Consider the following 230,686-nt stretch of genomic DNA (forward strand, 5'->3'; position numbering starts at 1 on the left):
AGCCGGCTTTTCCGCTTCGTCAACACCTCATTTCGAGGCGGTTGACGCTGCTGCTTCTGCGGCAAACCCGAAGGTCTTTCGTCGAAGCGAGCCGCCTATTATGTCAGGCTTTTCGTTTCCGTCAACAACTTTTTGAGAGGCTGTTGACGTCGCTTTGGGGCGGTGGTCACCGAAGTGGCCGGCGCCGTGCAGCGAGGAAGCGAATTCTAGACATCTTTGTGAAATGTGCAATCACTTTGTGTGCTTCTGCAGCAAAGCGCTTGCTGACGCCAGACTCGGCAAGGTTTGGTGGTGCTTGTGGGTGGATTGAGGCTTGGGTTGGGGGTTGCTGGGCGCTTGCTTGAGGTTTTAGCTGGTTGGGTGTGTGCTGCGGGTGGGCTTCTTCTCTATATAGATAGAAGCGATGGGCTGGTGCGTTGGCGGCATCGCGTAGATGCCTGCCCTCATCCGCCCCTGCGGGGCACCGTCTCCCGCAAGCGGGAGACGGAATGGAGTTACGCCGTGCACGCTTGGGTTCCTGCTGCCACTTCACGACCTTCATCTTCCTGGGACTGCCGAAAGCCACACGCCGCTGCCGTCGGCCACAATGCGGGTTGATCCGACATTGCCTGCACGATGACCGACTCCTCTGCACGTTCCTTCTTCAAAGACCTTTCGCTGCCGGCGGTGATTGCCGGCTTCATCACGGTATTGGTGGGGTTTGCCAGTTCGGCGGTGATCGTTTTCCAGGCGGCGCAGGCCGTGGGTGCCGACCAGGCCGAAATCGCGTCGTGGATGTGGGCGCTGGGCATCGGCATGGGCGTGACCTGCATTGCGTTGTCGCTGCGCTACCGGATGCCCGTGGTAACGGCGTGGTCCACGCCGGGCGCAGCGATGTTGGTAGTCGGCGTGGGCACGTTGCCGTTGTCCGATGCGATCGGCGCATTTGTGCTGGCTGCAGTGTTGGCGGCAGTGGCTGGGTTCTCGGGGATATTCGAGAAGGCGATGCGGCGGATTCCGGTGTCGCTGGCCTCGGGCATGTTGGCCGGAGTGTTGCTGCGCTTTGGTCTGGATGTCTTTGTGTCGGTGGGCACGCAGCCGGTGTTGGTGCTGGCGATGTTCTTCACCTATCTGGCCGGTCGTCGCCTGTTCCCGCGTTATGCGGTGATCGCGACCCTGCTGGTCGGCGTGGCGATTGCTGGCAGCAAGGGGCTGATGCACATGGACCAAGTGCAACTGCAGTTGGCGCGGCCGGTATTTACGCTGCCGACACTATCGTGGGCGGCGCTATTCGGCATCGCCCTACCCTTGTTCATCGTGACCATGGCCTCGCAGAACGTGCCGGGCGTGGCGGTGTTGAAGGCGTCCGGCTACGACGCGCCGGTGTCGCCGGTGGTGGGCTGGATTGGCACGGTCAATGCCGTGCTGGCGCCGTTCGGTGGTTATGCATTGAACCTGGCGGCGATCACTGCGGCGATCTGCATGGGTCGCGATGTGCATGAGGATCCAGCCCGGCGTTACACGGCCGCGGTGAGCGCCGGTGCGTTCTATATCGTGGTTGGGCTGTTCGGGGCGACGGTGGCGGCGGTGTTTGCCGCGTTCCCCAAGGAACTGGTGGCGGCATTGGCCGGCATCGCGCTGTTGGGCACGATTGGCAACAGTCTGGCGGTGGCGGTGCGTGAGGAAGCCGAACGCGAGCCGGCGTTGGTGACGTTCCTGGTAACCGCTTCTGGCTTGTCGATGGCCGGGATTGGGTCGGCGTTCTGGGGGTTGGTGGCCGGGGTGGTGACGTTGGTGGTGTTGCGGCGGTGATACGCCGAAAGCGCCTGGCTTCGACTATGGCCTGCGTGTTGGTGCTGTTTTGATTTCAATCTGCCCTCACCCCAACCCCTCTCCCGCTAGCGGGAGAGGGGCTTTGAGCCAGCGCAAGAAAAAGGGCTTCGAGCGGGGCGTTAGAGCGGTTTGACCTCGAAGACCTGCTTGAGGGTGTGGCGGCCGCCGGGGGCCAGTTCGATCACGTCCGGGCCGACGTTGCCAGCTTCCACGCAAACGTAGTTACGCCACCCGGCGCCGATGTCGTCCATCTTCGCGGCGGCCACTTCACCTGCGTTCCAGACCACGGCGGTGCGGCTGCCGGAGGTGGTGATATCGATGGAGCGCTTGAAGCCTGGGTCTCGCAGAACGTAATGACCGGCAGCCTGGGTATAGATGCGATCACTGCGGCCCGGATCACGGGGATCGCGCAGGTTCCAGTCACCCTGCTGGATGTGGGCATTGCCACCGTCGAGCTTGTCCAGGTAGGTGAGGCCGTCCAGGCCGGTGACGTCGACCTTCAAGGCATCGCTGACATTGAAGTAGTTGTGCAGCGCCTGGGTGATGCTGACCGGCTGGCTGCCTGTGTTTTCGGTGATCAGCTCCTGCTCCAGTGTGCGGCCGATGCGCAGCACCATCTGCAGGCGCAGGGTGAGGTTGTCCAGCGGCGGCGGTGCGAGGGTCAGCACCAGCGTGCCGTCTGCTTCCCTGCGCGCGTCGCGCAGCTCCCACGAGACGGTGCGGACGAAACCGTGCGAGGGCACGTCGTTGCTCTGCCCCTGGCGCGAAAAATAGGGCCAGCACACCGGGCTGCCGCCACGGATCGGCGTGGGCGGTTGCTTGGCGCTGGGCGAGAGCCACATCACGTCCTGCCCGCCCTTGGGCACGAAGGACAGCAGCTGACCACCGAACACGCTGATGGCGGCAGTGGAAAACGGGGTTTCCACCTTCCAAGCGGGGAAGCCGTTGAAATCGCCTGTGCTCAGGCCCTGCACATCCTTCATTGAAACGTTGCTCCGTACGATCGGTGATTGGACGAGTTGCGTGTAATTGGTGGGCAGGCGAAAAGCCGTGGGTAGCGCCGGTTTGGCATCGCGCAGTGCCTGCAAAATGCGGGTGCCGGCGCGGCCGTCGGCGTTCTTCCAGCCCAGCCGCTGTTGTTCGACCTGGAGGGCGCGGCGGGTGGCGTTGCCGACCATGCCGTCTGCATTGCCGATGGCGTGGCCACGCGCGAGCAGCAGTGTCTGCAGCTGGCGACGTTCGTCGCGACCGAGGCCGGGGTCGTCCGTTGGCCAGGTTGCGGTGAGGCCGGCGCTACCGCGCAGGCGATCTGCCAGGGTGGCGATCGCCAGGGCGTAACTTTCGGCGGCGTTGTACGAATAAATGGCGTCGTAGTTGCGGAACACGAGCAACGCCGGCCCTTTGGCGCCGGCCGGCAGCAACAGCGCGGCATTGGCATCGTCGGCGATGGCCGGCAGCAACAGCGCGGCATTGGCATCGTCGGCGATGGCCGGCACCTGTAGCGACGTGCCGTCGGCCAGGGTAATGCCGAGCGTGCGCCAGCCGGCCAGTGGCTTGCGCTTGGTACGGCCGGCCAGCCCAGCGTCGAAGCCTGCCGGGAGGCGGACTTCAACGCCCCACGGCTGCCCTGTGCGCCAGCCGGACTGCTTGAGGTAATTGGCAGTGGAGGCCAATGCATCGGGAATACTGGCGACCAGATCACGGCGACCATCGCCATCGCCATCCACCGCAATGCGGGCGTAAGTGGATGGCATGAACTGGGTGTGGCCGAAGGCGCCGGCCCAGGAGCCAGTGAGGCCGGCGGGGTTGAGGTCACCCTTGTCGATCAATTTGAGCAGGGCCAGCAACTCACCCTTGAAGAAGGGTTGGCGGCGGCCATTGCAAGACAGCGTCGCCAGTGACTGCAATAACGGACGTTTGCCGAACACGCGGCCGTAGTCGCTCTCCACACCCCATACCGCCACGATGGTGGCCGGGTCGACGCCGTACTGGGCCGACACCTGATCGAGCAGGGCACGGTGCTGGGTGAGGCGGCTGCGGCCGTCATTGATGCGCTGGCTGTCGACCAACGCCGCGAGGTAATCCCAGATGGGCGTGGTGAACTCCGGCTGCGCATCGAGTAGCGGCAGCACGCTGAGGTCGGGGGTGATGTCGGTGAAAAGCTGGTCGAAGCGCTCGGCGCTGATGCCCTGGGAGACCGCTGCGCTTTTCAGCGTGGCGCCGCAATTACCAAAATCCGTGGTGGCGGCGAAGCTGGGTGCGGCCAGTGTGACGGCCGCCCATGCGGTGGCGATAGGCATCAGGTGGTTTGCTTTCATCCGCCGAGCTCCTTGCTGTGAGGGTTGATGATAAGCGGAGTGCGCCGATGGATTTGTTGCCTGCCTGCGGCGCTGGAAGCGTAAAGCAGTGATCAAGCGCTGCCCTCGCCGCTCTCGCAGGCAGCAGGAAAGAGACTCACCGGCTTTGCCCGTCGTCCCGTGCTCAGCCCGTCGCGTCGAGGTAGTACCAACGGCCGTCGATGCGTTGGAAGCGGCTGTGTTCGGTCATCTTTACCGCGCTGCCGCCGCCGATACGGTAACGGGCGACGAATTCGACCTCGGCGGTGTCTTCGCCGGTCACAACATGCCGCTTCACGCTCAGGCCCAGCCAATGCGTGCGCTGGCCTGGAGCCTCTTCCAGTGAAAGAGAGTCCGGGCGGGTGTCCGGATGCCAACTGCTGCGCAGGTAGTCGGCGTCCTTGAGCACATAGGCGCTATAGCGCGAACGCATCAGGGCTTCGGCATCCGGGGCGGCAGTGCCGGCGTGATAGCGGCCACAGCATGCGCTGTAGCTGAGGTCGCGGCCGCAGGGACACAGGGAAGTGGGAGATATTTGCATGCGCGCATTCTCCACCGATCCCGGCACCGGCTCCACCGGCGCTGCTGATGCCGGGCAAGGCGCGTATTCTGTCGCGCCCCGCGCTGGAATCGCCATGCTGGAACTGCTGCCGCCCGAACTGCCCTGGTTGTTGGTGATCGCCTTCATCGCCGGGCTGGTGGATGCAGCCGTTGGCGGCGGTGGGTTGATCCAGCTGCCCGGCCTGTTCACCACGCTGCCGCAACACACGCCGGCAGCATTACTGGGCACCAACAAATTCAGTTCGGTATTCGGCACCGGTGCTTCGGCCTGGCGCTATGCCCGCTCGGTACGGTTCCCGTGGCGGCCGGTGCTGCTGGCATCGGCGGCGGCGTTTGCGTGTTCGTTCCTCGGTGCGACAGCGGTGACGCTGTTGTCCAAGGATGCGGTGCGGCCGCTGGTGTTGACGCTGTTGATCGTGATGCTGGGTTACACGCTGGCCAAGAAGGACTTTGGCGCGCTGCATCGTCCGCGTGAGATTGGTCGCAAGGAGTTGACCATCGCGCTGATCATGGGCGGTGTGATCGGCTTCTACGATGGCTTCTTTGGCCCGGGCACCGGCAGCTTCCTGATTTTTCTTTTCGTGCGTTTCTTCGGCCTGGATTTCCTGCGTGCCTCGGCCGCGTCCAAAGTGGTGAACGTGGCGACCAACGTTGCTGCGTTGTCGTTCTTCGTGCCCAGCGGCAATGTGTTGATGGCCATTGCTGTACCCATGGCGATAGCCAACATCAGTGGCGCGGTGGTTGGCACGCGCATGGCACTGCGTGGCGGAACACCCTTGATCCGAAAGCTTTTCCTGGCGCTGGTGGTAGTGCTGATCGCGCGCATGGCATGGGACACCCTGAGCGGGCAGTAACCGCTCAGCTCATGGAAAGTGGATCGCGTATCGTTTTTGTGCCGATCGGACAACGTATCGGCACCACTTTCCTGCCAGTGCCCGGATGGCACATCCATGAAACATCGCCACGGAATCGCCGCAACCTTCCTGCTCGCCGGCGTGCTGCTTGCCTGCCTGCCGGTGATCTATGCGCTGCATCAAGCGCGCATGCAGGCCATCAGCGAGAAGTACCAGGCCCTGGATGAAGTGGGCCTGGGATTGGATCGCCGGGTGCGCAATGCGTTGGCGATGCTGACAACCATGCAGAACGACATGTCGACCAACGGTGAGGCACCCTGCAGCCCCGCCGATATCGTTCAACTGCAGCAGGTTGCCGCGCAGACGCAGATATCCATTGCCGCGTTGTATCTGGAAGACCATCGCGTGATCTGTTCCTCAAGTGATCCGCTGATGCTGCATTTGATGCTCGGACCTCCATCGGTGAAGCGCGCCGATGGCATCCGCATCTACGCCGATGTGCGATTGCCCGGCGTGCATGACCGCAGCTACGCGGTGATGGAAAAAGACGGGTATGCGCTGCTGGTATACCCGGATGGAATGCTTGCGCCATTCGTCCGTTCCGACCTTTCACTGGGCTTGTTTTCACCGGGCAGCGGCCAGTACGGCGCACGCAGCGGCGTTCTGCTGGACCACTGGATATCACCGGGCGCCGAGGCGGCGGAGTCAACCCATTTCGTGGACGAGGATGCCGGCTTTCTGGTGGTGCGGCACATCATGCAGACCAGCAACACCGGGGTGGTCGTCGCCACGCCGATCGCCAACATCGACCAGCGCATGGCGCATTTCGGCAAGTGGTTCATTCCTGCCGGGATCGTGATCGGCCTGAGCGTGTTGGCCACCGCATTGCTGCTGACCCGGTACCAGTTCTCTCCCCACAGCCAGTTGTTGTACGCGCTCAAAAAAGGCCATGTCTTTCTGCTGTACCAGCCCATCATCGACCTGCGCGACAACACCTGCATCGGTGCTGAGGCATTGCTGCGTTGGCAGTATGAAGACGGCACGATACTGCTGCCCGACAGCTTCATTCCCATCGCCGAAGACAGCGGGATCATCCAGCAGGTCACCGCGCAGGTACTGAAGTTGGTGGAGCGGGACATGAGCAGCTTCCTTCAGGGCATGCCCGGCTTCCGGCTTGCGGTGAACCTTGCCGCCAGCGATCTGCAGTCGGAGCGGACGCCGGAACTATTGGCCGCGATGCTGCGCGGGATCGGGCCGGGTTGTGGACAGTTTGTAGTGGAAGCCACTGAGCGAGGGCTGCTGGAAGAGGCGAGTGCATTGAGCGTGGTCAACGCGATCCGCGAGCTGGGCATCGAAATCGCCATTGATGATTTCGGCACCGGCTATTCCAGCCTGGCTTATCTGGCCACATATCCTTTCGACATTCTCAAGGTGGACAAGAGCTTCACCTCCACCGCCTGCACCGAGGCCGTCACCAGCCAGGTGGCCGTGCACATCCTCGACCTTGCCCGCACCTTGGGCATGCAGACATTGGCCGAAGGCATCGAAACAACCGCGCAGGCGGACTTCTTCCGCAGCCGGGGCGTGGTGTACGGGCAGGGCTATCTGTTTGGCCGGCCAATGACGGCTGCGGAGTTGTTCGAGTTTGTGGCCGCCAATACCCGGCCAGGCCAACTTGCAATTCCTTGCAAGCTGGCGGCACAGAAGTCCGGCGACACATCGGTCCACTGATGTTGACGCGCCGCTGAAGAAAATAACCGGTTCATCTTGCTGTCTATTGCGGTGTCCGCTTTTCAGGACTTCTCTGCTTGCCGGCTTCTAACGAATTGTTTACAACCGCGAGGCACCCGTCGTTTCGACGGACAAGTAGTCCGGCATTCATAGGAGCTTCCCGATGACGTCGTTACCGCTACGCACGCACCGCCTCACGCTCGCCGTACAGATTTCCCTGTTATGCCTGTTGCCCACCGTCGCTGCCGCACAAGACGCACCCGGCAACAGTGCAAGAACCCTGGACACCGTCCAGGTCACCGGCAGCCGCATCAAGAAGGCGGAACTGGAAACCCAGGTACCGGTGCAGGTACTCACCCGTGAAGCCATCGACCGCACCGGCTACACGTCGGTCGCCGACGTGGTGCAGCACCTCACTGCCAGCGGTGCCTCGCTGAGCACCAAGCTCAACTCCAGCGGCAATTTCGGCTTCCCACCCGATGGCGGCGGCGTGGGCGCGGGTGCGGCAACGGTGGATCTGCGGCATCTCGGGCCCAAACGCGTACTGGTGCTGGTGGATGGCATCCGCTGGGTCAATGAATCATCCGGTTCGGGCGTCGGCTCGTCCGTGGACTTGAACACCATTCCGTTGGCGCTGGTGGAGCGCATCGAAGTACTGGAAGACGGTGCATCGTCGATCTACGGTTCCGATGCGATCGCCGGCGTGGTCAACATCATCACCAAGAAGAATGCCGACGGCGGCCACATCGAGGTGCAGTACGGCGATTACAACCTCAAGGGCGGCGACACCAGTAGCGTGGACATGAGTTTCGGCAAGAGCGGGGAGCGCGCGCAGTGGATTGTCGGCGCGTCGTGGTTCAAGCAGAAGGAAGTTGCCTCGACCGAGTACGAGTGGGCCACCGTGCCGGTACCGGGCACCGGGCTGGCCAACGGCAGTTCGGCAACGCCGCAGGGCCGGTTGGTGTTTGCTGACCCCAGCGGCAAGACCTACAACATCACCTCCAACACCGGCATCACCAATCCGGTATTCGACCCCAGCCAAGCCAACTGCGCCGATGGCGTCACCGGCCCCCGCACCGATGACTACCACTGCTTCGGTACGCCCGACCGCTACAACTTTGCGCCGAACAACCTGCTGCTGACGCCCAACGAACGCAAGTCGGTATTCGGCCAGGTGCGTTTTGAATTCACCCCGAACCTGAGCGGTTGGTTCCGCGGCATGTACAGCGAACGCGAATCGGCCAACCAGGCCGCGCCAGAGCCGTTCTTCCTCGGCACCGATGCCGGTGTGTACAACGACTGGGCCGAAAAGAATCTGGTGATCTCGGCCAACAATCCGTACAACCCGTTCGGCTTCGACCTGACCACCATGGGCAGCGACCCGAACCTGTTCCTGATTGGCCGCCGGCCTGTAGAAGGCGGCCCACGCCGTTACGAGCAGGAGGTGAAAACCTGGTACGCGGCAGCAGGCCTGGATGGCACGTTCGAGGTCAACCAGCGCACCTGGAACTGGGACATCAATGCGATGACCAGCGAAAGCAAGGCCACCCAGACCAACACTGGCAGCTACAACATCAAGCACATCAACCAGGCACTGGGCGACCCGACCGCGTGTGCGGCCATCGCCGGCTGCGTGCCGCTGAACATCTTCGGCGGGCCCGGCACCATCACCCCGGACATGCTGGCGTGGATTTCGCCAGTCGTGCGTGACCGCAGCAAGAACACGCTGAGCCAGGCGTCGGCCAACATCACCGGTGAGTTGTTCGATATGTGGGCCGGGCCGCTGTCCTTTGCCGCTGGTGCCGAGTGGCGTCGCTACAAAGGCGAGTACCACCCCGATCCGATCACCATCGCCGGCGAGTACAACGGCGTGCCCTCGGGCGTGACCATCGGCAGCTACTCGGTGAAGGAAGCCTATGCCGAGTTCGACATCCCGCTGGCGCGCGGGGGGTTCTGGGGCAAGAGCCTGGACATGAGCATCGCCGGGCGTTACTCGGACTACTCCACCTTCGGCGGCACCGGCACCGGCAAAATCGGCCTGCGTTGGCAACCGGCCGACGAACTGCTGCTGCGCATGTCGTTTGCACAGGGTTTCCGCGCCCCGTCCATTGGTGAGTTGTACGGCACGCTGAGCCGCTTCGATGCAACGCTGGTGGACCCATGCAACAACGCCGCATCCACCACCCCCAAGTGCGTTGCCGATGGCGTGCCGCCCGGTTACGAGCAGGCCAATCCGCAGATTTCCGTGGTGACTGCCGGCAACCGCGAACTGGATCCGGAAGAAAGCCGCTCGTTCATGGCCGGCTTCGTATGGAGCCCAGGCTGGGCGGCGGACAGCAGTTGGGCCAGCAAGCTGGACCTGGGCGTGACCTTTTACCGCCACACCATCGACGGTGCGATCCAGGCACCGGATGCGCAGCTGATCCTGGACCGCTGCATCGATACCCGTGACGCGGCGGCCTGCGCCAGCTACACGCGCAATGACCGTGGCCAGATCGTCCGCTTCGAGGACATCCTCGCCAACCTGGGCACCATCAACACCAGCGGCTGGGACTTCACCGCACATTGGCTGTTGCCGGAAACCGGCTGGGGCCAGCTCGGCTTTGACTGGAAGTCCACCTGGGTGACGCGCTATGAGCTGATCAACGAATCCGGCCAGCCCGAACCCAAAGGCCCGGGCGTGGAAGTCAACGACAGTGCCATTCCGGAGTGGACCTCGACGCTGACCACCAATTGGGATTTCCGCAATTGGAATGCGAGCTGGACGATGCGTTACATCGACCGCCTGCGCGAACGCTGCGCCGGCGCAAATGGCTTCCCGATCTGCACCGACAGCGTTGCGGATCAACATTGGCTGGGTGCGACCACGTACCACGACGCACAGGTGAGCTGGCGTACCGATGCATGGATGAAAGGGGTGAAGGTCAGTCTCGGCGTGAACAACGTGTTCGACAAGAATCCGCCGATCTGCCTGAGCTGCACGCTCAATGGTTACGATCCGGGCACGTATGACCTGCCGGGGCGTTACAGCTACGCAAAACTGAGCCTGGATTTCTAAAGGCGGCGGTTGTTGGAAACAATGAAGGGAGCCGCGAGGCTCCCTTCGTTTGTGTGCTGTTTGCAGGTGCGTAGTCAGACCATCGGGGCCACATGCAAACCACTGCCCTCATTCCCGGCTCCCTGCTCCGGCCCCTGCGCCGGGGCGGTCGATGAGCAGCGAACCGGTGGGCCGCATTAGGCCATCAACGCAGGACGGCACCGGCCAACGCCATCGTCAGCAATGCCATGACCGGCAGCATCGACAGGCCGAAACCCAGGCCGCGACGGGACGGTGCGCTGATGTAGGCACGCCAGTAAATGAAGCGGCCAATCAGGTAGACCACGCCAATGCCGGCTACCCAGGTTGCCGGCCAGAAGCGGGCAGCAACAAACAGCGCAGGCAGCAGTGCCACCATCAACTCCAGGGAATTCATCTGCACGCGATAGGCACGCTCGAACCCCTCGTGACCGGCAACTGCCGGTGCCTTCACGCCGTAGCGCCCGCGTGCGCGGCCAACCTCGTAGATGAAGAACAGGTACTGCACCACGACCAGCATGGCGACGATTTCTACGTAGTGCATGAAGAGCTCCGGTTGAGAGGCGGGATCGTAGCCCGGGCACGCACGGTGTGCGCGAGGAACAGAAACATTGCGCGGGGTTTGCGGCCTGCGCGGGCCCACGCAGAATCCACCGCGCCCCTCACGCCCTAAGGGCACCCTCCCCCGCAAACGAGGGAGAGGTTTGGAGAGTACGACGCTTTCAGTTACTGCTCGGTAGCAGCACGCTTCTTCGCGGCCGCTTTCTTGGGCGCCTTCTTTACCGGTGCTGCGATCACTTCCGCTTCAACCACAACGGCCTCAGCTGCCGCGATGATGTCCTCCGCTTCCGGTGCGATCGCTTCCACCTGTGGTGCTTGCTTCGCCGCAAGTTCGGCATCATCCTGCGCGCGCGCCGCTGCACCGCGGGCACGGGCTGGAAGTTTCAAGCGGTTGGCTTCGTCGTCGTACTCGATCAACAGCACGCCCGAATCGTGGCGGCCGCTGATTTCAACGAAACACGCGCCGCCAATGAACGGCTCCAGCGTCATCACCGACTTCAACGGTGTGGCTACCACCATCTGGAAACCGAAGTTCTCGAAGATATTCATCGCCAACGCGGTGAATTCGTTGTCGGCCTTATCGAAGGCTTCGTCCAGCACCACGGCGGCGTAGCGCGGCAACTCGCCGTCTTCGCCACCCAGCTGGTAACGCAGTGCGGCGGCAAGGCACGTCGTCGCCAGCTTCTGGCGCTGACCACCGGATTTACCGGCACCGCTGCGATAGATCTCGACCTGCTCGCGGGTTTCGCCATCCAGCTCGACGCCGATGAACTCCACGTGCAAACGCACATCCAGTACCTGCTCGCGCCAGCGGCGCAGCTCCGGTTCCTGCGCACCCAGACGGCGCACCAGATCACGCAGCACGTTGAACTGGGTTTCGGCCAGCGAACGGTCTTCGGTCTGCTGATGGGTCAGCACCGCGCGCAACTGCAGCTGGAAATCCTGCACTTCCGGCAGACGACGATCCGTCACGTCGATGGCCAGCACGGTACCGCGGTTGAACGCCACCTGCTCCAGCGAGGCGTTGACCTCGTCCATGCGCTGCTTGATCGCCTTGTGCGCCTCGGCAGTGTGACGCTGCAGGGCCAGCAGGTTGTTCTTGCTCTGCGTCTGCAGCAACTCGAAGAAGCGGCCTTCGTGACGCGGCAGGCCATCGCTTTCCAGGCGCTGCAAACGCGCCAGGAAATCATCGGCACTGCTCAGTGACACGGTGAAATCGCCCGAGTCCTCCGGCCACTGCTGGCAGTATTTGCGGAAGCAATCAAGCAGGTGCTGGGTGAGCTTGGCATCGCGACTTTGGCTTTGCCCCAGCTCTTCGCCCAAGCCACGTTCGATCACACGGAAGTGGCTTTCCAGCGTGTCCAGGTTGAAGCCCGGCAGCACCTGCAGGCGCTCGCCAAGACCTTCACGCTGCGCTTGCGTCAGCGGCGTGCTGGCGACCCGGGCGGCACCGTTGTCTCGCTGCTGCTCCAGCCGCACGCGTTCGCGCGACAGCTGCGCGCGTTCCAGACGCACGTCTTCGTAGGTGCGCTTGGCCTGGTCGCGCAGGCCGCGTGTCAATTCGATCTGCTGTCCGACACGCGCCAGCGCGTTGTCACCTTCGCGCAGGTCGGTGAGCTGCTCGTCGATATCGGTCAGGCGCTGCAGACGCGGGCCGAGATCGATTTCGTCCCAGTCGCGCTCCACCAGCACGCGCGCGGCCAGCTGTTTTTCCTGGCCACTTTCACGCTGCTTGCGCAGCATGGCGACATCGGCCTCGCTGCGCGCGATGCGCTGCGCCAACTCCTGCCCTTCGCGTTCAAACACGCGACGCTTGTCGCGGTTGTCGTGGCCCAGCATCCAACGCTTGCGGTCGTTGACGGCGTGGCGGTCATCCTTTTCGTAACGATCGCCGGGGTGCTTGATCTGGCCTTCGCGGGTCAATGCGCGGTCTTCGCTGCGCAGCTGGCCGGCGTTCTCCACGCAGGTGTAATCGAAGCGACGCAGCAGTTCGTTGTAGACCCAATCGCCGAACGCGTGGTCACGCAGCTGCAGTTTGTGGATCAACGACCGCTTTTCCGGCTCGCGTGCGTGCAGCAGTTCGTTGTCACGCACGCGGAAGTACACCAGCTTGGTGCCCAGATGCGTGCGGTTGGCCCATTCGGCAACCTGGCTGTGGTGCTTTTCATCCACCAACAGCGACTGCGCGAAACCATGCAGCACGCGTTCGATGGCGCCGCGCCAACCGATTTGATCCTCGCGCACCTGGACCAGCTCGCCGACGAACGGCAGCACCGATTCGGGCAGGCCGGTGTCGTCGCACAGCCGTGCGCGCATCTGCTGCAGCGGCGCCGGAATGGAGCTGGGCGTGGACTTCAGCGATTCCAGTTCCACACGCAATGCAGCGAAACGCTTTTCATCGTCGCGACGCTCGGCCATGCGCTCGGCGATGGCGTCGTCCACGGTGCCGGCGCCATCGCGGCTGCCGTCAATCAACGTGCGTGCCTGTTCCACCTGCTCGGAGAACGCAGCGGCGGTATCGGCCAATGCCATGCCCAACTGGCGGCAGGCGCTTTCCAGCTGCTTGCGGCGACGTGCGCGCTCTTCGACTTCGCGCTCCACGCGAATGCGCTCGCGCTCCAGCTCCTCGATGCGCTCGCCGCCTTGTTCGCGCTGCAGGCGTTCCAGCTCAACCAGCTTCTGTTCGTGGTTATCCAGGGCCTGACGGCGCTGGCCTTCCTCGCCCATCAGGCCACGGTCGATGACTTCCACTTCGCGCATGCGCTCGTTGACCAGCTCCAGGCGCGTTTCTTCGCGGTAGCCGTCAATACCGATCTGCAGGTCGCGCAGATTGGCCACGCCTTTGCGCAGCTCGGTCAGGTCGTGATGGAACTCGCGGGCCGGGGTCAGCGTTTCCACCTGCCGGCGTGCGGTGACCACGGCGTGGTGAGCACCATCGAGTTCGGAGAAATCTTCAACCAGACGATCGGCCGCTTCAAAGGTGCGCGGCTCTTCCAGCATGAAACCGCGCAGGAAGGCGTTGAGGTCACCCAGGTTCTTGGCCGACTGCGTTTTGTGCAGCAGGCGCAGCGCCATGTCGTTGCCGATGCCGAGCAGGTGACGGAAGCGCTCGGCATACCCGGCGAAGCTGTCGAAGTGGGCAACATCCTCGCTCAGACGCAGACGCAGCTTGCGCAGGTCCAGGTCAAAGCCTTCCAGCTCGGTCAGGTCGAAACGACGCGGCACCACCATGTAGTGCTTGCGCACATCATTGGCCGAGGTGCCGGCACCGTTGACCCAGAACATGCGCACGATGGACACCGCTTCGCCGCGGGCGTTGTGGTATTCCAGCGCCAACGCGGTCCAGGTGGCACCCTTGCGCAGGTACTGGGTGGCGATTTCGCCGGACTCACTGTCCTGCTGGTCGGCCCAGGCACCGCGCACGTAGGACACGAGCGAACGGTCGCGGCCGGAACGTTCGGCTTCGCGCGCGGCAGCGTTGAAGTCAACGATGCTCGGCGGCGTCAGCAGCGCACTCATGCCATCGAGCAGGGTGGATTTGCCCGAGCCGGACCGGCCCACGAACAAGAAGCCACGCGCGGCGATCGGCACTTCGGTCAGGCCGGAGAACGTCCCCCAGTTGAGCACCTGCAGGCGGCGCATGCGGAACTGGTTTGCGCGGGCGTCGCTGGCCGGGTCGTTGAACAACGCGGCAGCGGGGAGCAGGGTTTGGGTGGTCGTTTCCATGCGGCTTATCCTTCAACCGCCGCGCAGGGCGCGACGGTGGCAAACACAGTTGGGGCGACGCGCGTGCGCGTCATTCGTCGGCGTCGTCGCTAACGGTTTCAAGGGTTTCAACCGCGCCGCCGTCTCGCAGCTGGCGGTACGCATCGGCCAGCACCTGCACATCCTCGGCCGAGAACAGCAGCTTCAATGCGGGCGAAATTTCGTAGCGGTCTTCGCTGCCACGCAGCTTGGACAGCAGTTGGTTCTCGCGCATCTTGGCGATGGCCGCGCTCACACGCTTGCCGTAACCGGCCTGATCGGTGGAGACATTCTTCTGGTAGATGCTCAACGCTTCGACCAGCTGCAGTTCTTCCACCACCGCGCGCTCACCGCGCGTGTCGGCTTCGGCCAGCTGCTGCCGCAGGAACAGCAACAACACCGATTCGATGAAGGTCAGCGGCGCGCTGCGCAGCAAGGTCGGCGAATCCACTTCGGCGGTGTCGGCCTGGCGGGTGAAGGCGATGCCGCCGTCGCGGTCCAGCACCAGCTCCAGGAACAGCTCGCTGAGCAGGCTGCGCACGGCCTCTTCATGCCGCAGCAAAGCCGCCCACTGTGTGGGCTGCCGCTGTGCATCAACGCTGGGCCCGGCCAGCAGCTGGCACAGCGCGCGACGTGCTTCGGCCGGCAGGTTGCCGGTGTCGCCCAGGAACAAGGCACCGTTGGCCTTGGCGGCCGGCGGCGTTGCAACCGGCGCGGCGGCGGCGTCAGCTTCGGTTTCCAGTTCGGTCTCAGACCAGTTCATCGCGTCTTTCCTTGAGGAACCACACCAGCGGCACGCGTGCACGACGCACGTTGCCGTCACCGCCGGTCCATTCCACGGTTTCCAGTTGATCGCGCACCACCATGCCGTGGCGGGTGCCGATGGAGAGATAGCCGATCACGCTGCCCAGGCCCTGCCGCGCTGGCCGCTCGCGCAGCACCTGCGCGATGGACAGCTGCGGGCGCGTGCCGAGCAGCATGAACAGGTTGTCCTTGAGGGTGCGCACATCGATTTCCGACTGCGCGACCAGGTCGCCGACGCTGTCGAGCGAAATTTCCGCCGCCTCGGCCATGAAGATGGAGGTTTCCACCTGATGGCTGCGCGGGTCGTGCAGGCGCCATTGGCCAATGGAGCGCACCCGCGCCGACGACAGCGGCAGCACAAAGCCGGTGGCTGCGGTGGGCCGCACCTCATCGCGCAACAACAGCGCCTGGCCCTGCGCCTGCTTGAGCAGTTGGTTGAGGCGGCGCTGCTCCAGGTAGCCACGGCTCTGCACGAAGCCACGCAGGCTGCGCGCGAAATGCTGCATCACCTCATGCACCTGGCCGCCGCGTTCCAGCAGCGTGCTGGTGAAGTTGCGCAGGAAGTTGCGCTCGTTGCGGTCCAGCTTGCGGGTGAAGCCGCGGTTGAGCACGGTGTCCAGCGCCGCATCGAGTTCGGCGCTGCGCTGCATATCGTTGAGCAGGTCCCAGAACGCCTGGAAGCTGCGGCCAGCATCGGATTCACCAATCACATCGACGCCGTTGAACAGGCGGTCGAGCACGTCACCGCGCGCGCCTTCGTCGTCGATGATGCGTTCGCGGAAACGGCGGTTGAGTTGCTCGAAGTCATCCCGCACGCGGCGGAAGTCTTCGGCCAGATCATCGGCCAGGCGGATCACGTCGCGGGTGCGTTCCAGCGCGCGCTTGCCGTCGAGCGTGGATACCTTGCCGCTGGCGGCCTGGGCGATCTCGGCGTCGATGCGCTCACGCTCGGCGCGCAATGCCACCAGACGCGCTTCGGGATCGGCTTCGGTCTGCTGGGCCAGCTGCGAGATCTGCTGCATGACCATGGCCAGGCGGCTTTCCGTGGCCAGGCTGGCGTTGTGCTCGACACCAGCAATGAAGCGGATGGCCTGCACAGCCTGGCGCGAGAGCTCGTATTCCTCTTCGCTGGCGCCTTCCGGCAGGCGACGCTCCAGCCAACCCTGGGCCAGCCAGTAGGCGATGTAAGCCTGCGCCGTGCGCGGCAGCTCCACCTCCAACTCTTCGGCATTGAGCGCGTCCAGCTGCTGCTGCAGGCGCTCGGCCAGGATCGAACCCGGCACGCGCCGGTCTGCCTCCAGCAACAGGCCCTGCAACAGTCCGATCAGGACAGGCGCGCGGTCGGAGGCCAGCAGCTTCCACAGCGGCTGCTCGCGCAGGCGCTGATAGCCGGCAATGCGTTGGGGGTACTTCATCGAGCGCGCGCAGATCCTTGGATTAACGGCGGGCTTGGCCGACTTCGATGAAACGCAGGAACTCAGCGCGAGTGCGTGCGTCGTCATGGAAGGTGCCGCGCATGCGCGAAGTGACCATGCTCACGCCACGCTTGTGGATGCCACGGGTGGTCATGCACTCGTGTGAGCCTTCCACCACCACGCCCACGCCCAGCGGCTGCAGCACGTCCTGGATGCAGTCGGCGATCTGTGCGGTCATCTTTTCCTGCACCTGGAAGCGGCGGGCATAGGCCTCGACCACACGCGCCAGCTTGGAGATGCCCACCACGCGGCCGTTGGGCACGTAGCCGATATGGACGCGGCCGAGAATCGGCGCCATGTGGTGTTCGCAGTGGCTTTCGTACTCGATGTCGCGCAGCACGATCATTTCGTCGTAGCCGGCCACTTCCTCGAAGGTACGCTCCATGTATTCACGCGGATCGTCCTGGTAGCCCTTGAACCAGTCGCCATAGGCTTCGGCCACCCGGCGCGGGGTATCCAGCAGACCTTCACGGGCGGGATCTTCGCCAGCCCAGCGCAGCAGGGTGCGTACGGCCTCTTCGGCCTGTGTCTGGGTGACGGTGGGGTTCTTGGAGTCGGTCATTACAGACAGCGCTTGGATTACGGGGTGGACATGCTACCAGCCGGGTGCGTAGAGGGGCATGGAGGGCGATGAAGCAGCCCCGCTCAATTCGAGAGAATGAACCTTAGTTCATTGTTTTTATTTGGTTTATAGAAGATTTGAAGAGGGTTGCGCGCTTAGTTCGACGCCACTACCAATGCAAGTGCATCGGGGATGGGGCCGTGCACAATCTGACGCAGCAAACGCGCCTCTCCCGGGTCCACCGCGTGGGTCTGGCCCGCTTCGTAAGCCAGATACAACGCCAGCGACTCCCTCCGCACGGCAGCAGCGATCTGGTCCAGTTCGGCCAGCGCCAAACGCTCGGGTATCCCGATGGCCTGCCCGAAAGCGGCTACTTCGGCGCGATTCACGTCGCCAAAGCGGGTTGCCGCCCCCATTGGAAACACCAGTGTTTCCCCGGCCCAGTCCGGCGCCTTGTAAACGGCCGTGCTGAGCAGGTCGTAGTGCGGCGACAACTCCCACCCCTTGTTTCCCCAAAGGAAACTCAGATTCTTGAGGTGTGCATCGGCATTGCCAATGAAAAAATTGAACAACTGCCAGCGCAGCAGGGCCAAACGGGTCACTGCAGGGGTTCGGCTGATCTGCAGGAGCTTCTGCAAGGCCGTGCCGTTGGCCTGCTGGTACTTGAAGACACTGTCCAGGGACAGCAGCTGGCAACCGTCCAAAGCATAGCGACGGCGGACCTGCAGCCCCTCTCCTTCCCGGTCAAAGCGGCGTACCAGATAGACCGGCTCCGGTACCCGCCGCACGTCCACCTCGGGTACCGGCAGTCCACAGGCGCCAGCCAGGCGCATGCAGAACCATTCGTTGATCACGCTGTGCGGATAGTCATCCACCTGTTCGTGATCGGGTTTGAGGATGTGGGTGGAGGCGGCTTTGCCGATGGGTTCCCACAACTGGCCCTGGTCGAGCACGACTGCCAGTTTGTGCTGGGCGCCAGCCAGCGACATGCGCTTGGGCGCCCCATGCGACAGCGGCTGCCTCGGCAGCGCCTTGATACGGGCCGAGAGCTCGGCATCCGGCAGGGGTTGCAGTTCCGCGGGCGGTAACTGCTGACTTGGCGGCAGCAAGGTCAGCGCACCTGCCGATTCCGGACCAAAGCGCTGCAGCAGCCCAAACGCGTCGGCGGCATTGATGCCCGCATCGGCAGCGACCAACAGGCGTCCCGCTTCCTCGGGCAGCAGGTTGTCAAAGAACCACTGCACCGGGCGCTGACTGCCACCGTCCTGGATTTGCCCGGCGCTGCGTGGCAATGCCGGGGACAAGTCGAAACCCTGCTCACGCCAGACCGGGTCATAGCCCAATGCCCACACGTTTCCCTGCTCATGCAGTTCGCCGACGCGCTGCTGCTCCAGCCAGACGTCGAGCTGACGGGGTTCGGGGCTTGCGGCCATCACGGCTGCTTCCGTGTGGTGGCGGGCAAGTCCATCGGCAGATCCAGCTGCACCCGGATACCCAGCTGCCGCAGCAGCTCGAACACGCGGCCGATCTGCACGGTGTCCTTGCCACGCTCAATATTGCCCAGGACCACATGACTGGTGCCGGCCATTGCAGCCAGATCATCCTGCCGCAGTCCCTGTGCCTTACGCACCGCACGCACGTATTGGCCGATATCGGATGCTTGGTCGATCTGTACCTGCATGGCTCACGCCTTGAATATAAAGCCCACGTTAGATTATCTGCCAAAAGGGCCAGATACAACACGAATCTAAAGCTGACTTTATATTTCTATAAGAAAAGCCGCGTAGTTCCGGAAAACTAACGCACACATTAGAAAATTCTCATCTTTACAGGGAACGGCACAAAAACTAACGCAGTCGTTATTTTCACGCCGGGGCGCCTCAGGTATCCCGTTCCAATGACTGCAGCAGGCTCGGATCGGTGGCGTTGCAGGGTCAGGGTCAGCGGATGCTGCGGATCTTCCAGCGGGGGCGGGAGAAACTACCGCCTACGGCGCAAGGAAGGCGGCTGGAAGCGGCATTGCTGCGAGCGGACAGGTTGCATGAACTGCCCCCTCCCTTGCGCCGAAGGCGGAGGGGACGGGGTTGGGGAGGAGTGCCCTTCAGCCCTCAACCGCCAACCGCTGCGCCAAGCCCGACCAGCGGCTGGCATGCCGTGCCAGCGCCGCTTCGATGACCTCGGCACTGCCGGCGATGTGCAGCCCATGCCGGGCGCGGGTGATGCCGGTGTACAGCAACTCGCGGCTGAGCACGCGGTTGTCGCGGCGCGGCAGCTGCAACCAGATCTGGTCGAACTCCGAGCCCTGGGCCTTGTGCACGGTCATGGCAAACGCGCTTTCGTGGGCGGGCAACGCCGCCGGATGGAAGGCGCGCGGGGTGGTCGGTTCGTCGCCGGGGAACCACGCGGTGACCGTGCGGCCATCACGCTGGCAGATGCCGATGTCGCCATTGAACAGGCGGTGGCGATAGCTGTTCTCGGTGATGATCAACAGCCGCCCGTGGAAGTAACCCGGGCCAGCGCCACGCCGTGTGGTGCCACCCAGCAGTTCTTCGATGCGGGCGTTGAGCCCGCGCGCGCCCTGCGGGCCTTCGCGCACGGCCGTGAGCAGCCGCGTGCGACTCGTCAGGGCCAGCGCCTCTGCCGGGCTGGCCGCATTGGCCAATGCTTCCCAATACTGCTGCAGCGGCTCGCGCCAGGCCTGTAGCGGGTCGGCTTCGTCTTCGTGGAAATGCACGCCGGCCAGGTTGCCTTCGCGTAGTAGTGCCAGCGCTTCGGTGGCATCGCCCTGGCGCATCGCGGTGGCCAGCGGCGTCAGTTGCAGGGCGTCGCTCTGGCGATAGCCGCGCTGCAGCTGCACGCGGGCGCCGGTGAAGGGGTTTGGCTGCGTCTCGATAGTGTCGGCAGGCTGGTCGCCCAGCAGGGGCTGCAGCGCGCGTGCATCGTCGGCCGCAATGCGTTGGCCGTCACCGGCGGCACGCAGGATGGCGCTGAGCACGTCACCAGCTTCCACCGACGGCAGCTGGTCGGGGTCGCCCAGCAGCACCAGGCGGGTGCCGTCGGCGACGGCTTCGACCAGCTTGGTCATCAATGGCAGATCGATCATCGAGGCTTCGTCCACCACCACCACGTCGTAGGGCAGTGGATTGTCGGCGTGGTGGCGGAAGCGTGGTGAATCGGGAATCACGCCGAGCAGGCGATGCAGGGTGGTGCCGGTACTCGGCAACTGTTCGCACAGTGCGGCGTCGATGCCGGTGGCGGGCAGTTGTTGCACGGCGTTGCGCAGGCTCTCGGCCATGCGCTCGGCGGCGCGGCCAGTGGGCGCGGCCAAGGCAATGCGTGGTGCGGGTTTGCCTTCGGCCAAAGCCTGGGCAGCAAGCAGTACCAACAGGCGGGTGATGGTGGTGGTCTTGCCGGTGCCGGGGCCACCAGTGACCAGCAGCAGGTTGTGGCGCAGGGCGACTGCCGCTGCGCGGGCTTGGAGATTGCTTGTTGGAAGCTTCCCCTCATCCGCCCTTCGGGCACCCTCTCCCGCAAGCGGGAGAAGGGATAGCTGAAGCTCCACTTGCACCTGAGGCTCCGCGCGTGACCTGCCCCCTCTCTCGCCTGCGGGAGAGGGCTGGGGTGAGGGTGCTTCATCCCCAAACAACACCCCGAACACCGGCGCCAACGCACTCACCTCCCGCGCCTCGGGCTTCACGCGCCCAATCCGCTGCAAGCCCAACGCTAGGCGACGTTCGTACTCCCGGTAGCGGCGCAGATACAGCAGCCCGTTTTCCCAAACCAGTGGCGACTGCTCCGATTCCACAGTGTTATCCACAACCGTGGATATCCATCGCGACGCCACCAGCTGTGCGCTCCATTGCTCCGGCGTCGGCCACGGCAACGGGGCGTCCACCAGCCGCTGCGGCTGCGCCGGGTCGAAACCCGCATGACCCTGCGATACCGCCAGCGACGCCAATGCGGCTGCCGCCAGCACCTCATCCGGTGTGTCCGCATCCAGCCGGCGCAGGCTCTGCGCCAAGGCGTGATCCAACGGGCGCAGCGCACCGGCCTTGTTCAATGCAGCCAACAGGCTCATGCCCGGCTCTCCAGTCGTGCCAACAGTGCCGCATGGCCTGCCTGGCCGCCGGCAAACAATTCATCCACCGCGTGCACCAGCTCCGGCGCGAAGCAATGCGCGTACAGGCCAGGCGACAGCGGCCGGCCGGCATCCAGGCCTCGGCAGAACAGATAACGGATGCCGCCGAAATCACGCGCGTAGTCGTAACCGGCGCCGATACGGAAGCGCAGCCAGCGGTGCAGCGCCACGGTGTAGATCAGCGCCTGCAGGTCGTATTCGCTATGGCGCATGGCCGCTTCCAGCTGCGCGGGCGCGTAATCCGGCAGCCGGTTGGATTTGTAATCGAGCACGTACCAACGCCCGTCGCGGACGTAGGTAAGGTCGATCTTGCCGGTCATCAGCCCTTCCAGCTGTCGACGCAGGCCAAAACCGTGACGGCCGCGCACCACGCCATGTGCGTGCAGCACCCGCAGCAAGGCTGGGACGGTGGTCGGCTGCATGGCGAAGTGGAATTCGATTTCAGCGCGGCGCTCGCCGTCGTCCAGCGAATGCAGCGCGCCGCCTTCCGGCAGGGTGACGGTGAGGGTCTGGCCGATCAGGCCGGTCAACAGCGCCACGCCGTCGTCGATGTCTTCTTCCGCATAGCCATCGCTGCGCAATGTCCGGGCGATGATCTCCGCCTGCCCATCGGGTGCCACATCGCCGGCGCGCCAATCGCGCCACATGCCGAAGTCGACGTTCTCCAATGCCGCGTGCAGCACATTGCCGAAGCGACTGCCGGCAAAGCGTGGATCAAACACCTCCGGCTGCACGTCCGCCGCCGGTTCGGCCTCCACATCCATCTGCACCGGCTCATCGGCCGCACCGCCGCTGTCTTCGGTGGCAGCCGCCGAGGTGTCATGGCCGCCTTCGGCATGTGCCAGCTGGGTGAAGCTGTACACCCACCAGTCGTGCGGCACCACGCGGTGCACCTCGCGCACGGGCGGCAACACCTGTTCGCGGTCGGCGGGCAGGCGCGGCGGCAGCGTTTCCGGGCCGCCGTCGACGATATGAACATCCGCATGGGCGACCAGCGCCTCCAGGTCACGCAGCATTGGCCCAAGCCGCGATGACGCCAGCCCGGTCAGTGCGCCGCCACTTATCCACAGCGCATGCTCGGCGCGGGTCAGGCCGACGTATAGCAGACGCGCGGTTTCGGCTTCTTCCTCGGCGTTGACCTGCTGGCCGATGGCCTTCCAGTCCGCGTCGTCCTTGTCGATCTTCCAATGCAGCACACGCTGCTCGCCGTCGTGCACGGTGCGGTGGTTGGAGGCATCCGGCGCGTTGGTGGCGATGCCGACGAACGGCAGGTACACCAGTGGATACTCCAGACCCTTGCTCTTGTGCAGGGTGATGATCTGCACGCGGCGCGCATCCGATTCCAGACGCAGCAACTGCGCTTCGTCACCTTCATCGGCGTGGGCAATCTGGGTCTGCAGCCAGTCCAACAGGCCATGCAGGCCGATGCTTCGGTTGCTGGCTTCCTGCAGTTGTTCGGCCAGCTGCAGGTAGTTGGTCAGGCGGCGCTCGCCATCGACCAGCGCCAGCAGGCGTTCTGCCTGCTCGGCGCACAGGTCCGATAGCAGTGCGAACACGCCGCCGCGCTGCCAGCGTTCGCGCCATTGCAACAGGCGTTCCTGATGCGCCCGCTGGCGATCGCCTTCGTGTTCCATCGCGGCGATGGCCGCCGCGCTCTCGCCCAGCAGCACGGTGGACAGGGCCGCCCGTAGCCGGCCTTCATCGGCCGGTTGCAGCAATGCCAGCAACAGCAGCCGCACGTCATGCGCCTCACTGCTGGCGAACAAGCTCTGCTTGCCCGCCGCCACCGCGGGAATGCCCACCGCCGCCAAGGTCTGCTGGATGCGCGCGGCTTCCTTGTGCGAGCGCACCAGCACGGCGATGTCACCGGGTTGCACCGGCTTGCCGTCCACCAGCGCACGGCCTTCGCGCGATGCCAGCAACACCCGGTGGATATCCGTAACACAGGCCAGCGTGGCCGCATCGCGTGATGCGTCGGCCTTCAATGGTTTGCCGTCGGCGTCACCCTCGATCAGACACACGGTCAACGCCGGCGCGACAGCGCCATCAAGCAGGTAGTCGTCATCGGCACGCTTGCTGCCCGGCAGCACGGGCTCGAATTGAATGCGTTCGTCAAGAAAGGCGCTGCTGCCGGCGTTGTCGTACAGCGCCTGGATAGCGCGCAGCACGCCCGGGCGTGAGCGGAAGTTGCGGTCCAGCGCTGGCGCCGCCTCGGCCAATGCCTTGGCCTGCAGATAGGTGTGCACGTCGCCGCCACGGAAGCCGTAGATGGCCTGCTTGGGATCGCCGATCAGGAACAACGCGGCATCGTCGCCGGCATCCGCTGCGAACACGCGGCGGAAGATGTCCCACTGGCGCGGGTCGGTGTCCTGGAACTCGTCCACCAGCGCAAAGCGGTATTGCGCACGCAGGCGCTCGGCCAGCAGGCCGCCGTGTTCGCCCTGCAGGGCATTGGCGACGTTGTCGATCAGGTCGTCGTAGGTCTGTACGCGGCGTAGCTGTTTGAGCTTGGTCAGCCGCTGGCGTACCTCGGTCCGCAGCTGGTGCAGCAGCACGATGGATTGCTGCCGCTGCCACTGCGTCACCTGGGCGCTGGCCTGCATGAAATCGGCGATCAGCGGCTGCAGCGGCGATACCGGCGTACTGCCGGCCTTGGCCTTGTTGGTCTTGGCAGTCAGCGCATCGAGCGTGAGCCGCTCCAGCTTTTCGTCCTGCTCTGCGTGCGGATCCGGGTGCCGGCTCCATTGCTGCAGTTGCCGGAACAGCGTTTCGATCCACTCGATTTTGTAGCTGGACTTGTTGAGCACGCCCGCGTCCAGCGCACCCCGCAGTTGCTGCAGGTAGCTTTCGCCATGCGCGGCAATGCCGGCAGCAAGGCGCTGCGCAGCGGCATCGCGGAAGGGGCGGGCGTCTTCGATCTCGGTGACCGACGGTTGCGGCAGCAGCGGCAACTCGGCGACCAGGGCGGGCAGATCCTTGGCCAGCGCGTCAGGACTTTTCCACAGGCCCAGCAGTGCTTCGAGGTTGCCGCCCTGCCCGGCATGCAGCCGCCACAGGTCAGCGGCCAGCTCGGCGTGCAGCTCACGGGTGTTGGCCAACAGCTCGGGCGCAGCGAAGGTGTGCCCACTTTCCAGCGCGTATTCGCCCAGCACGCGGGTACAAAAGCCGTGGATGGTAAAGATCGCCGCCAGATCGGTTTCCTCGGCCGCCACGCGCAGCCGTCGGCCCAGCTGTACCTCTGTTTCGCCGCCTTGCTGCAGATGGCGCTGCAGGATGCTGTGGGTAAGTGCGGTTTCCGGGCTGTCGCCGGCGGCCGGCTCGCTGCCCACCAACCGCGCGGCCAGATCCAACCGCTCACGGATGCGCTTGCGCAGCTCTTGGGTCGCTGCGTCGGTGAACGTCACCGCCAGGATCTGGCCCATACGCAGGCCTTGTTCCACCACCAAGCGGGTGAACAACGTCGCCAGGGTGAAGGTTTTGCCGGTACCTGCGCTGGCTTCGATAAGGCGCAGGCCGTCCAGAGGCAGGCCCAGATACGGATCGTGCAGTGCGTGGTTCATGCCGCGCCCTCGCCGTCAGCACCTTCGGAATCAACCCAAATTTTGCCCTCGCGCAACGCTGAAAATATCAACAGGCTGTTGTGGATAAACCTGTGCGCAGTATTTTCGCGGGCGAACGGATCGTGCCCGCGCAGCGCCAATTGCAGCGCTTCGCCATTGCGTTCGCCCCAGCTGTAATCGCCGCCGTACCAGCGCGCGTGCGCGGCCTTTTCGCGGCCATCGGCGTCGCTGTTGTAGATGTCCCAGCCCGTGTAGGGGGCAAATAGCAGTGGCGTTTGAAATCCTTCAGAACGCAGCTGTAGCAATGCTTTCAAGGCTATCTCCGCCTGTTCCTGCGGCAATGCCGGCAGCAGGTGCGGACCGTGTCCGGCCTGCCCGCCGTCATGGAATTGCAACAGCGGCAATGCGGCACCAGCAGCGTTGGCCAACAGCCAATCCAAGCCGCCGCGCACCACATAAGCCACCCCTGCGGGACCGGCGTGCAAACGCACCAGCCCCTGTGGATGAATTTGATCGACACGTCCGTGCAGGCGGATTCCGTCGAGCTGAACTTCGTACCGTTCTGATCGCAGGGACTGGCCGTCATGCCATTGCGCAAACGCTTCGGCGCAGGGCCGGACGCGCTCCAGCAGCCGCGCGAATTGCTGCCGTCCCAACGCACCGGAAGGCAGCAGTGCACGCGCACGCAGACGTTCGTAAAGGCCCTGCTCGCGGCCTTCCAGCAGTGCGCTCAGCACTTGCTGTTGCAGGGCTGAGTGTTCGCGGCCCCCTCCGGGCACCACCAACGGTTCGATGTCGTCGCTGCCGTCGATATCGCCGGCCAGCCGCAGGCCCAGGCGTTGGCCGAGGAATTGACCGGCCGGGTCGGACAGGAAGCGGCGCAGTGCATCCAGCGACAGGTGCTCTTCGTTGAGCGCTTCCGGCAGCGGCGCCTGCAAGGGGCCGCCAAACCACGGTGCCAGCGACCGGCGATCACCGCCCACCGCACCCGCCGCCGGGTACCACTGTCGGCGATAACTGAAACGACGCGGCTCGGAGGCATCGCCAAACGCCGCCGGCGCGAACGGCTGCAGCGGGTGACGCACCACCAGCTGTTTGCGTACGGCGGCAGCGTCGTCGTGATACGTCGATGCTGCATCCACCAGCTCGCTGACCAGCACCGAGGGCTCACGCACACTGCCATCGCGCGCGTCGGCGCCGAGGTAGCTCAGGTAGAACACGTCCTGCGCCGAGGCAAACAGCTGCAGGAACAGGAAACGGTCGTCCTCACGCAGTGAGCGGTCGCCATGGCGACGGTGTTGCGTGCCCAGTTCGGCAGTGAGGCGGCTCAACCCGGCAGCCGGGTCACGACGCGGGAAGTCACCGTCGTTCAAGCCCAGTACGCAGATCACCCGGAACGGCAACAACCGCATCGGCACCATGCGGCCAAAGCTGATGCCGCCGGTGAGCAGGGGCGCGCGGGTATCGGCCTCGGACAACACCGAGGCGAAATGCGCACGCACCACCTCGGCTGGTACCGGGGCATCAAAACCGGCCTTGCCGGCTTCGTCAGCGAATTCATTGATGAGCTTGCGCAGGCGGTCCAGCGCGCGCTGTGCCGAGGGTTCGGCGGGCGTTTCCGGCAGTAGCGCCAGCAGCAGGCCGAGCAACCGCTCGCGCCATTGCGCGGGCGTGAGTGCATCGGCCAGCGTTCGCTGATGGCGCGCCAGCACGCGCAACAGGCGGATCAGGGCATCCAGCGCGACCAGCGCGCCGCCCTCCAGTTCCGGCCAGGGCGCCACGCCACCGATGTCCTCGTCGCTGCCACTGGCATGGCCGAGCAGCAGGCGGTCCAACGCGAACTGCCAGGTGTAGGCATCGTCCTGCGGCGCTTGATGCTGCTTCCGGTGCACTGCATCCAAGCCCCAGCGCACGCCAGCGGCCTGCAACCAGCCATGCAGTCGCTCGAACGCGGCCGCATCCAACCCGGCTGCATCGGCCAATGGCGCGCTGGCGAGCAGGTCGAGAATTTCATTGAGGCCAAACCGCGACACCGGCAGGCCCAGCAGCTGCACGAACACTTCGGCCAGCGGCTCGCCCTGCAATGGGCTGGCGTCGGCCAGTGCCCACTGGATGTGCTCGTCACTGCCGCCACGGCCACCAAATACCGACTCCAGATACGGCACGTACGGATCAATGTCCGGTGCGAGCACGGCGATTTCGCGCGGCTGCAGCGGCGGATCGAAGCGCGGATCTTCCAGCAGCGCGCGCAGTTGGTCGTGCAGTACCTGCATTTCGCGCAGGCGGGTGTGGCAGGCGTGGATCTGGATGCTGGGGTCGTCCATTCGCATCGCTGGCCGCAGCGGCGTCGGCAGCGCGCGACGGTGGAACAGGTCGGCCTGCAAGCGATGCAACAGGCTGTCGCCCAGGCCGTTCTGGTCCAGACCGGGGCCAGCGTGCTCCTCCGGGTCCACATAGGCGGCGATTTCACCGGTCGGGTGCACGACTTCGTAGCTGCCCAGCACCGCCATGAAATCGCGACCGGCCGCGCCCCAGGCCTGCAGCAACGGGTTTTCCCCTGCTTCCACGCCGAACGGGTCGTCAACGCCGCTGCGCAGCTTCTCGCTCAGCGTCTGCAGGTCGCCCCAATACGAGCGGGTAGGCGTGGGCATATAGAAGTGCAGCGTGCCGACCCGCGCCTGGGTGGCGATCACCCGCAGCACGTCGGGCGAGACATTGAGCGTGGCGAAGGCAAACAGCCGGCCCGGCAGGCCTTGCGGCAGCGGCTGGTGCTCGCCTTCAAAGCGCGCCAGGTATTCGTTGATGCGACGGGCGCGGTATTGCTGACCGCCAGCGATATGCCGCCACAGGATGGCCTGCGGATCGTCCGGCTCAGCGCCCCCCTCCCAGCGCAGCAGCCAATCACGACGCCACGCCTGGTATTTCTCGAACACCCCGCCCAACTCGGCCGCCAAGGCCCACGGGCGTAGTGGATCGCTCCGGTCCAGGTAAGCCTTCAATCCCGCCATCGCGGGACGGCGCATCAGTTGCGCGTCGGTCAACGCGGCATACAGGCGCCAGTGCAGACCGATGGCCCCCAGGTCATCCTTCTCGCCGCTGACATTGGCCTTGAGCGCCCGTGCCACGAACTCACCCGGGGTGAGGAACTCCAGGTTGGCGGCGATGCCGTACTCGGCCGCCAGCGTGGACTGCAGCCAACGCCGCATGGCCACCTGCGGGATCAGTACCGTATCGGCGGCCAGCAGCGGCTGACCGGGCGCAGGTTCGCGCAGTGCGTGGGCCAGCAGCGAGGCCAGCACATCGAGCGAATTAGAGTGGTAGAGGCGGAAGTCGGGCACGGCTGTCATCGCGCCATCTTGCCGTAGCCGCATCGCATACGACGAGAAATGAATGCGTCTGCCCCGGTGCGCACACCGGACCCATGCACCGGCCAGACACTGTGTTTCGGCCGCCGTGTACCACGACCACATACCCTTACCGTGACAGAGTGCGACAATACTGCACGGTCCAGTACGCTTATGTTCAGGCGCCGCTGCCAATCCTACAACGTTGGTTTTCCGTTAAAGGCCACCATGACCTCACCCCGGCCACCGCTGGTGCAGTTGTCCAACGTGCGCATTGATCGCGGCGGACGCACCATCCTGCGCGACGTTTCCCTGCAGGTACCACGCGGCAGCATCACCGCCGTGCTCGGCCCTTCCGGCAGCGGCAAGTCGACGCTGCTGGCTGCGCTGACCGGCGAATTGCGCGCGATGAGCGGCAATGTGCAGCTGTTTGGCCAGGACATTCCGCACGGCAACCGCGCGCTGCTGGACATGCGCAAGAACGTCGGCGTGCTGCTGCAGGGCAATGGCCTGCTGACCGACTTGAGTGTGGCCGACAACGTGGCACTGCCGCTTCGCGCCCACACGCGCCTGCCCGAGGCGGTGCTGCACCGCCTGGTGCAGATGAAGCTGCATGCGGTGGGCCTGTTGGCTGCTGCAGATGCCTGGCCGCGTGAGTTGTCCGGCGGCATGGCGCGCCGCGTCGCACTGGCACGTGCGCTGGCACTGGACCCGCCGCTGATGATCTACGACGAGCCGCTGACCGGGCTGGACCCGATCGCCTCGGGCGTGATCATGAGCCTGATCCAACGCCTCAACGACAGCCTTGGCCTGACCAGCATCATCGTCAGCCACCATGTGCATGAAACGTTGCCCATCTGCGACCAGGCGGTAGTGATCGCCAATGGCGGCATCGTCTTCTCCGGCACGCCAGATGCGCTGCAGGCCAGCCAGGATCCACTGGTGCGCCAGTTCCTGCACGGTGAGCCCGACGGCCCGATTCCCTTCGACGCGCCGACGCGCAACTACGGGCTGGAGAGCGCGTGATGGTGACGATGCACGAAATGCGTGATTCCTGCCCCCTCTCCCGCATAGCGGGCGCGGGTTGGGGTGAAGGTGCTCTTGAAGCACGTAGCGCTGAAGGTGCCCTCATCCGCCCTTCGGGCACCTTCTCCCGCAAGCGAGAGAAGGGTGTGTCATCCAGCGTTTCAGGAGTCGCTCTCTAATGCCTTTCGCCTCCTCGATCCGCTCGCTGGGACGTGCCGGCCTGTTTTCGCTGACCGTGCTGCGTGGTTCGGTACCGACCCGCGATTTCCTGGCCGAATTGACCCGCGAAATCTACAAGATCGGCGCGCGTTCATTGCCCATCATCGCCGTCGGCGGTGCCTTCGTCGGCCTGGTGCTGACCCTGCAGGGCTACCGCACGCTGACGACATTCGGCGCCTCTGATGCGCTGTCCACGCTGTTGGGCCTGTCGCTGTACCGCGAGCTGGCGCCGGTGCTCACCGCGCTGCTGTTCATTGGCCGCGCCGGCAGCTCGATTGCCGCCGAACTCGGCCTGATGCGCGCCACCGACCAGATCAAGGCGCTTGAGCTGATGGCCATCGACCCGATCGCCAAGGCCGTGGCACCGCGCTTCTGGGCCGCAGTGCTCACCGTGCCACTGCTGACCGGCATCTTCTGCTCGCTGGCCATCGCCGGCGGCTACTTTGAAGCGGTACACGTGCTGGGCCAGGACAACGGTACGTTCTGGTCGGGCCTGCGCGGCAGCGTCGATTTCTGGGACGACTTCGCCGTGGCCTTGCTCAAGTCGGCGATCTTCGGCGGCACCGCTGCATTGGTGGCCGCATACGTCGGCTTCCACGCCGAGCCGACCATCGAAGGCACCTCCGTGGCGACCACCCGCGCGGTGGTGAACGCCTCGCTGCTGGTGCTGATGTTCAACTTCGTGCTTTCCGCACTGCTGTTCAAGTAAGGGATCAACATGGCCATCCGTGGACCACGACTCGAATTCTCCGTAGGCGCCTTCCTGCTGCTGGCCCTGGCCTCGCTGCTGGTGTTGGCCGTTGCATCCACCAACCAGCGTTTTGGTACCGGCGGTGGTGACTATGTGCTTACGGCACGCTTCTCCCAGATCGGCCAGCTGCGCAAGCAGGCGCCAGTGAAAATCGGCGGGGTGACCATCGGCCAAGTGGCTGATATTCAGCTGGACCCGATTAAATACGATTCCATCGTCACCCTGTCGCTGGACAGCAAGTTCAAGGACATGCCTGGCGATACCTCGGCCGGCATCTTCACCAGCGGCCTGTTGGGCGAGAGCTACATCGGACTGCAGCCGGGCGGCGACCCGGAGCCACTCAAGTCCGGTGACGAGATCGCCTTCACCCAGCCTGCGGTGGATCTGCTGCAGCTGGTTGGCAAGTACATGTTCAGCGGTGGTGGCAGCAATGCTTCCGGCGCCAATGGCAACGAAACCCCCGGCGCAGACGCGCCCGCAACGGAACCGCAACCATGAAAGTGAAACTGCTCACCGCCGTGCTCGCTGCAACCCTGCTGGCCACCACGCCATCGCTGGTCATGGCACAGGCACGCCCGGCCGCCTCCGCCGCACAGCCCTCGGCTGCCGGCCGCACCGTGCTTGATGCCAGCAGCCGCATCCTCACCACGCTGGAAAGCCGCCGCGCCGAGTTCCGCACCAATCCGGCCGCGCTGCGCACCTTCATCGACAGCGAACTGAGCCGCACCTTCGACCGTGATTACGCCGCACGCCTGGTGCTGGGCGTGCACGGCCGTGGCGCCGCCGATGCGGACGTAAAACTGTTTGCCGACGCCATGGCCGACAACCTGATGTCGCGTTACGGCTCCACCCTGCTCGATATCCAGGGCAAGCCCAGCTTCCGCTACAAGGCGGAAGCCGCGCTGCCGGGCAACCGTGGCGTCAAGGTGTCCACCGAGCTGGTACGCGCCGGCAGCGAACCGACGCCGGTGGAGTACCTGATGCGCAACGTCGACGGCCAGTGGAAAATCTTCGACGTGATGATCGAAGGCATCTCCTACGTGCAGACCTTCAAGAACCAGTTCGACGCACCGCTGCGACAGAAGTCGATCAAACAGGTAGCCACCGAACTGCGTAGCGGCAGCATGCAGGCCGCTGCAGGCCCGGCTCCCCGTGGCAAGTGACGCGACTTTCCGCATCGAGGGCGACACGCTGCATTTGGCCGGCGTGCTCGACCGCGACGCGGTGACTGAACTGTGGCCGCAGCTGGCGCACGGGTTGGGCCCGCTGCGTCAGCTGGATCTGCAGACGGTCGAACGCATCGACAGCGCCGGTCTGGCGTTGGTAGGTGAACTTGCTGCACGCCTGCGCACGCAGGGCGGCGGCAGCGTCACCGGTACGCCTGCGGGCCTGCAAGAACTGTGTGCTGCTTACCGGCTGTCACCGTCCCTCGATTTCAACGCACCCTCAGCAGGAAGCTGACATGAGCCTTCTTCGCACCCTCCCCCTCCTGATCCTCGTGGCCTTGTTGGCCGCCTGTGCCGGCAAGCCGGCACGGGATACCGCACCGCCGGTAGCCACTGTTGTGACGCCTGCTGACGCGACCGCCACGGCCGACGCTCCGCCGGCCGCTGCCGATGTGCAGGCCGTTGCAACAGATGCCGGCAGCGATGCCGTTGCGCAGGCCGGCAATGCCGACGCCTCCAACACTGAAGTCACGCCCACCGCTGCTGAAGACGACTTCGCCGCGCTGTATGGCGGCCCGGTGGCGGGCGCGAACGGCGACGCCGGCAGTGGCGCACCGCCGGGCTATGACCCGTGGGAGAAGTACAACCGCGGCGTGCACCGTTTCAACAACGCGGTGGATCGCGCTGTCGCTCGCCCGTTGGCGACGGCATACACGCACGCAGTGCCGCAGTTCGCCCGTACCGGTGTGACCAACTTCTTCAGCAACCTGCGCTCGCCGCTGACCATGGTCAACCAGCTGCTGCAGGGTCATGCCGATGATGCGTGGGACACGTTGGGCCGCTTTCTGATGAACTCCACCTTCGGTATCGGTGGCCTGTTCGACCCGGCCAGCAAAGCGATGGTGCCCAAGCGCAGTGAAGACTTCGGGCAGACGCTGGGCACCTGGGGCTGGCGTCAGTCACGTTACGTCGAGCTGCCGTTCTTTGGCCCGCGTACCGTGCGCGACGTGCTCGGCCTAGCCGGCGACATGCCGCTCTCACCTGTACGCACGATCGAGATGGACAAAGTCCGCATCGGCCTGCAGGGCCTGCAACTGGTAGACGTGCGCGCGCAGCTGCTGTCGATTGATTCACTGCGCGACAGCGCGGTGGATGAGTACTCACTGACCCGCGATGCATGGCTGCAACGCCGCAGCTACCAGATCGAAAAAGATCTGCGCCGCGACGGCAAGCACGGTGATGACGACCCATCGACCATTCCGGTCGATGCAATGCCGATGCCCGACTGGGGCAATTGATCGCCATTGCCGCATCAAACAAAAAGCCCGGGGAAACCCGGGCTTTTTTGTACCGCAATCATGCGCAGTGATTGGCTTGTGTTCCAACACTCGCAGGGTCACTGCGCACGATTCATTGCTGGCCACATTCAACGCTGGGCGATGCGTACCTGCCGAAAATGCAGAAGCGGCGTGTGCCGCTTCTGCACATGACTTACGCAGCCAGTGCCTTGTCGATCGCAGCGCGCAGGCCTGCGTCATCCGCCGCGGTGTCCGGCGAGAAACGGGCGATGACTGCGCCGTCCTTGCCGACCAGGAACTTCTCGAAGTTCCACAGCACGCCCGGCGCCGGGTTCGGCTCGATATTGAAGCCGACCAGCTTCTCGCGCATCGGGCCTTCGCCAGTGGCCACCGGCTGAGCCGCGGTCAGCTGCTGGTACAGCGGATGCACATCGGCGCCAGCAACGCTGATCTTGGAGAACAGCGGGAAGCTGACATCGAAGTTGAGCGAGCAGAACTGCTTGATTTCTTCTTCGCTGCCCGGCTCCTGGCCGTTGAAGTTGTTGGCCGGGAAACCCAGCACTTCGAGGCCGGCGTCCTTCTTTTCGCGGTACAGCTTTTCCAGACCTTCGTACTGCGGGGTCAAGCCGCACTTGGATGCCACGTTGACCACCAGCAGCACCTTGCCGCGATAGTCGGCCAGCGAAGTCGGTGCGCCGTCGATAGTGGTCAGCGCGGTGTCATACACGGAAGCAGTCATGGCGTGTTCCTGGTGGGGTAATGGAGCGCAAGCATAAACCGACGACGGCCGACTCAGGCGTCGCTGGTATCAACCGATTCTTCCTCGCCTTCATCGTCGCTGCCCATGTCGCCCAGCAGTGCCTGCGAGGCGTCGGCGGTCAGCGATTCCACGCCGCGCAGCTTGCGCTCGATGGTGCGGGTCTTGCGGCTCGCATCCCCCAGGCTCTTGCCGACGGTGTTGATCTGCTTTTCGGCTTTTTCGAGGATGCCGGCGAACTTGCCGAACTCGCCCTTCACCGCGCCCAGCAAACTCCATACCTCGGACGAACGCTGCTCGATGGCCAGCGTGCGGAAGCCCATCTGCAGGCTGTTGAGCAGAGCGGTGAACGTGGTTGGGCCGGCGATGACTACGCGGTGCTCGCGCTGCAGTGCATCCACCAGCCCGGGACGGCGGATGGTTTCGGCGTAGAGGCCTTCGGTGGGCAGAAACATCACCGCAAAGTCGGTGGTGTGCGGCGGCACGATGTATTTTTCGCTGATCGACTTGGCCTGCACGCGGATGGCCCGCTCAAGCTGGTTGCCGGTGACACGTACGCCGTCCTGATCGCCGGCCTCCTGCGCGTCAAGCAAGCGCTCGTAGTCCTCGCGCGGGAATTTGGAATCGATGGGCAACCACACGGGTGTTTCATCGTTGCCACGCCCCGGCAGGCGCACGGCGAAATCGACCATTTCACCGCTGTCCGGGCGCACCTTCACGCCCCGTGCGTACTGCTCGGCAGTAAGGGTCTGCTCGAGGATGTTGTCCAGCTGCACTTCGCCCCAGCCGCCACGGTTCTTGACGTTGCTCAGCACACGCTTGAGGTCGCCCACACCAGTGGCCAGCTGCTGCATTTCACCCAGGCCGCGCTGCACTTGTTCCAGCCGCTCGGAGACCAGCTTGAACGAGGAATCCAGGCGCGTGTTGAGCGTGCTCTGCAGTTTTTCGTCGACGGTCTGCCGCATCAGTTCGAGCTTGGCAGCGTTGTCACCCTGGAGGTCCTTCAGGCGCGCTTCCAGCGTCTGCCGCATTTCGGTGATGCCCGTTTCGTTGCGCTGGGTGAGTTCGAGCAGACGCTGGCCGAGCATGTCGCCGAAACGTTGCTGCGCCTGCGCGCCTTCTTCGCGGCCTTTGCGGGTTTCTTCCAGCAGGGCCTGCTGCAGGTTGGCCAGCTGCCGGGCAAAGGCCTCCATCCGCACTTGTTGGTGTTGACCGAACGCATCGAGCTGATCGCGTACTTCCTGCAGGCGCGCGCCCAACAACTGCGCCAGCTGCTGCTGGGTGTTGCTGTTCTCCTCTCGTCCCTTGCGTGCGTCATCGGTAAGGCTGTCGCGCAACAGGTCCAGGCGCTGGTCGGTGCGTGTGGACAAGTCGGTGAGGTTACGGCCGAAGCCGTCCATGCGCGCATCCTGTTGGCGGGTCATCGCCTCCAGGTGTTCGCGCAATTCACCACGACCGCTGCGTTGTTCTTCACGCAGTGCGTTTTCCAACGCGGTGTTGTCGGTACGACGGACCAGCAGCAACAGCTGCAGCACGATGACGACGACCAGCAGGCCGGCCAGGATCAGGGTTTCAGTTTGCATGAGCGAAGTTTAGCTCCACGCGTCTCAATGGCTGCGCCGCATCTGCGATCATGTACGCCCCCACACGCCGTCCATTCCCATGAAGTTGCTGCCTTCCCTGTTGCTGGGCCTGTGCGGCCTGTTGCCGTTGTCGGCAGTGGCCGCCAGCTCGCAGACTGTCACCTCGCCCGATGCGGTGCCCGCCCACGACACGCGGCCCAAGGTGTTCCTGGCCGGCAGCATCGAGATGGGCAAGGCCGGCGACTGGCAGCAACAGGTCCAACAGGCGTTGGCCGACGAAGGCGTGCTGATGCTCAACCCGCGCCGCGCCGATTGGAATCCCGCGTGGCGTGCCGAGGCCGATGAGCCCGAGTTCCGCCGCCAGGTGGAATGGGAACTGGCGGCGCTGGAGCAGGCTGACATCGTGCTGATGTACTTCACTCCCGGCACGCAGAGCCCGATCACGTTGCTGGAATTCGGCCTGTATGCGCGCTCGGGCAAGTTGCTCGTCGCAGCACCCGCCGGCTTCTGGCGCAAAGGCAACCTGGACATCACCGGCGACCGTTACGGCGTGCCGCGCTACGACGACCTGCAGGCATTGATCGCTGCCGTGAAGCAGCGCGTAGCCGAACAACGCGCGCGCTGAGCCCGGAGCCACACCATGCCGTGGATGGGCATCAACGACCTGGGCACCTTCGTGGTGGCGGTCATTCTGTTCCTGATGCTGCCCGGCCCAGGCACCTTCACCTTGCTCACTGCCACAGCGCGCGGCGGCGTCCGCGCCGGTTACGCAACGCTGGCCGGGTTGATGCTCGGCGACCAGATCTTGATCGCCATCGCCGCCACCGGCGTGGCCGCGATGCTGCAGGCCCACCCAATGCTGTTTGCCGGATTGCGCTATGTCGGCGCGGCGTACCTGATCTGGGTCGGTATCCAGCTGCTGCGTGAACCGGCCGCTGGCAGCGGTGATGCCGTGCCGGCACAGCACGGCCGGCGTTGGTTCCGGCAGGCGCTGCTGGTGGGTGTGCTCAACCCCAAGGCCATCCTGTTTTACATGGCGTTCTTGCCGCTGTTCATCGACCCGGCCACACAGCGCGGCGCACTGACGCTGGCCACGATGGCGATCTTGATCGCGGTGTTGAGTGTGGGCTGGTGCTCGGTGCTGATCTTCGGTGGGCAGTTCATCGCCCGGCGTCTGGCGGGGTATCCGCGTGTGGGCGTATGGCTGCGCAGGGCGGTGGGTGTTTGCCTGGTGGTGTTTGGAGTGCGGCTGGGAATCGAGTAGGGCCCGGCGGCTTGCGCAGTGCGATGATCGCCATTCCGCCGTCAACCGGAGGCCCGCCTATGAACATCCATTGCAAGCGCGCCTATGAAGCCGCCAGTGCGGCAGATGGCCAACGCTTCCTGGTCGACCGGCTATGGCCGCGTGGGGTCAGCCGCGAGGCGCTGCACGCCACCTGGTTGAAGGAGGCCGCCCCCAGCACCGGGCTGCGACAGTGGTTCGACCACCGCGCCGAACGCTGGGAGCAATTCCAACAGCGCTATTGGCAGGAGCTGGCCACTTATCCACAGCATCTCAAACCCCTGCGGGATGCGCTCGACGCTGGGCCGGTCACGCTGATCTACAGTGCACGCGATACCCGCTACAACCAAGCCGTGGCGCTGCGTGACTACCTGATGGCTCACCCCCGCCATTCACATTGAGGGCCACCCTCGGGTTTTGTGCCAATTCCGTCACCGATGACAGGGCCAGCCGCCAAGGCCCCTTGGAACCGTGCATGTTTCTGGCTTTGCTGCACTGCATTCGGCGACACTCGCCGACTTCTTGAATCACTACGAACCGCGAGGTCCGCATGCAATCCTGGCTCCGGCGCAAGTCCATCGACCAGCTCACCGAACATGAGGAAGGCCGCCGGCTGATCCCCACGCTGAGTTGGCCCCATCTGGTTGCGCTGGGCATCGGTGCCATCGTCGGCACCGGCATCTACACGCTGATCGGCGTCGGTGCGGACAAGGCCGGACCGGCGGTGCTGCTGTCCTTCATCATCGCCGGCGTGATCTGCGCTTGTGCAGCGCTGGCCTATGCCGAGCTGTCAACGATGATGCCGGCCGCCGGCAGCGCCTATACCTACAGCTACAGCGCGTTGGGCGAGACCGTCGCCTGGGTGGTGGGCTGGAGCCTGATCCTGGAGTACTCGCTGGTGGTCAGCACCGTCGCGGTGGGCTGGTCGGGTTACTTCGTCGGCTTCCTGGAATGGCTGCACACCGCTTTCGGCTGGAACGTGATGCTGCCGCAGGCGCTGGCCGCTGGTCCGCACGTCGAAGGCGGTTTCATCAACGTGCCCGCCATTGTCATCACCTTCCTGGTCGCCGGCATGTTGATGGTCGGCACCAAGGAAAGCGCCACGCTCAACGCGGTGCTGGTGGTGTTGAAGCTGATTGCGCTGGCGGTGTTCGTGGCTGTCGCGCTGCCGGCGTTCAGCGTGGATAACCTACAGCCGTTCATGCCTTATGGCTTCCCCAAATCGCTCACTCCCGATGGCGTCGAACGCGGTGTGATGGCGGCAGCGGCCATCATCTTCTTCGCCTTCTATGGCTTTGATGCCATTTCCACTGCGGCCGAAGAAACCAAGAACCCGGGCCGTGACCTGTCCATCGGCATCGTGGGTTCGATGATCGGCTGCACCATCATCTACCTGCTGGTGGCGACCGCTGCGGTCGGTGCGATGAGCTACACCGTGTTCGGCAAGAGCGCCGAGCCGCTGGCGCTGATCATGCGTGAACTCGGCCATGGCACCGCTGCGCTGGTGATCGGCATTGTGGCGATCATCGCGCTGCCGACGGTATTGCTGGCGTTCTTCTATGGCCAGAGCCGCATCTTCTTTGTGATGTCGCGTGACGGCCTGCTGCCGCGCGGTCTGTCCAAGGTGAACAAGCGCACCGGCACACCGGTGACCATCACCCTGTTCACCGCCGTACTGGTGGCTGCAATGGCGGGCGTGGCGCGTCTGGATGAAATCGCCGCGCTGGCCAATGCCGGCACGTTGGCCGCGTTCACCGCCGTGGGCCTGTGCCTGTTGGTACTGCGCAAGCGCGAGGCTGGCCGCGAGCGCAAGTTCCGTGCGCCGCTGGCGTGGATCATCGGCCCGGTCGCGATCCTGGGCTGCATCTACCTGTTCTTCAGCCTGCCGAACCGCACGCAGCTGTGGTTCCTGGCGTGGAACGCGCTGGGCCTGGTGGTCTATGTGCTGTACAGCCGCCGCAACGCAGTGCTGGGCCGCAAGTAATCCACAGCGGCCTGTGGATAAAACAAAAAGCGGGCTTCGGCCCGCTTTTTGTTTTTGGGGTGACTTAAAGGACGGCTTCTCCTTTTGCAGCAGCCTCCCGCAGGCCGGGGATTCATCCCGGCCTGCGGTGCATTACTTGCCGTCGTTCTTCGCCGCGTAATCCTGCGCCTGGCGCATCACACGCAGCACGTTGCCGCTCCAGATGTTGGCGATCTGCGCTTCGCTCAAGCCACGGCGCTGCATCCACGCGGTGATCTTGGGCAGGTCGCTGGCGTCCTGCATGCCGGTCACACCGCCACCGCCATCCCAATCCATGCCAATGCCCACGTGGTCCGGGCCGACCACGTCGAGCATGTGGCCAAAGTGCTGGAAGAAATCATCCAGGGTGGCCTTGGGCCGTGGGTACTGCTTGTCCAGCTCAGCCATGGCGGTGGCCAGTTCGGCGCCCTTGGCCATGGTCATGTTTTCCCAGCCACCCAGGCGCTTTTCCAGTGCGTCCTCGGCCTGCTTGCGCTCGGGGCTCTTGGTTTCGTCAACCAGGTAGCCACCGTAGGCATTGGCCTGGATCACCCCACCCTTGGCCGCGAGCTGGCGCAGACGCGTGTCGTCAAGGTTGCGCGCATGGTTGAAGATCTCCTTGGCCGAGCTGTGCGACAGGATGAACGGCACCGGCATCATTTCAATGAGGTTGTCGAACACCGCATCGGACGCGTGCGATTGGTCGATGACGATGCCCAGTTTCACGGCCTCGTTGACCAGCGCCTTGCCGGCCGGGCTCAGCCCCTTCCATTCGGCACCCTTGGGGTCGGTGGCGGAATCGGCAAATTCGTTGTTGGCGAAGTGCACCGTCGACATCAGCCGCAGGCCGGCGGTGTAGTAGAAGCTCAGCAGCGACGGGTCGGCCACCAGCGGGCTGCCGTTCTCCATGCTGATGTAGACCACGCGCTTGCCGGCAGCCTTGATGCGCGCCGCATCGTCGGCCGTGAGCGCCAGCTGGAACTTGTCCGGATTGGCGGCCAGCATTTCGTGGATCTGCATCATCCGCTGCAGGCCATGGTCACGCTCGGCGCGGTGCGCGGCCTGCGTACGGTCGCCCTGGTCGGTATAGATCGCAAAGAAACCACCATCCAGCGCGCCTTCCACCATGCGCGGGTAATCCACCTGCGACAGCGCGTTGTGGTCATGGCGCTGCATGATGTTGAAATCCGGCCGGGCGAAATTGGCCGGGGTATCCAGATGCGTATCCAGGGTGAGCAGCTTGTGCTGCAACTCACTGGCCTTGGCCAGTTCAGCCTGACTGAATTCCACCGCCGAGGCGGCCAGCGGCCAGCACAGCGACAGGGATACCAACAGGGACAGGGGACGCAGCGTCATGAGGCCTCACCGTGGATGGAAAGGCCCGACCTTAACGCTGTGGTGATGCAACCGGCCAGTGACGGACGGCATGGGCGCGCGAACAGGGCCTTACAAACCCGCTCTCCCCTTCGCCTGCGCTGCAAGCGAGGGAGCAGGTTCCACGAACCGGCAGAGTGAAGCGGGCCGCTTCATCCCTCCCTTTGAGGAGGGGTGGGGGAAAGGTGAAGCCTTCCCGATAAAGCCCGAGCGGAGCGTGGCTCCGCCCTACCGCTGCGCGATGCTCAGTCCACCACGCGGCAGAACACGGCCTTGAGGTAACGCGATTCCTGCACGTGCGCCATGAACGGATGATCCGGGCCCGCGCCCGTCACCTTGAGGATCTGGATGGTGCGGTTGGAATAGAACGCGGCACGACGCAGCATGTCCAGGAACTGATCCTCGGCCACCAGACCGGTGCACGAGAATGTGGCAAACAGACCGCCCGGCTTGACCACGCCCAGCGCCAGCTTGTTCATGTCCAGGTACTTCTTCAGCGCGGTGATGACCTGGTCGCGGTCGCGGGTCATCTTGGCCGGGTCCAGGATCACCACGTCGTACTGCTCGCCGCGGTTGGCCGCATCACGCAGCCACGGGAAGATGTCGGCCTGCACGAACTTGGGCTTGGCGTTGTTCAAACGCGCATTGCCCTTGGCGATCTGGATCACGTCCTGGTCGATGTCCACGCCCAGCACTTCGCTGGCACCGCGCGCGGCGGCATACACCGCAAAGCCACCGGTGTTGCAGCACAGGTCCAGCACGGTCTTGCCTTCCACCTGCTGGCTCAACCACTCGCGGTTCTCGCGCTGGTCCGCGAAGAAACCGGTCTTGTGCGCGCCAGCCGGGTCCGCACGGAACTTGATGCCATATTCGGTGATCACCGACGGCTCGGTGGTGGTGTTGCCGTGGAAATCAAAGCTTTCCTGCTTCTGCACGTGCTCGTCGGCAAAGCTGTGGAAGCGGCAGCCCGGGAACTGCTCGCGCAGTGCTTCGTAGATCCACTCGCGGTGGCGGAACATACCCGCGGCAAAGAATTCGACCACGATCAGGTCCGCATAACGGTCCACGACCAGGCCCGACAATCCGTCACCTTCGCTGTGAACCACGCGCCACGCGTCGGAGATCGCGTCGAGCTTGAGCACGTCACGACGCAGCGACACTGCGGCAGCGATCTTGCGGGAGAACCAAGCCTGGTCCACCGCCACATCCGGATCCGTTTCCAGAATGCGCACGGCAATACGCGAATGACCGTTATAGAAACCACGGCCGATCCAGACCTCATCCACGCCGACCACGTCGACGATGGTGCCCGACTTGGGCTTGACGGTCGGCTTTTCAACCAGCTTCTGGAAAATCCACGGGTGGCTGGAGCGCCACGCGTTCTTCAGGCGTACGATGGGAAGTGGGGTATTCATGGCGCTATTGTAGCCGTGCCGGGCCCCTGCCCCGAGGGGCATTCATTGACTGTGCTGACCTCAGGCCGCAGTATTCAATCCCAGAAGGGGAGTAGCTCCCAGACGTTGTCGCCGTCAATTCGAGCCGCAAGGCTCCGGTGCAACGGCAGTTCCGACCGCCGGAACTGTGAGCAAGACCTTCGCCGCATTGGCGAAGCTCTGTCCCCGGTCTCCCCTGATTCCGTGTCCAGCTCTTGGCCTGTGTGGTTCCAAGACCCATTCATATGACCGGAAATCCCCATGATTCAGACAATTGGTAATCCCTGGCTTTGGGGCGGCTTCATTGCCGTCGTCATTGCCGCCTTGCTGATCGACCTGGTGCTGATGCGCCACGGCGGCCCGCACAAAGTCACCTTCAAGGAGGCTTTGTGGTGGTCGCTGGGCTGGGTGGCACTGGCTTTGGCCTTCAACGCCGGCCTCTGGTACTACCTCAATGAAACCGCCGGTGTGGCAGTGGCCAATGAAGTGGGCCTGCAGTTCCTGACCGGTTATCTGATCGAGAAGGCCCTGGCGGTCGACAACATCTTCGTGTTCCTGCTGATCATGGGCTACTTCGCGGTGCCCGAGACGCAGCGTCAACGTGTGTTGATCATCGGCATTCTGGGCGCCATCGCGCTGCGTACGATCATGATCTTCGCCGGCACCGTGCTGGTCAGCCAGTTCCATTGGCTGCTGTACGTGTTCGGTGCGTTCCTGCTGTTCACCGGCTGGAAGATGTGGACCGCCGCTGGTGAGGAACCCAGCCTGGACAACAATCCGGCGCTGAAATTCATGCGCAAGCACCTGCGCATCAGCCACGAGTACAACGGCAACCGCCTGGTCACCGAGAAGAACGGCGTGCGCTGGTTCACCCCGATGTTCGTGGTGCTGATCCTCATCGCCGTCACCGACGTGATCTTCGCGGTGGACTCGATCCCGGCCATCTTCGCCATCACCACCGACCCGTTCATCGTGCTGACCTCGAACGTGTTCGCGGTGCTGGGCCTGCGCGCGATGTTCTTCCTGCTGGCTGGTATGGCTGACCGTTTCCACCTGCTGCCGTATGGCCTGGCGGTGATCCTGGCGTTCATTGGCACCAAGATGCTGCTGATCGACATCTTCAAAATCCCGGTGCCGGTGTCGCTGGGCGTGGTTGCCGCGATCCTGATCGCCACCATGATCCTGAGCCTGAAGATCCCGCCGAAGCAGAATCACGGCTGATACGCCGTGCCACCGGCGGGATTGTCCCGCTGGTGGCACGCCTGTTCCCGAACGCGGCCCCCTTGCAATCGCGGGGGCTGCCGCAAGTTCTGATGTCATGGATACGCAGATCGCGCCTGACACCGGCACCGCGCCGGCCCGCAATGACCGCAGCCGCGTGCTGCGTGCCTTCAACCTGAGCCTGGGTTTCGTGTTGCTGCTGGTGGCGATATTCGCCCTTCAAAGCAGTGGCTGGGACTGGCGGGCATGGTCCGTTGCGCCATTGGAAAGCCACGGCCTGCTCGGCCTGCTGGGTGCGCCGCTGCTGCATGGTTCCATCGAACACCTGGGCGCCAATGCGGTGGCCCTGCTGATTCTGGGCACGCTGGCCGGCAGTGTTTATCCACAGGCCACGCTACGCGCGCTGCCCCTGCTGTGGATAGGTTCCGGGCTGGGTGCCTGGCTGCTGGGCGATATCGGCAGCCACCATCTGGGCGCCAGTGGCGTGACCCACGGCCTGATGTTCCTGGTGTTCGTGCTGGGCCTGTTGCGCCGTGACCGGCAGGCCATCGCCGCCAGCATGATCGGCTTCCTGTTCTACGGCAGCATGTTGATCACCATCCTGCCGCACGAGCCGGGTGTGTCCTGGCAATCGCATATGGGTGGCGCCGCCGCTGGCCTCATCGCCGCATTGATGTTCCGCCACGCCGACCCGATGGCACCGCGCAAACGCTATAGCTGGGAAGACGAAGAAGAGGAAGACGTGCAGCCGCTGGCGGACAACGAACTGGAACCGCCTGCTCCGGGCCGGGTGCCGGTGCTGTGGCAACCGCGCGAAGGCCGGGACTACGACGTGGTGGTGCCGCTGCGGCGACGGGACCCGGACAGTCCGCAGTAAGCGTCTCTGCGCCCGCCAGTTTGAGCCCTACCCGCAGCCTGATCGTTAAGGGGTAGCATCCACCGCGCGACGTCCCAGCGCCGGATCATCGGTAAACAAAGCATCAATCCCCGCCTGCAGGAACACCCGCATCTCGGCCACGGAAGCGTCCGGGTTGCGCGCGGTCTCCGCCCCTTGGCGCAATGCCGGCGGCAGGAATGGATTCTCGGGGCGGAACGTATAGACCACCACTTGCAGGCCGGCAGCATGCGCATCGGCGATCAATGCCGTTGGCGCAGCCAACTTGCCCTGTGCATCCAGCGGTATCAGTGCGTGCTTCTCGGCGCCGATGGCATCGGCATAGGTGGCGATATCGCGCAGCCCGGCAGGCGTCATCATCTGTGCATAAGTCAGTGAACCACCGGCCAGCACAACATCGGCCGGCGTGTCTGTAGGGGCGCCCAGCAACTGCAGCAGACGGATGTTGGAATCCTTGCCCAGCTTCTGCCGCAGCGCGCGCAGGTTGGCGGTCTCGAACGACTGCAGCAGGATCGGCGCGACGTTGGTGTAGGCATTGCCTCGCAACGTGGCGAGCAGCTTGTCTTCCATCGGTAAGCCGATGCCGCGGAAATAACTGCCGTGCTTGATCTCCGGCGCCAAGCCGATACCGCGGTTGGCACGTCCGGCCTGCTGCACCAGGAAGGTGATGATCTCGTCCAGCGAGGCGATGCGGAACTGTCCATCAAAGGCCGTGCCACGCACCTGCGGCAGGCGCTCGCGGGCGTACAGCGTCTTCAACTCGGCCAGGGTGAAGTCTTCGGTGAACCAGCCTTCCTCGGTCTGGCCATCGATCACCTTGCGGGTGCGTCGGTCGGCAAATTCAGCGCGCGCGGCGACATCGGTGGTCGAGCCGATCTCGTTCTCGTGACGGGCCACCATTACGCCATCCTTGGTCATCACCAGATCCGGCTCGATGTAATCGGCGCCGTCGGAAATGGCCTGTGCATAAGCGGCCAGCGTGTGTTCCGGCAGCAAGGCGCTGGCGCCTCGGTGCGCGTACACCGAGGCCTGTGGATAACGTGGGGCGGCTTGGGCTTCCATTGCCCCGCAGAATGCCATGACCACGCCCATCAACACCCCACCGTGCCACTTGGATACCACCGTCACTCCATCGCGCGCAGCCGCGCCAGCCAGCAGAAAGAGGCGGCAGTGTGGCGCCGGCATGTGACGTCAGTAAGTACGTTGGCCACGGTGTTTCAACACCGTTGCCAGCGCCACCCTTCTGCTGTGGCCTGCAGCCGCGCGCTGATGCCAATCGCCTGTAGAAAGGCTTCGTCATGTGACACCACCACCAGCGTCCCGCTGTACTGGCGCAGCAGCGATTCCAATGCGGTCAGCGCATCCAGGTCGAGGTGATTGCCGGGCTCATCCAGCAGCAACAGCTGGGCCGATGGATCTGCATACAGCGCGCAGGCCAGTGCTGCCTTCAGTCGCTGACCGCCACTGAGCTGCGCCGACGGCAGCTGTACCTGGGTTGCATCCAGCCCCAGCAAAGACAAGCGGCTGCGTAGCTCACCCTCTTCCATCTGCAGGTTGCGCGCACGCACGCCCTCCAAAGCGCTGAGGTGGGCGGGCAACAGTTCCAACTGCTGATCCAGCAACGCCGCCGGTACATGCAACTGTGCCTCACCCGCGAGCGGGGCCAATTGTCCGGCGAGCACTTTCAACAGCGTTGATTTGCCCGCGCCATTGATGCCGCTGACCGCGACGCGCTCGCCACGGCGCAAGGCCAGATCCAGACAGTGAAGCGGCTCAGCGACATAGGGCAGCTGCACGTGTTGCAGGCGCGCGACCCATTCGGGCGCGGTCCTCTCCAACAACGGTGGCAACAGCACCGGCGCAGGTTCGTCGATCTGCGCCTGCGCCTGGCGGACGGCATCGTGCAGGGTTTCGTGTCGCTGCTGCAGTTGTTGTTTGGCTTTGCCCACGCTGGCCTGCGCGCGCTGCCTCGCCAAGCCAAGCAGGATCGGCGCCTGATTGGCCGTGGCGGCTTCGCGGTTGCCGCGTGCGCTGCGCTGCTCCAACCGCTGCCGTTGCGCATTCAGCGCCTGCTCGCCCTTTCGGCGTTCCTGCCTGCGTTGCTGCAACTGGGTTTCCGCCGCTGCTTTCTCCACAGCACGCGTCTGTGCATAACGTTCATGGTTGCCGCCGTGGCTGCGCAGCCCTTGCGGCGACAATTCGACGATGCGCTGCACGTGGTCCAGCAGCAACCGGTCATGGCTGACCAGCAGATAGCCCTGCCCGCGCTGTATGAGTTGCTGCTGCAGCCATTGCCGGCCGGCCAGATCAAGATGATTGCTGGGCTCGTCGAGGATCAGCAGCTCCGCCGGTTGCAGCAACGCACCTACCAACGCGACGCGCATGCGTTGCCCGCCGCTCAAGTTGTCCACAGGCATATCGACATCCATGCCTGGCAGGCCGGCTTCGGCCAACGCCTGCTGCAGGTTGTCGCACATGGTCCATTGCTCACCCACGGCATCGAAATCGGCTTGCTGCGTGCTGCCGGCTTCGATCCGGCGCAATGCATCCACCACGTTATCCACAGCCGCAAGTTCGGCGATGCGTTGGCCGGCGGCTGCGGTCACCTGCTGGGCGAGGTAATGCACCCGACCGATTCGCCGGCATTGCCCGGCACTGGGTTCGCGCAGGCCGGCCAACAACTGCGCCAATACGGATTTGCCCACGCCATTGCGCCCGACCAAGCCCGTGGGGCGGGCGTCGAACTGCGCGTTGAGGTCGGAGAAAAGGCAGCGCCCATCGGGCGTGTGCCAAGCGACGCTGTCCAGCGTCAACGATACGGTTGTCGTCATGCGTTGTTCCATCGATGCCCGAAGCACCCAGCCGCCAACGGCAGCAGGGACTGAAAGGGACCGTCATTCAGACGGGGGCATCAATAGCGCATTGGACTGGCTCCACAGGCGGGGGAATCCCGTAACGGGGCATAGGCTAACGGCGGGAAACCCAACTGTCAGTAACCGGCGGCGCATTCCCGTCATGCACCGCCGGTGGCCACTCAGGCCTGAGCCGTGCTTGGCCAATGTGCGGCGCACAGCTTGTTGCCAGCCGGATCGCGCAGATAGGCCAGATACAACGGCCCGAACGGGCTCTGCCGTGGGCCCGGTGGGTCTTCGATGCTGACGCCCCCCTGGCCGACACCGGCGGCATGCCAAGCGTCCACTTCTTCCGGGTTGACGCAGCTGAAACCGATGGTGCTGCCATTGGCATACGTGGCCGCTTCGCCGTTGCGCGGGTGACCGAGGATCAGCAATGCGCCGTTGTGGCGGTAGACCACCCTGCCTTTCGGATCGACGAAGCCCGGCTTTGCACCGAGCGCGCCAAGCAGCGCGTCGTAGAACGCCTTGGACGTTTCGATGTCATTGGCCCCCACCGCGATGTGCGAAAACATGCGTACCCTCCTGACTGTTGTTTGCCCTTGCCCACTCGGGCCGGTTGATCCGTCTGCATTACTTGCCGATGCAGAAGCTCGAAAAAATCTTCCCCAGCAAGTCATCGGCGGTCATCCGCCCGGTGATCTCGCCCAGTGCGTCGTGCGCCAGGCGCAGTTCTTCCGCCGCCAGCTCCAGATGGTCGTACTGAAGCTGCGTGGCCGCCATTTCCAGATGGTCGGCGGCGCTGATGATGGCTTCGACATGACGCAAGCGTGCGGAGAACTCCCCCTGCATGCCCTCGCCCGCACCATCGCTGGCAATTTCGCGCAGGCGCGCGTGCAGGTGTTCCAGCCCTTCACCGCTGGCGGCCGACAACGCGATGCTGTCTTGGCCCAGATCCTGCGGCCACTGCGGTAGCAGATCGCTCTTGTTGAAGATCCACAGCTGACGCGCGGCCTGGGCAGCCGCATCACCAATCGCCAGGCGGCCTGCTTCGGGGTCGCGCGCATCCAACACGACAATGGCCAGGTCCGCGCGCTGCATCTCGGCGCGCGCGCGGCGCATGCCTTCGCGTTCAATGGCATCGCCGCCTTCGCGAAGGCCGGCAGTATCCACCAGCTCCAGTTCCAGACCGTCGATGCGAATGGTTTCGCGCAGCGTGTCGCGGGTGGTACCGGCGATGTCGGTGACGATGGCGCGTTCGCTGCCGGCCAAGGCATTGAGCAACGAGCTCTTGCCGGCATTGGGTGGGCCGATCAGCACCGCGTGCAGGCCATCGCGCAGCTTGCGGCCACGCTCGGCGTCGACCCGCAGTTGCGCCAGCAGCGCGCGCGCTTGTTCCACGCCCGCCCGCACCTGCGCGCCGCCAAGCGTATCCAGTGGTTCATCCGCGAAATCGATGGCAGCTTCGACATGGATGCGCAGGCGCACGAGTTGCTCGCCCACTTCTTCCACACGCCGCGAGAACACACCGTCCAGCGAACGCCGCGCAGCACGCGCAGCGCGCACGTCACCGGCGGCGATCAGATCGGCGATGGCTTCGGCCTGAGCCAGATCCACCTTGCCGTTGAGGAATGCCCGCTCGCTGAACTCACCCGCGCGCGCCTGACGCGCACCCAGTTCAATGCAGCGGGCCAGCAGTTGTCGCAATACCACGGGGCTGCCGTGGCCCTGCAGCTCCACCACGTCCTCGCCGGTAAAGCTGCGCGGACCAGGGAAATACAGGGCAATGCCGTCGTCAATCACATCCGCGGCGGCATCGCGAAACGTTGCGTAATGCGCGTGCCGTGGCTTGAGCGATGGACACCCCAACGCAACCGCAATGCGCAGCGATTGCGGGCCGGACACGCGCAGCATGCCGACGCCGCCCGCTGCCGCACCGGTGGCAATGGCAACAATGGTTTCGCCTGTGGACAAGTGGCTCATGGCTTACAGCTTCTGCAATTGAGAACGCGCCTGCGCTGCGCCGCTGCCTTGCGGCTGCAGCTCCAGGTAGGTGGTGTACGCCTGCTTCGACCGGGCCTTGTCACCCACATGGAAATAGGCATCGCCCAGGTTGAGATAGGCCACCGCACGCGAAGGATCGATCTTCAATGTGTTTTCCAACCAGCGTGCCGCTTCGGCATACCGTTGCTGGCGGTAATACACAAAGCCAAGGTTGTTCGCGGCCAGGGCGAAATCCGGCCGCAGCTTCAGTGCTTCGGTGAACTGCGCGACGGCTTCGTCGTAACGCTTCTCGCGATACAACTGCAGGCCGCGATCATTGGCCTGCTGCGCGCGCTGGCGGTCCGATGTCGGCGCCGCCGCCGGCACCACCAGCGTGTTCTTGCCACCCTGCAGATCGGCTACGGTCACTGGCGCTTCGCCTTCCGCCTTGGCGTCCTGCACCGCGTCGACACGGTTGTTGAGCGCGATGGCTTCAGCTGACAACTGAGCCGTATCGGCGTTGAGAAATTCCTGGCTGTCCGGCACCTGGAACACGAACTCACCACCCTGCGAACCCGGTAGGCTGCCGAACGCCGGCGTCTGTTGCGATACCGCCGACACCGCCGGCGCTACATAGGCGGCCAGTTCGGTACCGGTGATCAAACCGTCGCCATTGAGGTCACCCTTGCCACCCAGCGCCTGCAACAGGACCCAGGTGAATACCGAATGCCCATTCGGGCCACTGTCGGCCACCTGTTGATCGGCGCCGCCGGCGGTGAGCATCTGCCGCGCGCTGCGACGTGCGTTCTCGCGCAGGAACGAAGAAGAAGACGCACCGGCACGGGTCAAACCCAAACCGCTGTAGCAGGCATCCATCACGAACATCACGTGCTTTGCCTGCATGCTTTCGGCAATGTTCTGGATGTCAGTCATGGCGATGGCATCGGTGGCGAATTCATTGGGATCCGAATCCACCGGAATGATGTAACCCAGGTCGCGCCCGGAAGCGAGCTGACGGGTAGCACCATGGCCGGCAAAGAACACGAACACACGGTCATTCTTGCCAGTGCGCTCATCGGCCAGGCGATCATGGAACGCGGCCAGGATGTTGTTGCGCGTGGCCTGCTGGTTCTTCAGCACGATCACCTGCGAGGACGGAAAACCGAACTGCCCCGTCAGCGTATCGGCGATGGATTGCGCATCACGGCCGGCGTATTCGAGCTTCGGCCACTTGGCGTACTCATCGATGCCAATGACAATCGCCCAGGATTTCTCGTAGCCGGTGGTGATGGCGGCACCGCTGCTCGCCCCTTTGCGCGCGCGGCTGACGCTGAAATCACGGCCATTCCAACCGGCAAACTGATAACCATCGGCGATCAGGCGGTCCAGGATCTGCGGCAGCGCCTTCACTGCGCGATCGTGGATGTCATGGAACAGGATGATGCCCTTCTGTTCCTTCTGTACCTGGTCGACCACGCGCTGCACGATCGATTCCGGCACCGGGTCGGCCCAGTCCATCGAATCGATGTTCCACATGATCGACTTCAAGCCGGCTTCGTTCAGCAGCTGCAGGCCTTCGGCATTGCGCGCGCCATAGGGAAAACGGAACAGCGGCGCGCGCCGGTTATCCACACCCTTGAGCAACGTGTCGGTGCCGAGCACCTGCTCACGCAACGCATCGCCGCTGGTGCGCGACAGCTGCGCGTGGGTAAGGCTGTGGTTGCCCACCGCATAGCCCTGCTCCATCAAGTTGCGGCTGATACCGGCCATCGGCCCCAGCTTTACTTTGCCATCGGCCTGCACCGCGCCCAGGTTGCGGCCCACTTCAAAGAACACACCGGGCACGTCGTAACGCTTGAGGATGGCGACCACGTCGTCGGTGTAGGCCTTGTGCGGGCCATCATCGAACGTCAGCACTACCGTCTTGGCCGGTAGATCACGGCCGAAGATTTCGCGCTCGCTGTCTTTCATCGACATCGGGTACGGCTCGATCACACCGTAGTCGCGCAGAATCGCTTCGCGGCTGTAGTGCGTGTGCAGGTGCGCGATGTAGTCATCCCACTTTTCGCGCTTGAGTTCGATGGCACGGGTGCGCTCGAAACGGCTGAAAATGCGGGTGATTTCCTGGTTGTAGTTGCGCTCGATCTCATCCAGCGCTTCCAGATCCTCGCCGATGCGCTGGTGCAGCTTCACTGCCGGCAACGACGAATCTGCACCCACGCGCTCATGCAGGTCGCGCAGGATTTCACGGAACGCCAGACGATCGGCGTCGTACAACTCCGGCGACGATTCGATGTAATCCAGCACCGTACCCAATGTGGCAAAACGTTGTGGACTGGCGCTACGCAGCAACGTGTCGAACTGTGCAGCGATGGCCAGGCGTTGCTCCAGACCGTCGTGGAACAACTGCTGGCCAACGCGGCTGGACGTCGTGCGGTCATCAACCGACTGCTGCGTTTCATCGGCCAACAGCACGATGATCCGGCGATGCCCATCAAGCAGTTTCTGCAGCGACGTCAGCAACGGTGCTGCTGCAGGATCGGCCACCGCGGCCGCCCGGGCGCTGGGTTGGGTCACGGTCTCCGGCGCCGGTATTGCACCTTCGTTCTTGCTGCAGGCGGCAATGGCCAGTGTCAGCAGCAGTGAGGGCAACAACAAGCGGGGCGACAACGACACACGGGGCATGGCGAGCTCGGGTTCTTCAGTGGGAGCAGGTGCCGGCGATTCTAACGCCGCATGCGAAAAGCCCGCCTTGCGGCGGGCTTTTGCGATTACTTGGCTTCGACCTTGGCCGGGACATCCTGGCCGTGCTTCTTGATCATCAACCATTGCTGCAGGAGGCTCAGGCTACCGTTGACCACCCAGTAAAGCACCAGACCGGCCGGCATGAAGGCCATCATCACACCAAATACCAACGGCATGAACTGCATCATCTTCTGCTGCATCGGGTCCATGCCCACGGCCGGCGTCAGCTTCTGGGTGAACCACATCACTGCGATGTTGATCAGCGGCAGGATGAAGAACGGGTCACGCGCGGTCAGGTCCTGGATCCAACCCATCCACGGTGCCTGACGCAGCTCCACCGACTCCACCAGCACCCAGTACAGGGCGAAGAAGATCGGCATCTGGATCAGCAGCGGCAAGCAGCCGCCCAGCGGGTTGATCTTTTCCTTCTTGTACAGCTCCATCATCGCTGTCTGGAACTTCTGCTTGTCGTCGCCGTAGCGCTCCTTCAGCTGCGCGATGCGGGGCTGGAATTTGCGCATCTTGGCCTGCGACTTGAACTGCGCATTGGCCAGCGGGAACAGCACCATCTTCAACAGGATCACCAGGCCGACAATCGCCCAGCCCCAGTTGCCGACCAGCTTGTGCACCTGGTTCAACACCCAGAACAGGCCCTGGCCAATCACCGCCATCAACGAGAAGCGGCTGTAGTCGACCACGCGGTCCAGGCCCTTTACATCTTCCTTGGCGATCTGGTTGACCAGCTTCGGGCCCACCCACAGGCGCGCCTGGGTGCTGACCTTCTGCCCCGGGGCCACGGTGAAGCCCGGACCACGCGCTTCGATCACATGACGTGGACCGTTCTGTTCCAGCAGATACAACGAAGACTGGTCAGCCTGAGGAATCCACGCGGTGAAGAAGTGGTGCTGCAGCATTGCCGCCCAACCACCGGTGATGGTGCGGTTGAGTTTGCCGTCGTCCAGGAAGTCCGCAAACGCGCGGCGCTCGTAACCTTCTTCCGGGCTGTACCAAGTCGCGCCGTTGAAGCTGAAGGAGTCCGGATTGGTCATGCCCTTGGTGATCACCGGCGGCACGCGGTCGAGCTTGCGGAACACATAGCCCTGCCACGGCGTGGTGCCGGCATTGACCACTTCATCCTTCACGCTGATGGCGTAATCGCCACGCTTGAAGGTGTAGGTACGGTGGATGCTGACGCCATTGGGGCCATTCCATACGAACGGCACCTGCACTTCAGCCTGGCCATCGGCCAGCGCCACGTCGGTGACGCCCTGTGCCGGCTGGAAGCCGGTGGCACCGGGGACCGGCGCGTTGGTCTGGCTGGCCCAACCGGCGGTGGCGCTGTACGGATGCGCCTTGTCTTCGGTCAGCAGCTGCACCGGCGGGCTGCCGGCAGCCTTGGTCTGCGGGAACTGCAGCAGATCGGCGTCGAGCACGCTGCGGCCATCCAGCACCAGCTTGAGCACGTCGGTGGTGACCGTGATACGCGGGGCGGCGGCCGTGGTGGTTGCTTCCACGCCTGCAGCGGCCGGCGCCTGGCCCGGCACATTGGCCTGCGGCACGTTACCGGCGGTTGGCGGTGCCAGGTCCGCATCGGTGGCCGCTGGCACGGCCAGCTGAGTTGCGGCAACGGTGGCCGGATCCGGCGCGTTCTGCTCGCGACCCCATTCCATCCACAGCAGCACCGCCACCATCAGCCAGGCAAAAATCAGGAATACACGGGTCTGGTTCATCAGCAGGCAGGCTCGGCTCCGCCGGATGAAGTTCCCGGCGTGTTCAAAGAAGGATGAGGATTGACGCCCTCGCGCGGCGGCATTGTGCCGCCCGGGCCCGCAGGGGGCAATGCACCTGCACGGCGCAACAGGCGTTCAAACGTCTCGCGAATCTGTTGGTTGTCAGCCGTCTTTGCCGCAGAGCGGGCAACGACGACAAAATCGCCAGAGGCCAGACACGGCAAAAGATGGCGTGTTGCATCACGCAACACACGCTTGATACGGTTACGACCGACCGCACGCGTATCGACCTTCCGTGACACAGCCATACCCAGCCGAGCAGGGGTTTCCCCTTTCAGCCAGTGGAGTGTCATCAGCGGATCGGACACACGGCGGGCGCCGTTGAAGACCGTTGAATATTCGGCACGCGTACGAACCCGCGCAGAGCGAGGGAATCGCTTGCGCGGGCAGTCACTGCTCACGATCGAATTTGCATTTGCCGCAGAGAGCGGCAACGCAATCAAGCGCTGAGGACTTTGCGACCCTTGGCGCGGCGACGCGACAGAATCTTGCGGCCGTCAGCGGTCTTCATACGAGCGCGGAAGCCGTGGTCGCGCTTGCGCTTGAGGTTGCTGGGTTGGAATGTGCGCTTGGTGGCCATGGGGGCACCTGTATGAATGAGACGGAAAGAACCGGAAATTCTATAGACCTCCCCCCCGCCTCGTCAAGCCTGTTCAGCGGATAAAGTTCACGGGCCGGTGCATAGCTTGTGGATGATCCTGTGAATAAATCGGGGACAAGCATTCCCGCATCCGGTCGGCGGTGGTAGTCTGCGCCATCCACTTCCCCCCTTTCCGGTCTGCGACCCGGCGGCTTTCTGCGCCCGGCTGACAAGGCCTTTGAAGACTATTTCTGATGGATGCATGGTCCCTTTGTCTTGAACGTCTGGAGGCGGAATTTCCGCCTGAAGATGTCCACACCTGGTTGAAGCCCTTACAGGCCGACCAACGTGCCGACAGCCTCGTGCTGTACGCACCCAATGCCTTCATTGTCGAGCAGGTGCGCGAACGCTACCTGCCGCGCATTGCCGAATTGCTCGCCCATTTCGCCGGTTTTGGCGAGGTGATGCTGGAGATCGGCTCCCGCCCGCGTGCGCCGGAACCGGCGCCCATGGCCATACCGGCCGGGTTCCCCGTGGCACCCGCTGCACCGGTAGTGCCGTTCAACGGCAACCTGGATTCGCATTACACCTTCACCAACTTCGTCGAAGGCCGTAGCAACCAGCTGGGTTTGGCGGCCGCATTCCAGGCGGCGCAGAAGCCGGGCGACCGCGCGCACAACCCGTTGTTGCTGTACGGCGGCACCGGCCTGGGTAAAACCCACTTGATGCTGGCGGCCGGTAATGCGATGCGCCAGGCCAATCCGTCCGCGAAAGTGCTTTATCTGCGTTCGGAACAGTTCTTCAGCGCCATGATCCGGGCGCTGCAGGAAAAAACCATGGACCAGTTCAAGCGCCAGTTCCAACAGGTGGACGCGCTGCTGATCGACGATATCCAGTTCTTTGCCGGCAAGGACCGTACCCAGGAAGAGTTTTTCCACACCTTCAACGCGTTGTTCGATGGCAAGCAGCAGATCATCCTGACCTGCGACCGCTATCCGCGCGAAGTAGAAGGCCTGGAAGCACGGTTGAAGTCGCGTTTGGCATGGGGCCTGTCAGTGGCCATCGAGCCGCCCGATTTTGAAACCCGTGCTGCCATCGTGCTGGCAAAAGCCCTGGAACGTGGCGCTATCATCCCGGATGACGTGGCTTTTTTGATCGCCAAGAAGATGCGCTCCAACGTGCGTGATCTGGAAGGCGCGCTCAACACACTGACCGCGCGCGCCAATTTCACCGGGCGTGCCATCACAACTGAATTTGCCCAGGAAACCCTGCGCGATCTGCTGCGTGCGCAGCAGCAGGCGATCAGCATTCCGAACATCCAGAAGATCGTGGCTGACTACTACGGGCTGCAGATCAAGGATCTGCTGTCCAAGCGTCGCACCCGTTCGCTGGCCCGTCCGCGTCAGGTGGCCATGGCGCTGACCAAGGAGCTGACCGAACACAGCTTGCCGGAAATTGGCGATGCCTTTGCCGGCCGCGACCACACCACCGTGCTGCACGCCTGCCGCCAGATCAGAACGCTGATGGAAGCCGACGGCAAGTTGCGTGAGGACTGGGACAAGCTCATCCGCAAGCTCAGCGAGTAGCGGTTTCGGAGAGACCGAGGGACAGGCGCATTGCCAGATTGCGTGGGTCAGTCATCAGGTCACCGGAGGTAAGGGGCGGGAAGCGAGACGAATGATGCACCGACGACGCAGAGGCGTCATCGCACAAAACGGTGCATGATTCGGGGGTAAGCGCGGGAGAATCTGTGGATAAAATCAGGTTTCTTTTCGACGCTAAATTTATCCACAGCTTCACCCTCCGGTTCCGGGCCAGTAGTACAAGGGTTTCAATGTGTATAAACCCTTTTAAAACAAACAGTTAAGTTGGTTTTAGGCCAAATCTGGCTCTACCAGCACCACCAAGCTTTAGATTTATCCCACATCTTTTAAGAGCATAGGGGCACGAAACCACATGCGTTTCACACTGCAGCGCGAAGCCTTTCTCAAGCCGTTGGCCCAAGTCGTCAACGTGGTTGAACGCCGTCAGACTCTTCCGGTTCTGGCTAATTTTCTGGTTCAGGTGCAGGGCGGTCAGTTGTCATTGACCGGCACCGACCTGGAAGTGGAAATGGTCTCCCGCATCGCGGTCGAAGACGCCCAGGACGGTGAAACCACGATTCCGGCACGCAAGCTGTTCGAAATCATCCGTGCCCTGCCTGATGGCAGCCGCATTACGGTTTCGCAGACGGGCGACAAGATCACCGTGCAGGCTGGCCGCAGCCGCTTCACTCTGGCGACGTTGCCGGCCAATGACTTCCCGTCGGTTGACGAAGTCGAAGCCACCGAGCGCGTTGCCGTACCGGAAGCGGCGTTGAAGGAACTGATCGAGCGCACCGCATTCGCGATGGCTCAGCAGGACGTGCGGTATTACCTCAACGGCCTGTTGTTCGACCTGCGCGACAAGACCCTGCGCTGCGTGGCCACCGATGGCCACCGCCTGGCGTTGTGCGAAACGTCGCTGGAAACCAGCACCGGCAAGCGTCAGATCATCGTTCCGCGCAAGGGCGTGACCGAGCTGCAGCGCCTGCTGGACAGCGGTGACCGCGAAGTCGAACTGGAAGTTGGCCGTAGCCACATCCGCGTGAAGCGCGATGATGTGACATTCACCTCCAAGCTGATCGACGGCCGTTTCCCGGATTACGAAGCTGTCATTCCGATCGGCGCCGACCGCGAAGTGAAGGTGGATCGTGAAATGCTGCGCGCCGCACTGCAGCGCGCTGCGATTCTGTCGAACGAAAAGTACCGCGGCGTACGCGTCGAAGTGACTCCGGGGCAGCTGAAGCTCAGCGCGCATAACCCGGAGCAGGAAGAAGCGCAGGAAGAAATCGAAGCCGATACCGAGGTCAGCGACCTGGCGATTGGCTTCAACGTGAACTACCTGCTGGATGCCCTGTCGGCATTGCGCGACGAACACGTTGTGATCCAGCTTCGCGATTCCAACTCCTCGGCGCTGGTACGTGAAGCCAGCAGCGAGAAGTCGCGGCACGTGGTGATGCCGTTGCGTCTCTGACGGAGGTTCCACGTGGAACATGAAGAACCCGGCGAAAGCCGGGTTTTTTTATGGGCGCCATTGGAGATTCGCGGGCCGGATGACGTCGCTCCCAATTCTGTTGGTAGCGCTTACGGGGATGATGGAACTTTTTCCTGGAGACGCGTTCCACGTGGAACCATAAGTTCCGAACCGTCCAGCACTCCATGCCTGCGGGAGTTCACGAAGGAGAGCGTTGGGCCATCGCGGTATTGCCGAGATTTCGGAAATGCCTGGTTTGAGCGAATTCTGCCCAGCTCAGATGGAACCGAGTGCCCTCGCTCCCGGCGCTTTGAGCATTGCCATCACTGCGAAGCGAAGTATCCCAATCCCGAAGCTCTCGTTCGACGGGTTGGCAGGAAACGCCTTTTTCAGGGAACTGTGTTTCTGGTTTTCTGATGGAAATTTGCTGGGCTGGCTCAGCCCCAGCTTGTGATTCGAGCGAAAGGGTTTCCAGGAGCATCCGTCCGATGGAGCCTACAGCCGTAGAACAGGCCATTTCTGGTCATTCAGCACCCGGGAGTCCTCCATTTCAGAAACCGTTCCGCTATTGCGGGGGCTTCAATGGGCGGCGTGGCTTTCAGATTTCCCATCGCAGCCTCGGATCGATCGAAGCCAGTTTCAAGACGAGCCCGAATTTCGCGAAATCCGAGGAAGGGTGCGCGTCCGAGCCCACCAGAATTCAAAGAAACAACGGCTAGATTTGGGGCCTCTTCTACTGGCCGTTTTCTGTAGCTCTATGCTTTAAATCTGAGAATAAATCTAAAGCATGGTGGTGATGGTAGAGCCAGATTTTATGTAGAACTACCCTAAGTTGTTGTTATAAATAAGATTATTAGACCTGAAACCCCCTGTAGAACTGCCCTTCGAGCCTGTGGATAGCTGTGGATAAGCGGGTTACGAGCATCGAGGCCTCTTTTTATCCACAGGTTGACCCACTTATACACAGGGCTTGCCCCCAGAGCTGTCCTCCCCTGTTTTGAGGCCCTGATTTCGTGAAATCTGCAGAGGTCGTGGTGGTGCTCGCTTCCAGATTTGAAGAAATCTCACCTGTTCCACGTGGAGCCGCTCCCGCAGATGGGGATTGAGAAAACTCCAAGAGGCGGATGCTTTAAGCTGCGCCTCTGCCAGCCACGAGTGTCGTAGCGGCATCGCGACTTTCTTTGAGCGTCAATGCATATCGTCCGTGTTGCCTTGAACCGCGTACGTCGGTTTGATTCGGTGGAACTAGCGCCCCGCCCTGGTATCAATCTGATTACCGGAGCCAACGGTGCGGGCAAAACCAGCCTGCTTGAAGCCCTGCATCTGATGGCCTATGGCCGCAGCTTCCGGGGGCGAGTGCGCGATGGTCTCGTGCAGAAAGGTGCGGAAAACCTGGATGTGTTCGTGGAATGGCTGGAAGGCACGGATGCAGGAGGTGTTCTGCGCCGAGCTGGGTTGCGGCACAGCGGACAGGCCTGGAAAGGACGGCTGGACGGAGAGGATGTTCCACAGTTGGGGACGCTATGCGCCGCATTGGCGGTGGTGACATTTGAGCCCGGGAGCCATGCGCTGGTCAGTGGCGGCAGCGAGCCGCGTCGGCGCTTCGTCGATTGGGGATTGTTCCACGTGGAACCTGACTTCCTTTCCCTCTGGCGCCGATACACCCGGGCATTGAAGCAGCGTAATGCGCTGCTCAAAGCGGGAGCACCCGGAAAGCAGCTGGATGCCTGGGATTGGGAGCTTGCGCAGGCAGGAACGCCGCTGACATCGCGCCGCGAGCAGTATCTGGAGCGTCTGCAAGAGCGCGCCGTCGCGCTCGCCGCCGAACTCGCACCAAGCCTGCAATTGCAGACAATGGAACTGCAGCCAGGCTGGCGCCGCAATGAAATGTCCTTGGCCGATGCCTTGCTGCTGGCGCGCGAACGCGATCGGATAGCGGGATACACCTCGGTTGGGCCACATCGGGCGGACTGGACCGTGGGTTTCGCGCAGATTCCGGGCCGCGACGCACTTTCCCGTGGCCAGGCCAAACTCACCGCCTTGGCTTGCCTGCTTGCCCAAGCGGACGACTATGCCGCGCAACGTGGCGAATGGCCGGTGATCGCACTGGACGACCTGGGCTCGGAGTTGGATCGCAATCATCAGCAGCGCGTGTTGCAGCGTTTAGCAGCGACACCTGCACAGGTTTTCATTACCGCAACGGAAGTCCCCGCTGCGTTGGAGTCCGCACTACGACCTGTAGCAACGTTCCACGTGGAACATGGTGCGATTCTGGCGGTGAACTAACCCTTCAGGGCGGAAATCTGCCCGGCGGGTATAATCGGGACGCAATCCCCTATCTCTCGTGCATCTACCCCCCGGGGTGGGTGTGTGACCTGCGGAGCCCATGGCCAGCGCAATGACCGAAGAACAGAACATCCCGGCCAATAACGGCAACTACGACGCCAACAGCATCACCGCTTTGGAAGGCTTGGAAGCTGTCCGTAAGCGACCCGGCATGTACATCGGTGACGTCCATGACGGCACCGGCCTACACCACATGGTGTTCGAGGTCGTCGATAACTCCATCGACGAAGCGTTGGCTGGCCACGCCGACAACGTGTCGGTGACCATTCACGCAGATGGCTCGGTATCGGTGTCGGACAACGGCCGCGGCATCCCGGTCGGCAAGCACGAGCAGATGAGCAAAAAGCTCGATCGCGAGGTTTCCGCTGCCGAAGTGGTGATGACCGTCCTGCACGCAGGCGGCAAGTTCGACGACAACAGCTACAAGGTTTCGGGTGGTCTGCACGGCGTCGGCGTCAGCGTGGTCAACGCTCTGTCGCAAAAGCTGGTGCTGGACATTTACCAGGGTGGGTTCCACTACCAGCAGGAATTCTGCGACGGTGCTGCGGTTTACTCACTGAAGAAACTTGAAGCTACTGACAAGCGCGGTACCTCCCTGCGCTTCTGGCCGTCGGTGAAGGCGTTCAACGACAACGTTGAATTCCACTACGAAGTGTTGGCGCGCCGCCTGCGTGAGCTTTCGTTCCTGAATTCCGGCGTCAAGATTGCGCTGAACGACGAGCGTGGCGAAGGCCGCCATGACAATTACCACTACGAAGGTGGTATCCGCAGCTTCGTGGAACATCTGGCGCAGCTGAAGACGCCGCTGCACCCGAATGTCATTTCGGTGACCGGTGAGCACAACGGCATCGTGGTGGAAGTGGCGTTGCAGTGGACCGATTCCTATCAGGAAACGATGTACTGCTTCACCAACAACATTCCGCAGAAGGATGGCGGTACCCACCTTGCCGGCTTCCGTGCCGCGCTGACTCGCGTGTTGAACAACTACATCGAGCAGAACGGCATTGCCAAGCAGGCCAAGATCAGCCTGACCGGCGATGACATGCGTGAAGGCATGATCGCGGTGCTGTCGGTGAAGGCGCCCGATCCCAGCTTCTCCAGCCAGACCAAGGAAAAGCTGGTCAGCTCTGATGTGCGCCCGGCGGTGGAAAATGCCTTTGGTGCACGACTGGAATCGTTCCTGCAGGAAAACCCGACCGAAGCCAAGGCCATCGCCGGCAAGATTGTCGATGCCGCTCGCGCTCGCGAAGCCGCGCGCAAGGCCCGCGATCTGACCCGCCGCAAGGGCGCGTTGGACATCGCCGGCTTGCCCGGCAAGCTGGCCGACTGTCAGGAAAAAGATCCGGCGCTGTCCGAACTGTTCATCGTCGAGGGTGACTCGGCAGGTGGCTCGGCCAAGCAGGGCCGCAACCGCAAGAACCAGGCGGTGCTACCGCTGCGCGGCAAGATTCTCAACGTGGAACGTGCCCGTTTCGATCGCATGCTGGCTTCCGATCAGGTGGGTACGCTGATCACCGCCTTGGGAACCGGCATTGGTCGCGACGAGTACAACCCGGACAAGCTGCGTTACCACAAGATCATCATCATGACCGACGCCGACGTCGACGGCGCGCACATCCGTACGCTGCTGTTGACGTTCTTCTACCGTCAGATGCCGGAGCTGATCGAGCGTGGTTACATCTACATCGGCCTGCCGCCGCTGTACAAGATCAAGCAGGGCAAGACCGAGTTGTACCTCAAGGACGACCCGGCGCTGGATGCTTACCTGGCCAACAGTGCGGTGGAAAACGCTGCGCTGACGCCGGCCACCGGCGAGCCGCCGATCGAAGGTGTGGCGCTGGAAAAACTGCTGCTGACCTACGCCAGCGCGCAGGACGCCATTGATCGCAATGCGCACCGTTACGATCGCCAGGTGCTTGAAGCGTTGATTGATTTCACGCCGATGGATCTGCAGCACCTGAGCAATGCAGGGGAAGGCGAAGGCCTGGATGCACTGGCCAAGCGTTTGAACCAGGGCAGCCTGGGCACGCCGCGCTTCACCCTGGAGCTGCAGGAGCCGAACGAGCAGCGCCCTGCCGCTGCTGTGCTGGTCACCCGCCGTCACATGGGCGAAGAGCACATCCAGGTGTTGCCGCTGTCCGCGTTTGAGTCCGGTGAATTGCGTCCGTTGCACCAGGCGTCGCAGCTACTGCACGGCCTGATCCGCGAAGGCGGCACCATCAGCCGTGGCAACAAGAGCACTGAGGTCAGTGGCTTCACCCAGGCCCAGGCCTGGCTGATGGAAGAAGCCAAGAAGGGCCGCCAGATCCAGCGATTCAAGGGTCTGGGTGAAATGAATCCGGAGCAGTTGTGGGACACCACGGTGAATCCGGATACGCGTCGCCTGCTGCAGGTCCGCATCGAAGACGCGGTGGAAGCCGACCAGATTTTCAGCACCTTGATGGGTGATGTGGTCGAGCCGCGTCGGGACTTCATCGAAGACAACGCGTTGAAGGTCATGAATCTGGATATCTGACACAATCCAGACGTAACAGAGGGCGCCTGCTTCTCGCGGCGCCCTTTTTTTTGTCCGTCAGCTGCTACCCACAGGCCTGCGATGTCCGTCCCTCCTTCGGTTCCGGTTTCTTCCCCTAGCCCCTCATTGCCGCCTGCTGCCCGTCGTCCCGGTTCACCGGTGGCGGGTTTTGGCCTGGACCTGCTCATCGCCATTGGCGCTTTGTTGGGGTTGAGCCTGGCTTGCAGCCTGGCCTGGGGACTGTGGCGCGGCATCGAAGTCGGCATGGAGGCCGCCCGCACCGGTAACGGCCCCCCCGCTGCCGCGGACATGGCCGCCCTGATGGGCGACCCCGGTGCTTTGGCGCAAATCCTAATCGCTTTGATCGGCACCGGCGGCGCGGCGTTGCTGCTGTATTTCTGGCGTCGTCGCGCGACGCCGGGCGAGCGGGTGCAGTCGCGGCAGGCCGCGTTGCGACCGTCAACCTGGGGCTGGACTGTGCTGGTGGCTGCCGGTGTGTTCGCGGGCAGTAGCCTGATCGGCATGATCGCCAAACAGTTGGGGATCGAACCGGTGCCGACCAACCTGCCATTGATGGAACAGGCGCTGGCCCAATATCCGGCTTTCCTGGTGGCATTTGCGGTGTTTCTGGCACCGGCCTACGAAGAACTGCTGTTCCGGCGCGTGTTTTTTGGACGCCTATGGGCGGCAGATCGGCCGTGGTTGGGCATGCTGCTGAGCAGCGCCGCATTCGCGTTGGTCCACGAAATTCCCGGCACCAGTCCCAACACCTTGCCGGCGATGCTGCAGTTGTGGCTGATCTACGGCGGCATGGGTGCCGCCTTTGCCTGGTTGTATCGTCATACCGGCACACTCTGGGCGGCTATCGGCGCACACTCGATCAACAACGCCATTGCTCTTGCGGCGTTGGTGTTTTTCGGCGCGCAATGATGCTTTCGCGATTGACAAAAATTTAAGCCGCGCACTCGCACACTGCAGTCATGAATGTGGGGGGTCTTCCATGAAAGCCGTCATCCTCTCTATCACCGCCGCGCTGGTCCTTAGTGCCTGCGCGACCACCACGTCCCCTACCGGGCGTCGTCAGGTGGTAGGCGGTGTTTCCCAACAGCAGTTGGACCAATTGGGTGCACAGGCATTTGCCGAAACCAAGGCCAAGGAAACCGTCAACCGCGACGGCAGGCAGAACGCCTATGTGCAATGCGTCGTCAACGCACTCGTCGCGCAATTGCCACCTCAGTACCGTGGCGTACGTTGGGAAACGGCTGTCTTCGTCGACAAAGAACCCAATGCCTTTGCCCTGCCCGGCGGCAAGGTCGGCGTGAACACCGGCATCTTCACCGTCGCCCGTAACCAAGATCAGTTGGCCGCAGTTATCGGACATGAAATAGGCCACGTGATTTCACGCCATCACGAAGAACGCATTACCAAGCAGCTCGGCGCCTCGGGCCTGCTGCAGGTGGCGAGCGCGCTCGCCGGTGCTGCCTACGGCGATACAGCGGCCAGTGCAGTCAGTCAATTTGGCGGCATGGGCGCGCAGACGATGTTCCTGTTGCCCGGTTCACGCACTCAGGAGAGCGAAGCCGATGTGGTTGGCCAGCGGCTGATGGCGCAGGCAGGCTTTGATCCGGCCCAGGCGGTCAATCTGTGGCAGAACATGATGGCCGCGAGCGGAAACCGCTCGCCGCAATGGCTGTCCACCCATCCCGATCCCGCCAATCGTATCCGTGAATTGCAACGTGACGTGCCCGCGCTGGAGCCGGTTTATCGGCAGGCGCGGCAATCTGGAGTGACGCCGAAATGCGGATGACACGGGAGATTGTTGCAGTACACCAACGGAAGTGATTTCTCCGTTAAATATTTTCTGATACGTTTGCGAGCTCGGTTTCGTTCCGATTGTCTGAATTCTTGCCGCTCCGGCGGTTTCAATGAGGTGAACCATGATCTTCCGCAGCCCTAAACAAGCCGTGCTTTCCGTCCTCATCGCGACCGCGCTTGGTGGTGTTGTGGTGGCTGACGCTTCGGCGCAGTCGCGTTCCAGCGAGCGTGGTGAACGTGGCAATCGTGGTTCGGCCAAGGCCGAAGTACTGTTCCCGGAAGCCACCCGCGAAGAGCCCAAGGTCAAGGCCTCCTCAAAGATGGGCGGCAAGCTGAAGAAGTTGTTCGACGCCTACAACAAGGACGAGTACGCGGAAACCCGCACGCTGGCCGATGAAATCATCGCCGCTGCCGATGCCAACGAGTACGACAAGGCCGTTGCCAACCAGCTGGCTTCGCAGGCCGCTTACAACCTGGAAGACAACGCCGCTGCCAAGCAATACCTGCAGCAGGCGATCACCCTCAATGCGCTGGACAACAACGGCCATTACCAGGCCATGCTGATGTTGGCCCAGCTGCAGCTGCAGGACGACCAGCATGCCGAAGGCCTGGCCAACCTGGACAAGTATTTCGCTGAGTCCAAGTCGAACAAGCCCGAAGAACTGATCATCAAGGGCCAGGCGCTGTACCAGAGCGAAAAGTATGCCGAGGCCATCCCGGTGCTGAAGGCGGCCATCGCCGCTTCGCCCGAGCCGAAGGACAACTGGAATCAGCTGTTGATGGCTTCCTACGCCGAAGCCGGTCAGACCGGTGAAGCGGTGAAGGAAGCCGAAGCACTGGCGGCCAGGAACCCGGCTGACAAGAAGGCCCAGCTCAACCTTGCCAGCATGTACATGCAGGCCGACCAGATGGACAAGGCCGCTGCAGTGATGGACAAGCTGCGCGCGGCTGGACAGCTCACCGAAGAGCGCGAATACAAGCAGTTGTATTCAATCTATGCCAACACCGAGAACAAGGAACGGGACGTCATTGCGGTGATCAACGAGGGTATGTCCAAGGGCATCCTCAAGCCGGATTACCAGACCTACCTGGCTCTGGCCCAGTCGTACTACTACACCGAACAGGTGCCGCAGGCGATCGAGGCATGGCGTAACGCCGCGCCGTTGTCCAAGGATGGCGAGACGTACCTGAATCTGGCACGTGTCCTGCATGCTGAAGGGCGTATTCCCGAAGCCAAGCAGGCCGCGCGTGATGCGAAGGCAAAGGGTGTCAAAAACCCTGGCGATGCTGACAAAATCATCAACCTGAAGTAAGCAGGAATAACGCCTGAACAGCTGTATTTGTGATGCGCAGCTGGTCAGGATTGGTATAAGCTTGGAGGTTCCTGCGGTGTCATGCACCGCTGAATCAGGGGCGACAAAACAGCGTCGTTCCGGCCCCACTAACGAGTTCTTGGCGCATGACGGAACAACTGGTCTTCCACAGCAGGTATGACAGCGAAAAAGAAAAGGGGCTCAGCTGGCCTCGGATCGCTGGCATTGCCTTTGTAATCGCACTTCATCTGGCAGCTCTGATGATGCTCCTGATTCCTGCCGTGGCCCCGAAGGCCGCAGCGGAGAAGGAACGCAACGTCATGGTGACGCTGGTCGACGCACCGCCGCCACCGCCGCCGCCGCCGCCGCCGCCGCCGCCGCAGGACACTCCGCCGCCGCCGGTCAAAAACCTGTCGCCGCCGAAGCCCTCGCCGCTGCCGCCGCCGCCGGAAGCCCCGGTGATCGACGTGCCGGAGCCGCGTCCCAATGACGTGGTAACCCCGCCGTCGCCGCCGTCGCCGCCGTCACCGCCGGTCGATATCCAAGCCAGCGTGGACATCTCGTCCAAGGCTATGAACCCGCCACGTTACCCGCCGGCCGCATTCCGCGCAGGTATTCAGGGCGAGGTCATCCTGATCATTGATGTCGATGCCAATGGCAACGTCACCAATGTTTCCGTCGAGAAGTCCAGCCGCAACCGCGACCTCGACCGAGCTGCTATGGAAGCGGCGCGTAAGTGGAAGTTCAACCCCGCCCAGAGCGGTGGGTCCAAGGCGGCTGGTCGCGTCCGCGTTCCGGTCAACTTTGCGCTGAGCTGATAGGCGTGGCGGCCCTTGCGGTCGCCCACCCAACCGCTCGACATTAGCTACACCCTTTAACACCACACACAACAAAGGTAAGCGTCATGCTGCAGGAAATTTTCATCGCCGCCGCTGCCGGGGGCAACGCAAACAACGCGCTCTCGCAGATGGGCTTCGAGCATCTGATCCACGAAATGACCTCCAAGCCGGGCGACTTCGCCGTCTCATGGGTCGTGCTGATCACCCTGGTGGCGATGTCGGCAATGTCCTGGTACTGGACTGTCATCAACATCTTCCGTACCACCCGCCTGAAGGCGGCCGCTGATCGCGTGCCGGGCCTGTTCTGGGATGCCCCGAACGCTCAGGACGCCATCCGTGCCATGGAAGAACAGCCTGCTTCGGAGCCGTTCTCCAAGATCGCTCTGGACGCTGCCCAGGCTGCTGCCCACCACCAGCAGGCTGGTGCCGGCGAAACCCTGAGCCGTTCGGAATTCGTTGATCGCGCCCTGCGTCAGGCCGTGACCCGCGAATCGAACCGTCTGCAGGGCGGCATGATCCTTCTGGCCACCGTCGGTGCAACCGCTCCGTTCGTGGGTCTGCTGGGTACCGTGTGGGGCATCTACGGCGCGCTGATCAAGATCGGTGCAACCGGTTCTGCCTCGATCGACGCCGTTGCCGGCCCGGTGGGTGAAGCACTGATCATGACCGCCATCGGTCTGTTCGTGGCTATCCCGGCCGTGTTCGCCTTCAACTTCTTCAGCAAGATCAACAGCGCCACGATCAGCAAGTTCGATACGTTCGCTCACGACCTGCACGACTTCTTCGCCACTGGCTCGCGCGTTCGCTAAGCCAGTAAGCCGAGCAGTCATCGCAACGATATAGACGGAGCCCGTTATGGCTTTCAGTAGTGACAACAGCAGCGGCCCCATGGCCGACATCAACGTGACGCCCCTCGTGGACGTGATGTTGGTGCTGCTGATCATCTTCATCATCACGGCTCCCCTGATGTCCCATAAGGTCAAGGTGGAGTTGCCCGAGGCCAACCTGATTCAGAATCCGGACGATGCTGAAAAGCGTCCGAATCCGATCACGGTTGCCGTCAAGGAAGACGGGACGCTCTACTGGAACGACGAGAAGGTCTCCAAGGAGACCTTGGAATCGCGTTTCGCTACCGCTGCCCAGCAAACGCCGCAGCCGCCGCTGAATCTTCGTGGTGACAAAACCACCAAGATGAGCGTGATCAACGAAGTGACAAAGATCGCGCAGGGTCAGGGCATGTTGGACGTCGGTTTCGTTGCCACCAAAGTAAAGGGGCAATAAGCGATGGCATTCAGTAGTGGTGGTAACAAGGGCCCAATGGCCGACATCAACGTCACGCCCCTCGTGGACGTGATGCTGGTGCTGTTGATCATCTTCATCGTTACCGCGCCGATCATGACGTATCCGATCGCCGTGGATCTGCCGCAGCGGGTTATCAATCCGCCGCCGCAGTTGCGCGAGCCGCCGCCGCCGATTGATCTGCGTGTGGATGCGAGCAACCAGGTTTACTGGAACAACAGTCCGGTGAACGTGGGCGACCTGCAGCAGAAGATGGAAGAAGAAGTACAGAAGGATCCGACCAACCAGCCGGAACTTCGCATCGAAGCCAGCCCGGATTCGGAGTATGACGTCATGGCCAAGATCCTGGCCCAGGCGAAGAATGCTCAGATGAAGAAGATCGGTTTCGTGCAGTGACGTAATACCCAAGTCATGACGCGACTGGAAGGCGCCTCCGTTAATTCGGGGGCGTCTTTTTTTTGCCAATTTTTGAAGTGCGTAGAAAGTGGAGGAGCGTATTTCTAAAGGGCACAGATGCTGTGGCGATCGCCGATGACTCTTCGGTTGGCGTGGCTCTCTTCTTGCGTTTTGCTATGCGTGGAAAGTGATCCATGCGCAGTGCAAAGCGGCGTTTTGTGCTGCCAGTTTTGCGGTGATACATGTGTCGATGAAAGCAAAAATTCGAGGAACGATTGCCCGTCATCCGTCATCCGTCATCCGTCATCCGTCATCCGTCATCCGTCGGTTGGACGTTTCCTCTTCAAGGGGTGGTGGCGGTCTGCAAGTGGGTGCGCGCGCAGCGCGACAATGACGGCCTCGGCATGGTGTAACGCGCGATGCCGTGACATCAGCTCTGTAACGCAGAGAGACGCTGCATAGCTGGACAAAGCGAAAATCCGTCATTGCGAGCGAGTGCTCCGGCGTAGCGGTAAGCCTGTATGCAATGCGGCGTCGTGCATCGCTGTGATTTCATCGGGAAGGCCGCTGCCAGGCATGGTTCGACACCCAAACGTGGTTCTTGCAGCTGTGGACAAGTCGTTTGACGCGCTGCATGGGCTGTGCACCCTCATGACGTAGAAGATGGTGATGCGGCGCGTTGCACTTGCCGAACTACAGGCTCCCGTCTGGTAAATTCCCCGATTGGCGTGGGTGATGCTTTGGGTAGCTGCGCAAATTATCCACAGCTTTTTCACTTATCCACAGTTGACCGCGCTCGGTTCATCGATGCGTCTTGTGTATTGGTACGCATCCGCGCAAGAACACGGGTTGATGCACCGTGTTCCTCAGTCAGGTACTCCGGTGCCCTGCCCCACCACTGTGCTGCTGCATCACTCAGCTTGCCGGGCTGTCGGCCTGGCTGATGAGTTTCAGATATTCGGTGATGGTGGTTTCCATGCCCTCATACAGCGCTTCGCTGATCAGCGCGTGGCCGATGGATACCTCCAGGACGTCGGGGACGTGCGACAGGAAGTGGTAGAGATTGGCCTGTGACAGATCATGGCCGGCGTTGACGCCCAAACCGGCGGCCTGCGCACGACGTGCGGCGGTGACGAACGGCGCTGGCGCCTGTTCCAGGTTGCCGTTGGCGAAGGCTTCGGCATACGGGCCTGTGTATAACTCGATACGGTCAGCGCCGAGTACGGCCGCCTGCGCGATGTCGGCATTGTCGGCATCAACGAACAAGCTGACGCGGCAGCCATAACTCTTCAATTCCGCGATCAATGGGCGCAGACGTTCGCCATCGCGCGCGAAATCGAACCCGTGATCGGACGTCAGCTGACCGTCGCTATCGGGCACCAGCGTGACCTGCGCGGGACGCGTTTGCTCGCACAGTTGCAGCAGGCCGGGATAACCCTCGCGCGGCGGTGCGAACGGGTTGCCTTCGATGTTGAACTCGACGCCATGCTGGCGCGTGAGTTCGGACAATGCGAACACATCATCCGCACGAATATGGCGTTGATCCGGGCGAGGGTGCACGGTGATGCCGTGGGCGCCTGCGCGCAAGCAGGTCATCGCCGCACGCACGACATCCGGATCGGTGCCACCGCGCGAGTTGCGCAGCACGGCGATCTTGTTGACGTTGACGCTGAGGCTGGTCATGGCTGTGCCGGGTCATTCTTTGCGGTTGAGGTTTCTTGTGCCGGCTGCTGTGGTGCGCTCTGGCCGCGGAGTTGGTCACGCAGTGCCTGCAACTCGGCCGGATGCAACGGCCGTGGTGCATCACTGACCACGCCACCGACGCGGGCAGCAAACAGGCCTTTTATCCACAGCACCGCGAACAACAGTGAGGCGAACAACGACAGCACCAACAACCACATCTGTGTTGTCGAAATGGCGAGTACGAACGCACCGAGCGAGAGCAACAGAAACAGCCAGTACATGGACACGACCTCCCCGTAGAGGGATGCAGTGTAACGGCGCTGGGCGTTGCTGTTCCACGTGTTATGGCGCCTTTTCGAGGTTATCCAGACGTTCGGGCATGGGTGTATTTGGGTCTGCGCCGTTTGCCTGCCGAACCGCTACCGCTGGTCGGCCACGGCTGTGAATAACTTTGTTCTCGACGGGCGCTAGAGGCGGAGCGGAGGTGGGGAACGCGGACCAAGACCAGCACGGAAGCCGCTGAGAAAGCCGGCTGCAGAAACGGATATTGAACCGCTGCTTTGGCGCACCCTACTCCCGCGCTTGGGATCCGCACGACTCGGCGATTGGCAACACCGTATGCCCACGTGCCGCAAGGGAGAACCGGACAACCTGAGTAGCTCCTTCTGTGACGAAGCACGGCCTCCATCAGGTTTCGCAGGTGCCCTTACCTGCAGCTTCATGCGGGTGTGGGCAGTGGATAACGTTGTTTACGAGATGGGAACGCCGGCCAAATTTTTGAAAAGTTGCCCACAGGACGTTGTGGATATTTTCAGTGGACAGCGCGGAGTGTCAGGGACGGGTTGCCGAAACGTGCTCACGCTGCGGCGGCTCTCTGTGGATAGCCATTGCCGGCAAGCCGGCAATGGAAAGCAGAGCGCGGGCCTGCAAAGCTGGTTATCCACAGGAACTTGTGGGTATCTGCAATACGCCGCGTGACGGCACCGTTCGGGTCCACCGAGCTGTCGCCTGCTCAGCGATTTCATGCGGCGATTCGATCGAGCGCTGCTGCAGAAAGGAGCGCGGAATGGGTTCAATTCAATTATTTGTCCACAGGCAACTGTGGATATCCCCGCTGCTTTGCATGGCTGCACCGTTCCAATCGCGGGAACGAGGCTCTGGTGCGCGTTGGGCCTGAACGCGTCACGGGGTAACTTGATTCAGCCGGAAACTTATCCACAGGTGGTTGTGGGCAACGGCATGCCCCCAATCCTGCGGGCCCCATCAGAGCAGTGGCGATGCCAGGCGGGCGAAGGCCTCGGGCAGGCGCTCACGCCACAGCGGGCGATGACGGTTCAACCGCACCTCGGTGGCGCTGTTGAACTCCTCACGAAGGATGGCCTCAAGCTCCGAGGTCAGCTTGCGGTCGTTGTACATCATGGACAGTTCGAAATTGAGCCGGAAGCTGCGGTGGTCGAAATTGGCAGTACCGACAATGCAGGTGCGGTCATCGGCAATGAAGGCTTTGCTGTGCAGCATGCGTGGGCCGTATTCGTAGATGCGCACGCCGGCTTCCAGCAGTTCGTCGAAATACGAGCGCGCGGCCAAGGTGACGAACCTGGAATCACTCTGCTTGGGCACCATCAGGCGTGTGTCCAACCCGCCGAGCGCGGCCGAGGTCAGCGCCATGCGTGCGGCTTCACCGGGCACGAAGTACGGAGTGACCAGCCACACCCGGCGTTTGGCCTCCTGGATGGCGGCCACATGCAGTCGATGAATGGCTTCCCATGCCGAATCCGGCCCGGAAATCAGTACCTGCGCCTGGATGCCGCCCTGGCTGCGGGTGGGAACGTTGGGCGGGAACAGGTCACTGCGCTGGAAGGCGCTGTCGGTTTGCCCGGTGGCGTAGATCCAATCTTCCAGGAACACCAATTGCAGGCTGTGCACGACATGGCCGCGAATGCGCATGTGCAGGTCGCGATAGGCGTTGCGGTTACGGCTGTCGTCTTCTTCGTCGGTGACGTTGATGCCGCCGGTGAACGCCACCTCGCCGTCCACCACCACCAGTTTGCGATGGGTGCGCAGGTTCAACCACGGGCGCTTGAACGGTTTGAGCAGCTGCCGTGGATGGAACCAGGCCACCTCGCCACCGGCCTCCAGCAGTGGCTGCAGGAAGCGTTTGCGGATGCTGGAAGAACCCACCGCATCAAGCAGCAGCCGCACCTTTACCCCGGCGCGTGCGCGCTCAACCAGCGCGTCACGCATGGCGGTGCCGGCGTGGTCGGGCTCGAAGATGTAGTACTCCAGATTCACGTGGCGCCTGGCCTGGCCAATGGCTTCGATGATGGCGGCGTAAGTCGCCGCGCCATCCACCAGCCAGTCGACATCGGTGGCCGTGCTGGGCGCCAGCCCGGTGGTGGCCTGGCCCACTCGCGCCAGTTCGGTGCAGCGGTCGTCGGGGGGGCACAGGGTTTCGTAGGTGCTCATGCCCTCGCGGGAGCGGCCACGGCGCAGGCGCTGGCGCACGATTTTCTGCGGCCCGAACACGTAAAACACGAACAGGCCGATGTAGGGCAACGCCGCCAGTGACAATATCCAGCTGAGCGTGGCTACCGGCTCGCGCTTCTGCAGCACGATATAGCAGGCCAGCACCAGCAGATAGGCGACATAGGCAACGGCCAGGATCTGGGCCAGGTAGGGAATGTCGGTGAGGGTGGTCCAGAGGACGTGCAGGGCTTCGCGCATCCGTCGATTCTAGCCATCGCCGGCGACGATGCGTGCGGGGGACAAGATTGTGGACAACTTTCCGGGCTGGCCGTGCCGGGCGCTGAATTTGCTGGGTGTCCGGCCAGAAGGCTGCGGCTACCTCAAGCACAAGGCCGGCTGAAGCCTTCTTCGGATGAATACGGCCCGTCGCGGTATCTGCGACCAGCGCGCGGTAGCGTAGGCCGATGCCTACACCGATCAAGGGCCGCGGTGCCACCAGCCACCTCGCCGGCCGTTTTGAAACCCAGATAGCCGAAGCCGTCGACGACGGCTGGTCGGTGGACGAGAGCGAGGAGTTTGCCGAACCGCGCCTGCGTACCGACGTGCGCCCGGAAACCGCGCGCAGCATCATCAGCCGCAACAATTCGCCGGATGTGGGCTTCAGCCAATCGGTCAATCCCTACCGGGGCTGCGAGCATGGTTGCTCTTACTGTTTCGCGCGCCCCACGCACGCCTATCTCAACCTGTCGCCGGGGCTGGATTTCGAAACCAAGATTTTCGCCAAGACCAACGCGGCTGAGGTATTGCGTCGCGAGCTGGCGAAACCGGGCTACGTGCCGCAGCCGATCGCGCTGGGCATCAACACCGATGCCTACCAGCCCATCGAACGCAAGCTGGGTATCACCCGCCAGTTGATTGAAGTGATGCAGGAAACCCGGCATCCGTTTTCCTTGATTACCAAGAATGCATTGGTTGAACGCGACATCGACCTGCTGGCGCCACTGGCCGCGCAGCAGCTGGTAAGCGTGCATTTCTCGGTGACCTCGCTGGACCCGCATTTGTCGGCGAAGCTGGAACCGCGTGCCTCCGCACCACATGCCAGATTGCGTGCGATGCGCCGGCTGAGCGATGCCGGCATACCGGTAGGCGTGATGGTGGCGCCGGTGATTCCGTGGATCAACGACGCGGAGTTGGAAGCCGTGCTGGAAGCGTCGCGCGATGCCGGTGCCAGTAGCGCTGGATACGTACTGCTGCGCTTGCCGTATGAGGTGGCGCCGCTGTTCCGTGATTGGCTGCAGGCACATTATCCACAGCGCGCCGACCACGTGATGAGCACCATCAATCAACTGCGCGGCGGCAAGGATTACGACAGCCAGTTTGGCAAGCGCATGCGCGGTGAAGGGGCGTATGCGGATCTGTTGTCCAACCGCTTCAAACTCGCAAGCAAGCGACTGGGATTCAACGCATCGCGCCAGCAATGGCCCTGGTTGGATTGCAGCAAATTCGTCGCACCGTTGCCGCCGAAAAAGCCTTCGTTGCAGGGCGAGTTGTTCTAAGCAGACGGGACGCAGAAGCGTCGCCACGAAGACTGTCGACGGTTTACACCGGGTCGTTTATTGGCCGTGCTGTTGTTTGCTTGTGGGTTGATGGATGGGGCCGGCAGAGCAGCGCCCGGCGCTCAGAGTGAAAAACGCTCAGGTTTGATCATCAGAGTGGAGCAACAGCTGCGGATTGCTGATTCCGGTGTCCGTGTCCAAGGTCAACACCAGTGTCTTCGGTTGCCTCGACAGCACCAGGCGTGGGCGAGGCTTGAACCTCACATGATGCGTAGCCAGCGACAGATAGGTTTCAGGCGCGGCCACGCGAACTTGGTGGCCGTCATCGGTGGCACCGATCAGGGTATCGCCCCAGCGGTTTGCTCGCTCCGGCTCGAGGTAATACGCGACTGCGCCATCGGGCGACGTAACCCAGGCCATCGCATCTCCGGTGTCGACCTGATCGGGCGGCGCATCGAGCCAGACGGTCATGTTGACCATGTCGTAGGCAGGCAGACCCTGGGGTGGCAACACGGCGAAGCTGCCGTCGGGCTGTGGATGAATTTCCACCGGAAAACGGCCCGAAATTACGGGTTTGGTGAGCGCATCGTATTCCCTCAGCGCTTCATCGAGTTGCGGCAGTGTGCCGCGCGTGACGAGGATCAAACCGTGGGCAGGCTTGAAGGCCGTGTTGTTGGGAGCCGGCAGGGAACGTCCCTCCTGGCATCCATTGGTGAGGATCAGCGCAATCAGCAGGAACGGTCGTGCCAGGCGCATACGGTGTGATCCCCCTGATAAAAAGAGTGCATGTCTATTAGACAGCTTGGCCATACAACCGCTGCGCCGACTGAAACAAAATCCAACTGGTCGCAATGAACTTGTCCCCAGTCTGCGGGCGATTGCCGCGATGGGTATGGGTGAACGCCGTGGGGGCGATCAATAAGCTACCGGTGCATGGCACGATCTTCCGCTGCTGAAACAGGAACTCGGTTTCGCCCTCGTCGAAGTCGTCATTGAGGTAGAGCGTCCACAACAGGTGGCGGTGCAGGGTCTCGCCGCCGGGATCACGCGGGAACAACTCGCAGTGCCAATACGGATAGCCACCCTCGCCTGCCGTATACCACTGCAGGTTGATTGCGGCCGGGCGCAGGCAGGTACGCGCCAGTTCGATCAATGCGGCATCGTCCATGGTGGGGAAATCTTCAGCGGCCAGCCGTCGTGGTTGGCCATCGGTGCCTTCCACCTGCAGCATCAATGGCGAGATCAGTACCTGTGGATAACGGCGTAGATAACGCAGCACGCCGCTGAATACAGCCTGCTGCAGACGTTGTTCAACCTCGCGCCATGCCTCGTTGCCGCTGATGCGTAGATCGCGGCTGCGCTTGAGCTCCGGATATACGCCGCCGCCGACCTGGCCCGCTTGCAGCTGGCTGCTCTGGCGCAGGCGCTGCACGATGGAGGCGCAGTCGTCGGCTGACAGTGCCTGTTCGTAGACCTCGATGAAATCCACACCGCTCATGGTGTCGCCTCGGCCAGACGCGAAGAATGCGAGGCCACCATCAGCCAATGCCCATCGCGCTGTACCCACACGCGGGTGAAACGGAAACGGCCTTCCCAGGGTTTTCCGTCACTGACCGCCGCCTGCACGCTGGTGCCGGTGATGAGGGTGGTGTCGCCATAGCGGCGGATCTGTACGTCTTCGTTGTCGATGCGGGTATTGCGGCGTTGGCGCGTGGCCAGTTCCTGCAGGTAGTCGGCCTTGTGCTGGACGCGGCCGTCGGAGTGGGTGAGCAGCCAGTCCTCGGCCAGCAGCGGCGCCAGCGTTTGCGTGTCGCCCTGTAGGCGCAGGCGGTTCCAGTCGGCGTCGGCTTGTTCCAGGGTCAGAGGGCTTTGCGCCCAGACCAGAGAGGGAGCCAGCAACAGCAGTACGACAGTCAACAGGCGCATCGGCAGGTTCTCGCAGAAACTTGCCGCCGATGGTGGCGTGAATAGCTACGGCTGTGTAGTGCCGTGGCGTGCTCGACGTGGGAGCGCTCGGGTTGTAATGGCCAAGCAAAGAGCGCCCTCACCCCAACCCCTCTTCCGCTGTGGTGGGAGAGGGGTTTGAGCAGAAGCGGCAGCGATCAGGCTTTGGCGTCGTGCTCGCGGTGGTAACGGGTGGCTTCGGCCACTTCGTTCTTCGAACCGAGGAACACCGGCACGCGCTGATGCAGTTGGTCCGGGGCGATGTCGAGGATGCGTTCACGGCCGTTGGTGGCGGCGCCGCCGGCTTGTTCGACCAGCAGCGACATCGGATTGGCTTCGTACATCAGGCGCAGCTTGCCGGCCTTGGACGGATCCTTCTTGTCCCACGGGTAGATGAAGATGCCGCCGCGGGTCAGGATGCGGTGCACGTCGGCCACCATTGAAGCGATCCAGCGCATGTTGAAATTCTTGCCGCGTGCGCCTTCCTTGCCGGCCAGCAGGTCGGTCACATAACCCTGCATCGGCGCTTCCCAATGGCGCTGGTTGGACATGTTGATGGCGAACTCCTGCGTGTCCGCCGGCACCTGCATGCCGCGCTGGGTCAGCACGAACTCGCCGGTTTCACGATCCAGAGTGAAAGCGTGGGTGCCGTGGCCTACGGTCAGCACCAGCATCGTGCTTGGCCCGTAGATGCAGTAACCGGCCGCCACCTGCTGGGTGCCGGGCTGCAGAAAGTGTTCATCCCCAGGGTTATCCACACCCTTGGGGGCGCGCAGTACCGAGAAAATGGTGCCCACCGAGACGTTCACGTCGATGTTGGAGCTGCCGTCCAACGGGTCGAACAACAGCAGGAAATCACCCTGTGGATATTCCGACGGCACGCGCTGGCTGTGGTCCATTTCCTCCGATGCGCAGGCGGCCAGATGGCCACCCCAGGCGTTGGCTTCGAGCAGGATCTCGTTGGAGATCACGTCCAGCTTCTTCTGTGCCTCGCCCTGCACGTTGCCGGTGCCGGCGTCGCCGAGCACGCCGCCCAGAGCGCCCTTGCTCACAGCGATCGAGATGCTGGTGCAGGCACGGGCTACAACGGCCACCAGTTGGCGCAGGTCAGCGTTGATGCGCTGGGCATGCTGTTCTTCGATCAGGAAGCGGGTCAGCGACGTACGGGACATGGACGGGAGCTACCTTCAGACGAAAGGGGCGCTATTGTCGCGGGTTGTCCGTTTTTTTACGAGCCGATGACCTTGGTTTGTCCTGTTTTGGACAGGAAGGGTCATGCGGATTTGCGATATTCGTTGCGCATGGCGCGGTTTTTATCCACAGGCGCGCCAGCGTGGCCGAAGCAGTGAGGCATCTCGGGGCAGGTGTTGTGGATAACTCGTCTGGCCAGGAGGGACAAGGCGGGGCCTGCGTTGCATGCCGGGTGCCTGAGCGACGGGCGGGATGACCCGGAAAGGGTGATGAGGCGGATATCCACAGGCGGCTGTGAGTAAGTGAAAAGCGCGCTCCCCAACCCACTCCTCCGCTTGCGACGCGAGGGAGAGGTGCTTTGCAGCTTTATCCACAACCTGGCCCGCACACCCGATGTCAGCCTCGAAAACGTAGAAGCCCGGGTTTCCCCGGGCTTCCATGCACAACGGCGCTACAACCAATCAGCCGCGGCTGACGTCGTAAACCGCCTTGGCCACGTAATCCAGGTTGTTCTGGCTCAGTGCGGCCACGCAGATGCGGCCGGTGCCGACGGCGTAGATGCCGTAGTCGTCACGCAGCGTGTCCACCTGTGCCTTGCTCAGGCCGGAGTAGGAGAACATGCCGGCCTGCTGCTGGATGAAGCCGAATTCCGGCGCGCCCAGGGCGGCCAGCTTCTGCACCATGCCGGCACGCAAGGCGTGGATGCGCTCGCGCATTTCGGTCAGCTCGGCTTCCCACACGCCACGCAGCTCGGCGCTGCCCAGCACGCCGGCCACCAGTGCCGCGCCATGGGTGGACGGGCTGGAGTAGATGGTGCGGATGATGCGTTTGACCTGCGACTGCACTGCCTTGGTCGAAGCGGCGTCCGGGCCCACCACCGACAGCGCACCCACGCGCTCGCCGTACAGCGAGAACGACTTGGAGTACGAGTTGGCGACGATGAAGCTGTCGATGCCTGCCTCGGCAATGATGCGCACGGCCTGGCCGTCCTGCTCGATGCCCTTGTCGAAGCCCTGGTAGGCCATGTCGATGAAGGGGAACAGCTGGCGATCCTTCAGCAGCGCGGCAACCTGCTTCCACTGCTCGGTGCTCAGATCGGCGCCGGTCGGGTTGTGGCAGCAGGCGTGCAGCAGCACGATCGAACCGGGCTGCAGCTTCTGCAGGTCGGCCAGCATGCCGGCGAAATCCAGGCCGTGGCTGGCGTTGTCGTAGTACGCGTAATCGACAACATCAAAGCCGGCGGCGCCGAATACGGCGCGGTGGTTTTCCCAGCTGGGGTTGCTGATGGCGATGGTGGCATGCGGCAGCAGGCGCTTGAGCAGGTCGGCACCGATGCGCAGCGCACCGCTGCCGCCGATGGTCTGCGAGGTGGCCACGCGGCCAGCGGCCAGCAGGTCAGAACCTTCGCCGAACACCAGTTTCTGGGTGGCCAGGGTGTAGGCCGGCAGGCCGTCGATGGGCAGGTAACCACGCGGTTTGCCTTCGGCCACCAACTGCTGCTCGTACTGTTTAACGGCGCGCAGCAGCGGAATACGGCCGCTCTCGTCGTAGTAGATGCCAACGCCAAGATTGACCTTGGTCGGGCGGCTGTCAGCGTTGTAAGCCTCGGTCAGACCCAGAATCGGGTCGCCAGGAACCTGTTCGACGTTTGCAAAGAAGGACACGGCGGTACTCGTATCAGTGGCGGGGAGTGGGGGGTGTTCGGCGCGGAAGGTACAAGCGGCGGCCAGAACCGCAACATCGTAGCAGGGCTGGACGCCGGTAGCCGCAGGGGTTTCAGGTGGAACTTCGGCAGCGGGCCCGATGCGGCTGTCACGCCGTTTCGGTGATCATGGCGCGATGGGAACATGTAAACGCTTTTTCACGATGTTGGGGCTATTGCTGGCCCTGCCGGTGCAGGCCGCTGAGCCCGCACCCGCCACGTTGGGCGCGGTGCAGGTGCAGGCCGCCAAGGTGCGCGCGGTGGCCGACTTCGACCTGCCCGCCTCCACCACCACGGTAGAAACCGATGGCAATGGCCGGGGCGCACTGATATCCGAGGCATTGAGCGGTGTGCCGGGCTTGCTGGCACGTGAGCGGCAGAACTATGCACAGGACACCCAACTGTCGATCCGCGGCTTTGGTGCGCGTTCCACCTTTGGCGTGCGCGGCGTGCGGCTGCTGGTGGATGGCATCCCGGCGACCATGCCCGATGGTCAAGGCCAGCTGTCCCACTTCAACCTGATGGGCGCCGAGCGGGTGGACGTGCTGCGTGGGCCGTTCTCGGCGCTGTACGGCAATTCCTCCGGTGGCGTGTTGCAGCTGTGGAGCGCTGACGGCCAGCACGGCGATCCGTGGCGGCTGCGCACCACCTACGGCAGCAACAACAGCGTCAGCACCGGTGTGCAGCTCAAGGGCCAGGCGGCGGCCATGCACTACAACGTGGCGGCCAACCACTTCCGCACCGATGGTTGGCGCGACCACAGCGCGGCGCGGCGCGAATCACTCACTGCCCGCCTGGGGTTCGACCTGGCCCCGGGCCAGCGTCTGGATCTGTTGATCAACGCTTTTGATGCGCCGCATGCGCAGGACCCGCTGGGCCTGAGCCGCGAGCAGGTGCGCGCCGATCCGCGTCAGGCCACGGCGGTGGCCGGCCAGTACAACACCCGCAAATCGGTGCGACAGATGCAGGCCGGCGCGGTTTACACGATCGACCGTGAGCGGCAGACCTGGCGCCTGATGGGCTACGCCGGACAGCGCGCGGTCGAGCAATTCCTGGCCATTCCGCCCGGGCCGCAGAACAGCCCCCTGCACTCTGGCGGCGTGATCGACCTGGACAGCGACTATGGCGGCATCGACGCGCGCTGGGCCTGGCATGGCGCATTGGCGGGCAAGCCGCTGGAGCTGGTGATGGGCGCCAATGCCGATCGCCAGCAACAGCACCGCACCGGCTACGAGAATTTTGTCGGCGACACGCTTGGCATCAAGGGCCGCCTGCGTCGCAACCAGCGTGACCGGGTGGAGAACATTGATCAGTTCGCGCAGGCCTGGTGGCAGTTCAGGCCGCGCTGGTCGGCGCTGGTGGGTGCGCGGCACAGCCAGGTGCGGTTCCGCTCCGACGATCGCTACATCACTGCCGGCAATCCGGATGACAGCGGACGCCGTGATTATTCAGCGACCACGCCGGTGGCAGGCCTGGTGTTCCGCATCAATGACGACCTGCGCTTGTACGCTTCGGCGGGGCGTGGTTTTGAAACGCCCACCTTCAACGAGCTGGGCTACCGAGCTGACAGTGGCGCGGGACTGGCGCTGGATCTGTCGCCGGCACTGAGCCGCAACTACGAAATCGGTGGCAAATGGCGGACGCAGAGCGGTGCGCGGTTGGAACTGGCGGTGTTCCGGGCTGATACCGACGACGAACTGGCCGTGGCCCGCAACAGTGGTGGCCGCAGCAGCTACCGCAACATCGGTGCCACCCGCCGCCAGGGCGTGGAACTGGGGTGGTGGCAGCCACTGGCCCACGACCAGCACCTGCAGTTGGCATGGACCTGGCTGCAGGCCACCGTGCGTGAGGGCTACCTGACCTGCACCGGCCTGCCCTCCCCGTGCGCAGTGCCGCTCAATCCGGTCACGCCCGGTACGCGTCTGCCGGGCGTGCCACGCCACCAATTGAGCGCGCGCTGGCAATGGCAGCCGGGGCCGTGGCAATGGGCAGCGGAAGTCGTCGCCGCCAGTGATATCGGCGTCAGTGACCTGGGTGACCACCGCGCACCCGGCTACGGCCTGTTGAATCTGGAGGCGGCGCGTGAATGGCCCACCGCACGCGGTCCGCTGCGGGTGTTCGCGCGTGTGGATAACCTGCTGGACCAGCGCTACATCGGCTCGGTCATCGTCAACGACGGCAACCAGCGCTACTACGAGCCAGGCCCGGATCGTGGTTATTCGTTGGGGTTGCAGTGGGCGTGGTGACGCGCGACCAGTGAGTGAAGCGGTCTGAGCAGTAAGAAACGGCAACGGCTGCTTCGTTTTTTCCCGGTTCTCCGCAAAGGGTTTCACTGATGTGTAACGGGCGTATCACAGCCAGCTGACGGGTGCGGGGGTAACTGTGTCCCCCCCACAGAGAGGTTCGTGCCATGTTCCGCCTCGACCGTACCGAAAACCGGGCCCCGCCCCCGCTGTTCAGTGCCGACCCCACCGTGACGCGGCGTGGCCGCTTGAACCGCAGCAAGCATGATGCGGGCGAAGTTGCACAGGACTTCGTGCAGTACAGCCTGGACGACTATGCGCGCCGACGGCGCGGTGCCCAGCGTTGGCGTGATCTGCAGCCGGCGTACGCCTTTGCCTTGGTGACCCATGCTGCGGATTGGCCGCGCGGCAATGCCGGTACCGAAGTTGAACTGGCCGAGCACTGGGAGCAATCACGCGGTGAATCACGGTTGCGCTGGGAACAGGTGCGCGGGGTGATCGAGGATGCGTGGCTGGCATTGGACCGCATGCCGATTGCCGCGGTGCATGTGCGGTAGCAGCGCGGGTAGCAACGGCGATTTCCAGCAGCATCTGCTCTCTCTTGGCATTGCCAAAGAGAGGAGTGATTTTGCACGGGCTGTCAGGTCACGTTGAAAGCTGCTTGAGTACTCTCCCCTTGGCATCGCCAAAGGGAGAGTGGGTAGGCGTAAGCCGTCGTGGCTTGCAGTGCCTGAGTACTTAGATCAAGCACTCAGATCGAGCACCACGCGGCCTTCAATCTGGCCGGCATGCATGCGGGTGAACACATCGTTGATGTTCTCCAGCTTGTCGGTGCTGACGGTGGCGGCAACCTTGCCTTCTGCGGCGAACTGCAGTGATTCCTGCAGGTCCAGACGCGTGCCGACGATCGACCCGCGCACGGTGATGCCGTTGAGCACCATGCCGAAGATATCCAGCGGGAAATCACCCGGCGGCAGACCATTGAGTGACACGGTGCCGCCACGCCGCACCATGCCCAGTGCCTGCTCGAATGCCTTGGGCGATACCGCCGTGACCAGCGCGCCATGTGCGCCACCAATTTCCCTCTTCAGGAACGCGGCCGGGTCGGTGTTGCGCGCATTGACGGTGACGGTGGCGCCCAGGCGTTTGGCCAGCTCAAGCTTGCTGTCGTCGATATCCACCGCTGCCACGTTCAGGCCCATCGCCTTGGCGTACTGCACCGCCATGTGGCCCAGGCCACCGATGCCGGAAATCACCACCCAGTCGCCGGGTTTGGTGTCGGTGACCTTCAAGCCCTTGTAGACGGTGACGCCAGCGCAAAGGATGGGCGCGATTTCGACAAAGCCCACTTCCTTGGGCAGATGGCCGACGTAATTGGCATTGGCCAACGCGTACTCGGCGAAGCCACCGTTCACCGAATAGCCGCTGTTCTGCTGCGCCTCGCACAGCGTTTCCCAGCCGCCCAGGCAGTGTTCGCAATAGCCGCACGCCGAATACAGCCACGGAATGCCGACACGGTCGCCTTCCTTGATGTGGGTGACGCCCGCCCCTACCGCGACCACATGGCCGACGCCTTCGTGGCCAGGAATGAAGGGTGGATTGGGCTTGACCGGCCAATCGCCCTCTACCGCGTGCAGATCGGTGTGGCACACGCCACAGGCTTCGATCTTGACCAGAATGTCGCCCGCAGCCGGACGTGGAACCACCACTTCTTCGATGACCAAGGGTTTTCCGAACTCGCGTACGACAGCGGCCTTCATGGTTCTGTTCATGCTTGCATCTCCCTTTACGACGTGGAATTCCACTCTGGCACCGGCCAGCGGGCGGTGCCTTGATCGTCATCAAACGGCGCGCGGTTCAGAACAAACCCAACTGCCTGAGGGAATCGCGGACCTGAGGGTTCCTGAGATGCCGAATGCTGGTAGCCGCCCCATGCCGGCTGTGCCGGACAGGCGTTGAGATCGCACGGGGTCCATGCCGGTGCCCCTGTATGCCACGGCCCATGCGGCACAGGCGTGAAGCATCTCGGCTCCCGCGCCCAGCCGCCCCCTTGCCTTCGGCAAAAGGAGGGGGATGTACTTGGCCTGTCGGAATCGGTTTGTGTCCCGCCTTCTTCACCAAGCGAAGGGGGAGCGTCGGCGAGAAGTGAGCTACGAACGGGCTGGTAAATCAACCGCGCCCTACCCCACCGGCACAATCAACTTGGCAACACCGCCGCCTCGCGCGCCAGGTGTTCGATCTTGGTCCAATCGCGCGCCTGCAGCAGGTCGCGCGTGGTCAACCACGAGCCGCCCACGCACAACACATTGGGCAAGTGCAGGAACTGCGATGCGGTCTGCGCGCTGATGCCGCCGGTCGGGCAGAAACGCACATCGCCGAACGGGCCATTCCATGCCGACAACATTGCGGCGCCACCGGCCTGTACCGCCGGAAAGAACTTGAACGTATCCAGCCCGTATTCCAGGCCACGCATCAACTCGGACGACGTTGCCACACCCGGCAGAAACGGCAGGTCGGCATCGCGTGCGGCGGCGTAGAGCCGGTCGGTTGCACCCGGCGATACGGCGAAGCGGCCACCGGCGGCTTTCAGCTGTTCCAGCTGCCGCGCATCGAGCACGGTGCCGGCACCGACCACGGCATCGGGTACCGCGTCGACCATCGCCTTGATCGCTTCCATCGCATTGGGAGTGCGCAGCGTCACTTCGATCACCGGCAGGCCGCCGCGGAACAGCGCGTGTGCTACCTGCACGGCGTCGTCAATGTTGTCAGGGGTGAACACCGGAATCACCGGTGCCAGTTTGAGCACTGCGCGTACGCGCGGATCAGCGCCGGACATCGAACTTTCCTTCGCCCATCAGGGCCATCACGTCGGCCACGCCGACTGGGTTGAAATCACCGGGAATGGAATGCTTCAGGCAGCCTGCAGCCAGGCCGAAGCGAATGGTGGTGTCGGCATCAAGGCCTTCGATCAGGCCATGCAGCACGCCAGCGGCAAATGCATCGCCACCGCCGATACGGTCGACGATATCGGTCAGCGCTTCCTGTGGTGCAACTGCGCGGGTGCCGTCGCGGCCCAGCAGCATTGCCCCCAGCGAATGATGGCCCACGCTGTGCGTCGTGCGTTGTGTGCAGGTCATGTACTGCAGGCGTGGGAATGCCGCGAACGCCATGACGGCGGCAGCGTCCACGCGTGCCTGCACGTCGGCCTGTGCGAACTCGCCGCCCAGCACCACACCGATGTCGCGGTAGTCGGCAAAGACGATGTGCGCGCAATCAAACAGATCGCGCAGGATCGCCTTGGCGTCCCCACCCCACCGCTCCCATAACTTGGGACGGAAGTTGCCATCGAACGAGACCTTGATGCCCAGCGCGCATGCCGCCCGCGCCGCTGCCAATGTCGCCTGTGCCGCTTCCGGCCCCAGCGCCGGGCTCACCCCGGACAGGTGCAGCCATTGCGCGCCCTGCAGCAGCGCCGGCCAGTCGTAGCTGTCGGCACGCGCGCTGGCGAACGCGGAGTCGGCACGGTCGTAGACCACCTCGCTGGGGCGATGCCCGGCGCCGGTGGTCAGGAAGTACAGGCCCATGCGGCCATCGGTGCGGCGGACGCGGCCGGTATCCACGCCATGCCGGCGCAGCTCGCCGGTTACCGCAGCACCGAGCGGGTTGTCGGCCACCACGCTGACCATCGCCACATCGTGGCCAAAGTGCGCCAGTGATACGCCGACATTGGCTTCGGCGCCGCCGGCATGCACATCAAGGGAAGGGCTCTGCAGCAGCAGCTGGTTGCCAGGGGCGCCCAGTCGCAGCAACAGCTCGCCAAAACAGACAATGCGGGTGGAACTCATCAGGACTCCTGCTCACCGTCGATCCGGCCGGCATGATGGCATGACCGTTTGACTAGCGGTGTCATTCGAGGCCGCTTTGTCCCCTTCAGGTCGCCCGATTGCCCCGGAATGTCCTTTGGACAAGGCTTTTCAGCGTGTTTATGCCCTGCTGCACTGCAAGATGCTCCCCTTTCACGCAGCTGATACTTTTCGTTTTGACTAGCGGTGTCATCCGCCATCAGCACCATATTTCAACAGTCGATTCGCACATCAGCCGCACATACCAAACAATCGATTCGCATGTAGACCTTGGAGAGGGGAAGCATATGTATCCACGTAACACGCAGAAAAAGACACCGGTTACCTTGCTGGCGTTGGGCATCAGTCTGGCCCTGCAGGCAGGCACGGTTGCCGCCCAGGATGCCGGCGCCGCCGCCACCCAGCTGGACGCTGTGACCGTCACTGGCTACCGCGCCAGCGTCGAGAAGGCGCTGGATATCAAGCGGGGCGAAGCCGGCGTGGTGGACGCCATCGTCGCCGAAGACATCGGCAAGTTCCCGGACAGCAACCTGGCCGAATCGCTGCAGCGCATCCCCGGCGTGGTGATCACCCGTGATGGCGGCGAAGGCCGCAACATTTCGGTGCGTGGCCTGGGCCCGGATTTCACCCGCGTGCGCATCAATGGTCTGGAAGCACTGAGCACGGTTGGCAGCAGCGACGGGCAGGGCGGCACCAATCGTGGTCGCGGCTTTGACTTCAACGTGTTTGCCTCGGACCTGTTCACCCAGCTGATCGCGCGCAAGACCGCTTCGGCCGATGTGGAAGAAGGTTCGCTCGGTGCCACGGTCGACCTGCGCACCGCGCGCCCGTTCGACTATGACGGCCTGACCATCGTCGGCAACGTGCAGGCCGGCTATAACGATGCCTCGCAGGCAGCGATGCCGCGCTTTGCCGGTTTGATTTCCAACAGCTGGGCCGATGGCAAGTTCGGCGCCTTGTTGTCGGTGGCGTATTCCGAGCGTGAAACGGTGGAAGAGGGTACCGGTACCGTACGTTGGGCCGGCGGCACCACAAACGGTGGCTTCAACGCTGCTTCACCGTTCAAGGACGCATTGCGTTCGGATGTCTACGCGCCGCGCTTCCCGCGCTATACGCTGATGGAGCACGACCAGAAGCGCCTCGGCGTGACCGGCGCGCTGCAGTTCAAGCCCAGCGACCGCACCACCTTCAGCCTGGATGCGCTGTACTCCAAGATCGACGCCAAGCGCGACGAGAAGTACATCGAAGCCAACGGCCTGAGCAAATCCGATGCACTCGGCAAGCGGGAAATCCTGGTCAACGACGGTGAAGTGCGCGATGGCGCGCTGGTCTACGCGCAGATGGACAACGTCGACATCCGCGCCGAGAACCGCCACGACGAGTGGACCACCGAGTTCTACCAGATCAGTCTGGACGGCGAGCACAAGCTGACCGACAACTTCACCATCACCGGCAAGGTGGGTACCTCGCGCTCCAAGCACGACAACCCGATCCAGGCCACGGTCATGATGGACAAGCTCAACGTGGACGGCTACAGCTACGACTACCGTGGCAACGCCAACAAGCCAGTGTTCAATTACGGCATTGACCCCACCGATCCCAACGGCTGGACGCTGTCCACCATCCGCCTGCGCCAGAACTACGTCACCAACGATTTCGACAACGGCCAGCTGGAGTTCTCGTGGGTGATGGGCCCGTCTTTCACGCTGGAAGGCGGCGTGCAGGCCAAGAACTTCAGCTTCGATTCGATGGAGCGCCGCCGCGTCGGCAACGAAACCACCGTGCCGACCTTCAACGGCAGCAAGATCGTGCCGGTCAACATGACCCAGCTGGCCAGCCTTGGCGGCATGTCCGGCTCGCCCGGCAAGTGGGTGGTGCCGAACTTCAACGGCATTGCCAATGAGTTCGACATCCTCAGTGGCGAAGGCATTTACGCATTGGCCGACTACGCTGCCAGCATCCGCAGTGTGGAAGAGCAGGACCGCAGCGGCTGGTTGATGGGCAAGTTCGGCTTTGATATCGGCTCGGTGCCGGTGTCGGGCAACATCGGCGCGCGCTACGTCAAGACCAAGCAGACCTCCACCGGTGTGGCCTCGGCCAGCGGTACGCCGGTGACCACGACGGTGAGCCGTGAGTACAACGACTTCCTGCCGGCGCTGAACCTGGTGGCGGAGATTACCCCGGACTTCCTGATCCGATTTGGCGCGGCCAAGGTGATGTCGCGCCCGGGCCTGGGCAGCCTGACCCCGGGCGTCACGGTCAGCGTCAGCGGCAGTGCCAAGACGGTCAGTGGCGGCAACCCGCTGCTGGATCCGGTGCGTGCCAAGACCGCCGATCTGGGCTTTGAGTGGTATTTCGAGGAAGGCGCGATGCTCGGCGTCGGCCTGTTCTACAAGGACATCGAAAGCTTCATCCAGAACACCCGCGAAACCCGTCCGTATTCGAGCAGCGGCCTGCCGGCCAGCCTGCTGGACAACCTCAATGCAGGTGTTGGCGACGACTTCGTGTTCAGCACCCCGGTCAACACCCCCGGCGGTGATCTCACCGGTGTGGAGTTCAACTACACACAGCCGTTCACCTTCCTGCCGGGCAAGTGGTCGAACTTCGGCACCCAGCTGAACTACACCTACGTGGAATCCAAGATCCAGTACGTGACCGGCGCGGGCGTCATGGCGCAGAAGACTGACCTCACCGGGCTGTCCAAGAACGCCTGGAACGCGACGTTGTTCTACGAAGGCGAAAGCTGGTCTGGTCGCATCTCGGCCACCAACCGCGACGATTACCTGATCCAGGTGCCGGGCACCGAAGCCGGGTTCGACAGCGCCGGCAAGGGTGTCCACGGCCAGACCGGTACCACCTTCCTGGATGCGTCCATTCGCTATCGCATCAGCGACCAGCTGGAAATCAGCCTGGAAGGCGCCAACCTGACCAACGAAGCACAGGAATCGTGGGTATCCAATCCGTCGGTATCGCTGCCGCTGGAATACAGCGAGACCGGCCGTCAGTACACGCTGGGCCTGCGTTACAAGTTCTGATGCGGTAAATCTGCCCCGGCGCAATGCCGGGGCAGGGCAATGATGGTGCGACGCAGAATGTGAAGACGCGTTGGCGTCGCTAACTTGGCCCACCACGTGCGGAACAGACCAATCCCGCACGTCTCCAAGAGACGCACGATGTCACGACGTTCCTACCGTTCCACGCTTCGCCCCCTGATTTTGGCTTCTGCGCTGCTGGCGGCTCTCCCTGCGGCAGCGCAGAGCCCTTTCCCGCAGCTGCTGTTCCGCGTCTCCGCTGAGCAGGGCTTCGTCGCCGATCATGCGCAGGGTGATCCTGTGCCCAACTTCCAGGACAAAGTGAGCCTGGTGGATGACGGCGCGCACGGCCGCGCCATCCAATGGCAGGACGATGGCGTGCTGTCGTGGAATGCACCGGGCAACATCCAGGCCGAACGCGGCACGCTGTCGTTCTTCTGGCGCTCGCGCTATGCGGTGGGTGAAACGCCCTTCGTGATCTTCCGCGTTGGTTATGCCGACCACAGCAGCTGGGACATGGCGTGGCTGCGCATCGACTGGAACGGCCATGGCTTTGATGCCTTCGTCACCGACGCCAATCTCGCGCGCACCCGTGTCTCATTCAAGCTGGACAAGACGCCGACACCGGAGCAATGGCAGCACATTGCGTTTGCCTGGGATGAAGACAAGGGCGTGACGCTGTTTGTTGATGGCAAGGACGTGGCGCGCGCTGAAACCACCGGCGACTACGATGCCGCGCTCGACCAACTGGGCTTAGCCGGGCGAGTGATGGCGCCGTACCAGGTGCAGAGCCGCTACAACTTCCTGCGCGGCAGTGACTTCGACGAGATCCGCGTCTACGACCGCATGCTGGATGGCGCAGCGGTGGCCGCACTGGCCCGCAATGCCGCGCCGCGCAGCGGTGAGCGTGCTGTCGCCTCGCAACGCGCGTGGTGGCACCGCTATGGCTGGGAAGGCGCAGCACCGCCGGTACTGTCCACGCCGGTGACGACGGTTCGCAAGGTCGAGTTCGGCGACGTCAAGGACAAAAAGCAGTGGATGTGGAAGGGCACCGACGGCATCGCTGAAACCACGTGGCCGGGCGTCTACAACCGCTCACGTCTGGCCGGCCGCAACGATTACCTGCAGTTGCCGGACTGGAATACCTATGTCGAAGGTGGTCAGCATCTGGACCTGACCATTCCTGACAACGAACGCATCAACCGCATCGAGATCCGTGGTGCGGCATTCGGCACGCTCGATGGCAGTAACGGCACGCTGTTCACCCGGCCCAAGGGCGTGGTGCGCAGTGTGGATAACGTTGCCGAACAACAGGGCGGCACGTTGCGCTTCAGCAACACCGAGCAGGAGACACCGATCCAGGAAATCTGGGGCTACCACGTCAGCGATGCGGCCGAGCCGGAAGGAACGGTCAAGCAACGCTATCTGATCGACAGCAAGGTGTTGCCCGACTACACCAACATCGCCACGTTGCGCGATTACATCAATGGCCGTTTCGCGCCCAGCGAGCGCAGCGTGGTGATGGCCTTGCCCAAGGGCGCCGGCTCCCGCACGCGTGCGGCCGATTCGCTGCCAACCACGCCACTGCCGATCGTGCACGTGTTGATTCCCTCGGGCGTGGGCGATGCACCGGCGGCACAACCGTTGATCCGCAGCTGGGCCTACAGCTGGGAGAACATGCACGACGGTCTGGATGGTGTGGCCATCGACCTGCCCGCGCTCGATTTGCCCGCCACGCATGACGGCCTGATCCCGCTGAACATCCGCATCAAAGACCCGATCTGGCCGGCGCGCGACATGATTGACGTGTCGGTTTCGGTGAAGCCAGGCGAAGCACGCACGCTGTGGCTGGATGTGCGTGACCGCATTCTGACTGCGGACAGCCTGTGGTTGTCGATTGCCTCGGCGGCACCGGGTTTCAATGCCGCATCGCTGGATGGCGCGGAAGTGCGGCTGGTATTCAAGGACCGCAAGGAAGCCATCAAGGAGCACGTCGCCGACCGCTTCAACCAGGTACGTGACAACTGGGGTTTCCTGGTTGAAGAACACACCACTTCCAAGCGACAGGGCTTGTATGCGCGCGTCTATGCCGACCTCAGCGACCTGCTGCGGGTTGACCCCGACCACGCGCTGGGCCGGTTGTACTGGAACTACATCAGCTACAACAGCCAGGGAAAACCGCCGTTCACCGCACCGCAGGCACCCAAAGGCGTGCCCGCGTGGGCGTTCAACCAACTGGAAGATCTGAAGCAGGTCCGTCGCTTCGTTGATTGGTGGATTGACGAGCGGCAGGTCGACTACGGTGATTTTGGCGGTGGCATTTCTGACGATTCGGATCTGGTGCAGCAGTGGCCTGGTCTTGCATTGATGGGTGTGCAACCGGAGCGCTTGAATGCTTCGCTGACGGCGCTGTCCGATGCGGTCTACAAGAACGGCATGTTCTCAAACGGCCTGAGCACCATCGAGACCGATGAGCTGCACGCGTACGAGGAGGGCATCAATGCCAACAGCGCGATGCTCTACCTCAACTGGGGCGACCCGCTCACCGTCGAGCGCCTGATGGAAACGGTGAAGGCGTTCGATGAGCGCATCATCCTGCCCAATCCGCAGGGGCATCTGTTGTTCTCCAGCAACTGGTACGGCGGCAACAAGGTGTACCGCGAGCCGAACTGGCAATGGCAGAAGCCGTACTCGTTCCCGGCCCTGCACCCGGCATTCCTGATGGGCGAGTACAACGCCGATCCGACGGGCCGCAAGCTGGTCACCGGCCTGGCCGATGGCTACCTGGCCCACGCCTACACCGACGACAAGGGCCGCTGGACATTGCCCAACGAGATCAACTGGGCAACCGGAAAAACACGCGGTGGCGAGTTGAACCAAGGTTCGGGCAGTGGCGACATCATGCATATGTTCTGGGCGGCTTGGCGCTGGAGCGGTGACGACACGTACCTCAAGGCGTTGGACTACCGCGTGGTGCGTGGCGGCCCCGGCGTGCTGTCCAATCTTGGCGAGAACTACATCGACGTGCTCGGCAGACAGCAGGACTGGGGCCAACAGTTGATTGCCGATGCCGACAAGGGCGGTGGTGGCTTTGCCAACATCACCGCATGGCAGATGACCGGCGACATGAAATACCTGCAGCAACTGCATGCCGACGGCATCCAGGCCAAGGCGCAGCGCGAATACATGAACACCGAAGGCCATTGGTGGAGTGATCGCGTTGAAGCACCCAGCGAATTTCTGCAGCGCGTGCGACTGGGCGGCATCGCCCTCAAGCGTAACCAGAGCTGGCCGGGCCATACCGTGAGTTGGCAGTTTGCACAGCCCGGTGGTGCCGAGCAGGTCGCATTGGCCGTGCATGCGCCTTCGCGTGAACGCTTCAAGGTCATCGCCTACAACGTTGGCAGCACCCCGCAGGACGCAACGCTGACTGGCTGGAATGTCGCGGCTGGCACGTGGCGCGTCAGCAGCGGCGTGGACCGCGATGGCGATGGCGTGATCGACGGCACGCCGGTAGTGCGCGACGTGGCGTTGGAGAAAAGCGTCGGCACGGTGTTGCGCTTTGCGCCGAAGCAGACGCAGGTATTCGAGTTCGAATTGGTGACGCCGGGAGTGCCGGTGGAGACGCGCGCGGATCTGGGAATCGGCCGGGGTGATCTGCGGGTGGAAGGTGAGCGTTTAACGTTAATGGTTCACAGCCTGGGTCACGTCGCCACGGCTGCGGGTTACGCCGTGTTGGAAGATGCGCGCGGCCGTGAAGTGGCACGTGTTGCGATTCCTGCATTGGACGCACCGTTGGATCTGCAGCCACGAACCACGCAGGTGGAACTGACGTTGCCTGCGGGCTTCAAGCGAGATGGCGCGCACGTGCGGGTGATGCAGGAAGGCGAGGGCAGTGAAGTGACGCTGCGGAACAACCGCTTGCCGTTGAACTGAGCCAAGTCACGGAACCGCCCCTCCCTTTCGTGCAGAGAAGGGGAGGGGGCTTCCTGTTTTGTACCGCTCCACCGCATGAAGGTTGGCGATAGCAGTTCTGCGGGATTCAAACGTGGCGGTCACCGGCCATCCCGGCAACTGCAACCTCCCTCCAACTTCCCGTGCTGCGCAGGGGCAGGTTGTCAGCGCCGTGCTTGCCGCAGCACAACGGCTTGCGCCCAGCGCGCCGCGATGTTCGGCGCGGTGATGCACACCGCCTCATCGGTCACGGTGGTCACCGCGCGCTCCAGCAGCTGGATGTCCGCTTCATGCTGGCGCGCCACGTGCGGGTCTTCAAAGAAGATCGCACGCTGGCAGCGATGCTCCAGTACGCGGTCGGCAATCTGCGCGTCGCCGCCCAGCGGGCCGCTCTGGAAGCGCTGGATCCATTCTTGCTCGCGTGGCCAACCACGGCTCCATGCCATCTCATTCAACCGTTGGCCGGTGGTGCCGGTGCCAATGCGCTGCGCGAACTGCGACAGCACGTCGAAGTGCTCGGCGGCGAAGTCCAGCATCTGCGGCTTGCGTGCGTCATGCGCAATCAACGCCAGCGTCTGCTTGCCGAAATCATTCAGATCATCAGCGCCGGCATCTGGCGCGAAGCCGGCATGGATGCGCTCCATCTCGATCCAGTCGCGCGCGGTGGCAACGGTCGAGATGAACGGCTTGCCGTGGATCACGCACTGGCGCTTGAGCGCGATGGCCTCGGGGAAAATGGAAGAAGGATCAACCGGATCGATGAAATAGATGGCGCCATCGAGCGTGCGCTCTGGCGTGCCCATGCCCACCACCTCGGCGACCAGCTTCATCAAGCCGCCTTCGCGACCGTTGGGATAGCGCTGCAGGGCAGGGTAGTCGGCCAGCGGGCCGGCAGCGGCGATGGCATCGAACGTACGGCCAACGGCGTGCAGTTCCACGCCCAGTTCGCGGATGCCACCTTCGCAGGCACGCAGCCAACGGAACAGCGCGGCGTCGGCGCTCTCATGGTGCAGACGGTTGGCGGCCAGGCCGATGCGCATCGTGATTCCCCTTGGGTCGTAGGCGGATGAGTTTAGGTCACGCCTTCCCCGCCTGCCCATGAATGATTACAGGCGAAAGCCAGTGCTGGCCCTCCTCCGCCCTTCGGGCACCTGCATTCGGCACATCCATATGCCTCACCCGTTGGCGGCTTCGCCGTGCAACTCGGCAGTCCTGCCGAGTTGTCGTCCCACATGTGGGGGAAGGGAGAGTGTCGGGCACCGCCTTGTCTGCTGTCCCCTCTCCCGTTCACGGGAGAGGGGTAGGGGTGAGGGCAGCTCTTAAAGCTCTGTAGCGCTTAAGCTTCAAAAAAAATCACCGCATCATCGCCCGGTAATCCCTAGGCGTGATGCCCACCGTCGCCTTGAACTGCCGCGAGAACGCGCTCTGGTCGGAGAACCCGCACGACTGCCCGATCTCGGCGATGTTCATTTCTGTCAGCAACAACCGCATCGCTTCCTCGATACGCAGCTTGGTCAGCAGCTGCTGTGGGCTGAGCTGGAATACCCGCTTGAACAGCCGCTCCAGCTGCGCGACCGAGACGCCTGCGATATCGGCCAGGGCCTGCACGCGCAATGGCAAACCGTAGTTGGCCTGCATGTGCTCCAGTGCACGTTGCAGACGAATGAAGGACGAGTGGCGATTGTCCGGCCGGCCCAGGTCGCGTGAGATGCCGATCAACCCGCCGATACCTTTGCTGCCGGTGAGCGGGCGCTTGATGGTCAGGCACCAGCCGGCGGTGCGGTTGGCGTAGAGGTGGAGTTCGAGTTGGTTCTCGATCAACTCGCCCTCCAGTACGCGCTTGTCCTGGGAGACGTAGGAACTGCCCAGCCGCTCGGGAAACACCTGCAACGCGGTCTTGCCGACCAGCTCGTCACGGCTCTTCACGCCCAGCCGTTTCACCAGTGTGTTGTTGACGTGCGTGTAACGGCACTGGCGGTCCTTGATGAAGAACACCACGTCGGGAATGGCGTCGAACATGTCCTGCAGTTCATCGAGTGAGAGCTGAACGTCGATCTGGGCAGGCTTTAAGTTGTGCTGCATTGCGTCGTAGACCTTCGTAAAGGAAACGGTGACTGGTGCAGGAATAAAGCATCCCGGCTGATGGCCGGTGTTCCCGATTATGCATATTTCCGCATTCGTGTTGGGGAGTCTGTCCTAGCGTGTACTTGCATGCGAGGACGAAGATGAGCCCCATGAAGACCATCCACGTCATTGACTCACACACTGCGGGCGAGCCCACGCGAGTCGTCATGTCGGGCTTCCCGGACCTGGGCCAGGGAAGCCTTGCACAACGCCGCGAAACCTTCCGCGACCGCTATGACCATTGGCGCAGTGCCATCGCCTGTGAGCCACGTGGTTCGGACACGATGGTCGGCGCGCTGTTGCTGGAACCCACCGATCCGCGCTGCTGTGCGGGCGTGATCTTCTTCAACAATGTCGGCTATCTGGGCATGTGCGGGCACGGCACCATCGGCCTGACCCGGACCCTGGCGCATGTGGGCCGCATCCAGCCGGGCGAGCACCTGATCGAGACGCCAGTCGGCGTGGTGGGTGTCACCCTGCATGCCGACGGCAAGGTATCCATCGACAACGTTGAGAGCTATCGCTTCGCTGCCCACGCCGAAGTGGATGTGCCCGGCATCGGCAAGGTCAAGGGCGACATCGCATGGGGCGGCAACTGGTTCTTCATCACCAAGCAGACGCCTGCACCGCTGGATATTGCCCATCGCAATGAACTGAGCAACTACACCATCGCGGTGCAGCAGGCGCTGGAAGTGAGTGGCATCCGTGGTGAGAACGGCGGTGTCATCGACCACGTCGAAATCAGTGGCGATGCACCGGATGGTTCGGGCGCACGCAACTTCGTGATGTGCCCGGGTGGCGCGTACGACCGCTCGCCCTGCGGTACCGGCACCAGTGCCAAGATCGCCTGCCTGGCTGCCGACGGGGAACTGGCCGAGGGTGAGCGCTGGGTGCAGCAGGGCATCCTTGGCAGCGCCTTTGAAGGCCGCTATCGCAAGGGAGCGCGCGGCGTCATGCCCACCATCATCGGGCAGGCGTGGATCACGGGTACCGCGCAGATCCTGATCGAAGAAAGTGATCCGTTGGCATGGGGCATCGGCGGGGCACGTCCCTGACATGCGCCAGTTCGACCTCATCGTCGTCGGAGCCGGAATCGTTGGTGCGCAATGCGCGCACCTTGCGACCGCCGGTGGCCGCAAGGTCGCCATCATCGAACCCGATGTGGTCGGCGGTGGCGTGACCGCTGCGTCGATGGGCCACCTGGTGACGATGGACGACGATCCGGCCGAGCTGGCGTTGAGCCGTTATTCGTTGGCGTTGTGGGAACAGTACAAAGACATCGCCGACGCCGAATTCAGCCGCTGCGGCACGTTGTGGGTGGCGGCGACAGAACACGAAATGCAGGCGGTACCGGCCAAGCGCGAGCGTCTGGCGCAGGCCGGCATTCGTACCGAAGCGGTAGACGCCGTGGGCCTGCGGCAGCTGGAGCCGGCCTTGGCCGGTGATCTGCTCGGCGGCATGTTGGTACCGGACGAGGCCGTGGTGTATCCGCCGCGCATCTGCGATTGGCTGGTGCAGCGAGCCGTTGCCGGTGGTGCAAGCCTGTTCCAGGGCCGGCGTGTGGTTCGCCTGCGTGCGGATGGTGTGGAACTGGACGACGGCAGTCTGCTCTCCGGCACGGTGGTGGTGGCTGCCGGCAACGCCAGCACCACGTTGTTGCCCGAACTGCCGATGCACCAGCGTCGCGGCCATCTGGTCATCACCGATCGCTACCCCGGCATGCTTAATCACCAGGTGCTGGAGCTGGGCTACGCCGACAGCGCGCACGGCAATGACGCCGTCAGTGTGGCCTTCAATGTGCAGCCACGGCCGACCGGCCAGCTGCTGCTGGGTTCCTCGCGCGAGCATGGGCAGCGGGACGGCGGGATCAATCCTGCCGTGCTGCAGCGGATGCTTGAACGCACCTTCCGTTACCTGCCGGCATTGGCGCCGCTGAAAGCCATCCGCGTGTGGACAGGCCAGCGTCCTTGCACGGCAGATGGCCGGCCGTACATCGGTGCCATGCCGGGTTGGCGTGGCATCTGGGTTGCCACCGGCCATGAAGGGCTGGGCGTGGCCACGTCCACCGGCACCGCGCAGTTGCTGCTGGATCTGATGGATGGCAACACGCCCGCGATTGATCCGGCACCGTACGACCCGGCGAGGGCACTGGTATGGGCATGACGCCGGTGATGGTGCATCTGCGCATTGATGACACCGAGATCGCGGTGATTGCCGGCACCAGCGTGGCAGCGGCCATCGCGCACGTGGGCGGCACTACACGCACCTCCTGCACCGGCATGCGTCGCGCGCCGCTGTGCGGCGTGGGCGTGTGTTTTGAATGCCGGGCGACCGTCAATGGCATTGCACAGGAACGCACCTGCCTGCTGCCGGTGGCCGATGCCATGGAGGTACGCACCCATGGCTGAGCGCATTTTGAACTGTGATGTCGCCGTCATCGGCGCGGGCCCGGCAGGCCTTTCGGCAGCGGTCGCGGCGTCGTCGCAAGGCGCGCGCGTGGTGATCGTGGATGCGCAGCCAGTGGCCGGTGGCCAGATATGGCGCAACGATGTGCGCCTGGGCGCACCGGCGCCAGCGCTGGCACTGCGCGACAAGGTCAATGCCGCAGGCGCGACGTTGCTGTCGCGTCACGAAGTGGTGGCAGCCAGTGGCAAGCAGTTGCTGCTCAACGGAGACAGTGGCGCGACCACGCTGGGTTACGGCGCCTTGGTGCTGGCCACGGGTGCACGCGAACTGCTGTTGCCGTTCCCCGGCTGGACGTTGCCCGGCGTCACCGGTGCCGGTGGTGCACAGGCGCTTGCCAAGCAAGGCGCGCCGATGCGCGGCAAGCGCGTATTGGTGGCCGGATCCGGCCCACTGTTGCTGGCCAGCGCCTATACCTTGAAACGGCATGGCGCTGTCGTGGTCGGCATCCATGAGCAGGCCACGCGCCAACAGGTGCATGCGTTCGCCGCAGCGCTGTGGCGCTGGCCCAGCAAGGTGTTGCAGGCCGTGCAGCTACGCACCGCGTTGACCGGCGTTGCCTACCACAGCGACAGCCATGTGCTGCGTGCATTCGGCGACGAGCGTCTGCAGGCCGTTGAACTGCAGCGTGGGACGCGCAGGGAAACCATCGAATGCGACCAGCTTGCCTGCGGCTTTGGCCTGGTACCCAACATTGAGCTGGCCCAGCTGTTGTCGTGCGAACTGCGTGCAGAAAGCCGGCATGACGTGGTTGCGGTAGACGAGTACCAGCGCACCAGCGTTGCCGATGTATTCGCTGCCGGCGAAGCCTGCGGCATCGGTGGCGTGGACTGCGCCACCGTGGAAGGAACCATCGCTGGCCTGGTCGCGGCCAATGCACCGGAGGCGGCGCGGCAGCATTTCCGCCGCCGCCAACGCGCACGCCACTTCGCCACGTTGCTGCGCACGCACTTCGCGCTTGGCGATGCGGTCCGCCAGCTGGCCGATCCGGACACCTTGGTCTGTCGCTGCGAAGACGTGCGTTTTTCCGATCTGGCGGGCATGCACGACGCACGCCAGATCAAGTTGAAGACGCGATGTGGCATGGGGCCATGCCAGGGACGCATCTGCGGCCCGGCCCTCACCGAAATCGCCAATCTCCCCCGCTCGGGCTTGCGCCCCCCCGTTTTCCCCGTTCCGTTGAACGTGCTGGCAGCGCTGCACGCCACCACGGCAACGGATTCATCCTCAGGAGTCATGAAATGAGCAAGAGCATGTGGCAGGGCGTCATTCCTGCACTCACCACGCCGTTCGCCGCTGATGGCGAAGTCGATCACGCGTTCCTCGCCACGCATGCCAAGTGGCAGATCGAGGCCGGCTGCATCGGCGTGGTGCCGCTGGGATCGCTGGGCGAAAGCGCGACGCTTTCGTTCGACGAAAAGGTCGCCATCGTCCGCACGCTGGTCAAGGCGCTGGGCGATACCGCACCGGTCATCCCGGGTATCGGCGCGCTGTCCACCGAGGAAGCCGTGCAGCTGGCCAAGGCCTGCGAAGCGGAAGGCGCACGTGGCCTGATGGTGTTGCCGCCGTACGCGTATTCGACGGATTGGAAGGAGATGAGCGCGCACTTCCGTGCCATCGCCACGGCGACCAAGTTGCCGATCCTGCTGTACAACAATCCCATCGCTTACAAGACCGACTTCACCGCCACGCAGATTGCCGAGCTGGCCAACGACCTGCCGCAGATCGAAGCGATCAAGGAATCGTCCGGCGACATCCGTCGTCTGGCCGACATCCAGGCCCTGATCGGCGACCGCCTGGTGCTGATGACCGGTATCGACGACGCCATCGTCGAAGGCCTCGCAATGGGCGTTACCGGCTGGATCGCCGGCCAGGTCAATGCGTTCCCGCATGAATCGGTGGCGTTGTTCGAACGCGCACGTGATGGCGGATATGACGCAGTGAAGGATCTATACAGCTGGTTCCTGCCGTTGCTGCGGCTGGATACCGTGCCCAAGTTCGTGCAGCTGATCAAGCTGACCCAGCAGTGCGTCAACTGGGGCGATGAGCGCGTACGCGCCCCGCGCCTGGTCGTTGACGGTGCTGAACGCGACGCGGCGCTGAAGGTCATCGAAGACGCCATCAAGTCCCGTCCGGAGTTGTAATCATGAGTAAGTTGCAGCCAGTCCTTGTCGCCGGTGTTTGGCGCGACGCGGTGGACCCGGTGGGTTCACTGGAAGCGCACGACCCGTCTACAGGTCAACCGATCGGAGATCTGTATCCGGTCAGCTCACGTCGCGAAGTGGAGCAGGCACTGGCTGCAGCGATCGGGGCGGCGGAGGCAATGGCCTCCGCCGATCCCGCACGCATTGCCGGGTTCCTCGACGCCTATGCCGATGGCATCGAGGCAGAAGCCGATGCGTTGGTGGACATCGCCCATCGCGAAACCGGCCTGCCCAAGACCCCGCGCCTGCGCGATGTCGAACTGCCGCGTACCACCGGCCAGCTGCGTCAGGCCGCACGTGCGGTGTGGCAGTGGAGCTGGGCACATCCGGTGATCGACACCGCCACCGGGCTGCGCGCCATGTTTGGCCCGCTGTCCAAGCCGGTGGTTGTGTTTGGGCCCAATAATTTTCCGTTTGCCTTCAATGCCATTGCTGGCAGTGATTTTGCGTCGGCCATCGCGGCACGTGCGCCGGTGATCGCCAAGGTGCACCCGCTGCATCCCGGCACCAGCCTGATGCTGGGCCGTATCGCACACAAAGCGCTGGTCGCGGCGGGGTTGCCGGCAGCGGCCATCCAGATGCTGTATCGGATCGAACCGTCGGCCAGTGAGCTGCTGGTCGGCAACCCGGCCATTGGCGGTGTTGGCTTCACTGGCGGCCGTGCCGGTGGGCTCACGCTGAAGGCCATGGCGGACAAGGCTGGCGTGCCGTTCTACGCCGAGATGTCCAGCATCAATCCGGTGTTCCTACTTGACGGTGCCTTGGCCGAACGCGGCAACGGCCTGGCGCAGGAGTTCTTCGCGTCCTGCACGATGGGCAGCGGCCAGTTCTGCACCAACCCCGGCCTGCTGGTGGTGCCGCGCAATGCTGCGGGCGACCAGTTCATGGCCGAAGCCTGCAAGCGCTTCGACGGTGCGTCGCCGCTGGTGTTGTTCTCCGCTGATGGCAAGCAGCACCTCACTGCGGCGATCCAGTCGTTGATCGATGCCGGTGCATCGCGCTGTGCCGGCAAGCCGGACCCACAACGCGATGGCAGTTGGGTGCAGCCACAGTTGTTGGAAGTCGATGGTGATCGCTTCCTGCAGGATCCACAGGCACTGCAGGTCGAAGCATTCGGCCCGGTCAGCCTGGTGGTACGCAGCAGCAACCCGATGCAGGCGCAGGCCATCGCCCGCGCGTTTGAGGGCAACCTCACCGCCACGCTGTATCGCGCCGCCGATGGCAGTGACGATGCGACTGCCTCGGCATTGATGCCGCTGCTGCGTCCGCGTGTGGGCCGCCTGATCTTTGATCGCATGCCCACCGGCGTGGCGGTCAGCCCGGCACAGAATCATGGTGGGCCGTACCCGGCCACCAGCCATCCGGGTTTCACATCGGTAGGCATGCCCGGTGCGATCCGTCGCTTCACCGGCCTGCACAGTTACGACAACGTGCCGGATGCACTGTTGCCACCGGTGCTGCGTGACGCCAATCCGTCGCGTGTATGGCGACAGGTGGACGGGCAATGGACCACCGCCGATGTGGGTGGTGCGGAATGAGCACGACAGGTACGCAGATCGGCCACCTGACGCTGGAGCAGGCGCGCTCGCAGCTGCGGCGCTGGGAGGTGCAGGCGGCACCCATCGCCGCCGCTGAGCATCAACAACGCATCGAGCAGGCCCGTGCGCTGATGCAGGCGCAGGGCGTGGACGCCGTGCTGGTCAGTGCCGGTACGTCGCTGCGCTATTTCGCAGGTGTGCCGTGGGGCGCAACCGAGCGCCTGGTGGCATTGCTGATTACCCGCACGGGTGATCCGGTGATGATCTGCCCGGTGTTCGAGGAAGGTTCGCTGGACGCGGTGCTGCGCATTCCCGTGAGCAAGCGCTTGTGGGAAGAGCATGAAGATCCGCATGCGCTGGTGGCGCAGGTGCTGCGTGAGCGTGGTGCCGGCACGCTGGCGTTGGACCCGGGCGCTGCCTTCGTGATCCATACCGGCTTGGCCCGGCACCTGGACGGCGCGCGCATCACCGATGCCACCGCCATCATTGATGGTTGCCGCATGTGCAAGTCACCGGCGGAACTGGCGTTGATGCAGCAGGCCTGCGACATGACGCTGTTCGTGCAGCGGCTGGCCGCCGGCATCGCCCATGAAGGCATCGGCACCGATACGCTGATCCGTTTCATCGATGAAGCACACCGTGCATTGGGTGCGGACAATGGTTCGACGTTCTGCATCGCACAGTTCGGCCATGCGACCGCGTTCCCGCATGGCATACCGGGCGTGCAGCACCTGCGCGAAGGCGAGTTGGTACTGATCGACACCGGCTGTACCGTGCAGGGGTACCACTCGGACATCACCCGCACCTGGATCTTTGGTGCGGCCGACGACGATCAGCGCCGCATCTGGGAGCTGGAGAAAGCTGCGCAGCAGGCGGCATTCGATGTGGTCCGTCCCGGTGTGGCCTGCGAAGACGTGGATGCTGCCGCGCGCAAGGTGTTGGAAGCCGCAGGGCTTGGCCCTGACTACCGGCTGCCGGGCTTGCCGCATCGCACCGGCCATGGCTGCGGGATGGCCATTCACGAAGCGCCTTACATCGTGCGTGGCAACCGCACAGCGTTGAGGCAGGGCATGTGCGCCAGCAACGAACCGATGATTGTGGTGCCGGGGCGCTTTGGTGTTCGTCTTGAAGATCATTTCCATGTCACCGAAGACGGCGCGCAGTGGTTCACGCCGCCATCGGTGGCGATTGATGTGCCGTTCGCAGAAGCAAGCAATGCATGAAGCCCCTCCCCCGCACGCGGGAGAGGGGTTGGGGTGAGGGGAGGAACGAAGCAGCAGAGCTGAAGTCTGCCTTTGCGTGCCGAAGAGGACGTAGTTCGAGAAGCAAAAGCCAAAGCCAAAGCCAAAGCACGCTGCGCGCTTCCCCTCATCCGCCCTGCGGGCACCTTCTCCCGCAAGCGGGAGAAGGGATGAAGCAACAGCAACAGCAACGACAACAGCAACGACAGAAATCGCCACGGCAACAGCAACAACCACAGCAACAGCAACAGCAACAGAAAAAAGCCACAGCAAAAGCCACAGCAAAAGCCACAGCACAAATCACACCCACGCCAACACCCGCAGCAACCGAGGTAGTACCCCGCACGAAGTCCCCCCGCTTCGCCGAAGAGTCTTAATTACCAGCAGGTGATCCATGGCTTCACAAGGCAAGTTCAAAAAGAGTCTCACCCTGACCGACCTCACCTTCATCGGGCTCGGTTCGATATTCGGTTCCGGTTGGCTGTTCGCCGCCAGCCACGTCTCGGCGATGGCCGGGCCGGCCGGCATCCTGTCCTGGGTGTTCGGTGGATTTGCCGTGTTCCTGCTGGGCCTGGTGTATTGCGAGCTGGGCGCGGCGTTGCCGCGTGCAGGTGGCGTGGTGCGCTACCCGGAGTTCTCGCACGGGCCGCTGTTGGGCTCATTGACCGGCTTCATCACGCTGATTGCGTTCTCCAGCCTCATCGCGATTGAAGCGGTGGCCAGCCGACAGTACGCAGCGGCCTGGTTTCCCAGCCTCAACGTGCCCGGCAGCAGTGACCCCAGCCTGCTCGGCTGGGTCGTGCAGTTCGTCCTGCTGGTGCTGTACTTCCTGCTCAACTACTTCAGCGTCAAAAGCTTCGCCATCGCCAACAATATCGTGAGCATCTTCAAGTTCATGGTGCCGTTGCTGGTGATTGTCCTGCTGCTGACGCACTTCAACAGCGCCAACATGTACGTGCAGGGGTTCGCACCAAACGGCTCGGCCGGCGTGCAGCTGGCCATCTCCACCGGCGGCATCATCTTTGCCTATCTTGGGCTGACGCCGATCGTGTCGGTGGCCAGTGAAGTGCGCAATCCACAAAAGACCATTCCCATCGCGCTGATTCTTTCCATCGCGCTGTCCACGGTGATCTACGTGCTGCTGCAGATTTCGTTCCTGGGCGCGATTCCCACCGAACAGCTGGCCGGTGGCTGGGCAGGCATCGACAAGCTGTACTCGCTGCCGTACCGCGACATCGCGCTGGCGCTGGGCCTGGGCTGGTTGGCATTCCTGGTGGTGGCCGATGCCGTGGTGTCGCCCAGCGGCACCGGCAACATCTACATGAACGCCACGCCGCGTGTGATCTACGGCTGGGCACGCAGCGGTGGCTTCCTGAAATCGCTGACCAAAATCGATGCCAAGTCCGGCATCCCGCGCCGCGCGCTGTGGGCCAGTTTCGGCCTGTCGCTGTTCTGGACGCTGCCGTTCCCGTCATGGGAAAAGCTCATCGGCGTGGTCTCGGCGGCATTGGTGTTGAGCTACGCGGTGGCGCCGGTGACGGTTGCCGCGTTGCGTCGCAGTGCACCGGGGCTGGTGCGTCCGTTCAAGGTGCGCGCGTTTGCCGTGCTTGGCCCGGTGTCCTTCATCGTGGCGGCACTGATCGTCTATTGGTCGCGTTGGCAGGTGTTGTCGTGGTTGCTGGGCCTGCAGGTGGTGATGTTCGTTGCCTATGTGATCTACAAGCTGCCCTCTGCCGAAGGCCGTCAGCGCCTGTTGCGTCAGGTGCAGTGCTCGCTGTGGTTGATCGTCTTCTACGTACTGGTCATGACGGTGTCGTGGTTGGGCACCTTTGGCGGCATCGGCGCCATTACCCATCCGTGGGATTCCCTGATCGTGGCGGTGATCGCGCTCGGTATCTACGAGTGGGCCGCCCGCAGCGGCTTGCGCGCGCACGAGTTGAACCTTGCTGAGGACGAAGACGAAGACTGATTCCCCCACCGTTGCCGGCCCAGCTGCCGGCAACGGTCTGCGTTGATGCCATTGAACACTCAGGAGTACCCGTTGAGAACGCTCGTTGCGATTGCCGCCCTCATCTTCTCCACCACTGCCAGCGCCGCGCCGCTGGCGGCTGACATGGAGCGTTCGCTGGGCTTGAGGGAGCAGTGGATCGGGCTCACCCGTGATGTCGCCTGGCCGGCGCGCTGGCATGACGATGGAAGCTTCCACTACCGAAAGACCGTTGATGGTGGCTTCCGCTTCCAGCGGTTTGATGCGGCCCAGGGCCGCAGTGCCGCCGCGTTCGATCATCAACGCCTGGCCAGTGCCCTTGAGGCCGCCACAGGCGCGCCACAGCAGGCCTTGCGTCTGCCCTTTGAGGACTATGCCCACGAAGTAGTGGCGGGCGTGCCGTATGCCCTTCTGCAGGTCGCGGGAAAGCCGTTGCGCTGTGATCTGCAGGCGTACCGCTGCGAACGCGTCGCCGCGTCAGCTGAGCGGCCGCGTGGCTTTGGTGTGGTGCGCGACCTGCGCGTAGCGGCGGACAACACGCCGCGCCGTTCGCCCGATGGGCAGTGGGAAGCCTTCGCGCAGGGCCATGATCTGGTGCTGCGGCGCGTGGCCGATGGCAGTGTGCGAGCGCTGACTCGCGACGGCCAACAGGCCGACTTTTACGACCCGGAGAGCATCGTCTGGTCGCCGGATTCGCTGCACCTTGCGTTCTATCGCGTCAAACCGGGTGATGCACGGCTGGTCACACGGGTGGAAACCGCGCCGGACGGTGGCGGGCAACCCCGCGTGCAGTTGCAGCTGTATCCCAAGCCGGGTGATGCGGTGGACATCGAACAACCGTTCCTGGCGGACGTAGCCAGTGGCCGGGTGAGGCAGGTGGATGATGCGCTGTTCGCCAATCCGTACCAGTTGTCTGCGTTGCGCTGGCGCGCGGGCGGGCGTGGCTTCGCATTCGATTACGTGCAGCGTGGGCATCAGCGCGTGCGCCTGATCGAGGTGTCCAGCAGCGATGCGCAAGCGCGCGTGGTTGCCAACGAAGACAGCCGCACCTTTGTGGATGCATGGCGCCCGTACCGGCACGAGATCGACGATGGCCGGCAGCTGCTATGGCTGTCCGAGCGTGATGGCTGGCGTCATCTCTACTTGTACGACGGCACCACCGGCAAGCTGCTGCGCCAACTCACCCGTGGCGACTGGGTGGTGCGCGAGGTGTTGAAGGTCGATGAGGTGCGTCGCCAGGTCTGGTTCAGTGCCAGCGGCATGGATGCGGGGCGTGACCCGTATTTCCGTCAGGTATTCCGTGTGGATATGGAGGGCGGTGAGCCGGTGCGCTTGACCCATGCCGATGCCGATCACGATGTCTCGCCGTCGCCGGATGGGCAGTCCTACGTGGATGTGTATTCGCGGGTGGACATGCCGCCGGTGATGGAACTGCGCCGCGCAGACGGCAGCCTGGTGCGGCAACTGGAACAGGGCAACATCGATGCGCTGCGCGCGGCGGGATGGCGTGCACCGGAGAGTTTCGTGGCCAAGGGCCGTGATGGCCAGACGGATATCTGGGGCCTGATCGTGCGGCCGCGTGATTACGACCCAGCCAAGCGCTACCCGGTGGTCGAGAACATCTACGCCGGCCCGCACGATGCGTTCGTGCCCAAGACGTTCTGGCCGTTCGGGTATCACAGCGGTGGCGACAAGGTGATCGGCATGCAGGCGCTGGCCGACCTGGGCTTCATCGTCGTGCAGATCGACGGCATGGGCACGTCCAATCGCTCCAAGGCATTTCATGACGTGGCATGGAAGAACCTGGGCGACTCCGGTTTCCCCGACCGCATCGCCTGGCACCGTGCGCAGGCCGCGCGTGATCCGTCCTATGACATTTCCCGCGTCGGCATCTACGGCGCTTCGGCAGGCGGCCAGAGCACGCTTGGCGCGCTGCTGTTCCATCCGGAGTTCTACCGCGCCGGTGTGGCGTGGAACGGCTGCTACGACAACCGCATGGACAAGATCAGCTGGAATGAACAGTGGATGGGCTGGCCGGTGGATGACAGTTACGCCCGTGCCTCGGGTGTGGACAACGCCCACCGCCTGCAGGGCGACCTGCTGCTGATCGTCGGCGAGCAGGACAGCAATGTGGACCCGGCCTCGACCATGCAGGTGGTCGATGCGCTGGTCCGCGCAGGAAAGGATTTCGACCTGCTCAACATCCCGGGCGGTGAGCACACCGTCGGACGTTCCACCGGGCCGATCGACTACGCACATCGACGTCAATTTGATTTCTTCGTTCGCCATCTCCAGGCCCGGCAAACGCCAGCCTGGAACACGATGACGGACACCCATGCCAAATAGGTACTGCAACCGCCGGAGGTTCACCATGTCTGTCGCACGTCCTACCCGCCAGAAACTCTCCATCCTGGCCCTCTCGCTTTCCATCGCCGTCGGCTTGACGATGTCGCCCGCCGTCATGGCCCAGTCGCAGGAACAGAAGCCGGCGCTCGCACCGCCGGCCAATGCCACCGAAGCACGTCTGCGTGAGCTGTACAACACCGAGTGGGATTGGCGACAGAAGGAGTTCGCACGCGAAAAGATCGACGGCCGCTGGCAATCCGCCGCACATATGCCGTCGGTGACCGCGCAGACGTGGCAACGCCGTGGTGAGTATTGGGCACAGGTGCTCAAGCAGCTCGATGCAATCCCTGCGGCACAGCTGTCGCGCGAAGAGAAGATCAACGAAGCGGTGTTCCGCACCACCGTGGAAGGTTTGTACAACGGAGCGGTGTGGAAGACCTACGAGGCGCCGTTCAACAGCGATACGTTCTTCTGGGCTGGGCTCAACCCGCGCCAGCCGTATCAGAACGAAGCCGACTGGCGCCGTTTCATTGGCCGCCTCAACGACATTCCGCGCTACTTCGGCGAGAACATCGCCAACATGGATGCGGGGTTGTCGCGTGGCTGGAGCGTGCCGCGCTCGTCGGTGGAAGGGCGTGACACCACCATCGTGCCTTACACGAAGACCGATGCCGAAAACCCGTACCTGGCCACCTTCGACCGCATTCCCAGCTCGATCCCCGAGCCGGTCCGCAGTCAGTTGCGCGAGCAAGGGCGCAAGGCGGTGCTGGACAACGTGGTGCCGGCCTATGCCAACCTGCTCACCTTCATGCGCGGGCAGTACCTGGTGCGTGCGCGCACCACCACCGGTGCCAGCGACCTGCCCAATGGCCGCGAGTTCTACAAAACCCAGATCCGCGAGTTCGTCACCCGTGACATGACGGCCAAGCAGGTGCATGACATCGGCCTGGCCGAAGTGGCACGCATCAATGCCGAAATGCGCGAGGTGATGGCCAAGTCCGGCTTCAAGGGCAGCTTCCCGGAGTTCCTGCAGTTCCTGCGTACCGATCCGCAGTTCTATGCAAAGACGCCGAAGGAACTGCTGTCGTATACCGCGTGGATTTCCAAGAAGGTCGATGGCGAGTTGAAGAACGTCGTCGGTACGTTGCCGCGTTACCGCTTCACCATCCTGCCGGTGCCGGACGAAGTAGCGCCGATCTACACCTCGGGCCGCGGTGGTCTGGATTCGTGCTTGTTCAACACCTACGACCTGCCGTCGCGGCCGTTGTACAACCTGCCGGCGTTGGTGGTGCATGAGTGCGCCCCGGGCCACAGCTTCCAGGCGGCATTGGCGTTGGAAGCCCCGGCGCGACCGGACTTCCGCCAACAGACGTACTTCTCGGGTTATGGCGAAGGCTGGGGCTTGTACACCGAATGGCTCGGCACGCTGATGGGCATCTACGAGACGCCGTATGACGACTTCGGGCGGCTGACGTTTGAGATGTGGCGCGCTGCACGCCTGGTGATCGATACCGGTCTGCACGAGTACGGTTGGACCCGCCAGCAGGCCATCGACTACCTCGCTGCCAACACTGCGTTGGCACACCATGACATCGTCACCGAGATTGACCGCTACATTGCCTGGCCGGGCCAAGCCACGGCGTACTACCTGGGTTACAAAACGATGCGCGACCTGCGCAGCGAGGCCGAGCGTGAGCTGGGGCCGAAGTTCGATCAACGCCCGTTCCACGACACCATTCTCAACCTGGGCTCGGTGCCGTTGCCGGTGTTGGAGTCGGAAGTAAGGACCTTCGTGGCGGAGCGCAAGGCGGCAACACGCACCACCGCCGAAGAGTGATGCTGGCCCACTGGCTGCCTGTTGGAACAGGCAGCCAGTGGATGCCGCGGAATGCGCTTGCTGACGCCAGGTATGCGTCGCATGTCCACGTCTTTCGCGACGCGCAAATCAACACACAACAGACATCGCCTCAACCTGCCCTTCGCTTCGCGCAGCGTTGGTTTCGCCACCGCCTGTTAGCCATGAAGAGAAGCGGGTGAGTGCCACGGCCAGAACAAGTGCCGTGCGCCGGATCATCTGAAGCACCGACGTTGTCGTTGTGCGGATTGCGACGTGCTTGAAAGTGGAAAACACACAAACACCACCGCGCAAATACGATGCAACGCGGCAAAGCAGGGATGCCACGACGTGCTTCTCAGCGCGATTTCTGCAACTTTCTGCGCGCTGGTATTTCAGCGGTTTGAGAAGCTGCCGTGCATTCATCATCAAACGAAATGGATTTGTGCGGATATCTGCATCCGATTCCATCAAGAACCACAAGACCTTTGCAGGTGCCAGCAAACAGACTGCATGACAGGGACGTAACACCTGTCGACTTGCACTTTGATCAAGGGATTGGTGGCAACAACGCAGTCGGCAGCATGACGACCTGAACTTTGTCCTCGCCACGTGCGAGACCATTCAGCCAATTTGTCACGGGAGAGAGACCATGACAGTCGTATCCACTTCTGCACGCTGTCGCAGAACGCGCACTTCTGTAATGCACCGGCCACTTCCACAAGCAGGCAAGCTCGCCGTTGGGTTGGCGTTCGCACTGTGGGGAAGTCCCTTACTGGTTGCACCGGCGTTCGCACAGAGTGCCGATTCCAAAGACGCCGTCAGCCTGGATGCCGTGATGGTGACCGGCTCGCGCTTGATGCGCACCGACCTGGATGCCCCCAGCCCGACCACCATGGTCACCCGCGAGGATATCCAGGCCTCCGGCAGTGCCACCATCGAATCTGTACTCAACGAGTTCCCGCAGCTGGCTGCCGGCAATACCTCCAGCGTCAACAACGGGGGTGGCTCGGGTGTGTTGACCGCCAACCTGCGCGGGCTCGGTGCCAACCGCACGCTGACGCTAGTCAATGGTCGCCGCTTCATGCCGGCCAACTCCGACGGCGTGGTGGACCTTGCCACCATCCCCGACGCGCTCATCGAGAACGTGGAAATCGTCACCGGCGGCGCGTCAGCCGTGTATGGCTCCGACGCCATTGCCGGTGCCGTCAACTTCATCATGCGCCGCAACTTCAGCGGCATCGAAGCGGCGTACACCCACGGGCAGACCTCGGAAGGCGATGGGGCCTTCGACAAGTACGACATCACCCTGGGCGGTAACTTTGCCGATGACCGCGGCAATGCGGTGATCTCGATCAGCCGTACCGATCGCGATCCGGTGCTGCAGGGCGCGCGTGATTTTTCCAAGGTGCCGCTGGATACAGTGGACGGCAAGCTGGTGCCCGGTGGTTCGGGCTCCATTCCCGGGACGCGTATTGGGTTGAGTGGCAGCCAGCTCGGCTCGCTGGTGGGTGTGAACCTCAACGCCGGTGGCGACTGCAGTGCCATGACGGGCATCCGCTTCGGTGACAACGGCACACCACTGCCGTACTGCAACCCGCAGGATGCCTACAACTACGCGGACTTGAATTACCTGCAACGCCCGCTGGAGCGCACCCAGGTGACGGCGCTGGCCAACTACAAGGTCAACGATGCCGTCGAAGCGTATGCCGAGGTGTACTACTCCGATTCGGCCAACCGCTATCAGCAGGCACCGGATTCGTTCACGCCGGTAACGCCGGGTGCGGGTTCCTCGACGTTGCTGGTTCCCAACTTCGCCAACAATCCGGTGCTGCTGCCGGCCGTGCGGCAGTTCTTTGCCGACAACGCACACATCTTTGACCCGGATGGTGATGGCACGGCCAGCATCATTGGTGCCGGTCGTCGTGCTGACGAACTTGGCCCGCGCTATTACACGTATGACCGCACCAGTCGCAATCTGGTCGGTGGCCTGCGCGGCGATTTTGAGATGGGAGGGGACCACTGGTGGCGTTGGGATGCCTTCGTGCAGGAACAGCACACCCGCACCGATACCACCCAGAACAACATGATCAACCAGGCGCGGTTGGCGCAGGCGCTCAATGCCACTGTGGATGGCGCCGGCAACCTGGTCTGCGTCAATCAGGCCAGTGGCTGCGTGCCGGCCAGTATCTTCGGCCTGGGTTCGATCAGCGCCGGTTCGGCGGCGTTCCTCACGCCGCAGCGTGCGCATACCGAAACCTTTGATCGCACGGTGGTGGGGGCAAGCCTGAGCGGTTCGTTGTTCGACCTGCCGGCCGGTTCAGTGGCAATGGCCTTCGGTGCCGAATACCGCAAGGACGAGTACGCCTTCCAGCCCAGCCCGATGGATGTGGCCGGCGAGTACGGTGCGGTGTCGCAGACGCCGATGTCTGGCGAGTACAGCGTGCGTGAACTGTTCACCGAATTCCGGGTGCCGCTGCTCAGTGGTGCGCGTTTTGCAGAGAGCCTGGCCATCGAAGGTGCGGCGCGCTATTCGGATTACTCGACCATTGGTGGCGTCAACACCTGGAAGATCGGCCTGGAATGGGCGCCGACAGATTGGATGCGTTTCCGCAGTGCCTACAACGTCGCCATCCGCGCGCCGTCGTTGAACGAGCTGTACTCACCGCAGTCACGCGGCTTTACCGCCGGTGTTGATCCCTGCACCGCATCGGCCAACCCCAGCGCGGCACAGCAGCAGCTGTGCATCCAGCAGGGCGTGCCGGCAGCGGACCTGCCGAACTTCTCGCAGGGCTCGGTCGGCTTTGAACGCACCACCGGCGGCAATCCGAACCTCACCGAGGAGAAGTCCAATACCTTCACCGTCGGTGCGGTGTTCAACATCCCGGCAGTGGAAGGGCTCAACTTCGCGGTGGATTACTTCCAGGTGGAAGTGGAAGACGCGATCACCAGCCTGAGTGCCAACCAGATGCTGGCCGACTGCTTCAGCCAGCTCGATCCCAACTCCACCACCTGCCGCTCCATCATCCGCCTGCCCAATGGCCAGATCGACGATGTGCGCTCCACCCTGCAGAACGTGGGCAAGCTCAAGGCGCGCGGCCTGGACTTCCAGACCGACTACCGCTTCAGCGTGCCGTGGGGCATCGGTGGCAACGACGGCAATGTATCGCTGACCCTGCTCACCAGCTGGTTGTTTGAACGCTCCATGCAGGTGCTCAGCAACCAGCCCGAGCTGGACTGTGCCGGCTACATGGGCGGCGGCTGCGGCGGCGGTACCGGCGCGATCATGATCCCGGACTTCAAGCTCAACCTGACGGCCGGCTACAAGAGTGGGCCGCTGTCAGTACGGGTACAGAGCCGCATGATCGACAGCTTCAACCTGCGCCCGGGCCTGACTGCTGCGGTCAACAAGGCACCGCGCGTGTGGTACTTCGACAGCAACGCGACGTTCGACTTCAACGACCACGTCCAGTTCTTTGCCGGTATCGACAACCTGTTCGACAAGCAGCCGCCGATCCTCGGCACCGGACTTGCCGGTGATGCCAACACCGATGTCGGCGTCTACGACGTGCTCGGCCGGCGTTACAACGCTGGCATCCGCGTGAAGTTCTGACCGGCGGGTACCGCGTCGCATCCACGGCGCGGTACCACTGCCATCACATACCAAACAGCGCTTCCCGCAGCAGGGCTTCGGGAAGCGCTTCGCGCGGCAACGCGCAGGAGGGGACGGTGCGACTCAGGAAACGTTGGTTGTTGGGCATGCTCGGCGTGATGGTGTGCCAGGCGTCATGGGTGCAGGCGGGGCCCAGTGCACGTGATATTCCGCAGCGGGACGTGGGCGAGGGCCCGTTTGCACGCTTGGTGATCCGCAACGTGGACATCATCGACGGCACCGGTGCGCCCATCCAGGGTCCGTATGACGTGGTGATCCAGAAAGACCGGGTCACTGAAATCCGTTCCATCGGTGCGCCGGGCGGTATTGATCCCAGCAAACGCGCGGCGGCAGGTGATCGGGAAATCGACGGCACCGGCTTCACACTGCTGCCGGGGTTCGTTGACACGCACGTGCACCTGCACGGCGACAACGACAGCCAGGGCGTGCCGCCGGAATACATTCTCAAGCTGTGGCTCGCCCACGGCGTGACCACCGCGCGCGAACTGGGCAGCGGCAAACCGATTGAGTGGTTGGCGGACGTGAAGCGGCGCAGCGAGGCCAACGAAATCGTCTCGCCACGGCTGGACATCTACCCGTTCTTCAACGCGATACAGCCCGGCATCAACACCCCGGCATTGGCGCGCGATGCGGTGCGCAACGCCCGCAAGCGGGGCGCCGATGGCATCAAGTTCATCGGCGCTATCCCGGAGGACGTGCTGTTTGCCGCACTGGATGAAGCCGAGAAGATCGGCATGCGCACCACCATGCACCACTCGCAGCAGATGGTGGCCTACGCCAACGTGCTCAAGACCGCTGCTCACGGATTGGATTCGATGGAGCATTGGTACGGCCTGCCGGAGGCAATGTTCACCGATCGTCGCCTGCAGCAGTGGCCGGTGGCATTCAACAACACCGACGAGCAGTGGCGCTTCGCCGAGGCTGGCAGGCTGTGGCAGCAGACCGCCGAGCCGGACAGCGAGCGGTGGAATGCGGTGATGGATGAACTGCTGGAGCGCGACTTCGCACTCAGCCCCACCTTCGTTGCCTACCTGGCCAGCCGCGACCTGATGCGCATGACCAACGCCAGCTGGCACGACGCCTACACCTTGCCGGCGCTGTGGGATTTCTATCGCCCCAGCCGCCATCACCACGGCTCCTATTGGTTCGACTGGACGCTGGAACATGAGGTGGATTGGCGCAACAACTATCGGCTGTGGATGCGCTTCGTCAACGACTACAAGAACCGTGGCGGGCTGGTCGGCGTGGGCAGTGACAGCGGCTACATCTACAACCTGTATGGCTTCGGCTATGTGCAGGAAATGGAGCTGCTGCGCGAGGCCGGCTTCAGTTCGCTGGAAGTGCTGCATGCAGCAACCGGTGTTGGCGCGAAGATACTGGGTCACGAAGACGTTGCCGGCAACGTGCGGGTCGGGCGCAAGGCCGACCTGGTACTGGTGCGTGGCAATCCGGTCGCCAACCTGAAGTTGCTGTACGGCACCGGCACCATCCTGCTGGATGACAAGACCGACCGCGTGCATCGCGTGGGCGGTGTTGATTTCACCATCAAGGACGGCATCGTCTACGACGCCGGCAAGCTGCGCGAAGACGTGCGACGCATGGTCAGCCAGGCCAAGGTGGCTGCCGGTTTACCGGACGCACCCATGAAGGTGGAACACGATGACTAAGGCGGGTATCGGTGCGGTTGCACGCGACAAACGCAGCGTGCTGAACGTCGACCGGCGCCGCTTTCTGGCCTGGAGTGCGATGGCCGCTGCTGCGGGGATGGTTGGCTTTCCTGAAACCGTGGCCGCACTTTCGCCCTCGCTGCCACGGCAGTCACTCGGCAGCCAAGTGCGACTGTCGCCGTCGGTGTTCCACGATTCGGTGGAGACGACGCACCGTTACCTGATGCGATTGTCCGCTGACCGGCTGCTGCATAACTTTCGCGAGCAGAGTGGCTTGGCAGCGAAGGCCGAGGTCTATGGCGGATGGGAATCAGACACCATCGCCGGGCACACGCTGGGCCATTATCTGAGTGCCCTGTCGTTGATGTACGCAGGCAGCGACAAGGAAGACTGCAAGGCACGCGCCGACTATATCGTCAGCGAGTTGCGCGCCTGCCAGCAGTCCGGCGGTGACGGCTATGTGGCTGGCTTCACCCGCAAACGTGCCGACGGCACGGTGGAAGGCGGTCGTGTGGTGCTGGACGAAGTGTCGCGCGGCGACATCCGTGCCCTGCCGTTCGATCTCAACGGCAGCTGGGCACCGTTCTATACGTGGCACAAGTTGCTGGCAGGCCTGCTGGACGCACACCGCTGTTGCGGAAATGCCGATGCACTGAAGGTGTTGGAAGGCATCGCTAACTACATTGAAGGCAAGCTGGCGCCACTGAATCACACACAGATGCAACAGCTGCTCGACTGCGAATTCGGCGGCATGCAGGAGTCGCTGGCCGAACTGGGTGCACGCACCGGCAATACGCGCTGGCTGCAACTGGCCGCGCGCTTTTCGCATGAAAAGGTGGTTGAGCCACTGGCATCCGGCAAGGATGAGCTCAATCGCCTGCATGCCAATACGCAGATCCCCAAACTGTTGGGTGTTGCCCGCCAGTTCGAGCTGCAGGCGCGCAAGTCCGATGCCGCCGCCGCGTTGTTCTTCTGGCAGCGGGTGAGCGGTCACCACAGCTATGCCATTGGCGGCAACGCTGACCGCGAGTACTTCCAGTCGCCGGATACGATCTCGCGCTATCTCACCGAGCAGACCTGCGAGCACTGCAACACGCTGAACATGATCCGGCTGTCGCGCTACCTGTATCGCTGGTCGGGCGATGCGCGTTACTACGACTACATCGAACGCGCGCAGTACAACCACGTGCTGTCGCAACAGCATCCCGATGGCGGTCGCTTCACCTACATGACGCCGATGCTCAGTGGCGAGGCACGCAACTATTCCGAGCCGGAAGGCGAGTTCTGGTGCTGTGTTGGCACCGGCATGGAAAGCCACGCCAGCTTCAGCGATGACATCTTCTGGCGGGACGGCAGCGATATCACCGTCAACCTTTACATTCCCGCCATGTTTGCGGATACGCAGCGCGGTATCGGCTTGCAGTTGGAAACGCAGCTTCCGCAGAGTGGGCAGGTGCGACTGACCGTCACCAGTAATCGCGATGCTTCATTGCAACGGCTGCGCTTGCGAATGCCGCCGTGGGCCGGCAGGGCCAGCGTGCTGCGCAACGGCACGCCGCAGACATTGCATGCCAGTGAGGGTTATCTGGAATTTCCCGGGCCTTGGCAGGCGGGCGACCAGCTGCAGCTGGAGTTCGCGATGGCGTTGCAGGTGGAGCCATGCGCGGATGACGCAACGGTGGTGGCACTGCGTCGCGGCCCCTGTGTGCTGGCGGCCGATCTCGGCCCTGCCGATCAACCTTGGGACGGTAGGGAGCCGTGGATCGCGGCCGATGATATGGCGTCGGCATTTGCCGCCGCGCGCAATGACGGTACCTTTCTGGCAACTTTGCCATCGCATCCTCAGGGGCTGCGCTTTGCCCCGTTCCACGGCCTGCATGATCGCCGTCATGCGGTGTATTTCCGACATCTGGACCCCGCGGCACTGGCGCGCCGTGACAGTGAACGTGCAGCCGAGGCGTCAACCGAAGCGCGGTTGGCCGAACGCCAGATCGATCACCTGCAGCTCGGTGACGAGGCCGACGAAACGGCACATCGTTTGGCGACGGCGGGCAACTCGTATGCCTTGGCGTATCGACGCCAGAAGGGGCGCGACGTGCGCACCGGCGGGCGGATGATGTTCACCCTGCAGGGCAAGCGCCCGGCGACGGTCCTGCGCCTGCGTTACTGGGGCGAGGAGCATCGCCGCCGCTTTGCGGTTGCGGTCAATGGCGTGGTGCTGGCCAATGAAATACTGGACGGCGGCCGTGGCGATCGTTTCGTCGACGTGGACTATCAACTGCCTGCATCGCTGCAGGTACCGGTTGAAGGGGGCTGGCAGGTCCGCATCGAACCGGAAGCCGGCTACTCGGCCGGCCCGGTGTTCGGGGCGTGGCTGCTGTCTTGAATCCGCTGTTGTAGGGGCGACTTCAGTCGCGAAGCTGACGACGGCTCCAACTGGAACGTATCTGCAATTGCATTACGTCGACAGTGATGGCTCCATCAGCCTCGCGGCCGAGGCCGCTCCTACATGCCTGCGGTGGGCAAGCCGCCAGCCGCAGCAAATCACCCCGGTATCACCCGCGCCGCCGGATCATCCCGCAGCGCCACCAGCTCCGCATACAGCTGCTCGGGAATACGTACGCCATCTACCAGGCTCCTGGCTCTGGCTTCATAGCGACGCTGCGAGGGCAGACGCGCGCCACTGGGCACGAAAGCATCCAACAACGTTTCTGCACGCGTCATATGCGACGCGGGATCACCGCTGATGAAGCGCGACGGATCCAACGCCAGCACCAGTTCACCGTGATACGGCGAGCCGCCCGCACCGGCATCGTGGCGCAGTGATTCCAGGCTGGTGAGGTCACCGATCAATGGGCCGGCAATCAGTTCGATCATCGTCGACAGCGCCGAGCCCTTGTGACCACCGAAGGTCAGCATCGCGCCGCCTTCCACCACGGCCTGCGGACTGGTGGTGGCGTTGCCGTCAGCGTCGATGGCCCAGCCTTCGGGAATCGACTCACCGGCACGGCGCCGCAGCTCGATTTCGCCGCGTGCCACCGCACTGGTGGCGAAGTCGAATACATACGGCGGTTTGTCGTGGCGCGGCCAACCGAACGCGAACGGGTTGGTTCCCAACAGCGGTTCGCGTCCGCCGGCGGGCGCGACCCACGCATGGCTGGGGTTGCAGGCCATGCCCACCAGCCCTGCATCCGTCAGTCGTTCAATCTCCGGCCAGAGTGCGGAAAAGTGCACGCAGTGATTGATCGCCATCGCGGCGATACCGTTGCGATGCGCTTTTTCGATCAGATGTGGCAACCCGGCTTCGAACGCCAGCAGCGAGTAACCCCCACGCGCGTCAACGCGCACGATGGCCGGCGCTTGGTCATGCACACTGGGTACGGCAGTGCCATCCACCTTGCCGGTCTTGAGCGAATGCGCACATACCAGGGTGCGGTATAGGCCATGCGAGGTGCAGCCATCGCGTTCGCCGGCGACGATGGTGTCGGTCAGCGTCCGCACATGGCCGTCGGAGAATCCGGCGTTGGCGAGAATGGTGGCAACCAGCGTGCGCGCGTCGGCCAGTGACAGTTGAATCATCGGATGCGGCTCCCTGCAGGATCAAAGAAGCGCGCATTCACCGGGCGTCAGGTGCCACGCATCGGCAGAAGCGCGCGGATCGATGGTGTCATGCAGCGCGGCAACTGGCTGCGTTGGAAACCACGTGGAACGTGCTGATAAAAGTCGAATGGCGAAAGTGGCCCTCATCCGTCCTTCGCGCACCGGCATTCGGCACACCATACGCCTCACTTCCCGGGCGGCTTCGCCGTGCAACTCGGCAATCCTGGCGAGTTGTCGTCCCGCAGGCAGGAGAGGGGAGAGTGCAACGCACTGCTCTTGCTGCCCCCTCTTCCGCAGGCGGGAGAAGGGAGAGTGCAACGTACTGCTCTTGCTGACCCTCTCCGGCAGGCGGGAGAAGGGAGAGTGCAGCGTACTGCTCTTGCTGTCCCTCTCCCACAGGCGGGAGAAGGGAGAGTGCAACGCACTGCTCTTGCTGTCCCTCTCCGGCAGGCGGGAGAAGGGAGAGTGCAGCGTACTGCTCTTGCTGTCCCCTCTCCCGCAGGCGGGAGAGGGGTAGGGGTGAGGGCGGCTCTCAAGCTTCTAACGCTTTACCGCTTCAACAAAGCAACAATGCTCTCCGCCGCATCTCGCCCTTCCGCCACTGCGGTCACCACCAGGTCCGCACCACGCACCGCGTCACCGCCGGCAAACAGCTTGGCGTTGTGCGTCTGATACGGCAGCCGGCCCGCACCGCCGGCAACGATGCGTCCGTTGCTGGTGGCTTCCACACCCTGCGATGCCAACCAATCCGGCAACGTCGGCGAGAAGCCAAACGCAATGATCACCACGTCTGCTTCCAGCAGCGATTCACTGCCTTCAATGGCCACTGCATTGCGGCGACCGTTGGCATCCGGCTCGCTGAGCTGTGTCTCCACCACGGTCACTCCAATGACTTCGTCATCGGCACCGGCTTCAATTGCCTGCGGCAGACGGTTGAACAGGAAGCGCACGCCTTCTTCGCGGGCGTTGGCCACTTCGCGCGCCGAACCGGGCATGTTGGCTTCGTCGCGACGGTAGGCGCAGGTCACGCGCGCGGCACCCAGCCGGATCGCGCTGCGCACGCAATCCATGCCGGTGTCGCCACCGCCCAGCACCACCACGCGCTTGCCGTTGAGGTCGGGCAGGGCGATCTGATCTTCCCAGCCGGCAATCGGCCGGCCATGGGGATCATTGCCGCCGACGATGCGGCTGTTCTGCACCAGGAACGGCAACGCGGGCAGCACGCCTTTCAAGTCCTGCCCGATCAGGCCGCCGTCGGTATAGCGGTACGCGCCGGTGCCCAGGAACACCGCGTCGTAATCGGCCTGCAGTTGTTCGATGGTGATGTCGCGGCCGATTTCCACGCCCAGGCGGAATTCCACCCCCATGCCTTCGAGGATCTCGCGGCGGCGGTCGATCACACTCTTGTCCAGCTTGAAACTGGGAATACCAAACTGCAGCAGGCCGCCGATCAATTCGTAACGGTCAAACACCACCGCTTGAATACCGGCCCGCGCCAGGCGATCGGCGCAGGCCAGGCCAGCGGGACCGGCGCCGACGATCGCCACGCGTTGACCGGTGCTCTGTACCGCGTGCAGGTCCGGCTTCCAGCCGGTGGCCAGCGCCGTATCGACGATGTACTTCTCCACCGCACCAATGGTGACCGCGCCGAATTCCTCCAGCGTGCAGCTGCCTTCGCACAGACGGTCCTGCGGGCACACACGGCCGCACACTTCCGGTAGCGGATTGGTGGAGTGGCACAACGTGGCCGCTTCGTGGATGCGGTCTTCCTGCACCAGCTGCAGCCATTGCGGAATGGCGTTGTGCACCGGGCACTTCCAGCTGCAGTAAGGGTTGCCGCAATCCAGGCAGCGGCCGGCCTGGTACTGCGCGTCGGCCTTGTCGAATTTCCCGTAAAGCTCGCCCCAATCGCCGGACGTGCGCAGTTCCACCGGAATGCGCTGCGGCATGGTGCGGGGGAGGTCGAGGAACTGGAAGGCTTGCTTGCGGCTCATGGTGGGGAACTCGTGATGTCTGGGAAGGAGCCCTTCCCCCGCAGGCGGGAGAAGGTGCCCCGTAGGGGCGGATGAGGGGCCTTGCTTTCAACGTGCCCTCACCCCAACCCCTCTCCCGCTTGCGGGAGAGGGGCTCCTGGCTTCATGCAGCGTTACGCAGCGTGGCAGCCAGCGATTCGATGCTGGCGGCCTTGGGTTTGACCAGCCAGAACTTGCCGACGTAATCGCGGAACTCATCCAGGATCTGCTGCGCCCAGATGCTGCCGGTCAATTCACGATGACGGCTGATCAAGGTGTGCAGATGCTGGCGGTGGTTCTCGAAACCCTCGGCGGAAATGCGATGGATGTCGATCAACTCGTGGTTGTAGCGGTCCACGAAATCGCGGTCGATATCCAGCACGTAGGCCAGTCCACCGGTAAAGCCGGCGCCAAAGTTCAGGCCGACCTTGCCGAGCACCGCGACGATGCCGTCGGTCATGTACTCGCAGCAGTGGTCGCCGGCACCTTCAATCACCGCCAGCGCGCCGGAGTTGCGCACGCCGAAACGTTCGCCGGCACGGCCTGCGGCAAACAACTCACCGCCGGTAGCGCCATACAAACAGGTGTTGCCGATGATGGCGGTGTCGCGTGCCTCGAAGCGTGCACCACGCGGCGGACGCACCACCAACCGGCCACCTGCCATACCCTTGCCGACGTAGTCGTTGGCTTCGCCTTCCACTTCCAGGTTCAGGCCATCGACGTTGAACGCGCCCAGGCTCTGCCCGGCAGTGCCGCGGAAGCGCAGGTTCAACGGGGCATCGATCATGCCGTGGTTGCCATGCGCGCGAGCGATGGTGCCAGACAGGCGCGTGCCGATTGAGCGGTCGGTGTTGTGGATCAGGAAGCGGTGATCGCCGCCACGCTTGTTGGTAATGGCGTCGGCCAACAGGTCGTCCATCTGCGTGGCCAGGCTGTCCGGTGATTGATACAGACGTTGCGCGGCGCAGTGTGGGCCGTCATAGCGGGCCGGTGCCAGCAACCGCGACAGATCCACCTTGACGCCTTCGCGTGGCGACACGTCCAGTTGCTCCAGCAGGTCGGTGCGGCCCACGATTTCATCCAGCGAACGCACCCCCAGGTACGACAACCATTCGCGTACCTCTTCGGCCAGCAGCTTGAAGAAGTTTTCCACGCGCTCCGGCAGGCCGGTGAAATAGCCTTCGCGCAGGCGCTCATCCTGGGTGGCCACACCGGTGGCACAGTTGTTGAGGTGGCAGATGCGCAGGTACTTGCAGCCCAGCACAATCATCGGGCCAGTACCGAAGCCGAAGCTGTCCGCGCCAAGCAGCGCCGCCTTGATCACATCCAGACCGGTCTTCAGGCCACCGTCGGTCTGCAGCAGGGTGCGGCCACGCAGATCGTTGCCAATCAACGCCTGGTGCGATTCGGCCACGCCCAGTTCCCACGGCACGCCGGCATAGCGGATCGAGCTGATCGGCGACGCACCGGTGCCGCCGTCATGACCGGACACGGTGATCAGGTCGGCGCCGGCCTTCACCACGCCCGCAGCAATCGTGCCCACGCCCGCATGCGACACCAGCTTCACTGACACCAGCGCGTCCGGATTGACCTGCTTGAGGTCGTAGATCAGCTGCGCGAGGTCTTCGATGGAATAGATATCGTGGTGCGGCGGCGGCGAGATCAAACCGATGCCCGGCTTTGCATACCGCAGGCGCGCGATCAGCTCGTTGACCTTGTGGCCGGGCAGCTGGCCGCCTTCGCCGGGCTTGGCGCCCTGCGCGACCTTGATCTGCAGCACTTCGGCATTGACCAGGTATTCGGCGGTGACACCAAAACGGCCCGATGCCACCTGCTTGATCTTGGAGCGCTTCTCCGTGCCATAACGCACCGGGTCTTCGCCGCCTTCACCGGAGTTGGAGCGGCCGCCGAGCCGGTTCATCGCGATGGCCAAGGCTTCATGCGCTTCCGGCGACAAGGCACCGAGCGAAATGGCGGCCGTGTCGAAACGCTTGAACAACGCTTCGGCAGGTTCCACTTCCTCCAACGGCGTTGGCGTGGCGGCCGGCCTGAGTTGCAGCAGGTCGCGCAGCGCCGAGGTCGGGCGCGAATGCACTGCGTCCATGTACTTGCGCCAGTCCTCGGCCTTGCCAGTGCGCGAGGCGCGCTGCAGCGTCAGCACCACATCCGGGTTGTACATGTGATATTCGCCGCCGTGCACGTACTTGAGCAGGCCGCCGACTTCGGCCGGTGCCAATTCGTTCCACGCACGCACGGTGAGTTCCTGCGCCTCGGTATCCAGCCGCGCCAGATTGACGCCGCCGATACGCGCGGTCGCATCCGGGAAGCACAGCTGCACCACGTCCGGGTCCAGGCCGATGATCTCGAACAACTGCGCGCCGCGGTAACTGGCCACGGTGCAGATGCCCATCTTGGAGATGATCTTGCTCAGGCCCTTGTAAATGCCCTTGCGGTAGCTGCGGCCGATCTGTGAAACCTCACCGCCCTTCTTCAACTGCAGGATGCCGCGGCGGCCCATGTCGAACAGCGTCTGGTAGGCCAGGTACGGATACACCGCGGTGGCGCCGAAGCCGAGCAGGCAAGCCATGTGGTGCGCATCGCGCGCGGTGCCGGTTTCAACGATCAGATTGACGTCGCAGCGCAGGCCCACTTTTGACAGGTGGTGATGCACCGCGCTGGTGGCCAGCAACGCATGCACCATCGGCCGTTCCGGCACCGGATAGCGGTCGGACAGCAGCAGCATCACCACGCCGTCGCGCGCGGCCTGCTCGCACTGCGCGCAGATGCGTTCAATGCCGGCCTTGATGCCTTCTTCGATGCTGTAGGACAGATCGACCAGGCGATTGCGGTCGACGTACTGCTCCATCTTCAACAGCTGCCGCAGCTTGCGCTGGCTGAGCACCGGCGAGTTGAGGATGACGTGGTTCACCGTCTCCGGGCCGGCGTGGAAGATGTTGGTCTCCTTGCCGAGCTGGGTGCTCAGTGACATCGCGCATTCTTCGCGCAACGGATCAATCGGCGGGTTGGTGACCTGCGCAAATGCCTGGCGGAAGTAGTCGTACAGCGGCCGTGTGTTGCGGCTGAGCACTGCGATGGGCGTGTCGTCGCCCATCGAACCGGTGGCCTCCTGGCCAATTTCGGCCAGCGGCCGCAGCACCTGCTCCACTTCCTCGGACGTGAGCTGGAACAGCTTGTGGTAGCTGCGCAGGGTCGGCTCGTCGAACGGCTCTTCGGCCAGTGACGGGTCGATCAATTCGGTCTGCAGGTAGGTCACGCCCTGGTGCAGCCACTGCTTGTACGGGGCACGTGCGCGATTGATGCGGTCGATGGCATCTGAATCGAGCAGGTCGCCGCGCTTGAGGTCGATGGCCATCATCTGGCCTGGGCCCAGCTTGCCCTTGCGCACCACGCGCTCGGCCGGTACTTCCCACACGCCGGCTTCGGAGGCGACCAGGAAATGGCGGTCGGAGGTCAGCATCCAGCGGGCGGGACGCAGGCCGTTGCGGTCCAGCGTGCAGGCCGCATAGCGGCCATCGCAGGCGACGATGCCGGCCGGGCCATCCCACGGCTCGGTGTTCAAACCGTAAAACTCGTAGAACGCGGCGAGGTCGGCGTCCTTGAACTCCAGCGACTGCGTTGCCGGCGGTACCAGGATGCGCAGTGCCTGGATCAACTCCATGCCACCGGCCACCATCAGCTCCAGCATGTTGTCCATGCTTTGCGAATCAGAACCGTGCATCGAGATCACCGGATCAAACTCGGCGATGTCGAACTTCGGCGTCTTCCACACCTTGCTGCGCGCCTGCGCCCAGTGGCGGTTGCCTTCAATGGTGTTGATCTCGCCGTTGTGGGCGAGCAGGCGGAACGGATGTGCCAGCGGCCAGCGCGGCATCGTGTTGGTGGAGAAGCGCTGGTGGAACACCACCACGCTGGACGCCAGTTCATGGCGCTGCAAATCCGGGAAGAACGTACTCAGCTTGTCCGGCAGCACCATGCCCTTGTAGCTGATGGCATCCGGGCTGAGTGTGGTGACGTAGTAATCGGCGATGTCGCGCAGTTGTTGCTCACTGCGACGGCGTGCCAGGAACAACGCCAGTGCGAACTGCTCGGCGCTTTGGCTGGCGTCGGCATCAACGAACACCTGCTCGATCTTCGGCAAGGTGTCGCGGGCCAGTTCGCCGCAGACACTTTCATCGGTGGGCACTTCACGCCAACCGCGCGGCTGGCAGCCGGCGTTGCGCAGCTGGGCATCCAGTTCGTCGCGACATCGTTGTGCGGCGCTGGCATCGTGCGGCAGGAACACCACACCCGCAGCGAAATTGGGGCCGATGCGGATGCCGGCTTCTTCGGCCAGCTGGCGCAGGAACACCGTAGGTTTGCGCAGCAACAGGCCGCAGCCGTCGCCGGTCAAGCCGTCGGCGGCGACACCGCCACGGTGGGTCATGCGCGACAGTGCGGCGATGGCCGTGTCTACCAACAGACGGGACGGCTGGTCATCGAGCTGCGCGACCATGCCGAAACCACAGGCGTCGCGTTCGTCTTGCGGGTCGTAGAGCCCTTGCGGTGTACCGGCGGCCATCTGTGCCTCTTAGCGATGTCAGGTGAGCGGCGACACTCATGCCCGCTCGCCAAACACGCCATGCACACGGGGGTGAGGCGCGCCGTCCTGCATCGTCCGGCTGGGTGGGGAAAGGCCGGTGCGCAACGCCATCACGGCGTGCTTACCAACGCTAGCGCCCTCGCGCTCACCCAATGCACATGGTGTGCTCTACCTGGAGCGCACCCTGAAGTCACCGGATGCGTTCGACTAAATCACAGTTGTTGCAACGCCGCAATACATCGTTGCTTGCGCAACCAAAGCCTTGCAGGGCAAGGCTTTGGTGGTGGCCTGTTCAGCCGCAACGCACGCCGGTGATGACGCCCTTGTCATCGGTTTCAATGTTCAGGCGCTCGCCGATGAACTCCATGGTGACCGGCTGGTTGGGCTTGAGCATGCGGACATCGCTGGCGCCGGAGTCGTCCTTGGCCTGCGCCTGCAGCGCATCGGACCATGCCTGGCCGACGAGGCCCTGCACCTGGCTGGCATCACAGCTGGCCGGCGGTGGCGGTGCGGTGGCGGTGCCCGGATCGGGTGTGGCAGCGGCGGTGGCGGCCTGTTGGGCCTTGTCCAGGGCTTCTTCCTGTTCTTCCGGGGCCGGGCCTGCGCAGGCGCCCAGTGCCAGCACCAGCGAAAGCGCGGCAATCAGGGCGGCGGGGCGGCGAAGGCCGCGCGTCGTCGTCGGGAACTGCATCGGTACTCCAGAATGTGTTGGATGATGCTGCAGCATATCGCCAAGCGGGCCGGGTGCGGCCGTGATCCTGACGGTGCGTGCAGCAACCGTTCGGGACAACGCGCGGCGGTGGCCGGATGAACTGCATGAGCAGGAACCACCGCGATCAATGATCAATGCCCCCGCACGCGGTACGTCATGTGGGCTGCGCTGTGGCGGTGGCAGGTGCGGGCATCACACGGAACGGAGCCGTGTCGATGCAACACGGCGGTGCTGAGTGCTGCGCGTGAGCCATCGTGACAATGGGAATAGTCAGCCGCAGTAGAGTGCCGTGATGTTGTTGGTGCGGCCGACCTCGATGGTAAGGCGACTGCCGCCGGTTGAAGCCGATGCGACCTCGACCGAGTTGGCGTGCCCGTCGGCCTGCTCTTGTCCGCGAATGACGGCGACCTCCAGGCTGTCACTGTCCACACGCGCACGCTCCACGGTTTGCGGCGCGGCGGCCAGTCCCACCGCGCCGCGCACCATGTCCACATGGCATTGGCCGGAGATCACGCCGTCAATCGGCTGCACATCGGTGACATACGCAGAATTGCAGGCCGATAACAGCAGGACGGTGGCAGGCAGTGTGAGCAGACGGTACATGGCGTACTCCGGGGAATGCAGGAACGAGTGCGCAGCATCGCCCGGCCACTGTATGCAGCGGATGAATCCACAGCATGGCAACGTCACTTCATCGTTGTTGTGGCGCCGCACGCCGCACACCGGTGCTCGATCACTGCGAAAGCCAGCAGCACGTGGGTCCCAAGGTCATCGGGTGCGTCGAACAGTTCGGAAGCAACCGTTCCGTTGGCGGATAATTGCGCATTCATCAGCGCAGGATGGACCGATGCCACCGCAGGAAAGCTGTCGTGTTCTCGTATTGGGGGGTTACGGGCATTTCGGTGCGCGCATCGTGCGTGCGTTGTCCACCACACCCGGTATCACGGTCATCGCTGCGGGCCGCAACCCCGCGCATGCGGCGGCCCAATTGCCGGGTGTGGATCTGGCTTCCATCGAACTGTGCCGGTTGAACACTGCCGATCCACTTTTTGCGATCGCGCTGGCGGCGACGCGTGCGCATCTGGTCATCCATACCGCTGGCCCATTTCAGGGCCAGGGTTTCGATGTCGCTCTTGCTTGTCTGCAGGCTGGCATGCATTACATCGACCTCGCTGATGGTCGCGACTTTGTCCGTGATTTTCCCGCGCAGATGGATGCTGCCGCGCGTCTTGCGCAACGCAGTGCGATCACGGGTGCCAGCACGTTGCCGGGGCTTTCCAGTGCCGTGGTGGATGCATTGGCGGCGCAGTTCGACACCCTGCGCGTTATCGACATCGTCATCGCACCGGCACAGGCCACCCCGCTGGGCATGGCCACCGTGCGTGCGGTGTTGTCGTACTGCGGAAAGGGGTTTACGTGCTGGATCGATGGCCGTTGGCAGCGCGTGATCGGTTGGTCCCATCCGCAGCCCGTCAACTTCGCCCGGATCGGCCCGCGCCTGGCTTCCCCGTGCGACGTGCCCGATCACGATCTGTTGGTAGAGCGGTATCCCGGCGTACACACGGTGCGCTTCCGCGCCGCGTTGGAGCTGCCGTTCCTGTCTCGTTGCCTGGCCGCCATCGCCTGGCTGCGGCGCATCGGCCTGCCGTTGCCGATGAAGGCGTTTGCCGGTGTGTTCGCGCGTGCAGGGCGTTGTTTTGACCGTTTCGGCACCGACCTTGGCGGCATGCGCGTCACGCTGCGTGGCCAACGTGGCGGGCAAGAGCACACCGTGCATTGGGACCTCACTGCACCGATGCTGCATGGCCCGGAAATCCCGACCTTCGCTGCAGTGTTGTTGGCGCGTCGGTTGGCGCGCGGCGAACCGCTACCGATAGGCGCCCACGCCTGCGTCGGCCTGATCAGCCTGGCTGAGTTCGAAAGCGAATTCGCGCGCTGGCAGATCGACAGCGCCGTTTCCTGAGGGAGCGCTCCTGCCGTGGAGCGCGGGGCTGTCTGGAAGCCTTCTCGAACCGAGGGCAGAACCCCTGCGGGGCAAGGGCGACACCGCGGCGGGGCGGTTCTGACCAAACCTGAAGCATTCATCGTGAGAGATTGCGGGGTGCCTTCCGGGCTATTGACTACATTTGTAGTCACAACTACGGTGGCGACAAGTGTAGTCACTGGAGTCGGCCATGCGCCGCAAGACCGTCGGGGACCAGGAATTGGCCCTGCTGCAGTACATCGGAGAGAACGAACCCACTAGCGTGGGTGAGGTGGCTGCCCGTTATGGCGAGTCGCGCGGCCTGGCCCGTTCGACCGTGCTGACGATGATGGAGCGCCTGCGCACCAAGGGTTACCTGCAGCGTGCGTCGCACGAAGGCGTTTACCGCTACCAGACCACCGCCGAGCAGCAGGAAGTGGTGAACAGCGCGGTGAGCAGCTTTGTCGAAAAGACCCTGCAGGGCTCAATCTCGCCGTTCGTGACGTGGATGTCGGAGAAAGCCGAGGTCAGCGACAACGAACTGGCAGAACTGGAAGCCCTTGTCGCCAGGCTGCAATCGCAGCGCCGGGAGGACTGAATCATGGCCACGATGCTTGAGTTGTTTGGTGATCGCCTGCTGGCCACCAGTGTGCAGACCATCGCGCTGACCGCCGTGGTGTGGCTGCTGTGCCGCTACGTGCGGCGCCTGCCGGCCAGCACCCAGTGTGGTTTGTGGTGGCTGGTGGCGTTGCAGGCCGTGGTTGGCCTGTTCTGGGGCTCGCCACTGGAACTGCCGCTTCTGCCGGCCGTCGAATCGGTGACCCTGCTGCAGCAGGCCAGCGCTGCCATGCCGCAGGCGCAAGCGGCGCCCATGATCGTGATGAAGCCATTGCCGGTAAACAGCGGCTGGTCGTGGCAACTGGTGTTGATGTCGCTGTGGCTGGCGGGTGTGGGGGTGATGGCGCTGCGCACCGGCTTGGCGTGGCGTGCCAGCCGCACGTTGTTGCGCAATGCGCAGCCGTGCAACGACCACAAACTCAACGCCGCGCTGCAACTGGCATCCGAAGCCCATGGCCTGTCGCGCGCACCGCGCTTGATGCTGAGCACCGGCATCGACTCTCCGCAGTTGATCGGCCCGTGGCGTCCGGTGTTGTTGCTACCGGCCCGTGGCCTGCAACGCATGGGTGATGACGACCTGGACATGGCGTTGACGCACGAGCTGGTGCATCTGCAGCGTCATGACCTGTGGCTGGGTCTGGTGCCTGCGCTTGCCCAGCACCTGTTCTTCTTCAATCCGCTGGTGCACATCGCTGCCCGCGAATACGGCATTGCCCGCGAAGCAGCCGTGGATGCCGCCGTCGTCGCCGGTGACCGACATTGCCGCCAGCACTACGGCCGCCTGCTGTTGCAGCTGGGCGTCTCACCTCGGCCGGGCGCCGGCTTGGCCAGTGCCTCACCCACCTTCCTCAGCCTCAAGCGGAGATTGCTCATGTTGCAGAACACTTCATCATTCCCGCGCATGGCGGCGGGCCTGATTCTGGCAGCCGTGGCACTGGTCGGTGTGATTCCGTTGCGGCTGGTGGCGATGCCGGTCCCGCCGGCGCCACCCGCACCGCCAGCGGCCCCGTCAGCGGTGAAAGCACCCCCGGCCCCGCCCGCACCCGCTGCGAAAAAATCATCGGTGCACATTTATTCCAACGATGGCAGCGACGTGATGCCGGTTCCACCTGCGCCTCCGGCGCCCCCGGCTGCCGTACCACCGGCACCGCCTGCAGCGCCACCTGCGCCGGTCAGCACGCAGGGGGTAATTCACCTGTCCAACGACCACCACCGCAACGCCTATGTGCTGCGGCAGGGCGACAACAACATCATGAACGGCTCCGTCGCTGACCTGCGCTTGGCTCAGCGTTTGGACGATGGCAACGGCGTGTTGTGGCTGCGTCGTGACGGCAAGGACTATGTGGTGCATGACGCTGACACGCTGGCGCGCTTTCAGCAGTTGCACGCCGAAACCATGCGACTGGGTGACCTGCAGGGCAGGCTCGGCGATCAGCAGGGCGAGCTGGGCGAACGCCAGGGCGATATCGGTGCGCGCATGGGAGAGATTGGCGCGCGTATCGGCGAGCTGGCGAGCGAACAGGCGCAACTGGCGCTGAGAGGCGGTGAACGTACCGAGGCGCAGCGCAGGGCCGCCGATGAAGCACGCCGCAAGATCGACCAGGCAAGGCAGGAGATGGACAACCCGGCGATGCGCGCGGAGAGGGAAAGCCTGTCGCGTCAGCAGGCGGCGCTGGGCAAGCAGCAGGCCGAGTTGGGTCGCCAGCAGGCGGCTGCCAGCGTGCGTGCACAGCGTGAAACGGAGCAGTTGATCGAGCGGCTGATCCGCGATGGGGTTGCCAAGCCGGTTCGCAGCTGAGGTTGTTTGCTTGAAGCCCCTTTCCCTTGATGGGCAAGGGGCAAAAGGCGAGAGCAAAAAGAGATACCCGCAACGCCGTTGTCAGTTCTCCGGCAGCAATGCCAACTCGGCGCGCTCATCCGCTTCCGCCTGCACCAGCCGCAGGAACAGCTGCGCCAACGTCACCACGTCCTGATGGTTGTGCTCGCCCACACGGCGCAGGTTGCGCGCACTGCCACCGCGCAGATAACCCAGCCATGCCGCAGGTGCTTCGGAGCCGGGCAGGTCATCTTCGCGGGCAATCTGCAGCAGGTTGCGCTCGATGGTGGCAAGCCGGCAGTTCTCCCAGGTGCCGCGATAGCGGCGGCGCGTGGGATAGAGCAGATCCACGTGGTCGAGCACAGAAATGGGATCGCCACGTCGCGCCAACCGATAGCGGGTTTTAAGCAAAGGCGAGTCGTAGCTGCGGCCGTTGTAACTGGACAGCACCGTGGATGCCGACAGCCAGCCGGAAAACACGGCCAGCATCGCGCTCTCGGCACTCATGGTCGACATCAACAACTGACGCACGCGCAAGCCTTCGCCACGCGCGCTGTCCTGGTACCAATCGGCCGCGCCAATCATGAAGGCACGCGTGCCGGTGCCGCCGGCCAGACCGGTGGTTTCGGTGTCGAAGAACAGCACGTTCTGCGGCTGAACTACGTCATCCGGGCGCTTGCTGAAAGCCAACGACAGTGGCTGCGTTGGAATTGCCTGCGGCAGGAACGCTTCAATCAGATGCAGGCCGGGGGCAATCTCGGTACCGGGTAGGTCGCGATCCACCGGGCCATTGCGCTCAGCGCGCAGCGACGGTGCAACGGCACGATTGCGTGTGGCCAACAAACGCCGCAGGGCATCGCCATCCTGTGCGCGGCGTACCGGTGCCGTTGGCTTGTGCTGGATATCTTCTACCCAGTCGAAGGCAGAATCTTCACGCGCAGCTGGAGTTTCCCGGCGCTGTGGAAGCGGCTTCGGTCGTGAAGCTGACACGGCGTCCGACGCCGGTGAAGAACCGGGCGCAATCACCGCCTTCGCTTCGGTGTTCACTGCCACTGGCATCGCGACTGGGGCAGCCGGAGCGGGTTTTTCCGCATGTCCGGCCTGCTTCCGCAATGCCTTCAGCTTGTCCAGGCTGATGCTCATGGCAGCAGGTCGAGCGCCTCATCCAACGCAACGTCCTGCACCTGCTCGCAATGCTCGGCCGACAACAGCGACAACACCCGCAGTGCCAGCGAGCGCGGCGTGATGCCGTCGCCTTCTTCCTGCGCGGCCAGCACCGGGCCCACACAGGCCGGGCAACCGGCCGTGCAGTCGCAGCGTTCCACCAGCTCCCGCGCGCGCTGTACCAACTCACCCTGACGTTGCCACAACGGTTCGCTCAGGCCCACGCCGCCGGGGAAGTTGTCGTACAGGTAAACGGTGGGGACGAAGCTCTGCATCAGTTCCACGACGGCTTCGCCACCTTCGTTGCCACGCAGCTGGCCACGGCCGGTTTGATCGGCTACCGCAAACCACGCGCCGTCACCATTGCCCACCGCTTTCTGCAGGTCGCGCGCATCGGCCATCACCGCCACCGTGGCGACGATATGCAGCGCATAGGCCGCGCCGAGGAAGCCATCCAGCGCATCCTGTTTCTGCGCGAAGCTGCGCAACAGCGTGGCTTGCGGCAACTGCCACCAGACCGAGGTGCTGTGCAGTTCCTGATCCGGCAGGTTGACCGGGCCATAGCCGATGTTTTCGTGCGTGTAGTAGCGGATCTTTTTGTAGCCGGCCACGCGCCGCACCACATGCACTTCGCCGTGATGCGAATCACCGCGCCCGGCAGCGTTGCCATCGAAGCGGTCCAGAACCTTGAGCTTGGTGTAGTCGATGCTGTCGGTGTAGTAATCCACATGCGTGCGGGTGACGTAGGCCTTGCGGCCTTCCCAGTCCAGCCGCTCCACTTGGTACGGCGTGCTCTGCACCATGTGGATGGCGCCTTCGTACAGGGTGAGCGCGGCGGCGGAGTAATCCACCTCGGCGATGATCTTCTGCTTGCCGTCGCTGCGGTCCACCACCACGAAGTTGCCATCGGCCACCGCGCGCAGGCTCACCGCGTTGGCGGGATAGCTGTCGGCGATCCATTCCCAGCGGTCACCTTCCTGATGGATCACTTCGGTCTCGGCCAGCGCCTGCAGGAACACCAGCGGATCGATCGGGCCGAACGGCTCGCCACTCATGAACGGCAGCTCGAAGGCCGCGCAGCGGATGTGATCGAACAGGATCAACGGCTGGTCCGGCGAAATACGTGCGTGCTCAGGCGTGGCATTGGCGAAAAAATCCGGGTGCCGCACCACGTACTGATCCAGCGGCTGGCTGCTGGCGACCATCACCCCAAGCGCAGCCTGCTGGCGCCGACCGGCGCGACCGAAGCGCTGCCAGGTCGCCGCGACGCTGCCCGGGTAGCCGTTGAGCACCACCACGTCCAGCGCGCCGATATCCACACCCAGCTCCAGTGCCGAGGTGCTGACGATGCCGTCGATGTCACCGGCACGCATTGCCCGTTCCACTTCGCGACGCTCAGTGGGCAGGTAGCCGCCGCGATAGGCGCGGATGCGCGCCGGCTTGCGCGGGTCGTTGTCGAAGATGTCCTTCAGGTACTTGGTCAGCACTTCCACCATCAACCGGCTCTGCGCGAACACCAGCGTCTTCAAGCCGCTCTTGATCGCGATGCGGGCGATGCGGTTGGCCTGCGAACGTGCGGAGGCGCGCAGGCCCAGGTCCGGGTTGATCACCGGCGGGTTCCACAGCAGCACGTGCTTGGGCCCGCTGGGCGCGCCGGATTCGGTGATCGCATGCACCTGTTCTTCCACCAGCGCCTCGGCATGCGCATGCGGGTTGCCGATGGTGGCCGAGCACAGAATGAATTGGGGTTGCACGCCGTAGAACGCGCAGATGCGTTTGAGCCGGCGGATCACGTTGGTGACGTGGCTGCCGAATACGCCGCGATAGGTATGGATTTCGTCGATCACCACATAACGCAGGTTCTCGAAAAACTGCGCCCACTTGGTGTGATGCGGCAGGATCGCTTGATGCAGCATATCCGGGTTGCTGACCACGATATCGCCGTGCAGGCGGATCGCCTGTCGCGCATCGCCGGGGGTGTCGCCATCGAAGGTGAAGGCTTTGACGCCGAGGTCGCCGGCGCGGTTGAGTTCCAGCAGCTCGGCCACCTGGTCCTGCGCCAGCGCCTTGGTCGGGAACAGATACAACGCCTTGGCATTGCCCTGCATCGCCGCACTCACCACGGGCAGCGTGTAGCACAGCGATTTACCCGACGCGGTGGGCGTGACGATGGCGACGTGCTCGCCGCGCTGGGTGGCATCCCACGCTTCGGCCTGGTGCGAATACAGCTGCTCGATGCCACGGGCTTTCAGGGCGGCTTTCAGTGCCTCGGGGACATCGTCGGGGATCGGCGTATAGCGGCCTTCGCGGCCGGGCACGGTGAAGCTGCCGGTGACGCGGTCGCTGTAACGCTTGGCCAGCCGCTTGCCCAGCAGCGAGCCGTCACGCGAAGGCAGGCCGTCGGTGGTTGCCAGCGCCCGTTCGCTGGCTTCGGTGCGGGGAGCGAGGGAGAACGCCATGCACGCAACTGCCGATCAAAGGATGGGCATGGAAGCACACATGGGTCTCAGGTTGTGAGACAGGTTTACGGCTGTTGACTGAACGCATGCGCTCGCACAACGAAATCTGAAGCCCAGATCCGTAAGCTTTGAACGGGACACGAGACAGGGTGGCAGCAGCAATGGTGCGTGGATGGCAGGGAGCAATGGTGGCCGGCATGATGCTGGCGGGCATGGCGCAGGCGCAGCAGGTGCCGCCGGCACAGGTGCCGGTGGTCGACACCGCCGCACAGGCCGAGGTGGCGCAGGACACACTGCCGCCGCCCACTCAGGCTGACGGCAATGTCACCACGCTGGGCGAAGTGCGCGCGCTCAAGCCTGAGGAGGACGAGCCGCTGGACCTGTACCGCTTCAAGAACCCGGTCCAGGCCCAATCCAACCGCTTCAGCAAATCCTGGAGCGAGCCGCCCACGCCCGAGCAGGTCAGCATGAGCGGTGGTTACCTGATGATGGGCATCAACTACGGGCTGATGGCGGCCGCCAAGGGCCTGCACAAGCTCACCAATGGCCGCGACCAGATTCAGTCGGCCATCGCCCGGCCGCCCCCGGAGCTGACCGAGCAGCAGCAACGCCGTGCCGCTGCGTTCTGCGAGGCCGGCGATTGCGTGGAAGAGGAGCGGTGAGGGGAGCCGGAAGCGTGGCAGTGCTCTAAAGCCCCTCTCCCGCGAGCGGGAGAGGGGTTGGGGTGAGGGCAGATCGAGATCAGCTCAAATGACTGAATCGCAGGCAGGTCCGAAGTAGACGCGAAGCTTCGGAAAGCAGCAAAAGCGCACCCTCATCCGCCCCTGCGGGGCACCTTCTCCCGCTCGCGGGAGAAGAGTAGGGAATCCGGCATTGGTAATCCCTGCCAAGCTTCGGCCCGAATCAGACCGTGTTTCGGAATGCGCACGGGCTCCAGCCAAGGCGCCTTCTATCCGTGTGCAATCAAGCCCATGCGTTTAAAGTAGCCGCCATGATTAAAGAACAGATTCCCGGCGGCCTGCTCATCGCCATCGAAGGCATTGATGGCGCTGGCAAAACCACCCTTGCGCACGCACTGGCCCGTGTCCTGGAAACCGCAGGTGCCACGGTCGTGCTGGGCAAGGAGCCGACCAATGGCCCCTGGGGCACGCGCCTGCGCGAAAGCGCCGCCACCGGCCGCCTGAGCCCGGAGCAGGAAGTCGAATTCCTGCTGCATGACCGTCGCCAGCACGTCGAGGACGTCATCCAGCCAGCGCTCGCGCGTGGTGAGGTGGTCATCCTGGACCGCTATTTCCCGTCAATGGTGGCCTACCAGGGCGCTGCCGGTTTGCCACTGGACGAGATGCTGCACGCCAACGACTTCGCCCCGCGCCCGCATCTGCTGCTCTTGCTGGACCTGGCCCCGGAGCAGGGCCTGGCGCGCATCCGCGCCCGCGGCGACAAGCCCAATCACTTCGAGACCGCGCAGAACCTGGAGCGCTGCCGGGTGATCTTCCAGCAGCTGGACCTGCCCCACAAACACGTCGTCGACGCCAGCCAGAACGAAGCCCAGGTGCTTCGCGTCGCGCATGCCGCTATTGCCGAGGCATTGGCTACGCGTATTGAAGACGGCAGTGATGACGCAGCGGAGACCACTCGCAAGATCGCGCGCCTGACGGCAGCAGACATACGCTGAGTCACGACGCGTGCGGAAGACAGTTCGGCAGGACGCCGAACTGCACGGTGAAGTCGCCCGAAGCGTGAGGCACAGGGAGGTGCCGAGTGCAGGTGTTCTGAAAGGGCGGATGAGGGCGCTTGCAACGCGGTTGTTGTTTGCGCGGCCGGGCAGAAGAACGCGTGAAAATCCGCGTTCCTGCTGCCTTCGACCCACGCAGCGCTACGAAGAAACGCCGGCCAGCGCCGCGTACATCACCACAAACACCACCAGCCAGAAATAAATGCTGCCGATGAACAGGTAGCGCGGCAGTGTCACCCACCAGCGCCCGCCGTACACGCGCTGCTGCATCCACAGCAGATAGACCGGCACGCCCAGCCACAGCGCCACGTAGATGCAGTCACCAATGACGTTGACCACCGGGTTGCCGATGGCGCCAGTGATGCCGATCGTCACGAATGTTGCCAACAACACCAGCATCAGCCAGGCATGGCTGTACAGGGCCACCACCAGGTGCTCCAGGTAGCCGATGCCGCGACCGAGATACGCCACGCGCAGCACCAGTGCGAACAACGGCATCAGGAAGAACAGCGCGCCGGGCAGGGCAGTGAGAATGGCCTGGATATACAGGTCTGTCTTGCTGCCCATGCGCTCCACATTGGCATTGGCATTTGCCAGACGACGGTTGATCCAGTTGTTGAAGAACTGCGGCGTGCGGGTGAACACCACCGGGTTGGTTTCCGGATCCCAGGGTTTGCCGTTGATCTGGTAATTGAAGGCGCGGTCCTGCTGTTTGCCGGAGGCGCGCGCTGCCGCCTGTGCCGCGCGCGTCATGGCCGATTCCGTCGTGCTGGTTGCTGCCACTTGCGCTTGTTCGTTGAGTTCGGCCGTTCGCTGCGCGGCAGCGGTATTCAATGCGGCCACGGCGATGGCAAGGCCTGCGGCAGCGGTGGGCGAACCGCTCTTCTGGCTCTCGATGGCCGCCACTTGCGCGGCACGCAGTGTCTCCACTTCCGCAGTGGTCTTGGCTGTTGCAAAAGCCGCATCGCCGCCGCTCACATTGAAATCATCGGCATGCAGCGTCAGTTTGCCGACGAAGAAGGTGAACAGGGTGAGGATCAGGAACAACCGCAGCGGCTGCACATAGCCCACGCGGTGGCCTTTGAGATAGTTGACCGCCACCCGGCCGGGCACCAACAGGTCACGCAGGGTGCGGAAGATGCGCCCGTCCAGATGCCAGAACGACTCAAATACCTCCTCGATCGCATGGCCGACGTGCTTGAGCGGGTTGTGCGCCGACTGCCCGCAAGCGTGGCAGTAATGGCCATGCAGCGCGGTACGGCAGTTGTCGCAGGCGCCATGGCGGTGCGGCGCATCTTCGGTAACAGCGTGTTGCTCGGTAACGGGCAAAGCGTCGGTCTGGCTCATTGGCGAACGGCAGGCGGCTGACAGAAGCCGCATACGATAACGGTGTTTGCCAGCGGTGTTCAGCATCAGGTCTCAAAGCCGATGCGGAAGGTGGAGCGGGAGCTGGAACTGGAGCTGGAGCTGGAGCTGGAACTGGAGCTGGAGTTGGAGCTGGAGCCCCTCTCCCGCAAGCGGGAGAGGGGTTGGGGTGAGGGCGCTTTTGATCTAGACCTGTTACCGCTCCAACCCCCTGATGCCACCACTCACCAACGATCACCCCACGCCCATCAATCCAATCCACCGCTGATCAATACAGTCATCTCAATACCAACCCGATCATGCTGGAAGCCGTCCCTGCGCATGCCGTACCGTGTACCGCACACCACAAGGACACCGCCTGCCCATGGACGTCGCCCCACAATCCCCGCAACGCTCGCATCGGCTGGGCCTGATGTCGCTGCTGATGCCGTTGGTCTCGCTGGTGGTGGGCTTCATCGCCGTATCGGTGATCCATGGCGGGCTGGAGAAATTGGCCGCCGGGTTGATCATCACCATCGGCGGCGGCGTGATCGGCACCTGCCTTGGCATCGCCTCACGCTGGCGCAAGGAAAGCCGCGAATGGATGGGCTACGTCGGCACACTCATCAACGGCCTGATGGCGTTGGTGTTGTTTCTGTAGAAGGCTTGAAGCGGCCCAGCTCAAAGCCAACCGTGGGCTGGATGGAGCGGAGCGAAATCCCGGCAGCAATGATGCCCGGCATGGGTCTTCGCAGGCCTTTGCCGGGCATCTTTGGTTAGATGCTGACCGCAGCGCCGGGCACCGGGCGTTGGCGCAGATCCTCCTCCAACGCGGCAGCCCGCTTGCGGGCCTGGCCGAGCCGCAGGTACAGCAACACGCCGTGATAGCACGCCAGTAGTGCGGCCAGCAGGAACCATAGGCTGTTGATCACTGACTCCCCGGCGGGGTCCCTCACGGTCGAGGTGTCTATCTCCAGACGTAAACCGCCTGCCTCCTCATAACGGTCAATGATCAAGCCATTGATCTCGAAAGGCACCGGATTGGCGGCAAACGTGCGGGCCAACTCCCAGTGCTCTGACAAGTCGCTTATGTCAGTGGATGATGGGTAAGTGGGGAGTTGCGGGGTGTTGATCTGGAGGTCGTGTGGTGCGATCAACACCACGCCGGCCTGCTGCATGGACAACAAGTGCGGAGCCAATTCCTGCAGTTTCCGCAGTAGATACTGATTGGCATGCCTCTGCGCGACGCTGCGAAGCGCATCAACATCGCTCGCTCGCATGCCCACGAAGTCATCATCGGTTTCGGCCAGGTTGCGTAGCTCACGTGCCAGCAATGGCCAAGTATTCAATGCAACGTTGGAACCATCGTTCATGCGCGCACCGAGAGCTTCTACCAACTCGCGTTGCAGCCCATGACAATCCTCAAGGCCTGCTTTGCAGGCTTGCTCCGCCGAGTCGATCATGTCGGACAGCCCGAAGAGAATCATGTTGGGCTTGTTCTGCCGGACCAAGTAGGCATCAAGCGAGTCATCGCCAAGCGGAACTACCAACTCGGCCAATGCCGCTCTCGGGTCATTGATTGCCTCCAGAAAATCAGGGTGCCCGAGCTTTGCAATGGCTTCAGGTAAGTTGACCTCCGGTAGATTCACGGGCTGTGCGCCCCAGCGGACGCGGCTGCAATCTGGCAGCACCACCACTTCCGTGCTGCCTGTCAGTTCAGTCAGTGCCAGTTCGCAATATGCCTGGCCTTGTACCTGGATGCGGTCCCCAGGGTGGGGCGGATTCTGCAGCAGGGACGCCGCCGAATTGTCGGTGCGTGTTTCGCCAGAAAACACGCTATGCCACGCGAGCGGTACGTCATGGGCAAGACCATTGCTGTTTAGCACGGCAAGGAACATGCCGAGTACTGCGACCACGAGCAAGGTGACATTCCGATGCCAGCGCACCTTTGGAAATCGGCGTTGCTCATCGGCCAATGACCAGCCCTTGCCCAGACCCAATACGCGGAGGTCTCGCGTACGGATATCCATATGCAGAACTTCACCGAAGGGAATGCGGCCGGAAAGCAACCAATGGCCAGGCATATCCAAAGGTTCGGAGTCACCCAGAAAAAGAAGCGTTCCGTCGTGATTGCCCTTGTGCGACACCGTGTCGACAACGGTTAGTGGTCCACGGACCTGATTGACGTTACCGGGACGTTCGGATTGGGTTGCCGGCTTTCTGGACAGCCACATTGCCAATCCCACGGGGATGCTGGCCAGCAGCAAGGTTAGCCCCCAGCTGAAAAGCCCGATGCTGCCAAACCATAACAGCAGGAAACTTGCCAGCCACAGGACTGCGGGAAGGAAGCCCTTGTCTTCCTTGCGACGCTCGTCAATCTCCTCAGCGTTCTCCTTGCGCTGCGCCAGTATCTCAACAGCCCCCAGTGTTTGGTTGGTGTCTGTCGCTTCTACAGCCGCAGTGTTTTGAGGGCCTGTTTGGGCAGCGTTGGCCGCTGACATCTCTGCCATGGCCGGTGAGGCTGGCATGGTATGACCTGCTTCCCACGCACTTTGTTTGGCGTGCTGCTCCTGGTGACGCTTGTACCCTTCCACCACATGGAAATCGTTGAGCCGAACCACGATGGCCAACTTGGCGGTGACGACAACTTCGGCCTCGTTGTGAACATCCAGAAAGGACAGGGCGTCATAGGGGAGCAGTACTTCCACGCCACCAATCGTGTCGTGCATGGTTTCGCCGCCGTTGGTCGATAACCCATGCCTTGCGTAGCTGCCGCTAAGACGGTGCACCTGGCCGCTGACGAAGTTGACCTGCAGCGTTCGCCGCATTGGCTCCAACGCCTGGCGCTCATCCTCGTCCAGCGTGCGAAACGATGGTGTCTCGCGTAGCGCCTGCAATGCGTCGCGGTCTTCGCCGCGACGAGACCAGTAGGTGATGGCGCTGATCAACGCGGCAACCAGAACCGCAATATTGAACACCATGATCATGGTGTTCATGCCGCGCGCCCATGGTTATTGGGGCGGGGCCGTGATGGCAAAGAAAAAAGCAATGCGCCCTGGGCGCGTGACGTCATGTCAGGCATAGCTCCCTCCGATGGAGCAGCTCGTAGCGGCTGTAGTCTGCATGACCGGGTAGTGAGCAGCAACGCATGGAGTGACTTGAAGCGCAATCGTCAGAGCGCAATTGTGATTTGGCGCTTGTCCCTGCCGGTCGCAGGGATAGCTGCCTGCGCTTTATCAAAACGCAGGAGAACGTGGGGCTGGCGCCTGATTGCGGGCGTAGGAACGGCCTTCTTGCCGTGAAATCTGCGTTATCTGCCCGCTTGGGGAGCGATCACAGGCGCAGCAATGCAATCGCTGCAGGTTGCCGCTGCAAACGGGCGGCTTTTTCCCCAATCCTGCCCCTTCGCTTTGCAAAAGGAAGGGTGCGAAAGCGAGACCGTTGCGGCCCCGCGTGGTTGTTCGGCGTTATCGAGCGACGCAGCTCAACCGCCAAACGCAGCCTTGAACTCCGCCAGCTGCTCCTGCAACTCCGCTACGGTCGCTTCCAGCTGCTGCACGCGTGCTTCCAGCGCACTGTTGTCCGCCGCAGCGCCTGCTGCAGCCGATGACGATTTATAGGTTTCGGCCAGTGCGTCCATATCCAGCGGGCCGCACATCAGGTGCATGTAACGGTCTTCGCGCTGGCCACCGGCGCGCGGCAGTTGTACGACCAGGCCGCGCTGCTGCAGGCGTTCGAGCTGGTGACGCAGGTCGGCGGTGTCGGCGAATTTGGCCATGCGCTCGCTGCGGGTGCTCAGCTCGCCGATGGTCTGCGGGCCGCGCAGCAACAGCAATCCGAGCAGGGCCACGCGCTGGCGCGATAGGTCGAGCTTGATGCCGGCCAGGTGTTCATAGCGATCAGCGCGCGAGGAAAAGTGCTGGCGCGCCAGGCCCATGTTCTCCAGCTGGCGCAGCGCGTGCTGCACTTTGCCGGTGTCCAGATTCATCATCGGCTCGCGCGCGGTTTTCTGGTTGGCCGCTACCTGGGTGGCGTTGACGGTGAGCGGGTAGGCGTCCGGCGTGGTCGCTTCCTTCTCGATCAGGCAGCCCAGCGCGCGCGCCTGGGCAGCGTCGAGGAGGGGGAAATTGGGGGCTTGCTGGCTGTCGTCGGTCATTGCTGCTGTTCCGTCACGCGGGGGCGCAAGGATAGCTGGTTCGCTGGCCGGCCCCGCCTGCCGGACCGCCAGCGGGGGCGGGCACGGCGGGGAGCCGGTAAACTTGCCCGGTTTTTGGAAGACTCCTGGTAGTTCCCATGTCCCGATTCCCTGCCTTCACCCTGCTTGCCGGCGCCGTGTTGTCACTGGCCGCCTGCAGTTCGTCCGACCGCCTGACGCGCGTTTCTCCGCCGCCGGCCCCGGTTGCGGCCGCGCCGGCCAATGGTGCCAACGACAATCTCAATGCCGTGCTATGGGTGCAGCGTTCGCAGGAATACCGCGCCAGCGCCTTGCAGACCTGGTTGCTGGCCGGCGAGCAGCTCGACCGCGCGCTGGCCGATCCGACCTGGACCGCGCTGCTGCCAGAAGAGGGCGGCAACCACCAGTCGGGCAAATTGAAGCCGGCCGTGGTGGTGGACGTGGACGAGACCGTGCTGGACAACTCGCCGTATCAGGCGCGTCTGGTGCGTGACGGCAGCAGCTACAACGACGCCACCTGGGCGGAATGGGTGGACGAGCAGAAGGCCGAGCCGGTGCCCGGTGCGGTGCGCTTCGCCCAGCTGGCCGCCTCCAAGGGCGTCACCATGATCTACATCAGCAACCGCACCGCGGCGATGAAGGACGCCACCTTGGCCAACCTGCGCAAGGTCGGCTTCCCGGTGGCTGACGACAGCGTCTACCTGGGCCTGGGCATGGACGTGCCGGGCTGCAAGCAGGTGGGCAGCGAGAAGGGCTGCCGCCGCCAGTTAGTGGCGCAGCAGTACCGCGTGCTGATGCAGGTGGGCGACCAGTTCACCGATTTCCTTGAAGTCGAAGACAACACCCTGCCCACGCGTGATGCGCTGCTGGACAAGTACCAGGGCTGGATCGGCTCGCGCTGGTGGATTCTGTCCAACCCTACCTACGGCGGCTGGGAAGGTGCATCGTTCAACAATGCCTGGTCGTTGCCGGCCGATAAGCGCAACGCCGCCAAGCGTGACGCGCTGGAGGTGGCTCGATGAGCCGCGCTCCGCTGCCGCTGCGCAATGACGAGAAGCTGATCTTTGCGCTGGACGTGCCGGGCAAGGCGCAAGCCATCGAGTGGGTGGACCGTCTGGGCGACTCGGTATCGTTCTACAAAATCGGCATGGAGCTGCTGGCTTCGGGTGACTACTTCGAGGTGCTGGACGCGCTGGCCAAGCGCGACAAGCGCGTGTTCGTCGACCTGAAGTTCTTCGACATTCCTGCCACGATCGGCGGTGTTATCCGCCGTTTGTCGCAATGGCCGGTGAGCTACTGCACCATCCACGGCTGGCACCCGGCGATGATGGAAGCCGCTGCGGCGGCCAATACGTCAGACATGCGGGTGCTGGCGGTGACGGTGCTGACCTCGATGGGCCGCCCGGATCTGGCGCAGATGGGCATCGACCGCGAGCCGGTGGACGTGGTGGTGGAGCGCGCACTGGCCGCTCAGCGTGCCGGTATCGATGGCGTCATCGCCTCCGGCCAGGAAGCTGCGCCGATCCGCGCGGCGACCGGTGCCGGTTTCTCCATCGTCTGCCCGGGTATCCGCCCCGGCGGCCCGGTGGGTGATGACCAGCAGCGCACCGTGGGCGTGGCCGAGGCATTTGCCGACGGCGCCGACGCCATCGTGGTGGGCCGGCCGATCCGCCTGGCCGCTGATCCGCGCGCTGCGGCACGGCTGATCCAACAGGAAATTGCAGAGTCATTCAAGTTAAATCAATAACTTACATTATTGTTTATCAAGTGTTGCTTTAACTGAATTCGGCGCGTAGGCTAGCCCTCGTCCGGCTCTGCCGGCGATGCGTCAAACCAGTCCACCGGCCTTGTGCCGGCTTGAGGAGGTCTGTCACCGGTAACGGGGCGGCCTCTTTTTTTTCGATGGTTTTTGGGGCTGCCGCTGGGGCGAGGCCCCAGGCACGCCTGTCTTCCCCCGTCTAAGGAGGAGGTGCCGGATGAGGGGAGCTTTACAGCGAAACTCGGGACGGTCGGGTTGATTGCTTCATCCATCCCCGCCTCCGCTCCCCTGCTTGCCGGAGAGGGGCTTCCAGCGCAAAGGCTCCCATCCTTCCCCACCGTGACGGCCATGCTTGCCGCTGTCATCAGGCTGGCCTCAAGATGCTTCGGCCCTTGGGGAGGATCGCCGCACCATGCAACGCCGTCCATTACGTGCCTGCCAACACCTCGTGCTGCTGTCCCTCTGCACGACGGTGCTGCTCATGGGTTGCAGGCGCGATGCCGAGCCGCTGCCCGGCGCGTCCACCGAGCCCGCGGCGGCGGTACGCCAGCTGGCCAAACACCTGCAGGACAACGACCTGGTGGGCTACGCCCGTGCGGCAGTGCCGCCGGCCCAATACGCCGAGCTGGAAACCGCTTGGGCGCAGGGCCATAGCCGCTGGCCGCTGACCGAACTGCCACTGGATGAAAAACTCCCCGGCTTGTTGGCCACGCTCTCGGAAAAAAACGCCGAGCAGCAGTTGCAGCGCATGTTCAAGGCGCAGTTGGAAGGGCAGGCTGCCAGCGTGCGCCAGGCGGCGCATTCGCTGGAACTGTTTGGCGTGCAGTACATCACCCATCAAGGTGACTACAGCCAGGGCGAACGCGAGCACTACGTGCAGTTGGTTACCGCGCTCAGTGGTTGGGCGCAGGCCGCACCGTTGTCCGACCCCAAGCTGGCCAAAACCAATATCGCCACGCTCACTGCCGCCGCCCGCGCCACGGGCCTGGCGGGCGAAGCCGCCTTCCAGACGGCTGGCATGACCGCCAGCCTGCAGCAGTTGGCGCCATTTGCTGTCGCCATCAAGCAGGTGCTGGCCAGCTACGGGCTGGTGCTGGATGACAGCATCAGCCAGATGCGCACCGGTCTGATCTCCCAGAATGGCGACAACGCCACCGTGCGCGTGCAGTACCCGCTGGCAGGCAAGGAGGTGGACATGCAACTGGAGTTGGTACGGCGGGACAAGCATTGGTACCCGGCGCGCACCGTGAGCGAAGTGGACGCCCTGCTGGCCGCTGCCCGCGCCATTGAGCAAGCCAAGGCCCAGGCCGCTGCCGATGAAGCCGCACTTTCCGAAGCACCGGTGCAGGATGCCCCGGGCAACGCGGACGCATCGGCTAAGCCATAATGGCGCCGATGTCGAAACAGAAATCCCAGCCCGACCAGGGCGAACTGCTTCCGCCGGACGACGCCAACGCGTCGGCCGCCTCTCCTGCTGCCATCGTGCCGAGCCATGGCGCGCGTGGACCGCACGCCCGCGCTGGCCGCCGCCCGCTGTGGGCGCGCCTGCTCGGCAGGTTGGTCGAGCCCTGGTTGGGCCTGAAGATCGAGCCCGAACAAGCCGGTGAACACAACGACGGCCGCCCGGTGGTGTACGTGCTGGAGGACTACGGTCTGTCCAACGCGCTCATCCTGGACAAGGCCTGTCGCGACGCAGGCCTGCCCTCGCCATTGGTACCGCTGGCCGGTGACCCCACCGGGCGCAAGCGCGCCTACGTGGCGTTGTCGCGACGCTCCAGCAACAGCGCGCTGATCCCCGAGCAGCGTGGCGCCAAAACCCACTCTGACTCGCTGGCCAAGCTGCTGCAGGCGCACCGCGCCAACCCGGCGCTGGACATCCACCTGGTGCCGGTGTCGATCTTCGTTGGCCGCGCCCCGGACAAGCAGAGCGGCTGGTTCGCCGTGTTGTTCTCGGAAAACTGGGCATTGGTCGGCCGCTTCCGCCGCCTGCTGGCAGTGCTGCTCAATGGCCGCGACACCATCGTCCGCTTCGCACCGCCCGTTTCGCTGCGTGAAACCGTGGACGAGGGGCTGGAGCCGGAGCGCACCGTGCGCAAGCTGCAGCGCGTGCTGCGTACCCATTTCCGTCGCATACGCGAATCGATCATCGGCCCGGATCTGTCCACCCGCCGCCTGCTGGTGGACAAGGTGCTGGAATCGGACTCGGTGCGCGAAGCCATCGCCGTCCAGGCCAAGCGCGACAACACCAAGACCACTGAGGCCTGGAAGAAGGCGCAGAGCTACGCTTGGGAAATCGCTGCCGATTACTCCACGCCGGTGGTGCGATCGGCCAGTTTCATGCTCAGCCACGTCTGGAACCGCATTTACGCCGGCGTGCTGGTGCACCACCTGGACAAGTTCAAGGAAGCCGCGCCCGGGCACGAAGTCGTCTACGTTCCCAGCCACCGCAGCCACATGGACTACCTGCTGCTGAGCTACCTGCTCTACGACCGCGGCATCGTGCCGCCGCACATCTTCGCCGGCATCAATCTCAACCTGCCGGTGGTGGGTACGTTGCTGCGCAAGGGCGGTGCGTTCTTTGCACGGCGCAGTTTCCGCGGCAACCCGCTGTATTCGGCGGTGTTTTCCGAGTACATGGCGCAGCTGGTTTCCGGCGGTTATTCGATCGAGTACTTCGTCGAAGGTGGCCGCTCACGTACCGGCCGCCTGTTGCAGCCCAAGGGTGGCGTGATTTCGATGACGCTGCGCGCGTACCTGCGCCAGCCGCGCAAGCCGGTGCTGTTCCAGCCCATCTACATCGGCTACGAAAAGCTGATGGAGGGCAACAGCTACCTGGACGAGCTGACCGGCCGGCCGAAGGAAAAAGAATCAATCTGGGCGCTGTTGTGGGGCATCCCCAAGGTGCTCAAGCAGAACTTCGGCCAGGTGGTGGTGAACTTCGGTGAGCCCATCGCCCTGACCGACGTGCTGTCCGAGAACGCCCCGGAATGGGACGGCCGGCCGATCTCCGAAGACGAGAAGCCGACCTGGTTGATGAAGACCGTCGACACGCTCGCGCAGCGCATCAATGTGCACGTCAACGCCGCTGCCGACGTCAACCCCATCAACCTGCTGGCGCTGGCGTTGCTGTCCACGCCCAAGCACGCCATGGGCGAGGCCGACCTGATCGCACAGATCGAGTTGAGCAAGAAGCTGCTGGTGGAAATGCCGTACTCCGACCGCGTTACGGTCACCCCGCATTCGCCCGAGCGCATCATCGCCCACGCCGAGGAAATCAACGTCCTCACCCGGGTCAAGCATCCGCTGGGCGATGTGTTGAGTGTCAGTGGCGACACGGCGGTACTGCTGAGTTATTTCCGCAACAACGTCCTGCATCTGTTCACTGCATCGTCGTGGGTGGCATGCTGTTTCCAGAACAACCGCCGCATGAGCCGTGGTGGCTTGCTGCGCCTGGGGCGTGGTTTGTATCCGTTCCTGCAGGCCGAGTTGTTCCTGCCGTGGACCGAGGACGAGTTCGCCGCACGCATCGACCAGACCATCAACGTGTTCGTGCGCGAAGGTCTGCTGCAGCACGTGGGCGAGGACGACGGCGGCATGCTTGCGCGCAGCACTGGCCAGACCGATGAAGTGTTCCGTCTGCGTGCCATTGGTCACTCGCTGCAGCAGGCGTTCGAGCGTTATTACATCGCCATCGCCGTGCTGGTGAAAAACGGCCCGGGCACGCTTGGCGCCGCCGAACTGGAAAGCCTGTGCCAACAGGCCGCGCAGCGCCTGAGCCTGCTGTACGCACCGGCTGCGCCGGAGTTCTTCGACAAATCCCTGTTCCGTGGCTTCATCCAGAAAATGCGCGAACTGCGCCTGGTGTGGCCGGACGAGAACAGCAAGCTGTTGTTCGATGACCGTCTCGATGCCTGGGCCAAGGACGCCAAATTCATCCTCGGCCGCGAACTGCGCCACACCATCGAACGTGTGAGCCCGGAAGCGGTGAAGCCGGCGGAGCCGCCGGTTTCGTAAAAGCGGTTTGAAATTCAAAGGACCAAACACAGGACGTGGACAGTGCTTATGAATGAGAAGACGAATAAGACGGCAGGTGCAGTCGAAGGGCTGCCTGCCCTGGAAGGTGCGGTGGTTCGTCGTACCTGGCATGAAGGCCAATGGTGGTTTGCGGTAGTCGATGTTGTGGCGGCTCTGACGCAATCGCCCAATCCGGCCGGGTATCTGCGTGACCTTCGCCAGCGCGATGAATCGCTTTCCCGCAGCTGGGAAGCGCTGGTCACGCCTTTGCGCGCTGAGACGCCCGGTGGCCCGCAATTGTTGAACTGCGCCACCCTGGAGGGTGTGCTACGTATCATCCAGTCGATCCCCTCGACGCGGGCCGAGCCATTCAAGCTCTGGCTGGCCAAGGTGGGCAATGAGCGCCTCGAAGAAGCCAGCGCAAACGACTTCGGCGCACTGAGCGAAGCGCAGCGCCGCCTGTTGTTGCGTGAGCAGATGAGCGAACACAACAAGGAGCTGGCTGCTGCCGCCAGGCAAGCAGGTGTGGAATCACCGCTGGACTACGCCGTCTTTCAGGATCATGGCTACAAGGGTTTGTATGGCGGCTTCGGTGCGAAGGATATCCATGCGCACAAGGGGTTGAAGAAGAGTCAGAAGATTCTTGACCACATGGGCAGCACTGAACTGGCAGCCAATCTGTTCCGCGCCACACAGACGGAAGAGAAGCTCAAACGTGATCAGGTGAGCGGCAAAGCCGCGGCCAATCGCACCCATCAGCAGGTGGGTGAGAAAGTCCGCAAAACCATCCAGGAGCTGGGCGGCACCTTGCCCGAAGCTTTGCCTAAGCCAGAAAAGAGCATCCAGCAGATTCAGCAGGCAATGACGCCCAAGTTGAGCAAGGGCAAACCCAAAGCGGGCTGACGGGGCTTCTGGTCTTGATAATCAACCGCTTGGACAAAGGGGGGGGGCAAATTGCCCCCCCCCTTTTGTGGTTCCGCGAACCGGAAGCGTGCCACGCGAAACGCCACCCTCACCGTGAATACGATGGCAGGCTACCCCGGCGATTTGGCCACAATCGTGTCGGCTAGCGCTGACGGGTATGCCAACAGCGTGCGGGTGTGGTCGCGCGGGAATAGGACATCACGGTTGGTACAGCGTTGGGTCAGTTGATGATTCTTTACGACAAAAACCGTTGAGCGCGGTCAGCGCTTGATCGGGAACTGAACGGGATGCTTCACACCGTGCCGTGCTGGCACGGGGTAGGCATCAGGCCGGCTCGTCCGGGACCAACATGCATTCCAGTTGGCTGATGCAGTCCTTGAGCTGCAGCTTGCGCCGCTTCAGCCGCTTGGCTTCCAGCTCATCGTCGGGATTGGCGGCCAGGCGCGCGATGCGTTCATCCAGTCCGCGGTGTTCGCTCCGCAGAAGAATGATGCGCTGGCTGATTTCGGCGGGCGTCATGGTCTCCACGGGCGTTGAGCATACACAGTTGCGATGACCGGTGAGAGGCCCCCTCGCCAGCCGGTAGAATGCCCTGATGATTTCGGCTCTCCCCCTGTCCGCCCCCGTGCCGCGCACGCGTGATTCGCGTGCGGTTGAACGCGGGCACCACAAGCTCGGCAAACGGTTGCGCCGTCAGGTGGGGCAGGCCATTGCCGACTTCGGCATGATCCAGGCCGGCGACAAGGTGATGGTTTGCCTGTCCGGCGGCAAGGACAGCTACACGTTGCTGGACGTGCTGTTGCAGCTGCAGAAGAAGGCGCCGGTGCCGTTCGAGCTGGTGGCGGTGAACCTGGACCAGAAGCAGCCCGGCTTTCCCGAGCATGTACTGCCGCACTACCTGGGCGCGCTGGGCGTGCCGTTCCAGATCATCGAGCAGGACACGTATTCCGTCGTCAACCGGTTGATCCCGGAAGGCAAAACGATGTGCTCGCTGTGTTCACGCATGCGCCGCGGTGCGTTGTACAACCACGCGCAACGCCACGGTTTCACCAAGATCGCGCTGGGCCACCATCGTGACGACAGGGTGGCGACGTTTTTCATGAATCTGTTCCACCACGCAAAGATTTCCAGCATGCCGCCCAAGCTGCTCAGCGACGACGGCAAGCATGTGGTGATCCGCCCACTGGCGTATGTGAGTGAGAGCGACATCATCGACTACGCCGCTGCACGCAGCTTCCCCATCATTCCCTGCAACCTGTGCGGCAGCCAGGAGAACCTGCAGCGCCGTCAGGTGAGTTTGATGATGCAGCAGTGGGAGGCGCAACATCCCGGGCGCATCGAGCAGATTTCACGCGCGCTGGGCAACATTCAGCCATCGCAGATGGCCGATGCCACGTTGTTCGATTTCATGGCACTGGGCCTTGGCGGCGATGCGCCGCTTCATGGTGCGCAACCGTGGTTGATGGGCGATGACCCGCCAGACGTTCAAGACGCCACGCTCCCTTTGGGAGGCGTTGGCGTACCGCAATAATTTCAGCAGTGCTGCTTCGCCCCATCTTTGTCCGTCTTTCGGGCACCTTCTCCCAAGGGGAGATGCGGGGCACCCCGGTTTTTTCGCATTTCTCTTTCCCTGTTTCCCTTTCCCGGCACCCAATTCATGTTCTTCAAAAATCTCACGCTGTTCCGTTTTCCTACATCCATTGATTTTTCCGAGGTCGATACGCTGTTGCCGCAGGTGATACTCAAGCCGGTCGGTGCGCTGGAAATGACTTCGCGTGGCTTCATCTCGCCGTTTGGCCGTGAAGAAAAGCTGCAGTTCTCGCACCGCCTGGGCGACGCGCTGTGGCTGACCGTCGGCGGCGAAGACAAGATCCTACCCAGCGTCGTGGTCAACGATCTGCTCGCACGCAAGTTGGAGGAAATCGAAGAGAAGGAAGGCCGCAAGCCGGGCGGCCGCGAGCGCAAGCGTCTGAAGGACGACCTGCTGCATGAACTGTTGCCGCGTGCGTTTGTGAAGAGTTCGCGTACCGATGCCCTCCTTGACCTGCAACACGGCTACGTCGCGGTGGATACCTCCAGCCGCAAGACCGGCGAAAACGTGATGAGCGATATTCGCGGCATGCTCGGCAGTTTCCCGGCGATGCCGCTGAATGCGGAAGTGGCGCCACGCGCGATCCTCACCGCCTGGATTGCCGGCGAGCCGCTGCCGGAAGGCCTGAGCCTGGGTGAAGAGTGCGAGATGAAGGACCCGGCCGAAGGCGGCGCGGTGGTCAAGTGCCAGCACCAGGAACTGCGTTGCGACGAGATCGACAAGCACCTGGACGCTGGCAAGCAGGTCACCAAGCTGGCGTTGATTTTCGAGGACAACCTGTCCTTCGTGCTTGGCGAAGACCTCATCGTGCGCAAGCTCAAGTTCCTGGACGGCGCGCTGGACCAGCTGGAGCACATCGACGAGGACGGCCGTCGTGCCGAACTGGACGCACGCTTCGCGTTGCAGAGCGGTGAAATCCGCCGCTTGTTCCTGCTGCTGGAGCAGGCGTTCAAACTGAGCAAGGCCGACAGCTGAACCGAATCGCGTCTACCCGGATCCGTAACAGCGACGGGGCTATGCTGTGAGCATGGGCCGTCTGTTCCGTCAGTTGATCGCACCCGCCGCGCCGGTGATCCAGCGCGACACGGTGCGGTTGCGCTTGGACGACGCCGAGATAGATGTGCTGCGCGTGCGCGATCCGCGTGCGCGCCGGCTCAAGCTCAGCGTTGATGAGCGCGGCGCACGGCTGACCATGCCGCTGCGCGCAAGCCTGATATCCGGCGAACGTTTCCTGCAGGCCAATCGGCAATGGTTGCAGCAGCAGTTGGCGCGGCTGGGTGGCGATGGCCTGATGGCACCGCCGCTGCGGCTGCGTGAGCCCGGCATGTTGCCGTTGCGCGGTGAACTGTTGCCGGTGCAATGGCAGGAAGGCCGTTTCACCCGCATCGAGATCGGTGCCGAGGGCGTTTGCATCCAGATGCCCGCGCGCGCCGGCGAACAGGCGTTGCGCCGCGCGCTGCGCGAATTCTATGAAGCGCAGACGCGTGCCGATGTCGGCCAGTGGTTGCCTCGCTATTTGCCCAGCCTGTCCCGCGCGCCGGCGCGGTTGCGCGTCAAGGTGATGTCCTCGCAATGGGGTTCACTGGCGCCGGATGGCTCGATGGCACTGGACCTGGCGTTGGTGCTGGGCCGGTCGTTGGCATTTGAGTACGTGTTGGTGCACGAGCTGTGTCACCTGCTGCAGGCCAATCACTCGCCGGTTTTCTGGGCCGAGGTGGAAGCGCGCTTCCCGCACTGGGAGCAGGAGCGCGATTACCTGCGTGTGGAAGGGCGCAAGCTCAAGAGCACGCTGCATCAGTTGTTGCAGGTACGCCAAGAGGCTTGAGTTTCAGCGGAGGTGTTATCGCTCCGGGTTTCCCGTCGCCTGCGCGAAAGAGAGAGGACTGAATCCGGTTTCGCGGTGCTTTCACCGTGTGCACGAACCGTCCTCTCCCTTTTCCGAAGGCGCGGGGAGGGCGGCTTACCGGCCCTCCCATAGAAGCGTCACGTCCGCAGGTCAGGCCGTCCGACGCCGTGATGCTGCAGCAACGCCATCAACGCCATCAACGCCATCAACGCCGGAATACCGAAACACCGACACCGCGCCGGCCAACGTTTCGGCCTGCTGTTCCATGGACCGTGCCGCCGCGCTGGCCTCTTCCACCAGCGCCGCATTCTGCTGCGTGGTTTCGTCCATCTGCACGACGGTGTAATTGACCTGCTCGATGCCGGACGATTGTTCCTGCGATGCCGCTGCAATGCGGGTCATCAGTTCAGTCACTTCCTGCACCGAGGTGACGATTTCATCCATGGTGCTGCCAGCACGCGCCACCAATGCTGCGCCATCGTCGACCTTGCTCATGGAGTCATCGATCAAGCCCTTGATCTCGCGTGCCGCCGTGGCTGAGCGTTGTGCCAGCGTGCGCACTTCCGATGCCACCACGGCAAAGCCGCGTCCCTGGTCACCGGCGCGTGCGGCTTCCACCGCTGCATTCAGTGCCAGGATGTTGGTCTGGAAAGCGATGCCATCAATCACCGAAATGATCTCGGCAATGCGGTGCGAAGAATGCTCGATGGCCCGCATGGTGCTGACCACCTGGCCCACCACGTCGCCGCCGCGTGCGGCCACATCGGCCGTGCCGACCGCCAGCGTGTTGGCGTGGCGCGCGGACTCGGCGTTCTCGCGCACGGTGGCAGTCAATTCCTCCATCGACGCAGCGGTCTCTTCGAGACTGGCAGCCTGCTGCTCGGTGCGACGTGACAGATCATCGTTGCCGCTGGCGATTTCGCGCGCGGCCGTGGTGATCGACTGCGAGCATTGCTTGATCTGACCGATGATGCTGGCCAGACGCTCGGCGGTAAGGTTGGCATCGCGCTTCATCGCGTCGAAGTCGCCGGCGTGGTCGCCGGTGATGCGGTGCTCCAGATTTCCTTCGGCCAGCGCGGCAAGCATCGTACGGATTTCGCCAGTGGCGCCGGCCACCGTTTCCAGCAGCTGGTTGATACCAACGGTCAGCGTCTGGATGAAGCCGGCTTCAGTCACCGGCTGCAGGCGTTGGGCAAGGTCGCCGGCGGTGGCGGCAGCGACGATGCTGGCCACGCTGTTTTCCAGCTGCAGCTCCAGGGTGCGATCGATCCACTCCACGGCATAGCCGCTGCGGCTGCCATCGGCGTTGAATACCGGCGTCACCACCTGGCCGAAATGCACATCACCGATGCGGATAAGACCGTTGTGCGGTCGTTGCAGCTGGTCGAGCATGCCGCGGATGCGCGCCGGGTTGGCGTGGAAGCGATGGATGCTGCTGCCGATGAGCGTGTCCACGTCGAAGTCGGGAAACGCACGGCGCAGTGTCTCCTGCTGGTTGCGCAGCAATGCGACCACCGAGCGGTTTACGTAGCGGATGATGTGGTCGTGATCGGCAATCATCATGCCGGTGCGCGAGGCATCCAGCGACGCGCGGATCTGGGCGTTCTCGTGATGCAACGCCAGCTCAAGTTGCTGGCGCTGATGCAACTGCATCTGCATTCGCAACACGCCGTCAGCCAATGTGCCGGGCGCAAATGGCGTGGTGCCAATGACATCGCGTGCGTCATCGCCACTGGCGATGGCATCCACCAGCGCACGCAACGTGGCCGGAGCTGCACCCAATGTCTGCACCTGGCGACGCAGTTGCCCGGCCATCACACAGACAAAGCCGGCTTCCACCACCACGTACAACGCATGCAGCAGCACGATGCTGAAATCGCTGCCTTGTGCGAATGCGTGCACGGGCATTCCGCGCGTCTGCATCCAATAGAAAGCCAGGTGATGCACGGTGACGGCGGTAGCGGCCACGGCCACCGGGATCCAGTCGCGGTAATACAGCAACAGCGCAATCACCACGAACACGCCGAAATGCATTTCCACCAGACCATGCGCCTGCTGGATGGTGGCCGCCACCAAAGCCACCAACACCAGCGCCACAGTGATGCGGCTGAGCAGCGTGCCGGGTGCGAGTTTGAGCTGCACAGCCATCAAGGCCAGCGACGGCAGGCTGATCGCCAGGAAGGGCAACCACTCCCCTGACCACCACGCGATACCCAGCGATGCCAACCCCAGCAACAAACCAAACAGCAGGAACAGCCGGTCAGCGGCGCAGGCCAGCTGTGTGTAATAGGCATCGTGAGGCGATGTGGTGTGCGTGCGAGGGGACATGCGGACTCCGGTTCAACAGGAACAACGGGGGGAAAGGAACAGCGGCGGGCTGCGTTCGGACAGCAGCTCGGGTAATTCGTTGGCGAGTGCGTTGCTGCTTTGAGCGCAAGCCATGCGCTGTGGTGCCAGTGGTCCGGCATAGAGCGGCCGGCCATCGGCAGCCAGTACCAATAATTCGTAGTCGGTGCTGTCGGATGCGCCGAGAGACAGCTCTGCGATGCGCCCGCCATTGGCGCGCATCGCCTGGGCGGTGCTCTGCCAGCTGCGGGTGGAGCTGTCGCAGTCACAACCGGCGCTGCGCAGCCGGATGGCGATCGGCGCGCCATTGCGGGAAGGAAGTTGGTTGCGTGCATCCAGCGCATCCCGCAATGCCAGGACCGCGGTCTCGTCACCCATTGGGCGCTGGCCCAGGCTGGCAAAGCAGGTGGTGATCCAGCCCAACCAGCAGGCGAGCAGGATCAGGCCGGTAATAACACCGGGCCGGAGGGCGGAGAGCGGGGACATTGAATGGTGGGGCTCGCAGTGCCCATTGCGGGCCTGCGGAACATCGTCTCGATAACGGCTATGCCCCCCTATCGGCGGCCAGCGGCCTTACTGAACCGGGCACCGCCGTTGCGGTGCGCGATGTTCAGCCCGCGTCAGGCAATGTCGAAATGAAGCGGCTGATGATGTCGGCCACCGCTTGAGGGTCGTCCATATGGACGTGGTGATGGCCGGCCAGGGTGTGCAGGCGGCCATCGGGCAGCAATGCCGCGCGCTGGCTGCGTTCTGGCTCAGGGAAATATGCTTGCGCAGGTGTGGCATAGATCACCTGTACCGGGCACCGGATGGCGCTGACCACATCACACACCTGGTCCTCGGTCATGCGTACTGCAGTGGGCAGCATCAGCCGTGGATCGCTGCGCCAGGTCCAGCCACCGTCCACTTGTTTGACCCCGCGTTCGACCAGCAGGCGTGCGGACGCTTCACTGAGCTGGTTGACCATCATGCGCGCGCGCACCGGCGCGGCCAGGTCCGGGAATAGGCGCAGCTGCTTGGTTTCGAGCTTCATTGCCGCGTCCACGTGGGTACGTAGCCGCTGCACGGTTTCGTTGGCCGGGGCGGCCAGGCCACCCAGTGCTTCGATCGACACCAGCGCCTGTACACGCTCACCTGCGACGGCAGCCACGAGGCTGGCGATGGCCGCACCCATGGAGTGGCCGAGCAGTACGAAACGCTCCCAACCCAATGCATCGGCGATGGCCAATGTCTGCACGATGGCCAGCGGTGTGGTGTAGGGCGTGGTCAGTTGCAGGTGATCGCTGAAGCCGTGACCGGGCAGGTCCACCATCGCGATGTCCAGCGTGGGGAGGTGCGCGGCCAGTGGCAGGAAGCTGGCCGCATTGTCCAGCCAGCCGTGCAGGGCCAGTACTTTCAGGCTGCCGGGTTTGCCGGTGCGCAGGCCAGCAACGCGCTGCCCCTCCAACTGCAATTCGAAGGAAGTTGCGTTCATGCCATTTGTGCCGTTGCCAGCGTGGCCAGGGCGCGCGCGTGCGACGGTGCGTCGTTCAAGCAGGGGATGTAACGCATCTGCGCACCGCGTTCAGCCACGGTGGCGGTGAAGCCCAGCGCCACTTCTTCCAGCGTTTCCAGGCAGTCGGTGGCAAAGCCGGGGCAGACCACGTCCAGTGTCTTGAGGCCGCTTTGTGCCAGCGCCCACAACCGTGGCTCGGCATAGGGTTCAAGCCAGCGTTCACGGCCGAAGCGCGATTGATAGGTGAGCTCCCATTCGTCCGCCGACAGCCCCAGCGCGGCGGTAATCGCCTCGGCACTTGCCCGGCAGCGTTGCGGGTAGGGATCGCCGGCGTCGGCCAGACGCTGTGGAATACCGTGGAAGGAGAACACCAGCTTGTCGCCGCGCCCGTGTTGCTGCCAATGCGCGGTGATGGACGCGGCCACGGCAGCGGCCCATTGCGGATCGTCGGCGTAATCGCGGATCAACTGCACCTGGATCTGCGGATTGCGCGCCTGCCATTGCTGCACGCGGTCTTCCACCGAGGCGGTGGTGGTGGTCGAGAACTGCGGATACAACGGCAGCACCACGATGCGCTGGATGCCTTCTGCAACCAGCGCATCCAGTGCGGGCATCAGTGCCGGTGTGCCGTAGCGCATGGCATGGCGCACCCGCCACTGCGGCAGCTCGCGTTGCAGGCCTTCGGCCAGACGGCGGGTATGCACGGCCAGCGGCGAGCCGTCCGGCAGCCAGACCTGCGCGTATTTATGTGCGGAGCGGCCACTGCGCAGCGGCAGGATCAGGCCATGCAGCAAGGGTTTCCACAGCAGCGGCGGGATCGAAACCACACGCGGATCGCTGAGGAATTCAGCAAGGTAGCGACGCACCGCCGGGGCGGTGGGTGTCTCTGGCGTGCCTAGATTGACCGCGAGCAGCGCGGTGATGGGGGCGTCGGACATGCGCGCATTTTCGCAGGTCTGGGCCGGGAAGGGAGTGGAGACGGGAGTGAGTGGTGATGTGTAAGTAAGAGCGAAAGCAACGGCTTCCCCTCAGTCCTTCTTTGCACATTACGTAAAACAGGGGTTGAAGCCTGTTTCGGCCCAACCTCGTCCGCCGGAACCTCTCGCTTCTTTTCGCACCGCAATGGGGAGACCGGTGGCTTTGCAGTTGCTCCAACACACGGCCCTCACTCACTCCCGATTCATGGCTACGCCCCTAATTTCAAGCACTTGCTATATCTTTGTGCATCGACCTACGGAGTTCACCATGCGCCGCCTGCCGTGCCTTGTTCTGCTGCTGTCTGCGAGCCTGCTGTCCGCCAATGCCTTTGCCGGCCCCAAGGAAGACCAGCGCGCCCGCAATGCGGTGCGTGTGCTCAGTGAAATCCAGGACATCCCGGAGCAGGCCATTCCGGACAAGCTGCTCGATGAAGGCCGCGCGATCATTGTCATCCCCGACACGATCAAGGCAGGTCTGGTGCTGGGCGGGCGTCGCGGCCATGGCCTGATGTCGGTCAAGACGCCTGACGGCAGTTGGTCCAGCCCGGTGTTCATCAAGCTCACGGGTGCCAGCATCGGCTTCCAGGCCGGCGTGCAGTCCTCCGACGTGATCCTGGTGTTCCGCAACGACCGCAGCCTGGACAACATCGTCAACGGCAAATTCACCCTGGGTGCGGATGCAGGCGTGGCTGCCGGCCCGGTGGGCCGCAATGCCGCTGCCGCCACCGATGGCCAGCTCAAGGCCGAAATCTGGTCGTGGTCGCGTGCACGTGGCCTGTTTGCCGGTGTTGCGCTGGATGGCGCGGCACTGCAGATCGACGATGCCGCCAATCTAGACGCCTACGGCCAGGGCACCACGCCGCGCATGATCATCGAGGGCCGCCTGGCGGCTGCACCTTCCAGTGATGTCGTAGCCTTCCGTGATCGTCTGGAAGAATCCACCTATGCCGCCCGCGAGAAGCGCGGCACCCAGGGCACCACTGCCCCGGTGGCTGCCTCGGCATCGCGTGCAGCGCCGGTGAGCGTTCAGGCTCCCGTCGCAACCGGTACCGATACGGCTACCACCGAGCCGCTGCAGAACACGCCGGCGCAGGCTGCACCACATCAGGGCTTCCAGCCAGTGACCGAGGGCGAAATCCGCACCGAGTCGCTGGACGGCGGCAACTGACCTTTGGCATAGCGATTGGCTAAGGCCGTGTGCGTTATGCTCATCCACCTTCCACATTAATTACGCGAGCAGATCATGGGCAGTTTCAGCATCTGGCACTGGTTGGTCGTGCTGGTCATCGTCCTGCTGGTGTTTGGCACCAAGAAGTTGACCAGCGGTGCCAAGGATCTCGGCAGTGCGGTCAAGGAATTCAAGAAAGGCATGCGCGACGAGGACAAGCCGGCTGCGCAGCTGGGCGATGAGTCGAGCGATGCCGAAAAGAGCCGCGAAAAGCAGGCTGAGCACGACAAACAAGCGCGTTGATCCGGAGTTTCGGGCGTGTTTGATATCGGCTTCAGCGAACTGCTGTTGATTGCGGTGGTTGCGTTGGTGGTACTGGGTCCGGAGCGCCTGCCCAAGGCGGCGCGGTTTGCCGGCCTGTGGGTGCGCCGTGCTCGCAACCAGTGGGATTCGGTGAAGCAGGAGCTGGAACGCGAACTGCACGCCGAGGAAATCAAACGCAATCTGCAGGATGTGCGCCAGTCGATGCAGCAGACTGAAACCGAGCTGCGCGATCAAGCCCGGCAGGTGCGCGACGGTGCTGACGCCATCCAGCAGGAAGCGCAGCAGGCTGATCTTCAACCGCCCGGCCTTCAACAACACGAAGTGCCAGCCCCGGCCGAAGCTGAGCGTGTGATCGAGCCTCGCCCGATCAGGCCGGCGCCCGCGCTGGAGTCGGAGATGGGCAACCGTGCAATCGCGCTGGATACGCCGGCCCCGCCTGCCGCTGACGCCGCGCCCTCCACGCCGGAGCGGACGCAATGAGCGCCAATGAATCCAACGAAAGCCCGTTGATCGAGCACCTGATCGAGCTGCGTGCACGTCTGGTGCGCGCGCTGATGGGACTGGGCGTGGTGCTGCTGGCGCTGCTGCCGTTCTCGCGCACGCTTTACACGCACCTGGCCACGCCGCTGATCTCTCAGCTGCCGGCAGGGCAGTCCATGATTGCCACCAATCCGGCGGGCGCATTTTTCGCGCCGCTGAAGTTGACCTTCTTCACCGCCGTATTCGTGGCGGTGCCGTGGCTGCTGTATCAGGCCTGGGCCTTTGTCGCGCCGGGGTTGTATGCGCGCGAACGGCGCCTGGCTGTACCTCTGCTGGGCTCGGCGATGGCGTTGTTCTACATCGGTTGCGCGTTTGCGTACTTTCTGGTGTTGCCAGCGGTGTTTCACTTCCTCACTACCTTTCGTCCGGAAGTGATCGCCATCACGCCAGATGCAAACGCCTATCTGGATTTTGTGCTGGCCATCTTCTTTGCCTTTGGCGCCAGTTTTGAACTGCCGGTGGCGATGGTGATCCTGGTGCTGCTGGGCTGGGTAACACCGCAGCAGCTACGTGAAGGCCGTGGTTATGCGGTCGTGGGCATCTTCGTGCTGGCCGCGGTACTGACCCCGCCGGACGTGGTGTCGCAGTTGATGCTGGCCATTCCCATGTGCGTGCTCTACGAACTGGGTATCCATGCCTCGCGCTGGTTGTTGCCGCGTGATCAGGACAAGACCGCGGCACCCTGAATAGATGTATTCAACGTCTTCAGGTTTTCTGCGTTACCTTTCCGCCGGATAGGGGCTGCGCGTTATCGGGCAGGCCTGGGAACCGCCAGGGGGAATTCCCGTATGACGCAAAACAGAGGCAGCTGGATCAACAACGTTTCATTGCTCGGCAAGATGCTGGCCGCATTTGGCCTGGTGTTCCTGTGCTTTCTGGCTACCAGCGTGGTCAGCTACCGCACTTCCGGGCAGGACGACGCGGCGCGGAGGCAGGAAGGCCGGCAGATTGAAGTGATCCGGCAGGTGGAGGAAGCCATCCAGGCTGTCCGCCTGCAGCAGATCGCGATCCGCAACCATCTGCTCGGTGAAGACAGCAAGGAACTGGACGTCCTGCGTAAACAGCGCGAGCGCCGTGATGCGGCGCTGGGTGCAGCGATCGAGGCGGGCGACGAAGTGCAGGGCGAGCGTCTGCGGCGCACGGCGGCGCAGGCGACGACCTGGGATGCGGAGGTGGCGGAAGTGCTACGCCCCGCACAGGCTGGAGCCGAGCCGATGACGCCGTTGCAGCGCCTGCATGTGGTCAGCAAGGGACAGGGCGATGCCTTGGCCGAAGCACTGGATGGCATCTACGAAGCAGAACTGAAGGTGCTGTTGACCCAGCGTGGCCAGATGAGCGAATGGATTGCTCGTGCCCACCGGATTTCACTGATTCTGCTGGTGGTCGGCTTCCTGATCATCATCGGCACGCTGTTGATGATTTCGCGTTTGGTGGTGCGGCCGATCAACCGTCTCACCGAAAAGATGACGCGCCTGTCCAACGATGATCTGGACGTGGAAATCAATGGGCTGGAGCGCGGCGACGAAATCGGCCAGATTGCCCGCGCGCTGGAAGTGTTCCGTCGCAACTCACTGGTGTCGCGTGATGCCAACTGGGTCAAGCTCAGCGTTGGTGAGGTAAATGCGGCGTTGCAGTCCATGCAGACGCCCGACGACTACGCGCAGGCGCTGATATCGCAGATTGCCCCACGCATCGGCGCGCCCATCGGCGTGTTCTTTGTTTTTGACGAACAGGAAAAGGAACTGCGGCTACAGGGCAGTTACGGTTTCCAGCGGCGCAAGCATCTGGGCCTGCGGTACGGGCTGGGCGATGGGTTGATTGGTCAGGCTGCGCTGGAGCGCACCCGTATCAGCGTGCAGCAGGTGCCGGACGAGTTCTTTGGCGTGCACTCTGCCCTGGGCGAAGCGCAACCCAGCGCGCTGTTGGCGGTGCCGTTGTTGTTGAAGGGCCGGCTGTTGGGGGTGCTGGAATTTGGCAGCTTTGGTCAGTTCAGCGCCAGCCAGGAAGCGTTTATCGACAGCGTACTGGCGCCGGCTGCCCTGGGTTTGGACAACATCCGCCGCGCCGACGAAACCCAGCTGCTGCTCGACCACACCCGCGCACAGGCCGAGGAACTGCAGCAGTCGCAGGTGGCCTTGCAAGCGCAGGAAGAAGAGTTGCGTGCGGCCAACGAAGAGCTGCAGGGCAAAACCGTGGAGCTGGAAGAACACGCCCAGCGACTGTCTGCATCGGAGGAGGAACTGCGTGTGCAGGCCGAGGAGCTGCAGGCATCCAACGAAGAGCTGCGGCAGAAGACCGAAGTGCTCAACGAGCAGAAGGATGTCCTGCAGGTACTGCAGCGCGAAACCGAGTTCAAGGCACAGGAACTGGCACGTGCCAGCCAGTACAAAACCGATTTCCTGGCCAACATGTCGCACGAGCTGCGCACACCGCTCAACAGCCTGTTGATCCTGTCCAAAGAACTGGCTGAGAACGAGAGCGGCCATCTGGATTCGGAGGAAGTGGAAGCGGCTGCGGTCATCCACGATTCCGGTTCCAACCTGCTGCGATTGATCAACGACATCCTCGATCTGTCCAAGATCGAAGCCGGCAAGATGGATGTGTACCGCGAGGAAGTGCGGGTGGAAGCACTAACCCGCGAAGTCACGCGTCATTTCCGGCACATGGCGATGGAAAGCCGCTTGGAGTTCACTATCGATGTGGACCCGGCGGTGCCCGAATCGTTGGTCACTGATCGTTCCAAACTGCAGCAGGTGCTCAACAACCTGCTCGGCAATGCCTTCAAGTTCACCCGCGAAGGCAAGGTAACGTTGCACCTGGCGATGGCGGATGCTGCGCTGCTCACCCGTGTGGGCGCTGCGGCCGATGAGCAACACCTGGCATTGTCAGTGCGCGATACCGGCATCGGTATTCCGGAAGAGCGTCTGGAATCCATTTTTGAAGCCTTCGAACAGGTGGACTCCAGCACCAGCCGCCATTACGGCGGCAGCGGACTGGGACTGGCTATTGCGCGGCGCCTGGCGCAGTTGCTGGGCGGCCATCTGGTGGTGGACAGCGAGCAGGACAAGGGCAGTTGTTTTGCGCTGGTGCTGCCGCTGTGGTCGGCCGCCGTCAGCACGGTGCCGACGACGACAACTGCGGAGCAGCGGCTTGCGCCGACACCACTGCGTGCCGCCACTGCACCGTTGATTGATTGGATTCCCGACGACCGCCATGCCATTGCGGCTGGCGAATCAGTCATCCTCACCATCGAGGACGATCCGGCATTCGCGCGCATTCTGGTTGACCTGATCCGCCGCAAGGGCCACCGCGCGCTGGCCGCTGCCGATGGCGAGAGTGGCTTGGAACTGGCGCGGCGTTATCGCCCTACTGGCATCCTGTTGGATGTGATGCTGCCGGGCATGGACGGTTGGTCGGTGCTGCAGCACCTCAAGCACGACCCGGTCACCGCAGCGATCCCGGTGCACTTTATTTCCGCCGTGGACGAAGCCGCCAAGGGCGTAGCGCTGGGCGCGGTGGGTTACCTGACCAAGCCGGTGGATCGCAAAGCGTTGATTGCCGCGTTCGACCATTTGCTGGATGTTGCCGGCAAGATCGTGCGCAAGCTGTTGCTGGTCGATGACGACGATGATTCGCGCCTGGCACTTACGCATCTGCTGCAGGCCGACAACGTCGAAATCGACCAGGTGGCGTCGGGTGAAGAAGCCCTGGAGCGCATCGCCACGCACAGCTACGACTGCATTGTTCTGGACCTCAACCTGGGCGGAATTTCTGGCGTGGAGTTCCTGGAGCGTGCGGCCACTCTGGTGGCGGTGCCGCCGGTGGTGATCTATTCCGGGCAGGATTTGAGCCGGGAAGAAAGCCTCAAGCTTCGTCAGTACACCGACAGCATCGTCATCAAGGGCCAGCGTTCGCCCGAACGCCTGCTCGATGAAGTGAGCCTGTTCCTGCACAGCATTGGTTCGCGCGGTGGCAATGCCACCCCATCGGACGACCAACATCTGGCCGGGCGCCAGGTGCTGCTGGTCGATGACGACATGCGCAATTTGTTTGCGTTGTCCAAGTCGCTGCGTGCGCGTGGTATCAACGTGAGCATGGCCCAGGATGGCTACAAGGCGCTGCAGCAACTGCAGGAGAACCCCGGCATCGAACTGATCCTGATGGACATCATGATGCCCGGCATGGACGGCTACGAAACGACCCGCGAGATCCGCAAGCGCCCGGAGTGGAGGAACCTGCCGATCATCGCGGTCACCGCCAAGGCGATGCATGGCGACCGCGATAAATGCCTGGATGCCGGTGCCAACGATTACCTGACCAAACCGGTGGATATGGACAAGTTGCTGTCGATGATGCGTGTATGGCTGCAGAAGTAGGCCCGTCCACCCCCGCAGCGTGTCGCGATGAAATCGACGATATCGAAGTCGATGGTTTCATCCAGGCGATGACGCGGCGCCATGGCTACGACTTCAGCGGCTACGCACCGGCCTCGCTCAAACGGCGGGTGCTGGCGGTGGTGCAGTCGCTGGAGATCGCGCACGTCGGCGAGCTGACCGCTCGCGTACTGCGTGACGATGAGATGGTGCCGCAGGTCATTGCCAAGTTGTCGGTGCCGGTGTCGGAGATGTTCCGCAACCCGGCGGTGTTCCGGAAGCTTCGTGATGAAGTGTTCCCGGTGCTGGCCTCCTACCCGCAGATCAACATCTGGCAGGCCGGCTGTGCGCATGGCCAGGAAGTGTATTCACTGGCCATCCTGCTCAAGGAAGCCGGCCTGTACGACCGTTGCCAGATATTTGCCACTGACTTCAGCGACGAGGCATTGGCGCGGGCACAGGAAGGCATCTTCCCGATCCGCGATGCGCGGCTTTATTCGGAGAACTACCTCGCCGCCGGTGGCCAGCACACGTTGTCGGACTATTACCACGCACGCTATGACTTCATGAAGCTGGATGAGCGATTGAAAGAGCGGGTCACGTTCGCCAACCACAACCTGGTCTGCGACGGCGTGTTCTGCGAAGCGCAGCTGATCCTGTGTCGCAACGTGCTGATCTATTTTTCCGACGCATTGCAGGACCGCGTGCTGGGCTTGTTCCGCAGCAGCCTGAGCCGCGGCGGCATCCTGTGTCTGGGCAACCGCGAGTCGATCCGCTTCGCGCCCAGTGCACGTGATTTCGTGCCGTTGGACGCCGAGCTGCGGCTATACCGCAATGCCGGAGGAACGCTGTGAATCCGCAGCAGGCATCGCCGCCAGAGATCGTGGTGATGGGGTGCTCGGCGGGTGGGTTGTCGGCGCTGCACCGGGTGCTGGGCGGGCTGTCCGGGCCGCTGCCGGTGCCGATGGTGGTGGTCTGCCACAGTGGCTCGGAAGACATGCGGGTGTTCTGCGAACTGCTGGAAAGCCGCAGTGGATTGCCGGTGCTGGAAGCCGAAGAGCGGCTGCTGCCCGAACCCGGCAACGTCTATGTCGCGCCTGCTGGTTATCACCTGTTGCTGGAGCGCGATAAGCGTTTTGCCTTGAGTGTTGATCCGCGCGTGGCGTTCTCGCGTCCATCAATTGATGTGTTGTTTGAATCGGCTGCCGAGGTGTGGCGCCACGGTGTGCTGGCGGTGCTGATGACCGGCGCCAACGCCGACGGTGCCGAAGGTTGTGCAAAAGTGCGCCGCGCCGGCGGCACCGTGGTGGTGCAGGACCCGGAAACCGCGCAGGTTCCGATGATGCCCGCCGCCGCGCTGGAGCTTGCCGGCGCCGACTATTGCCTGCCCTTGCCGGAAATTTCTCTTTTGCTGGAATCCCTATGTTCGTGACCAAGTCACCTGCCACGCAGCGCCCCAAGATACTGGCCGTGGACGACAACCCGGCCAACCTGCTGGTGATCCGTCGTGTACTGGCCAAGCTCGATGTCGAAGTGGTCGAAGCCTCCTGTGGCAACGATGCGCTGAAGGCCACGTTGGACGACGAGTTTGCGCTGGTGCTGTTGGACGTCTACATGCCGGACATCAACGGCTTTGAAGTGGCCGAAATCCTGTCGCAGGAAGAAGGCACGCGGCAGACGCCGATCATCTTCGTCACCGCAACCTATGCCGACGACGTGCACCGGCTCAAGGGGTATGGCTTTGGCGCGGTGGACTACATGGCCAAGCCGCTGGAAGCGACCATTCTGCTGTCCAAGGTGCAGGTGTTCCTGGAGCTGTACCGGCACCGTGTTGCGTTGCGCGCGGCGCTGGGTGAGTTGTCCGAGCGCAACCGGCAACTGGAGATCGAAGTAGAGCAGCGCAAGCTGATGGAGCAGGAGATGCGTCACCTGGCCATGCACGACATGCTCACCGGGTTACCCAACCGGGCCTTGTTCATGGACCGCCTGGAGAGTGCACACCATCGCGCCGTGCGGCATGGCGGCATGTTCGCGCTGGTCTATGTGGACGTGGACCGCTTCAAGGAAGTCAACGACACCTGGGGCCATGCTGCCGGCGATGCCATGTTGGTCGAACTGGCCGCACGATTGCGCAGCACCTTGCGCGAGAACGACACCGTCGCGCGGTTGGGCGGCGATGAGTTCGCGTTGGTGCTGGAAGAACTGGAGGACCTGCAGGATGCGGAGCGGTTGTTGGAGCGCGTGCGCGCAGCGCTGCTATCGCCGATGCAGTACCAGCGCGATGGCGAAGAAATCACCCTGTCCGTGAGCGCCAGCATCGGCCTTGCGGCTTACCCGGCCGACGGCGCCGAGGTGGGTGCCTTGCTGCATGCCGCCGATCAGGCGATGTACCAGATCAAGCGTGGCGGCGACGCGGTGTGAGCTGCCGGGCTGGGATGAAATCCCAGCCTATGAGCGGACTCAGGCCTCAAACACGTGGCCCGAAGGCTTCGGTGCCGACGGTGTACCGGCCGTGGTTGGCGCCAGCATCTGCTTCCATGCGGCGTATACCGCACCGGCAAATACCGGCATCAGTACCGCCATCAGCAGCAACTGGGCAATGGCCAGTGCGGCCGTTTGGCCCGCAACCAGGCCGACGATCAGCGCCACGATCATTACTGCGAAATAGATTGCGAAGATCGCGATGAAAGCCAGCACGAAGAACACCAGCATCGCCGGCAGGTTGTGGATGCTGGCACGCAGGCTCTGACGCAACGCCTGTACGCCGGTGCGGTTCTCGAACATCACCTGTGGCGGCATCACGAACAGTGCCAGCGTCAACGCAGCGAACGTGCCCAGCATCAGCGCCAGCCACAGCAGGATGCGACCGGCCGGCAACGTCGCCACCAGTGACTCGATCTGCGTCGGATCCGGCTGTACGCCGGACTGGCTGATCTCGTTGATCTTTAACATCACGTCCGACAGCTGCTGGAAGCCGGCGGGGCCGCCGACCAGCACGAACAGCAGCGCACCCAGCACCAGCGCGGCGATCAGCTGCGGCAGCAGGGCGACCAGCAGATGCGGTGCGCGGCCTTCCTGCACACCCTGCAACAGATGCACCGGGCGCGCTTGACGGCCCTGGTCGACCTCGCGGATGGCCCACAACATGCCGCCCATGAACAACGGGCCGGCCAGGATCAACAGGAACTGCAGCACCAGGCCCAGCGATGCCGGGGCCAGCATCGCCAGCGACAGCACCAGTGAGGTGCCTACGCCCCACAGGATGCCCAGCGAACCCAACGCCAGCGGCGCGCGCTTGAGCAGGCCAAAGCCGGTCAGCAACCAATCCGCACCGGCAGACGCCGGCACTTTGTGAATCTCGCTCATTGCAGTTCCGAAACAAGGGGGGACGCCGGCAACGCTGCAGACGCCGGCCGATTATCGCCCGAAACCCAACCCGGGGTTATGAGCAACAAGTAACGGGGTATGGGGGGCGGCGAGCGGGAGGCGGGAGGTAGCGTTTGAGCACGGCCACGAAAGCCTCGCTGGACCGCGTTCCGCCCATGCCGGGCTCCCGCCGACGCCGATGCTGGCGCAACGCCAGCGGCACCTTCAATGCGTTGAACTACCCCGACGCACATGCCGCACAAACCGGCGCAGCAACTGCCTTGCCAGCGGTGCTGCGCTCACATCGCGGGCGACGCTGCGGGCGCAGCCGCCGTGGCGGGCGATGCAGTCGGCGCGGGCGCGGACGTAACCGCGCATGTGGTGGGTGGCGAATTCCGGGTGGAACTGCAGGCCCCAGGTCTGTTCGCCCCAGCGGAAGGCGTGGCAGTTGTCCTGTGCCGAGCGGGCCAGCACGGTGGCGCCGTCGGGTGCGCGCAGTACGGTCTGCAGGTGCGTGGCATGGGCCGGGAAGCTGGCTGGCAGGCCGGCAAACAGGGGATCGGCGGCGGCCGGTGCTTCCAGTTCCAGCACGATGGTGCCGGACTCGCGCCCGGCCGGGTTGTAATCCACCTGTCCACCCAAGGCATGCGCCAGCAGCTGGTGGCCGTAGCAGATGCCCAGCAGCGGCATGCCGCCGTGGGCGGCGTCGCGCAACCAGTCGGCACTGCGTTCGCTCCAGTCGGCGCGGTCGGTGACGAAGGCCGCCGAGCCGGTCACGATGGTGGCGGCGAAATCACCACGGTCGGGCAGTGCTTCGCCGTGTTCGACGTTGACCACCACCGTCTCGGCTTCTTCCAACCCGGCGGCGACGCGGATCCAGTGCGGGAAGCGCCCATAACGGCGCAGGGTCGGGAACGGCTGCCCGGTTTCAACAATCAAGAACGGCTGGGGCTTCATTCCGTGGGCGGCAGGACAGACAGGACTTCCTCGATTGTAGTCAGCCCTGCGGCCACCTTTTCAAGCCCAGTGCGACGCAGGGTACGCAGCCCTTCGTTGCGTGCGGCCCGGTTGAATGCGGCCAGATCCATGTCGCGGGTGATCAGTGCGCGCAGCCGCGAACCCAATGGCAGCAACTCATACAGGCCCACGCGGCCCATGTAACCGGTACGCCGGCACTCCAGGCAACCGACCGGTGCATATGCGGTGACGACATCAGGTAATGCTTCATGGGCATCACGCAAAGGCGCCCAATCGGCATCACTGAGCGCGTCCGGCACCTTGCAGTGCTGGCACAGTGTGCGTACCAGACGCTGCGCGAGCACGCCGTTGACGGTGGAAGCGATGAGGTAATGCGGCACGCCCAGGTCGAGCAGGCGGGTGATGGCCGAGGGGGCGTCGTTGGTGTGCAGGGTGGACAGCACCAGGTGACCGGTCAGCGAGGCCTGTACCGCCATCTGGGCGGTTTCCAGGTCTCGGATTTCGCCAATCATGATGATGTCGGGGTCCTGCCGCAGCAGGGTGCGCACGCCGCTGGCGAAATCCAGGTCGATGTTGGTCTGCACCTGCATCTGGTTGAATTCCGGCGCGATCATTTCGATCGGGTCTTCCACCGTGCACACATTCACGTCTGGCGTGGCCAGCCGCTTGAGCGTGGAATACAGGGTGGTGGTCTTGCCCGAGCCGGTGGGGCCGGTGACCAGCACGATGCCGTGCGGGCGGGCGACCAGCTCGTTCCAGCCGGCAGCTTCTTCGGGGCTGAAACCCAGCTGCTCGATGCTCTTGAACGCCGAATCCGGGTCGAAGATGCGCATCACGCACTTCTCGCCGAATGCAGTGGGCATGGTCGACAGGCGCATTTCCACTTCGCGGCCACCCGGCGAACGGGTCTTGATGCGGCCATCCTGCGGGCGGCGACGCTCGGCCAGATCCATGCGTCCCAGCACTTTGACGCGGCTGATCACGGCGGTCATCACCGACGGTGGCAGCTCGAACACCTTGTGCAGCACGCCGTCGATACGGAAGCGCACCCGGCCCATGTCGCGTCGCGGTTCCAGGTGGATGTCACTGGCGCGTTGTTCGTAGGCGTACTGCAGCAGCCAGTCGACGATGCTGACGACGTGGTGATCGTCAGCATTGACGTCGCCGGAGCTGCCCAGTTCCACCAGCTGCTCGAAGCTGGGCAGGCCGGTGTTGTTGCCGCCGTCGCGGGCATCGCCGCGGGCGCCACGCACCGAGCGGGTGACGCCGAAGAACTCCATCGAATACCGGTGCAGATCCAGCGGATTGACCAGCACGATGTCGATGCGGCGCCGGGTGAGGTGTTGCAGGTCCGGCATCCAGTCGCGTGCCATCGGCTCGCTGGTGGCCACCAGCACGCGCTCGCTGTCCACTGCCAACGGCAATATGCGGTGGCGGCGGGCGTAGGCGTGGGAGACCACGGCGGTGGCGGCAGCCACGTCGACACGGGTGGGATCAATGCGCAGGTGGCGGGTATTGGTACGTGCGGCCAGCCATTCGGTCAGCCGCTCCAGTGCCAGATCGCCGGTGGCCGGTGGCGCAGCGGCCAGCTTCAGATTGGCCAGCAGCACCAGCGGGTGCACCTCGCTGGCGTTGCGCGCGCCCTGGGCCGAGAAGCGGATGCGTTCCAGGTCGTGCGCGGCCACCATGCCATCGCTCAGCAGGGCCGAGGCGACGTTGGAAAACTGCAGCCTTCCCGGGGCGATATTCACCGGAATGGGCGGTATCTGCGCGCTATGCGCGGCCTGCTGTTCCACCCCAAACTCCTTGCTCGCACGGCCGCCGTGCGGTCGGTCGCTATACTAGCGCACCCCTTCTGCACGGCTCAGGCAGCATGTCCGCGACCCCCAACGTTCCTATTACCTTCCAGGGCCTGATCCAGACCCTCAACGAATACTGGGCGAAGCAGGGTTGCGTGCTGATCCAGCCACTGGACCTGGAAGTGGGCGCCGGCACCTTCCATCCGGCCACGTTCCTGCGCTCGATTGGCCCGGAAAGCTGGAACGCCGCCTACGTGCAGCCGTCGCGCCGTCCCACCGATGGCCGCTACGGCGAAAACCCCAACCGCCTGCAGCGCTACTACCAGTACCAGGTGGCGATGAAGCCGAGCCCGGACAATATCCAGCAGCTTTACCTGGATTCGCTCAAGGCGCTGGGCATCGACCCGCTGGTGCATGACCTGCGCTTCGTCGAAGACAACTGGGAATCGCCGACCCTCGGCGCCTGGGGCCTGGGTTGGGAAATCTGGCTCAACGGCATGGAAGTCACCCAGTTCACCTACTTCCAGCAGGCCGGTGGCCTGGAGTGCAAGCCGGTGCTGGGCGAAATCACCTACGGCCTGGAGCGGCTCTGCATGTACCTGCAGAACTGCGACAACGTCTATGACCTGATCTGGACCTATGGCCCGGACGGCACCCCGGTTACCTACGGCGATGTCTACCTGCAGAACGAGGTGGAACAGAGCACCTACAACTTCGAGTACGCCGACGTGGAAGAAATGTTCCATCGCTTCGACGCCTGCGAGAAGGAAGCGCAGAAGCTGATTGAAGTCGGACTGCCGCTGCCGGCCTACGAACAGGTCTGCAAGGCATCGCATTCGTTCAACCTGCTTGACGCGCGCCGCGCCATTTCGGTGACCGAGCGCCAGCGTTACATCCTGCGCGTGCGCGCGCTGGCCCAGGCCGTGGCAAAGCTGTACGAGGGCAAGCGCCTGGAAGCCGTGGCCGCCAAGGAGGTGCAGGCATGAGCATGCAACCGCTGCTGATCGAACTGGGCGTGGAAGAGCTGCCGGTCAAGGCGCTGCCGGGTCTGGCACACGCCTTTTTCGACGGCGTGATTGATGGGCTGGCCAAGCGCGGCATCGCGTTTGATCGCGGCGGTGCCAAGCCATTGTCCACCCCGCGTCGTCTGGCGGTACTGCTGCCGGGCGTGGAAACCGAACAGCCAGAACAGCATTCGGAAGTGTTCGGCCCGTACCTGAATATCGCGCTGGACGCCAACGGCGAGCCGACCAAGGCGTTGCAGGGTTTCGCCGCCAAGGCCGGCATCGACTGGACCGCACTGGAGCGCACCACCGACGCCAAGGGCGAGCGTTTCGTGCTGCGTTCGGTCACTCCGGGCGCGCAGACCGCTGCGTTGCTGCCGGAGATCGTGCGCGAGGCCATCGCCGCGATGCCGATTCCCAAGCCGATGCGCTGGGGCAGTCACGAATACGCATTCGCCCGCCCGGTGCATTGGCTGGTGCTGTTGCACGGCAATGACGTGGTGGATGCCGAACTGTTGGGCCTGAAGTCCGACCGCATGAGTCGCGGCCATCGTTTCATGGCCGACAAGCAGGTGTGGCTGAGCAACCCGAGCGACTACGTGGAATCGCTGAAGGCCGCCAACGTGCTGGTTGATGCGGATGCGCGCCGTGAGCGCATCGTCGCCGAGGTCAATGCGGCGGCAACGCAGGCCGGCGGTGTTGCACGCATCACCGACGACAATCTTGAGCAGGTGGTGAACCTGGTGGAGTGGCCGGCGGCAGTGCTGTGCAGCTTCGAACGCGAGTTCCTGGCGGTGCCGCAGGAAGCGCTGGTGGAGACGATGGAGGTCAACCAGAAGTTCTTCCCGGTGCTGGACGACAGCGGCAAGCTGACCGAGAAATTCATCGGCATCGCCAACATCGAATCGAAGGATGTGGCCGAAGTGGCCAAGGGCTACGAGCGCGTGATCCGCCCGCGCTTCTCCGACGCCAAGTTCTTCTTCGATGAAGATTTGAAGCAGGGCCTGCCCGCGATGGGCGACGGCCTGAAGACCGTCACGTATCAGGCCAAGCTCGGCAGCGTGGCCGACAAGGTGCAGCGCGTGTCGGCGCTGGTGCAGGTCATCGCGCCGCAGGTGGGCGTGGACCCGGTGCATGCCAAGCGTGCCGCCGAACTGGCCAAGAACGATCTGCAGTCGCGCATGGTCAATGAGTTCCCGGAGCTGCAGGGCATCGCCGGCCGCCATTACGCGCTGGCCGGTGGTGAATCGCCGTCGGTGGCGCTGGCTATCGACGAGGCTTACCAGCCGCGCTTTGCTGCCGATGACATCGCTGCCTCGCCACTGGGCAAGGTGCTGGCGATTGCAGAGCGTCTGGACACGTTGGCCGGTGGTTTTGCTGCGGGCCTGAAGCCGACCGGCAACAAGGATCCGTTCGCACTGCGTCGTAATGCGTTGGGCTTGGCGCGGAGCATCATTGAATCTGGTTTTGATTTCGATGTTCGTGCACTCATTGCGCTGGCTCGCCATGCGGCACTGAATGCCTGGGCGGTGAGTGCTGAAAAGGCAATTACTGAAGCGAAGAGTGACAAGGACCTCGCATCTGCGACGAAGGCCCGGGATGAAGCCGTTTCCCTACGTGATGGCGACCCAACCGCAGGTGTCGATGAGCTCTACGACTTCATCATCGACCGCCTGAAGGGCTACTACGCCGACAAGGGCGTGCCGGCCACGCACTTCAACGCCGTCGCTGAATTGAAGCCCGCGTCGTTGTACGACTTCGACCGCCGCATCGATGCCATCGGCATCTTCGCTCAGCTGCCGGAGGCCGAAGCACTGGCTGCGGCCAACAAGCGCATCCGCAACATCCTGCGCAAGGCCGAAGGCGAGATCCCGGGGATGGTTGACCCTGCGCTGTTGCGCGAGCCGGCCGAGAGCGAACTGGCTGAAGCCGTGGCCGCCGCCATCGACGACACCGGCGCCGCGCTGTCGCAGAAGGACTACGTGGCCGTGCTCGGCCGCCTGGCTCGTTTGCGCCCGCAGGTAGACGCGTTCTTCGACAACGTCATGGTCAACGCCGACGACCTCGCATTGCGTGGCAACCGCCTGGCGCTGCTGCGCACCCTGGGCGACCGCCTCGGCAGCGTGGCCGCGATCGAGCACCTGTCCAGCTGATCGCAAACCCCGATGTGTTGCAACGAAGGCCCGCGCAAGCGGGCCTTCGTTCTTCGCAGGAGCGGTGCGGACCAAACAGTGCGGGCAATCACCAACCTCCGCCGTGATCGCAGTGTGATTTTGCGGGTCATGTTGAGCCCGGTATCCTGCTCACCATGCAGCCATCCCGAATCACCCTGTCATTCCTGATTGCCGCGCTGTTCCTGGCAGCGCCCCTCGCCCATGCTCGCGGTACCGTCCAGAAGGTGGACATCAAGGGCTTGGACAAGGGCAATGACGCCGCCATCCTTGAAAACATCGAGGTCTCACTGTCGCTGTATGACGTGATCGGCAAGGTCCAGGGCGAGTCGCGCCTGGAGTATCTGCTGTCGCAGGCCGAACGCCAGACCCGGCAGGCGCTGGAGCCGTTCGGCTACTACAACCCCACCATCACCGTGGAGGCGCCGCGCGAGGGCGACAACGTGCAGGTGGTGATCCAGGTGGACAAGGGTGCGCAGATCAAGGTGCGCCAGGATGAGGTGATCATCACCGGGCCGGCCTCGCGCGACCGCTACCTGCAGGAAGACCTGGAGGCGTTCCAGCCCAAGTCCGGGCAGCCGTTCGACTCGGTCAACTACGAGGCCAGCAAGGTCACCATTACCCGGCGTCTGGCCGAGCGCGGGTACTTCGATGCCGATTTCACCCAGCGCAAGGTGGAGGTCACCCGCGCCGAGAACGCGGCCGACATCTTCCTCAGCTGGGACAGCGGCCGCCGCTACAACATGGGGCCGATCACCTTCCAGGAAGATTACTTCCGCCCCGGTCTGTTCGACCCGCTGGTGTATTGGGAAGACGGCAGCTATTGGCACGAAGGCAAGCTTGACCGCCTGCGCGAATCGCTGACCAAGCTCGACTACTTCAGCGTCATCGACATCCAGCCGCACCCCGAAAACGCCGATGAAAATGGCGATGTGCCGGTGAATGTGAAACTGACCAAGGCCAAGCGCACCATCTACACCGCCGGTGTCAGCTTCGGCAGCGAGAGTGGTGCCGGTGTGCGCGGCGGCGTGGAGCGCCGCTACGTCAACCGCCGTGGTCACAAGCTCAATACACAGCTGGATTACGCGCAGCGGCGCAAGAGCCTGATTACCAGTTACCGCGTGCCGGGCTTCCGTTGGCTGGATGGCTGGTACACCTATGCCGTCAGTGCCTACGACGAGCAGACCGACTACATCGACCTGCGCAACGTGAAGCTCATTGCCAGCCGCAGCGGCGAGATCAACGAGCACTGGACCGCCATCGTCTCGATGAACGCCCTGCGCGAGCGTTGGGGTTATGGCTCCGACAACATTTTCGACAAGCGGCTGTACCAGTACTCCACGCTGGTTTACCCGCAGTTGACCGGCGACTACGTGAACGTGGACGACGAGAGTTTTCCGCGCAAGGGCATCAGCGGCAACACCACCTTGCGGGGTGGCGTTGAGGGCGCTGGCTCGGACACCAGCTTTGTCCAGGCCGATATAACCTTGCGCTGGTACATCCCGGTGGGTGCCGCCGACCGCCTGATCCTGCGCGGTCAAGCCGGCACTACCTGGACCAGTGATCTGGTGTCGATGCCGCCAAGCCTGCGTTACTTCGCCGGCGGTGACCGCTCCATCCGTGGCTATGCCTACCGCGAAGTGGGGCCGCGCACGCCGGCTCCTGACAAGTACGCGCTCGGCGCGAAGAATCTGGTGGTTGGCTCGGCCGAATACGAGCATTACTTCAACGGTGGCCCGTGGGGCGCGGCGGTGTTTGTTGATACCGGTAGCGCCTTCGACAACACCATCGACCTGCATACCGGCGTCGGCCTGGGCGTGCGTTGGAAATCACCGGTGGGCCCCGTGCGCATTGATATCGCCCGTGGCCTGAACAGCCCGGATTCGGCCTTCCAGCTGTACCTGAACATCGGAGCGGACCTGTGAGCCGTCGCCCGGATGACGTGAGCCCGGAAGAACGCGAAGCGCGTATCGCCGAGCTGCGTGCCAAGCGCAAGGCGCGCCTGCGCAAGCTGGCTGTGCGCAGCGGCATCACCATCACCGCGTTGGTGTTGGTGGGCCTGTTTGCGGTGTACTGGCTGCTGCAGACCGTGGCAGGGCGTGAAGTGCTGCTGGCGCAAGTGGTGGCGCGCCTGCCAGCCAATTCGTCGTTGACCTGGAGCAAGGCCGAAGGCCCGCTGGCCGGCCCGTTGATCCTGCACGACCTCGATTTCCGTTACGAAGACCTGCATTTCACCGCCGCCCAGGCGTACCTGGACCCGGATATCCGCCCGCTGCTGGGCCGCAAACTGCGCCTGGATGCGCTGCGCATCACCGACGCTACGCTGGATCTGGGCCCGTCGGAAGACAAGCCATTCGCGTTGCCCAACTGGCCGGATGTGTTGCCGGCCATCGAGCTGCCGCTGGCGTTGCAGGCTGACTCCATCGCGGTCGATGGCTTGCGCATCAGCCAGATGCAGGAACCGGTGATCGACATCACCCGCATCCGTGGTGGCCTGGAAGCTGCCGATGGTGAGTTCCGCGCGACCCAGATCAAGGTCAACACCAACCTTGGCGATTTCCGCATCGACGGCCATTACGTGCCGCGCAACGATTACGACACCGACCTCACCGTGCGTGCGCTGATGCCGGCGCGACCGGGCCAGCCCGCAGCACGGCTGGGTCTGGTGGCACGCGGTGATCTGGCGCATATGGAAGTGGCGCTGGCCGGCTACGCGCCCAAGCCGCTGCATGCCAGCCTGATTCTGGATGGCCGCAACAACCCGGTGTGGAACATTGCTGCCCGTTCGGAAGCGCTGGACCTGGGCCAACTGGTGCCAGCGCAGTTCATGGCAGAAGCCCCCGCTCCGCTGGCGCTGGATATCTCGGCGCGTGGCCGTGGTGGCCAGGCGCAGCTGCAGGGCCGCGTGCGGCAGGGTGAGCAGGAGCTGGTGCTGGCACCGTCCAACGTCGCCATCGACAAACAGGTGCTGACCGTTGCACCGCTGGTGGCCGAAGTCTTCGGCGGCAGCGTGCGGCTGCAGGGCACTGCGGATTTCAGTGATGCGCAGAACCCGGGCTTCCGCTTTGCCGTGGTGGCCAACCAGCTGACCTGGACACCGGCGCCGGATCCCACCGCACCGGATTCCACGCCGGTGCCGATGCACCTGAAAGAAGCGCGGCTGGGCGTGGCCGGCAACCTCAAGAACTGGGCGGCCATCGGCAAGGCTGACGTCGCTCGTGAAGCGCAGGACGCCAGTCTCGATTTCGACGTGCGTGGCAACGACCAGCAGGCGCGCATCGAGCAACTCAAGGCGACGACCCCCGGTGGCTCGCTGGACCTGACCGGCTCCGCCGCGTGGGCGCCAATGTTGGCCTGGGATGTGGACGCCAAACTGGCCAGCTTCGACCCCGGCTATTTCCTGCCGGGCTGGGAAGGAAATCTGTCGGGCACGCTCGCTTCCCAAGGCAAGCAGTTGCCGGCGCCGGTCGGCACCGAAGAGATGCGCTTTGAGGCCACCGTGGACGTGCCGCAACTCAAGGGCAGGCTGCGTGGCCGTAGCGTGGACGCACGCGCCAAGCTCGCGTTGCAGGGCACCCAGGGCGAAGGCGACGTGCGCCTGGTGGTCGGCGACAGCCGAATCGAGGCCAAGGGCAAGGTTGGCGACCGCATGAGCGTGGATGCGCGGCTGGAACCGCTGCATCTGTCCGACCTGCTGCCCGGCAGCAGCGGCAGCCTGGCCGGCACCCTGCAGTTGCGGGGTAAGCCGAGCGAGCCCGACATCACCGCTGACCTGCGCGGTAGCGGCCTGCAATGGGATGACTGGAAGGTCGGCCAGATCAGCATCAATGGCCGCCTGCCGTGGCAAGGCGACAACGGCGCCCTGCAGGTGCAGGGCAGTGCGGTGGAAGTGGGCATGTTGCTGGACCAGGTGCGCATCAATGCGCGTGGCAGCGTGCAGAACCTGCAGTTGGAGGCAGACACCGGCAATGAGCTCGGCGCCATCGCGTTGAGTGGCAGCGTGCGTCAGGCCGGGCAGGCATGGCGGGGTGAACTGGCTTCACTGCGGTTGGCGCCGGTCAAGGGTGCGCCGTGGCAGCTGCGTCAGCCGGCAGCGTTCAATGTGCAGGGCAGCAACTTCACCCTCGGCGAAGCTTGCCTGGGGTCGACCACCGGCGGTGCAGTGTGCGCCAGTGCCAACTGGCCACGCGATGGCCTGAAGCTGCGGGGCGACGCACTGCCGCTTGCACTGGTGCAGCCGTGGTTGCCGCCCAATGCCGGCCGCACCTTGCACCTGCGTGGCGAAGTCACCTTCGACGGCGACATCCGCCCGCGTGGCAATGCGTTTGAAGGCGGATTCAAGGTGGCCTCGGCCGAGGGTGGCATCCGCCTGGGTGACAACGCCCGTGGCGAGCTGGTGCGCTATGACCATTTCTCGCTCAACGTGGAAATGCTGCCCAACAGCATCAAGGGCTACCTCGGTGTCGGTTTCCAGGGCGACGGCTTTGTCGATGCCAAGGTACAGACCGGTTGGGAGCCGGGTGCCGCGCTCAACGGTGAGCTGTACCTCAACATGTCGCGGCTGTACTGGCTGGAGTTGTTCTCGCCGGATCTGGTGCGGCCCAAGGGTTTGATCGAAGGCCACGTGAGCCTGCGCGGTACACGCGGCCAACCGACGCTGGGCGGCGATGCCAAGCTCAGCGATTTCACCGGCGAGCTGCCGGCGCTTGGCCTGACGTTGAGCGAAGGCACAGGCAGTTTCATCGCACAGCCCGATGGTTCGGCGCGCATCAGTGCCTCGGCCAAGACCGGTGGCGAAGGCGCGTTGAAGGTGGATGGTGGCCTGTCGTGGTTTGGCGATGCACAGCCGTTGCAGTTGCATATCTCTGGCGACAAGGTGCTGCTGGCCAACACCAGCGAACTGCGCGTGGTCGCCAACCCGGATCTGAACTTCACCCTGGCCGGCACGGCGATGGAGCTGCGTGGCAGCGTGCATGTGCCCGAGGCCGACCTGGATCTGGAGCGCCTGGACCGCGGCACCTCGGTCTCCGAAGACGTGGTGGTGCTGGACCCGGTGGACCCGGAAGAAGGCCCGTCCTCGCCGTTGGACATGGACCTGACCGTGAGCCTGGGTGACAAGGTCAAGATGACCGGCTTCGGCCTCAAGGGCGCACTGACCGGGCGTATGCAGGTGCGCGCCCGACCGGGCCGCGAGATGACCGCCAACGGTGGCCTGGAAGTGAGTGGTCGCTACAAGGCCTATGGCCAGGATTTGACCATCACCGACGGCCAGCTGCTGTGGAACTACGGCATCGTTTCGGACCCGCGCATCAACATCAAGGCAGAGCGCGAGATCGGTGACATCACGGCCGGCATTCACGTTACCGGCCGCGCGCAGGCGCCGAAGGTGGACGTGTGGTCGGACCCGGCGATGTCGCAATCCGAAGCGCTGGCATACCTGGTGCTGGGCCGCAGCTTGAGCATGGCCAGCAGCGACCAGGCACAGCAGGTCAACGCGGCCTCGGCGGCATTGTCGGCCGGCAGCGGCCTGCTGGCCGCGCAGGTGGGCGCTAAATTGGGCCTGGATGACGCGGGTGTAAGCCAGTCACGCGCGTTGGGTGGTTCGGTGATCGGTGTGGGCAAATACATCACGCCCAAGCTTTATGTCGGCTACGGCGTCTCGCTGGTCGGCAGCGGCTCGGTGCTGACGCTGAAGTACCTGCTACGTCGCGGCTTCGATATCGAAGTGGAATCGAGCACGGTGGAAAACCGTGGTTCGGTGAACTGGCGCACGGAGAAGTAAAGCAGGTAATTCGCGGGGCGAAGAGCACGCGCAGCGTGATCCCGGCACAAGGGCCATTCTCAGTACTGAGAATGGCCCTCAGCCTGTGTGCGGCCCCTAATTCCCAGTGCCATGACCGACGGCGGTTGCCGCTCCCGGCTGCCATCGCTACTGTCGGCGCCTGTTCTGTAATTCGCTGGAGTTCCAATGACGCGCAAACCGCTTACCGCCGCGCTGGTGCTGGGCATGAGCCTGGCTGCTGCCGCCAACGCCAACGAGGGCATGTGGATGCCCACGCAGTTGCCGGAGTTGGCAAAAACGCTGAAGGAGGCCGGTTTCAAGGGCAATCCGGCGGAACTGGCCGATGTCACTGCGCCGCCGTTGAGTGCGGTGGTGCGGGTGGGCGGTGGCACCGGTGCGTTCGTGTCGGGCGATGGCCTGCTGCTGACCAATCACCACGTGGCCTATGGCGTGATCCAGTACAACGCCAGCAAGGAACACGACACCATCAACGAAGGCTTCATCGCCCAGGGCCGTGCCGATGAGCGCGCCGCCAATCCGGATTACCGCGTGTTGGTGACGGTGGGCTTCGACAAGGTCACTGATGACGTGCTCACGGATGCACGCGGCAAGACCGGGCGTGCTTACTACGATGCCGTGGAAAACGCGCGCAAACGTATCGTTGCTGACTGCGAAGCCGAAGGCGGCGTGCGCTGCTCGGTGGCCAACATGTATTACGGCACCGACTTTTACCGCATCCGCCAGCTGGAGCTGACTGACATCCGTCTGGTCTATGCCCCGCCGCGCGCCATCGGCAACTACGGCGACGAAATCGACAATTTCATGTGGCCGCGGCACACCGGCGATTTCACCTTGCTGCGTGCCTATGTTGGCAAGGACGGCAGGCCGGCGCCGTACAACAAGGACAACGTTCCCTACCAGCCGCCGGCACATGTGAAGATGGCGGCCGACGGCCCGAAGGAAGGCGACTACGCGATGTTGGCCGGTTACCCGGGCACCACCTACCGCCTGCGTACCGCCGCTGAATTCAGCAGTCAGATCGACACCGTGCTGCCGCGCCGCGTTGACGTGTTCCAGCAGTTGATCGACACCATCGAATCCGTCGGCAAAACCAATGCCGATGCACGTACCCGCTACGCATCGCAGCTGCAGTCGTTGAAGAACAATCGCAAGCGTGCAGCCGGCGAACTGGAGGGCCTGCTGCGCAGCGATGCCAAGGCTCAACGTGCACAGGATGAGCAGGCCATGCTGGCCGCCACCGACAGCAAGTACAAAACCGACATCGACGCATTGTTTGCATCGCTGGCTGCGGATCGCGAAGTTGGCAACAGCGAGTTCCTGGTGACGTTGTTGTCCAGCCAGACCCAGTTGCTGCGTTCGGCATTGCTGCTGGAGCGGTTGCGCGTGGAATCGCTCAAGCCCGACGCCGAGCGTGAAGCCGGCTACCAGCAACGCGATCAGGCGCTGATCGAAGGTGTGCTCAAGCAAGTGCAGCGCCGCTACGACCCGGCCGTGGAGAAAGCGATTCTCACCGCGTTGCTCACCCGCTATCAGCAGCTGCCCGATGCACAGCGCAACGCGCATTACGACACCCTGTTCGGCCGCACGCCGGCGCAGCTGGCCACGCGCCTGGACACGCTGTACGCGCAAACCCGTTTGGGCGAGGAAGCACAGCGCTTGTCGCGCTTTGAAAGCGCACGCAAGGGAGCTGCCATTGAAAGCGATCCGCTGACGGCAGTGGCCTCGGCATTGGTGGCCGCCCAGCTCGATGCTGAGCGCCAGAGCAAGGAGCGCGAAGGCGAGCAGTTGCGTCTGCGTCCGTCCTACATGCAGGCGTTGTTCGCCTGGCGTGCCGCGCAGGGCCGCGCGGTGTATCCGGATGCCAACAGCACGCTGCGCATCAGCTACGGCAAAGTCGAGGCACTGCATCCGCGCGATGCGGTGAGCTATTCGCCCGTCACCACGGTGGCTGGCATCGTCGAGAAGAACACCAACACGGTGCCGTTCGACGCACCCAAACCACTGCTGGAGGCCATCGCCAAGGGCGATTTCGGCAGCACGGCCGATCCGGTGTTGAAAACGCAGACGGTCAACTTCCTGACCAACCTGGATACCACGGGTGGCAACTCGGGCTCGCCGGTGCTCAATGCACGCGGTGAGTTGATCGGCCTGAATTTCGATTCCAACTGGGAATCGGTGAGCGCCAGCTGGTGGTTCGATCCACGCTACAAGCGCGCCGTGCATGTGGACATGCGCTACCTGCGTTGGCTGCTGGCCAAGGTCTACCCGGCGCCGGAACTGTTGAAGGAAATGGGCGTGCCGGTGGAGTAAACCCGCTCGCTGAGTGCGCGGGGGCTTGGTCACGAAGGCCCCCGCGTGGCTGTTTGGTGCGGCCCGTCGATGGCCGCACCGCAGTGCAAACCGTGGTGATGGAGAGCCTGTGAGGCATCCACGTTTTTCCGCGAGCCGCACCTGGGCGGGTGATGCGTATTCCGTATCACCTGTTTGGTGGGTCAAACCGCCAGCGATGCAGGCCTTGCCACGGCACGTGTCGCAGAGACCGGAGCAACGGGTTTTCACCGGGATTGCCCGCGTTCAGACCGTGCTGCAGCCACGTTGGAAGGACTGGCTGAGGGTTTTTTCCTCGGAGCCATAAGAAAGTTCTTTATGACCTTCGTCAGTAACTGACATTACGCTGGGCTAATATCCCCTATATTGGGCAGATTCATGTGCCTCACGCCGGGGGAACTGTGTGGTAACGCAACAACTGGACAACGCGTCGGCTGCTGCTGGCGATGCTTTGGCGCTGGCTTTGGCGCCGCTGCGGGTATGGATTGTCGGTAGCTTGGACGTTGTGTTGCCTCTGCAGCGCTATGGCGCGCAGGTGCACGCAATGGACAGCATCACCGCGCTGTACCGCGAGCTGGCCATCGTGCCGTGCGACGTAGTGCTGATAGACACCGCCTTGGTGGATGACGATCTGTCCACCACCGTTGAACACCTGCGCCGACGCGACGACCTTGGCGTGGTGCTGTTGGTGGACGCCAAAACCCCGCACCGCGTGGCTGAGGGCCTGTGGGCCGGCGCCGACGCCTGCATGTCACACCGTCCCGATGTGGAACTGCTTGCCGCCAAGCTGTCCAGCCTGAGGCGGCGCTTGCCGGGAGAGCCGGTACAGATGATGGAGGCCGCCGCTGCCGGTGACACTTCCACCGCGTGGGAACTCGAGTCGGGCGGCTGGAATTTGCGGGCACCCAGCGGCCAAGTTCTCGCTTTGACCGAGGCCGAGCGTTCGTTCTTGACGCTGTTGTTTGCCTCTCCTGACGAAACGATAGGCCGTGAGCGATTGATAGCAGCGCTCACCAACCAGCCGTGGGCCTTTGATCCACATAGGATTGAAGTGCTGGTGCACCGCCTGCGTAACCGTGTCCGCAGCGTCACTCGCTGCACCCTGCCCATCCGCGCAGTTCGCGGTTCAGGTTATCGCCTGACGCTCTAGTTCACGGTTTTTTATTCAGCGCCTACTTATCTAAATAAATGTGATGTGGGTTCACATTAATGAACGCGCAAAAGCTAAATTTCAGTTAAATCAAAAAGATAGCTTGAAAGCGAGCTGATGACAGTCTTTTGACTGATAGCAAGTGAGAGTTTTCGCAATAAACTGGCACTGTAACCCCTGAACGGCGGCGTAAGAATTCCCCCGTTCACGAAACTCCTGAAATAGGAATTTCGTTCTGACGGCTCGTTATTTGGGGCGGGCCGCCTTCCAGCCAATCACGCATTACGTGGGTCGTCCTCTACAGGACGGACCGGCGGCGCAGCGCGTTTGTAAATGGGGTTACCCGGTGAAAAAGCAGCTTAAGCAGGACATGGACATCCTTGATTCGGTCAACGTGGTTGGCCGGAAAAAACGGGAAGGGTTTGGTAGCCGATTTGTACGGGCAGCCTCCATTCTTCTGCTGGGCTGGATAGCCCCGGCCACTGCCATGGCCGCGGTGGATCTGCAGATCACCGACTTCTCCGATACCGGTTATGACCCTATTCCGGCTGGTTCGACGATTAGTTACGCCGTAACGGTCGACAACGGGGGCAATGACCCCTCAGGCCCCGTCGCGGTCCTGTTCGACCTGCCGTCGGGTTTCATTCTGTCCGCAGATGCTCCTCCTTACTGCACAGCCGTCAGCACCCTTACTGGTTCGCGTGTCACCTGCCTGTTGCCGGCGCCGCTGCAGCCCAACGGCGGTTCGGAATACTCCTTCGCGTTGCCAGTCACCACACTCACCGCCGTCGATGACAGCCATTCGGCACGTGCCTCGGTCGGCAACGCGAACGCGTTGCCGGATGCGAATACTCCGCTGCAATCGCTGCCGGGCAACGATCCGTTCTTTGGTGGTGAGGCCAACACCAGCAACAACACCCTCGAACAGACCACGACGCTGACCGAAGCGACCAACCTGAGCCTGGAAAAAACGGCCTCGGTCAACCAGGTCACGGGCGGCGGCGAAATCACCTACACCATGGCCGTGACCAACGCGGGGCCGACTGTGGCCACCAAGTTTGTTGTGGAGGATGTACTGCCTTCGACCCTGTCCTATGTCGCAGGCAGCGCGGCCGGTGCTGGCTGGTCGTTCTCTGGCCCCAACGGCACTTACACCGGCCAACTGGCGGTTGGGGCCACGGCCACTTATACGTTCCGTGCCAAGGTCAATGCCGAAAGCGGCACCGTGGTGAACCCTGCGGAGGTCAAGACCGGCGCAGGTGAGCCTATCGATCCGGTAACGGATGACAACAAGAGCACGGTTGCAACCACCGTAAGCCCGGGTGCCGATCTGTCGCTGGAAAAAAGGCCTGACCCAGCCATCGTAGCGGCGGGCGAGCTGGTCACCTTCACTCTGTTCATCCGCAACAATGGCCCCAGCACGGCGACCAACGTCACCGTTGTCGATCCCATGCCGGCAGGCTTCCTGATCGAATCGGTGGACGCATTCCCGGCGGGTTGGAGCTGTGCGCCCAACCCGGCCAACACCCAGCTCAATTGCAGCGTCTCTTCATTGGCCAGTGGCGGGCCGGTGGAAATCAAAGTGACCGCACGGGTACCGGTCAACGGCGTCAACAGCAGCGGCACCGTGTCCAATACCGCCACGGTTGGTTCAGACGTCGACGACCCGGTGTCGAGTAACAATTCGGGCACCACCAGTATCGATGTGCTGCCGGACGGCGCCGATCTGGCGATGGCCAAGAACAAGAGCCCGGCACTGGTGCCAGTCTGGGTGAGTGGTCAGTCCAAAACCGACAGCATGATGACGTCGGAAATGACCGTCACCAACAAGGGGCCGCGCGCGGTCGAGGGTGATGTCCAGATCGTGGATACGCTGGCGGTCGGCGAGCAGCTGGTCGACGCTGTCGGCGATCCGATCACGGCCGGCGTGCCGTTTGATCCTGATGGCAGCGGCGCCTGGCGTTGCGTCGCCACGCCGTACCTGACCGGTACGCAGCAGAAAGTGACCTGCGACCAGCTCACCGGCTATTCGATCCCGAACGGTGGATCCTCGCCGAAGCTCACGCTGCATACCCTGGCCCGTGAAGCCGGTGCCCTGCAGAACGAGGCATGCACCGGTGGCAGCGGTGGCTCCAAGGAGCCGACCACCGCCGGCGGTATCAACCTGGATCCGACCACTACCAACGATTGTGCAGGTGGCAATTCGCGCGCTACCCAGCAGTACGCCGAACTGTCCATCGAGAAGCTCACCAACGGACCGGGTGACGCTGACAACGAACTGGCCGTCGGCGACAGCACGGTGAACTTCACCCTGAAGGTCACCAACTCGACCACCTCTGGTGCGACCGGCGGCATCATCGTTGCCGATCCCATTCCCGGTTACATCGCTGGCGTGACCAGCGTCACCAGCACGCCGGTGACGGGCTGGACCTGTGGGATGGAATCCAACAACTTTACCTGTCGCTCCAATGCCGGCACCAAGTTGCAGCCGGGGGCGTCGGTAGAGTTCAACGTCGCCGTCACACGCGGCCTGGTCGATAGCAATGGCGTGGCGGGTAATCCCCGTTGCGGCAACGTTGCCAACCGGCACTGCAATGTCGCCGAGGTACGGATCGACAAGACCCACCCGGATGCATTGGGTGAGCTGAGTAACAGTGGTCAGTTTGCTGCCGACTGGTTTTCGGTGGCTCCGGTCACCAACGTAAGCACCAGGAAAGCGATTACGGCGGGTAATCCGGGTCGTGTGGGTACTGAAAGTGCCTACCAGATCACCTACATCAATGACAAAACCTCGCCCGCACCGGGAGTCATCTTCCGTGACACCTTCACGTTGAAGGCGAACGATGCCGGCTTTGTGCTGGTGTCGGCCTCGCGGACCGGTGGCGGCGTCACCGCCTGTACCGTGGAAAAACCGCTGCAGCTCGGTGTGCAGGAGGTTCTGTCTGCTGTCAGTGGCCAGTATTCGTACAGCAATACCAGTGGGTCCGAGGCCAAGCTTGTCATCAGCTGTACCCCCATCGACATGGGGCGCCAGGCTACCCAGACGATGTCTGTGCGGATACGCCCGAACATCGATGCCGGCAACACCACCGGGCGCACCTTGTTCAACGAGGCCGACTTCACCTTTACCGGCCCGAGCAGCGGCCCTGACTTCAATTACAACTCCAATACGGCCGATGACAAGAGCACCGCGATCTTGAGCTTTGATCAAGGCACGGTTGATCTGATCACCAACAAGGAAGACCGCGGCTTCACCGGGGCGGTGGATCCGCTGGGCTTCGATTCCAGTGCGGGCGGCAGCGCCAACAACCGTGTTTTCTATCGGGTTTCGGTAACCAACAATGGTCCGTCGCTGGCAACCAATGTTCATATCGATGACACCATCACGCCGCCGGCCCGTGCCACGGGTACGCAGGTGGGCCTGGCGTTCATCGGTAGCATGACGGGCCCGGTCACCGGCCCGACAGGTCCGCTGGTTGCGCCGGGTTCGGGCGGCCTGTGCTACGGCACCGGCAGTAACGGCACCTCCACCGCCACCGGTGAGCCGATCTCCATCCGTTGCAAAATGCCTGCAACGGGCGCCGGCATCGTTGAAGACGGTGTGATCGCCAGCCGTTCGACCAGCCATCTGTTCCTGGTGTACGAGTACCTAACGGCTCCGCCGGGTGCTGGCGAAACCCTGAGCAACAGTGCCACTGCCAGCTCCAACGAGAACGACACCAACCCCAACAACAACACCGGTAGCCAGACGACTTCGATCCGGTCCCGCGTAGACCTGACCATCGTCAAAACGGCGCATGAGCTGCTGCCGCAGGGCATTCCCAGCACCACGCTGCCAGCTGATGCAGGCCCGCTGGGCCTGCGGCAGAAGTTCTGGTACGTGATGGAAGTTGAAAACAAAGGCCCGGGCCATGCGCTGAACGCGCTGATCGACGGTGAGGTGATTCCGGGTGCCTTGGTGAAGGACACCTTGCCGGCGGGGCTGGAGGTCATTGGTGGTGCGGCTGCGATCACCTGGCAGAAGACCGGTACCGCGATCGCCGATGAGCCGGGTGCGGTGACAACCGATGGCGGTAGTTGTGCGCTGGACGCTGGCAATGCCATCAGCTGTAACTTGGGTGACATGTCCGTGGGCGGCCGTGCCCGTATTCTGGTGCCGGTACGCTGGACCAGCTATCCGCCAGGCGACACGGCGATCAATACCGGCGTGGTGACGACCAGTCAGGTCGAGTCCAATCCGAACAACAACACCGACGACGTCACTGTCACGCTGCTGCGCTCTTCGCTGGCCGGTACGGTCTTCCATGACCAGGACCGCACGGGCGGCAACGGTGGCATCCAGAACGGTGCCGACGCGGGTATTTCCGGCTTCAAGCTGACCTTGACCGGTAGGGACCTGTACGGCGATGACATCACCACTTACCTGACCGAACAGCAGCGTACGGTGACCACCGACAGCAACGGCCGGTTCAAGTTCTCGGACCTGGCGCCGGCGGATGCTGCGGGCTACACCTTGGTGCAGACGCAGGACGCCAAGTACGTCAATGGTGATATCGATCCGCCGACCACCGGCACCGGCGCGCCGTCGCATGGCGGCACCTACGCACAGGTGGACCCGGCCAACGTAAAGACCTCGAACACGCGCTACAGCGGTATCGCCTTGGCAATGGGCGTGGATGCGGTCGACTACAACTTCCCGGAAATCCGTCGTCCGACACTGTCGGGTCACGTGTATGTCGATCTGGATGAGAACGACGTTTTCACTACCGGTGCAAACGGCGACCCGGCGATTGATAAAGCCACGGTCATCCTGCAAAGCAGTACCGGTGCGCCGATCGCCAGCGTCGAGACGGACGCCAGCGGGCGCTACCAGTTCACCGACCTTGATCCGTTGATCGAGTACGTGCTGGTGCAGCCGTTGCCGACGCCGAACTATGTCAACCGCCCCTCGGCGGTGAAGGCCGGCACCATCGGTACAGTGGCCTGTGCCGCTGGTTTCTGTGCGGTGGAAAACCGTAGCGGCGATATCGATGCGATCACCAAGATCGACATGTCCGCAGGCCTGGACGGCGTGGACTTCGATTTCGGCGAGCAGGCGTTGAGCGACATAAGCGGCTACGTCTATGTGGACCGCGATGCTGATGGCAAGTTCGACCCGACCAAGGACAACGACGTCAACAACACCGGTACCTCGCGCCCGAACGGCGGCCTGGAAGGTATCGAGATCGTCCTGACCCCGTACGACCGTCTGGGTGTGGCCCAGGCACAAGTGACGGTGTTCACCAACAGCGACGGCTACTACGAGTTCCTGGACCGTCAGGCCGGCCTGCGTTACACGCTGCACCAGAAGCAGCAGCCCGTCGGCTATGCCGATGCGGCGGAAAACCCCATCACCGCGCCGATCAACATCCCGTCGTTGAAGGTCAACGGTGCCACCGACAACAATTTCGGTGAGAAGTTGGCGTCCTTGGCCGGTTTTGTGTACGAGGATTTCTCGGCCAATGCGGCAACCAACAACAACGGTGCAAAGGATGCCGGCGAGAACCTGATTGCAGGTGTCACGCTGGCGCTGAGCGGCACCGACGTGAACAACAACTCGGTCACTCGCACGACGACGTCCGATGCGGCTACCGGTGCTTACAGCTTCGGTGATCTGCTGCAAGGTACTTACATCATCACTGAGACCCAGCCTGCAGGTTATGAGGATGGCAAGCACACGGCTGGCAACGCCGCCACGCCGGGTAACACGTCGGTGGCCAACATCATCAGCGGCATTGGCTTGAATGCAGGCCAGGATGCGCTGGGCTATCTGTTTGGCGAGCTGAAGAAGAGCCAGATTGAAGGTACGGTTTACCTGGATCTGGACGACAACGGCAACCAGAACGGTGCCGAGCCGGGCATCGCGGGTGTGACTATCACCCTGGAAGTGGAAACGACGACGGGCACCTGGGAGCCGGTTGTCACCGCGCAGCCGATCATCACGGATGCCGATGGCCACTACAGCTACGCCGATGGCGTGATTGGTAAGAGTTACCGCATCACCCAGACGCAGCCGACCGGCTTGGCCGACGGCAAGGAAAACACCAGCAACGTCATCACGATCACCAATCTGCCGGTGGCCGGTTCGAAGGACAACGACTTCGGTGAAATCGCCGCGGTGCTGTCGGGTGTGGTGTATCTGGACCGTAACGACAACGGCGTGCAGGACAGCGGTGAACCGGGCCTGCCGAACGTTGAGGTGGAGTTGCCTGCGGGCACGGTCGATGCCTTGGGCAACACCGTGGCCAAGGCTGTCACCAATGCCAGTGGCGAGTACGAGTTCGTGCATCTGCTGGCGGGCACCTATACGGTGACCGAGCAGAGCCAGCAGCCGAGCTTTGGCGGCGCTGTCACCAGCAACGGCAAGACCACTGCAGGTTCGGTAGGTGGCACGGCCACGGATGTGGCGACCGTCCCCAGTGCCATCAGTGGCATTGTCCTGGCCGCGGGTGGCAAGTCGGAGAGCAACAACTTCGGCGAAATCCTGGTCGCAGGCATCAGCGGTACGGTTTATGTGGACCGCAACGACAACGGCAGCTTCGATGCCGGTGACGCAGGGTCGGTGAACTCGGCGGCCAATGGCGGCATCGAGAATGTCGTGGTGGTGCTTTACGCCGCCGACGGCACCACCGAGCTGGCGCGTACCCAGACCGATGCGCAGGGTAACTACGCCTTTGCCGATCTGCTGTCCGACGTCGGCTACGTGGTCAAGGAACTGCAGCCGGCGGGCTATGCCGAAGGCAAGGAACACACCACCAACGAAATCAGCATCAGCACGTTGCCGGTGAATGGTTCGGCCGGTAACAACTTCGGCGAGACGCTTGCGTCGCTTGATGGCGTGGTTTTCGAAGATTTCTCCGGCAGCCCGGCCACCAACAACAATGGTGTGTTCGACAGCGCGGTGGAGAAGGCAATTGCTGGCGTCACCCTGACGTTGACCGGCACCGATGCCAACAACGCGACGGTCAGCCGCACCACCACCACCGATGCCAATGGCGCCTACAGCTTTGGCGATCTGCTAAAGGGCACCTATACGGTGACCGAAACGCAGCCGGCCAGTTACATCGATGGCAAGCACACCGCCGGCAATGCAACCACGCCTGGCAGCAATGCCGTGACCAACGTCATCAGCGCGATCGGCCTGGATGCAGGGCAGAAGGCAACCGGCTACCTGTTTGGTGAGCTGGCCAATGCGCCAATCATCGGCACCGTGTACCTGGACCGTAATGACAACGGCAGCCAGGACGGCACCGACCCAGGCATTCCGGGTGTGAGTATCGTCATTACCAGCAACGGCCCGGATGGATTGCCGGGCACCGCGGATGACGTCAATGAGAAGCTCACTACCGATGCGAACGGCAACTACAGCTATCCGGATGCGATCGCAGGTGTGGACTACACCATTACCCAGACGCAGCCGACCGGTCTGGCCGACGGCAAGGAAAACACCAGCAACGTCATCACCATCAACAACCTGCCTGTCACCGGCTCGACCGGTAACAACTTCGGCGAAATTGCCGCGGTGTTGTCGGGCGTGGTGTATCTGGACCGCAATAACAACGGCGTGCAGGATAGCGGCGAGCCGGGCCTGCCCAACGTTGAAGTAGAACTGCCGGCAGGTACCCAGAACGCAGTGGGTCAGGTTGTGGCAAAGGCTGTGACCGATGCGGACGGCAAGTACCAGTTTGTTGATCTGGTGGCAGGCACCTACAAGGTGACCCAGCAGGCCACGCAGCCGTCGTGGAATGGCACGAGCACCACCAACGGCATCACCACCGCCGGTACGACCGGTGGCGCCGCCACCGCCGTGAACGTGGTTCCCAGTGCGATCAGCGGCATTACGCTGGCAGCCGGTGGCAAGTCCGAGAGCAATAACTTCGGCGAAGTGCTGCAGGTGTCTGTTGCCGGTACGGTGTTCCTGGACGTCAACAATGACGGCGCCATCGCCGGTGCCGACGAAATCGGCCTGGACGGCGTGGTCATCGAGTTGAACGGTGTCGATGACACCGGCGCGACGGTGAGCCTGACCACTACCACCGACAAGGATGGCAAATTCAGCTTTGAAGGCCTGCGTCCGGGCAAGTACAGCCTGACCGAGCCGACCCAGCCGACCGGTACTGCCAACGGCATCACCACTGCCGGCACGGTGGGCGGTACCGCTTCGGGCACCGCTACGCCGGTGACCACGGTGCCGAGCAAGATCACCGACATCGATCTGAGCACGCCGGGCACCGCTTCGGTGGACAACCTGTTCGGCGAGATTCCGCGCAGCAGCGGCATCAGCGGCAAGGTGTGGGTGGATACCGACAACGATGGCGTCGTCGACCCGGATGAAAAGGGCATCGCCGGTGTGACCGTGGAGCTGGAAGGCACGGCCATCGATGGCACCCCCATCAAGGCCACGGTGACCACCGACGCGGACGGCAACTACAGCTTCACCGACCTGCCGCCGGGCACCTACACGGTGACCGAGCCGACTCAGCCGCCAGGTACCCTGGACGGCAAGACCGTACCGGGCACCACCGGTGGCACGGCGACCACGCCGGGTACCACGCCGTCGAAGATCTCCACCATCACGGTGGGCGTGAACGAAACCTCGTCGGACAACAACTTCGGCGAGATTCCGGTGGGCAGCATTGCCGGCTTTGTCTACAACGACAGCAACGATGACGGCATCAAGCAGAGCGACGAAGGTGGCTATGCGTTGGTCGACATTGTGCTGACCGGCACGGACGACCTGGGCAACCCGGTCAGCATGTCGGGCAAGACCGACGTGCAGGGCCATTACCTGTTCGAAAACCTGCGTCCGGGCACCTATGTGGTGACCGAGCCGATGCAGCCGGCCGAGACGCTCAATGGCCTGACCACGGCCGGTAGCATCGACGGTGTGCGTTCCAATGCCAAGGTTACGGGCAAGGAAACCACGCCTTCGGAAATCAACGGCATCGTGCTGAAGCCGGGCAACAATTCGCTGGACAACAACTTCGGCGAGATTGGAGATTCGCCGGACATGCTGGTGAGCAAGTCGTCCACCACGGTGAAGTTCACCGTCAACAACGTGGCCACGTACACCATCCGCGTGCGTAACGGCGGGCAGAAGCCTTCGTCCGGTGAATACATCGTCAAGGACCGCCTGCCGGTTGGCCTGAACCTGGCGGAAGTACCGTCGGGCAATGGCTGGATCTGCACCGGCGCGGTGGGCGATGCCCGCTTTGAATGCCGTAGCTCGGAAGTACTCAACGCCAGCACCACTTCGACCTCGGACATCACCGTCAAGGTCAACGTCACCGCCGAAGCTGCACAGGCCGGTACCGTGAATAACGCGGTGCTGGTTGAAGGCGGCGGCGAGAACGAGTTCCGTACCCCGACCACCACCGAGCGCAACACGTTCGAGGGTGATGTCACCCAGTTGCCGGTCTGCGATACCGCTATCACCCAGAACGTCTGCCGCGTGCCGAACCAGGTGCAGCTGTCCGCGTCGGTCGGTGGCACGGTGTGGTTCGACATTGGTAGCGATGACAGCCGCCTGGATGGTGGTGACGAGCGCCTGCAGTCATGGATCGTGGAGTTGCTGGACGCTGCCACGGGCATCGTGAGCAAGACCACCACCACGGCGATGGATGGCACTTATCGCTTCGGCGACGTGGTGCCCGGCATCAAGTGGAATATCCAGTTCCGTGACCCTGCCTCGGGTGTGTTGTGGGCATGGCCGGTCAACCAGGAAACCGCTGGCGGCATGGGCGTTGCCTGTGACAGCCCGCGTGCGATCACCGACTCCAGCGTCAGCGCCTGCCGTGTCACCGAGAACGGCACCAGCCAGCTGCAGGTCGTGCTTGAATCTGGCCAGCATCTGCCGCAGCAGAGCTTGCCGGTGGATCCGTCGGGTGTGGTGTATGACGCCGTCACCCGCGATCCGGTGCCCGGTTCCATCGTCACCATTACCCCGGTGGGCGTGTGCAACGGCTATGACCCGATGACCGCCATCCTCAACGCAGCAGCCGGTGGCTACCGCGTGGAAGGCAATGCGGTCTCGATGACGGTTGGCAACAACGGCTATTACCAGTTCATGTTTGGCCCGGCCGCGCCGGCACGTTGCGAGTTCCAGCTGACGGTGACGCCGCCGGGTGGTTATCAGTTCGTGTCGTCGCTGATCACGCCGCAGGACGGCTCGTTGTCGCCGCTGGGTGCTGCTGGCAGCAGCCACTTGGTGCAGCCGCAGTCCAACGCACCGACCGGTGCGGTGGGTACGCCGACGCAGTACTGGCTGACCCTGTTTGCCGGCTCGTCAACGGCGGGCATCGTGCACAACCACATCCCGTTGGATACGGCCGAAGCCACCGGCCTGGTCATCACCAAGACCGGTGATCGCCAGACCGCGGAAATCGGTGACACCGTGCAGTACACCATCACCGTGCGGCAGACCGCCGGCAGTGCGATGGCGACGTTGAACATCGTCGATACGCTGCCGCGTGGTTTCACCTTCATCGACGGTACCGCCCGCATCGGTGGCCGTGCGCTGGACAACCCGTTGGGCAAGCCGGGCCCGCGCCTGGGCTTCAACCTTGGCCCGATCAACGTTGGCCAACAGCTGGTGTTGACCTACCGCGTGCGTGTCGGCGTCGGTGCGCAGCAGGGTGACGGCATCAACCGCGCCCAGGCGCATGGTTGCTCGATCACCGGTGGCTGTATCGACCCGGGTTCGATGACGCCGGTGCCGGGTTCGGTGCCGTCCAACCGTGCCGAGTACCGCGTGCGCGTCACCGGTGGCGTGTTCACCGAGGAAGCCTGTGTGCTGGGCAAGGTGTTCGTGGACTGCAACAACAACCACCTGCAGGACAACGAAGAGTTGGGTATCCCGGGTGTGCGTCTGTATTTCTCCAACGGCACCTGGGTGATCTCCGATTCGGAAGGCAAGTACAGCTACTGCGGCCTGACCCCGCAGAGCCACACCCTGAAGGTGGATGCGTCCACCCTGCCGGCTGGCTCGCGCCTGACCACCAGCAGCAACCGCAACCTGGGCGATGCCGACAGCCTGTTCCTGGACCTGAAGAACGGCGAGCTGCATCGCGCCGACTTCATCGAAGGCAGCTGTTCCAACCCGCTGCTGGAGCAGGTCAAGGCCCGTCGTACCCAAGGCGAGGTACGTGCGCCGGAAACCGAAACCGGCCAGTCGCAGTTGCGTTTTGAAAGCAAGCCCGCCCGTGCGCCGCAGCAGGCCACGGACTCGGCCAACCAGAGACCGATCGTGCATCCGCGACCCAACCCGCCCTCGGCCGCCGCTTCGCAGGAGGTGCAGCCATGAGCCGCCACTCCCTGCGTGCCATGCCGCGCATGAGCCTGTTGGCCTGTGCGCTGGCCACGGCGGCATTGCCGGCCATGGCCCAGAACGTGGGCACCAGCACCCGCTTCACGCCGGTGCTGGGTGATGCCAGCACGTTGTACCCACGCTCGCTGGTCACCACCGATACGCCGCCGGAAGTCGTCGCTGCCCGTTCGGGCGAGGCCGACTACAGCCGCAACGTCGGTGTGGACCGCGTGTCGGTGGAAGTGGACCGCGACGGTGTGCCGGCCGATGGCCAGACGCCGGTGCACATCACCGTGCGTCTGCTCGGTGCTGACGACAAGCCGCTGGCCGGCAAGTCGTTCGCCACCATCGAAAACAGCGGTGGCCGCATCCGCCTGCCGGGTTCGCGCACCGACGAGTTTGGCCCCGGCGCTGCCGATGCCGACAAGGTGATGCCGGGCATCCAGGTGGAAGTGGAAAACGGCGTCGCCGAGTTCGACCTGGTAGCCCCGCATGATCCGCAGGATGTGCTGTTGCGCATTACCGCCGGCGACCAGACTGCCGAAGGCACGATCGGTTTCCTGCCGGAAATGCGCGATCTGCTGGCCACCGGTTTGATCGAAGGCATCGTTAATTTCCGCAATAAATCCAATGCTGGACTGGTCTCGCCGGTGCAGCACCACGATGCGTTCGACCGCGATATCCGTCGTTGGGAAAAGCAGTTCAACAACGGCAAAGCCAATGCATCGGCGCGCACCGCGTTCTTCGTCAAGGGCCAGATCAAGGGCGAGTACCTGCTCACCGCGGCCTACGATTCGGACAAGGATGTGCGCGGCCGCCTGCTGCGTGACATCCAGCCGGAAGAGTTCTACCCGGTGTATGGCGACTCGTCGCTGCGTGGCTTCGACGCGCGTTCGGCCGAGCGCCTGTACGTGCGCGTGGACAACAAGCGCAGCTACCTGCTGTACGGCGATTTCCAGACAGGCGATACGCTGGCAACCACCAGCGGCATCGGTGGCAGTGGCCCGATCCCGCAGCGCATCCTGAGCACCTACAACCGCACCGCCACCGGCCTGGGCTGGCACTTTGAAAGTGAGCGCGTGCGTACCAACGTGTTCGCCATCGAAGACTCGCTGCGGCAGATCATCGAAGAGTTCCGCAGCCAGGGCAGTGGCCCGTATGCGCTGCGCAACAACGCGGTGCTGGAAGGCAGCGAGCGCGTGGAAATGATTGTGCGCGACCGCAACCAGCCCACCCGCATCGTCTCGGTCAAGCCGCTGGCGCGTCTGGTGGACTACAGCTTCGAGCCGTTCTCCGGGCGCATCCTGCTCAACCAGTTCCTGCCGTCGTTCGACAGCGACCTCAACCCGGTGTCACTGCGCATCACCTATGAACTGGACCAGCAGACCGAGAAGTTCTGGGTGGTCGGTGCCGATGGCCAGTTCAAGCTGACCGACAAACTGGAAGTGGGTGCCTCAGCGGTGGAAGACCGCAACCCGTATGCCGAGTTCAAGATGGGCAGCGTCAACGCCGGCTATCGTTTCGGTCAGAACACCATGCTGGTTGCCGAGTTCGCCCGCACTCGCAGCGAGGTCAACACCAACTCGCTCAACCAGGTGACCTCGCAGGGCTTGAAGGACGTCACCGGCGAAGTCGAAGGTGATGCATGGCGCGTGGAATTCGCCCATGACGGCGGCAAGTTCGACGCCCGTCTGTTCGCCGCGCGCACCGATCCGGAGTTCAACAACGCCGCTTCGCCGTTGTACGGCGGCCGTGGTGAGTACAGCGCACGCATGGCGTATGCCGTGGGGCCGCGTCTTGAGCTGTACGTGGAAGGCCTGCGCAGCGAAGACCGCAATCCCGATGGTGGCAAGCGTGATGCCGGCGGTGCCGGCGTGCGTATCGGCGCTACCGAGCGTCTGACCGTAGACCTGGGCCTGCGCAGCATCCGCGAAACCATCGGCGTGACCTCGCCATGGTCTTCCGGTGCCCCGTTTGGGCAGACCGGCGGACTGACCGGCGGCTTTGCCACGGGCGGTGGCGGCGGTGCACTGGGCTACGGCCAGCAGGCACTGGACCCGGCGACCGGCCTGATGGTCATCAATGGTTCTTCCAGCGGCAGCCCGATCACCAGCGACTTGCCGATCGGCACCAAGCTGGAATCAGACAGCGCACGTCTGGGCCTGGGTTACCGCTTCAGCGACAAGTTCAGCGGCGGTGCCGAGTACGAACAGAGCGTCAGTGGTGAAGACCGCAACCGCGTTGCAGCGGGCGTGGACTATCAGGTGTTCGAGCGCAGCCGCCTGTATGGCCGATACGAACAGCAGACCGGCCTGACCAGCGCCTATGGCATCACCACCACCGACCGCGAGGCCGATGCGTTGGTGTTTGGTATCGACACCAGCTACATCCGCGACACGCAGGCGTTCTCCGAGTACCGCATGCGTGACTCGATCAGCGGCCGCGACGTGCAGGCGGCCTCGGGTATCCGCAACAACTGGGATATCGCCAAGGGCTTGCGCCTGAGCAGCTCCATTGAACGGGTGAACGTGGTGGCCGGTGATACCGGCGACAGCACCGGCCTGGCACTGGCACTGGACTACAGCGCCAATCCGTTGTGGCGCGGCGCCATCCGTGGCGAGCACCGCATCTCCGAGGACGTACCGGGCACGGTCGCCAACGAGGCGTTCAATACCTCGCTGCTGCAGTTCATGCTGGCCCGCAAGTTGAGCCGCGACTGGACCCTGCTGGGCCGCAATTACCTGCTCGCCACCAACTACGAAGACCGTGGTGACGTGCTGCAGGATCGCTTCCAGCTTGGCCTGGCCTACCGCGACACCGACCGCAACCGGATCAACGCGTTGATGCGTTACGAGTACAAGCTCGAGCGCGACGAGAGTGGCCTGACCCTGCTGGATGGCGAAGTAGTGGATGGCACCAGCCAAGACGTGCGCACCCGTGCGCATATCGTTTCGGCGCATGCCGACTGGCACCCGTCGCGCCCGTGGTGGTTGACTGGCCGCATTGCTGGCAAATGGCAGCGTGACCAGTTCGCTTACAGCGACGGTGGCCGCGTCAACAGCAGCTTCAACGCCGTGCTGTTGTCTGGCCGCGTGGTCTACGACATCACCGAGAACTGGGACATCGGCGTGCTGGGTTCCACTTTCCGTGGCCAGTACGGTGCAAACCAGTACGCCTACGGTCTGGAAGTAGGCCGCCTGTTGCGCCAGAACCTGTGGTTGTCGGCCGGCTACAACTGGACCGGCTTCGAAGGTGACAGCGACCTCAACGGTTACGAGTACACACAGCAGGGCGCGTTCCTGCGCCTGCGCTTCAAGTTCGATGAAGATCTTTTCCGTCGGGACCCGGTTCGCTACCGCGATCCGGCCCGCTGAGGACGACACCATGACCCTTTCGTATCTGAAAACCCGCTCGTTCCGCACCCTGTTGGCTGCTGCCGTCCTCACGGTGGTTGCTGGCGGCGCCAGCGCCCAGCAGACCCAGCTCAACCCGCAGGCCAAGCGCATCACCGATGAGGCCATCCATGCTGACCTGGAGTCCTACGAGGCTACCCAGGGCCGCATCCAGGCGCTCAACGACGGTGGTCGCCCAATCCGCGATTACCACCTGTCCAAAGCGCAGTGCTGGCTGGACGTGTCGTTCCACGAATACACCCGCAACGACCGCAGCGCCTTCCCGCAGGAGGCGTTGACCGAGTCGGAAAAGTTGATCGTGGACATGGAGAACGGCGTTTCGCCGATCCCCACCGACACCGCCTTGGTGAACGACGCCAAGTACCTGCGTGCCGACCTGTGGCAGCGCCTGAAAGTCATCCACGGCACCCCCGGCTTTGCTTGCGCTTCGCAGAAAGTGGCCTGCGGTGAAGTGGAGCTGGTACATGCCGGCAATGAGTTCAACCAGCAGCAGTGGCGTCACTCCAAGCCGTATATCCAGATCGCCGAAGACCTGGTCAACGAAGCCGAGACCGCCGCACGCCTGTGCGGTGTGGGCCCGGCTGCTCCGGTGGCGGTGGGTCCGTTGATTGCGAATGTGCTGTTCGAGTTCGACCGCGACGGCTACAAGGACATCCGCACCTACTCGCTGGAAAGCGTGGACCGTGCATTGGCCACCATCGCCGCCGAGCAGCGTGAACTGGCCAGTGTGGCGCTGATCGGTCATGCCGATCGCATGCAGGGCAAGGGCTTCGACCACAACCAGGCCCTGTCCGAGCGTCGCGCCGAAACCGTGCGTACGCTGCTGATTGGCCGTGGCGTGCCGGCCGACAAGATCCGCTTTGAGTACCGCGGTGATACCCAGCAGGTGCAGCAGTGCGACGGCGTCAAGCCGCGTGCGGCATTGCTGGAATGCCTGCTGCCGAACCGTCGCGTGGAAGTGCAGTTCGAGCTGGCGCAGTAAAAGATCCGCCAGTGCTGAACCCAGAACGCCCCGGCAATGCCGGGGCGTTTTGTTTTGGCGCTCTGCCTGTTCTCGGGGGATAGGCGGGAGGGCACAGGGCTACTTCTACCCCGTCCCTTTCGACGCACGGGAAGGCTGCGAAGGGATTGGGCTTCTTGGCGGCCCCACAGCCCCCATCCAGCGGAATGGCTACACTGGGCCGCTCCGTTCGACGGGATGTGCCCTTGGTCTCCAGCTGGATCCTGCTCCTGGTGTCACTCGGCTATGCCGCGCTGCTGTTTGGCGTGGCCTGGTGGGGTGACCGTCGCCCGCTGTATCCGGACCGCCCATGGCTGCGGCCGGTGGTCTACAGCCTGGCGCTGGCGGTGTACTGCTCCTCGTGGACGTTCTATGGCGGCGTCGGCACCGCCGTGCGTTATGGCATCGGCTACCTGCCCATTTATTTGGGGCCGCTGCTGATGCTGGCCTTCGGCTGGCGCATCATCGAACGGTTGGCGCTGATCGCACGTACCGAAAACGTCGTCTCCATCGCCGATTTCATCTCCTCGCGTTTCGGCCGCTCCCGGCGTCTGGCAGCACTGGTGGCCCTGATCGCCTTGATCGGCGTGGTGCCGTACCTGGCGCTGCAGTACAAGGCCGTGGCAATGAGCGTGCAGGTACTCAGCGGCGATGCCGGCGGCAAGGGTGTGCTGACCGATCCGGCGTTGTACGTGGCGCTGCTGATGGCCTTGTTTGCCATCTTGTTCGGCACCCGTCAGGTGGATGCCACCGAGCACCACCACGGCATGATGCTGGCCATCGCGCTGGAGTCGATGATCAAGCTGATTGCGATGGTCGCGGTGGGTATGTTCGCCTACCTGCTGATCTCCGACCGGGGCGAGTCCGTCGTGCGTTCGGCGCGCGCGCTGTTCGAGGGCATGCCGCCGGTAGGTTTCGTCTCGCAGACGCTGCTCAGTTTTTTGGCATTGATCTGTCTGCCGCGCCAGTTCCACGTCGCAGTGGTGGAGTGCGGCAATGCTGCCGACGTGCGCCGCGCGCGCTGGATGTTCGGCGGGTATCTGGTGGTGATCTCGCTGATGATCATTCCCATCGCCACCGCAGGTGCCACGTTGTTCGGTACCGGCTTGGCCTCTGACGACACATTGGTGCTGGCACTGCCGATGTCCGAAGGCAGCATGGCGCTGGCCCTGGCCGCGTATGTCGGTGGGTTCTCGGCGGCCACCGGCATGGTCATCGTGTCCTCCATCGCGCTGGCCACCATGATCAGCAACGATCTGGTGATGCCGGTGCTGCTGCGCCGCAGTGGCGACCACCGGGAAGCAGCCAGTGTCGCCTCGCGCGTTCTATGGATTCGCCGTCTGGCGATCCTGTTGCTGGCGTTGGTGGCTTACGGCTATTACCGCGGCAGCAACAACGACACCATGCTCGCCACCTATGGCTTGATGGCCTTCGCTGCGGTAGCGCAGTTCGCGCCTGGCCTGATCGGTGGCCTGTACTGGCGCGGCGCCAGCCGTCGCGGCGTGGAGACCGGCATGCTGGTCGGCTTCGGCGTGTGGATCTACACACTGCTGATTCCGGCCTTGAGCCACGGTGGCTGGTTGAGCGAATCACTGCTGCAACACGGTCCGTTCGGCATTGAATGGCTGCGTCCGCAGCAGTTGTTCGGCCTGGCAGGTTGGGATGCACTCACCCACGGTACGTTCTGGTCACTGCTGCTCAACACCGCCACGATGCTGCTGGTGTCGATGCGTTGGCGGCCCGATGTTGCCGAGCGCCTGCGCGCGGCACCGTTTCTTGATCCCTATGCCAAACGGCCGGTAGTGGCCGGTGACTGGCCGGCGCATATCAAGGTGCGTGACTTGTTGGCGCTCGCCACGCGGGTGATCGGCGACAGCCGCGCACGCCGCTCGTTCATTGAACAGGCGCAACTGCTGCAGCGTGATTTCCTGCCGTCTGCTGCGGCCGACCGCGTGTGGGTGCAGTTCACGGAGCGCCTGCTCGCCGCTTCCATCGGCGCCGCCTCAGCGCGCTTGTTGTTGACCAGCCTGCTGCGTGGCTCGGGTATGGACCTGGGTGAAGTGGTGGCGGTACTGGACGAAGCCGGCCAGGAGCTGCGCTTCAACCGCGAGATCCTTTCCACCACGCTGGAAAACATCAGTGCCGGCGTCAGCGTGGTCGATCCGGAGATGCGCCTCACCGCATGGAACCGCCGTTACCAGCAAATGTTTGGCTACCCCGACGGCATGCTCTATGTCGGCCGCCCGGTGGCGGATCTGATCCGCTACAACGCCGAGCGCGGCGAGCTGGGCTCCGGTGATACCGAGGTGCAGATCAACCGCCGTATCGGTTACATGCGCGCCGGTTCGCCGCATGTGTTCGAGCGTACCGGTGCCGACGGCAAGGTGATTGAACTGCGCGGTCAGGCGTTGCCCGGTGGCGGTTACGTCACCAGTTACAACGACATCACCGATTTCAAACAGGCCGAACAGGCACTGTTGGAAGCCAACGAAACACTGGAGCAGCGCGTCGCCGAACGCTCACAGGCTGCCGAGGCCGCGCAGCAGTCCAAGACCCGTTTTCTCGCCGCCATCAGCCACGACGTGCTGCAACCGCTCAATGCTGCGCGTCTGTTTGCCTCGGCATTGCGCGACAGCCTGCAGGAGACCGACGAGCAACGGCATCTGGCCGAACGTGTCGATGCCTCGCTGCGTGCGGCCGAGGAGCTGCTCGACGGTCTACTCGATGTGTCACGGCTGGATGCCGGCGGCATGCGCCCGACCATCACCGATTTCGATGCCAGCGTACTTGTGCGTGAAATGGCCGCGCAGTACACGCCGATAGCAGCGGGGCGTGGTCTGCGCCTGCATGTCTTTGCACGGCCGGCGTGGGTGCGCAGTGACCGACGGTTGCTGCGTCGCGTGCTGCAGAATTTCATGGCCAATGCACTGCGCTACACCCGCACCGGTCGCATCGTGCTGGCGTTGCGTGTGCGCGGTGAACAGGTCGAACTGCAGGTGTGGGACACCGGCCCCGGTATTCCCGAGCACCACATGCAGCAGATATTCAAAGAGTTTCATCGCTACCAGCAGCCATTCGACTGGGGCGAGCAAGGCTTGGGGTTGGGCCTGTCCATCTGCCAACGCATTTCACGCCTGCTTGAGCACGGCTTGAATGCGCGCAGTCAGATCGGCCACGGCAGCATGTTCTCGATCACCTTGCCGCGCGTTGCCGCGCCCAGCGTTCCGCAACCGGAGGCAAAGCCGGTTTCCGCATTCGGTGGCGACGATTCACTGGCCGGCATGCGCGTGCTGTGCGTGGACAACGACCAGGAGATTCTCGACGGCATGCGCGCGCTGCTGGGCCGTTGGAAGGTGGATGTGATCGCCGCCAGCACCGTGGACATGGCGTTGGAAAAAATTGCCGAGCAACCGGACGTGATGCTGGTGGATTACCACCTGCATGACCGCCTGGATGGCCTTGATACGCTGGTTGCTCTGCGCGAGGCGTCGGGCCGTTCGTTACCGGGTGCCTTGCTCACCGCCGATGGCCGCGACGAACTCAAACGCATGGCACGCGAGCGCGGCTACCGTGTGCTGACCAAGCCGGTGAAGCCCGCCTCGCTGCGTGCGTTTCTCACCGCATTGAACGACCCGCGCCGTCGCCAGGGCGGCGCGTAGAAGACCACGCATTGGTCTACGGAGCATGATTCCGGGCGTCGCGCAGGAGCGATTTCCGGCGCGATCTGAAGTCGGCAAAAACAGGGTCTTCAGAAGTCGTGACTCTGCGCGGAAAGTGATTCTTACCCAATCCTCGCTGCGCCAAGCGCAAGGAGGTGGCGGGCCATGTGCACAAGAGGCAATGACGGCGCTGTTGCCGCTGCGGTTGCTCCTTGCCGTTGACAAGGAGCGGGCCGGGGAGGGGTTTTGATGTCGTTGTTCGCCCCGTTGCGACCTCAACCCATAAGCCGCTGCACCCAGCCTTCCGCGCTCAAATGCTCATAAAGAATCGTGCAGCCGATGATGATCAGAATCGCCCCGCCGACGATCTCCGCGCGCTTGCCGGCCAACGTGCCCAACACGCGGCCGAGCAGAATGCCCAGCGTCACCATGGTCAGCGTGCATAGGCCGATCACCAGTGCCACCACGCCAATATGCACATCCAGGAAGGCCAGACCCACGCCAATGGCCATCGCATCAATGCTGGTGGCAAAACCGGTAACCGCCAATGCCCAGAACCCATGGCGCGGCTTTTCGTCCGATGCTTCATCGGCGTCTTCTTCGTTGGGTTTGAGTCCGGCAAGGATCATGTGCAGGCCCAAGGCAAAGAGCAGCACGAATGCGATCCAGTGATCGAAAGCTTCCACGTATTGCGAGGCGGCACGGCCCAGCAGCCAGCCGATGATCGGGGTGATGGCTTCAATGACGCCGAAGATCAAACCCGCGCGCAGGGCATCGACGAAACGAGGCTTGCGCATCGCGGCACCCTTGCCGACCGCAGCGGCGAAGGCGTCGGTGGACATGGCAAAGCCAATGAGCAGGATGGAGAGTGGGGACATCTGGAGTACCTGGTTGGGCGGACACAAACGGCATGCGTCGCGCCCAACCTGAAGTTGCGCACGCATGCCGCTGGTCTCGCCAACCGGGTCTGGCTGCCCACACCACGGCGCAATGGCCGAGTATGTTGATGTGGGCGCTTCCAATGCTGGAAGCAGGCTACTCCCCAAGGGAACGCGGATTGTAACAGCAGCGCCGCCGGCAGTAATCGCGCCGATGTTCAGGCTCACAGGGAGCAGCAGCGTATGCCGAAATGTTTACGGTGATTCCCTTGCAGGCAATGTGCTCAGAGACAGAACGTTTGGCGCCGCATCTTCGGCAGCGCGAGCTTCATGTGCTTGGCGGTTCGTGCCGTTCTGGCCGAGGGGAGTACGCGGGGTTGCTAGCGGGGCCCGCGCAGCGCACCCGGGAGAGACCGCTGAAAGTTCAGTCTTCTTCCGGCGGCAGCACGATGGCGTCGTCGTCGATGGCCAGCTTGCCAGCCATCAGCACCGCCTGGGTACGGTTGGTGACACCGAGCTTGCGCAGGATTGCGGTGACATGCGCCTTGATCGTGGCTTCGGAGACGCCCAGGTCGTAGGCGATCTGCTTGTTCAAGCGGCCAACGCCGAGCATCTGCAGTACGCGGAACTGCTGTGGGGTGAGTTCGCGCAGGCGTTGCCCTACTTCGCGCTCTTCATGGTCGGTGGGTGGCACGTTATGCGCTTCGGCCGGAGCCCAGCGTTCGCCATCCAGGATGGTGCCCAGCGCATGACCAATGGTGTCCGAATCAGCGGATTTCGGGATGAAACCGAATGCACCGTGATCGAGCGCGCGGCGCATCACCGTGGGCTCTTCGCGGGCAGACACCACCACGATCGGCAATTGGGGATGCAGTGAGCGCAGATGCACCAGCGCATTGAAACCCTGTGCGCCGGGCATGTTCAGATCCATCAATACCAGGTCGGCATCGGGATGCTGCTCGGCCAGTGCGTACAACGCCTCCACGCTGTCGGCCTCCAGCAACTGCACGCCCGGAATGACACGTTGCACCGCGCCCTTGAGAGCTTCGCGGAACAGCGGGTGGTCATCGGCGATCAGCAGGGTGGGCATGTTGTAGCGCTGGGAATGGGGAGCAGGGTGGAGCGGTTGGAACGTTGCGGTGACGGAGAGCTTCCCCGCCACCGGTGCAATATACGGGGAACAGAGCAGGTTGACCCCGTAAAAGCGGTGCATCCCGACTTCTGTTCCCCGTCATCGGCGTTACCTGACTTTGCGCTCTTCCACCAGCGAGGCCACCACAGAGGGGTCGGCCAGCGTGGAGGTGTCGCCTAGTTGGTCAGGTGCGTTCTCGGCGATCTTGCGCAGGATGCGGCGCATGATCTTGCCCGAACGGGTCTTCGGCAGGCCCGGCGCCCACTGCAGATGGTCCGGTGCGGCGATTGGGCCGATTTCCTTGCGCACCCACACCACCAGCTCCTTGAGCAGTTCGTCGGTTTGCGGCTCGCCAGCGACCAGGGTGACGTAGGCATAGATGCCCTGACCCTTGATTTCGTGCGGGAAACCGACCACGGCCGCCTCGGCCACCTTCGGGTGCGAGACCAGCGCGCTTTCGACTTCGGCGGTACCAATGCGGTGGCCGGAGACGTTGATCACGTCATCGACGCGGCCGGTGATCCAGTAGTAGCCATCTTCATCGCGACGGCAGCCGTCACCGGTGAAGTAGCTGCCCGGGTAGGTACGGAAGTAGGTGTCGATGAAGCGCTGGTCGTCACCGTAAACGGTGCGCATCTGGCCCGGCCAGGAATCGCGGATGACCAGGTTGCCCTCGGCAGCGCCTTCCAGCGGCTCGCCATCGGCACTGACCAAGGCGGGCTGCACGCCGAAGAACGGCAGTGTTGCCGAGCCCGGCTTCAGGTCGACCGCGCCCGGCAGCGGCGAGATCAGGATGCCGCCGGTTTCGGTCTGCCACCAGGTGTCGACGATGGGGCAGCGCGAGTCGCCGACCACTTCGTAATACCAGCGCCAGGCTTCCGGGTTGATCGGCTCACCCACGCTGCCGAGCAGGCGCAGGCTGGACCGCGAGGTGCGCTTCACCGGTGCCTCGCCTTCGCGCATCAACGCGCGGATGGCGGTGGGTGCGGTGTAGAAAATGGTGACCTGGTGCTTGTCGATCACTTCCCAGAAGCGCGAAGTATTGGGGTAGTTCGGTACGCCCTCGAACATCACCGAGGTGGCGCCATTGGCCAGTGGGCCATAGACGATGTAGCTGTGGCCGGTGACCCAGCCCACGTCGGCGGTGCACCAATAAATATCGTCTTCGCGCAGGTCGAACACCGCTTCATGCGTGTACGCCGCGTACAGCAGGTAGCCGCCACTGGTGTGCAGCACGCCCTTGGGCTTGCCGGTGGAGCCGGAGGTGTAAAGGATGAACAGCGGGTCTTCCGCGTTCATGCGCTCGGGTTCGCACACCGACGGCTGAGTGTCGACGATGTCGTGGAACCAGCGGTCGCGCGGCGCCTGCATGTCCACCGCCCCACCGGTATGGCGGACCACCAGCACGGTTTCCACGGTGTTGGTGCCGGGCAGCTTCAGTGCGGCATCGACGTTGGCTTTCAGCGGTACCTTCTTGCCGCCACGCAGGCCTTCATCGGCGGTGATGATCAGCTTGCTGGCGCAGTCACCGACGCGGTCGGCGATGGAATTGGCGGCAAAACCACCAAACACCACGGAATGGATCGCGCCAACGCGGGCGCAGGCCAGCATGGCCACGGCAGCATCGACGATCATCGGCAGGTAGATGGTGACGCGGTCGCCCTTCTTGATGCCAAGCGCGCGCAATGCGTTGCCCAATCGGCAGACGCGTTCGTACAACTCGCGATAAGTGACTTTCTGCGCTGGGCTGTCCGGGCCATCGGGCTCGAACAACAGCGCGGTTTTGTCACCGCGCGTAGCCAGCTGCCGGTCCAGGCAGTTGACGCTGACGTTGAGCTCACCGTCCTCGAACCATTTGATGCGGAAATCGTCGAGCTTGTAGCTGACGTTTTTGATCTTGGTCGGCTTTACATACCAATCCAGACGCTCTGCGGCCTTGGCCCAGAAAGCATCGGGGTTTTCAACCGATTCGCGGTACAGCTGTTGATACGTGCTCTTGTCGATCCGAGCCTTCGCGGCGAATGCGGATTCAACGGGATAAACATCAGTCATGGCAACCCTCACCTTTGCACTTGTAACCAATGAATGAGCCATGTCGTGCGACGTGGCCGGACTCCCCAAGTGTGCCGCATCCACCCCGTGTCGCGCTGCCCTGGCTGTTAGACGATGGTCGAATGCGCCGCTCCTTACGACTAATGGCGAATAGCCGCCTGCCATCGGCGCCGCGCACCCTGCCCGGGAACGTGCCGCTGCTGCGGTTCACAACGCCAGTCGGGAGAGAGGCTGATCCAATGAGTACATATCTTTTGAAAACGGCCCGTCGGCCGCTGGCTGCCGCGGTATTCGTGGCGCTGCTGGTACCCGGCATGGCCTTTGCACAAACCGCCAAAGAGCGGGCGCTTGAATCACGCGTGGTTGAACTGGAGCGACAGGTACAGCTGTTGCTGTCGGCCCAGCAGCAGCAACAAGGCGTGATCACCCAGACACAGAATGATGTGGTGCAGGTGCGTGCGGCGCAGGCCGAACGCCCGGCCGTGGCCGCGGTACCGGCCGGCAAGCAGCCGGTCCAGATCACCAGCATTACCCCAGGCGCAGCCCCGGGCACCACCTTCAAGTTTGGTGGCTTCATCAAGGCCGATTTCCTGGCCACGCGTACCGGCGACGGCCAGCTGGCCGACGATGCAACCGGCCGTTCGCTGTACCTGCCGGGGCAGACGCCGGTGTTCGGCGCTGGTGGTACCGGCAAGGCCTCGGATGTGGACTACAACGCCCACGCCAAGTTCTCGCGCTTCAATCTGGGTGTGGACCATGTGGCCGAAAACGGCGACAAGGCCGGTGCCATGGTCGAGATGGATTTCTTTGGCAACTCGCTGGGTAACCAGACCGCCACCAATACCTATGGCGTCACCCTGCGTCACGCCTACATGTACTGGAACAAGTGGCTGGCCGGCCAGACCTGGTCCAACTTCATGGATGCCGGTGCGATTCCGGAAGCGGTCGACTTCGTTGGCCCGACCGATGGCGTGATCTTCGTACGCCAGGCGCAGATCCGTTACACCAACGGCGGCTTGAGTGTTGCCCTGGAAAACCCGGAAACCACCAGCCTCACCGGTACCTTCAACCCGGTGACCGGCAAGTGGAACGTGCCGGCCGTGGCCAACTCCGACCGCGGTTCGATGCCGGACCTGACCGTGCGTTACGGCTGGAAGGGTGACTGGGGTACGTTTGGTGTGGCCGGTCTGGTGCGCCAGCTGAAACTGGACAACCAGCTCACCGGTGCCGATGCCAGCAAGGTGGCCGGCGGCGTCACGCTGGGCGGCAAGTGGATGATGGGCGACAGCGACAGCCTGCACTACCAACTGACCGGTGGCGAAGGCATTTCGCGTTACATCGGCCTGGGCATCACCGCCGACAGCGGCTATGACGCCATTCGCGATGAAATCGACCCGACCGGCGTGGTTGCTGCCTACGTCGGTTGGCGCCATGCCTTCAGCCCGAAACTGCGCACCAACCTGATCTACGCACGCAGCGACTACGACAACAATGCTTCCATCACCGGAGACCTGGTGACCAAGAGCGTGCAGTCCATTCGCGGCAATGTGTTCTATACACCGATGCCCAAGGTCGATATCGGCGCCGAGCTGATGTACGGCGAGCGTGAAATCGAAAACGGCAAGAAGGGCGACATCAGCCGCTTGCAGTTCACCACCAAGTACAGCTTCTGACGTGTCGGCGCCGGTGCCGTGATGGCACCGGCGTCTTTGCAGAAAACGCAGTACGTCTCATCTCCCTACCCCCACGGGGAGCACTCATGCCAACGCCCCGGCGTGCATCGCACGCCAGCGCTGCCGTATTCCCGAAATCTGGAGAATTCCAATGAATGCTTCCGTCGATCCCCGTGTTGAGCGGATCGCTTCCAACCCGAAATACCAACGGTTGCGCAGCACGCGCAACAAGCTGGGTTGGTTCCTGACCATCCTGATGTTGTTGGGGTACTACGGCTACATCGGCCTGATCGCCTTCGACAAGGCCTTCCTGGCCACGCCGATCGGCGCCGGCAAGATCACTACCGTCGGCATTCCGATCGCGTTGGGCCTGATGGTGTTCACCATTCTGATCACGGCCTTCTACGTGCGCCGTGCCAACAACGAATTCGACAAGTTGACCGAGGAAATTGTGGAGGAAGCGCAATGAATCACTCCGTCCTTCGATCGGGCACCTTGCTCGGTCTGCTGATCGCCAGCGGTGCGGCGATGGCCGCCGGTGGCGACATCGGCCAGACCGTGCGCCAGCCCACCAACTGGACCGCGATCATCATGTTCGCGACGTTCGTGTTGTTCACGCTTGGCATCACCAAATGGGCCGCTGGCCGCACCAAGTCCGCGTCCGACTTCTACACCGCCGGTGGCGGCATCACTGGTTTCCAGAACGGCCTGGCCATCGCCGGTGACTACATGTCGGCGGCCTCGTTCCTCGGCATTACCGCCGCGGTGATGACCAACGGCTACGACGGTTTGATCTATGCGCTGGGCTTCCTGGTGGGTTGGCCGATCCTGACCTTCCTGATGGCCGAGCGCCTGCGCAACCTCGGCCGCTTCACCTTTGCCGACGTTGCGGGCTACCGCTTCCAGCCCAAGCCGATCCGCATGTTTGCAGCCTCCGGCACGCTGGTGGTGGTGTTGTTCTACCTGATTGCACAGATGGTGGGTGCCGGTGCACTGATCAAGCTGCTGTTCGGCCTGGACTACTGGATCGCAGTAGCGCTGGTCGGCGTGTTGATGATGGTCTACGTGCTGTTTGGTGGCATGACCGCCACCACCTGGGTGCAGATCATCAAGGCCTGCCTGTTGCTGTCGGGCGTGACCTTCATGGCCGTGATGGTGATGTGGCACTTCAACTTCAGCTTCGAGGCGCTGTTCAGCGAGGCGGTGCGGGTCAAGACCCAGATCGCGGCCAACAGTGGCAAGGGGCCAGAAGAGGCGGCGTTGACAGGCTTGTCGATAATGGGCCCCGGCGGCTTCGTGAAAGACCCGATCTCCGCCATCTCGTTCGGCATGGCGCTGATGTTCGGTACCGCCGGCCTGCCGCACATCCTGATGCGCTTCTTCACCGTTCCCGATGCAAAGCAGGCACGCAAGTCGGTGCTGTGGGCGACCACCTGGATCGGCTACTTCTACATCCTGATCTTCATCATCGGTTTTGGTGCCATTGCGCTGGTGCTGACCAACCCCGAGTACGCCGATCCGGTGACCGGCACCATCCAGGGCGGCCCGAACATGGCAGCCGTGCTGGTCGGCAAAGCCGTTGGCGGCAACCTGTTCATGGGCTTCATCTCGGCAGTGGCGTTCGCCACCATTCTGGCGGTGGTAGCAGGTTTGACCCTGTCCGGTGCCTCGGCGGTGTCGCATGACCTGTACGCCACGGTGTTCAAGCAGGGCAACCCGGCGCCGGGCTCGGAGCTGCGTGTTTCGCGCATGACCACGTTGGCCTTGGGTGTGGTCGCGGTTCTGCTGGGCATCGTGTTTGAGAAGCAGAACGTGGCCTTCATGGTGTCGCTGGCCTTCGCCATCGCCGCCTCGGCCAACTTCCCGGTGTTGATCCTGTCGCTGCTGTGGAAAGACTGCACCACGCGTGGCGCGGTGATTGGTGGCTCGCTGGGTTTGGCGTCGTCGCTGATCCTGACCCTGCTGTCGCCGTCGGTATGGGTGGATACGCTGGGCAATGCTGCCGGTAGTGCACCGTTCCCGTACACCAGCCCGGCGCTGTTCTCGGTGACCATCGCGTTCGTCAGCATCTGGTTCTTCTCGATCACCGACAAGAGCAAGAACGCACAGTCCGAGCGCGCGGCCTACCCGGCACAGCAGGTGCGTGCTGAAACCGGCATTGGTGCCAGCAAGGCTTCCGATCATTGATGAAATAGGCTGATTCTGGCCAAAAGGCCGCCTCGAAAGGGGCGGCCTTTTTTTTGGAAATCCGGCAAGGCGGGTAACGGCGGGCGATGCGCGTGCGCGGTTCACCGGCCTCTGCACTTGCTTTCATTCGTTACCACTTAACCGCATGCGGCGCAGACGTGCGGATCAGCGGCCTGGATCATGAATTCGTGCGGGGCGTTTCGTTCTTTGGTAGCGGCTATGCGGGTTTCCCCCGATGCGGAATCGGAAGTGGCGTTCCTAAGATGCGACAGGGGCATTCGCGCATTACAGGTCCGTTGTTTCCACTTCCAGCCTTCTGCGAGGAACCGCATGACGTGTCGTATCGCCAGATCCGCGCTTTCCACGGGCATCGCTCTGACCCTCGCGGGAATGACTGCCGCCGCATTCGCACAGACGACCACTCCGCAAGCGGCCGATGGCAAGGACAAGGTGGTGGAGATCTCCAGCGTCAATGTCACGGCCTCCGGCTCACGCATCGATCGCCCCGGCTTCAACGCACCCACGCCGACGGTGAAGGTCACCCCGGAAGATCTGCAGCTCTCCACGCATACCAACGTTGCTGCCGCGCTCAATGACCTGCCGCAGTTCCGTGGCACGGTGTCGCCGCAGACCCACACCACCGGCGTGGATGCGGCACGTGCGCCGGTCGATCTGCGTGGCCTGGGTGTAAGCCGCACGCTGGTGCTGCTGGATGGCCGGCGCTTCTCCAGCGACAACGACCTGGCGACGATTCCCTCGATCCTGATCAGCGGCGTGGAGGTGGTCACCGGTGGCGCATCGGCGGCCTGGGGCTCCGGCGCGGTGGGCGGTGTGGTCAACGTGCAGCTCGACAGCCAATTGGTCGGCACCAAAATCGACGTGCAGGGCGGTATGTCCTCGCGCTCGGACAACCAGAAGCAATACGTGGCGGCCGCGACCGGTTTTGAGATTGCGCAGGGCCGGGGGCATGTGGTGATCGGCGGTGAGGCACTCAACAACGATGGCGTGATACCCAAGACCGCACGTTCGTGGCTGGGGCGTACCGCGCAGCTGTCCAATGGCGATGGCACCTACACGATGAAGGGCGATGTCGGTTACGGCAATGCCGCGATCGGCGGCCTGATCACCAGCGGTGTGCTGGCCGGGCAGGCCTTCAACCCCGATGGCAGCCTGCGGCCCTTTGCGGGCTACACCGGCGCGTCGTTGATCCAGGGCGGCGAGAGCCCCAACAACGACGACATCAGCTCGCTGGTGACGCCGCAGCGCCGCTACAACGTGCTCGGTCGGCTGTCATGGAACCTCACCGACAACGTCGGCCTGACCATGGACGTGCGCCATTCGCGCAGCTGGAACCGCTTCCCTTGGTTTGGTGACCACAACCGCGGTACCGGCCTGCGTCTAGGCGTGGACAACGCCTACCTGCCCACGGCGGTGCGCGATGTGTTGGTGGCCGCCGGTGAAACCAGTTTCAGCCTGGGGCGCTTCAACAGCGACTTCGCCTTCCCCGATATCGACTATGACCGCCGCACCACGCAGTTCACCGTGGCGTTGGATGGCGTGGTCGGCAACAACTGGCGCTGGGGTGGCTATTACAGCCACGGGGACAACCAGTCCGACCTGGCCGCGCCCGGCTTCCTGCTGACCAGCAACTACCGTGATGCGGTGGATGCGGTGATCGACCCGGCCACCGGCAAGGCGGTGTGTCGGGTGACGCTGACCAATCCAAATTCCGGGTGCGTGCCGATCAATCTGTTCGGCCACGGCGCACCTTCGGCCGAAGCGGCGGCCTATGTCACCGGCACGCCGCGACGCATGACCAACACCCGGCTGGATGCCGCCGGCCTGGACCTGCGTGGCGAGCCGTTCGCGCTGCCGGCGGGTGACGTGTCGGTGGCGGTCGGCCTGGAGGCGCGCAAGGAGCAGATCGACCAGAAGGTCGGCGCGCAGGACCTGGCCAAGGCTTTCACCACCTGGAGTTCCTCGCCGATTGCTGGCGACTTCACGGTAAAAGAAGCCTTCGCCGAAGTCGCGGCGCCATTGCTGCGCGATGTGCCGGGGCTGCGTGATCTGCAGATCAATGCCGCCGCGCGCTTCAGCGACTACGACAGCTCCGGTGCGATCTGGTCGTGGAAATACGGCATGACCAACGAATTTTTTGACGGCTTCCGTGGCCGCTTCACCCGTTCACGCGACATCCGCTCGGCCAACCTGACCGAGATGTACACCACCAGCACCACCGGCTGGTCGACGATCAGCGATCCGTTGACCGGCAGCTCGCTCAGCGCGCTGGTGATCGGCGGCGGCAATCCGCTGCTGAACCCGGAAACGGCCGACACGTTGACCGCCGGTTTCACCTGGGCACCGGCCAGCGTGCCGGGTTTGATCATGTCGGTGGATTACTTCGACATCGAGATCAAGGACGTGATCACCCAGGTGTCGGCACAGGAAACCGTGCTGCGCTGCTTTGCCGGCAACCAGGCCATGTGCGGCCGCATCCAGCGCGACGCCAGCGGTGCGATCGAACGCATCAACTCCAACTACGTCAATCTGGCCCAGTACCAGACCAATGGCGTGGACGTGGACCTGCTGTACACGCTGCCGGCAGCGAAGTTGTTCCCGTCGATGTCCGGCAGCTTCCATACGCGCGTGCTGGCGACCTGGGTGGACAGCCTGACCACCTACGACGGCAAGAACAGCTTCGAGTACGTCACCTCGCAGGGCTTGACCAACGGCTCCGGCGTGCCGCGCTGGCGTGCCAACGCGACCGTCGGCTGGCGGGGCGATCGCTATTCGGCGCAGGCACGGGCGCGTTATCTCTCCGCCGGCGTCTACAACAACCAGTTGGTGCTGACCAACGGCAACATCGGCTCGTATGTGTATTGGGATGTGGGCGGTAGAGCGCGCTTCCCGTTGTCTGGTGACAATGAGTTCGAGGTCTATGCCGACATCAGCAATCTGTTCGACAAGAAATCACCCCTCGGCGCGGTGGGTTCGCCCTACTACGATGTGGTGGGCCGCTACTTCACGCTGGGCGCACGCATGCGCTTCTGATATCGGCGGCGTCACGTGGCCTGGTCGCCCATGACGTCGGTTCACTGCTTCAAGGGGGTTCCACCATGATCAAGTACCGTTCCCGTCCCCGTTCACTGCTTACCGCCGCGCTGCTGGCCTGTCTGTGGTTGCCCGGCACTGCCGCGGCACGCAGTACAACGCCGGAGCCATTGCAGGTGGAAGCACAGCGCTTGGCGGCGTTGCTGCCGGGCGAGCTGGGCGCAGCCATCGTGCATCTGGAAAGCGGGCGCAGCGTCTACGTCAATGCGGACCATCCGTTCCCGATGGCCAGCACGATGAAGGTGCCAGTGGCGGTGCATATCCTTGCGCTCGTCGACGAGGGCAAGCTGTCGTTGCAGCAACAGGTGACGCTGGTCGCGGACGATGTCTACCCGGAAATGGGCGGGCCGATGGATCTGCACCTGAGCGCCGGCTCGGCCATCACGGTGCGCGACCTGCTGCACATGATGATCACCGTCAGTGACAACAACGCCACCGATATCCTTATCCGGCTGGGCGGTGGCACCACGGCGGTGAATGCACGGATGCAGACGCTGGGCATCAGCGGTATGCGCGTGGACCGTTACATCTGGGAGCTGCTCGCCAACTACCGGGGCAATGCGGCCTCGCAGGCCAGTCCGATGGGCCCGGCAGCCTATGCCGAGCTCTCCCGCAGTGAGCGCACCGAAGAGCTGCGGCGAAGCCACACCACGGCCTGGAACGCCGATCCGCGTGACACCAGCAGCGCCCGTGCGATGGCACTGTTGCTGCGAAACGTATGGAAGGGCGACGTGCTGACGCCGGCAACCACGCGCGTACTGCAGGACATCATGCGCGATACCCGCACCGGCATCGCACGTTTGCCCGGCATGCTGCCCAAGGACACGCCAGTCGCGCACAAGACCGGCACGGTGGGAGATGTGATCAACGATGTCGGTGTGATCACGCTGCCCGCCGGGCGTGGCCATGCCATCGTCACCGTGTTCGTGCAGTCACGGGCAAGCAGCGAAGAGCGCGATGCAGCCATCGCGCAGCTAGCGCGTGCGGCACACGACTACTTCCTGTTCGTACCCTGAGCCCGTGTTGTCCGTGTTGTCCGTGTTGTCCGTGAGGTCCGATCAGACGGTACTGAGCAGCCGGACCAGTTGCGCGCGGTGACCGACATCGAGCTTGCGGTAGATCGCGCTGATCTGGCTTTCGATGGTCTTGCGCGAGCGGCTGAGGTGGTGGGCGATCTCATCGTTGCGCATCCCCTCCACGACCAGCCCGGCCACGCGTTGCTCGGTGGGGGAGAGTTTGGACCACAGCGGCCGAGCATCGGTTGCTGTGGGCACGGTGGCCGATTGCATCGGGGCCAGCCGCAACAGGTACAGCGGCTGCTGGGGATGGGCGAGCAGGCGGCCTTCCAGAGTGATGTGCAGCTCCACCTTCGATTGTCGTGGGTGGCATACCTGTAGGCCACTACCGATGTCGCGCTTGTCGGCGGGGTCCAGCCAGTCGCGCAGTGCCGAGGCAATGGCATCGGGAAAGCCGGCATGACTATCGTGGCTGCTGAGCCAGTCGGCACACAGCCGCTGTGCGGCGGGCGACACACTGATCGGGTGCAGGTCGTGGTCGAGGATGATGTCCGGCAGGCTTTGCCGGTCCAGCAATGCCTGGTACACCGTGCGACGCTCAGCCTGCAACGAACGCACGCGCTGCAAGCCCGCGCCCATGAGCTGGTGCAGTTCGCCAAGGAACTGCTGGTGCGTATCGGTGATCTGCTCATGCCCCTCATGCATGCGGATGCTCAGCACCGCTTCCAGTCCGTCGTCACCCCAGAACGCCATATGGATGAACTCGCGCCAGCCCCGCGCGGGGTTCTGCGCGCGCAACCGCTGCCGTGCCTGCGCATCGCCGGAGGCGATCTGCGAGAGGGTGTACCAATGGATGCGTGGGTTCTGCTGCAGATACGGTGCGGCCACATCGAGGCTGCGCAACGGCCATGCACCGCCGCAAGGTGTTTCGCCGAGGAAGTGCAGGCTGCGTTGCGGTTGGTAACCGCCGGTGATGTCGTACATCAAGGTGCACGAATGGCAGGGCAGACGTTGGTTGATCAGGTCCACACAAGCCCGCCACAACGCATGCATGTCCAGCGCACGGATCATGTCCACCTTGGCCTGGACCGGGCAGGCGTCCGGGTTCACCGCGATATCGTGTTCTCGTCCCAACATGGTGTTGCCTACCCCAAGCGAAAAGCACGGCGACCAACGTTGCAGCGAACCTTGCGCACCTCGTCACAGTTGGCCAAAGGCTGGGCCGCATAGGCTTGAACCGTTCTAGCACCCGCTCCAAGGTGCAGGCAAGCCGGGCCAAGTCCTGCCCGTGGCTTACCTGTTGACGTTGGCCGGGTCAGGTGCCTATGTTCACCCCTGGAAGCACGCCGCCCAGGTGCAAGACCGATGTTCCAACGCCCCTGCCGATAGTGGCGTACAGGGGGTTTGGCAATCGCACCGTCGCGCCGCTTCCCATCCATCCACCTTCGCGGTGGGACGTATAACGTTTTGGGGGCTGCCTGTGACGATGTCCGAAACGCCAGCAGTGACGCTGGCTGCAACGCTGGCGCAAATGCGCCAGGCATGGATGCAGCAACGACCGGATTACACGCAGCGGCGTGACGATCTGCAGCGGTTACGCGCGGTATTCAAATCACGCATCGGCCAGATGAGCGAAGCCATCTCCGCAGATTTCGGCCACCGTTCGCATCACGAATCCATCATTGCTGACGGGATGACCGTCACCGGCGAAATCGACCACCTGCTCTCGCACCTGCGTAGTTGGATGAAGCCTGAGCGGGTTGGCGTGGGTTGGCGCTTCTGGCCAGCGCGGGCACAGCTGCGCGCGGTACCCGTGGGCGTGGTGGGGGTGATCTCGCCTTGGAACTATCCGGTGAATCTTGCGCTGGTGCCGTTGGCCACCGCGATTGCGGCCGGCAACCATGTGCTGCTCAAACCGTCGGAACACACACCGGCCACGTCGGCTTTCCTGCAGTCGTTACTGGCCGAGGTGTTCCCGGCCGAGCGGGTGCGCGTGGTGCAGGGCGATGCCAGCGTGGCGTCGGCGTTCTCGGAGCTCCCGTTCGACCACCTGGTATTCACCGGTTCCACCGCAGTGGGTCGCAAGGTGATGGCTGCAGCCGCACAGCACCTGACGCCGCTGACGCTGGAGCTGGGCGGTAAGTCGCCGGCGATGGTGGCTTCTGATTACCCGATAGCGGGTGCGGCGGCGCGGTTGGCGACGGGCAAATGGTTCAACGCCGGGCAAACCTGCATCGCACCGGATTACGTGTTGATTGATGAGGGCCGCATTGATGCCCTGGTCGATGCGCTGCGCGAGCAGGTACGGCTGCGCTACGGTGATTTCAGCGATGCCAGCGATTACAGCCGCATCATCAACGACGCGCAGTTTCAGCGCCTGAAAGACTACGTCAGCGATGCTCGCGGGCGGGGTCTGCAGGTGATCGAACTGGCACAGATTGATGGCGAGCGGTCGCGCCGTGAGCGCCTGTTCCCACCCACCTTGATCCTGCAACCGGGCGACGATGCCACGGTGATGCAGGAGGAGATCTTCGGGCCAATCCTGCCGATACGCAGCTATCGCAACCTGGATGAAGCCATCGCCACCATCAATGGCCGAGACCGGCCATTGGCGTTGTATCCCTTCAGCCACGACAAGGCGACGGTAGAGAAGATTGTCGGGCAGACGGTGTCCGGCGGCGTCACCGTCAACGACACCTTGCTGCACTTTGCGATCAATGGCCTACCGTTTGGTGGCATTGGTGCAAGCGGCATGGGTGCGTACCACGGCCGCGCTGGCTTTGATGCAATGAGCAAGCGCCTGCCGGTGTTGTGGCAGACGAAGCGCGCAGGCAGTGATCTGCTGAAGCCGCCTTATTCGAAGGTGGCGCGTTTCATCGACCTGATTTCGCGTTGATGAAGAAGAAACCGTAACCGGACTGATGGCAGCCGGTTACGGGTGACGCCGGCGCGAGGGAGAGGGAGCCGGTATCGAAAATCAGCACATGCGTTGGGGTGTTGAGAACAGCAATACGACGGGCGCCGCATTGCCGAACACGTAGGTTCAGTACGCGGTGACCGGCAACGGCTGTGCAAGTGCGCTGGCGATGTCCGCACAGTTGTCCGGTGGTTGCGGTGAGGTGGCAAGCACCTTGGCCAGCTCGGTGCGTGCGGCCTCCATGTCGCTACGGAACGCTGCATCGGCATGCAACCTTGCCACTACCGCCGACCCCATAAAGCGCCCCGCCAGGACATCGCTATGCCAGTGCACGTTGCAGACCAGGCGGCTTTCGCCGTAACTGCGGCCACGCGCCAGAATGGCATCGCTGCGGTCCGGCGCAAGTTCGGCCAGGATCAGCGCCCACGCCCAGCCGATGGAAGTATGGCCAGAGGGATAGGAGCCGTTTTCGGCCAACCCAGCTTCCTTGTCCGGGGTGCAGGTGGACTGGCCATTGGCAACAAATGGCCTGCCACGGTTGTAACGCTCCTTGGCAGCATCACTGACTACCGCAGCATCGGTACGGGTGCGACGCAGCAAGCCGTACAGGCGCGGTGTGGTGGCTTCATCAATTCGGGTGCCAATGGCACAGGCGAAGATTGATGCAGCTTCGGGGAACTGCAGGTTGGCGTCGCTAGTGGCCTGTTGCCAACGTGGGGTATCGCGCAGATTGCGCGCCAGATTGACCTGCTCGTCCAGTACGAACGCAGCAGAGCCGGCTGCCGGTGGTGGTGGCAGCAGCGCCACACTGTCCGGAAGTTGCGCGGTCTCCAGATAGCCGCGGGCAACGCCGGGCCGAATTTCGGGGACCTCATGGGGGGCCTTGGCAGTGCTGGCACATGCACTGAGCACCAAGCTCAGACTGATGGCGAGCAATGCGGGGAATGGGGGGCGGAAAGAATTCATGACAGGCCTCCAGCGAGTTGCGCGGCAATGGTTTGGCGCAGGGTCTGCAGATCCTTGGCGAACGCATCAATGCCGGTGGCCAGCTTCTCGGTTGCCATCGGATCGGCAGCAAGGTCCGCTTCAAACCGGGCTTCATCAATGGCCACGACGTTCACCGCTTCTGCAGCGCCCGCCACCAGCGTGCGCGGCAGCTCACCGGTATCGGCATCCAGCTTTTCCAGCAGGTCCGGCGAGATGGTCAAACGGTCACAACCGGCCAGCGCTTCAATCTGCGCGGTCGAACGGAACGAGGCGCCCATCACCACGGTCGGCGAACCGCGACGCTTGAACTCGGCATACACGCCGCGCACGAACTGCACGCCCGGGTCTTCGTCGATGGTGGCCGGGGTCTGGCCGTTGGCCACGTACCAATCCAGAATGCGGCCGACGAACGGCGAGATCAGGAAGGCACCGGCTTCCGAACAGGCCAGGGCCTGGGTCGGGTTGAAGATCAGCGTCAGGTTGCAGTCGATGCCTTCGGCCTGCAGCACGCGGGCGGCTTCGACACCCGCCCAGGTAGCGGCGATTTTGATCAGCACCTTGCTGCGCGGCACGCCGGCCGCTTCATACATGGCGATGAACTCGCGCGCCTTGGCGATGGTGGCGTCGGTGTTGTGTGCCTGGTCGGCGTCCACTTCGGTGGAGACGCGGCCGGGCACCAGCTCGGCCAGCATGGTGCCCACGCCCACGGTCAGGCGATCCACCACGGCTTTCGCGATGTCCTGCGTTTCACCAGCCTGGGCACGGCCCCACTGCAACTCGCGCTCGATCAGGCCGGCGTACACCGGCAGGTCGAGGGCTTTCTTCACCAACGTCGGGTTGGTGGTGCAATCCACCGGGCGCAGGCGCTTGATGGCGTCGTAATCACCCGTGTCGGCGACGACGACGGACAGTTCGCGCAGCTGGGCGAGTTTGGATGCAGTGGTCATGCAGATACTCCGGTCAGGCTTGGACGTCGTCATCGTTGCCGGCAATGCCGGTCACGGCGATGACAGCGGCGGTGTCCTGGTCGAACACCGGCGCGGCGAAGGGCTGCGGGCCTGGCGTGCGCCCGAACACGATGGGACGGGTGATGCCGCGGTAGCTGCCCAGCAGTGGATGCGGCAGCGTGGTGATCATTTCTTCGGCCTGCACCTGCGGGTGGTCGAACATGTCTTCAACCTTGCGCGCGGCGGCACATGGCACGTCTTCGCCAAACAGCGTTTCCCATTCCAGCGCGCTGCGTGTGGCCAGTGCGTCATGCAGCTGCGCCAACAGTTCGTCCGAATGCTCGGCGCGCTTACGCACGCTGTCATAGCGCGGCTCGGTCGCCAGTGCGGGCAGGCCGATCTTCTCGCACAGTGCCTGCCAGAAACGCGGCGTGTTGGCCGAGATGTACAAATAGCCCTGCGCCGTGGGGTGAATGCCGGTGACGCCGCCTGAACGCATGTCGCGGCCAACGCCTTCGGGCTCACCTTCGGCCCAGATCATCCGTGCCGACTGCATGGTCAGCGCACTGCGCAGCAGCGACACGCCAACATACTGGCCTTCGCCACTGCGTTCGCGCTCATACAGTGCCGAGGACACACCTGCGGCTACCAATGCGGCGGCGTAATAGTCGACGACCGAGCCATACAGGATTTCCGGCGCGCCGCTGGGCTTGCCCTGCATCGCGCACATACCGGTCATGGTCTGCAGCACCTGGTCGTAGCCGGCCTTGTCCTTGAGCGGACCACTGTCGCCATAACCGGTGACAGCGCAATACACCAGACGCGGATTGAGCTTGTGCAGGCTGTCGAAATCGATGCCCAACCGTACCGGCACGCTGGGCCGGAAGTTGTGCACCAGAACGTCGGCATCGCGCACCAGACGCATCAACACCGCGCGCTGGTCGGGCTGCTTCAGGTCCAGCACTACGCCGCGCTTGGAGCGGTTCACGCCCAGGAAGGCGCGACTCTCTGCTTCCAGCGTGGACGGGTATTTGCGCAGGTTGTCGCCAACCGGCGGTTCCACCTTGATGACTTCCGCACCCTGGTCAGCCAACAGCGTGCAGCCATACGGGCCGGCGATGTAGGCGCTCAGGTCGAGCACGCGAACACCGCTCAACGGGCCAGTGGCACCGTCGCGATGGGCGATATCGAAGGGAGAAGGGTTGTGGCTTCCTGACATGGCGTGCACTCGATTCCTTGCTTGCAGTTTCCTCCCGGTATGCGGGAAGAAACATATCGTGCGGGTATTTTCAGCGAGGACAAAAACCTTCCGAAGGAGATTCCTGGTCCCGCCTCGACAGCGGTTTGAAGGCTGACCGCCATGCATGGTGATCAGCCCCAGACGCACTGCGCCGTGGCTGTCTGCAGCGTGAGGTTGCAGACAGCTGTGCCGATATCAGGCCTGCGGCGCCAATGACAGCCAGCTCAAACGCCAGGCGCCGTGTTCGCGGCCGCCACAGCGGTAGTACGGTTCGAACACCAACGGCGCGCGGCAATCCAACTGCATCGTCACCGTTGGGCCCTCGCCCAGGTCGCTGCCCACCTGCAACCACGTTGAGGGATCGCCTGCCGGCAGCTTTACCGTCTCGTCGGTCTTGAAGCCGTCGATCAGCGTGGTGGCGTAGACCAGCGGGCCGTAGGTGAGGCCGACGTATTCCCAGTGCAGAACTTCCTGCGCAACCGGCGAGCCGTCCGGCGCGCGCGATTCCTGCACGTTGATGTTGGCCGCGCGCTGCAGCTGTGGCTGCATCGGCAACTGCACGCTGACCAGGTCACCGGCCTTCCATTGCTGCTGCAGTTGCACGTAACCATCTGCAGCCACGTGGACTGGCACGTTCACGCCGTTGACCTGGATGCGCGCATCCTCGGCCCAGGCGGGAATGCGCAGGCCGATGCTGAAGGTCGCGCTGCGTTCGGGCGAGACGCGCAGGCTGACCTGCCCATCGAAGGGATAGCGCGTCTGCTGTTGCAACACCACGTTGCCTGCGTCGGCATGCGACAACGTCGCCTGACCGGGGCCATACAGGTTGACGCGCAGGCCACCGTCGGCGGCCACGCCGTAAGCAATCTGCGGCAGTTCTTCCACCGCCATCGCGCCGGAAGATTTGCAGCAGCGCCAGTACGTGGTGTGCACGCGTTTGCCGTTGGGGAAGGTGTAGTAACACCAGTCCTCACCGTTGGGTGCCATCGCCGCGAGCAGATCGTTGTAAGCGGTGCGTTCCAGCTCGTCGGCGTAACGCGCGTGGCCGGTGATGGCCAGCAGTTCGCGGTTGAGCTGCATCCATGCCAACACCGAACAGGTTTCCACATAGGCCTGCGGGAAGAACGTACGCGGTGCGTTGAATACCTCGCGCGAACGATGCGCCACGCCACCCCACGGGCCGCCACCCAACGTCAGGTGCTGCTCACGGATGTTGTTCCACAGGTTGTCGATGGCAGTGCGGTAATCCGCGTTGCCGGTGGCCTTGTACAGCTTGGCCAGGCCAACCAGATTCCACGACAACTGATATGCCTTGCCGGTAGCGATGAACGCGGCGTCTTCGCCAGCAATGCCCTTGTCCAGCAGCGCAAGGCGCGGGTTGGCATTGGCCTGCTGAAGAATCTTTTCGGCGAGCGCCAGGTAACGCGGCTCACCGGTAGCCAGATACAGGTCCGCCGCCGGGTCCAGCAGCACCGTGGCCGACATGCCGTGGTGGTTGCCCAGCGTGGTGATGTCGATGCCCGACTCCAGCGCCTGCCAGCACAGGTCGGCGATGCCACGCGCGGCCTGCAGATAGCGGTCATCCCCCAGCGCACGCCAGGTTTCCAGAAAACCGAGGATCAGGTAGCTGTGCGTCCAGATGTCCCAGGTGCGCAAGGCCGGTTCGCCGTTCCAGCTTTCCGGCTTGGGCGGCTGTGGCACGGTGAAGCGACGGTCAGCGGCGTAGTTGCCGAGGTAGCCATCGTCGTCCTGCTGGCTGATCAACCAATCGGCGACGCGGCGCAGGTTGGCTTCCAGTTCGGTTTGCCCGCCCTGGGCCACGGCGCGCGCCGTCGCCGACAGCCACTTGCCGGCATGCTCGCCGTACCAGTCGCCTTCTTGGTTCTGCTGCTTGTGCGCCTGGCCGAAGATGCTGATCGAGGGGCTTTCTTCATCCACGATGAAGTGGCTCAGGCGTCCATTGCGATTGGCGCTGAGCATCTGCCCGAACACGCCATCAAGCTGCACGGCCGCAGGCGCGACCAGCTGTTGGCCGCAGGTGATGGGTGCACTCATGCCGCGTCCACCACGCAACGGAAGCCGAGCATGCCGCTGCGGTCCTTGGCCGGTGCCATCAACAGGTACTTGCCATGCTGGTCGAGACGGTAGGCCTGCGGGAAATACCAATGCGAGGTCTGCGGCTGGTAGCTGGAGCCGCCGCGCAGAATCGCCGCGCGGGTGTGTTCGTCGGTGAACTCATCGGTCCACTGCCACACATTGCCGACCAGATCTTCCACGCCGAACGGGCTGGCGCCCTGCGGATGTGCGTCCACGTCGGCCGGGGCCAGCACACGGCGGCCACGGTTCACGCGCGGCACGCGGGTGTCGTCCCACGCGTTGCCCCACGGGTAAGCGCGGCCATCGGTGCCCTGTGCGGCGTACTGCCATTCCCATTCGTGCGGCAGGCGCTTGCCGGCCCACGCGGCATAGGCGCGGCAATCTTCCAGCGACACCCACACCACCGGCTTGTTCTCCCAGCCGGCGCGCGGTGCGCCATCGAGCCAATGCGCCAGGAAGTTGATGTCATCGGCCGGGCGATAGCCCGTGGCGTCGATGAAGGCCTTGAACTGCGCGTTGGTCACCGGGAAACGGTCGATATGGAACGCGCTCACCTGCATCAGCTTGCGATGGTGGCGACGCGGGCAGTCTTCCCACGGGAACTGCACGTCCTGGCCGGCCCAGTTGAAGCCTTCGATCTCGATACCGCCCACGGCGAATACGAACTCGCCTGCGGGAATGCTGACCATGCCTTCCGGTGCGGTGGTCTGCACGGCGGTGGCCGGGATGTCACGCAGCTGTTGCGGAATTGCCTTCCACGCGGCGGAGTAGCTGTTGAGCGGCTGCTCGGCGCGCTTGGCGGCGTCGCTCAGGAAAGCAGCCAGACCATCAACCTGCACGCCCGGCTGCACGCTCAGTACCGCACCGAAACCACGTGCTTCCATCGGCAGTTCAATCACCGCCACGCCATCGCGGACCAGCGGCGACAACTCACCGCCGTGCCACACGTCGTAGTAACGCGTCCCCTCGACGTGCGGCAGGCCGATCTGCTCGCCATTCACCGCGTACTCGTTGCGGTTGATGAGGGTGTGCAGGCTTAGTCCGTCCACCGGGAACTTGCTGGCGAAGATGCCGCCCTGGTAGCACACCTGGTACGGCTCCCAATCCATCGCTACGACCAGCTGCGGAAACTGGCGGTAGATGGCTGCGATACGACGCAGCGCTTCACCATCGCGCGCGGTGAACTGGTTCCAGATGCCCCAGATGTTCTCCCACGCGTTGTAACCGATGCCGTTGAAGAAGCAGTACTGCAGGTCGTGGTTGCGGTTGCGGCCCCAGCGGTTCTCGTAGTTGACCATGTGGCGCGGCTCCAGCCACTTCCACTTGGACACCGGCGGCACCGGGCCGTCGGGTGCTTTCTTGCCCCAGCTCTGCACGTTCCAGATCAGCTGCTCTTCCGAGCTGATGGTGGATTCGGGTTGCACCACCACCGGGTTGCCGTTGGCATCGCAGGCGTCGAAGAAAGCACGCGGCACGCCGTTGAAGGTGTCGCCGTTGATACCGTCGGCGCCGGTGGCCTTGATGATCTCGGCCAGGCCATCCCAATGCGTGACACCCGGATCACGGGTGCCGTGGTCCCACGGCTTGGCTGGCAGGAACACACGCACGCCGCGCTTCTGGAATGCCTGCACCGCCGCCTTCAAGCCTTCAAGGCCACCCGGTAGCGTGTGTGCCAGATCGAACTGGTTGCGGTCGTCGATACCAATGTTCGGATAGATGTACCAGATCAGTACCGAGTCCAGGCCGCCGAAACGGGCGATCAGGTCGTCGAGATATTTGTCGACCGTGTACTGCGCGGTTTCCACGTCGAAGAAATAGCGGTCTTCGACCATCATCTGTGCGTGCACGAAATTGCGCTGCGCCCACTGCAGTTCCGGGCGGCGGTAGTTCACGTCGGTGTAGCCGATGCGCACCAGATGCTCGCGGCGCCATTCCTTCAGTTCGGTCAGCCAGTCGCCGGCGCTGGCATTGGCATCGATCATCCAACTGCCGATGTCGGCAAACGGCCATGCCGGTGCCTTGCCCGGCGTGGGCAGATAACGGCCGGTGGTGACGTGCGAGAACTTGTACTCGGTGTGGATCGCCTCACGTCCGTAGTCGGCGGTTTCAGTGTCGTAATCGGGCGTGGTGTACGGCGTGGTCATGGTATTCATCCAACTAAGAACAGGGGGAGCAACAAAGGGTTACAACGCGCACCATGCCGCCAGTGCGGCATGTGCGTCGGCGTCGGGCACGCGTGTGGCATCGGCCAGCAGCGCGTTGACGTCGGCGTGGTCGGGAATGCTGGATTGTGCGCCCAGCCGCGTGCATGCCAGGGCCGATGCGGCGCTGGCAGCGAGCAGGGCGTGCTCCAGCGTGCCGCCACGCGCAAGGCAGGCGATCAGGGTGCCGCAGAACGTATCGCCTGCGGCGGTGGTATCCAGTGGTGAAATCTTGAAAGCCGGTTGCAGCGCGATGCGTTGATCAACGCGTGCCAGACAGCCGCGCGCACCCAGGGTGACGATCACGCAAGGCACGTCCAGCCGCGACAGGCCGGTGGCCAGATCCGGAGGATTGCCGGCTACGACAGCCAACTCGCCTTCGTTGACGATCAGCATGTCCAGCTGCGCCAGCAGTTCGGCCGGCAGCACCTGTGCCGGTGCTGCGTTGAGTGCAACCTTTACGCCGGCAGTGCGAGCGGCGCGTGCGTAGGCCAGTACGCTGTCCAGCGGTGACTCCAGTTGCAGCAGCAGCCATTGCACGCCGTCGAGCGTGGGCAGGTGTTCCGGTTGCAACGCCATGTTGGCGCCGGGCGCGACGGTGATTGCGTTCTCGGCATCATCGGACAGGCAGATGAAGGCGGTGCCCGTAGGCAGCTGTGCATCACGCACGGTGTGCAACTGCACGCCAGCGTCGACCAGCGAGGCTTCGATGGGTTTGGCGAAATCGTCCGCGCCCAGTGCCAGCAACATGCGGGTGTCGGCAGCACCGGCGCGCGCGCAGGCCACGGCCTGGTTCGCGCCCTTGCCACCGGGGAACGTCTGGAATTCACGGCCGAGCACGGTTTCACCCGGCGCCGGCACGTGAGAGGCACGCACCACGAAATCGAGGTTGGCCGAGCCGGCAATGAGCACGGCGTTGCGCTGGTCAAAAGTCACGGCTGTATCGCCTCATCGACGAGGTTGTAGAACGGGGTGCTGATGCGTGGCAGGTCGTCTTTCCCACCGGGCAGATGTTGCAGCATCAGGATCGCCACCAGCTTCCTGTCCGGCTCGATCGTGTAATAGGTAGAGGCCGCACCGGACCAGCCGAATGCGCCCACGGAGGCGCTGCGCCCCTTCAATGCCGGATCCAGCAGCACCGAACCGCCCAGGCCGAAGCCTTCGGCATCGCTGAATTCGGTGACCGGCTTGGCCACCGGAAAATGTACGAGCTGGTTCTGCAGCATCAGAGCCACGGTATCGGCCTTGAGCAGCTGCCTATCTTGATAGCGGCCGCCGTCGAGCAGCATCTGTGCGAAGCGGCCATAGTCGTTGGCAGTGGAATACAGCCCACCCGCGCCGCTGCGATAGGGCCGCAGGGCCGTGCCGGGATCACGCGCATGGATTTCGTCCGCCAGCTTCAGCGTGCCGTCGGTGCCCATCACGGACAGATCGACCACACGTGAGCGCTGTGCTGCAGGCACTTCAAAGCCGGTGTCGCGCATCTGCAGCGGGTCAAAGATGCGTTGCTGCAGGAACTGCTCGAAGGGCATGCCGGCGACCACTTCCACCAGCCGTGACAGGGTCTCGGTGGAGGTGCTGTCGTAGCGGAAGCGGGTGCCCGGCTCGGTTGCCAGCGGCACTTGGGCCAGCCGCGTGCTGTAGTCGGCCAGGCTGTCCACATCGCGCACCTGGTGTTGCTCCAGCAATTGCGTCACCGCTTCAAAGCCCTTGCCGCCGGCGGCGAAACCAGAGGTGTGGGTGAGCAGGTGGCGCACGGTCAGCGTCGTGCTGAGCGGGCGCACCTGTGGTGCCTGTGCGCTGCCGCCGGTGAACAACGGCAGCTGCGAAAACTCGGGGAGATGGCGGGCGACCGGATCGTCCAGACCCAGCTTGCCCTCATCCATCAACATCAACGCCGCCACCGAGGCAACGGTTTTGGTCATCGAATAGATGCGGAAGATGCTGTCCTGGCGCATGGGCCGGGTATGCGCCAGATCCTGCCAGCCGTAGCTGGCGGCGTGTACGGTTTTACCTTCGTGGATCACCAGTGCGACCGCGCCGGTATAGCCGTGCGGGCCGGTGGCCTGACGCAGGAAATCATCAACGGCGGGCAGTCGCGGGGAAGCGGCGGGTGCGGCCGGCACGGAGGTGCTGTGATCCGGGTTGGAGCAGGCCGCCATCGATACTCCCGTCAGGCACAGAACGGCGCCCAGGGCCAAGCCCCGGGCACCGCGATACAGCCACATCACCTCATGCCGGCCACCCGCACTGGCGTGATTGCGATGTCGGAGGCGTGCGCCCCTGGCTGTGATTCCGCTCATCAGAAGTTGATGTTATGCGACAGCGAGAACATGCGACCGCGACCTGCCATCCAGTCGTCGTTGCTGTTGCTGGCTTCGGAGGTGGTGAGGATGTACTGCTTGTTGAACAGGTTCTCCACGCCCAGGGTCAGCTTGCCGAAACGGCCGGTGTCGTAGTTCACGCTCAGGTCGAGCAGGGTGCGGCCAGAGGTATGCTCGGCGCCGCTCTTGCCCTGGTTGAGGGTGCGCGACAGCAGGGTCATCGCACCCAGGTTCAGATCGACCTGCTCGGCCACACGCCAATACAGATTCACGCCGATCTTGTCCGGGCTGACATCGTTGGCACCCATGCGCTTGTTCAGCGGGCCATCCTTGGTGAACCAGGTCTTGCCGACGATATGCGAGTACATCGCGTTGAGCTTCAGGTCGTCGCTGAAGTCGTAGCTGCCGCTGAACTCGATGCCGTTGATCTTGACCGGGCCGCGGTTCATGACGAAATCGCCAGTGACCGGGTCGGTGCTCAGCGATACGCCAAAGTCCGAAGCGCTGCGGTAATACGACCCGCTGAAGGTGGCATTGCCCGTGCGCCAGTTGAAGCCGACTTCCTTGTTCTTGACGATGATCGCCTGCAGATCGAGGATGCCGCTGACGCTCTGGCCGGGCTTGTTGATGTTGCGCAGCGGGATGCCGACGTTGGGCAGGCTGAAGCCTTCCGAATACGAGGCATACGCCGACAGCGTATCCGTGAAGCGGTAGACCACACCGACGTTGGGCAGGTCGGTCTTGTAGCTGAGCTTGCCGCCTTCCACGAACACGCGCTTGTTGTAGTACGTGGTGGTGTAGCTGTCCACGCTCAGGTCGCCGTCTTCCTGGCGAAGGCCGCCGCTGACCGTCAGCGGGCCGATATCCCACGACAGCTGCGCGTACGGTGCGGTGCTCTTGTACTCCATCGGCGGCACCCACACGCGGTGGGTCAGTGCCAGGCGCTGGTCGGTGAGGTCCTTGACCACGTCCACGCCGGCGCGCAGTTCCAGCCCCTCGACGCCGAACAGTTCGCCACGGGTCCATGAGGTGCGCAGGCCGCGCTTTTCCGAATTGACTTCGGACTGGTCGACCAACTGGCCGAGAGGCGCGAACAGTGGATCCTGCTTGTCCGAGCCGTTTTCGGCCGGATAGCGCATCGCCTGGTCGGCGCGGTAGACGTCGGCCAGCAAGGTGCCACCGAAGAAATCGGCGTGGCTGTAGGACAGTGAGAACTGATTGAAGTCGTTGAACTCGGTCTTGGCGCCAAGCGGCGTGCCGGCAATCGAGGTGGAGGTGATGTTGTGGGCGCGATCACCCTCGATGCCGGTGTAGTTGCCCTTGCCGGTCAGGTTGAAGCGGCTGATCGTGGCCTGCAGGCGCTGCATGTCGCTTTCACCGAAATTGGTGCCCAATTTCAGGAACAGGTTCTTCGACTCGGAGTCGTTGATGGTGCCTGAGCCGCGCATGCCGATCTTGCGGCCCTTGGCGTCGTAAGCCATGCCGCGATCGACGAAGGAGGTCGCCAGCAGCAGGTCGTAGGCGTCTTCCTTGTGACCGAAGGTCAGGCCGACTTTCCAGCCCTCGCTGTCATCACGGCCCTGGCTGCTGTAGCGGGTATTGACGCTGGTGTGGCTGCCTTCTTCCGGCGTCTTGGAGATGTAGTTGATGATGCCGCCGGCCGCGCCCACGCCTTCGGCGGCGGAGGGGCCGTTGACCACTTCGATGCGGCCGATCACCGACAGATCGGTGAAGCTGCCGGCGCGGTTGGTTTCGCGCAGTGGCGAGGTCTGCGGAATGCCGTCGAACAGGCGCAGCGCGATACGTCCACGCAGGGTTTCACCAGAGTTGGTCAGTGCCTGGGTCGATTCGGAATAACCGGGGATCGTGCGGGTCAGCACCGCGGTGGCGTCTTCGGTGAGGCTCAGCGAATTGTTCACTTCCTGCAGGCTGATGATGCTCACCGCGCCCGGAATGCGGTCCACCGCCTTGGGCGCGCGGGTGCCGGTGACGATCACGTTGTCCAGCGTGGTCGCGGTCGGCTTGCCGCGATCTGCGGCGGCGGTGTCCTGCGCGTGGGCGTTTGCCGACAGCAGCAGGGCCAGGGTGATGCTCGATGACAACAGGTTCTTCATGGTGCGTTCTCTCTCCAAAACGCGGGTGGGTGGTGCAACACGCGCCGAAGTGGCACGCGAAAAAAAAGCGCCACCCCAGAAGGCGGCGCTTGTTGTTTCAAGGTCTGATCAGAACTTGAAGGTGTGCGACAGCGACACCATCCGGCCGCGGCCGGAGAAGTAGTTCTGCCAGCCCGGCAACTGCGACCAGGTCAACACGTACTGCTTGTCGAACAGGTTCTCGATGCCCAGCGACAGCTGGCCGTAGCGGCCGGTGTCGTAGTTCACGCTGAGGTCCCACAGCGCGTAGCCATAGGTGTTCTCTTCGTTCTCATAGACGTTGCCATTGGCCGGATTGGTGAAGGTCTCACGCAGATCGCGGTCGAAGGTCTTGCTCACGCCCAGGGTGGCGTTGAGCGTGTCCATCGGGGTCCAGGTCAACGAGGCATTCACCTTGTCCGGCGAGATGTCCAGGATGCCCATTTCCTTCTTCATGCCCGAGCCCGGGAAGTACTGGGTCTGGCCACGGATGCGCGAGTACAGGAAGGTCGCCTTCCAGTGCTCGTTGAAGGTCCATGCACTGTTCAACTCGAAGCCTTCGATCTCAACCGGTGCACGGGTGAGGATGAAATCTTCGGTGACCGAGTCGATGGTCAGGGTGGAGCCGAAGTCCGAGGTCGAACGGTACACGGAGGCACCGACCTGGCCCTTGGCACCGCGCCAGTTGAAGCCGATTTCCTTGTTCTCGGTGATCAGCGGCTGCAGATCGGCAATGCATGACACGGCCTTGCACGGGCTGTTGGCCTGGATGTTGCGCAGCGGGATGCCGACGTTGGCGATGCCGAAACCTTCGGAGTACGAGGCGAACACCGACCACTCATCGCTGATGCGCCAGATCGCGCCGAAGTTGGGCATGTTGGCCTTGTAGTCCATCTTGCCGCCCTGCACCGGGGTGTGGTCGCGGAAAGCCACGGTGGTGTAGCTGTCGATTTCCAGCTCGCCGTCTTCGCGACGGATGCCGGCATCCAGCGTCACCGGGCCGATGTCCCAGCTCAGCTGCGCGTACGGCGCGATGCTGGTGTACTTCATCGGCGGCACCCACAGGCGGTTGGTCAGTGCCAGGCGCTGCTCGGCGGTGTCTTCCACCAGGTCCAGACCGGCGCGCAGGCGCAGGCCTTCCACCTTGAACAGGTCACCGTAGGCATAGCCGAAGCGCAGGCCCTTCTTCTCGCTGTTGATTTCCGACTGGTCCCAGATGCGCTCGGCTTCCGGCGGTGCCGGCTTGGTCAGCTGGCGGTCTGCGCCGTTCTCGGGCACGTAGCGCATGGCCTGCTCGGCCCAGTACGCGTCAACGCTCAGGTCGCCGCCGAAGAAATCGGCATTGGTGTACTTCAGCGCGATCTGCTCGAAATCGTTGAACTCGGCCAGCGAACCGGCGATGGAGCCCTTCTCGGCGGTGTTGGTGGTCGGCTTGACGCAGCCGACGTCACCGGCGCGGCAACCTTCAACCGGAATGTAGTTGTGCTTGCCGCCGATGTGGAAGTTGCTGTAGCTGGCCTGGATGCGCTGCATCTGGCCTTCACCGAAGTTGTAGCCACCCTTCATGAACAGGTTTTTGCTGTACGAATCGGACAGCGAGCCGGAGGTGTTCAGGCCAACGCGGCGGCCGTCGCCGTCGTAGGCAACGCCACGGTCGATGTACGCGCCGCTGATCAGGAAGTCGGCGGCATCACCCTTGTAGGTGTGCATCACGCCGATCTTGGACTGCGCGCTGTCGTCCTTGAACTGGCTGCTGTAACGGGTGGACACGGTGGTCTGGTGACCGTCCACTTCCGGGTTCTTGGAGAGATAGTTGATCACGCCACCGGCGCCGCCGATGCCTTCTGCAGCCGACGGGCCGTTGATGACTTCAATGCGGCCAATCACGCCCATGTCGGTGAAGGTGCCGTTGCGGTTGCCTTCGCGCAGCGGGGAGCCCTGCGGCACGCCGTCGAACAGGCGCAGCGCGATGCGGCCACGCAGGGTCTCACCGGAGTTGCTCATCGCCTGCGAGGATTCCGAATAACCCGGCACCATGCGTGCGAGCACGGCGGTGGCGTCTTCGGTCAGGTTCAGGGTGCGCTGCACCTGCTCGGCGGTCACCAGGGTGACAGCGCCCGGCACCTTCTCGATGGCAACCGGCGTACGGGTACCGGTGACGATGACCTGGTCCAGGTTGACGGCTTGGTCGTTCTTGTCCTGTGCAAAGGCCGGGCTCATCACGCTGGCGAGCAGCGCGGCGCTGATGGCAGCCGAAAGTGGCTTGATCATGTAGTTCTCTCCCCCCAGATATGAAAGTGCGGCGAAGCTGGCTGGGGAGCCGACTGCACCCGATAGCGATGGGGACTGATGCCCCTTTGATTCAACCGTTTGGCCGCGAATGGCCCCGCAGAGGGAACCGCGTCGCAAGGCGCCGGCATTGGGCGTGAGACTAGGCGTCGCTTCTCGGTGATAGAAGCGCGGTTCTGTATGTTCACTGCCTAGGGTTTGTTGCGATTGAATGACGCGCGTAGACGGCTTCCCGGCAGAGCGGAGCGGGGCTCCGCCATAGCGCTGCAGGAAAGCCTTTTGCCGCGTTTTGAACGGCACTGCGGGGCTTCATTGGTGGGGATGAAATCCTCGTGTTCCGGACCACCCCGTTGCCGATGTTGATTCCCGCCGACAAAAACGCCGTCTTATTGCGGCGACTGCAACAACGCTGTGCGCGCTTCTTCCAGCAGCACGTTGACCTGGCGCAGGCGCACTGAAGCGCGTGACCAGACCATGCCAATGCGGCGCGGCTCACCCGGTTCGGGCAGCGGAATACTCACAACCGACAGGCCCTCGGGCCATGGCTTTGCCCAATCGGGCACCAGCGACACGCCCAGGCCACGGTCGACCATCACGGCGATGGCATTGAGCGCGTTCAGTTCAAACCGTTCGCGCGGCACGATGCCGTTCGTACGCAGGTACTCGTCGGCCTGGCGGCCGCCCCATTCGTGGCGGTCGTAGCGGATGAGCGGTTCTTCGCGCAGCAGCTGGTGCGGATCGCTGCCTGCCAGGCGTGCCGGCGCCAGCACCACCAGCGGCTCTTCGCGCAGCAACTGCCAGTCGCAGGTCTTGGGCAGCGAGAACGGCGCCTGCAGCACCATCGCTGCATCCAGGTCGCCGCTTTCCACTGCGCCATACAGATCAGCCGAATAACCCGGCTTGATGAACACATTGATCTCGGGGAATTTCACCACCATCCGCGCCAGGATGTCGGGCAGCAACCCGCCCAGTGCGGTGGGGCAGGCACCCAGACGCAACTCACCGGCCATGCCGCTTTCATTGGCGACGCTGCGCAGATCGGCGACGTTGCGCAGCAGGTCGCGGGCGCGCTGCAGGATGCGCGCCCCTTCCTCGGTGACGCTCACGGTGCGCCCGGCGCGGGCGATCAGCGGTGCGCCCAGCTCGCGTTCCAGCGTGCGGATCTGCTGTGCCACCGCCGCCGGAGTGATGTGCAGCGAGCGTGCCGCTGCTGCCATCGAGCCACGGTCCACGACGGTGACGAATGTATTGAGAAACTGGGTTTCCACGATTTGACCTCTTGAAACGCGCTGGATGCCACCGAAGTCAGGCCCTCACTGCCCGTGTGCGGGAGTGAGGGCCAAAGGCGAAGGGGTCAATTTTACGGCCACCGCGCTGGTCGGGGTTTCACGCGGCATCCTGCTTGTAGATCGTCAGGCCCTTCAGCGAACGGGTCGGCGCCGGGAAGAACAGGCTGGCCACGTAGCCGATCACGATGCACAGCAGGATGGAGATGGCCAGGTAGAAGTACGGGTGCACCAGGCTCATCGACCAGCACACCGTGGTGATCACGATGCTGCCGGCCACACCGATGGCCACGCCCTGCCAGTTGGCACGGCGGGTGAACATGCCCAGCGTGTACGCGCCGGCAAAGCCGCCACCCAGCAAACCGGCCAGTTCGATGGACACATCGAACAGCGAATGGATGTCATAGCGGCTCATCAGCAGTGCGATGCCGATTGCGATGAAGCCCACCACCACGCCGATCCACTCAGCAAAGCGCACGCTCTGCTTGGGCGACGCCTTCTTATTGAGCTTTTCGTAAAAATCGACCGAGGCCAGCGTAGAGACGCTGTTGATGATGCTCGACAGCGTGGACATGGCCGCCGCGAAGATGCCGGCAATGATCAGCCCGGTCACGCCAGCCGGCAGTTCGGCAGCGATGAACAGCGGGAAGGTGGCATCAATGGGCAGCAGCGGGTTCAGGCGTTCGGGGTTGTTCTTGTAATACACCCACAGCGCAGTGCCGATGCCGTAGAACACGAAACCGCCGGGGATCATCATCGCCGCGAAGGTCCAGATCGACCGGCCAGCTTCCTTGTCGGACTTGGTCGACAGCACACGCTGCATCAGTACCTGGTCCTTGGGGAAGGTCAGCACCACATCGAACACCACCAGGAAGATGAAGCCCCAGATAGTGGCCTTGGTCAGGTCGAAGCTGAAATCAAACAGCTGCGTCTTGTTCTCGGCCATGGCCGTGGCCAGGAACTCCGGCACCCCGCCATTGATCTGCTGGATGATGAAGCCGATGGCGAAGAGGGCGCCACCAAACATCACGAACACCTGCACGAAGTCGGTCCAGATCACCGCTTTCATGCCGCCCATCGTGGTGTAGATGATGGTGAACACGCCCATCAGCATGATGCTCCAGACCACATCCACACCGGTGATGGTGGAGATGGCCAGCGCCGGCAAGAACAGGATCACGCTCATGCGGCTGCCGATCTGCATCACGATGCACAAACCGCTGGCGAGCATGCGGATGGCCGGGTGGAAGCGGGTTTCCAGATAGGAGAACACGCTCATCAGATCCAGCCGGCGCAACAGCGGCACGATCCAGATAGCCACGAACATCAGGCCCAGCACCGCGATCAGGTTGTTGGTCAGATACTGCCAGTTGGTCTCGAACGCCTTGGCCGGGATGGCGATGAAGCTGATCGAGCTGGTGTTGGTGGCATACAGGCTGATGCCCGCTGCCCAGAACGGAATGCTGCGGCCGCCGACAAAGAAGTCCGCGGTGTTGCCATGCTTTTCCTGGAAATAGAACCACGCGCCGATGCCGAGCATCGCGGCCAGGTAGACGATGATCACCGCCCAGTCCAGCCATTTCAGCAGGTGCTTGCCGCCCTGGATTTCAAAGGTGTGGACCTTGCCATCCGCTGTTGCCCAAACCAGGCCATTGCCGTAGCTGCCGACCGTGACCGCAGAGGCCGTGGTGGTGTCCGGCTGCGTTGACCAGGCACTGGTGATGGTGTGGAAGGTGCGGGCGTTGATGTTGCCGGCGGCATCACGTACCTGCATCAACAGGTGGGCCTGGCCGAGTGCACGCATCGAATCAGGTACCACGGTTCCCTCGATGGCCGGCATGGCTTGCCAACCCTTGTCCACGCTCCAGCGCCACAGCTGCTGCGGCCCGTCGAGCGGCCCGGACGCCACATACAGCGCACCCTTCTGCCCCTGCAGGGCGACGGCGGGGGCGTTGTCCGGCCAGTTGTCCTGGGCCTGCCATTGCAGGCTGTTGGCCGGTTTGCGGTACAGATGGGTGGCGCCGCTGGCATCCACGCCTGCCACATACAACGCCCCCTCCAGCGCAGCCAGGTGTGCGTTGTTCAGTGGCATAGGCAGTGGCAGTGATTGCCCGCTGCTCAGTGCATCACCGCGCAACGTGATCAGCTGCAGCCGATCACTTTGGCTGTCGTTCGTACCCAGCAGCAGCCAGTTCGCACCATCAAGGTTGACGTTGCCGCGGATCGCGTTGACCGGGAGCGTGTCCGCCTGCAGCGTGCTCCACCCTTTCGCGCTCTTGTCCAATGCCCACAGGCTGTTGCCGGACAGCGCAAGCAGGCGCCCGTCCACGTTCATCAGGTGCTGCACCGGAGCGCCATCGGGCAAGGACGGCAGCGAGCCGCTCTTCACCGAGGTCATGTTCTCAGCAGAGGCGATACCGCCCAATGCCAGCAAAGTCACGGCCACGAGCAGACGGAAGCCGAAAGTGAAGCGCTGCCTCAGGATGGCCGCTGTGTTGGCCGCAAGCTTGGACATGGGATGGACCCCGAAAGGAAAACAGATATGACGGCGGGCCGTCACGAATCAGGAAAAATCAGGCCTGAGCCTGGCTGGCCCCGGCGAGAATGGCCTCGGCCCGCCGCAGAAACGGCAGATCGATCATGCGGCCTTCGAACAGAAACGCACCGCGGCCCTGGTCACTGGCCTGTTGTGCGGCGGCCACGATACGCCGGGCTTCATCGACCACCGCCTCGGGCACGCTGAAGATCTCGTTGGCCAGCGCCACCTGACGGGGATGGATGCAGCTCTTGCCGATGAACCCCAGCTTCTGCGCCATCTCCGCTTCGGTGCGGAAGCCGTCGGCGT

General features: G+C 63.5%; 155 protein-coding genes, 1 pseudogene and 1 riboswitch (1 of these 157 cut by a window edge). Of the genes and pseudogenes, 84 read left to right on the forward strand and 72 right to left on the reverse strand.

The window, feature by feature from the left end; genetic code table 11:
• The first annotated feature begins 615 nt into the window (after window positions 1-615).
• Window positions 616-1,791 (forward strand): benzoate/H(+) symporter BenE family transporter, encoded by a 1,176-nt coding sequence (locus PAN08_RS00005; protein WP_269789513.1) that lies wholly within the window; start codon window positions 616-618, stop codon window positions 1,789-1,791.
• Window positions 1,792-1,931: 140 nt separating this feature from the next.
• Here the strand turns inward: PAN08_RS00005 and PAN08_RS00010 are convergent, their stop codons facing one another.
• Window positions 1,932-4,112, reverse strand: a complete 2,181-nt coding sequence (locus tag PAN08_RS00010; RefSeq protein ID WP_269791124.1) for a lytic murein transglycosylase — start codon at window positions 4,110-4,112, stop codon at window positions 1,932-1,934.
• Between the two features lie 181 nt (window positions 4,113-4,293).
• Window positions 4,294-4,689 (reverse strand): YchJ family metal-binding protein, encoded by a 396-nt coding sequence (locus tag PAN08_RS00015; RefSeq protein WP_269789514.1) that lies wholly within the window; start codon window positions 4,687-4,689, stop codon window positions 4,294-4,296.
• A 94-nt stretch (window positions 4,690-4,783) separates the two neighbouring features.
• Here PAN08_RS00015 and PAN08_RS00020 point away from each other — a divergent pair, with 94 nt between their 5' ends.
• The 3 genes from PAN08_RS00020 to PAN08_RS00030 all read left to right on the forward strand — a co-directional run bounded on the left by PAN08_RS00020 (window position 4,784) and on the right by PAN08_RS00030 (window position 10,352).
• Entirely contained in the window at window positions 4,784-5,563 is a 780-nt protein-coding gene (locus tag PAN08_RS00020; RefSeq protein ID WP_269791125.1) for a TSUP family transporter, read from the forward strand.
• 96 nt (window positions 5,564-5,659) lie between these two features.
• The gene (locus PAN08_RS00025) at window positions 5,660-7,294 is read left to right on the forward strand and encodes an EAL domain-containing protein (RefSeq protein ID WP_269789515.1); all 1,635 of its coding nucleotides are present in this window, start codon (window positions 5,660-5,662) and stop codon (window positions 7,292-7,294) included.
• Window positions 7,295-7,457: 163 nt separating this feature from the next.
• Entirely contained in the window at window positions 7,458-10,352 is a 2,895-nt protein-coding gene (locus PAN08_RS00030) for a TonB-dependent receptor (RefSeq protein WP_269789516.1), read from the forward strand.
• 184 nt (window positions 10,353-10,536) lie between these two features.
• On the opposite strand, the gene PAN08_RS00035 is transcribed toward PAN08_RS00030, so the two are convergent.
• From PAN08_RS00035 to recC, 10 genes and pseudogenes are all read right to left on the reverse strand, one after another.
• On the reverse strand, window positions 10,537-10,914 hold the full coding sequence (locus PAN08_RS00035; protein ID WP_269789517.1) for an MAPEG family protein: 378 nt from the start codon (window positions 10,912-10,914) through the stop codon (window positions 10,537-10,539).
• A 377-nt stretch (window positions 10,915-11,291) separates the two neighbouring features.
• A pseudogene (locus PAN08_RS00040) lies at window positions 11,292-14,657 on the reverse strand (SbcC/MukB-like Walker B domain-containing protein); the annotation flags it as partial.
• A gap of 70 nt (window positions 14,658-14,727) precedes the next feature.
• Window positions 14,728-15,438 (reverse strand): DUF4194 domain-containing protein, encoded by a 711-nt coding sequence (locus PAN08_RS00045; RefSeq protein WP_269789518.1) that lies wholly within the window; start codon window positions 15,436-15,438, stop codon window positions 14,728-14,730.
• Complete coding sequence (locus PAN08_RS00050; RefSeq protein WP_269789519.1) at window positions 15,425-16,894, reverse strand: DUF3375 domain-containing protein; 1,470 nt, start codon at window positions 16,892-16,894, stop codon at window positions 15,425-15,427. Before PAN08_RS00050 ends, PAN08_RS00045 begins: the two co-directional genes overlap by 14 nt.
• A 22-nt stretch (window positions 16,895-16,916) precedes the next feature.
• On the reverse strand, window positions 16,917-17,516 hold the full coding sequence (folE, locus tag PAN08_RS00055) for a GTP cyclohydrolase I FolE (RefSeq protein WP_269789520.1): 600 nt from the start codon (window positions 17,514-17,516) through the stop codon (window positions 16,917-16,919).
• Between the two features lie 155 nt (window positions 17,517-17,671).
• Window positions 17,672-18,949, reverse strand: a complete 1,278-nt coding sequence (locus tag PAN08_RS00060) for a HipA domain-containing protein (RefSeq protein ID WP_269789521.1) — start codon at window positions 18,947-18,949, stop codon at window positions 17,672-17,674.
• Window positions 18,949-19,197, reverse strand: a complete 249-nt coding sequence (locus PAN08_RS00065; protein ID WP_269789522.1) for a helix-turn-helix domain-containing protein — start codon at window positions 19,195-19,197, stop codon at window positions 18,949-18,951. Before PAN08_RS00065 ends, PAN08_RS00060 begins: the two co-directional genes overlap by 1 nt.
• Before the next feature lie 420 nt (window positions 19,198-19,617).
• Complete coding sequence (recD, locus tag PAN08_RS00070) at window positions 19,618-21,594, reverse strand: exodeoxyribonuclease V subunit alpha (protein ID WP_269789523.1); 1,977 nt, start codon at window positions 21,592-21,594, stop codon at window positions 19,618-19,620.
• The gene (gene recB / locus PAN08_RS00075; RefSeq protein WP_269789524.1) at window positions 21,591-25,214 is read right to left on the reverse strand and encodes an exodeoxyribonuclease V subunit beta; all 3,624 of its coding nucleotides are present in this window, start codon (window positions 25,212-25,214) and stop codon (window positions 21,591-21,593) included. The genes recD and recB overlap by 4 nt, the downstream gene beginning before the upstream one ends.
• A complete protein-coding gene (recC, locus tag PAN08_RS00080) occupies window positions 25,211-28,561 on the reverse strand; it encodes an exodeoxyribonuclease V subunit gamma (RefSeq protein ID WP_269789525.1) in 3,351 nt (1,116 codons plus the stop codon). The genes recB and recC overlap by 4 nt, the downstream gene beginning before the upstream one ends.
• A 225-nt stretch (window positions 28,562-28,786) precedes the next feature.
• Here recC and PAN08_RS00085 point away from each other — a divergent pair, with 225 nt between their 5' ends.
• The 6 genes from PAN08_RS00085 to PAN08_RS00110 all read left to right on the forward strand — a co-directional run bounded on the left by PAN08_RS00085 (window position 28,787) and on the right by PAN08_RS00110 (window position 33,018).
• Window positions 28,787-29,584 carry an ABC transporter ATP-binding protein gene (locus PAN08_RS00085; protein WP_269789526.1) on the forward strand — a complete coding sequence of 266 codons (798 nt, stop codon included), beginning with the start codon at window positions 28,787-28,789 and terminating at the stop codon, window positions 29,582-29,584.
• A 178-nt stretch (window positions 29,585-29,762) separates the two neighbouring features.
• Window positions 29,763-30,512, forward strand: coding sequence for an MlaE family lipid ABC transporter permease subunit (locus tag PAN08_RS00090; RefSeq protein WP_269789527.1), 750 nt, complete (start codon window positions 29,763-29,765; stop codon window positions 30,510-30,512).
• 9 nt (window positions 30,513-30,521) lie between these two features.
• Window positions 30,522-31,052, forward strand: coding sequence for an outer membrane lipid asymmetry maintenance protein MlaD (gene mlaD / locus PAN08_RS00095; RefSeq protein ID WP_269789528.1), 531 nt, complete (start codon window positions 30,522-30,524; stop codon window positions 31,050-31,052).
• Window positions 31,049-31,717: an ABC transporter substrate-binding protein gene (locus PAN08_RS00100; protein ID WP_269789529.1), complete on the forward strand. Its 669-nt coding sequence runs from the start codon at window positions 31,049-31,051 to the stop codon at window positions 31,715-31,717. Before mlaD ends, PAN08_RS00100 begins: the two co-directional genes overlap by 4 nt.
• On the forward strand, window positions 31,707-32,015 hold the full coding sequence (locus PAN08_RS00105) for an STAS domain-containing protein (protein ID WP_269789530.1): 309 nt from the start codon (window positions 31,707-31,709) through the stop codon (window positions 32,013-32,015). The genes PAN08_RS00100 and PAN08_RS00105 overlap by 11 nt, the downstream gene beginning before the upstream one ends.
• A gap of 1 nt (window position 32,016) precedes the next feature.
• Entirely contained in the window at window positions 32,017-33,018 is a 1,002-nt protein-coding gene (locus PAN08_RS00110; RefSeq protein WP_269789531.1) for a VacJ family lipoprotein, read from the forward strand.
• Window positions 33,019-33,211: 193 nt separating this feature from the next.
• Here PAN08_RS00110 and PAN08_RS00115 read toward each other — a convergent pair whose 3' ends face one another.
• Both PAN08_RS00115 and rmuC read right to left on the reverse strand, forming a co-directional pair.
• Window positions 33,212-33,757, reverse strand: coding sequence for a glutathione peroxidase (locus PAN08_RS00115; RefSeq protein ID WP_269789532.1), 546 nt, complete (start codon window positions 33,755-33,757; stop codon window positions 33,212-33,214).
• A gap of 53 nt (window positions 33,758-33,810) precedes the next feature.
• Entirely contained in the window at window positions 33,811-35,358 is a 1,548-nt protein-coding gene (gene rmuC, locus PAN08_RS00120) for a DNA recombination protein RmuC (RefSeq protein ID WP_269789533.1), read from the reverse strand.
• 79 nt (window positions 35,359-35,437) lie between these two features.
• On the opposite strand from rmuC, the gene PAN08_RS00125 reads away from it, so the two are divergent.
• The 4 genes from PAN08_RS00125 (at window position 35,438) to PAN08_RS00140 (ending at window position 38,624) form a co-directional block, all read left to right on the forward strand.
• A complete protein-coding gene (locus tag PAN08_RS00125; protein ID WP_269789534.1) occupies window positions 35,438-35,983 on the forward strand; it encodes a nucleoside 2-deoxyribosyltransferase domain-containing protein in 546 nt (181 codons plus the stop codon).
• Between the two features lie 15 nt (window positions 35,984-35,998).
• Complete coding sequence (gene leuE, locus PAN08_RS00130) at window positions 35,999-36,622, forward strand: leucine efflux protein LeuE (protein WP_269789535.1); 624 nt, start codon at window positions 35,999-36,001, stop codon at window positions 36,620-36,622.
• A 59-nt stretch (window positions 36,623-36,681) separates the two neighbouring features.
• Window positions 36,682-37,041, forward strand: a complete 360-nt coding sequence (locus PAN08_RS00135) for a DUF488 family protein (protein WP_269789536.1) — start codon at window positions 36,682-36,684, stop codon at window positions 37,039-37,041.
• A gap of 149 nt (window positions 37,042-37,190) precedes the next feature.
• Window positions 37,191-38,624 carry an amino acid permease gene (locus tag PAN08_RS00140; protein WP_269789537.1) on the forward strand — a complete coding sequence of 478 codons (1,434 nt, stop codon included), beginning with the start codon at window positions 37,191-37,193 and terminating at the stop codon, window positions 38,622-38,624.
• Between the two features lie 132 nt (window positions 38,625-38,756).
• Here PAN08_RS00140 and PAN08_RS00145 read toward each other — a convergent pair whose 3' ends face one another.
• Window positions 38,757-39,998 (reverse strand): dipeptidase, encoded by a 1,242-nt coding sequence (locus PAN08_RS00145; protein WP_269789538.1) that lies wholly within the window; start codon window positions 39,996-39,998, stop codon window positions 38,757-38,759.
• Between the two features lie 263 nt (window positions 39,999-40,261).
• Complete coding sequence (locus PAN08_RS00150; RefSeq protein ID WP_269789539.1) at window positions 40,262-41,431, reverse strand: class I SAM-dependent rRNA methyltransferase; 1,170 nt, start codon at window positions 41,429-41,431, stop codon at window positions 40,262-40,264.
• Between the two features lie 282 nt (window positions 41,432-41,713).
• Here PAN08_RS00150 and PAN08_RS00155 point away from each other — a divergent pair, with 282 nt between their 5' ends.
• Window positions 41,714-42,670: a TerC family protein gene (locus PAN08_RS00155; RefSeq protein WP_269791126.1), complete on the forward strand. Its 957-nt coding sequence runs from the start codon at window positions 41,714-41,716 to the stop codon at window positions 42,668-42,670.
• Window positions 42,671-42,767: 97 nt separating this feature from the next.
• Window positions 42,768-43,547 (forward strand): rhomboid family intramembrane serine protease, encoded by a 780-nt coding sequence (locus PAN08_RS00160; protein ID WP_269789540.1) that lies wholly within the window; start codon window positions 42,768-42,770, stop codon window positions 43,545-43,547.
• Between the two features lie 45 nt (window positions 43,548-43,592).
• Here the strand turns inward: PAN08_RS00160 and PAN08_RS00165 are convergent, their stop codons facing one another.
• From PAN08_RS00165 to rpmH, 8 genes are all read right to left on the reverse strand, one after another.
• Complete coding sequence (locus PAN08_RS00165; protein WP_269791127.1) at window positions 43,593-44,627, reverse strand: glycerophosphodiester phosphodiesterase; 1,035 nt, start codon at window positions 44,625-44,627, stop codon at window positions 43,593-43,595.
• Between the two features lie 155 nt (window positions 44,628-44,782).
• Window positions 44,783-46,396: an ATP-binding cassette domain-containing protein gene (locus PAN08_RS00170; RefSeq protein ID WP_269789541.1), complete on the reverse strand. Its 1,614-nt coding sequence runs from the start codon at window positions 46,394-46,396 to the stop codon at window positions 44,783-44,785.
• 203 nt (window positions 46,397-46,599) lie between these two features.
• A complete protein-coding gene (locus PAN08_RS00175) occupies window positions 46,600-46,992 on the reverse strand; it encodes a VOC family protein (RefSeq protein WP_269789542.1) in 393 nt (130 codons plus the stop codon).
• A 58-nt stretch (window positions 46,993-47,050) separates the two neighbouring features.
• Window positions 47,051-48,400, reverse strand: coding sequence for a tRNA uridine-5-carboxymethylaminomethyl(34) synthesis GTPase MnmE (mnmE, locus tag PAN08_RS00180; RefSeq protein WP_269789543.1), 1,350 nt, complete (start codon window positions 48,398-48,400; stop codon window positions 47,051-47,053).
• A gap of 3 nt (window positions 48,401-48,403) precedes the next feature.
• The gene (locus PAN08_RS00185) at window positions 48,404-51,085 is read right to left on the reverse strand and encodes a polysaccharide deacetylase family protein (protein ID WP_269789544.1); all 2,682 of its coding nucleotides are present in this window, start codon (window positions 51,083-51,085) and stop codon (window positions 48,404-48,406) included.
• A gap of 86 nt (window positions 51,086-51,171) precedes the next feature.
• Window positions 51,172-52,875 (reverse strand): membrane protein insertase YidC, encoded by a 1,704-nt coding sequence (gene yidC / locus PAN08_RS00190; protein ID WP_269789545.1) that lies wholly within the window; start codon window positions 52,873-52,875, stop codon window positions 51,172-51,174.
• Window positions 52,875-53,336 (reverse strand): ribonuclease P protein component, encoded by a 462-nt coding sequence (rnpA, locus tag PAN08_RS00195; protein WP_269789546.1) that lies wholly within the window; start codon window positions 53,334-53,336, stop codon window positions 52,875-52,877. The genes yidC and rnpA overlap by 1 nt, the downstream gene beginning before the upstream one ends.
• A gap of 38 nt (window positions 53,337-53,374) precedes the next feature.
• A complete protein-coding gene (rpmH, locus tag PAN08_RS00200) occupies window positions 53,375-53,515 on the reverse strand; it encodes a 50S ribosomal protein L34 (protein ID WP_006404565.1) in 141 nt (46 codons plus the stop codon).
• 254 nt (window positions 53,516-53,769) lie between these two features.
• On the opposite strand from rpmH, the gene dnaA reads away from it, so the two are divergent.
• The 11 genes from dnaA (at window position 53,770) to PAN08_RS00255 (ending at window position 67,092) form a co-directional block, all read left to right on the forward strand.
• A complete protein-coding gene (gene dnaA, locus PAN08_RS00205; RefSeq protein WP_269789547.1) occupies window positions 53,770-55,101 on the forward strand; it encodes a chromosomal replication initiator protein DnaA in 1,332 nt (443 codons plus the stop codon).
• Between the two features lie 370 nt (window positions 55,102-55,471).
• Entirely contained in the window at window positions 55,472-56,569 is a 1,098-nt protein-coding gene (gene dnaN / locus PAN08_RS00210; RefSeq protein ID WP_269789548.1) for a DNA polymerase III subunit beta, read from the forward strand.
• A gap of 1,191 nt (window positions 56,570-57,760) precedes the next feature.
• Window positions 57,761-58,855: a DNA replication/repair protein RecF gene (gene recF / locus PAN08_RS00215; protein WP_269789549.1), complete on the forward strand. Its 1,095-nt coding sequence runs from the start codon at window positions 57,761-57,763 to the stop codon at window positions 58,853-58,855.
• A 112-nt stretch (window positions 58,856-58,967) separates the two neighbouring features.
• Window positions 58,968-61,430 carry a DNA topoisomerase (ATP-hydrolyzing) subunit B gene (gene gyrB, locus PAN08_RS00220; RefSeq protein ID WP_269791128.1) on the forward strand — a complete coding sequence of 821 codons (2,463 nt, stop codon included), beginning with the start codon at window positions 58,968-58,970 and terminating at the stop codon, window positions 61,428-61,430.
• 81 nt (window positions 61,431-61,511) lie between these two features.
• Complete coding sequence (locus tag PAN08_RS00225) at window positions 61,512-62,360, forward strand: CPBP family intramembrane glutamic endopeptidase (protein ID WP_269789550.1); 849 nt, start codon at window positions 61,512-61,514, stop codon at window positions 62,358-62,360.
• A gap of 70 nt (window positions 62,361-62,430) precedes the next feature.
• The gene (locus tag PAN08_RS00230; RefSeq protein WP_269791129.1) at window positions 62,431-63,237 is read left to right on the forward strand and encodes a M48 family metallopeptidase; all 807 of its coding nucleotides are present in this window, start codon (window positions 62,431-62,433) and stop codon (window positions 63,235-63,237) included.
• A gap of 130 nt (window positions 63,238-63,367) precedes the next feature.
• The gene (locus PAN08_RS00235) at window positions 63,368-64,558 is read left to right on the forward strand and encodes a tetratricopeptide repeat protein (protein WP_269789551.1); all 1,191 of its coding nucleotides are present in this window, start codon (window positions 63,368-63,370) and stop codon (window positions 64,556-64,558) included.
• Between the two features lie 260 nt (window positions 64,559-64,818).
• Window positions 64,819-65,376: an energy transducer TonB gene (locus tag PAN08_RS00240; RefSeq protein ID WP_269789552.1), complete on the forward strand. Its 558-nt coding sequence runs from the start codon at window positions 64,819-64,821 to the stop codon at window positions 65,374-65,376.
• Window positions 65,377-65,462: 86 nt separating this feature from the next.
• On the forward strand, window positions 65,463-66,206 hold the full coding sequence (gene exbB / locus PAN08_RS00245; protein ID WP_269789553.1) for a TonB-system energizer ExbB: 744 nt from the start codon (window positions 65,463-65,465) through the stop codon (window positions 66,204-66,206).
• Between the two features lie 46 nt (window positions 66,207-66,252).
• On the forward strand, window positions 66,253-66,678 hold the full coding sequence (locus PAN08_RS00250; protein ID WP_269789554.1) for a biopolymer transporter ExbD: 426 nt from the start codon (window positions 66,253-66,255) through the stop codon (window positions 66,676-66,678).
• Between the two features lie 3 nt (window positions 66,679-66,681).
• On the forward strand, window positions 66,682-67,092 hold the full coding sequence (locus PAN08_RS00255; protein WP_057636105.1) for a biopolymer transporter ExbD: 411 nt from the start codon (window positions 66,682-66,684) through the stop codon (window positions 67,090-67,092).
• A 915-nt stretch (window positions 67,093-68,007) separates the two neighbouring features.
• On the opposite strand, the gene PAN08_RS00260 is transcribed toward PAN08_RS00255, so the two are convergent.
• The 3 genes from PAN08_RS00260 to cls form a co-directional block, all read right to left on the reverse strand.
• Window positions 68,008-68,775, reverse strand: a complete 768-nt coding sequence (locus PAN08_RS00260) for a pyridoxine 5'-phosphate synthase (RefSeq protein WP_269789555.1) — start codon at window positions 68,773-68,775, stop codon at window positions 68,008-68,010.
• Window positions 68,772-69,056: a hypothetical protein gene (locus tag PAN08_RS00265; RefSeq protein ID WP_269789556.1), complete on the reverse strand. Its 285-nt coding sequence runs from the start codon at window positions 69,054-69,056 to the stop codon at window positions 68,772-68,774. The genes PAN08_RS00260 and PAN08_RS00265 overlap by 4 nt, the downstream gene beginning before the upstream one ends.
• 982 nt (window positions 69,057-70,038) lie before the next feature.
• Window positions 70,039-71,499 (reverse strand): cardiolipin synthase, encoded by a 1,461-nt coding sequence (gene cls, locus PAN08_RS00270; RefSeq protein WP_269789557.1) that lies wholly within the window; start codon window positions 71,497-71,499, stop codon window positions 70,039-70,041.
• Between the two features lie 206 nt (window positions 71,500-71,705).
• On the opposite strand from cls, the gene PAN08_RS00275 reads away from it, so the two are divergent.
• Window positions 71,706-72,797, forward strand: a complete 1,092-nt coding sequence (locus PAN08_RS00275) for a PA0069 family radical SAM protein (protein WP_269789558.1) — start codon at window positions 71,706-71,708, stop codon at window positions 72,795-72,797.
• A gap of 138 nt (window positions 72,798-72,935) precedes the next feature.
• On the opposite strand, the gene PAN08_RS00280 is transcribed toward PAN08_RS00275, so the two are convergent.
• From PAN08_RS00280 to PAN08_RS00300, 5 genes are all read right to left on the reverse strand, one after another.
• Window positions 72,936-73,553, reverse strand: coding sequence for a hypothetical protein (locus tag PAN08_RS00280; protein WP_269789559.1), 618 nt, complete (start codon window positions 73,551-73,553; stop codon window positions 72,936-72,938).
• A gap of 37 nt (window positions 73,554-73,590) precedes the next feature.
• Window positions 73,591-74,295, reverse strand: coding sequence for a 2OG-Fe(II) oxygenase (locus tag PAN08_RS00285; RefSeq protein ID WP_269789560.1), 705 nt, complete (start codon window positions 74,293-74,295; stop codon window positions 73,591-73,593).
• Window positions 74,292-74,723 carry a nuclear transport factor 2 family protein gene (locus tag PAN08_RS00290; protein ID WP_269789561.1) on the reverse strand — a complete coding sequence of 144 codons (432 nt, stop codon included), beginning with the start codon at window positions 74,721-74,723 and terminating at the stop codon, window positions 74,292-74,294. Before PAN08_RS00290 ends, PAN08_RS00285 begins: the two co-directional genes overlap by 4 nt.
• Before the next feature lie 176 nt (window positions 74,724-74,899).
• Window positions 74,900-75,913 carry a class 1 fructose-bisphosphatase gene (locus PAN08_RS00295; RefSeq protein WP_269789562.1) on the reverse strand — a complete coding sequence of 338 codons (1,014 nt, stop codon included), beginning with the start codon at window positions 75,911-75,913 and terminating at the stop codon, window positions 74,900-74,902.
• A 480-nt stretch (window positions 75,914-76,393) separates the two neighbouring features.
• Window positions 76,394-77,596 carry an amino acid aminotransferase gene (locus PAN08_RS00300; RefSeq protein ID WP_269789563.1) on the reverse strand — a complete coding sequence of 401 codons (1,203 nt, stop codon included), beginning with the start codon at window positions 77,594-77,596 and terminating at the stop codon, window positions 76,394-76,396.
• A gap of 202 nt (window positions 77,597-77,798) precedes the next feature.
• Between PAN08_RS00300 and PAN08_RS00305 the strand changes: the two genes are divergently transcribed.
• Together PAN08_RS00305 and PAN08_RS00310 are read left to right on the forward strand one after the other, a co-directional pair.
• Window positions 77,799-79,880, forward strand: coding sequence for a TonB-dependent receptor (locus PAN08_RS00305; RefSeq protein WP_269789564.1), 2,082 nt, complete (start codon window positions 77,799-77,801; stop codon window positions 79,878-79,880).
• Between the two features lie 164 nt (window positions 79,881-80,044).
• Window positions 80,045-80,434 (forward strand): hypothetical protein, encoded by a 390-nt coding sequence (locus tag PAN08_RS00310; RefSeq protein WP_332840078.1) that lies wholly within the window; start codon window positions 80,045-80,047, stop codon window positions 80,432-80,434.
• Between the two features lie 186 nt (window positions 80,435-80,620).
• Here the strand turns inward: PAN08_RS00310 and adhP are convergent, their stop codons facing one another.
• The 3 genes from adhP to PAN08_RS00325 all read right to left on the reverse strand — a co-directional run bounded on the left by adhP (window position 80,621) and on the right by PAN08_RS00325 (window position 83,722).
• Window positions 80,621-81,649 carry an alcohol dehydrogenase AdhP gene (gene adhP, locus PAN08_RS00315; protein WP_269789565.1) on the reverse strand — a complete coding sequence of 343 codons (1,029 nt, stop codon included), beginning with the start codon at window positions 81,647-81,649 and terminating at the stop codon, window positions 80,621-80,623.
• Between the two features lie 425 nt (window positions 81,650-82,074).
• A complete protein-coding gene (eda, locus tag PAN08_RS00320; RefSeq protein ID WP_269789566.1) occupies window positions 82,075-82,713 on the reverse strand; it encodes a bifunctional 4-hydroxy-2-oxoglutarate aldolase/2-dehydro-3-deoxy-phosphogluconate aldolase in 639 nt (212 codons plus the stop codon).
• Window positions 82,700-83,722 (reverse strand): sugar kinase, encoded by a 1,023-nt coding sequence (locus PAN08_RS00325; protein WP_269789567.1) that lies wholly within the window; start codon window positions 83,720-83,722, stop codon window positions 82,700-82,702. Before PAN08_RS00325 ends, eda begins: the two co-directional genes overlap by 14 nt.
• A 305-nt stretch (window positions 83,723-84,027) precedes the next feature.
• Here PAN08_RS00325 and PAN08_RS00330 point away from each other — a divergent pair, with 305 nt between their 5' ends.
• A complete protein-coding gene (locus tag PAN08_RS00330) occupies window positions 84,028-86,775 on the forward strand; it encodes a TonB-dependent receptor (protein WP_269789568.1) in 2,748 nt (915 codons plus the stop codon).
• 138 nt (window positions 86,776-86,913) lie between these two features.
• Window positions 86,914-90,708, forward strand: coding sequence for a LamG-like jellyroll fold domain-containing protein (locus tag PAN08_RS00335; RefSeq protein ID WP_269789569.1), 3,795 nt, complete (start codon window positions 86,914-86,916; stop codon window positions 90,706-90,708).
• Between the two features lie 182 nt (window positions 90,709-90,890).
• Here PAN08_RS00335 and PAN08_RS00340 read toward each other — a convergent pair whose 3' ends face one another.
• Together PAN08_RS00340 and PAN08_RS00345 are read right to left on the reverse strand one after the other, a co-directional pair.
• On the reverse strand, window positions 90,891-91,766 hold the full coding sequence (locus tag PAN08_RS00340; protein WP_269789570.1) for a methylglyoxal synthase: 876 nt from the start codon (window positions 91,764-91,766) through the stop codon (window positions 90,891-90,893).
• 313 nt (window positions 91,767-92,079) lie between these two features.
• Window positions 92,080-92,808 carry an AraC family transcriptional regulator gene (locus PAN08_RS00345; RefSeq protein WP_269789571.1) on the reverse strand — a complete coding sequence of 243 codons (729 nt, stop codon included), beginning with the start codon at window positions 92,806-92,808 and terminating at the stop codon, window positions 92,080-92,082.
• Window positions 92,809-92,960: 152 nt separating this feature from the next.
• Between PAN08_RS00345 and PAN08_RS00350 the strand changes: the two genes are divergently transcribed.
• The 11 genes from PAN08_RS00350 to PAN08_RS00400 all read left to right on the forward strand — a co-directional run bounded on the left by PAN08_RS00350 (window position 92,961) and on the right by PAN08_RS00400 (window position 106,466).
• Complete coding sequence (locus PAN08_RS00350) at window positions 92,961-93,905, forward strand: proline racemase family protein (RefSeq protein WP_269789572.1); 945 nt, start codon at window positions 92,961-92,963, stop codon at window positions 93,903-93,905.
• Window position 93,906: 1 nt separating this feature from the next.
• Entirely contained in the window at window positions 93,907-95,013 is a 1,107-nt protein-coding gene (locus PAN08_RS00355; RefSeq protein WP_269789573.1) for an FAD-dependent oxidoreductase, read from the forward strand.
• A complete protein-coding gene (locus PAN08_RS00360; RefSeq protein WP_269789574.1) occupies window positions 95,010-95,258 on the forward strand; it encodes a (2Fe-2S)-binding protein in 249 nt (82 codons plus the stop codon). Before PAN08_RS00355 ends, PAN08_RS00360 begins: the two co-directional genes overlap by 4 nt.
• Window positions 95,251-96,558: an FAD-dependent oxidoreductase gene (locus PAN08_RS00365; protein ID WP_269789575.1), complete on the forward strand. Its 1,308-nt coding sequence runs from the start codon at window positions 95,251-95,253 to the stop codon at window positions 96,556-96,558. Before PAN08_RS00360 ends, PAN08_RS00365 begins: the two co-directional genes overlap by 8 nt.
• Complete coding sequence (locus PAN08_RS00370) at window positions 96,555-97,457, forward strand: dihydrodipicolinate synthase family protein (RefSeq protein WP_269789576.1); 903 nt, start codon at window positions 96,555-96,557, stop codon at window positions 97,455-97,457. The genes PAN08_RS00365 and PAN08_RS00370 overlap by 4 nt, the downstream gene beginning before the upstream one ends.
• A gap of 2 nt (window positions 97,458-97,459) precedes the next feature.
• Window positions 97,460-99,055, forward strand: a complete 1,596-nt coding sequence (locus PAN08_RS00375; RefSeq protein WP_269789577.1) for an aldehyde dehydrogenase (NADP(+)) — start codon at window positions 97,460-97,462, stop codon at window positions 99,053-99,055.
• Window positions 99,052-100,278, forward strand: coding sequence for a Xaa-Pro peptidase family protein (locus tag PAN08_RS00380; protein WP_269789578.1), 1,227 nt, complete (start codon window positions 99,052-99,054; stop codon window positions 100,276-100,278). The genes PAN08_RS00375 and PAN08_RS00380 overlap by 4 nt, the downstream gene beginning before the upstream one ends.
• A gap of 188 nt (window positions 100,279-100,466) precedes the next feature.
• Window positions 100,467-100,673 carry a hypothetical protein gene (locus tag PAN08_RS00385; RefSeq protein WP_269789579.1) on the forward strand — a complete coding sequence of 69 codons (207 nt, stop codon included), beginning with the start codon at window positions 100,467-100,469 and terminating at the stop codon, window positions 100,671-100,673.
• Between the two features lie 17 nt (window positions 100,674-100,690).
• Entirely contained in the window at window positions 100,691-102,265 is a 1,575-nt protein-coding gene (locus PAN08_RS00390) for an APC family permease (protein WP_269789580.1), read from the forward strand.
• Between the two features lie 45 nt (window positions 102,266-102,310).
• Window positions 102,311-104,629, forward strand: coding sequence for a S9 family peptidase (locus PAN08_RS00395; protein WP_269789581.1), 2,319 nt, complete (start codon window positions 102,311-102,313; stop codon window positions 104,627-104,629).
• Window positions 104,630-104,654: 25 nt separating this feature from the next.
• Window positions 104,655-106,466, forward strand: a complete 1,812-nt coding sequence (locus PAN08_RS00400; protein WP_269789582.1) for a DUF885 family protein — start codon at window positions 104,655-104,657, stop codon at window positions 106,464-106,466.
• Window positions 106,467-106,574: 108 nt separating this feature from the next.
• Here PAN08_RS00400 and PAN08_RS00405 read toward each other — a convergent pair whose 3' ends face one another.
• Window positions 106,575-106,934, reverse strand: a complete 360-nt coding sequence (locus PAN08_RS00405) for a hypothetical protein (protein ID WP_269789583.1) — start codon at window positions 106,932-106,934, stop codon at window positions 106,575-106,577.
• A gap of 232 nt (window positions 106,935-107,166) precedes the next feature.
• Here PAN08_RS00405 and PAN08_RS00410 point away from each other — a divergent pair, with 232 nt between their 5' ends.
• The 3 genes from PAN08_RS00410 to PAN08_RS00420 all read left to right on the forward strand — a co-directional run bounded on the left by PAN08_RS00410 (window position 107,167) and on the right by PAN08_RS00420 (window position 114,189).
• Complete coding sequence (locus PAN08_RS00410) at window positions 107,167-110,076, forward strand: TonB-dependent receptor (protein ID WP_269789584.1); 2,910 nt, start codon at window positions 107,167-107,169, stop codon at window positions 110,074-110,076.
• Between the two features lie 116 nt (window positions 110,077-110,192).
• A complete protein-coding gene (locus PAN08_RS00415; RefSeq protein WP_269789585.1) occupies window positions 110,193-111,803 on the forward strand; it encodes an amidohydrolase family protein in 1,611 nt (536 codons plus the stop codon).
• Window positions 111,796-114,189: a beta-L-arabinofuranosidase domain-containing protein gene (locus PAN08_RS00420; protein ID WP_269789586.1), complete on the forward strand. Its 2,394-nt coding sequence runs from the start codon at window positions 111,796-111,798 to the stop codon at window positions 114,187-114,189. The genes PAN08_RS00415 and PAN08_RS00420 overlap by 8 nt, the downstream gene beginning before the upstream one ends.
• Window positions 114,190-114,347: 158 nt before the next feature.
• Here PAN08_RS00420 and PAN08_RS00425 read toward each other — a convergent pair whose 3' ends face one another.
• The 5 genes from PAN08_RS00425 to PAN08_RS00445 all read right to left on the reverse strand — a co-directional run bounded on the left by PAN08_RS00425 (window position 114,348) and on the right by PAN08_RS00445 (window position 123,330).
• Window positions 114,348-115,382, reverse strand: coding sequence for an Ldh family oxidoreductase (locus PAN08_RS00425; protein ID WP_269789587.1), 1,035 nt, complete (start codon window positions 115,380-115,382; stop codon window positions 114,348-114,350).
• Window positions 115,383-115,951: 569 nt separating this feature from the next.
• Window positions 115,952-117,397 (reverse strand): FAD-dependent oxidoreductase, encoded by a 1,446-nt coding sequence (locus tag PAN08_RS00430; RefSeq protein ID WP_269789588.1) that lies wholly within the window; start codon window positions 117,395-117,397, stop codon window positions 115,952-115,954.
• A 142-nt stretch (window positions 117,398-117,539) separates the two neighbouring features.
• On the reverse strand, window positions 117,540-121,994 hold the full coding sequence (gene gltB, locus PAN08_RS00435) for a glutamate synthase large subunit (RefSeq protein WP_269789589.1): 4,455 nt from the start codon (window positions 121,992-121,994) through the stop codon (window positions 117,540-117,542).
• A 313-nt stretch (window positions 121,995-122,307) separates the two neighbouring features.
• Window positions 122,308-122,706, reverse strand: a complete 399-nt coding sequence (locus PAN08_RS00440) for an I78 family peptidase inhibitor (protein WP_269789590.1) — start codon at window positions 122,704-122,706, stop codon at window positions 122,308-122,310.
• A 291-nt stretch (window positions 122,707-122,997) separates the two neighbouring features.
• On the reverse strand, window positions 122,998-123,330 hold the full coding sequence (locus tag PAN08_RS00445; protein WP_269789591.1) for a hypothetical protein: 333 nt from the start codon (window positions 123,328-123,330) through the stop codon (window positions 122,998-123,000).
• A 244-nt stretch (window positions 123,331-123,574) separates the two neighbouring features.
• Between PAN08_RS00445 and PAN08_RS00450 the strand changes: the two genes are divergently transcribed.
• From PAN08_RS00450 to PAN08_RS00460, 3 genes are all read left to right on the forward strand, one after another.
• A complete protein-coding gene (locus PAN08_RS00450; protein WP_269789592.1) occupies window positions 123,575-124,690 on the forward strand; it encodes a saccharopine dehydrogenase NADP-binding domain-containing protein in 1,116 nt (371 codons plus the stop codon).
• Window positions 124,691-124,901: 211 nt separating this feature from the next.
• Window positions 124,902-125,288, forward strand: coding sequence for a BlaI/MecI/CopY family transcriptional regulator (locus PAN08_RS00455; RefSeq protein WP_269789593.1), 387 nt, complete (start codon window positions 124,902-124,904; stop codon window positions 125,286-125,288).
• Between the two features lie 3 nt (window positions 125,289-125,291).
• Complete coding sequence (locus tag PAN08_RS00460; protein ID WP_269789594.1) at window positions 125,292-127,106, forward strand: M56 family metallopeptidase; 1,815 nt, start codon at window positions 125,292-125,294, stop codon at window positions 127,104-127,106.
• A gap of 81 nt (window positions 127,107-127,187) precedes the next feature.
• On the opposite strand, the gene PAN08_RS00465 is transcribed toward PAN08_RS00460, so the two are convergent.
• Together PAN08_RS00465 and PAN08_RS00470 are read right to left on the reverse strand one after the other, a co-directional pair.
• Window positions 127,188-128,267, reverse strand: coding sequence for a ribonuclease H-like domain-containing protein (locus PAN08_RS00465; RefSeq protein ID WP_269789595.1), 1,080 nt, complete (start codon window positions 128,265-128,267; stop codon window positions 127,188-127,190).
• Window positions 128,264-130,747, reverse strand: coding sequence for a DEAD/DEAH box helicase (locus tag PAN08_RS00470; RefSeq protein WP_269789596.1), 2,484 nt, complete (start codon window positions 130,745-130,747; stop codon window positions 128,264-128,266). Before PAN08_RS00470 ends, PAN08_RS00465 begins: the two co-directional genes overlap by 4 nt.
• Window positions 130,748-130,944: 197 nt before the next feature.
• On the opposite strand from PAN08_RS00470, the gene PAN08_RS00475 reads away from it, so the two are divergent.
• Window positions 130,945-131,409 carry a hypothetical protein gene (locus PAN08_RS00475; protein ID WP_269791131.1) on the forward strand — a complete coding sequence of 155 codons (465 nt, stop codon included), beginning with the start codon at window positions 130,945-130,947 and terminating at the stop codon, window positions 131,407-131,409.
• 329 nt (window positions 131,410-131,738) lie between these two features.
• Window positions 131,739-132,422 (forward strand): dTMP kinase, encoded by a 684-nt coding sequence (gene tmk, locus PAN08_RS00480; protein ID WP_269789597.1) that lies wholly within the window; start codon window positions 131,739-131,741, stop codon window positions 132,420-132,422.
• A gap of 201 nt (window positions 132,423-132,623) precedes the next feature.
• Here tmk and PAN08_RS00485 read toward each other — a convergent pair whose 3' ends face one another.
• Window positions 132,624-133,829 carry a DUF3667 domain-containing protein gene (locus tag PAN08_RS00485; protein WP_269789598.1) on the reverse strand — a complete coding sequence of 402 codons (1,206 nt, stop codon included), beginning with the start codon at window positions 133,827-133,829 and terminating at the stop codon, window positions 132,624-132,626.
• A gap of 382 nt (window positions 133,830-134,211) precedes the next feature.
• On the opposite strand from PAN08_RS00485, the gene PAN08_RS00490 reads away from it, so the two are divergent.
• Window positions 134,212-134,487, forward strand: coding sequence for a hypothetical protein (locus PAN08_RS00490; RefSeq protein WP_269789599.1), 276 nt, complete (start codon window positions 134,212-134,214; stop codon window positions 134,485-134,487).
• A 115-nt stretch (window positions 134,488-134,602) separates the two neighbouring features.
• On the opposite strand, the gene PAN08_RS00495 is transcribed toward PAN08_RS00490, so the two are convergent.
• Together PAN08_RS00495 and PAN08_RS00500 are read right to left on the reverse strand one after the other, a co-directional pair.
• On the reverse strand, window positions 134,603-136,822 hold the full coding sequence (locus PAN08_RS00495; RefSeq protein WP_269789600.1) for an IgaA/UmoB family intracellular growth attenuator: 2,220 nt from the start codon (window positions 136,820-136,822) through the stop codon (window positions 134,603-134,605).
• A 488-nt stretch (window positions 136,823-137,310) separates the two neighbouring features.
• On the reverse strand, window positions 137,311-137,982 hold the full coding sequence (locus PAN08_RS00500; RefSeq protein ID WP_269789601.1) for a DUF480 domain-containing protein: 672 nt from the start codon (window positions 137,980-137,982) through the stop codon (window positions 137,311-137,313).
• 137 nt (window positions 137,983-138,119) lie between these two features.
• On the opposite strand from PAN08_RS00500, the gene PAN08_RS00505 reads away from it, so the two are divergent.
• The 5 genes from PAN08_RS00505 (at window position 138,120) to PAN08_RS00525 (ending at window position 144,676) form a co-directional block, all read left to right on the forward strand.
• A complete protein-coding gene (locus tag PAN08_RS00505) occupies window positions 138,120-139,022 on the forward strand; it encodes a 5'-nucleotidase, lipoprotein e(P4) family (protein ID WP_269789602.1) in 903 nt (300 codons plus the stop codon).
• The gene (gene pyrF / locus PAN08_RS00510; RefSeq protein ID WP_269789603.1) at window positions 139,019-139,747 is read left to right on the forward strand and encodes an orotidine-5'-phosphate decarboxylase; all 729 of its coding nucleotides are present in this window, start codon (window positions 139,019-139,021) and stop codon (window positions 139,745-139,747) included. Before PAN08_RS00505 ends, pyrF begins: the two co-directional genes overlap by 4 nt.
• A 424-nt stretch (window positions 139,748-140,171) precedes the next feature.
• A complete protein-coding gene (locus PAN08_RS00515; RefSeq protein ID WP_269789604.1) occupies window positions 140,172-141,146 on the forward strand; it encodes a hypothetical protein in 975 nt (324 codons plus the stop codon).
• Window positions 141,146-143,773: a glycerol-3-phosphate 1-O-acyltransferase PlsB gene (plsB, locus tag PAN08_RS00520; RefSeq protein WP_269789605.1), complete on the forward strand. Its 2,628-nt coding sequence runs from the start codon at window positions 141,146-141,148 to the stop codon at window positions 143,771-143,773. Before PAN08_RS00515 ends, plsB begins: the two co-directional genes overlap by 1 nt.
• 48 nt (window positions 143,774-143,821) lie before the next feature.
• The gene (locus PAN08_RS00525; RefSeq protein WP_269789606.1) at window positions 143,822-144,676 is read left to right on the forward strand and encodes a BRO family protein; all 855 of its coding nucleotides are present in this window, start codon (window positions 143,822-143,824) and stop codon (window positions 144,674-144,676) included.
• A gap of 345 nt (window positions 144,677-145,021) precedes the next feature.
• On the opposite strand, the gene PAN08_RS00530 is transcribed toward PAN08_RS00525, so the two are convergent.
• Window positions 145,022-145,225, reverse strand: a complete 204-nt coding sequence (locus PAN08_RS00530; protein WP_269789607.1) for a YdcH family protein — start codon at window positions 145,223-145,225, stop codon at window positions 145,022-145,024.
• A 67-nt stretch (window positions 145,226-145,292) separates the two neighbouring features.
• Between PAN08_RS00530 and ttcA the strand changes: the two genes are divergently transcribed.
• The 3 genes from ttcA to PAN08_RS00545 all read left to right on the forward strand — a co-directional run bounded on the left by ttcA (window position 145,293) and on the right by PAN08_RS00545 (window position 148,113).
• The gene (gene ttcA / locus PAN08_RS00535) at window positions 145,293-146,228 is read left to right on the forward strand and encodes a tRNA 2-thiocytidine(32) synthetase TtcA (protein WP_269789608.1); all 936 of its coding nucleotides are present in this window, start codon (window positions 145,293-145,295) and stop codon (window positions 146,226-146,228) included.
• Between the two features lie 126 nt (window positions 146,229-146,354).
• Entirely contained in the window at window positions 146,355-147,263 is a 909-nt protein-coding gene (locus tag PAN08_RS00540; protein ID WP_269789609.1) for a recombination-associated protein RdgC, read from the forward strand.
• Window positions 147,264-147,315: 52 nt separating this feature from the next.
• Window positions 147,316-148,113, forward strand: a complete 798-nt coding sequence (locus PAN08_RS00545; RefSeq protein WP_269789610.1) for a SprT family zinc-dependent metalloprotease — start codon at window positions 147,316-147,318, stop codon at window positions 148,111-148,113.
• Between the two features lie 171 nt (window positions 148,114-148,284).
• Here PAN08_RS00545 and PAN08_RS00550 read toward each other — a convergent pair whose 3' ends face one another.
• The 4 genes from PAN08_RS00550 to hemH form a co-directional block, all read right to left on the reverse strand.
• The gene (locus PAN08_RS00550) at window positions 148,285-150,462 is read right to left on the reverse strand and encodes a methyl-accepting chemotaxis protein (protein ID WP_269789611.1); all 2,178 of its coding nucleotides are present in this window, start codon (window positions 150,460-150,462) and stop codon (window positions 148,285-148,287) included.
• A gap of 12 nt (window positions 150,463-150,474) precedes the next feature.
• Window positions 150,475-150,966: a hypothetical protein gene (locus PAN08_RS00555; protein ID WP_269789612.1), complete on the reverse strand. Its 492-nt coding sequence runs from the start codon at window positions 150,964-150,966 to the stop codon at window positions 150,475-150,477.
• Between the two features lie 124 nt (window positions 150,967-151,090).
• Window positions 151,091-151,954 (reverse strand): alpha/beta hydrolase, encoded by an 864-nt coding sequence (locus PAN08_RS00560; RefSeq protein ID WP_269789613.1) that lies wholly within the window; start codon window positions 151,952-151,954, stop codon window positions 151,091-151,093.
• Window positions 151,951-152,913 (reverse strand): ferrochelatase, encoded by a 963-nt coding sequence (gene hemH / locus PAN08_RS00565; protein ID WP_269789614.1) that lies wholly within the window; start codon window positions 152,911-152,913, stop codon window positions 151,951-151,953. Before hemH ends, PAN08_RS00560 begins: the two co-directional genes overlap by 4 nt.
• 307 nt (window positions 152,914-153,220) lie before the next feature.
• Between hemH and PAN08_RS00570 the strand changes: the two genes are divergently transcribed.
• The 8 genes from PAN08_RS00570 to PAN08_RS00605 all read left to right on the forward strand — a co-directional run bounded on the left by PAN08_RS00570 (window position 153,221) and on the right by PAN08_RS00605 (window position 161,778).
• Window positions 153,221-154,120, forward strand: coding sequence for a YSC84-related protein (locus PAN08_RS00570; RefSeq protein WP_269789615.1), 900 nt, complete (start codon window positions 153,221-153,223; stop codon window positions 154,118-154,120).
• Window positions 154,121-154,195: 75 nt separating this feature from the next.
• Window positions 154,196-154,423, forward strand: a complete 228-nt coding sequence (gene tatA / locus PAN08_RS00575) for a Sec-independent protein translocase subunit TatA (RefSeq protein WP_269789616.1) — start codon at window positions 154,196-154,198, stop codon at window positions 154,421-154,423.
• Between the two features lie 15 nt (window positions 154,424-154,438).
• Entirely contained in the window at window positions 154,439-154,924 is a 486-nt protein-coding gene (tatB, locus tag PAN08_RS00580) for a Sec-independent protein translocase protein TatB (protein WP_269789617.1), read from the forward strand.
• Complete coding sequence (gene tatC / locus PAN08_RS00585; protein WP_269789618.1) at window positions 154,921-155,670, forward strand: twin-arginine translocase subunit TatC; 750 nt, start codon at window positions 154,921-154,923, stop codon at window positions 155,668-155,670. The genes tatB and tatC overlap by 4 nt, the downstream gene beginning before the upstream one ends.
• Window positions 155,671-155,772: 102 nt before the next feature.
• Window positions 155,773-159,360, forward strand: a complete 3,588-nt coding sequence (locus tag PAN08_RS00590; RefSeq protein WP_269789619.1) for a response regulator — start codon at window positions 155,773-155,775, stop codon at window positions 159,358-159,360.
• Entirely contained in the window at window positions 159,345-160,211 is an 867-nt protein-coding gene (locus PAN08_RS00595) for a CheR family methyltransferase (protein ID WP_269789620.1), read from the forward strand. Before PAN08_RS00590 ends, PAN08_RS00595 begins: the two co-directional genes overlap by 16 nt.
• Window positions 160,208-160,789, forward strand: coding sequence for a chemotaxis protein CheB (locus PAN08_RS00600; RefSeq protein WP_332840079.1), 582 nt, complete (start codon window positions 160,208-160,210; stop codon window positions 160,787-160,789). Before PAN08_RS00595 ends, PAN08_RS00600 begins: the two co-directional genes overlap by 4 nt.
• Window positions 160,786-161,778: a diguanylate cyclase gene (locus tag PAN08_RS00605; protein WP_269789621.1), complete on the forward strand. Its 993-nt coding sequence runs from the start codon at window positions 160,786-160,788 to the stop codon at window positions 161,776-161,778. The genes PAN08_RS00600 and PAN08_RS00605 overlap by 4 nt, the downstream gene beginning before the upstream one ends.
• 39 nt (window positions 161,779-161,817) lie before the next feature.
• On the opposite strand, the gene PAN08_RS00610 is transcribed toward PAN08_RS00605, so the two are convergent.
• The 3 genes from PAN08_RS00610 to PAN08_RS00620 form a co-directional block, all read right to left on the reverse strand.
• Complete coding sequence (locus tag PAN08_RS00610; protein WP_332840080.1) at window positions 161,818-162,723, reverse strand: BPSS1780 family membrane protein; 906 nt, start codon at window positions 162,721-162,723, stop codon at window positions 161,818-161,820.
• Window positions 162,724-162,948: 225 nt separating this feature from the next.
• Window positions 162,949-163,680 (reverse strand): glutamine amidotransferase, encoded by a 732-nt coding sequence (locus tag PAN08_RS00615; RefSeq protein ID WP_269789622.1) that lies wholly within the window; start codon window positions 163,678-163,680, stop codon window positions 162,949-162,951.
• Window positions 163,677-165,389: a GspE/PulE family protein gene (locus PAN08_RS00620; protein ID WP_269791133.1), complete on the reverse strand. Its 1,713-nt coding sequence runs from the start codon at window positions 165,387-165,389 to the stop codon at window positions 163,677-163,679. Before PAN08_RS00620 ends, PAN08_RS00615 begins: the two co-directional genes overlap by 4 nt.
• A 185-nt stretch (window positions 165,390-165,574) precedes the next feature.
• On the opposite strand from PAN08_RS00620, the gene glyQ reads away from it, so the two are divergent.
• From glyQ to PAN08_RS00670, 10 genes are all read left to right on the forward strand, one after another.
• Complete coding sequence (glyQ, locus tag PAN08_RS00625) at window positions 165,575-166,486, forward strand: glycine--tRNA ligase subunit alpha (protein ID WP_269789623.1); 912 nt, start codon at window positions 165,575-165,577, stop codon at window positions 166,484-166,486.
• Window positions 166,483-168,657: a glycine--tRNA ligase subunit beta gene (gene glyS / locus PAN08_RS00630; RefSeq protein WP_269789624.1), complete on the forward strand. Its 2,175-nt coding sequence runs from the start codon at window positions 166,483-166,485 to the stop codon at window positions 168,655-168,657. Before glyQ ends, glyS begins: the two co-directional genes overlap by 4 nt.
• Before the next feature lie 155 nt (window positions 168,658-168,812).
• The gene (locus tag PAN08_RS00635; RefSeq protein ID WP_269789625.1) at window positions 168,813-170,600 is read left to right on the forward strand and encodes an autotransporter assembly complex family protein; all 1,788 of its coding nucleotides are present in this window, start codon (window positions 168,813-168,815) and stop codon (window positions 170,598-170,600) included.
• Window positions 170,601-170,644: 44 nt separating this feature from the next.
• Window positions 170,645-174,457 (forward strand): translocation/assembly module TamB domain-containing protein, encoded by a 3,813-nt coding sequence (locus PAN08_RS00640; protein WP_269791134.1) that lies wholly within the window; start codon window positions 170,645-170,647, stop codon window positions 174,455-174,457.
• 186 nt (window positions 174,458-174,643) lie between these two features.
• Window positions 174,644-176,788 carry a S46 family peptidase gene (locus PAN08_RS00645; protein WP_269789626.1) on the forward strand — a complete coding sequence of 715 codons (2,145 nt, stop codon included), beginning with the start codon at window positions 174,644-174,646 and terminating at the stop codon, window positions 176,786-176,788.
• 421 nt (window positions 176,789-177,209) lie between these two features.
• Window positions 177,210-177,956 (forward strand): winged helix-turn-helix domain-containing protein, encoded by a 747-nt coding sequence (locus tag PAN08_RS00650; RefSeq protein ID WP_269789627.1) that lies wholly within the window; start codon window positions 177,210-177,212, stop codon window positions 177,954-177,956.
• A gap of 346 nt (window positions 177,957-178,302) precedes the next feature.
• Entirely contained in the window at window positions 178,303-189,297 is a 10,995-nt protein-coding gene (locus PAN08_RS00655) for an SdrD B-like domain-containing protein (protein ID WP_269789628.1), read from the forward strand.
• The gene (locus tag PAN08_RS00660; protein ID WP_269789629.1) at window positions 189,294-192,674 is read left to right on the forward strand and encodes a hypothetical protein; all 3,381 of its coding nucleotides are present in this window, start codon (window positions 189,294-189,296) and stop codon (window positions 192,672-192,674) included. Before PAN08_RS00655 ends, PAN08_RS00660 begins: the two co-directional genes overlap by 4 nt.
• A 10-nt stretch (window positions 192,675-192,684) precedes the next feature.
• Window positions 192,685-193,695, forward strand: a complete 1,011-nt coding sequence (locus PAN08_RS00665; protein ID WP_269789630.1) for an OmpA family protein — start codon at window positions 192,685-192,687, stop codon at window positions 193,693-193,695.
• A gap of 224 nt (window positions 193,696-193,919) precedes the next feature.
• A complete protein-coding gene (locus PAN08_RS00670; protein WP_269789631.1) occupies window positions 193,920-197,372 on the forward strand; it encodes a PAS domain-containing hybrid sensor histidine kinase/response regulator in 3,453 nt (1,150 codons plus the stop codon).
• 275 nt (window positions 197,373-197,647) lie between these two features.
• Here the strand turns inward: PAN08_RS00670 and PAN08_RS00675 are convergent, their stop codons facing one another.
• The 3 genes from PAN08_RS00675 to acs all read right to left on the reverse strand — a co-directional run bounded on the left by PAN08_RS00675 (window position 197,648) and on the right by acs (window position 201,434).
• Entirely contained in the window at window positions 197,648-198,250 is a 603-nt protein-coding gene (locus PAN08_RS00675) for a manganese efflux pump MntP family protein (RefSeq protein ID WP_269789632.1), read from the reverse strand.
• A 45-nt stretch (window positions 198,251-198,295) separates the two neighbouring features.
• A riboswitch (yybP-ykoY riboswitch) is annotated at window positions 198,296-198,428 on the reverse strand.
• 246 nt (window positions 198,429-198,674) lie between these two features.
• A complete protein-coding gene (locus tag PAN08_RS00680) occupies window positions 198,675-199,340 on the reverse strand; it encodes a response regulator transcription factor (protein ID WP_269789633.1) in 666 nt (221 codons plus the stop codon).
• Between the two features lie 150 nt (window positions 199,341-199,490).
• Entirely contained in the window at window positions 199,491-201,434 is a 1,944-nt protein-coding gene (acs, locus tag PAN08_RS00685) for an acetate--CoA ligase (RefSeq protein ID WP_269789634.1), read from the reverse strand.
• Window positions 201,435-201,673: 239 nt separating this feature from the next.
• Between acs and PAN08_RS00690 the strand changes: the two genes are divergently transcribed.
• The 5 genes from PAN08_RS00690 (at window position 201,674) to bla (ending at window position 209,421) form a co-directional block, all read left to right on the forward strand.
• Complete coding sequence (locus PAN08_RS00690; protein ID WP_269789635.1) at window positions 201,674-203,107, forward strand: DcaP family trimeric outer membrane transporter; 1,434 nt, start codon at window positions 201,674-201,676, stop codon at window positions 203,105-203,107.
• A 151-nt stretch (window positions 203,108-203,258) separates the two neighbouring features.
• The gene (locus PAN08_RS00695) at window positions 203,259-203,576 is read left to right on the forward strand and encodes a DUF485 domain-containing protein (protein ID WP_269789636.1); all 318 of its coding nucleotides are present in this window, start codon (window positions 203,259-203,261) and stop codon (window positions 203,574-203,576) included.
• Window positions 203,573-205,294 carry a cation acetate symporter gene (locus tag PAN08_RS00700; protein ID WP_269789637.1) on the forward strand — a complete coding sequence of 574 codons (1,722 nt, stop codon included), beginning with the start codon at window positions 203,573-203,575 and terminating at the stop codon, window positions 205,292-205,294. The genes PAN08_RS00695 and PAN08_RS00700 overlap by 4 nt, the downstream gene beginning before the upstream one ends.
• A 330-nt stretch (window positions 205,295-205,624) precedes the next feature.
• The gene (locus tag PAN08_RS00705; protein ID WP_269789638.1) at window positions 205,625-208,345 is read left to right on the forward strand and encodes a TonB-dependent receptor plug domain-containing protein; all 2,721 of its coding nucleotides are present in this window, start codon (window positions 205,625-205,627) and stop codon (window positions 208,343-208,345) included.
• Window positions 208,346-208,410: 65 nt separating this feature from the next.
• Window positions 208,411-209,421, forward strand: a complete 1,011-nt coding sequence (gene bla / locus PAN08_RS00710) for a class A beta-lactamase (RefSeq protein WP_269789639.1) — start codon at window positions 208,411-208,413, stop codon at window positions 209,419-209,421.
• Window positions 209,422-209,463: 42 nt separating this feature from the next.
• On the opposite strand, the gene PAN08_RS00715 is transcribed toward bla, so the two are convergent.
• The gene (locus PAN08_RS00715) at window positions 209,464-210,558 is read right to left on the reverse strand and encodes a helix-turn-helix transcriptional regulator (protein ID WP_269789640.1); all 1,095 of its coding nucleotides are present in this window, start codon (window positions 210,556-210,558) and stop codon (window positions 209,464-209,466) included.
• Between the two features lie 349 nt (window positions 210,559-210,907).
• Here PAN08_RS00715 and PAN08_RS00720 point away from each other — a divergent pair, with 349 nt between their 5' ends.
• Window positions 210,908-212,317: a coniferyl aldehyde dehydrogenase gene (locus PAN08_RS00720; protein ID WP_269789641.1), complete on the forward strand. Its 1,410-nt coding sequence runs from the start codon at window positions 210,908-210,910 to the stop codon at window positions 212,315-212,317.
• A gap of 147 nt (window positions 212,318-212,464) precedes the next feature.
• Here PAN08_RS00720 and PAN08_RS00725 read toward each other — a convergent pair whose 3' ends face one another.
• The 12 genes from PAN08_RS00725 to PAN08_RS00780 form a co-directional block, all read right to left on the reverse strand.
• Window positions 212,465-213,304: a phosphatase PAP2 family protein gene (locus tag PAN08_RS00725; protein WP_269789642.1), complete on the reverse strand. Its 840-nt coding sequence runs from the start codon at window positions 213,302-213,304 to the stop codon at window positions 212,465-212,467.
• Window positions 213,301-214,272 (reverse strand): transaldolase, encoded by a 972-nt coding sequence (locus PAN08_RS00730; RefSeq protein ID WP_269789643.1) that lies wholly within the window; start codon window positions 214,270-214,272, stop codon window positions 213,301-213,303. Before PAN08_RS00730 ends, PAN08_RS00725 begins: the two co-directional genes overlap by 4 nt.
• A gap of 13 nt (window positions 214,273-214,285) precedes the next feature.
• Entirely contained in the window at window positions 214,286-215,491 is a 1,206-nt protein-coding gene (locus PAN08_RS00735) for a CoA transferase (RefSeq protein ID WP_269789644.1), read from the reverse strand.
• Between the two features lie 216 nt (window positions 215,492-215,707).
• Complete coding sequence (locus tag PAN08_RS00740) at window positions 215,708-217,567, reverse strand: beta-L-arabinofuranosidase domain-containing protein (protein ID WP_269789645.1); 1,860 nt, start codon at window positions 217,565-217,567, stop codon at window positions 215,708-215,710.
• Complete coding sequence (locus PAN08_RS00745) at window positions 217,564-219,753, reverse strand: formylglycine-generating enzyme family protein (protein ID WP_269789646.1); 2,190 nt, start codon at window positions 219,751-219,753, stop codon at window positions 217,564-217,566. Before PAN08_RS00745 ends, PAN08_RS00740 begins: the two co-directional genes overlap by 4 nt.
• A gap of 39 nt (window positions 219,754-219,792) precedes the next feature.
• Window positions 219,793-220,746, reverse strand: coding sequence for a ribokinase (locus PAN08_RS00750; RefSeq protein ID WP_269789647.1), 954 nt, complete (start codon window positions 220,744-220,746; stop codon window positions 219,793-219,795).
• Entirely contained in the window at window positions 220,743-222,113 is a 1,371-nt protein-coding gene (locus PAN08_RS00755; RefSeq protein WP_269789648.1) for a serine hydrolase domain-containing protein, read from the reverse strand. Before PAN08_RS00755 ends, PAN08_RS00750 begins: the two co-directional genes overlap by 4 nt.
• Window positions 222,113-224,248, reverse strand: a complete 2,136-nt coding sequence (locus PAN08_RS00760; RefSeq protein ID WP_269789649.1) for a TonB-dependent receptor — start codon at window positions 224,246-224,248, stop codon at window positions 222,113-222,115. Before PAN08_RS00760 ends, PAN08_RS00755 begins: the two co-directional genes overlap by 1 nt.
• A 108-nt stretch (window positions 224,249-224,356) precedes the next feature.
• Complete coding sequence (locus PAN08_RS00765; RefSeq protein ID WP_269789650.1) at window positions 224,357-226,537, reverse strand: TonB-dependent receptor; 2,181 nt, start codon at window positions 226,535-226,537, stop codon at window positions 224,357-224,359.
• A gap of 404 nt (window positions 226,538-226,941) precedes the next feature.
• Window positions 226,942-227,823: a LysR substrate-binding domain-containing protein gene (locus tag PAN08_RS00770; RefSeq protein WP_269789651.1), complete on the reverse strand. Its 882-nt coding sequence runs from the start codon at window positions 227,821-227,823 to the stop codon at window positions 226,942-226,944.
• 118 nt (window positions 227,824-227,941) lie between these two features.
• Window positions 227,942-230,356: a sodium:solute symporter gene (locus tag PAN08_RS00775; RefSeq protein WP_269789652.1), complete on the reverse strand. Its 2,415-nt coding sequence runs from the start codon at window positions 230,354-230,356 to the stop codon at window positions 227,942-227,944.
• Between the two features lie 58 nt (window positions 230,357-230,414).
• Window positions 230,415-230,686, reverse strand: the end of a protein-coding gene (locus PAN08_RS00780; RefSeq protein ID WP_269789653.1) for a CoA ester lyase. 586 nt of this gene lie beyond the right edge of the window; only the last 272 of its 858 coding nucleotides appear in the window; its start codon lies beyond the right edge, outside the window — the gene reads right to left on this strand; its stop codon occupies window positions 230,415-230,417.

The sequence above is a fragment of the Stenotrophomonas sp. Iso1 genome, from assembly GCF_027497995.1.
Classification (GTDB): Bacteria; Pseudomonadota; Gammaproteobacteria; order Xanthomonadales; family Xanthomonadaceae; genus Stenotrophomonas.

Bases quoted from the DNA above. Each gene is read 5' to 3' on its own strand.
- PAN08_RS00005 (WP_269789513.1), top strand. From the start codon at position 616: ATGACCGACTCCTCTGCACGTTCCTTCTTCAAAGACCTTTCGCTGCCG.
- PAN08_RS00010 (WP_269791124.1), bottom strand. From the start codon at position 4,112: ATGCCTATCGCCACCGCATGGGCGGCCGTCACACTGGCCGCACCCAGC.
- PAN08_RS00015 (WP_269789514.1), bottom strand. From the start codon at position 4,689: ATGCAAATATCTCCCACTTCCCTGTGTCCCTGCGGCCGCGACCTCAGC.
- PAN08_RS00020 (WP_269791125.1), top strand. From the start codon at position 4,784: ATGCTGGAACTGCTGCCGCCCGAACTGCCCTGGTTGTTGGTGATCGCC.
- PAN08_RS00025 (WP_269789515.1), top strand. From the start codon at position 5,660: ATGAAACATCGCCACGGAATCGCCGCAACCTTCCTGCTCGCCGGCGTG.
- PAN08_RS00030 (WP_269789516.1), top strand. From the start codon at position 7,458: ATGACGTCGTTACCGCTACGCACGCACCGCCTCACGCTCGCCGTACAG.
- PAN08_RS00035 (WP_269789517.1), bottom strand. From the start codon at position 10,914: ATGCACTACGTAGAAATCGTCGCCATGCTGGTCGTGGTGCAGTACCTG.
- PAN08_RS00045 (WP_269789518.1), bottom strand. From the start codon at position 15,438: ATGAACTGGTCTGAGACCGAACTGGAAACCGAAGCTGACGCCGCCGCC.
- PAN08_RS00050 (WP_269789519.1), bottom strand. From the start codon at position 16,894: ATGAAGTACCCCCAACGCATTGCCGGCTATCAGCGCCTGCGCGAGCAG.
- folE (WP_269789520.1), bottom strand. From the start codon at position 17,516: ATGACCGACTCCAAGAACCCCACCGTCACCCAGACACAGGCCGAAGAG.
- PAN08_RS00060 (WP_269789521.1), bottom strand. From the start codon at position 18,949: ATGGCCGCAAGCCCCGAACCCCGTCAGCTCGACGTCTGGCTGGAGCAG.
- PAN08_RS00065 (WP_269789522.1), bottom strand. From the start codon at position 19,197: ATGCAGGTACAGATCGACCAAGCATCCGATATCGGCCAATACGTGCGT.
- recD (WP_269789523.1), bottom strand. From the start codon at position 21,594: ATGAGCCTGTTGGCTGCATTGAACAAGGCCGGTGCGCTGCGCCCGTTG.
- recB (WP_269789524.1), bottom strand. From the start codon at position 25,214: ATGAACCACGCACTGCACGATCCGTATCTGGGCCTGCCTCTGGACGGC.
- recC (WP_269789525.1), bottom strand. From the start codon at position 28,561: ATGACAGCCGTGCCCGACTTCCGCCTCTACCACTCTAATTCGCTCGAT.
- PAN08_RS00085 (WP_269789526.1), top strand. From the start codon at position 28,787: ATGACCTCACCCCGGCCACCGCTGGTGCAGTTGTCCAACGTGCGCATT.
- PAN08_RS00090 (WP_269789527.1), top strand. From the start codon at position 29,763: ATGCCTTTCGCCTCCTCGATCCGCTCGCTGGGACGTGCCGGCCTGTTT.
- mlaD (WP_269789528.1), top strand. From the start codon at position 30,522: ATGGCCATCCGTGGACCACGACTCGAATTCTCCGTAGGCGCCTTCCTG.
- PAN08_RS00100 (WP_269789529.1), top strand. From the start codon at position 31,049: ATGAAAGTGAAACTGCTCACCGCCGTGCTCGCTGCAACCCTGCTGGCC.
- PAN08_RS00110 (WP_269789531.1), top strand. From the start codon at position 32,017: ATGAGCCTTCTTCGCACCCTCCCCCTCCTGATCCTCGTGGCCTTGTTG.
- PAN08_RS00115 (WP_269789532.1), bottom strand. From the start codon at position 33,757: ATGACTGCTTCCGTGTATGACACCGCGCTGACCACTATCGACGGCGCA.
- rmuC (WP_269789533.1), bottom strand. From the start codon at position 35,358: ATGCAAACTGAAACCCTGATCCTGGCCGGCCTGCTGGTCGTCGTCATC.
- PAN08_RS00125 (WP_269789534.1), top strand. From the start codon at position 35,438: ATGAAGTTGCTGCCTTCCCTGTTGCTGGGCCTGTGCGGCCTGTTGCCG.
- leuE (WP_269789535.1), top strand. From the start codon at position 35,999: ATGCCGTGGATGGGCATCAACGACCTGGGCACCTTCGTGGTGGCGGTC.
- PAN08_RS00135 (WP_269789536.1), top strand. From the start codon at position 36,682: ATGAACATCCATTGCAAGCGCGCCTATGAAGCCGCCAGTGCGGCAGAT.
- PAN08_RS00140 (WP_269789537.1), top strand. From the start codon at position 37,191: ATGCAATCCTGGCTCCGGCGCAAGTCCATCGACCAGCTCACCGAACAT.
- PAN08_RS00145 (WP_269789538.1), bottom strand. From the start codon at position 39,998: ATGACGCTGCGTCCCCTGTCCCTGTTGGTATCCCTGTCGCTGTGCTGG.
- PAN08_RS00150 (WP_269789539.1), bottom strand. From the start codon at position 41,431: ATGAATACCCCACTTCCCATCGTACGCCTGAAGAACGCGTGGCGCTCC.
- PAN08_RS00160 (WP_269789540.1), top strand. From the start codon at position 42,768: ATGGATACGCAGATCGCGCCTGACACCGGCACCGCGCCGGCCCGCAAT.
- PAN08_RS00165 (WP_269791127.1), bottom strand. From the start codon at position 44,627: ATGGAAGCCCAAGCCGCCCCACGTTATCCACAGGCCTCGGTGTACGCG.
- PAN08_RS00170 (WP_269789541.1), bottom strand. From the start codon at position 46,396: ATGACGACAACCGTATCGTTGACGCTGGACAGCGTCGCTTGGCACACG.
- PAN08_RS00175 (WP_269789542.1), bottom strand. From the start codon at position 46,992: ATGTTTTCGCACATCGCGGTGGGGGCCAATGACATCGAAACGTCCAAG.
- mnmE (WP_269789543.1), bottom strand. From the start codon at position 48,400: ATGAGCCACTTGTCCACAGGCGAAACCATTGTTGCCATTGCCACCGGT.
- PAN08_RS00185 (WP_269789544.1), bottom strand. From the start codon at position 51,085: ATGCCCCGTGTGTCGTTGTCGCCCCGCTTGTTGTTGCCCTCACTGCTG.
- yidC (WP_269789545.1), bottom strand. From the start codon at position 52,875: ATGAACCAGACCCGTGTATTCCTGATTTTTGCCTGGCTGATGGTGGCG.
- rpmH (WP_006404565.1), bottom strand. From the start codon at position 53,515: ATGGCCACCAAGCGCACATTCCAACCCAGCAACCTCAAGCGCAAGCGC.
- dnaA (WP_269789547.1), top strand. From the start codon at position 53,770: ATGGATGCATGGTCCCTTTGTCTTGAACGTCTGGAGGCGGAATTTCCG.
- dnaN (WP_269789548.1), top strand. From the start codon at position 55,472: ATGCGTTTCACACTGCAGCGCGAAGCCTTTCTCAAGCCGTTGGCCCAA.
- recF (WP_269789549.1), top strand. From the start codon at position 57,761: ATGCATATCGTCCGTGTTGCCTTGAACCGCGTACGTCGGTTTGATTCG.
- gyrB (WP_269791128.1), top strand. From the start codon at position 58,968: ATGACCGAAGAACAGAACATCCCGGCCAATAACGGCAACTACGACGCC.
- PAN08_RS00225 (WP_269789550.1), top strand. From the start codon at position 61,512: ATGTCCGTCCCTCCTTCGGTTCCGGTTTCTTCCCCTAGCCCCTCATTG.
- PAN08_RS00230 (WP_269791129.1), top strand. From the start codon at position 62,431: ATGAAAGCCGTCATCCTCTCTATCACCGCCGCGCTGGTCCTTAGTGCC.
- PAN08_RS00235 (WP_269789551.1), top strand. From the start codon at position 63,368: ATGATCTTCCGCAGCCCTAAACAAGCCGTGCTTTCCGTCCTCATCGCG.
- PAN08_RS00240 (WP_269789552.1), top strand. From the start codon at position 64,819: ATGATGCTCCTGATTCCTGCCGTGGCCCCGAAGGCCGCAGCGGAGAAG.
- exbB (WP_269789553.1), top strand. From the start codon at position 65,463: ATGCTGCAGGAAATTTTCATCGCCGCCGCTGCCGGGGGCAACGCAAAC.
- PAN08_RS00250 (WP_269789554.1), top strand. From the start codon at position 66,253: ATGGCTTTCAGTAGTGACAACAGCAGCGGCCCCATGGCCGACATCAAC.
- PAN08_RS00255 (WP_057636105.1), top strand. From the start codon at position 66,682: ATGGCATTCAGTAGTGGTGGTAACAAGGGCCCAATGGCCGACATCAAC.
- PAN08_RS00260 (WP_269789555.1), bottom strand. From the start codon at position 68,775: ATGACCAGCCTCAGCGTCAACGTCAACAAGATCGCCGTGCTGCGCAAC.
- PAN08_RS00265 (WP_269789556.1), bottom strand. From the start codon at position 69,056: ATGTACTGGCTGTTTCTGTTGCTCTCGCTCGGTGCGTTCGTACTCGCC.
- cls (WP_269789557.1), bottom strand. From the start codon at position 71,499: ATGCGCGAAGCCCTGCACGTCCTCTGGACCACCCTCACCGACATTCCC.
- PAN08_RS00275 (WP_269789558.1), top strand. From the start codon at position 71,706: ATGCCTACACCGATCAAGGGCCGCGGTGCCACCAGCCACCTCGCCGGC.
- PAN08_RS00280 (WP_269789559.1), bottom strand. From the start codon at position 73,553: ATGCGCCTGGCACGACCGTTCCTGCTGATTGCGCTGATCCTCACCAAT.
- PAN08_RS00285 (WP_269789560.1), bottom strand. From the start codon at position 74,295: ATGAGCGGTGTGGATTTCATCGAGGTCTACGAACAGGCACTGTCAGCC.
- PAN08_RS00290 (WP_269789561.1), bottom strand. From the start codon at position 74,723: ATGCGCCTGTTGACTGTCGTACTGCTGTTGCTGGCTCCCTCTCTGGTC.
- PAN08_RS00295 (WP_269789562.1), bottom strand. From the start codon at position 75,913: ATGTCCCGTACGTCGCTGACCCGCTTCCTGATCGAAGAACAGCATGCC.
- PAN08_RS00305 (WP_269789564.1), top strand. From the start codon at position 77,799: ATGTTGGGGCTATTGCTGGCCCTGCCGGTGCAGGCCGCTGAGCCCGCA.
- PAN08_RS00310 (WP_332840078.1), top strand. From the start codon at position 80,045: ATGTTCCGCCTCGACCGTACCGAAAACCGGGCCCCGCCCCCGCTGTTC.
- adhP (WP_269789565.1), bottom strand. From the start codon at position 81,649: ATGAACAGAACCATGAAGGCCGCTGTCGTACGCGAGTTCGGAAAACCC.
- eda (WP_269789566.1), bottom strand. From the start codon at position 82,713: ATGTCCGGCGCTGATCCGCGCGTACGCGCAGTGCTCAAACTGGCACCG.
- PAN08_RS00325 (WP_269789567.1), bottom strand. From the start codon at position 83,722: ATGAGTTCCACCCGCATTGTCTGTTTTGGCGAGCTGTTGCTGCGACTG.
- PAN08_RS00330 (WP_269789568.1), top strand. From the start codon at position 84,028: ATGTATCCACGTAACACGCAGAAAAAGACACCGGTTACCTTGCTGGCG.
- PAN08_RS00335 (WP_269789569.1), top strand. From the start codon at position 86,914: ATGTCACGACGTTCCTACCGTTCCACGCTTCGCCCCCTGATTTTGGCT.
- PAN08_RS00340 (WP_269789570.1), bottom strand. From the start codon at position 91,766: ATGCGCATCGGCCTGGCCGCCAACCGTCTGCACCATGAGAGCGCCGAC.
- PAN08_RS00345 (WP_269789571.1), bottom strand. From the start codon at position 92,808: ATGCAGCACAACTTAAAGCCTGCCCAGATCGACGTTCAGCTCTCACTC.
- PAN08_RS00350 (WP_269789572.1), top strand. From the start codon at position 92,961: ATGAAGACCATCCACGTCATTGACTCACACACTGCGGGCGAGCCCACG.
- PAN08_RS00355 (WP_269789573.1), top strand. From the start codon at position 93,907: ATGCGCCAGTTCGACCTCATCGTCGTCGGAGCCGGAATCGTTGGTGCG.
- PAN08_RS00360 (WP_269789574.1), top strand. From the start codon at position 95,010: ATGACGCCGGTGATGGTGCATCTGCGCATTGATGACACCGAGATCGCG.
- PAN08_RS00365 (WP_269789575.1), top strand. From the start codon at position 95,251: ATGGCTGAGCGCATTTTGAACTGTGATGTCGCCGTCATCGGCGCGGGC.
- PAN08_RS00370 (WP_269789576.1), top strand. From the start codon at position 96,555: ATGAGCAAGAGCATGTGGCAGGGCGTCATTCCTGCACTCACCACGCCG.
- PAN08_RS00375 (WP_269789577.1), top strand. From the start codon at position 97,460: ATGAGTAAGTTGCAGCCAGTCCTTGTCGCCGGTGTTTGGCGCGACGCG.
- PAN08_RS00380 (WP_269789578.1), top strand. From the start codon at position 99,052: ATGAGCACGACAGGTACGCAGATCGGCCACCTGACGCTGGAGCAGGCG.
- PAN08_RS00385 (WP_269789579.1), top strand. From the start codon at position 100,467: ATGAAGCAACAGCAACAGCAACGACAACAGCAACGACAGAAATCGCCA.
- PAN08_RS00390 (WP_269789580.1), top strand. From the start codon at position 100,691: ATGGCTTCACAAGGCAAGTTCAAAAAGAGTCTCACCCTGACCGACCTC.
- PAN08_RS00395 (WP_269789581.1), top strand. From the start codon at position 102,311: ATGCCATTGAACACTCAGGAGTACCCGTTGAGAACGCTCGTTGCGATT.
- PAN08_RS00400 (WP_269789582.1), top strand. From the start codon at position 104,655: ATGTCTGTCGCACGTCCTACCCGCCAGAAACTCTCCATCCTGGCCCTC.
- PAN08_RS00405 (WP_269789583.1), bottom strand. From the start codon at position 106,934: ATGGAATCGGATGCAGATATCCGCACAAATCCATTTCGTTTGATGATG.
- PAN08_RS00410 (WP_269789584.1), top strand. From the start codon at position 107,167: ATGCACCGGCCACTTCCACAAGCAGGCAAGCTCGCCGTTGGGTTGGCG.
- PAN08_RS00420 (WP_269789586.1), top strand. From the start codon at position 111,796: ATGACTAAGGCGGGTATCGGTGCGGTTGCACGCGACAAACGCAGCGTG.
- PAN08_RS00425 (WP_269789587.1), bottom strand. From the start codon at position 115,382: ATGATTCAACTGTCACTGGCCGACGCGCGCACGCTGGTTGCCACCATT.
- PAN08_RS00430 (WP_269789588.1), bottom strand. From the start codon at position 117,397: ATGAGCCGCAAGCAAGCCTTCCAGTTCCTCGACCTCCCCCGCACCATG.
- gltB (WP_269789589.1), bottom strand. From the start codon at position 121,994: ATGGCCGCCGGTACACCGCAAGGGCTCTACGACCCGCAAGACGAACGC.
- PAN08_RS00440 (WP_269789590.1), bottom strand. From the start codon at position 122,706: ATGCAGTTCCCGACGACGACGCGCGGCCTTCGCCGCCCCGCCGCCCTG.
- PAN08_RS00445 (WP_269789591.1), bottom strand. From the start codon at position 123,330: ATGTACCGTCTGCTCACACTGCCTGCCACCGTCCTGCTGTTATCGGCC.
- PAN08_RS00450 (WP_269789592.1), top strand. From the start codon at position 123,575: ATGCCACCGCAGGAAAGCTGTCGTGTTCTCGTATTGGGGGGTTACGGG.
- PAN08_RS00455 (WP_269789593.1), top strand. From the start codon at position 124,902: ATGCGCCGCAAGACCGTCGGGGACCAGGAATTGGCCCTGCTGCAGTAC.
- PAN08_RS00460 (WP_269789594.1), top strand. From the start codon at position 125,292: ATGGCCACGATGCTTGAGTTGTTTGGTGATCGCCTGCTGGCCACCAGT.
- PAN08_RS00465 (WP_269789595.1), bottom strand. From the start codon at position 128,267: ATGAGCATCAGCCTGGACAAGCTGAAGGCATTGCGGAAGCAGGCCGGA.
- PAN08_RS00470 (WP_269789596.1), bottom strand. From the start codon at position 130,747: ATGGCGTTCTCCCTCGCTCCCCGCACCGAAGCCAGCGAACGGGCGCTG.
- PAN08_RS00475 (WP_269791131.1), top strand. From the start codon at position 130,945: ATGATGCTGGCGGGCATGGCGCAGGCGCAGCAGGTGCCGCCGGCACAG.
- tmk (WP_269789597.1), top strand. From the start codon at position 131,739: ATGATTAAAGAACAGATTCCCGGCGGCCTGCTCATCGCCATCGAAGGC.
- PAN08_RS00485 (WP_269789598.1), bottom strand. From the start codon at position 133,829: ATGAGCCAGACCGACGCTTTGCCCGTTACCGAGCAACACGCTGTTACC.
- PAN08_RS00490 (WP_269789599.1), top strand. From the start codon at position 134,212: ATGGACGTCGCCCCACAATCCCCGCAACGCTCGCATCGGCTGGGCCTG.
- PAN08_RS00495 (WP_269789600.1), bottom strand. From the start codon at position 136,822: ATGAACACCATGATCATGGTGTTCAATATTGCGGTTCTGGTTGCCGCG.
- PAN08_RS00500 (WP_269789601.1), bottom strand. From the start codon at position 137,982: ATGACCGACGACAGCCAGCAAGCCCCCAATTTCCCCCTCCTCGACGCT.
- PAN08_RS00505 (WP_269789602.1), top strand. From the start codon at position 138,120: ATGTCCCGATTCCCTGCCTTCACCCTGCTTGCCGGCGCCGTGTTGTCA.
- pyrF (WP_269789603.1), top strand. From the start codon at position 139,019: ATGAGCCGCGCTCCGCTGCCGCTGCGCAATGACGAGAAGCTGATCTTT.
- PAN08_RS00515 (WP_269789604.1), top strand. From the start codon at position 140,172: ATGCAACGCCGTCCATTACGTGCCTGCCAACACCTCGTGCTGCTGTCC.
- plsB (WP_269789605.1), top strand. From the start codon at position 141,146: ATGGCGCCGATGTCGAAACAGAAATCCCAGCCCGACCAGGGCGAACTG.
- PAN08_RS00525 (WP_269789606.1), top strand. From the start codon at position 143,822: ATGAATGAGAAGACGAATAAGACGGCAGGTGCAGTCGAAGGGCTGCCT.
- ttcA (WP_269789608.1), top strand. From the start codon at position 145,293: ATGATTTCGGCTCTCCCCCTGTCCGCCCCCGTGCCGCGCACGCGTGAT.
- PAN08_RS00540 (WP_269789609.1), top strand. From the start codon at position 146,355: ATGTTCTTCAAAAATCTCACGCTGTTCCGTTTTCCTACATCCATTGAT.
- PAN08_RS00545 (WP_269789610.1), top strand. From the start codon at position 147,316: ATGGGCCGTCTGTTCCGTCAGTTGATCGCACCCGCCGCGCCGGTGATC.
- PAN08_RS00550 (WP_269789611.1), bottom strand. From the start codon at position 150,462: ATGTCCCCTCGCACGCACACCACATCGCCTCACGATGCCTATTACACA.
- PAN08_RS00555 (WP_269789612.1), bottom strand. From the start codon at position 150,966: ATGTCCCCGCTCTCCGCCCTCCGGCCCGGTGTTATTACCGGCCTGATC.
- PAN08_RS00560 (WP_269789613.1), bottom strand. From the start codon at position 151,954: ATGAACGCAACTTCCTTCGAATTGCAGTTGGAGGGGCAGCGCGTTGCT.
- hemH (WP_269789614.1), bottom strand. From the start codon at position 152,913: ATGTCCGACGCCCCCATCACCGCGCTGCTCGCGGTCAATCTAGGCACG.
- PAN08_RS00570 (WP_269789615.1), top strand. From the start codon at position 153,221: ATGCGCCGCCTGCCGTGCCTTGTTCTGCTGCTGTCTGCGAGCCTGCTG.
- tatA (WP_269789616.1), top strand. From the start codon at position 154,196: ATGGGCAGTTTCAGCATCTGGCACTGGTTGGTCGTGCTGGTCATCGTC.
- tatC (WP_269789618.1), top strand. From the start codon at position 154,921: ATGAGCGCCAATGAATCCAACGAAAGCCCGTTGATCGAGCACCTGATC.
- PAN08_RS00590 (WP_269789619.1), top strand. From the start codon at position 155,773: ATGACGCAAAACAGAGGCAGCTGGATCAACAACGTTTCATTGCTCGGC.
- PAN08_RS00595 (WP_269789620.1), top strand. From the start codon at position 159,345: ATGGCTGCAGAAGTAGGCCCGTCCACCCCCGCAGCGTGTCGCGATGAA.
- PAN08_RS00610 (WP_332840080.1), bottom strand. From the start codon at position 162,723: ATGAGCGAGATTCACAAAGTGCCGGCGTCTGCCGGTGCGGATTGGTTG.
- PAN08_RS00615 (WP_269789622.1), bottom strand. From the start codon at position 163,680: ATGAAGCCCCAGCCGTTCTTGATTGTTGAAACCGGGCAGCCGTTCCCG.
- PAN08_RS00620 (WP_269791133.1), bottom strand. From the start codon at position 165,389: ATGGTGGCCGCGCACGACCTGGAACGCATCCGCTTCTCGGCCCAGGGC.
- glyQ (WP_269789623.1), top strand. From the start codon at position 165,575: ATGTCCGCGACCCCCAACGTTCCTATTACCTTCCAGGGCCTGATCCAG.
- glyS (WP_269789624.1), top strand. From the start codon at position 166,483: ATGAGCATGCAACCGCTGCTGATCGAACTGGGCGTGGAAGAGCTGCCG.
- PAN08_RS00635 (WP_269789625.1), top strand. From the start codon at position 168,813: ATGCAGCCATCCCGAATCACCCTGTCATTCCTGATTGCCGCGCTGTTC.
- PAN08_RS00645 (WP_269789626.1), top strand. From the start codon at position 174,644: ATGACGCGCAAACCGCTTACCGCCGCGCTGGTGCTGGGCATGAGCCTG.
- PAN08_RS00660 (WP_269789629.1), top strand. From the start codon at position 189,294: ATGAGCCGCCACTCCCTGCGTGCCATGCCGCGCATGAGCCTGTTGGCC.
- PAN08_RS00665 (WP_269789630.1), top strand. From the start codon at position 192,685: ATGACCCTTTCGTATCTGAAAACCCGCTCGTTCCGCACCCTGTTGGCT.
- PAN08_RS00675 (WP_269789632.1), bottom strand. From the start codon at position 198,250: ATGTCCCCACTCTCCATCCTGCTCATTGGCTTTGCCATGTCCACCGAC.
- PAN08_RS00680 (WP_269789633.1), bottom strand. From the start codon at position 199,340: ATGCCCACCCTGCTGATCGCCGATGACCACCCGCTGTTCCGCGAAGCT.
- acs (WP_269789634.1), bottom strand. From the start codon at position 201,434: ATGACTGATGTTTATCCCGTTGAATCCGCATTCGCCGCGAAGGCTCGG.
- PAN08_RS00690 (WP_269789635.1), top strand. From the start codon at position 201,674: ATGAGTACATATCTTTTGAAAACGGCCCGTCGGCCGCTGGCTGCCGCG.
- PAN08_RS00695 (WP_269789636.1), top strand. From the start codon at position 203,259: ATGAATGCTTCCGTCGATCCCCGTGTTGAGCGGATCGCTTCCAACCCG.
- PAN08_RS00700 (WP_269789637.1), top strand. From the start codon at position 203,573: ATGAATCACTCCGTCCTTCGATCGGGCACCTTGCTCGGTCTGCTGATC.
- PAN08_RS00705 (WP_269789638.1), top strand. From the start codon at position 205,625: ATGACGTGTCGTATCGCCAGATCCGCGCTTTCCACGGGCATCGCTCTG.
- bla (WP_269789639.1), top strand. From the start codon at position 208,411: ATGATCAAGTACCGTTCCCGTCCCCGTTCACTGCTTACCGCCGCGCTG.
- PAN08_RS00715 (WP_269789640.1), bottom strand. From the start codon at position 210,558: ATGTTGGGACGAGAACACGATATCGCGGTGAACCCGGACGCCTGCCCG.
- PAN08_RS00720 (WP_269789641.1), top strand. From the start codon at position 210,908: ATGTCCGAAACGCCAGCAGTGACGCTGGCTGCAACGCTGGCGCAAATG.
- PAN08_RS00725 (WP_269789642.1), bottom strand. From the start codon at position 213,304: ATGAATTCTTTCCGCCCCCCATTCCCCGCATTGCTCGCCATCAGTCTG.
- PAN08_RS00730 (WP_269789643.1), bottom strand. From the start codon at position 214,272: ATGACCACTGCATCCAAACTCGCCCAGCTGCGCGAACTGTCCGTCGTC.
- PAN08_RS00735 (WP_269789644.1), bottom strand. From the start codon at position 215,491: ATGTCAGGAAGCCACAACCCTTCTCCCTTCGATATCGCCCATCGCGAC.
- PAN08_RS00740 (WP_269789645.1), bottom strand. From the start codon at position 217,567: ATGAGTGCACCCATCACCTGCGGCCAACAGCTGGTCGCGCCTGCGGCC.
- PAN08_RS00745 (WP_269789646.1), bottom strand. From the start codon at position 219,753: ATGACCACGCCGTACACCACGCCCGATTACGACACTGAAACCGCCGAC.
- PAN08_RS00755 (WP_269789648.1), bottom strand. From the start codon at position 222,113: ATGAGCGGAATCACAGCCAGGGGCGCACGCCTCCGACATCGCAATCAC.
- PAN08_RS00760 (WP_269789649.1), bottom strand. From the start codon at position 224,248: ATGAAGAACCTGTTGTCATCGAGCATCACCCTGGCCCTGCTGCTGTCG.
- PAN08_RS00765 (WP_269789650.1), bottom strand. From the start codon at position 226,537: ATGATCAAGCCACTTTCGGCTGCCATCAGCGCCGCGCTGCTCGCCAGC.
- PAN08_RS00775 (WP_269789652.1), bottom strand. From the start codon at position 230,356: ATGTCCAAGCTTGCGGCCAACACAGCGGCCATCCTGAGGCAGCGCTTC.